This window comes from Brenneria roseae subsp. roseae, assembly GCF_003115845.1.
Classification (GTDB): Bacteria; Pseudomonadota; Gammaproteobacteria; order Enterobacterales; family Enterobacteriaceae; genus Brenneria; species Brenneria roseae.
In genome coordinates, this window is the sequence record NZ_KZ819032.1 from 1 (window position 1) to 166,421 (window position 166,421).

Annotated in this window: 143 protein-coding genes, 5 tRNA genes and 4 pseudogenes; 92 read left to right on the top strand and 60 right to left on the bottom strand. The window is 51.6% G+C overall.

Going from position 1 to position 166,421, the window contains the following annotated elements; translation table 11 throughout:
- Nucleotides 1-276 precede the first annotated feature (276 nt).
- The 11 genes from DDT52_RS14680 to DDT52_RS14730 form a co-directional block, all read right to left on the bottom strand.
- Nucleotides 277-561, bottom strand: coding sequence for a ferredoxin family protein (locus tag DDT52_RS14680; protein WP_136157014.1), 285 nt, complete (start codon nucleotides 559-561; stop codon nucleotides 277-279).
- Nucleotides 558-1,844, bottom strand: a complete 1,287-nt coding sequence (locus DDT52_RS14685) for an FAD-dependent oxidoreductase (RefSeq protein ID WP_136157015.1) — start codon at nucleotides 1,842-1,844, stop codon at nucleotides 558-560. Before DDT52_RS14685 ends, DDT52_RS14680 begins: the two co-directional genes overlap by 4 nt.
- Before the next feature lie 73 nt (nucleotides 1,845-1,917).
- Complete coding sequence (locus DDT52_RS14690) at nucleotides 1,918-2,862, bottom strand: FAD-binding protein (protein ID WP_136157016.1); 945 nt, start codon at nucleotides 2,860-2,862, stop codon at nucleotides 1,918-1,920.
- Between the two features lie 21 nt (nucleotides 2,863-2,883).
- A complete protein-coding gene (gene fixA, locus DDT52_RS14695; RefSeq protein ID WP_136157017.1) occupies nucleotides 2,884-3,660 on the bottom strand; it encodes a putative electron transfer flavoprotein FixA in 777 nt (258 codons plus the stop codon).
- Nucleotides 3,661-3,763: 103 nt separating this feature from the next.
- Nucleotides 3,764-4,903, bottom strand: a complete 1,140-nt coding sequence (locus tag DDT52_RS14700; protein ID WP_136157018.1) for an acyl-CoA dehydrogenase family protein — start codon at nucleotides 4,901-4,903, stop codon at nucleotides 3,764-3,766.
- A 148-nt stretch (nucleotides 4,904-5,051) separates the two neighbouring features.
- Complete coding sequence (locus DDT52_RS14705) at nucleotides 5,052-6,377, bottom strand: GntP family permease (protein WP_136157019.1); 1,326 nt, start codon at nucleotides 6,375-6,377, stop codon at nucleotides 5,052-5,054.
- 104 nt (nucleotides 6,378-6,481) lie between these two features.
- The gene (locus DDT52_RS14710) at nucleotides 6,482-7,615 is read right to left on the bottom strand and encodes a 2-hydroxyacyl-CoA dehydratase subunit D (protein WP_136157020.1); all 1,134 of its coding nucleotides are present in this window, start codon (nucleotides 7,613-7,615) and stop codon (nucleotides 6,482-6,484) included.
- Nucleotides 7,615-8,856, bottom strand: a complete 1,242-nt coding sequence (locus DDT52_RS14715) for a 2-hydroxyacyl-CoA dehydratase subunit D (RefSeq protein WP_136157021.1) — start codon at nucleotides 8,854-8,856, stop codon at nucleotides 7,615-7,617. The genes DDT52_RS14710 and DDT52_RS14715 overlap by 1 nt, the downstream gene beginning before the upstream one ends.
- The gene (locus tag DDT52_RS14720) at nucleotides 8,853-9,680 is read right to left on the bottom strand and encodes an acyl-CoA dehydratase activase (protein ID WP_136157022.1); all 828 of its coding nucleotides are present in this window, start codon (nucleotides 9,678-9,680) and stop codon (nucleotides 8,853-8,855) included. The genes DDT52_RS14715 and DDT52_RS14720 overlap by 4 nt, the downstream gene beginning before the upstream one ends.
- Nucleotides 9,681-9,870: 190 nt before the next feature.
- Nucleotides 9,871-11,106, bottom strand: a complete 1,236-nt coding sequence (locus DDT52_RS14725; protein WP_136157023.1) for a CaiB/BaiF CoA transferase family protein — start codon at nucleotides 11,104-11,106, stop codon at nucleotides 9,871-9,873.
- A 56-nt stretch (nucleotides 11,107-11,162) separates the two neighbouring features.
- Nucleotides 11,163-12,812: an AMP-binding protein gene (locus DDT52_RS14730; RefSeq protein WP_136157024.1), complete on the bottom strand. Its 1,650-nt coding sequence runs from the start codon at nucleotides 12,810-12,812 to the stop codon at nucleotides 11,163-11,165.
- Nucleotides 12,813-13,274: 462 nt separating this feature from the next.
- Between DDT52_RS14730 and DDT52_RS14735 the strand changes: the two genes are divergently transcribed.
- The 13 genes from DDT52_RS14735 (at nucleotide 13,275) to DDT52_RS14795 (ending at nucleotide 28,947) form a co-directional block, all read left to right on the top strand.
- On the top strand, nucleotides 13,275-14,252 hold the full coding sequence (locus DDT52_RS14735; protein ID WP_136157025.1) for a helix-turn-helix domain-containing protein: 978 nt from the start codon (nucleotides 13,275-13,277) through the stop codon (nucleotides 14,250-14,252).
- A 392-nt stretch (nucleotides 14,253-14,644) separates the two neighbouring features.
- A tRNA-Met gene (locus DDT52_RS14740) sits at nucleotides 14,645-14,721 on the top strand.
- 221 nt (nucleotides 14,722-14,942) lie between these two features.
- Nucleotides 14,943-15,395: a ribosome maturation factor RimP gene (rimP, locus tag DDT52_RS14745; protein ID WP_136157026.1), complete on the top strand. Its 453-nt coding sequence runs from the start codon at nucleotides 14,943-14,945 to the stop codon at nucleotides 15,393-15,395.
- Between the two features lie 21 nt (nucleotides 15,396-15,416).
- Nucleotides 15,417-16,946, top strand: a complete 1,530-nt coding sequence (gene nusA / locus DDT52_RS14750; protein WP_136157027.1) for a transcription termination factor NusA — start codon at nucleotides 15,417-15,419, stop codon at nucleotides 16,944-16,946.
- A 25-nt stretch (nucleotides 16,947-16,971) separates the two neighbouring features.
- Nucleotides 16,972-19,677, top strand: a complete 2,706-nt coding sequence (infB, locus tag DDT52_RS14755) for a translation initiation factor IF-2 (protein ID WP_136157028.1) — start codon at nucleotides 16,972-16,974, stop codon at nucleotides 19,675-19,677.
- A gap of 76 nt (nucleotides 19,678-19,753) precedes the next feature.
- A complete protein-coding gene (rbfA, locus tag DDT52_RS14760) occupies nucleotides 19,754-20,152 on the top strand; it encodes a 30S ribosome-binding factor RbfA (protein WP_136157029.1) in 399 nt (132 codons plus the stop codon).
- On the top strand, nucleotides 20,152-21,096 hold the full coding sequence (gene truB, locus DDT52_RS14765; protein WP_136157030.1) for a tRNA pseudouridine(55) synthase TruB: 945 nt from the start codon (nucleotides 20,152-20,154) through the stop codon (nucleotides 21,094-21,096). Before rbfA ends, truB begins: the two co-directional genes overlap by 1 nt.
- Before the next feature lie 122 nt (nucleotides 21,097-21,218).
- Entirely contained in the window at nucleotides 21,219-21,488 is a 270-nt protein-coding gene (gene rpsO, locus DDT52_RS14770; RefSeq protein ID WP_009114440.1) for a 30S ribosomal protein S15, read from the top strand.
- 251 nt (nucleotides 21,489-21,739) lie between these two features.
- Entirely contained in the window at nucleotides 21,740-23,863 is a 2,124-nt protein-coding gene (gene pnp / locus DDT52_RS14775) for a polyribonucleotide nucleotidyltransferase (protein ID WP_136157031.1), read from the top strand.
- A gap of 139 nt (nucleotides 23,864-24,002) precedes the next feature.
- On the top strand, nucleotides 24,003-24,887 hold the full coding sequence (gene nlpI, locus DDT52_RS14780) for a lipoprotein NlpI (protein ID WP_136157032.1): 885 nt from the start codon (nucleotides 24,003-24,005) through the stop codon (nucleotides 24,885-24,887).
- 113 nt (nucleotides 24,888-25,000) lie between these two features.
- The gene (gene yrbN, locus DDT52_RS21510) at nucleotides 25,001-25,072 is read left to right on the top strand and encodes a protein YrbN (protein ID WP_377805042.1); all 72 of its coding nucleotides are present in this window, start codon (nucleotides 25,001-25,003) and stop codon (nucleotides 25,070-25,072) included.
- Nucleotides 25,065-26,936: a DEAD/DEAH family ATP-dependent RNA helicase gene (locus tag DDT52_RS14790; RefSeq protein WP_136157033.1), complete on the top strand. Its 1,872-nt coding sequence runs from the start codon at nucleotides 25,065-25,067 to the stop codon at nucleotides 26,934-26,936. Before yrbN ends, DDT52_RS14790 begins: the two co-directional genes overlap by 8 nt.
- A 304-nt stretch (nucleotides 26,937-27,240) precedes the next feature.
- Nucleotides 27,241-28,947 carry a phosphoethanolamine transferase CptA gene (locus tag DDT52_RS14795; protein WP_247595549.1) on the top strand — a complete coding sequence of 569 codons (1,707 nt, stop codon included), beginning with the start codon at nucleotides 27,241-27,243 and terminating at the stop codon, nucleotides 28,945-28,947.
- Between the two features lie 98 nt (nucleotides 28,948-29,045).
- On the opposite strand, the gene DDT52_RS14800 is transcribed toward DDT52_RS14795, so the two are convergent.
- From DDT52_RS14800 to ubiU, 3 genes are all read right to left on the bottom strand, one after another.
- Nucleotides 29,046-30,059 (bottom strand): luciferase-like monooxygenase, encoded by a 1,014-nt coding sequence (locus tag DDT52_RS14800; RefSeq protein WP_136157035.1) that lies wholly within the window; start codon nucleotides 30,057-30,059, stop codon nucleotides 29,046-29,048.
- Nucleotides 30,060-30,216: 157 nt separating this feature from the next.
- Entirely contained in the window at nucleotides 30,217-31,095 is an 879-nt protein-coding gene (locus DDT52_RS14805; RefSeq protein WP_136157036.1) for a U32 family peptidase, read from the bottom strand.
- 11 nt (nucleotides 31,096-31,106) lie between these two features.
- On the bottom strand, nucleotides 31,107-32,102 hold the full coding sequence (gene ubiU, locus DDT52_RS14810; RefSeq protein ID WP_109054652.1) for a ubiquinone anaerobic biosynthesis protein UbiU: 996 nt from the start codon (nucleotides 32,100-32,102) through the stop codon (nucleotides 31,107-31,109).
- 374 nt (nucleotides 32,103-32,476) lie between these two features.
- Here ubiU and ubiT point away from each other — a divergent pair, with 374 nt between their 5' ends.
- Both ubiT and DDT52_RS14820 read left to right on the top strand, forming a co-directional pair.
- Entirely contained in the window at nucleotides 32,477-33,001 is a 525-nt protein-coding gene (gene ubiT / locus DDT52_RS14815; protein ID WP_136157037.1) for a ubiquinone anaerobic biosynthesis accessory factor UbiT, read from the top strand.
- On the top strand, nucleotides 32,995-33,501 hold the full coding sequence (locus DDT52_RS14820; RefSeq protein WP_136157038.1) for a GNAT family N-acetyltransferase: 507 nt from the start codon (nucleotides 32,995-32,997) through the stop codon (nucleotides 33,499-33,501). The genes ubiT and DDT52_RS14820 overlap by 7 nt, the downstream gene beginning before the upstream one ends.
- Before the next feature lie 135 nt (nucleotides 33,502-33,636).
- Here the strand turns inward: DDT52_RS14820 and DDT52_RS14825 are convergent, their stop codons facing one another.
- A complete protein-coding gene (locus DDT52_RS14825; RefSeq protein ID WP_136157039.1) occupies nucleotides 33,637-33,930 on the bottom strand; it encodes a GIY-YIG nuclease family protein in 294 nt (97 codons plus the stop codon).
- Nucleotides 33,931-34,158: 228 nt separating this feature from the next.
- Here DDT52_RS14825 and DDT52_RS14830 point away from each other — a divergent pair, with 228 nt between their 5' ends.
- From DDT52_RS14830 to deoD, 6 genes are all read left to right on the top strand, one after another.
- Complete coding sequence (locus tag DDT52_RS14830; RefSeq protein WP_136157040.1) at nucleotides 34,159-34,434, top strand: metal/formaldehyde-sensitive transcriptional repressor; 276 nt, start codon at nucleotides 34,159-34,161, stop codon at nucleotides 34,432-34,434.
- 155 nt (nucleotides 34,435-34,589) lie between these two features.
- On the top strand, nucleotides 34,590-35,585 hold the full coding sequence (gene dmeF, locus DDT52_RS14835) for a CDF family Co(II)/Ni(II) efflux transporter DmeF (protein ID WP_136157041.1): 996 nt from the start codon (nucleotides 34,590-34,592) through the stop codon (nucleotides 35,583-35,585).
- Nucleotides 35,586-35,986: 401 nt separating this feature from the next.
- A complete protein-coding gene (gene deoC / locus DDT52_RS14840; protein ID WP_136157042.1) occupies nucleotides 35,987-36,766 on the top strand; it encodes a deoxyribose-phosphate aldolase in 780 nt (259 codons plus the stop codon).
- Between the two features lie 82 nt (nucleotides 36,767-36,848).
- The gene (gene deoA / locus DDT52_RS14845) at nucleotides 36,849-38,177 is read left to right on the top strand and encodes a thymidine phosphorylase (RefSeq protein WP_136157043.1); all 1,329 of its coding nucleotides are present in this window, start codon (nucleotides 36,849-36,851) and stop codon (nucleotides 38,175-38,177) included.
- Nucleotides 38,178-38,253: 76 nt separating this feature from the next.
- The gene (deoB, locus tag DDT52_RS14850) at nucleotides 38,254-39,477 is read left to right on the top strand and encodes a phosphopentomutase (protein WP_136157044.1); all 1,224 of its coding nucleotides are present in this window, start codon (nucleotides 38,254-38,256) and stop codon (nucleotides 39,475-39,477) included.
- Between the two features lie 43 nt (nucleotides 39,478-39,520).
- On the top strand, nucleotides 39,521-40,240 hold the full coding sequence (deoD, locus tag DDT52_RS14855; RefSeq protein ID WP_136157045.1) for a purine-nucleoside phosphorylase: 720 nt from the start codon (nucleotides 39,521-39,523) through the stop codon (nucleotides 40,238-40,240).
- Between the two features lie 29 nt (nucleotides 40,241-40,269).
- Here deoD and DDT52_RS14860 read toward each other — a convergent pair whose 3' ends face one another.
- From DDT52_RS14860 to DDT52_RS14885, 6 genes are all read right to left on the bottom strand, one after another.
- On the bottom strand, nucleotides 40,270-41,934 hold the full coding sequence (locus DDT52_RS14860; protein ID WP_136157046.1) for an ABC transporter ATP-binding protein/permease: 1,665 nt from the start codon (nucleotides 41,932-41,934) through the stop codon (nucleotides 40,270-40,272).
- Between the two features lie 66 nt (nucleotides 41,935-42,000).
- Nucleotides 42,001-44,502 (bottom strand): TonB-dependent siderophore receptor, encoded by a 2,502-nt coding sequence (locus DDT52_RS14865; RefSeq protein ID WP_136157047.1) that lies wholly within the window; start codon nucleotides 44,500-44,502, stop codon nucleotides 42,001-42,003.
- A 92-nt stretch (nucleotides 44,503-44,594) separates the two neighbouring features.
- Nucleotides 44,595-45,557 carry a FecR domain-containing protein gene (locus tag DDT52_RS14870; RefSeq protein ID WP_136157048.1) on the bottom strand — a complete coding sequence of 321 codons (963 nt, stop codon included), beginning with the start codon at nucleotides 45,555-45,557 and terminating at the stop codon, nucleotides 44,595-44,597.
- On the bottom strand, nucleotides 45,554-46,105 hold the full coding sequence (locus DDT52_RS14875) for a sigma-70 family RNA polymerase sigma factor (RefSeq protein WP_136157049.1): 552 nt from the start codon (nucleotides 46,103-46,105) through the stop codon (nucleotides 45,554-45,556). Before DDT52_RS14875 ends, DDT52_RS14870 begins: the two co-directional genes overlap by 4 nt.
- A 96-nt stretch (nucleotides 46,106-46,201) precedes the next feature.
- Nucleotides 46,202-46,645 (bottom strand): ribosomal protein S18-alanine N-acetyltransferase, encoded by a 444-nt coding sequence (gene rimI, locus DDT52_RS14880; RefSeq protein ID WP_136157050.1) that lies wholly within the window; start codon nucleotides 46,643-46,645, stop codon nucleotides 46,202-46,204.
- A complete protein-coding gene (locus tag DDT52_RS14885; RefSeq protein WP_136157051.1) occupies nucleotides 46,590-47,027 on the bottom strand; it encodes a DNA polymerase III subunit psi in 438 nt (145 codons plus the stop codon). Before DDT52_RS14885 ends, rimI begins: the two co-directional genes overlap by 56 nt.
- A gap of 110 nt (nucleotides 47,028-47,137) precedes the next feature.
- Here DDT52_RS14885 and rsmC point away from each other — a divergent pair, with 110 nt between their 5' ends.
- Nucleotides 47,138-48,181 carry a 16S rRNA (guanine(1207)-N(2))-methyltransferase RsmC gene (rsmC, locus tag DDT52_RS14890; protein ID WP_136157052.1) on the top strand — a complete coding sequence of 348 codons (1,044 nt, stop codon included), beginning with the start codon at nucleotides 47,138-47,140 and terminating at the stop codon, nucleotides 48,179-48,181.
- Nucleotides 48,182-48,184: 3 nt separating this feature from the next.
- Here rsmC and DDT52_RS14895 read toward each other — a convergent pair whose 3' ends face one another.
- Nucleotides 48,185-49,177, bottom strand: a complete 993-nt coding sequence (locus DDT52_RS14895; RefSeq protein WP_136157053.1) for an aldo/keto reductase — start codon at nucleotides 49,175-49,177, stop codon at nucleotides 48,185-48,187.
- Nucleotides 49,178-49,486: 309 nt separating this feature from the next.
- Here DDT52_RS14895 and DDT52_RS14900 point away from each other — a divergent pair, with 309 nt between their 5' ends.
- The 4 genes from DDT52_RS14900 to DDT52_RS14915 all read left to right on the top strand — a co-directional run bounded on the left by DDT52_RS14900 (nucleotide 49,487) and on the right by DDT52_RS14915 (nucleotide 50,872).
- Complete coding sequence (locus tag DDT52_RS14900) at nucleotides 49,487-50,392, top strand: LysR family transcriptional regulator (RefSeq protein WP_136157054.1); 906 nt, start codon at nucleotides 49,487-49,489, stop codon at nucleotides 50,390-50,392.
- A gap of 110 nt (nucleotides 50,393-50,502) precedes the next feature.
- Nucleotides 50,503-50,589: transfer RNA gene (locus tag DDT52_RS14905), tRNA-Leu, on the top strand.
- 49 nt (nucleotides 50,590-50,638) lie between these two features.
- Nucleotides 50,639-50,725: transfer RNA gene (locus DDT52_RS14910), tRNA-Leu, on the top strand.
- 60 nt (nucleotides 50,726-50,785) lie between these two features.
- Nucleotides 50,786-50,872, top strand: a tRNA-Leu gene (locus DDT52_RS14915).
- A 94-nt stretch (nucleotides 50,873-50,966) separates the two neighbouring features.
- Here the strand turns inward: DDT52_RS14915 and DDT52_RS14920 are convergent.
- Nucleotides 50,967-51,257, bottom strand: coding sequence for a DUF1435 domain-containing protein (locus DDT52_RS14920; protein WP_136157055.1), 291 nt, complete (start codon nucleotides 51,255-51,257; stop codon nucleotides 50,967-50,969).
- 243 nt (nucleotides 51,258-51,500) lie between these two features.
- Between DDT52_RS14920 and fhuF the strand changes: the two genes are divergently transcribed.
- Complete coding sequence (gene fhuF, locus DDT52_RS14925) at nucleotides 51,501-52,286, top strand: siderophore-iron reductase FhuF (RefSeq protein WP_136157056.1); 786 nt, start codon at nucleotides 51,501-51,503, stop codon at nucleotides 52,284-52,286.
- A 141-nt stretch (nucleotides 52,287-52,427) separates the two neighbouring features.
- Nucleotides 52,428-53,894 (top strand): alpha/beta hydrolase, encoded by a 1,467-nt coding sequence (locus tag DDT52_RS14930; RefSeq protein ID WP_168709789.1) that lies wholly within the window; start codon nucleotides 52,428-52,430, stop codon nucleotides 53,892-53,894.
- Nucleotides 53,895-53,972: 78 nt separating this feature from the next.
- Here DDT52_RS14930 and fucO read toward each other — a convergent pair whose 3' ends face one another.
- Nucleotides 53,973-55,124 carry a lactaldehyde reductase gene (gene fucO, locus DDT52_RS14935; protein WP_136157057.1) on the bottom strand — a complete coding sequence of 384 codons (1,152 nt, stop codon included), beginning with the start codon at nucleotides 55,122-55,124 and terminating at the stop codon, nucleotides 53,973-53,975.
- Nucleotides 55,125-55,830: 706 nt separating this feature from the next.
- Here fucO and gcvT point away from each other — a divergent pair.
- The 8 genes from gcvT to DDT52_RS14975 all read left to right on the top strand — a co-directional run bounded on the left by gcvT (nucleotide 55,831) and on the right by DDT52_RS14975 (nucleotide 65,568).
- Complete coding sequence (gene gcvT, locus DDT52_RS14940; RefSeq protein ID WP_136157058.1) at nucleotides 55,831-56,949, top strand: glycine cleavage system aminomethyltransferase GcvT; 1,119 nt, start codon at nucleotides 55,831-55,833, stop codon at nucleotides 56,947-56,949.
- A gap of 26 nt (nucleotides 56,950-56,975) precedes the next feature.
- Complete coding sequence (gene gcvH, locus DDT52_RS14945; RefSeq protein WP_109054630.1) at nucleotides 56,976-57,368, top strand: glycine cleavage system protein GcvH; 393 nt, start codon at nucleotides 56,976-56,978, stop codon at nucleotides 57,366-57,368.
- A gap of 97 nt (nucleotides 57,369-57,465) precedes the next feature.
- Entirely contained in the window at nucleotides 57,466-60,339 is a 2,874-nt protein-coding gene (gene gcvP / locus DDT52_RS14950; protein ID WP_136157059.1) for an aminomethyl-transferring glycine dehydrogenase, read from the top strand.
- A gap of 258 nt (nucleotides 60,340-60,597) precedes the next feature.
- Nucleotides 60,598-61,470 carry a carbohydrate ABC transporter permease gene (locus tag DDT52_RS14955; protein WP_136157060.1) on the top strand — a complete coding sequence of 291 codons (873 nt, stop codon included), beginning with the start codon at nucleotides 60,598-60,600 and terminating at the stop codon, nucleotides 61,468-61,470.
- A 6-nt stretch (nucleotides 61,471-61,476) separates the two neighbouring features.
- Entirely contained in the window at nucleotides 61,477-62,322 is an 846-nt protein-coding gene (locus DDT52_RS14960; RefSeq protein WP_136157061.1) for a carbohydrate ABC transporter permease, read from the top strand.
- Between the two features lie 33 nt (nucleotides 62,323-62,355).
- Entirely contained in the window at nucleotides 62,356-63,189 is an 834-nt protein-coding gene (locus DDT52_RS14965) for a phosphodiesterase (RefSeq protein WP_136157062.1), read from the top strand.
- Nucleotides 63,180-64,268: an ABC transporter ATP-binding protein gene (locus DDT52_RS14970; RefSeq protein WP_136157063.1), complete on the top strand. Its 1,089-nt coding sequence runs from the start codon at nucleotides 63,180-63,182 to the stop codon at nucleotides 64,266-64,268. Before DDT52_RS14965 ends, DDT52_RS14970 begins: the two co-directional genes overlap by 10 nt.
- A complete protein-coding gene (locus tag DDT52_RS14975) occupies nucleotides 64,261-65,568 on the top strand; it encodes an ABC transporter substrate-binding protein (RefSeq protein ID WP_136157064.1) in 1,308 nt (435 codons plus the stop codon). Before DDT52_RS14970 ends, DDT52_RS14975 begins: the two co-directional genes overlap by 8 nt.
- Before the next feature lie 94 nt (nucleotides 65,569-65,662).
- Here the strand turns inward: DDT52_RS14975 and DDT52_RS14980 are convergent, their stop codons facing one another.
- Nucleotides 65,663-66,271 carry an HD domain-containing protein gene (locus tag DDT52_RS14980; protein ID WP_136157065.1) on the bottom strand — a complete coding sequence of 203 codons (609 nt, stop codon included), beginning with the start codon at nucleotides 66,269-66,271 and terminating at the stop codon, nucleotides 65,663-65,665.
- Nucleotides 66,272-66,677: 406 nt separating this feature from the next.
- Between DDT52_RS14980 and trhA the strand changes: the two genes are divergently transcribed.
- Nucleotides 66,678-67,325, top strand: a complete 648-nt coding sequence (gene trhA / locus DDT52_RS14985) for a PAQR family membrane homeostasis protein TrhA (protein WP_136157066.1) — start codon at nucleotides 66,678-66,680, stop codon at nucleotides 67,323-67,325.
- 62 nt (nucleotides 67,326-67,387) lie between these two features.
- Here trhA and ygfZ read toward each other — a convergent pair whose 3' ends face one another.
- The gene (ygfZ, locus tag DDT52_RS14990; RefSeq protein ID WP_136157067.1) at nucleotides 67,388-68,374 is read right to left on the bottom strand and encodes a tRNA-modifying protein YgfZ; all 987 of its coding nucleotides are present in this window, start codon (nucleotides 68,372-68,374) and stop codon (nucleotides 67,388-67,390) included.
- Nucleotides 68,375-68,595: 221 nt separating this feature from the next.
- Between ygfZ and sdhE the strand changes: the two genes are divergently transcribed.
- The 3 genes from sdhE (at nucleotide 68,596) to rlmF (ending at nucleotide 70,328) form a co-directional block, all read left to right on the top strand.
- The gene (sdhE, locus tag DDT52_RS14995; protein ID WP_136157068.1) at nucleotides 68,596-68,862 is read left to right on the top strand and encodes an FAD assembly factor SdhE; all 267 of its coding nucleotides are present in this window, start codon (nucleotides 68,596-68,598) and stop codon (nucleotides 68,860-68,862) included.
- Nucleotides 68,843-69,256 carry a protein YgfX gene (locus DDT52_RS15000; RefSeq protein WP_136157069.1) on the top strand — a complete coding sequence of 138 codons (414 nt, stop codon included), beginning with the start codon at nucleotides 68,843-68,845 and terminating at the stop codon, nucleotides 69,254-69,256. The genes sdhE and DDT52_RS15000 overlap by 20 nt, the downstream gene beginning before the upstream one ends.
- 124 nt (nucleotides 69,257-69,380) lie before the next feature.
- Complete coding sequence (rlmF, locus tag DDT52_RS15005; RefSeq protein ID WP_136157070.1) at nucleotides 69,381-70,328, top strand: 23S rRNA (adenine(1618)-N(6))-methyltransferase RlmF; 948 nt, start codon at nucleotides 69,381-69,383, stop codon at nucleotides 70,326-70,328.
- Nucleotides 70,329-70,436: 108 nt separating this feature from the next.
- Here rlmF and fldB read toward each other — a convergent pair whose 3' ends face one another.
- Complete coding sequence (gene fldB / locus DDT52_RS15010; RefSeq protein ID WP_136157071.1) at nucleotides 70,437-70,955, bottom strand: flavodoxin FldB; 519 nt, start codon at nucleotides 70,953-70,955, stop codon at nucleotides 70,437-70,439.
- A gap of 341 nt (nucleotides 70,956-71,296) precedes the next feature.
- Between fldB and DDT52_RS15015 the strand changes: the two genes are divergently transcribed.
- The 3 genes from DDT52_RS15015 to DDT52_RS15025 are packed head-to-tail and all read left to right on the top strand — an operon-like array spanning nucleotide 71,297 to nucleotide 73,819.
- Nucleotides 71,297-72,322: a methionine ABC transporter ATP-binding protein gene (locus DDT52_RS15015; RefSeq protein WP_136157072.1), complete on the top strand. Its 1,026-nt coding sequence runs from the start codon at nucleotides 71,297-71,299 to the stop codon at nucleotides 72,320-72,322.
- Complete coding sequence (locus DDT52_RS15020; RefSeq protein WP_136157073.1) at nucleotides 72,315-72,983, top strand: methionine ABC transporter permease; 669 nt, start codon at nucleotides 72,315-72,317, stop codon at nucleotides 72,981-72,983. Before DDT52_RS15015 ends, DDT52_RS15020 begins: the two co-directional genes overlap by 8 nt.
- Before the next feature lie 14 nt (nucleotides 72,984-72,997).
- Nucleotides 72,998-73,819 carry a MetQ/NlpA family ABC transporter substrate-binding protein gene (locus DDT52_RS15025; protein WP_425428621.1) on the top strand — a complete coding sequence of 274 codons (822 nt, stop codon included), beginning with the start codon at nucleotides 72,998-73,000 and terminating at the stop codon, nucleotides 73,817-73,819.
- A gap of 120 nt (nucleotides 73,820-73,939) precedes the next feature.
- On the opposite strand, the gene DDT52_RS15030 is transcribed toward DDT52_RS15025, so the two are convergent.
- Nucleotides 73,940-75,265, bottom strand: a complete 1,326-nt coding sequence (locus DDT52_RS15030) for an MFS transporter (RefSeq protein WP_136157074.1) — start codon at nucleotides 75,263-75,265, stop codon at nucleotides 73,940-73,942.
- A 397-nt stretch (nucleotides 75,266-75,662) separates the two neighbouring features.
- Between DDT52_RS15030 and xerD the strand changes: the two genes are divergently transcribed.
- The 7 genes from xerD to DDT52_RS15065 all read left to right on the top strand — a co-directional run bounded on the left by xerD (nucleotide 75,663) and on the right by DDT52_RS15065 (nucleotide 84,642).
- Entirely contained in the window at nucleotides 75,663-76,562 is a 900-nt protein-coding gene (xerD, locus tag DDT52_RS15035) for a site-specific tyrosine recombinase XerD (RefSeq protein ID WP_136157140.1), read from the top strand.
- Between the two features lie 88 nt (nucleotides 76,563-76,650).
- Nucleotides 76,651-77,367, top strand: coding sequence for a bifunctional protein-disulfide isomerase/oxidoreductase DsbC (gene dsbC, locus DDT52_RS15040; RefSeq protein WP_109054612.1), 717 nt, complete (start codon nucleotides 76,651-76,653; stop codon nucleotides 77,365-77,367).
- 6 nt (nucleotides 77,368-77,373) lie between these two features.
- Nucleotides 77,374-79,107 (top strand): single-stranded-DNA-specific exonuclease RecJ, encoded by a 1,734-nt coding sequence (gene recJ / locus DDT52_RS15045; protein ID WP_136157075.1) that lies wholly within the window; start codon nucleotides 77,374-77,376, stop codon nucleotides 79,105-79,107.
- A 99-nt stretch (nucleotides 79,108-79,206) separates the two neighbouring features.
- A protein-coding gene (gene prfB, locus DDT52_RS15050) for a peptide chain release factor 2 (protein ID WP_136157076.1) occupies nucleotides 79,207-80,305 on the top strand; the annotation gives its coding sequence in 2 pieces (ribosomal slippage) (nucleotides 79,207-79,281 and nucleotides 79,283-80,305; 1,098 coding nt in all).
- Between the two features lie 9 nt (nucleotides 80,306-80,314).
- On the top strand, nucleotides 80,315-81,832 hold the full coding sequence (gene lysS, locus DDT52_RS15055; RefSeq protein ID WP_136157077.1) for a lysine--tRNA ligase: 1,518 nt from the start codon (nucleotides 80,315-80,317) through the stop codon (nucleotides 81,830-81,832).
- Between the two features lie 201 nt (nucleotides 81,833-82,033).
- A tRNA-Gly gene (locus DDT52_RS15060) sits at nucleotides 82,034-82,107 on the top strand.
- A 99-nt stretch (nucleotides 82,108-82,206) separates the two neighbouring features.
- Nucleotides 82,207-84,642, top strand: coding sequence for a glucose/quinate/shikimate family membrane-bound PQQ-dependent dehydrogenase (locus DDT52_RS15065; protein ID WP_136157078.1), 2,436 nt, complete (start codon nucleotides 82,207-82,209; stop codon nucleotides 84,640-84,642).
- A 110-nt stretch (nucleotides 84,643-84,752) separates the two neighbouring features.
- On the opposite strand, the gene yghX is transcribed toward DDT52_RS15065, so the two are convergent.
- The gene (gene yghX / locus DDT52_RS15070) at nucleotides 84,753-85,640 is read right to left on the bottom strand and encodes a YghX family hydrolase (RefSeq protein ID WP_136157079.1); all 888 of its coding nucleotides are present in this window, start codon (nucleotides 85,638-85,640) and stop codon (nucleotides 84,753-84,755) included.
- Between the two features lie 377 nt (nucleotides 85,641-86,017).
- Here yghX and cbpA point away from each other — a divergent pair, with 377 nt between their 5' ends.
- From cbpA to DDT52_RS15085, 3 genes are all read left to right on the top strand, one after another.
- Nucleotides 86,018-86,974 (top strand): curved DNA-binding protein, encoded by a 957-nt coding sequence (gene cbpA / locus DDT52_RS15075; protein ID WP_136157080.1) that lies wholly within the window; start codon nucleotides 86,018-86,020, stop codon nucleotides 86,972-86,974.
- A complete protein-coding gene (locus DDT52_RS15080) occupies nucleotides 86,974-87,276 on the top strand; it encodes a chaperone modulator CbpM (RefSeq protein WP_109054605.1) in 303 nt (100 codons plus the stop codon). Before cbpA ends, DDT52_RS15080 begins: the two co-directional genes overlap by 1 nt.
- Nucleotides 87,277-87,412: 136 nt before the next feature.
- Nucleotides 87,413-87,841 carry a TOBE domain-containing protein gene (locus DDT52_RS15085; protein ID WP_109054604.1) on the top strand — a complete coding sequence of 143 codons (429 nt, stop codon included), beginning with the start codon at nucleotides 87,413-87,415 and terminating at the stop codon, nucleotides 87,839-87,841.
- A gap of 119 nt (nucleotides 87,842-87,960) precedes the next feature.
- On the opposite strand, the gene DDT52_RS15090 is transcribed toward DDT52_RS15085, so the two are convergent.
- On the bottom strand, nucleotides 87,961-88,191 hold the full coding sequence (locus DDT52_RS15090; RefSeq protein ID WP_136157081.1) for a hypothetical protein: 231 nt from the start codon (nucleotides 88,189-88,191) through the stop codon (nucleotides 87,961-87,963).
- A 448-nt stretch (nucleotides 88,192-88,639) separates the two neighbouring features.
- Here DDT52_RS15090 and cspA point away from each other — a divergent pair, with 448 nt between their 5' ends.
- The 8 genes from cspA (at nucleotide 88,640) to DDT52_RS15135 (ending at nucleotide 98,475) form a co-directional block, all read left to right on the top strand.
- Nucleotides 88,640-88,858, top strand: coding sequence for an RNA chaperone/antiterminator CspA (cspA, locus tag DDT52_RS15095; RefSeq protein WP_009114380.1), 219 nt, complete (start codon nucleotides 88,640-88,642; stop codon nucleotides 88,856-88,858).
- A 382-nt stretch (nucleotides 88,859-89,240) separates the two neighbouring features.
- Nucleotides 89,241-90,164, top strand: a complete 924-nt coding sequence (gene lpxP, locus DDT52_RS15100; RefSeq protein WP_136157082.1) for a kdo(2)-lipid IV(A) palmitoleoyltransferase — start codon at nucleotides 89,241-89,243, stop codon at nucleotides 90,162-90,164.
- A gap of 872 nt (nucleotides 90,165-91,036) precedes the next feature.
- Entirely contained in the window at nucleotides 91,037-92,404 is a 1,368-nt protein-coding gene (locus DDT52_RS15110; protein ID WP_136157083.1) for an NCS2 family permease, read from the top strand.
- A gap of 349 nt (nucleotides 92,405-92,753) precedes the next feature.
- Nucleotides 92,754-94,400, top strand: coding sequence for a Na+/H+ antiporter (locus DDT52_RS15115; protein WP_136157084.1), 1,647 nt, complete (start codon nucleotides 92,754-92,756; stop codon nucleotides 94,398-94,400).
- Between the two features lie 472 nt (nucleotides 94,401-94,872).
- Nucleotides 94,873-95,583 (top strand): response regulator transcription factor, encoded by a 711-nt coding sequence (locus DDT52_RS15120; protein ID WP_136157085.1) that lies wholly within the window; start codon nucleotides 94,873-94,875, stop codon nucleotides 95,581-95,583.
- Complete coding sequence (locus DDT52_RS15125; protein ID WP_136157086.1) at nucleotides 95,561-97,030, top strand: sensor histidine kinase; 1,470 nt, start codon at nucleotides 95,561-95,563, stop codon at nucleotides 97,028-97,030. Before DDT52_RS15120 ends, DDT52_RS15125 begins: the two co-directional genes overlap by 23 nt.
- 369 nt (nucleotides 97,031-97,399) lie before the next feature.
- Nucleotides 97,400-97,951, top strand: a complete 552-nt coding sequence (locus DDT52_RS15130; RefSeq protein ID WP_136157087.1) for an A24 family peptidase — start codon at nucleotides 97,400-97,402, stop codon at nucleotides 97,949-97,951.
- A 14-nt stretch (nucleotides 97,952-97,965) separates the two neighbouring features.
- Nucleotides 97,966-98,475 (top strand): TadE/TadG family type IV pilus assembly protein, encoded by a 510-nt coding sequence (locus tag DDT52_RS15135; RefSeq protein ID WP_136157088.1) that lies wholly within the window; start codon nucleotides 97,966-97,968, stop codon nucleotides 98,473-98,475.
- 125 nt (nucleotides 98,476-98,600) lie between these two features.
- Here DDT52_RS15135 and edd read toward each other — a convergent pair whose 3' ends face one another.
- Nucleotides 98,601-100,406: a phosphogluconate dehydratase gene (edd, locus tag DDT52_RS15140; RefSeq protein ID WP_136157089.1), complete on the bottom strand. Its 1,806-nt coding sequence runs from the start codon at nucleotides 100,404-100,406 to the stop codon at nucleotides 98,601-98,603.
- Nucleotides 100,407-101,178: 772 nt separating this feature from the next.
- Here edd and gntR point away from each other — a divergent pair.
- Nucleotides 101,179-102,174 carry a gluconate operon transcriptional repressor GntR gene (gene gntR, locus DDT52_RS15145; protein WP_136157090.1) on the top strand — a complete coding sequence of 332 codons (996 nt, stop codon included), beginning with the start codon at nucleotides 101,179-101,181 and terminating at the stop codon, nucleotides 102,172-102,174.
- A 5-nt stretch (nucleotides 102,175-102,179) separates the two neighbouring features.
- On the opposite strand, the gene DDT52_RS15150 is transcribed toward gntR, so the two are convergent.
- Complete coding sequence (locus tag DDT52_RS15150) at nucleotides 102,180-102,707, bottom strand: gluconokinase (protein ID WP_109054595.1); 528 nt, start codon at nucleotides 102,705-102,707, stop codon at nucleotides 102,180-102,182.
- A 334-nt stretch (nucleotides 102,708-103,041) separates the two neighbouring features.
- On the opposite strand from DDT52_RS15150, the gene gntT reads away from it, so the two are divergent.
- Nucleotides 103,042-104,376 (top strand): gluconate transporter, encoded by a 1,335-nt coding sequence (gene gntT / locus DDT52_RS15155; protein ID WP_109054594.1) that lies wholly within the window; start codon nucleotides 103,042-103,044, stop codon nucleotides 104,374-104,376.
- Nucleotides 104,377-104,441: 65 nt separating this feature from the next.
- Here gntT and actP read toward each other — a convergent pair whose 3' ends face one another.
- The 3 genes from actP to acs all read right to left on the bottom strand — a co-directional run bounded on the left by actP (nucleotide 104,442) and on the right by acs (nucleotide 108,496).
- Nucleotides 104,442-106,100, bottom strand: a complete 1,659-nt coding sequence (gene actP, locus DDT52_RS15160; RefSeq protein ID WP_136157091.1) for a cation/acetate symporter ActP — start codon at nucleotides 106,098-106,100, stop codon at nucleotides 104,442-104,444.
- A complete protein-coding gene (locus tag DDT52_RS15165) occupies nucleotides 106,097-106,408 on the bottom strand; it encodes a DUF485 domain-containing protein (protein ID WP_109054592.1) in 312 nt (103 codons plus the stop codon). Before DDT52_RS15165 ends, actP begins: the two co-directional genes overlap by 4 nt.
- Before the next feature lie 126 nt (nucleotides 106,409-106,534).
- Nucleotides 106,535-108,496, bottom strand: coding sequence for an acetate--CoA ligase (gene acs, locus DDT52_RS15170; protein ID WP_136157092.1), 1,962 nt, complete (start codon nucleotides 108,494-108,496; stop codon nucleotides 106,535-106,537).
- Nucleotides 108,497-109,279: 783 nt separating this feature from the next.
- On the opposite strand from acs, the gene DDT52_RS15175 reads away from it, so the two are divergent.
- The gene (locus DDT52_RS15175) at nucleotides 109,280-109,672 is read left to right on the top strand and encodes a transcriptional regulator (protein ID WP_109054590.1); all 393 of its coding nucleotides are present in this window, start codon (nucleotides 109,280-109,282) and stop codon (nucleotides 109,670-109,672) included.
- Between the two features lie 551 nt (nucleotides 109,673-110,223).
- The gene (locus DDT52_RS15180) at nucleotides 110,224-112,602 is read left to right on the top strand and encodes a TonB-dependent siderophore receptor (RefSeq protein ID WP_136157093.1); all 2,379 of its coding nucleotides are present in this window, start codon (nucleotides 110,224-110,226) and stop codon (nucleotides 112,600-112,602) included.
- A 43-nt stretch (nucleotides 112,603-112,645) separates the two neighbouring features.
- On the opposite strand, the gene DDT52_RS15185 is transcribed toward DDT52_RS15180, so the two are convergent.
- Genes DDT52_RS15185 through DDT52_RS15200 form a run of 4 tightly spaced genes read right to left on the bottom strand, consistent with a single transcriptional unit; the run spans nucleotide 112,646 to nucleotide 117,413 of the window.
- On the bottom strand, nucleotides 112,646-113,704 hold the full coding sequence (locus DDT52_RS15185) for an MBL fold metallo-hydrolase (protein WP_136157094.1): 1,059 nt from the start codon (nucleotides 113,702-113,704) through the stop codon (nucleotides 112,646-112,648).
- Nucleotides 113,701-114,732 (bottom strand): ABC transporter ATP-binding protein, encoded by a 1,032-nt coding sequence (locus DDT52_RS15190; RefSeq protein WP_136157095.1) that lies wholly within the window; start codon nucleotides 114,730-114,732, stop codon nucleotides 113,701-113,703. The genes DDT52_RS15185 and DDT52_RS15190 overlap by 4 nt, the downstream gene beginning before the upstream one ends.
- Nucleotides 114,720-116,432, bottom strand: a complete 1,713-nt coding sequence (locus DDT52_RS15195) for an ABC transporter permease (RefSeq protein WP_210732719.1) — start codon at nucleotides 116,430-116,432, stop codon at nucleotides 114,720-114,722. Before DDT52_RS15195 ends, DDT52_RS15190 begins: the two co-directional genes overlap by 13 nt.
- Before the next feature lie 3 nt (nucleotides 116,433-116,435).
- Nucleotides 116,436-117,413 (bottom strand): ABC transporter substrate-binding protein, encoded by a 978-nt coding sequence (locus DDT52_RS15200; RefSeq protein WP_136157096.1) that lies wholly within the window; start codon nucleotides 117,411-117,413, stop codon nucleotides 116,436-116,438.
- A gap of 135 nt (nucleotides 117,414-117,548) precedes the next feature.
- Between DDT52_RS15200 and DDT52_RS15205 the strand changes: the two genes are divergently transcribed.
- From DDT52_RS15205 to DDT52_RS15225, 5 genes are all read left to right on the top strand, one after another.
- Nucleotides 117,549-118,325 (top strand): DeoR/GlpR family DNA-binding transcription regulator, encoded by a 777-nt coding sequence (locus DDT52_RS15205; protein WP_210732720.1) that lies wholly within the window; start codon nucleotides 117,549-117,551, stop codon nucleotides 118,323-118,325.
- 97 nt (nucleotides 118,326-118,422) lie between these two features.
- A complete protein-coding gene (locus tag DDT52_RS15210; RefSeq protein ID WP_136157097.1) occupies nucleotides 118,423-118,947 on the top strand; it encodes a sigma-70 family RNA polymerase sigma factor in 525 nt (174 codons plus the stop codon).
- Entirely contained in the window at nucleotides 118,944-119,876 is a 933-nt protein-coding gene (locus DDT52_RS15215; protein ID WP_136157098.1) for a DUF4880 domain-containing protein, read from the top strand. Before DDT52_RS15210 ends, DDT52_RS15215 begins: the two co-directional genes overlap by 4 nt.
- Nucleotides 119,877-120,121: 245 nt before the next feature.
- Nucleotides 120,122-121,132 (top strand): AI-2E family transporter, encoded by a 1,011-nt coding sequence (locus tag DDT52_RS15220; RefSeq protein ID WP_136157099.1) that lies wholly within the window; start codon nucleotides 120,122-120,124, stop codon nucleotides 121,130-121,132.
- Nucleotides 121,133-121,292: 160 nt separating this feature from the next.
- Entirely contained in the window at nucleotides 121,293-121,949 is a 657-nt protein-coding gene (locus tag DDT52_RS15225) for a hypothetical protein (RefSeq protein WP_136157100.1), read from the top strand.
- A gap of 149 nt (nucleotides 121,950-122,098) precedes the next feature.
- Here DDT52_RS15225 and DDT52_RS15230 read toward each other — a convergent pair whose 3' ends face one another.
- The 9 genes from DDT52_RS15230 to DDT52_RS15270 form a co-directional block, all read right to left on the bottom strand.
- Complete coding sequence (locus DDT52_RS15230; protein ID WP_136157101.1) at nucleotides 122,099-123,673, bottom strand: DHA2 family efflux MFS transporter permease subunit; 1,575 nt, start codon at nucleotides 123,671-123,673, stop codon at nucleotides 122,099-122,101.
- Entirely contained in the window at nucleotides 123,660-124,778 is a 1,119-nt protein-coding gene (locus DDT52_RS15235; protein WP_136157102.1) for an HlyD family secretion protein, read from the bottom strand. The genes DDT52_RS15230 and DDT52_RS15235 overlap by 14 nt, the downstream gene beginning before the upstream one ends.
- Nucleotides 124,775-125,230, bottom strand: a complete 456-nt coding sequence (locus tag DDT52_RS15240; RefSeq protein ID WP_136157103.1) for a MarR family winged helix-turn-helix transcriptional regulator — start codon at nucleotides 125,228-125,230, stop codon at nucleotides 124,775-124,777. The genes DDT52_RS15235 and DDT52_RS15240 overlap by 4 nt, the downstream gene beginning before the upstream one ends.
- 231 nt (nucleotides 125,231-125,461) lie before the next feature.
- Nucleotides 125,462-126,553, bottom strand: coding sequence for a L,D-transpeptidase family protein (locus DDT52_RS15245; protein WP_136157104.1), 1,092 nt, complete (start codon nucleotides 126,551-126,553; stop codon nucleotides 125,462-125,464).
- 158 nt (nucleotides 126,554-126,711) lie between these two features.
- On the bottom strand, nucleotides 126,712-127,527 hold the full coding sequence (locus DDT52_RS15250; RefSeq protein ID WP_136157105.1) for a deaminated glutathione amidase: 816 nt from the start codon (nucleotides 127,525-127,527) through the stop codon (nucleotides 126,712-126,714).
- A 158-nt stretch (nucleotides 127,528-127,685) separates the two neighbouring features.
- Nucleotides 127,686-131,219 (bottom strand): pyruvate:ferredoxin (flavodoxin) oxidoreductase, encoded by a 3,534-nt coding sequence (gene nifJ, locus DDT52_RS15255; RefSeq protein ID WP_136157106.1) that lies wholly within the window; start codon nucleotides 131,217-131,219, stop codon nucleotides 127,686-127,688.
- Nucleotides 131,220-131,410: 191 nt separating this feature from the next.
- The gene (locus tag DDT52_RS15260) at nucleotides 131,411-132,361 is read right to left on the bottom strand and encodes a LysR family transcriptional regulator (RefSeq protein WP_136157107.1); all 951 of its coding nucleotides are present in this window, start codon (nucleotides 132,359-132,361) and stop codon (nucleotides 131,411-131,413) included.
- Nucleotides 132,362-132,471: 110 nt separating this feature from the next.
- Nucleotides 132,472-133,434 (bottom strand): SphA family protein, encoded by a 963-nt coding sequence (locus DDT52_RS15265; protein WP_136157108.1) that lies wholly within the window; start codon nucleotides 133,432-133,434, stop codon nucleotides 132,472-132,474.
- A 66-nt stretch (nucleotides 133,435-133,500) separates the two neighbouring features.
- Nucleotides 133,501-135,045 carry an FAD-dependent oxidoreductase gene (locus tag DDT52_RS15270; protein ID WP_136157109.1) on the bottom strand — a complete coding sequence of 515 codons (1,545 nt, stop codon included), beginning with the start codon at nucleotides 135,043-135,045 and terminating at the stop codon, nucleotides 133,501-133,503.
- Between the two features lie 345 nt (nucleotides 135,046-135,390).
- On the opposite strand from DDT52_RS15270, the gene DDT52_RS15275 reads away from it, so the two are divergent.
- Complete coding sequence (locus DDT52_RS15275) at nucleotides 135,391-135,705, top strand: hypothetical protein (RefSeq protein ID WP_136157110.1); 315 nt, start codon at nucleotides 135,391-135,393, stop codon at nucleotides 135,703-135,705.
- Between the two features lie 59 nt (nucleotides 135,706-135,764).
- Complete coding sequence (locus DDT52_RS15280) at nucleotides 135,765-136,409, top strand: metallophosphoesterase (protein ID WP_136157111.1); 645 nt, start codon at nucleotides 135,765-135,767, stop codon at nucleotides 136,407-136,409.
- A gap of 51 nt (nucleotides 136,410-136,460) precedes the next feature.
- Here DDT52_RS15280 and DDT52_RS15285 read toward each other — a convergent pair whose 3' ends face one another.
- Complete coding sequence (locus DDT52_RS15285; protein ID WP_136157112.1) at nucleotides 136,461-137,087, bottom strand: LysE family translocator; 627 nt, start codon at nucleotides 137,085-137,087, stop codon at nucleotides 136,461-136,463.
- Nucleotides 137,088-137,380: 293 nt separating this feature from the next.
- Here DDT52_RS15285 and DDT52_RS15290 point away from each other — a divergent pair, with 293 nt between their 5' ends.
- The 8 genes and pseudogenes from DDT52_RS15290 (at nucleotide 137,381) to DDT52_RS15320 (ending at nucleotide 144,386) form a co-directional block, all read left to right on the top strand.
- Nucleotides 137,381-137,863, top strand: a complete 483-nt coding sequence (locus tag DDT52_RS15290; protein WP_136157113.1) for a YhfG family protein — start codon at nucleotides 137,381-137,383, stop codon at nucleotides 137,861-137,863.
- Between the two features lie 2 nt (nucleotides 137,864-137,865).
- Entirely contained in the window at nucleotides 137,866-138,450 is a 585-nt protein-coding gene (locus DDT52_RS15295) for a putative adenosine monophosphate-protein transferase Fic (protein WP_136157114.1), read from the top strand.
- Between the two features lie 420 nt (nucleotides 138,451-138,870).
- Nucleotides 138,871-139,911: a TRAP transporter substrate-binding protein gene (locus tag DDT52_RS15300; protein WP_136157115.1), complete on the top strand. Its 1,041-nt coding sequence runs from the start codon at nucleotides 138,871-138,873 to the stop codon at nucleotides 139,909-139,911.
- Between the two features lie 90 nt (nucleotides 139,912-140,001).
- Nucleotides 140,002-141,876, top strand: a complete 1,875-nt coding sequence (locus tag DDT52_RS15305; RefSeq protein WP_136157116.1) for a TRAP transporter large permease — start codon at nucleotides 140,002-140,004, stop codon at nucleotides 141,874-141,876.
- Nucleotides 141,877-142,028: 152 nt separating this feature from the next.
- A pseudogene (locus tag DDT52_RS21215) lies at nucleotides 142,029-142,316 on the top strand (HIT family protein); the annotation flags it as partial.
- A gap of 165 nt (nucleotides 142,317-142,481) precedes the next feature.
- Nucleotides 142,482-142,979 (top strand): gluconokinase, GntK/IdnK-type, encoded by a 498-nt coding sequence (locus DDT52_RS21220; protein ID WP_247595550.1) that lies wholly within the window; start codon nucleotides 142,482-142,484, stop codon nucleotides 142,977-142,979.
- Between the two features lie 170 nt (nucleotides 142,980-143,149).
- Nucleotides 143,150-143,914, top strand: a complete 765-nt coding sequence (locus DDT52_RS15315) for an SDR family NAD(P)-dependent oxidoreductase (protein ID WP_136157118.1) — start codon at nucleotides 143,150-143,152, stop codon at nucleotides 143,912-143,914.
- 52 nt (nucleotides 143,915-143,966) lie between these two features.
- Entirely contained in the window at nucleotides 143,967-144,386 is a 420-nt protein-coding gene (locus tag DDT52_RS15320) for an RbsD/FucU family protein (protein ID WP_136157119.1), read from the top strand.
- Between the two features lie 109 nt (nucleotides 144,387-144,495).
- Here DDT52_RS15320 and DDT52_RS15325 read toward each other — a convergent pair whose 3' ends face one another.
- Together DDT52_RS15325 and DDT52_RS15330 are read right to left on the bottom strand one after the other, a co-directional pair.
- Entirely contained in the window at nucleotides 144,496-145,566 is a 1,071-nt protein-coding gene (locus tag DDT52_RS15325) for a LacI family DNA-binding transcriptional regulator (protein WP_136157120.1), read from the bottom strand.
- Between the two features lie 70 nt (nucleotides 145,567-145,636).
- On the bottom strand, nucleotides 145,637-146,410 hold the full coding sequence (locus DDT52_RS15330) for an SDR family NAD(P)-dependent oxidoreductase (protein ID WP_136157121.1): 774 nt from the start codon (nucleotides 146,408-146,410) through the stop codon (nucleotides 145,637-145,639).
- A gap of 1,159 nt (nucleotides 146,411-147,569) precedes the next feature.
- Here DDT52_RS15330 and DDT52_RS15340 point away from each other — a divergent pair.
- Both DDT52_RS15340 and dcuC read left to right on the top strand, forming a co-directional pair.
- Nucleotides 147,570-148,685 carry a mandelate racemase/muconate lactonizing enzyme family protein gene (locus DDT52_RS15340; protein ID WP_136157122.1) on the top strand — a complete coding sequence of 372 codons (1,116 nt, stop codon included), beginning with the start codon at nucleotides 147,570-147,572 and terminating at the stop codon, nucleotides 148,683-148,685.
- A 190-nt stretch (nucleotides 148,686-148,875) separates the two neighbouring features.
- Complete coding sequence (dcuC, locus tag DDT52_RS15345; protein ID WP_136157123.1) at nucleotides 148,876-150,129, top strand: C4-dicarboxylate transporter DcuC; 1,254 nt, start codon at nucleotides 148,876-148,878, stop codon at nucleotides 150,127-150,129.
- 235 nt (nucleotides 150,130-150,364) lie between these two features.
- On the opposite strand, the gene DDT52_RS15350 is transcribed toward dcuC, so the two are convergent.
- A complete protein-coding gene (locus DDT52_RS15350) occupies nucleotides 150,365-151,282 on the bottom strand; it encodes a LysR family transcriptional regulator (protein ID WP_136157124.1) in 918 nt (305 codons plus the stop codon).
- A gap of 432 nt (nucleotides 151,283-151,714) precedes the next feature.
- On the opposite strand from DDT52_RS15350, the gene DDT52_RS15355 reads away from it, so the two are divergent.
- Nucleotides 151,715-151,927 carry a type II toxin-antitoxin system TacA family antitoxin gene (locus tag DDT52_RS15355; protein ID WP_136157125.1) on the top strand — a complete coding sequence of 71 codons (213 nt, stop codon included), beginning with the start codon at nucleotides 151,715-151,717 and terminating at the stop codon, nucleotides 151,925-151,927.
- Nucleotides 151,928-151,987: 60 nt separating this feature from the next.
- On the opposite strand, the gene DDT52_RS15360 is transcribed toward DDT52_RS15355, so the two are convergent.
- The 4 genes and pseudogenes from DDT52_RS15360 to DDT52_RS15375 form a co-directional block, all read right to left on the bottom strand.
- Nucleotides 151,988-152,242 carry a BrnA antitoxin family protein gene (locus DDT52_RS15360; protein ID WP_136157126.1) on the bottom strand — a complete coding sequence of 85 codons (255 nt, stop codon included), beginning with the start codon at nucleotides 152,240-152,242 and terminating at the stop codon, nucleotides 151,988-151,990.
- Nucleotides 152,232-152,393: pseudogene (locus DDT52_RS15365) on the bottom strand (BrnT family toxin); the annotation flags it as partial. The pseudogene DDT52_RS15365 and the gene DDT52_RS15360, both read right to left, overlap by 11 nt.
- A gap of 21 nt (nucleotides 152,394-152,414) precedes the next feature.
- Nucleotides 152,415-153,776 carry a sigma-54-dependent transcriptional regulator gene (locus DDT52_RS15370; protein WP_136157127.1) on the bottom strand — a complete coding sequence of 454 codons (1,362 nt, stop codon included), beginning with the start codon at nucleotides 153,774-153,776 and terminating at the stop codon, nucleotides 152,415-152,417.
- Complete coding sequence (locus tag DDT52_RS15375; protein ID WP_136157128.1) at nucleotides 153,766-155,721, bottom strand: ATP-binding protein; 1,956 nt, start codon at nucleotides 155,719-155,721, stop codon at nucleotides 153,766-153,768. The genes DDT52_RS15370 and DDT52_RS15375 overlap by 11 nt, the downstream gene beginning before the upstream one ends.
- Nucleotides 155,722-156,131: 410 nt before the next feature.
- Between DDT52_RS15375 and DDT52_RS15380 the strand changes: the two genes are divergently transcribed.
- A complete protein-coding gene (locus DDT52_RS15380; protein WP_136157129.1) occupies nucleotides 156,132-157,397 on the top strand; it encodes an alpha-hydroxy-acid oxidizing protein in 1,266 nt (421 codons plus the stop codon).
- A 21-nt stretch (nucleotides 157,398-157,418) separates the two neighbouring features.
- Here DDT52_RS15380 and DDT52_RS21420 read toward each other — a convergent pair.
- Nucleotides 157,419-157,601 (bottom strand): annotated as a pseudogene (locus DDT52_RS21420) (integrase arm-type DNA-binding domain-containing protein); the annotation flags it as partial.
- A 119-nt stretch (nucleotides 157,602-157,720) separates the two neighbouring features.
- On the opposite strand from DDT52_RS21420, the gene DDT52_RS15390 reads away from it, so the two are divergent.
- The 7 genes and pseudogenes from DDT52_RS15390 to DDT52_RS15415 all read left to right on the top strand — a co-directional run bounded on the left by DDT52_RS15390 (nucleotide 157,721) and on the right by DDT52_RS15415 (nucleotide 163,463).
- A complete protein-coding gene (locus DDT52_RS15390; protein ID WP_136157130.1) occupies nucleotides 157,721-158,077 on the top strand; it encodes a hypothetical protein in 357 nt (118 codons plus the stop codon).
- Between the two features lie 359 nt (nucleotides 158,078-158,436).
- A pseudogene (locus DDT52_RS15395) lies at nucleotides 158,437-160,195 on the top strand (S-type pyocin domain-containing protein); the annotation flags it as partial.
- Entirely contained in the window at nucleotides 160,195-160,662 is a 468-nt protein-coding gene (locus DDT52_RS15400) for a DUF6392 family protein (protein ID WP_136157132.1), read from the top strand. The pseudogene DDT52_RS15395 and the gene DDT52_RS15400, both read left to right, overlap by 1 nt.
- Nucleotides 160,663-160,765: 103 nt before the next feature.
- A complete protein-coding gene (locus tag DDT52_RS21425; RefSeq protein WP_345719096.1) occupies nucleotides 160,766-160,987 on the top strand; it encodes a DUF6392 family protein in 222 nt (73 codons plus the stop codon).
- A gap of 71 nt (nucleotides 160,988-161,058) precedes the next feature.
- Nucleotides 161,059-161,142, top strand: a complete 84-nt coding sequence (locus DDT52_RS21430) for a hypothetical protein (RefSeq protein ID WP_345719097.1) — start codon at nucleotides 161,059-161,061, stop codon at nucleotides 161,140-161,142.
- Nucleotides 161,143-161,302: 160 nt separating this feature from the next.
- Nucleotides 161,303-161,806, top strand: coding sequence for an Imm15 family immunity protein (locus tag DDT52_RS15410; protein WP_136157133.1), 504 nt, complete (start codon nucleotides 161,303-161,305; stop codon nucleotides 161,804-161,806).
- A gap of 1,084 nt (nucleotides 161,807-162,890) precedes the next feature.
- Nucleotides 162,891-163,463 carry a hypothetical protein gene (locus DDT52_RS15415; RefSeq protein ID WP_136157134.1) on the top strand — a complete coding sequence of 191 codons (573 nt, stop codon included), beginning with the start codon at nucleotides 162,891-162,893 and terminating at the stop codon, nucleotides 163,461-163,463.
- A gap of 407 nt (nucleotides 163,464-163,870) precedes the next feature.
- Here the strand turns inward: DDT52_RS15415 and DDT52_RS15420 are convergent, their stop codons facing one another.
- Nucleotides 163,871-164,287, bottom strand: coding sequence for a type II toxin-antitoxin system VapC family toxin (locus DDT52_RS15420; protein ID WP_136157135.1), 417 nt, complete (start codon nucleotides 164,285-164,287; stop codon nucleotides 163,871-163,873).
- A complete protein-coding gene (gene vapB / locus DDT52_RS15425) occupies nucleotides 164,284-164,514 on the bottom strand; it encodes a type II toxin-antitoxin system VapB family antitoxin (RefSeq protein WP_136157136.1) in 231 nt (76 codons plus the stop codon). The genes DDT52_RS15420 and vapB overlap by 4 nt, the downstream gene beginning before the upstream one ends.
- A gap of 439 nt (nucleotides 164,515-164,953) precedes the next feature.
- Here vapB and DDT52_RS15430 point away from each other — a divergent pair, with 439 nt between their 5' ends.
- On the top strand, nucleotides 164,954-165,676 hold the full coding sequence (locus DDT52_RS15430) for a hypothetical protein (protein ID WP_136157137.1): 723 nt from the start codon (nucleotides 164,954-164,956) through the stop codon (nucleotides 165,674-165,676).
- A gap of 52 nt (nucleotides 165,677-165,728) precedes the next feature.
- On the opposite strand, the gene DDT52_RS15435 is transcribed toward DDT52_RS15430, so the two are convergent.
- Nucleotides 165,729-166,331, bottom strand: coding sequence for a site-specific integrase (locus DDT52_RS15435; protein ID WP_136157138.1), 603 nt, complete (start codon nucleotides 166,329-166,331; stop codon nucleotides 165,729-165,731).
- Nucleotides 166,332-166,421 lie beyond the last annotated feature (90 nt).

Sequence of the window (166,421 nt, forward strand, 5' to 3'; positions counted from 1 at the left end):
AAAGTGATTTATGCTGGAAAGTGAGCAAGAAGTTGCGCAGAATGCGCAATCACGCTGAAAGTCTGATTTAATGATGTGGGGCAGTGTCTTTTTGAAAGATTTCAACGATGAATAATGAAAATTAATGCACAAAACCAAACACTAAGCTAGTGCATAATTTTTCCAGTAATCAAACCAGTAAAGCAGCGTCTCATCCTCAGTAAAGCCAGTAAAGGCGATCGTTAAGTGATCGCCTTTGTGTCTAGTGAATATCTGACCATCAATGAGACGAAGGTTTTATCCGTACCTGAATTCAACCCCCAATGTACCTGAAGGATACTGCCATTTTTCCAGAATGGTATCGCCACATAATACGCGGCAGGTGCCGCATTCCAGGCATCCGGCATAGTCGAACAGAAAATGCCCGTTATCATCCTGTTTATACAATCCGGCGGGGCAGGCTATCACCAGTTTCTTAAATTCTTCGGCATCAGGATATTCTTTTAATACAATATGCGGGTTGCCCTCGTCGACGTTAAATTTGTTGACGCCCAGTTTGATATCAACGTTCACCTTATTCATAACGAGCGTACTCCTTTGAATCCATCCTTAAGTAAATTGAACATCCCCACCTTCCTGGCATGAGCGAGTATTTTCTTGCGCAGAGGCCGTTCCGGGCCGTTTACCGTAAAGATGTCCTGCATTACGCCGATTGCCATTTCCGGATAGTCGGTAAAAAAGCGAGGGTTGTCCAAAAAGGCCGGGAGATGTCGATAAAGATTCATGTCGTTAAGGATAAAACTGTTATCCAGCAGGGTCTGATATGACGCCAGCCCGTTGCGGCTGAAGTCGTTTTTTTCTTTGGCGGCGATAACGGCTTTGGCCGCCGCTTCACCCGAAGCGATTGCCAGATCCATGCCTCGGACGGTATAACCAACATTAAGACAGAATCCGGCGGCGTCCCCGGTAATCAATACGCCATCGCCGATCAGTTCCGCAACCATGTCCAAACCGCCTTCCGGCACCATATGTGCGGAGTATTCCAACAACTTTCCCCCTTTGACGAGTGGGGCGACGAGCGGATGATTTTTAAAGTCTTCCAGCATCTGGGGAACGCTGCGGGGAAATTTCCCTATGTTATGCAACCCAAGCACCAGTCCCAGAGAAACGGTCGTCTTGTTGGTATATAGAAAACCGCCGCCCATCAGCCCTCCCGAGGGCGCTCCGGCAAAGAGCCAGGCTAGCCCCTCATCGTTTACACAGCCGAAACGTTCTTCCATTTGGGCGGGAGTAAATTCGAGCAATTCTTTGACGCCGACGGCCACCGTATGCGGATTGACGTTGCGCGTCATGCCGAGTTTTTTCCCCAGCAGCGAATTGACTCCGTCAGCCAGAATGACCGCGTGTGATTCGATCTCGTCTTCTCCCGCTCTGACGCCGCAGATCTTGCCGTCTCTGACGATCAGGTCGTCCACCAGTACGCCGGGAATCAATTGCGCTCCTGCCGCTTCCGCCTTGTCCATCAGCCATTGGTCGAATGATGCGCGCAGAATAGTATACGAGCTTGTTTCAGGGCTATCTTCCCTGGCGCGCTGGTAATCCAGCGTGACGCCGCTGTCTTCGGTGAGCATGGAAATTTTTTCACGTACTACGCGTCGTTCTATCGGGGCTTCTGTGGCAAATCCCGGAATGATGCTTTCCAGGCTGTGAGCGTACAGCCTGCCGCCGGTCATATTTTTGCTGCCGGCGAAATTACCGCGTTCAATGACCAGCACCGAGTATCCGGCCTGGGCCAGTACGTAGGCGGCAGTACCGCCGGCAAGACCGCCGCCAACAATGATGGCGTCAAAAAGGTCGTCTGCCATAGTTGATATATCCTTCGTGTTGCGTGAGGTGTGTCTACGCCGCCGAAATAAACCGGCGGTGCGCCGACGTCCATCATCCGTTCAGTTTTGCGGTCAGCGTGGGAAGCACTTTATAGAGATCCCCCACGATCCCGTAGTCGACAAAATTGAAGATAGGCGCGTTTTTATCCTTGTTGATCGCCACAATGGTTTTGACGTGATTGACGCCAACCATGTGCTGAATCTGTCCTGAAACGCCGGTGGCGATATATAGATCGGCATTGAGCGCAACCCCGGATACACCGATATAGCGTCCATGCTCCATCCAACCTTCGCCTTCAGCGATCGGACGGGAACACCCCACCTCACCGTGGATGGCTTTTGCCAGTGCCTCCGCCAGCGCGATATCTTCCTGCTTACTGAAACCGCGCCCGATGCCGACCACGCGCTTGGCCTTGGTCAAATTAATCATGCTGCCTTGCTTGGGTCGGCGGGAAACCAATCTTATCGGTTGGGTCGGCGGGATAAATACGCCTGGTTTGATACTCGAACTGGCAACGCTCCCTGCATATTCGGTCTCTCCGCCCCCGTTGCTGGTGGTTACGATAGCGTAGGGCGAATGGATCTGTTCGGTTTCATGCGCCAGACCGCCATAAAACTGATGCGTAACGAATATGGCGCTGTTTTCCACACGTAAACTCAGCATGTCGTTCACTACGGCCGCGTTGAGTTGTTGACCCAGATGGGCGGCGATGGCCTTGCAGCGTTTGGTCGCTGCCAGCAATACCAGTGCCTGAGGGCCAACCTCCCTGATAATATTGACGAAGGAAGGAACATAATCTTCGATGATGACGTCTTCCTGTTGCGCAAAATGGTAGACGACATCGGCCCCGAGATTGATGCACTCTCTGATCTCCTGATCGTCACCAACGAACAGGACGTTGACTTCTTTGCCCCATTGACGGGCGAGGACAATCAATTCGGCAAGACGATCCGCTTTATCTGCGTAGACGAAAACGATAGGTAATAAATTAGCCATTTGGGGTTTCCTTGCGTTCAATTATTGACTGATGGCCTGCCGGAGATGTTCGGCGAACGCGGCAATGTTTTCATCCGAATCCCCTTCGATAATCATCCGGAGCCTGTCCGCCTGTTTAGGGGCGCAGGCTGATTCTCGGGTGGCGGTCACTGCACCGAGTTCACACGCCAGCGTGGAGAGATCCCACTGTGTGACGGGTTTTTTGTTCGCGGCCAGGATGGCTTTCATTGACGGCAGCTTGGGGGTATTAATGTCGGACGTGACTGAAATCACGGCGGGCAGGGAGAGCTCTAGCTCCTCCACGGTATCCTCAAGCTCCCGTTCTACGAGGATTTTTCCTTCGCCTACCGTAATTTTTCTGACGGCGTTGATACAGGGTAAATTTAATTGCGCGCCGATCTGTATGCCAGTTTGCTGCGCATACAGATCGCCAGATCCTTCTCCGCAGAGCAGCAGATCGAACCCGATTTTTTGTGCTGCGCTTGCCAGAATTTTGGCGGTTTCCGTTGGATACAGGAGGTGAAATGCGTCATCCGCGACGATTGCCAGCTCGTCCGGCCCGCGAGAAAGTATATCTTTACGGATCTTGGAATTTTCCAGCATGGCTTTATTGCCTGCGCTGAGTGCGATGAGCTGGCTATCTGGTTGTTGTTTGGCGATATCGGTCGCAGCTTCCAACGCATTGAGATCGTACAAGCTGATTTTTAGTCCCGCGTTGTCCATATCCAGCGATCGATCCGGGCGGGTGGTGATGTCCTGCTCGTCGTGGACGATTTTACAACAGGCGATGAGTCTCATGATTGGTTTTCTCCATTCCGGTGAATGAGGCGGTAAATAGATGATGGAAACGAGCCGAATGCGCGCGCCACCCGACATAGGTGGTGCGCATAGCGTCGTCGGCTCAGGCCAGGATATGCTTGGCAATAACCATGCGCTGCACCTCACTGGTTCCTTCAAAAATCTCCGTAAGCTTGGCTTCCCTCATTAACCGTTCGACCGGATAGGATTGGGTGTATCCCATGCCGCCATGCAATTGCACCGCTTTTTGCGTAACGAACGTCGCCGTTTCCGATGCATAGAGCTTGGCCTGCGCCGCTTCCCGGGTATAAGCGCCGCCCGCCATCTTGGCGGCCGCCGCGCGATATACCAGCATCCGGGCGCAATCGACGCGCGTAGCCATATCGACCAGCATCCACTGCACTCCCTGGTTGGCGGCGATGGGTTTTCCAAACTGTATCCGTTCTTTGGTGTAGGTGAGGGTGGCGTCCAGCGCGCTTTGAGCAATGCCAAGTGCGATAGCGGAACAGCTCAGACGTCCCCCATCCAGGGTTTCCATCGCGATGGAAAACCCTTTTCCTTCTTGCCCCAGACGATGAGCAACGGGGACAATGCAGTCGCTGAAGCTGACCGCACAGGTATCGGAACCGTTCATCCCCATCTTTTCCTCCGGCAAGCCGATGCTGATGCCCGGGTTATCGCGTTCTACGAGGAATGTGGTGATGCCTTTCACGCCCTGGCTTTTATCGGTCATGGCGAAGACGATAAAGAAAGCGCCCTGGGGCGCGGCGGTGATCCACAGTTTGGAACCGTTGATGACATAGGTATCGCCATGGCGTACGGCTGTTGTCTGTTGCGCGGCGGCATCACATCCCGCACTGGGTTCGGAAAGGCAGAAGCAGCCCAGGCTTTCACCCGATACGATTTTCGGAAGCAGACGTTTTTTGGTTTCGGCGTCGGCGTATTTCTGAATAATCGGGCCGGTGAGAGAACACTGCGATCCCATGATCATGGCGTGTGCGGCGCTGACCTTTGCCATCTCCTCTGTTGCCAATACATAACTGATGACATCGGCGTCGCTGCCGCCATATTCTTCATCAATATTGAAACCAAACAGTCCTAATTCGGCCATGGGAGAAATGCTTTCCCGTGGGAAACGGTGTTCTTTATCAATTGCCGCAGCAATGGGTTGTATTTCATTTTCCACAAATTCCCTGATCATATTTTTGATAAGGGATTGCTCTTCTGTAAGTTGAAAATTCATTTTTATTTTCTCCCTGTAATATTATTGGCGCGGTGTAATTTAATATTCCCTGGTGATTCGTATTCATTTTCATTTGCTTATGAACGGGTAATTATTTATCCATAACGTATTCATGCTGAGGTGAATCTATTTTTTGTCCGAACGAAAATTACCCTCCCAGCGTAGTAATGGATGCCGGTAATAAGGCATACAGCAGCAACATGAAGCACATTGCAATTAATGGAATAGCCAATGTCAGCATACCGACCGGACCATAAGACTGTTTATGGTTGACGCCGCAAACGCTGAAAACGGTAATGATAAGTCCGTTGAATGGCGGCGTGGTGCTCATGCAGGCCATGGTCGCCACGCGGTGCAATGCGCCCTGATCCACCACGGCGGCAGGGAACATTGATGCGATCAGGGGCATGGCAATGCTCAACGCTCCGGAGCCGGAACCGCTGATGAATACCAACGCGCCTACGGCGATGGCGGTGACGATCAGCGGACTCAACCCGGAATGGGCAATGGCCTGAAATGACTGCTGGAAAGCCGGCAGTTTCATCACCAGTGCGCCGAATCCCACGATAACGGCGGTATTGAACAGGGAGACGACACCTTCCATCGTTCCCGCCGCCAGGTTACCGATGATCTCTTTCCAGTTTAAAAAACGAAAGTAAATGATCAACGCGGAAACGATGGCGGAAAATAACGCAATAGCCGGATCCCATTTCAGAATATTCAAGGCTACCAACAATAACAGCATCGGTGATAAGGCGACGATCACGTGAGGCAGATTTGTGTTTTTTACGGCATTGCTTTTTTGGGCGAGATTTTCATCATCAACCCAGCCTTCACCGCTGGCTTTTACTTTTTTGAACAGGTATGACAGATAAACAATGACGAGAATTGCCTGGAAAGCCGCGGTTATCATGCCGGGTACCAGACCTGCGGTTGCTGATGTGCCGAGAAACTTCATGGGGATAAGGTTCTGGATTTGCGGTGAACCCGGCATAATCATCACGAAAGTACCGGCTCCGGCGAAATAGACGGCGGGAATGAGCCGGCGGGGCAGATTGGCTTTTTTGAACATGCTGATCATCATGGAATAGACGGTGAACAAAGCGACAAAAACAGAAACGCCGCCATAGGCCAGAATAGCGCAGGCGGCGACTAATGACGGGATCACCGCTTTTTCGCCAAATTTGCCGATGATGAATGAAGCCACGCTGTCGGCAGCGCCGCTGATGGCGGTCAATTTGCCGAAGATAGCCCCCAGGACAAAGATGAAAAAGAAATTACCGAAATAGCCCCCCAATCCGGCGGTATAGACCTGCAATATGGCGTCCAGAGGATTAAGCACATCCGGTGCGGTTATCCATGCGGTTATGGCTAAAAAGAGGCTGGCGGTAAATACGGAAATAAAGATGTGTATTCCTTTCATACACATCACCATTAAAATAATTAACCCGAGAATCAAGAAAAGAATACCCATAATTTTCTCACTTATATTTATCAGGGATCAGTTTGGATCATAGAGAATCAATGCTTTTCAGGTTGTCTATGATCCTATAAGTCTATTTGGGACATAATGACTTATTAATCCGACAAGACATCGGCAAAAGTCTGTAATGCCGTCCGCGCTTGTTCGTAACTTTGGGTTTGCTGATCGATTTCGATAACGATTGAAGGAATACCCTCTTTATCGAGATGTTTTTTTATAATTGGCGCATCGAATTCTTCGGGATCACAGAATTTCGTCAGCAGATAGACAACGCCTTGCGCATTATTATTCCGTACCATATCAGACAGAATTTTTGTGCGTTTTTTATCTGGGTCAAATAACAGTGAACACCCTTCGAGTTTGGCAATGTGTTCAGCCAACCGGGTATAGGGAGAGTCGCCTTCCGGGACATTGAGCCGGAATTGCCGGGATTCATGCGCGACCTCATCCGCAACGATGGCCATATTGTTATCGGCAAAGATTTGCAGCAGGGAAGGGCTGTCGGCAATGATGCCGGTCACCACGATCTTGTGTCCGTCCCATTCTTCCGGCGACTGCTTCTGACAGAGAGAGATAATATCCTGCACGATCTGCGTATGTTCGACGGTATCCATGAAGTAACCGCTTTTGATCACGATATTGCGCAGCAACGGACTGATGGTGCGCGGATATTGTGCGGCGATGTGCGAGAATTCGCGCAGTACCGCCCGATGTTGGTTAAAGACGGTGATGGCGTTGTTCAACGCCTCATCCGAGATCGGTTGTCCTGACAGTTGCTCCAATTGCCTGGCTACCTTTTTGTACTGTTCGGACAGGAACGCTATTCCCGCTGGCGTCCCGCGATTCTGTGGATGGACGATCTGTATGAAGGGAACCTGAGGCACGCCGACTTTCCAGTTTTGACCAAGGCATTTCAGCGTATCGCAAAGGACGGGGATCATGACCGCCGACAGTTTATCCAGCGCCTTGTCCAGCCCCATTTCCAGCGATGACAGCGCCAGAGCGCAATAGAAAGGCGGAAAATATTTCTTGGCTTCTGATATTTCCCGTCCTTCCGCTCCCCACAGACCGAACGGAACCATACCTGCGGCGTAGACGATTTCATTAGGTGTGTATTCGGGGAGACATCCAACAACTTTTTTGCCATTTCTGATAAATGCGTTCAGTTGTTTTGCGGGATTGTCGACAATCGATTTTAACAGTTCAAACTTTCTGGCTAACGTTTCCATCAGATTACCCCTTTATCCGCAGCGGCCTTGTTGGCAGCCATGATTTCTGTCAGTGCTTCGATGCGCGTAACGTATTGTGCTTCGGAGAATCCGCGGGGATCGGCCTGATCGCCATCGAATGTGACGGTAGGAATATTCAGTTCGCGGCGTATTCTTCGCTCTATCTCCGGCATGATGCCGCTCCAGAGTTTGCAACTGCGATTGACATGGATAATGGCGCCGTCGATGTGATTTTGGCGGCCGACGTTAATTCGCATATCCGCTGCCCGCTCTACCGAAACGCAGTTGGGAACGTAAGAGTAGGCCCGCATCATTTCGCTGCTGTTCTGATAAATGACGCCGAATGCGGTGGCGTATACCGTCGCCGTTACATTGATACCGTGTTCTTTCAGCGGGGTGGAGGTGGCGCGCAGATAGGGCCAGCAGGCAATGCCTTCGAACAGCACCCGATATTTTTCTTCGGCCCGATAGGTCGATTTTTTTTCCCGGATATTCTGTTCCATCTCTTCGCACAGTTGCTCAAAGGCTTCCGCCGCGTCCTGGCGGCCTCGGGCGCAAACGGCGACAGCCATATGGTTGAACAGATCGAAGCCGTTCATCGGGGAGGGGGTATATTGGCAATATTCCGCCGCTTTCAGCCAGGCTTTGCCCGTACGCTGCGATATTTCACAGACTTCCCTGAACTTTTCTTCTGAAAAAGTTTTGCCCGTTATTTTTGCCAGTTGCGCGATGGCGTCATCAAATTGCGCCTTGATATAGTGAACGGTGACATCATCCGTTTCATAATCATTTTTGTAAGGGATATCGATAAGGATTAGCGGAATATTCAATTCATAAGCGATATTCTCATACCACTTGATCATACAGTTGCAGATATTGTTACTGCACAGCAGGAAATCGGGTTGAGGCATATCCATTTCCTCACAGTGCTTGATATCCATAAAGGCGATGCTGATTCTGGCATAGGCACAAATATCGTTTGAATAACCCATGCTTTCCGCATGTTCGCACATTCTCAAGCCACCGCCTTTCGCGGCGATGGCGGCCGCCTGATTTTCGGGATAAACGACAGGCACGCCCAATGTTTCCGCAATTTCCTGCGGAAAGTTGGAAGCGCACCAGCCAATTTTTTCTCCTTTATTTTTGGCATCCCAGGCGCGTTGATACGCGTCAGCGGCAATTTGCTGTAACTTTTTTTTCGCGGGAATATATTCCTGCTCGTTTACATTTACATTGCTCATATATTATGTACTCCTAAAATGGGAGCGCTGTCTTTTAATGACGAACTGCACGCTTCAAATGCATAAATAGCCGCCCCGATCGCCCCGGTATATTGTGATAATGGCGAGGTCTTTATGGGGGCTCCCAACTCTTTGCCGACATAACGAACAACTTCAAAGTTTTTTGCGACGCCGCCGGTCATGACGACCGGTTCTTCTATCCCTACTCTTTTCGCCAGCCCGGCAATACGGCTGGAGACAGATTTATGAATGCCGTTGACGACATCGGGAATCGTCTCGTTATTGGCGAGATGTGAAATAACTTCGGATTCGGAAAAGACCGTACAGGTGGAACTGATCGTGACCAGTTTCTGCGACCGTGCGCCCAATGCGGCGAGATCGGCGATATTGGTTTCCAGCACCCGTGACATGACGTCCAGGAAACGGCCTGTACCTGCCGCACATTTGTCATTCATCACAAAGTTGAGCAGACGGCCGCTGCCGTCCATGTGTAGCGCTTTGACATCCTGTCCGCCAATATCAATGACTGTTTTGACGCCTGGGAAAAGATAATTGGCGCCTTTGGCATGACAACTGAGTTCACTGATCTCCTTGTTGGCCCCCTTCAATGAATTGCGTCCGTATCCCGTAGCGCACACCCATTGAATATCGCTACGTGCTCCGCCATATTGCCGAAACACTTCCGCCATGGCCTTTTCCGGTCCGGATGTTCCCGCTCCGACAGACGACAGGGATTGGGCGACAATCTCCGTACCATTGCGCATGATGACGCATTTGGATGCGGATGAACCGATATCCACGCCCATGGTGAGTATATTTTGCATATGGACGATCTCCTGATAATCGAGGAAATAGCGACGGTTGTTCCAGACTGCCGACAAAGTCCGTCGTCAGGTGGAAGAGCGCCGATGAGGCCGGCAACAGTGCGAGGGCGGTCCAGGCCTGTGCCTCGCTGCCACCGCGCGGCGTTTCCGGTAACGCGGATTCAAGTTTGTCGCCGGCCTCTGATGCCGGTTACTCCTGCCAGATAAAAATGTCCTTGTCGGTTTCCAGTCTGGCGATATCGCTGTCGCTATACCCAAGGTCTTTTAAAATCGCAGGGGTATCTTCACCAAGTAACGGGCCCCGTTTGTAATCGGGTAATCCGCTTTCCAGAAAAACGATTGGCGGGCGCACCAATGCTTTTTCGCTGCCGTTGGCATATTTCATCCGATAGAAGGTGTCGATGGCCCATGCCTGTTCATCATCCAGAATCTCTTCCCATACCTGCGCGACGCTGAAGGGAATATCGTTTTCCAGGAAGATCGTCTTCCATTCATTAACCGTCTTTTGCTCCATTTGCTGACAGATAATGTCGTATAACTCCGGCGAGCGTTTATGCCTGGCGACTTCCTGAAGCCGGGTATAACGTTCGTCTTCCGCCAGATCGGGTCTGCCGATACAACGAATGAATTTGGGATAATAGGCGTCATAGACCGGCATGCAGATCTGAATGAAACGGTCGTCTTTGGTTTTGTACGCCAGAATGAACGGACTGGTCGTGGTGCGGCGGTCGATAGGATAAGATTGCCCGTAATCTTTGTATTGCGCCGCCTGAATCATGATTGCCTGAGTGTAGATGGCGGTATGCAGCAGGCTGGTGGAAACATATTCTCCCTGACCGGTGTTTTTGGCCCGAATATATGCCGCCAGTACGCCAGAAACCAATCCCATGGCGCATTGGTGATCCCCCAACCCCGGAATGACGTTCATGGGCACGGTTCCTTTCTGATAGAGCGAACCCAGTATGCCGCCTCGGGCGTAAAACGCGGTGTAGTCGAATCCCGGTAGATCTTTATCCGGCCCTGTGTCGCCGTAGCCGGTTACGCAGGCATAGACCAGATGAGGGAATTGTTTCTTCAGCGTTTCATAATCCAGACCGGCTCGTTCACGAGCTTTAGGACGCCAGTTGGTCAGGAAAATATCGGCCTTTTCCAGTAGCTGGAATAATATTTTGCGGCCTGTTTCGGTTTTGGTATTTAACGCAATGCCGTATTTGTTGGCATTTTCCAAATCAAAGGTCGTGTTCTCGTGCTGATCCAGCGGGCGGCCTTCTGTTGGTGCGGTATAACGTAAATTATCTCCGTCCAGCGATTCGATTTTAATCACTTTAGCGCCCATATCCGCCAGAATTCTTCCTGCTGCGGGAACGGCAATGAATGTCGCTAATTCTACAACCGTCACCCCTTCTAATGCTTTTTTACTCGCCATTTTCCTCTCCTTTACCGGTTTTTGGCTCAGTGCATAATTTTCAGCGTTTTTTTAAATTATTTTCTATGTGAAGCTACGGCGTTTTCTTTGTATTTATTGACAGTATTTTTATTACTTGTTAATGATTTCAATTTTTGAATGTCTATTTTTCCACAGGGCGTATAAGGAAATTTTTTTAAAAAATGAATATTGGCGGGCGTTTTGTAGTGCGCCAAACGATGTCGCAAAAATTCGCGTAACTCGGTTTCGCAAGATAAATATCCTTCTTTCATGCAAATGGCCGCGGCGACTTCCTCTCCCAGTTCTTCTGATTCCACACCAAATACTTTTACGAGATCGATCCCCGGATATTCCAGAATGGCCTCTTCCACTTCGCGTGAACTGATGTTTTCACCTCCGCGAACGATAATATCTTTAATGCGGTGGGAATAATGGTAATCACCATTGACGTCGATGAAGCCGATATCTCCCGTATGCAGCCAACCTTGCGGATCAATGGTTTTCCGTGTCTGTTCATCATCATGGTAATAACCCATCATGACGTGAAATCCCCGGGTGCAGATTTCTCCCCGCACGCCAGCAGGACACGGATTGCCCGTTTTCAAATCTGCAATTTTCATTTCGATAAAAGGCAGGGGCTTTCCTATTGAATGACTTTTTAGTGAAATCGAATCATCCGGCAGTGTCTGAGTACAGCAAGGCGATGTTTCCGTCTGTCCGTATGACACGGAGATATGCTTCATACCGAGACGCATAACAATGTCCTGAATCAGTCGCGGCGGACAATAGGCGCCGGCAACGATGCCCTTGTCCAGACTGGTTGTATCGTAATGAACCAGGTCATCATTCTGCATCAGCCGACTAAAAATGGTTGGCACACCGTGCATCACGCTGCATCGGTAGGTCTGGACCGATTTGAGCACTTCATCAGCGCGATAGTTATCCAGCAAGACCATTTTGCAGCCGGTATGAAGGGAGAAGAACAGCCCGGAAGAAAGGCCGAAGCAATGAAACAATGGTACCGCCAGACAAAGTATGTCATCTGGCACGACGTTTAATCGCTGGGCAGAAAAAAAGGCATTATTGACGACGCTGTGGTGGCTTAGCATGACGCATTTGGGTAAGGCGGTGCTGCCGGATGTCAGTTGAATGGTCAGAAGGTCGTTGCTTTGCACCTGCGATACGGCTTCTTCATAATGCGATATTGGCAACGACCGGCCTTGTTCTTTTATTTCATTCAGCGACCATGCCTGAGATGCTTTTTTATTTCCGATGCTTATTAATAATTCAGGGAAGAAAGCCTCTTCTGCCTCGCTTTGTTGAGAAAGCGAGGCAATGACTTCTGAGAAGTCATTTTCTCTGAAACCATCGGATAAACATAAAGCTTTAATTCGGGTCAGGTGCAATAAATCGTACAGTTCTTTTTTCATGAAATGAAAATTAATACCAACAACAACGACGCCGATCCTGGCCGCTGCTAAAAAACAGATGATCCATTCAACATTATTGGCAGACCAGATACCCAGGCGATCGCCTTTTTTCATCCCTCTTACCAGCAAGCCGCGAGCAACACGATTGACATCATCATTTAATTCCTGCCATGTTAGTGACTTCCCGGTGCGGCTCTCAATCAATGCAATACCGGACGGATTAAGCATCGCTGCTTTATTTAAGCATTCTCCCGCGGTTATCGTTAATAGCCCCATCGTGATGTACCTATATTAGTGATGTCGTGCAATACCGCTTCCGTTTTTTCATTATGGGAATGTGCAAGTCATCATTCTTGGTAAATTGCGAACTGTTTTTCGTCATTTTCATCCGGACGCGGTAAATGTGATCTGCCGCGATATTTCAATGATGCCTTTTTGTGACTTATTTGAGGTGATTGTTAATTAAAAGAGTGCGATGATGATAATGTGATTAATTTGTAGTAAATAATGTTCTGATTTTTTTCGGTGATGATTCCAGTCTGTTATAACGGCAGCTTACATATTTTTCTTATCGCCGGAGATAGAAAAGGAATAAAGAAATGGCATGAATTTTTAAAATATTCGGAACATGACCGTTTATGAGATGTTGATATGCTTTTAATGAATGAACCCTTGCTTTTTCTTCTGGATGAAGATAGACCACATAAATAATAGGTCTTTGAGAAAAGTGGTTACATTATGAGAAACATCTTTACGACTCAAGATGTCCCCAGTGCTGAGCGGTTTACTGCTTTCAGGGATACCGTTAAGGGACGTTTCCTCTCCTCTTACGAGTGTTGTATGAACTCGCAGTCCAGCCCCAGCCATCAGCGGTTTTACGCTAATATTGTGGAGCGGCGGGTGGCCGATCTCCAATTTCTTCTTTTGGAGTCGAACGGACACCGTGCAACCAGTTTACCGCGCTCGCAGGGGGTGAGTCAGGAAGGCGATTTCTACATCGAGCTGCAACGTTCCGGTACCAGCCAACTTTCGCAAGATGGAAGAACGGCTCTTTTACGCCAGGGCGATTTCTGCTTTTTCGATATGGCCAGACCTGTTACCTGGTCTTTCGATGATGATTACTCTCTGTTCAAAATCCTGATCCCGCGTGAAAAATTTGCCGGACGACTGGGGAATACACACAGTCTTACCGCGAAAGCCATTCGCGGCAACAGCGTAACGGGGGCGCTGGTTTACAGTTTCATGCTTAAATATATTCCATTTCTGGATTCCATTCCGCCGCTGCATGCCCAGCATTTGGCGGATATTTTGCTTAATCTGATTACCATGTCGCTTAGTGAACTTAGCATGGCGTTGCCAGTGCAGAGTATGGGGCGCTCAACCATTTTTTACATTGCGCTGCAATATATTGAAAAACACTTGTCTGAACCGGAATTAAACGTTCAGGATTGCGCCCGGGCGTGCGGAATATCCGTAAGGTATCTGCAAAAGTTGTTTCATGAGCAGGGAATGTCTGTCAATCGATGGATACATCAGAAGCGGCTTGAGCATTATAAGTCAGAGCTTGCGAACCCTTTAATGGCGAATAAAAATATCACCCAGATAGCCTATGACTGTGGTTTTCGTGACATTTCCAATTTGAGCCGTAGGTTTAAGGCGGAGTATTTAATGACGCCATCTGAATATAGAAGAATACATTCGATTCGGGGAGGATAAATGCGCCCGGAATCCGGTTAGTTATAAATGTGTCTTTTCATGATGATATCTTTGCCGCCAACAGGCCGGCCTTCTCTGCCTTATCTTCAGTAACTGCAACAGAATATTCCTCTCTCATCCATAATGGACTTTCGGTTAGGCAGTGGGGACTCTCTCACCGTATCAGAGACCCTATGTCGCGACAGCTCACCTGTGGGCGTCATCGCGTATCGAGTGGGCCTTGAATGAGGGTAGCCATCAGGGCGGGAATAAAGGGCATTCCGATAAGGTCTTGACGGGGTTCTTTGTATTTCAATACAATAGATTAACTTCTAGAGACTTGTTCTCGCGCCAATCCTATAGATAACTTGCATTTTTGCGGTTGTCAGCGTAGTATTTGCCACGTTTTCGGACGCGGGGTGGAGCAGCTTGGTAGCTCGTCGGGCTCATAACCCGAAGGTCGTCGGTTCAAATCCGGCCCCCGCAACCACTTAACCTTTCCAGTAGAGCATTTTTTCAAATAAACTGTTCAATAAGTCGACATCGCTTTTACAGTGATTTTTTGAAAGAATCCTTAACCGAAGGTTATGCCGCGTTTTTTAGCGGTATTAGGGTCCAGTTGCATAAAGCCCCGATATATCGGGGTTTTTTGTTATTTGGCAACAGAATTACTGGGCTATTAGGCCCTTTTTTTATGTCTTGGGGGTGGGCTTGTCCACGTTAGAGCAAAAATTAACAGAGATGATTTCAGCACCAGTCGAAGCATTAGGTTATGAATTGGTCGGTATTGAGTTCATCCGGGGTCGCCAATCGACGCTGCGTATTTATATTGATAGTGAAGATGGGATCACTGTTGACGATTGTGCTGATGTCAGCCACCAGGTCAGTGCGGTATTGGATGTTGAGGATCCTATCACTGTCGCCTATAACCTGGAAGTATCGTCTCCAGGGCTTGAGCGTCCCTTGTTCACGATAGAACATTATGTGCGTTTTATCGGTGAAGAGGTGACGGTGGTACTGCGAATGGCAGTCCAGAATCGTCGTAAGTGGCAGGGCGTTATTAAAGCCGTTGATGGCGAAATGATTACCGTAACAGTGGAAGGCAAAGACGAAGTGTTCGCGCTGAGCAACATCCAGAAAGCGAACCTGGTACCCCACTTTTAAAGTTTGGATGAGGCAACTAGGATGAATAAAGAGATTCTGGCTGTTGTTGAAGCCGTTTCCAACGAAAAAGCCGTCCCGCGCGAGAAGATTTTTGAAGCGTTGGAAACCGCACTGGCGACAGCAACTAAGAAAAAATACGAGCAGGAAATTGATGTCCGCGTCAGTATCGATCGCAAGACCGGTGACTTTGATACGTTCCGCCGTTGGCTGGTGGTAAATGAAGTGACCCAGCCGACGCGTGAAATTACACTGGACGCGGCTCAGTTTGAAGATCCTTCGCTCGATGTCGGCGATTATGTAGAAGATCAGATTGAATCGGTAACGTTTGACCGTATTACCACGCAAACGGCAAAACAGGTTATTGTGCAGAAAGTTCGTGAAGCTGAACGCGCCATGGTTGTCGATCAGTTCCGCGAACAGGAAGGCGAGATTATCACCGGTGTCGTGAAGAAGGTTAACCGTGATAATATTTCGCTTGAAGTCAGACCGGTCGATGGTTCTAACACCAGTGCAGAAGCGGTTATTGGCCGTGAAGACATGCTTCCCCGTGAAAATTTCCGCCCTGGCGATCGTATCCGTGGCGTACTTTACTCTGTTCGTCCCGAAGCGCGTGGCGCACAGCTGTTCGTCAGCCGTTCCCGTCCGGAAATGCTGATAGAGCTCTTCCGTATCGAAGTGCCGGAAATCGGTGAAGAGGTCATCGAGATTAAGGCTGCTGCCCGCGATCCGGGGTCCCGTGCGAAAATTGCGGTGAAAACCAATGATAAGCGTATCGACCCTGTTGGCGCTTGTGTCGGTATGCGCGGCGCTCGCGTGCAGGCAGTATCCAGTGAGCTGGGCGGCGAACGGATTGATATCATTCTGTGGGATGACAATCCTGCTCAGTTTGTTATCAACGCCATGGCGCCGGCTGATGTCGTTTCCATCGTGGTGGATGAAGATACCTGTACGATGGATATCGCTGTTGAATCCAGCAATCTGGCGCAGGCGATTGGTCGTAACGGCCAGAACGTACGTTTGGCTTCCCAATTGTTAAAGCAGCATCGTTCAGATGACCGTTGGGAACTGAACGTCATGACGGTAGAAGATCTTCAGGCCAAGCATCAGGCTGAAGCGCATGCCGCTATTGATGTGTTCACCAAGCACCTTGATATTGACGAAGAGTTTGCCACCGTGCTGGTTGAAGAGGGCTTCTCTTCACTTGAAGAACTGGCCTATGTGCCAATTAAAGAGCTACAGGCTATCGAAGGCCTCGATGAAGAGACCATTGAAGCATTGCGCGAACGTGCAAAAGCCGCATTAACCACCCTGGCGCTGGCGCACGAAGAAAGTCGCGGCGATGGCCAACCCGCAGACGATTTGCTCAGTTTACCTGGCCTGTCGCGTGAGATGGCATTCAAGCTGGCGGCACGCGGTGTTTGTACGCTGGAAGATCTTGCTGAGCAGGGCGTTGACGATCTGACGGATATTGAAGAGCTGAATGATGAAAAAGCGGGGGAGCTGATTATGGCGGCCCGTAATATCTGTTGGTTTGGCGACGACAACGAATAACGAACTGTAGCAGGAAAGGAACAGCATGACAGATGTAACCGTAAAATCGCTGGCCACAGAGATTCAGACTTCGGTTGACCGCCTGATACAGCAGTTTGCTGATGCGGGCATCACCAAGTCTGCATCGGATTCTGTGACTCAGCATGAAAAAGAGACGTTACTGGCGCACCTTAACCGCGATCGCGGGAGTGTGCCTGGTAAACTGACGCTGCAGCGTAAAACGCGCAGCACGTTGAATATTCCAAGCACTGGCGGTAAGAGTAAGTCGGTGCAGATCGAAGTCCGCAAGAAACGCACTTATGTAAAACGCGATCCTCTGGATGCCCAACAGGCTGAAGAGGAAGAGCTGGCACGGCGTGAAGCGGAAGAACAGGCACAACGCGCTGCTGAAGAGCAGGCTAAACGCGAGGCGGAAGAGAAAGCCCAGCGTGAAGCTGCTGATAAAGCTAAACGTGCTGCCGAAGAGCAAGCCAAACGTGAGGCCGCTGAAAAAGCTAAGCGTGATGTAGCGGAAAAAGAAAAAGTGACGAATCAACAAAACGAGAGTATGACCAAGCCGGCTCAGGCTGAAAAAGCGAAACGTGAAGCGGAAGCTGCCGAACTTAAGCGTAAAGCAGAAGAAGCCGCTCGCCTTAAGGTCGAGGAAGAAGCTCGGCGCATTGCCGAAGAAGCCCGCCGTATGGCGGAAGAAAATGCCGGGCGCTGGGAAGCGGAAAGCCAGAAACCTGAAGAGGTCGCAGATTATCATGTGACCACGTCTCATCATGCCCGTGAAGCGGAAGATGAAAGCGATCGTCAGGTTGAAGGCGAGCGTCGCAGTCGTGGCCGTGGCAAAGCAACCAAGCAGAAGAAAGGTAACCGCCTGTCTGAGTCCAAGGCCGACCGCGAAGAAGCCCGCGCCGTTACCCGTGGTGGCAAAGGTAAACGTAAACCAAGTACGTTGCAGCAAAGCTTCAACAAGCCGGTTCAGGCCGTTAACCGTGATGTGATCATCGGCGAGACCGTGACTGTCTCTGAGTTAGCCAACAAAATGGCGGTCAAAGGCTCTCAGGTTATCAAAGCGATGATGAAACTGGGTGCGATGGCGACCATCAATCAGGTTATCGATCAGGAAACGGCCCAACTGGTGGCGGAAGAAATGGGTCACAAAGTGATTCTGCGCCGTGAGAATGAGCTGGAAGAAGCGGTCATGAGCGATCGTGATACTGGCGCGGCGGCTGAATCCCGCGCACCTGTCGTTACCATTATGGGTCACGTTGACCATGGTAAAACCTCACTGCTGGACTATATCCGTTCAACCAAGGTCGCGGCAGGCGAAGCGGGCGGGATTACCCAGCACATCGGTGCTTATCACGTTGAAACGGATAATGGCATGATCACGTTCCTGGATACCCCGGGACACGCCGCGTTTACCGCAATGCGTGCGCGTGGTGCTCAGGCAACGGACATCGTGGTTCTGGTCGTTGCGGCTGATGATGGCGTGATGCCTCAGACAATCGAAGCTATTCAGCATGCGAAAGCTGCCAAGGTTCCGGTTGTGGTTGCAGTGAATAAGATTGATAAGCCGGAAGCCGATCCGGATCGTGTTAAAACCGAACTGTCCCAGTACGGTATTATGCCGGAAGAGTGGGGCGGTGAGTCTCAGTTCGTTCATGTATCTGCCAAAGCCGGTACGGGTATCGATGAACTGCTGGACGCGATCCTGCTCCAGGCCGAAGTGCTTGAACTGAAAGCCATTCGTAGTGGTATGGCCAGCGGCGTGGTAATCGAATCCTTCCTGGATAAAGGTCGTGGCCCGGTTGCTACCGTGCTGGTTCGCGAAGGTACGCTGAATAAAGGCGATATTGTGCTGTGTGGCTTTGAGTATGGCCGGGTTCGGGCCATGCGTGATGAACTGGGACGTGAAATTGCGTCTGCCGGTCCGTCAATTCCCGTTGAAATTCTGGGACTGTCAGGCGTACCCGCTGCCGGTGATGAAGCTACCGTGGTGCGTGACGAGAAGAAAGCGCGTGAAGTGGCGCTGTATCGTCAGGGCAAATTCCGTGAAGTCAAACTGGCCCGCCAGCAGAAATCCAAACTGGAAAACATGTTTGCCAACATGACGGAAGGTGAAGTTTCTGAATTGAATATCGTACTGAAATCTGATGTTCAGGGCTCTTGTGAAGCGATTTCTGATTCCCTGCAGAAATTGTCCACTGATGAAGTGAAAGTGAAGATTGTGGGTTCCGGTGTGGGTGGTATCACAGAAACCGACGCCACGCTGGCAGCCGCTTCAAATGCGATTATCCTTGGCTTTAACGTCCGTGCAGATGCTTCCGCCCGTCGTATTGTTGAAGCGGAAAGTCTGGATCTGCGTTACTACTCCGTCATCTATGACCTGATTGATGAAGTTAAACAGGCCATGAGCGGTATGTTGGCGCCGGAATACAAGCAAGAGATCATTGGTCTGGCAGAAGTCCGTGACGTGTTCAAGTCACCTAAGTTTGGTGCTGTCGCAGGTTGTATGGTTACGGAAGGTGTGGTTAAACGTCACAACAAAATCCGTGTACTGCGTGACAACGTGGTGATCTACGAAGGCGAACTGGAATCTCTGCGTCGCTTCAAAGATGATGTTAACGAAGTCCGTAACGGTATGGAATGTGGTATCGGCGTGAAAAACTACAACGATGTCCGTGCTGGCGATGTGATCGAAGTCTTTGAAACGATTGAGATCAAACGCACCATCGTTTAATTCTGTTCCAGACGATGACGTGAGTTATTTGTAAGGGGGCCTTAGTGGCCCCCCGATTTTTAATTGAGGATTCAATATGGCAAAAGAATTCAGCCGCACTCAGCGCGTTGCGCAGGAAATGCAAAAAGAAATCGCCATTATTATTCAACGCGAAGTGAAAGATCCGCGGATTGGTATGGCGACCGTTTCTGGCGTTGAAGTTTCCCGCGATCTGGCTTACGCAAAAGTTTTCGTGACATTACTGAATGATAACGAGCCGGAACAGGTGAAGACGTCGGTCAAAGCATTGCAAGACGCCTCTGGTTTTATCCGCATGTTGTTAGGTAAGGCAATGCGTCTGCGTGTTGTACCGGAATTGACATTTGCCTATGACAACTCCCTGGTTGAAGGGATGAGAATGTCCAATCTGGTCACCAGCGTCGTCAAAAATGATGCCGCGCGTCGTTCTGCAACGGGCGAAGATCAGGAGGATTAATGAGTCGTCCTCGTCGCCGTGGCCGTGATGTACACGGCGTATTATTATTGGATAAATCTCAGGGCATGTCGTCGAATGACGTCTTGCAGAAAGTAAAACGGATTTTTAACGCGAATAAAGCAGGGCATACCGGTGCGCTGGATCCGCTGGCGACCGGTATGTTGCCGATCTGCCTCGGTGAAGCAACCAAGTTCTCCCGGTATTTGCTGGACTCTGACAAGCGGTATCGCGTGATTGCCCGGCTTGGACAGCGGACAGATACATCGGATGCCGATGGAAACGTGATTGAAACGCGTCCGGTAAACTTTTCACAAGCCGAGCTGGAAGGGGCGCTGGAAAGCTTCCGTGGCACCACGCGGCAAGTTCCTTCCATGTACTCGGCGTTGAAGTATCAGGGACGTCCGCTATACGAGTATGCGCGTCAGGGGCAGGTTGTTCCGCGTGAAGCACGTGAAATTACCGTCTATGAGCTGCGGTTTATCCGTTACGAAGGCGATGAACTGGAACTGGAAATTCACTGTTCCAAAGGAACTTACATTCGTACCATCATTGATGATTTGGGTGAGAAGTTAGGCTGTGGCGCGCACGTGATTTATCTGCGCCGTCTACAGGTTTCAACCTATCCTACTGAAAAAATGGTGACGCTGGATCAGTTGCATGGATTATTGGCACAGGCGCAGGCTGACGATCGCGCGCCGGCGCTGAGTCTTGATCCGCTCCTGATGCCGATGGATAGCCCGGTGATGGATTTTCCCGAAGTGAATTTGAACCCGGTGGTCGCCGGTTACCTGAAGCTGGGGCAAGCGGTTCAAACGCCAGGTACCCCTTCGAATGGTATGGTTCGCATTACCGAGGGAGAAGAGCGTAAATTCATTGGCATGGGCGAGATTGACGAGGACGGGCGTGTTGCTCCGCGTCGTTTGGTCGTTGAGTTTCAGAACTAAGCCGGCCTGTTGCCGCCTTGCTATCGCAAGAGGCTGAGAGTAGAATAGCGCGGCTTGACTATTGGGTGGCTGAATTAGAGATCGGCGCCTGTTTTTTTATCTATAATGTTTGGAGTATGACTATGTCTCTAAGTGTTGAAGCTAAAGCTAAAATCGTAGCGGAATTCGGTCGTGGTACTAACGACAGTGGCTCTACCGAAGTTCAGGTCGCGTTGCTGACCGCGCAGATCAACCATCTGCAAGGCCACTTCGCTGAGCACAAGAAAGATCACCACAGCCGTCGTGGTCTGCTGCGTATGGTTTCTCAGCGTCGTAAGCTGCTGGACTACCTGAAGCGTAAAGATGTAGCACGTTATACCAGTCTGATCGAGCGTCTGGGTCTGCGTCGCTAAGTTTCCGAGTTTCAGTAGGAAGGGGCCTCTTTTGGCCCCTTTCTTCTAGGAAGCGCTCGCAAAACAGAGTAATGTATTGCTGTTTTAATTATGATCTTTCATTACAGAGGTTCGCGCGGCTAATGAGAGGCTTTATCTGCATGAGCAGGGTAAAGGTTGTCATTAGTCGTGAGGATGTAGTGTAAAGGTCGGGAGTTCACCGGCGTGTTTATCCTGAGTAGGTTCGACACGCCCTAGTTAAGGATATTATTTTGCTGAATCCGATCGTTCGTAAGTTCCAATATGGTCAACATACCGTCACGTTAGAAACCGGTATGATGGCCCGCCAGGCTACCGCTGCTGTAATGGTAAGCATGGATGATACTGCAGTATTTGTTACCGTTGTAGGCGCCAAACACGCTAAACCAGGCCAGGGTTTCTTCCCTTTAACGGTAAATTATCAGGAGCGTACCTACGCTGCCGGACGTATCCCAGGTGGTTTCTTCCGTCGTGAAGGTCGTCCGAGCGAGGGTGAGACACTGATTTCCCGTCTGATTGACCGCCCGATTCGTCCGCTGTTTCCTGACGGCTTCCTGAATGAAGTTCAGGTTATAGCCACGGTGGTTTCTGTTAATCCGCAGGTAAACCCTGATATCGTCGCCATGATCGGCGCCTCTGCCGCGCTGAGCCTGTCTGGTATTCCGTTCAGTGGCCCAATCGGCGCTGCCCGCGTCGGCTACCTGAACGATCAGTATGTGTTGAACCCGACGACTGACGAACTGAAGGAAAGCCGTCTGGATCTGGTGGTCGCGGGTACTGAAGGCGCGGTACTGATGGTTGAATCTGAGGCCGATCTGTTAAGTGAAGATCAGATGCTGGGCGCGGTGGTATTTGGCCACGAGCAACAGCAGATTGTTATTGAAAATATCAACGCACTGGTTGCTGAAGCAGGCAAACCGAAGTGGGATTGGCATGCGCCGGAAGTGAATGTCGGTTTGCACCAGCGCGTACAGGCTCTGTCTGAAACTCGTCTGGGTGATGCTTATCGTATCACTGAAAAACAAGAGCGTTATGCTCAGGTTGATGTCATCAAAGCCGAAGTGGAAGCCGCGCTGCTGGCGGAAGATGAAACGCTGAACGCGGGCGAAATCCAGGAAATTCTGGGCAACATCGAGAAGGATGTGGTGCGTAGCCGCGTATTGCGTGGAGAACCGCGTATTGATGGCCGTGAGAAAGACATGATTCGCGGTCTGGATGTTCGTACTGGCGTATTGCCGCGTACCCACGGTTCTGCGTTGTTCACTCGTGGTGAAACTCAGGCGTTGGTTACCGCGACATTAGGTACCGAACGCGATGCTCAGACGATTGATGAACTGACCGGCGAACGTACCGATCGCTTCCTGCTGCACTACAACTTCCCTCCGTACTCAGTTGGTGAAACTGGCATGGTGGGATCGCCGAAACGCCGTGAAATTGGTCATGGTCGTTTGGCAAAACGTGGCGTGCTGGCGGTTATGCCTAAAGCGAATGAATTCCCGTATACCGTGCGCGTGGTGTCTGAAATTACGGAATCAAACGGTTCTTCTTCCATGGCGTCAGTCTGCGGTGCTTCTCTGGCGCTGATGGATGCGGGTGTACCGATTAAAGCCGCTGTCGCAGGCATCGCGATGGGTCTGGTAAAAGAAGGTGAAAATTTTGTGGTTCTGTCCGATATTCTGGGTGATGAAGATCATCTGGGCGATATGGACTTCAAAGTGGCCGGTAGCCGTGAAGGTATCACTGCATTGCAGATGGATATCAAAATCGAGGGTATTACCCGGGAAATCATGCAGGTTGCGTTGAATCAGGCCAAAGGCGCTCGTCTGCATATTCTGGGTGTGATGGAACAGGCGATCAGTACGCCACGTGGCGACATCTCTGAATTCGCACCGCGTATCCATACCATCAAAATCAGCACTGACAAGATCAAAGATGTGATCGGTAAAGGTGGTTCGGTTATCCGTGCGCTGACTGAAGAAACCGGTACGACTATTGAGATCGAAGATGACGGTACAGTGAAGATTGCTTCTACAGATGGCGAAAAAGCGAAACATGCTATTCGCCGTATCGAAGAAATTACCGCTGAAATCGAAGTCGGTCGTGTCTATCAGGGTAAAGTGACGCGTATCGTTGATTTTGGCGCCTTCGTTGCCATCGGTGGTGGTAAAGAAGGTCTGGTACATATTTCTCAGATCGCCGACAAGCGCGTTGAGAAAGTGACGGACTACCTGCAAATGGGGCAGGAAGTTCCGGTCAAGGTACTGGAAGTCGATCGCCAGGGCCGTGTACGTTTGAGTATTAAAGAAGCAAATGCTCAGTCTCAGGAAGCGGCAGTGCCGTCTTCTGAGGAAGAATAACTGTTACCACAGTTGTGCAAAACACCGAATCGTTTACGTTAACGCTAGGGTGTTGCGTATATCATAAGGATAAGGATGTCCTTGTGTTGAGCAGACCGGGACAGGATGTTCATCCAATGTTCGTCTTCGGGAGTGGGAAATGAAGTCTTTCTTGCGCTGGTGTTATGTTGCAACAGCACTTATGCTGGCAGGATGCAGCAACACGGATTGGCGCAAAGACGCAGTATTGGCGATTCCGTTACAGCCTACTTTGCAGCAGGAAGTGATTCTGGCGCGCATGGAACAGATCTTTGCGAGCCGGGCATTAACCGATGATGAGCGAGCACAGCTATTATATGAGCGCGGAGTGCTGTATGATAGCTTGGGGTTGCGGGCATTGGCGCGAAATGATTTTTCACAAGCGCTGACGATCCGCCCTGATATACCAGAGGTTTTTAACTATCTGGGGATTTACTTAACGCAGGCAGGCAATTTTGATGCTGCCTATGAAGCGTTTGATTCTGTACTAGAGCTTGATCCAACTTACAATTACGCGCGTTTAAACCGGGGCATCGCTTTGTATTATGGCGGTCGTTACCTGTTAGCGCAGGATGATCTGCTGGCGTTTTATCGAGACGATCCTAATGATCCTTTCCGTTCGTTGTGGCTATACCTCGTGGAGCGAGAAATCAATCCGGAGATGGCCAAGGTAGCGTTAAAGACACGCTATGACGGAGCACAGAAAGGGCCGTGGGGATGGAAAATTGTCGAATTCTACCTGGGCAGTATCAGTGAAAAAGCACTGATGCAGCTTCTGCAGGAAGAAGCTACGGATAACACTTCGCTCGCTGAGCATCTCAGTGAAACTGACTTCTATTTAGGTAAGCACTACCTAAGTCTGGGGGACAAGAACACCGCTTTGGCGCTGTTCAAGCTGACGGTTGCTAACAACGTTCATAACTTTGTTGAGCACCGCTATGCATTGTTGGAATTGGCGCTATTAGGCCAAGAGCAAGACGACCTATCAGGATCGGACCAGCAATAGCTGACGAACAACCATAATCAGCCTTAAAAGACTACGGTTATCACCTTGACGGGTGAGGGCTTTTTTGTTCGCTTTTTAATCCAATTTGAGCCGGTTCACACTTTTCAATGAAAATGACTGAAAATTTTCTCGACGAGTTATGTAGACTGGCCGCCATATATAATGAGGCACGTGTACATGACTGATTTATTTACTTCTTTTGCTGATTTGGGGCTGTCTGCTCCGATTATTAATGCCCTGACCGATCTGGGCTATGAAAAACCATCGCCGATTCAGGCGGAATGTATTCCTCATCTGCTGAGCGGTCGCGATGTGCTGGGTATGGCGCAGACCGGCAGTGGTAAGACTGCGGCTTTTGCTCTGCCATTATTAAATAATTTAAAACCTGAGCTAAAAGCACCGCAGATGTTGGTGTTGGCTCCGACCCGCGAACTGGCGGTGCAGGTTGCTGAAGCCTGTAGTGATTTTGCCAAGCATATGCATGGCGTGAACGTGGTTGCCCTGTATGGCGGTCAACGTTATGACGTACAGCTGCGTGCTTTACGCGGCGGCGCGCAGATCGTCGTCGGTACGCCGGGGCGTCTGCTGGATCACCTGAAACGCGGTACGCTGGATCTGTCCAACCTGAGCGGTCTGGTTCTGGATGAAGCCGATGAAATGCTGCGTATGGGCTTTATTGAAGATGTGGAAAACATCATGGCCCAGATCCCGGCTGAACATCAGACTGCGTTGTTCTCCGCCACCATGCCGGAAGCGATTCGCCGCATTACGCGCCGTTTCATGAAAGATCCGCAGGAAGTGCGTATTCAGTCCAGCATTACCACTCGCCCTGATATCAGTCAGAGCTACTGGACGGTTCATGGCCTGCGTAAGAATGAAGCGCTGGTTCGCTTCCTGGAAGCGGAAGATTTTGATGCGGCGATTATTTTCGTTCGTACCAAAAACGCGACGCTGGAAGTGGCAGAAGCGCTGGAGCGTAGCGGCTATAATAGCGCGGCGTTGAACGGCGACATGAACCAGGCACTGCGTGAACAAACGCTGGAACGTCTGAAAGACGGTCGTCTGGATATTCTGATCGCCACCGACGTTGCCGCTCGTGGCCTGGACGTTGAGCGTATCAGTCTGGTGGTAAACTACGATATCCCGATGGATTCTGAATCCTACGTTCACCGAATTGGCCGTACTGGCCGTGCCGGTCGTGCCGGTCGCGCATTGCTGTTTGTGGAAAACCGCGAACGTCGCCTGCTGCGCAACATTGAACGCACCATGAAACTGACTATTCCAGAAGTGGAATTACCAAATGCGGAACTGCTGGGGCAACGTCGTCTGGCCAGGTTTGCTGCCAAAGTACAGCAACAGCTGGAAAGCAGCGATCTGGATATGTATCGTGCGCTGCTGACTAAACTGCAACCGCAGGAAGAGCTGGACATTGAAACGCTGGCTGCCGCATTGCTGAAGATGGCGCAGGGCGAACGTCCTCTGATCCTGCCGCCGGATCCGGTGTTTGATCGTCGTCCGCGTCGTGAATTCCGCGATCGTGATGATGCTGGTCGTGGCGATCGTCGTCGTGATCCTCGCGACAGCCGTGACGGCGAACGGCCGCCACGTCGTGAGCGCCGTGATGCTGGCGATATGGAGTTGTATCGTATTGAAGTGGGCCGCGATGATGGGGTTGAGGTTCGCCATATTGTAGGGGCGATTGCCAATGAAGGTGATATCAGCAGCCGCTATATTGGCAACATCAAACTGTTTGCTTCTCACTCCACGATCGAATTGCCAAAAGGTATGCCGGGCGATCTGTTATCACACTTTACCCGTACCCGTATTCTGAACAAGCCGATGAATATGCAGTTGCTGGGTGATGCTCTGCCGCACGAACGTCGTGAAGGCGGTGAGCGCCGTGGTAGTCGTCCTGCTGGTCGTGACGGTGCTCCTCGTCGTGCTTTCAGCGGCGAACGCCGTGAAGGCAATGGCGGCGAACGTCGTGAACGTACGTTTAACCGTGATGCCGCACCGCGTGCTCCGCGCCGTCGTCCTGCGGATGCTTAATACAGTGACATCAGGAAAATAAAATATCTTTGCAGATATTCCGTTGCCTGATGTTTTCTGATATAAAAATGGCCCTTTCGAGGGTCATTTTTTTGGGCGAAAGATAATCATCAGGTTTCCCCAATTAAGTTTCTCTTAATGATTTTGTTTTTTAATGATCGTTAATCATCAGGGGAAAATATGGTTTTTGCATGGTTGATGTATTAAAAACCAGACATTATTCGAAAGATTTGCACACAGCCTTCTTTGAAAATATTTAACTAAAATAACTTACTTTGGATTCAAGTAAATGCACGATTTTTTTATGGAAAAAAAATTCAGCTGGCGGCGGCTGGGTTGGTTGTTATTATTTTTCTGGTATTTCTCCTGCACATTACAGCTATTAATTTTACTGTCCGGCCATAGCGGTGCAAATGGATTACGAGACGCTTTACTTTACAGCTTATTTTGGCTTATTCCCGCTTTGTTGTTCCCTGGTAAAACCAGGGCAATTACCGGGGTAATTGGGATAGTGCTGTGGGCTTCATCAGCAATGGCGCTGGGTTACTATTCCATTTATAAACAGGAATTCTCGCAAAGCGTTCTGTTTGTCATGTTTGAATCGAACACAACAGAAGCAAGTGAATATTTAAGCCAGTATTTTAGTTTGAAAATTGTGGGGATATTGATTGCCTACACGCTAGTGGCAATTTTGCTATGGAAGAAATTGCGGCCTGTCTACTTGCCGACGATGCATAAAGCGGTGGTATCGCTGATAATCCTGGCTGTTCTCTTTGGTGCCCCGATCTATAAAAAGATGATTGTCGGTAAGCTGTCATCGGAAGACACCGCTGGTTATCTGGCCGGCCGCATGGCGACGACATCACCATGGCAGTTTCTGAGCAGCTATCTTGAATATCACCAGCAGTTAGACAGTATGGAATCTATGTTGCAGCAAAATGCTGCGTTGCCGCCATTGGCCAATCTAAAAGATGCGAATGGAGATATACCCCGCACTCTGGTGCTGGTTATTGGTGAATCAACGACCAGCAGCCGGATGAGTCTGTATGGTTACTGGCGTCAGACCACGCCACGTTTGGATGCGTTAAGCAAATCCGATCCGAATCTGGTGGTTTTCAAAGATGTCGTGACATCACGTCCTTATACGATTGAGATTCTGCAACAGTCGCTGACATTTGCCGATGAGCAAAATCCGGATCTGTATCTGACCAAGCCTTCATTGATGAATCTGATGAAGCAGGCAGGTTATAAAACATTCTGGATTACCAATCAGCAGACGATGACTAAACGTAATACGATGCTGACGGTTTTTTCAAAACAGACGGATAAACAGTTCTATCTGAATAACCAGAGAACGCAAAGTGTCAGGCAATACGATGATGTCGTTTTACCGCCGTTTGAGGAAGTGATGGCTGACCCTGCGCCGAAAAAATTCATTATCGTGCATTTATTAGGCACGCATATGAACTATAAATATCGCTATCCAGAGACGTTTGATAAATTTAATGGGCGTGTCGGTTTGCCAGCAGAATTAAGCGATCAGGAAGTTGAAGTTTATAACCATTATGATAATGCAGAATTATATAACGATTATATCGTAGATAGCCTGATTAATATCTTTGCTAAAAACAAACCGAATGGTTTCCTGCTTTATTTCTCCGATCATGGTGAAGACGTTTATGAAACGTCGCCGCATGATGTGCTGGGACGTAATGAGGCGGCGCCAACGCGCGCAATGTACACGATTCCTTTTATGGTCTGGATGTCGCCTGAGTGGCAGAAAAACCACTCGTCCGACTATGCACCTTATTTGGAGCGCAAATACAGCAATGCGCACCTGATTCATACCTGGTCGGATTTGGCTGGGTTGAGTTACGATTTTTACGAGCCGTCAAAAAGTCTGGTAAACCCGGATTTTAAAGAAACAGAACGCTGGATTGGCAACCCCTACGATAAAAAAGGGCTGAGAACGTTTGATAGCCTGCCTGCAACAATCGTGGGAACCAAATAGTCTGACTAATCCTGTTGAGGAAAAATGTGTCAACGCTATTTAGGGCGAGTCAGTCGTGCCGGAAAGGGATGCGGGAAGCATCCCTTTCTTTATAATCGTTAATCCAGCAAATCCTGCCGTACGCTTATGGCAATCTCAAACGAGTGCAAACGCGCCTGATGATCAAAAATCTGGCCGTTGATCATCACTTCATCCACCCGTGTTTCCCGCAGTAAACTCTGTAAACCATGTCTGACCTTTGCTCGATCGCCCACGATAGACAGGCGTAACGTTTGTTCAACACCCAATTGTTCTGCGGGTGACCAGATGGCGTCCATATCCTCTACCGGTGCGGGAAGTGGCCCCGGCGTACCGCGACGCAGATTGACAAACTGCTGTTGCATTGAGGTAAAGAGGAAGCGGGCATCACGATCGCTATCGGCGGCAACCACGTTGACGCACACCATGGCGTAAGGTTTAGGGTGTGTCGCAGACGGTTTGAACGACTCGCGATAAACGTTTAACGCCTGTAGTAACAGATCCGGGGCAAAATGGGCAGCAAACGCAAAGGGAAGTCCCAGTGCGGCAGCCAACTGAGCGCTGTATAAGCTTGAACCTAATAGCCAGATAGGAATCTGTAGCCCCTGACCGGGGACCGCCTGAACGGCCTGGCCGGGTTGAACATCCGCAAAGTAGCGTTGCAGTTCCTGCACATCTCGCGGGAAATCATCAATATCGGCATTCAGATGACGTCGTAATGCCATCATGGTCCGTTGATCGGTGCCCGGCGCACGACCTAATCCAAGATCGATCCGACCCGGATAGAGCGACTCCAGCGTCCCGAACTGTTCCGCAATCACCAGCGGCGCATGGTTAGGCAGCATCACGCCGCCTGAGCCGATGCGAATATTCTGTGTACCGGCGGCCAGATAGCCAATCAACACCGAGGTCGCGGCACTGGCGATACCGGTCATGTTGTGGTGTTCCGCCAGCCAATAGCGATGATAACCCCAGTTTTCAGCATGTTGTGCCAAATCCAGCGAGTGATGAAAAGCGTGGCGCGGGCTGGCTCCTTGCGGAATAGGGGCAAGATCAAGGACGGAAAACGTAACCGGACGACGGGATAGGGACATAACGTAGCTCACTTTGTTGATGAGACTTGCAAAAATATCATGCCAGCCAATGATGAGAGTACCTACCAGTATTATGCCATTCCGGGCGATTACACAATTTTTGAGAAGAATAGAAAAATAAATGGGCAGCGCAATGTCTCTGCCCATGGCGAAGAAACTATTGGACCAGCTCCAATCCTGCGACACGCTTCCAGTAACCGTTGCAATCTGACTGATTTGCCAGAACCAGAGGCGATTCACCCTGCTCATTGGCGCGGAATTTATCCAGCATGTTCAGGGTATCAATGCTGTCTGGGGAGAGCCGGACAATGTCCACCAGGCCCTGCATGGACGCCAGCTCATTACCCAGGTTATAACAATAACCGCTTTGCGTTTGTATTCCATTGAGTACAAAAACCTGCTGATTTTCCTGCGACAGAACTTTACGTCCCTGTGGATAATTGAGGCAGCAGGTTTCACATTCGTCTTTGGCCCGGTTTTCTGAACGCGCCGTAAAACAGCGGGCCGAGTAAGCCAGTGGCAGATGTCCGTAGCTCAACACTTCAACTTCAAACTGATGACGGAATCCGAGTTCGTCACATTGATTCAGCAGGTTGTACAACCAGTCGCGTGAGAGTTCTACTGGCATACACCAGCGCACCATGCCCTGTTTATGCAGTAAACGCAGCGTATAGGCGTTGTAGCAATTCAGCGCGTGCCCGGCGACGAAAGGCAAGCGGCGGACGGCGGCCATGTTGACGGCGCCGAGATCGTTCGCTTCCAGCAGAAATTCGCCGTTTTCTACATAGCGTTTCAGCTCATTCAGCTCGGAAGGCGCCTGAAGCAGTGCCAGCGTAGAAATCACCACCTGTTTACCGCTGTCTGCAAGCTGTCTGGCGAGCGCAAGCCAGTCATTGACCTTCATCAGGCGACGTTTGCTACATACCGTTTCACCGAGATAAATAATATCGGCGCTGCTATTCATGGCTGCCTGATAAAACGTTTCTACATCTTGTTTCGGCCAATAGTAGAGGATGGCACCTAACGCGTATTTCATATTTTCTCCTGCTACTGCCATTTCCGGTGGTAGGCGCCTAGCGTGGTTTGCGTGCCTTCAGCCACCGCACCCAGCGTATCCATCCATTCCTGCGTTGGGCTGAATGTTTCAGGATTGGACAGGCAGCGATCAATCGCCTGTCGCCAGACCCGGGTGATCTGGCTGACGTAGGCTGGGCTGCGCTGCCGTCCTTCTATTTTCACCGAAGCAATATTAGCGGCCAGCAACTCGGGCAATAGCGCCAGCGTATTCAGGCTGGTGGGCTCTTCCAGAGCGTGATAGCGCTGACCATCGACCAGATAACGACCTTTGCATAAGGTGGGATAACCGGCGTTTTCATGTTCCTGATAGCGATCGATCAACACATTGTTTAACCGCGATTCCATCCCCTGCGGGGTATCCTGCCAGCGGACAAAACGTGCCGGAGAGCAGGCTCCAACCGTATTGGGAGATTCGCCCGTCAGGTAAGAGGAGAGATAGCATCGGCCTTCGGCCATGATACACAGGCTACCGAATGCAAAGACTTCCAGCGGCACGGGCGTGGTGCGCGCCAGCTGTTTCACCTGATGGATCGAAAGTACGCGCGGCAGCACCACGCGGGAAACATCGAAATGGCGCTGGTAAAAATGAATCGCTTCCGTATTGGTGGCGGAAGCCTGCACGGAAACATGCCGTTCAATATCGGGATAGCGTTCAGCGGCGTACTCAAGCATGGCAAGATCGGCAAGGATCAGTACGTCAGCGCCGATTTGCGCCGCCATATCCACCGCACGCTGCCAGCGTTGGTAACCATCAGGATGAGCGAATGTATTGATGGCAATATGAAGTTTACGGCGGTGGCGCTGCACATAGTCACGCGCTTCCTGTAGCTTTTTGTCGGTAAAGTTAAGCCCGGCGAAATGACGCGCGTTGGTGTCATCCTTTAGTCCGATGTAGACCGCATCGGCGCCATTATCAATGGCGGCTTTCAATGCCGGAAGATTACCGGCGGGGCAAAGCAGTTCCATACCATTTCCTTCATTAATCACAGTGCCGGAGAGGAAAACGATCCGATACGATCAATGATGTTTGCAGACTGATGAGATTTTTTATGACGGGCACTCTGCCCGTCACCCTTGCGGACCGTCGCAAGCGACGTTGAAAATCGCTCCCGGCGATTTTTTATCAGTCAATGAATGTTTTTAACGATAGGGAATCTTAATTAACCCGATGTTTGAGGACTTTGATTTAGACCAGTTAATCACGTTAATGACGGGGGACAACTTGAAATCGATGGGGGATATGTGGATAACTGACTAAATTATTGACATAGACCTCTGCCGGTTTTATCTGATGTGGCAGAATACTGCCAGATTGTCTGAAGTTTAAGAGGAGTACGCCAGTGTTGGAAAAACTACGGGCGCAGATTGTGCGTCAAGGGCCAGGCTTGTTAGGTAAGCCTCTGAAGTTCACTCCTTTTGCTTTACAGCGTCAGGTTCTGGAGCAGGTGTTGCGCTGGCAGTTTCGTCAGGCGCTGGACGACGGCGATCTGGCGTTTCTGGAAGGGCGCTGGTTAAAAATTGAAGTTCGCGATGTTGGCCTGCGGTGGTTTATGACGTTGCGTGATAACCGTCTGGTGGTCAGCCGTCAGGAAACGCCGGACGTCAGCTTCAGCGCGGATGCCAACGATCTCATTCTGATTGCGGCGCGTAAGGAAGATCCCGATACGCTGTTCTTTCAGCGTCGCCTGCGCATCGAAGGGGATACCGAGCTCGGGCTGTACGTGAAAAATCTGATGGATGCGATCGAACTGGAAAGCATGCCGGCAGCGTTGCGTATCGGTTTGATTCAACTGGCTGACTTTGTTGAGGCTGGATTACAGGAGGGCGCGATGCAGTCTACCGATCGCGCACCCGTCTCATGCTAGTCCGTGTTGAAATACCTGTTGATGCTGCTGGCATCGATAGCTTGCTGCGTCGCGCTTTCCCAACGAGCGCGGAGGCCGATCTGGTTCATCAACTGCGTGAGGATGGACTGCTGACGTTGGGCATTGTCGCAACGGATGATGAAGGCTGCGTGGTAGGGTACGCCGCATTCAGCCCGGTTCTGATTGAAGGAGAAGATCGGCAGTGGGTGGGGCTTGCTCCGCTGGCAGTGGAAGAAACGCTGCGCCGGCAGGGATTGGGCGAACAACTGGTATACGAAGGGTTGGATGCCCTTAACGAGTTTGGCTATACCGCGGTGGTGGTGCTGGGTGAGCCGGCCTACTACTCGCGCTTTGGCTTTGTGCCGGCGATTGAGCAGCAGCTTCATTGCCAATGGCCGGACAGCGAAAGCGCTTTCCAGGTTTACCCGCTGGCGGATAATCATTTTGAAGGGGCGAGTGGGCTGGTGGAGTATGCCGGGCCTTTTAATCGTTTTCTCTAGTGGAAACGTTCGGATAATGACAAGGGCTGGTTTTGTACCACCTGAGATTGCTGACAAAGTCGCCTGTGAGCCTGAGATACACGGGGCGACCACGGGGCGAGGTGTCCCTGCGGGAACCTCATCCCCGTGTTTCCCCTAAAATCTGACTTTGTCGAGGGTCTGAGGCTGGTCTTGTACCAGCCTTTCTTTTTGGCTTTTGCTCAACTGTTTTACCTGATATTCCAGTTTTGAGGCGCTCGAGCGATTCCCGGCCAGACAGTGAAATACCAGCGTCAGTTCGCCTTTTCCCCGCAACGCCTTTGCCCCTTTCCCAGACTGGTGTTGAGCCAAACGTCGCGCCACATCGGTGGTAATGCCTGTGTAGAGCAGACCCGTTGCTGTTCTCAGGATATACAGATACCAGCAGGGTTCGGTGAGATTTTCATGCATGGTTGGCGCGCGTAGTCCGTGATGTCACAATGAAGGTAACCGGGAGCCTGTAATAATGTTGGTTCTATTTTACGAGCCTTTGCCTGCGTATTGAAGTGCCTGCCTGTTTTTAAATCATCTTTCCCCGTTTACCCTAAACCCGAACTGACGTTTGCAGAAGGCGCTACGGTATACTTGTGCCACTCTTTATACTCTCCCCCAGTATTCATGACATAAATTGGAGTCGGTATGTCACATACCATTAAAAGCAAAAAGAAGCTGCTGGCGCGCGTCAGACGAATCAAAGGTCAGATGGAGGCAGTTGAAAAAGCTCTGGAAAAGGAAACGGCCTGCCTGAATATCCTGCAACAGATTGCCGCCGTCCGTGGTGCGGTCAATGGGCTGATGACCGAAGTGCTGGAAGGGCACATCCGGGAACACCTGATGGATGAAAGCCATTCATCACAGGAACGCAGTGACGATCTGGAAGAGATTGTTTCCGTTATTCGCTCTTATCTGAAGTAATCACTCGCATTTCAGTCAGATCGCGTTGATTGGCGGTACGGTGAGCTGGGAAGTGAATGAAAATGGATGCGCCTGCAATATCGTGCGGGATCGCCTTTATGATTTCCTTAAATGTAATATACTGGGGGGTAGTATAATTCAAAGGTGAACAACTGATGTCGCTGATACAGATAAACGGTGCGCAACCTCACCATCATGTTTTTGATGAGGGCAACCCGCTGGCGGAAAGGAATACCCGGTATGCCACCCTGCTTACCGCCGCCATGATGGTGATTGAAATCGTGGGAGGTTGGTATTTCAACTCCATGGCGCTGCTGGCGGACGGCTGGCATATGAGTTCGCATGCGTTGGCGCTGGGGCTTTCCGCCGTGGCCTATGCGGCAGCCAGACGGCTGGCCTCCGATATGCGTTTTACCTTCGGCACATGGAAGATCGAAATTCTGGGCGGATTTACCAGCGCCATTTTGCTGGTGATAGTGGCGATGGTGATGCTGTATGAATCCGTGGTCCGGTTGCTCCAGCCGACGACGATCCAATACGATCAGGCGATAGCGATTGGCGTGGTGGGATTGTTGGTCAACCTGATCTGCGCCTGGCTGCTGCGCGGTGAGCATTCTCACGGGCCCCATCACACCCACGGTCATCATCATCCGCATGTTCATCCTGCTGCCGCCCATTCCTCGCCAGCGCACGCAGGGCATCAGGATTTGAATCTGCGCTCGGCCTATATCCATGTCGTGGCCGATGCCGCGACATCCGTACTGGCGATTATCGCGCTGATCAGCGGCAAGTTTTGGGGAGCCGCCTGGCTGGACCCGGTGATGGGAATAGTCGGCGCCATATTGGTGGCCGTCTGGGCTTACGGTCTGATTCGACAAACCAGTCGCGTGCTGCTGGATGCGGAAATGGATTCTCCCGTTGTGGATGAAATCAAAGCGGTGATTGATGCCAGCCCCATTCCGGCTAAGCTGATTGATTTACACGTCTGGCGCGTCGGTACGGAAAAATATGCCTGTATATTGAGTCTGGCGACCGATCGGGTTGTTCCGCCCGATTACTATAAGCGGCAATTAGCCATACATGAGGAACTTGTTCACATTACGGTTGAAATCAATATCGTCGCTAAAGGTAACATCCTCCTTCGCCACTGATTTTTCTCATCTCCATTCATCTGTTTTACATCCAGCTCCCGGCGTTGGCCGGGAGAAAACGCTATGATTAATGCAGGCAATAAGGGTGGATCATTGAATTATTTGTGACTGAAATCACATATAATCCCAAGCCATTGCATCATTTTTACATTAAGTGTGAATAAAGGCACAAAATGACCTGATGTGGCATGGTCAAATACCCAGGATGTTCTTGGTATTTAAATCGCCATCAGTGTGTAGAGGAAGGCTATCGCGGTGAGAAGGATTTCGGTGGCCGCTACGGGTGATTCCCCCCTGGCGCTATCTTCAAGGAACCAAGTCCGCTCGCCAAACGTACTGGTATTGAAATATATCGGTTGATGTTTCCCGCCGGTAAATCGGCTGACGAGTTGGAGTATTGTATGACCACATTAACTGCCGCAGCGCAGCGTGCGCTGGGGTTGATGGATTTAACCACCCTTAATGATGACGATACGGATGACAAGGTGATCGCCCTGTGTCATCAGGCTGACAGCCCGGCAGGGAAGACAGCCGCTATCTGCATCTATCCGCGTTTCATTCCACTGGCGCGCAAGATTCTGCGTGAGCAGGGAACGCCAGATATCCGTATTGCTACCGTGACCAACTTTCCGCATGGTAATGATGATATCGACATTGCCGTGGCGGAAACCAAAGCGGCGATTGCCTACGGCGCGGATGAAGTCGATGTTGTGTTCCCTTATCGTGCGTTGATGGCGGGCGACACGCAGTCTGGTTTTGCGCTGGTCAAAGCCTGTAAAGCAGAATGTCAGGCGGCCGGTGTTCTGCTGAAGGTCATCATTGAAACCGGTGAGCTGAAACAGGCGTCGTTGATCCGTCAGGCCAGCGAGATCGCTATCGATGCGGGCGCGGATTTCATTAAAACCTCCACCGGTAAAGTCGCGGTTAATGCCACGCCGCAAAGTGCGGAAATCATGCTGAAAGTGATTCGTGATAAAGGCGTGGGCGAACAGGTTGGGTTCAAGGCGGCAGGCGGTGTGCGTAATGCCGAAGAGGCCGCCATTTATCTGCAATTGGCTGATGACATCATGGGGCCGGGCTGGGCCAATGCGCAGCATTTCCGCTTCGGGGCATCCAGTTTGTTAGCCAACCTGCTGACGGTGTTAGGCCATCAGACGAAAGGGCAGCAGAGTAGCTATTGAGAACGCGACGGCGGAAAAGTGACCGCATGACGAATCTCATGACATGACCCCGCTTTTTATTCGCTAATCAGGAGTGCAAGCCTTGTTTCTGATTCAGGAAATCATTCGCAAGAAGCGTGACGGCAGCCCACTGAGTGCCGAAGAAATTCGCTTTTTCATTAACGGTATCCGTGATAACACGGTGTCTGAAGGGCAAATCGCCGCGCTGGCCATGACCATCTATTTCCATGATATGTCGATGGAAGAGCGTGTCGCGTTGACGCTGGCGATGCGCGATTCAGGAACGGTACTCGACTGGAAGGGGCTTAACCTGAATGGTCCGCTGGTGGATAAACATTCGACCGGTGGCGTAGGAGATGTCACCTCGTTGATGCTCGGGCCGATGGTCGCCGCCTGTGGCGGTTATGTCCCGATGATTTCAGGGCGTGGACTCGGACATACCGGCGGTACGCTCGACAAGCTGGAATCGATACCGGGTCTGGATATCTTCCCGAATGACAGCGCGTTTCGTCAAATTATCCAGCAGGTTGGCGTGGCGATCATCGGGCAGACCAGTTCATTGGCTCCCGCCGATAAACGTTTTTATGCCACGCGCGATATTACTGCCACGGTGGATTCCATCCCGCTGATTACCGCCTCTATTCTGGCGAAAAAGCTGGCGGAGGGGTTGGATGCGCTGGTCATGGATGTCAAAGTGGGGTCCGGGGCGTTCATGCCGACCTACGCGCTGTCCGAACAACTGGCTCAGGCTATCGTCGGCGTCGCCAACCAGGCGGGCTGCCGTACCAGCGCGCTGCTGACCGATATGAATCAGGTTCTGGCGTCCAGCGCGGGTAATGCATTGGAAGTCCGGGAAGCGGTACGCTTCCTGACCGGTGAGCACCGTAACCCGCGCTTATATGAAGTCACGATGGCGTTGTGCGAAGAGATGCTGCTGGCTGGCGGATTAGCCGGGTCGGCAGCCGATGCCCACTCCCGTCTACAGACGGTGCTGGATAACGGTAAAGCGGCAGAGGTCTTTGGGCGTATGGTTGCCGCACAGCGCGGCCCGGTGGATTTTGTCGAGCACTATGCGCGTTATTTGCCGGTGGCGACGTTAAGTAAACCCGTTTTTGCCGATCGTGACGGTATCGTCACGGCGATGGATACCCGGGCATTAGGCATGGCGGTGGTGGCATTGGGCGGAGGACGCCGTCAGGCCAGTGATGCGATCGATTACAGCGTTGGGCTGGATGAGATGGCCTGTCTGGGCGATCGCGTTGATCGCCAGCGTCCGCTGGCGGTGGTCCACGCCAATACGGAAGCACAGTGGCAAACGGCGGCAGAAGCCGTGCGTGCTGCCATTACGCTTGGCGATGTTGCTCCCGAAACCACCCCGATAGTCTATAGCCGACTGAGTGCTGAAAATTGAATTGGTATTGAAAATTGATGTTTCCAACGCCGATATGGCTTGGTTTGCGGCGCTTAATCGCGCAGGAGATGAATTAATGAAACGTGCATATATTATGGTACTCGACTCATTTGGTATTGGTTGCAGTGCTGATGCGGAACGTTTTGGTGATGCAGGTTCGGATACGCTGGGCCATATTGCGCAGGCTTGTGCGGCAGGCAAAGCCGATCAAGGCCGTAAAGGGCCGTTGTATTTACCTAACCTGAGTCGGCTGGGGCTGGGAAAAGCGGCGGAAGCCTCGACGGGAACCTTCCCGGCCGGGTTGGATGAGCAGGCTGACATTATCGGCGCTTATGCGCACGCCAGCGAAATTTCCTCGGGGAAAGATACGCCCTCAGGTCACTGGGAAATTGCCGGTGTGCCGGTACTGTTCGACTGGGGTTATTTCAAAGATGAAGAAAACAGCTTCCCTCAGGCGCTGCTGGATCTGCTGGTAGAACGCGCCAACTTACCGGGCTATCTGGGCAACTGCCATTCTTCCGGCACGGTGATCCTGGATAAGCTGGGTGAAGAGCATATGAAAACCGGCAAGCCGATTTTCTATACCTCGGCGGATTCCGTGTTCCAGATTGCCTGCCATGAAGAAACGTTCGGTCTGGAAAAACTGTACGAACTGTGTGAAATCGCCCGTGAAGCGCTCACCGATGGCGGCTATAACATCGGTCGCGTCATTGCGCGCCCGTTTATCGGGGATAAACCCGGTCATTTCCAGCGTACCGGCAACCGGCACGATCTGGCTGTTGAGCCGCCGGCGCCGACCATGTTGAAAAAACTGGTCGATGAGAAGGGTGGTGAAGTGGTGTCGGTGGGGAAAATCGCGGATATTTATGCGCAGGTTGGTATTACCCAGAAAGTGAAGGCGACGGGTATCGATGCGCTGTTTGACGCCACGCTGAAAGAAATGGACAAGGCGGGAGATAACACTATCGTGTTTACCAACTTTGTTGATTTCGACTCCGCGTATGGTCACCGCCGGGATGTCGCCGGTTATGCCGCCGCGCTGGAGCTGTTCGATCGCCGTCTGCCGGAGATGCTCTCGCGCGTGACGGGGGATGATATTCTGATTCTGACCGCCGACCACGGCTGCGATCCCACCTGGCACGGCACCGATCATACTCGTGAGCATGTGCCGGTGTTGATTTACGGACCGAAGGTGAGACCGGGTTCGTATGGACACCGTGAGACGTTTGCGGATATCGGTCAGACGGTGGCGAAGTATTTTGGTTTATCGGCGATGGATTATGGTAAGCCGATTCTGTAACCCGAACACGATTGTTTTAGGCTGATTGATAAGGAAGAAGAGCATGGCTACGCCACATATTAATGCGGAAATGGGTGATTTTGCTGATGTCGTACTGATGCCCGGTGATCCGCTGCGCGCAAAGTATATTGCCGAAACCTTTCTGGAAAATGCCCGTGAAGTGAATAATGTTCGCGGCATGCTGGGGTTTACCGGCACTTATAAAGGCCGCAAGATTTCTGTTATGGGCCACGGAATGGGGATCCCTTCCTGCTCCATCTACGCCAAAGAGCTGATCACCGAGTTCGGCGTGAAAAAGATTATCCGCGTGGGCTCCTGCGGCGCGGTGCGTACCGATGTAAAATTGCGTGACGTGGTGATCGGTATGGGGGCGTGTACGGATTCCAAAGTAAACCGTATGCGCTTTAAAGACCATGACTATGCTGCAATCGCAGACTTTGACATGGTGCGTAACGCGGTGGATGCGGCCAAAGCGCGCGGCGTGTCCGTTCGCGTCGGTAATATTTTTTCCGCCGATCTGTTCTATACGCCGGACCCGCAAATGTTTGATGTCATGGAGAAATACGGCATCCTTGGCGTGGAAATGGAGGCGGCCGGTATCTACGGCGTCGCGGCTGAATTCGGCGCCAGGGCATTAGCCATCTGTACCGTATCCGACCATATTCGTTCTGGCGAGCAAACCACCTCGGAAGAGCGTCAGACCACGTTCAATGAGATGATCGAGATCGCGCTGGAGTCTGTTCTGCTGGGCGATAACCAGTAAATCGCGTTCGAGACCGTTCCTGTCGTCAGCTACCGGCGGCAGGGCGTCATGGCTAACGGGCGTTCAAACAGGGCGCAGATCGCCGGCTGGTGACTGACCGCCAGCACAATGGTCTGCGGCAGCGATTGTCTTAACTGCGTGAGCAGTTGGATGGCGGCCGCGTCATCCAACTGGCTGGTGGCCTCATCCAGACACAGCAGCGCAGGGCGCAGCAGTAACGCGCGCGCCAGCGACAGGCGCTGCTGTTCGCCGCCGGATAATTCCTGACTCCAGTTGGACGATTCCGCCAGTCTGGCGCTAAGCGACGGCAGGCCGACCTGTTTCAACACCTGACTCAGCAAGTCGTCATTCGGTGTTTCCGTCAACGGATAACAGAGCACACGGCGCAGAACATCCTGCGGCAGATAGGGTTTTTGCGGCAGAAACAGCGTCTTTCCCGCCGGAAGTCGCCATTGTCCTTGTACGACGGGCCACAGTCCGGCAAGGGCGCGCAGCAGCGTGGTTTTTCCGCTGCCGCTTTTCGCTGACAGAACGGCCCATTCCCCTGCCTTCAGACTGGCGGTTAACGGTGTAAACAAGGGATTACCGTCAGGGTGATGAGCCGTAAACGCCTCAATATGCAAGGTATCGCCAGCCCGACATGGCGCTTTCGGCTGCGGCAGTTTCTTCAGTCTATTCTGGAATTCCCATAGCCGCTCAATGGTGGCCGACCAGGCGACTAGCTGGCGGTAAGCATCGATAAACCAGCCGAAGGCATCCAGCACGTAACCGAACGCGGTACTGGCCTGCATCACTGCGCCAAGCGTTACCTGCCGCGCCAGATAAACCGGCAGAATGGCGAATACCGGGATCATCAGGCTGAGACGAAAATAGCTGGTGATAAAGCCTTCCAGCCGGAATTCACGTCCCATCAGGCTATGCCAGTTATTGACGATTGCCTGAAAGCGCCACTGCATCCGTGTTCGTTCGGCGTTTTCCCCCCGGTAGATCGCGATTTGCTCGGTATGCTCGCGTACCCGCAGCAGCGTGGTACGGTAATCGGCCTCCGCACGTTGTTTTTCCACGTTCAGGCCGTGCAGGCGATGTCCCAGAAGGTGGGCGAAAACGCTGTTGACGGCGGCATAACCCAGCGCGATCCACACCAGATAGCCATGAATGGTGAGGCTGTGACCGCCAACGTTCAGCGTCTGGACGCCGGACAGTTGCCACAGAATGACGATAAAGGAAAAAAAGCGCGCGGTGTTTTTCAGCAATGACAGCAGCAGTTCCAGGCTTTGTTCAATCAAGAGCCGGATATCTTCGGCAATACGCTGATCGGGGTTGTCCGGTTCGCCGCGCAGGCTGAGCCGGTAGTGGGCGCTGTGGGCCAGCCACGCCTGTTCAAAACGCTGGGTCATGTCCTGACGGCAGCGGATAATCAGCAACTTTTTCAGCCAGTTGCCGCAAACAATCACCAGTACGAACAGCGCGGTATAGCCTGCGTAGCGTCCGGCCAGCGCGGGAATGGATGCGTGCTGAAAATAGTCGGCCAGCGCATCGTAAAAGTCCTTGCTCCAGTTGTTATACAGCACGCTGACCCACACCACCGACAGCGTCAGGGCGATAATGCTCAACAGCAGCAGCCAGCAAAAGACGGCGCGGCGGGTAAACCAGAACGGGGCGATTAGCTGATAAAAGCGTTTTAGCGTTTGCATCGAATCATTAAACCCGTGGCCCGCGCGGGGCAGGCCACGTTCTGTCGGTTAGTGGGAATCAGGTAATCAGAAGGTGTATTTCGCCGTCAGCATCACGTTGCGCGGATCGCCGTAATAGTTGTAACCACTGCGGTGACGGTTATTCAGGTTCTTGTAATAGACCTTATCGGTCAGATTATTGCCCACCAGATTAAAGCTCAGGTTTTTACTGTACTGGTAAGTAATATTGGCGTTGACTAGGGTATAGCCGCCCTGAGACAGGCCGAAGGCCCGGCCTGGGTAGGTCGATGTGCCGGTCTGCGCCGTCAGCCCTGCGCCGATGGTCCACTGATTGAGTTCACCCGGCAGGTTATAGCTACTGTACAGCTTAAACATATGCTTCGGCGTGCGGGGACTGTACGGCAAGGCTTTGTTGCTTTCCGACGCTTCCAGATATTTACTGTTGGTCAGGGTGTAACCGGAAACCAACTGCCAGCCCGCGGCCAGTTTACCGGAAACCTCCATTTCAATCCCTTGACTGCGCACCTTGCCTTCGGCGCGGGAGCAACCACCGCTAGGATCCCAGCAAACGGAACTGTCCGCTTCAGCGAGCGCCTGATTGGCTTGAATAATGCGGAACAGCGCCAGCGATGCATTCAGATCGCCGTCAAAAAATGCCCCTTTAACGCCGGTTTCGTAATTGGTACCGGTAATGGCGGGCAACAGGTTGTTGTTTTTGTCGCGCGCGCTCTGGGGTTTATAGATTTCAGCATAGCTTGCATACCAGGTGTAATGGTCGGCGAAATCCCATAGCAGGCCGGCATAAGGGACAAATTGATCGCGGACGTGCAGCTGGCTGTGGTCTTTGTCGCGGCCGTTGCGCAGATTATCGTAATAATAGTCGTAGCTGTAGGCGCTGTAGCGGCCGCCGAGGATCAGTTTCCAGTCATCGGCCAGTTCCAGCCGGGTGGTGGCGAATAGGCCGCGCTGATAAATATTATATCTTTCTACGTAGCGGCTATTATAGAGACTCAAATCTGACCAGTCTGGTTCTGCGACCGAATCGGGGTTCCAGTGATAGATGTCGGCGCTGTTTGTGTTGGCTATACGGCCAAACGTGGTGTCAAAGTTCTCTTTCTGATAATCGCCGCCGAATACCAATTCATGATTGCGCCCCAACAGTTCAAACGGACCGATCAGACTGAGGTTGTAACCCCACTGATCGCTTTTGTTGTCATAGCGTAACGCATTGTTTAAGCTACTGGCGCCGGTCACGGGATCGACGCCGGCGGTGCCGTTCATAATGCCGATATAGCGCTCTTTAGATGTGGCCCGGGTGTAGTTAAGCGCGCTCTTGAATGTCCAGTCGTTGTCAAAGTTATGTTCGAATTCAGCAAACGGATTAATTCTTTCAAAGTTAATCCGGTTCCAACTGGCACCCAGGAACGTTGAACGGGGAAGGTGTAAATCGCTTTTATCGGTGCCGAACGGGACGCCATAAAGATCGGGAACCACATCGGTTTTCTGCCAGTTAATACCGGTAGTGAGGGTGGTATCCGGCGTAATATCCCAGGCCAGCGTCCCGAATAACACCTTTCTTTCACTGCCGACGTAATCCGTGAAACTCTGCTTATCCTGATACACGCCGACAAAGCGGCCGCGCACGCTGGCATCGTCATTGAGCGGACCGGAAACGTCCATTTCGCTACGGTAGTTATCCCAACTACCGGCGGCGATGCTTCCTGATGCACGGAAATCATAGGTGGGTTTTTTACGCACCAGATTGACGGCGCCGCCCGGCTCGCCGCTGCCCTGCGTCAGACCGGAGGCACCGCGCAAAATTTCCACGCGGTCGTAAATCGCCAGGTCGGGGGATTCACTGCTCGACTGGGAAGCATTCATCACGCTGTTTTGCGACGACAGGCTGACGCCATCCTCCGTGATATTGTCCATGGCGAACGCACGAGACTCATATTTCACCTGAAAGCTATTCTGATTCACCACATTGACTCCGGTGGTCTGGCTCATCGCTTCGTCCAGCGTGGTCATATTCTGGTCGTTCATCTGCTTACGGGTCACCACGCTGACCGACTGCGGCGTTTCGCGCGGCGACAGATTCAACTGGGTGGCGGTGCTCATGCTGCGGGTGGTATAGGAATCGGTGCCTTCGGTTATGCCGTTACGGTTGATGTTCGCCGTCACCAATATCTCATCGCTCTCCGGCGCCTTCTGCAACATATAGGTGTCATCAGACTGCTTCACCGCCCGCAAGCCGCTGCCGGCAAGCAGGGTGCGAAATCCCTCGTCCACACGATAATTTCCCTGTAACGCCGCCCCTATTTTGCCGGTTGCCAGATTGGCATCGCCCGCCAGATACACGCCCGACTGGGCGGCGAACTGGTTTAGCTGGCTGCTTAATGGACTGGCCGGAATGGCGTAAGCGCGCGTTGCCTGAGCCTCTGCCTGCGCGGCGCCGGGTAACATAAGCAAAGGCGCGCTGGCGCTGCACAACAGCAGTCGGATGGCGATCGCAATGGTTACGGGCTTCCCGCCTGCGCCGGACGGAGAGAAAAATGGTGTAAGTGACATACGAGTTCGCCTTCTGACCCAGAATGAAAAATAGTGCTTTTATTGTGAATCGAAGGACGGATGTAAAAGGGGAACCGGAAAGTGACCTTTTTTTATTTTTTTTCCACGGTCACCCACCAGGAAAAGCGCCGGTTGATTCGAACCGGGAAGGTTTGCGCCAGCATAGTCAATGCTTTGTCGGTGTCAGTCAGCGGAAAGGTTCCCATGACCCTTAGCGCCGCGATCTCCGGCTGACACGCCAGGTAGCCGTGCCGGTAGCGGGAGAGCTGTGCGATAACCTCGCCCAGCGGCATGTTGTCGGCCTGTAGCAAACCCTTTGACCAACCGGCGTCGGTTTGTTGGCTGGGTAACAACGGCCCCTGGCCCTGAAGATCGAAATCCAACTGCTGACCGGCATTCACCCGGCGCGGCGTTTGCGCTTGGCGCGCCGTGACTTCAACTGCACCTTCATAGACGGCAAGATGTGTGGTTTCGTCGCGCTGTTCCACGCTGAAGCGGGTGCCCAGCGCCTGCATTTGTCCTTGCGCGCTGGAGACAAAAAATGGGCGGGTATCCGGGGCGGTATCGATCAACACATCGCCTGACAGTAGCGCAATCTGCCGTTGCCGATCGCTGTAGCGTACGTCGATCGCGCTGGCGGTATTCAACCAGATCTGCGAGCCATCCTGTAATCTGAGGTGTTTGACCTCGCCGACGGCGCTGCTGTAGTCCGCCGTCATCGCCAGCAGCGATCCCCGCAGCGGCGTATGGCGATAAGTCGCCCAGGATAACAATGCCCCTGTGCCCAATAGCGCACCCAGCTTAAGTGCCCGACGGCGATTCATATTGGTGGATTGATGCAGCAGAGTCTGCATTACCGGGTGTGGGCTGCTGTCACGCAATGGCTGAAAGCGTTGGCTCACGGTTTGGACATAATCCCACGCGCAGCGGTTTTCCTCGCTTTCATCCAGCCAGCGTTGCCACTGTCGGTGATGATCGTGATCCGGCGCCAGATCGCGCAGTCGGGCGTACCACTGTGAAGCCTGCTGTAAAGCGGCAAAGCTGGGTTTATTCATGATGTTGCCGTCTGAACAGCGGGCGCAATGCCGTCCATTTCCGCTTCCAGCAGTACGCAGTGCAACATGGCCTGCGCCATGTATTTTTTCACCATACGTTCCGACACGCTGAGTGCTGTCGCGATTTCCCGATAGGTCAAACCCTGAACCTGCGCCATGAGAAACGCGGCATACACTTTTTCCGGCAATGCCCGCAACATGGCATCAACCTGATACAGGGTTTCGAGAATAATGTGGTTGTGCTCAGCGGACAGCGTGACGGGTTCCGGTTGGGCAGCCAGCGAATTCAGCCAGGCGCGCTCAATTTCCCGTTTACGCCATAGATCGACGCACATCCCCTGTGCCATCACGCTCAGATAGGCACGGGCTCCGGCATGACTGTCGAATTGACGCGGTTTTAGCAGCAGGCGTAGAAAGACATCCTGAGCCAGATCGGCGGCGTCGCACAGATTGCCCAGTCGTTTACGCAACAGTCCCTGTAGCCAGCCGTGATGCTGGTGATAAAGTTGATGGATATCTGTTGCGGTATCAATAGGGACTGATGGCATGTCAATGGCCTGAAAACGGAATCGTGGGGAAAAATAAGATGTGCGTCACATTTTAATTGAGAATGATTGTTATTTCAATAAAACCCTCGACGTCCGTTACCCCAGCGGCAGCGCCATGATGATGGCGTCTTCACGGCCTGCTGCGGTGGGATAATAATCTCGCCGCAGCGACACTTCGTTAAACCCCAGACTTTCGTATAGCGCGATGGCCCGCTGATTGGAGGCGCGTACTTCCAGCCATAGCGTCAGGATATCGCGTTTTTCCATTTGCTGAATGACATGTTCGAGCAGTTCACGGCCAAACCCCTGACGCTGATAGTCCGGATGAACCGCAATGTTGAACAGTGTCGCTTCATCAAGCACGACCTGGGTAATGGCATAGGCGGCCATGCGCCCGTTGTGGCTCAGCTTCAGGTTGACGTAGCGATCTCCCTGATTGCTGACAAACGTTTTTTCCGTCCACGGAAAGGCGTGGCTGGCTTGTTCAATCAGAAAGGCTTGCGCCAGATCGGTCGGTGTCAGAGAAGATATCGTGTTCATGTTCGCAAATTTGTTGCCAGAGCGCGCGTTTGGCGTCGGCACTCCGGGAAAGCTCAGGCAGGGCCGGGCTGGTTAGCTGGACACCGTCCAACGCAAGCGGTGCGTCCACACCCAGACGCCAACTATGGCAGCGGGTTTTTTCGGGAAGCATCACGGTTTGCTGCGGGGTCAGACGATAGGTTTGCTCCGGCGTAAGCGCCAGACTGCGTAAAACATCGTTCAGCAGCGGGACATCGTCGGGCAGCGGCTCGGCGGATACAATAACCAGACGGACCCGTGAGGGCAGGCTGACGGCGATTTCACCCTGTAGCGCCGCCGGGCGCTTCAGGATCCACGGCGTCATCCCCAGTTGTTGTAGCAGCCAGTCACGTCTTGGTTCCATGCTTTATCCTGTCCGGAGCGCGATTATGCCGCCCTATGCTAGCAAACCCATCGTACATGCGCCAACAAAGCTCTATAATCCCGGTTCAATTATTAAGGAGCCATAGTCTGATGTCTGCATTAACCCCTGCCAGTGAAGTAATACTGCGCCATAGCGATGAATTTGTCTCACGCCGGGTCCTGTTTGCCGGTGATTTACAAGACACGTTCCCCGCGCAGTTTGAAGCATCCGATGTGCGTGTCCACGCCACGCAGTTTCACCACTGGCAGCAGTTAAACCGGACGCTGGGTGATCATGTTCAGTATGGTTTACTGGCTGATGCCCAACTGGTGGCTGACTGCGATACCCTGATTTATTACTGGCCGAAGAGCAAGCAGGAAGCGGAATTCCAGCTGTTCAATCTGCTGTCGTTATTGCCTGTCGGCGCTGAAATTTTTGTGGTGGGTGAGAACCGCAGCGGCGTGCGCAGCGCTGAAAACATACTGAGTGATTTTGCCACGCTGGTGAAAATCGACAGCGCCCGTCGCTGTGGGCTTTATCATGGCCGTATCGATAAGCAGACCACCTTCAATCTTGATGAATGGTGGGACGAGTATGTGATTGATGGCGTGACCGTGAAAACTCTGCCCGGCGTGTTCAGCCGTGATGGGCTGGATCCGGGGAGCCAATTGCTGCTATCCACGTTTGAGCCGCATATGAAAGGCAAAGTGCTGGATATCGCCTGTGGCGCGGGCGTTCTGGCCGCCGCGCTGGCGAAGCAGTCTCCGAAAATCCGTCTGACGCTGAGCGATGTCAGTGCCGGAGCCGTTGAATCCAGTAAGGCGACGATGGCCGCCAACGCACTGGAAGGCGAGGTTATTGCCAGCAATGTCTACTCGGACATTACCGGCCGTTTTGACATGATCGTATCCAATCCGCCGTTCCATGATGGTTTGCAAACCAGTCTTCAGGCGGCAGAACTGCTGATTCGCGGAGCGGTATCGCATTTGCCGATTGGCGGACAGTTACGCATTGTCGCCAATGCGTTCCTGCCCTATCCGGCATTGCTGGACGCAGCCTTTGGCAGCCACGAAGTATTGGCGCAAACCGGGCGCTTCAAGGTTTATCAGGCCACGGTTGGTCGTCCGCCTCGCACTGCCAAAGGCCGCCGTTAATTTCTAAAGATTAACCGTTGCCATGCCTTCCGTGCTGTAGCGTTCTCCCGCTGCGGCATGGAAAGGAAAGATGGCTTCAATTGCCGCCAGTTCTTCCGCCGTCAGTGTGACATCCAGCGCCGCAACGTTCTCTTCCAGATAGCGGCGGCGTTTGGTTCCCGGAATGGGAACGATGTGTTCGCCTTGCGCCAGCACCCAGGCCAGCGCCAGCTGCGATGGGGAGATACCTTTTTGTGTGGCCAACTGATTGACTTTTTCGACCAATTTCAGGTTCTTGGCAAAGTTATCTCCCGCAAAACGCGGATTGCTGCGGCGAAAATCATCGGCAGCCAAATCATCCGGTGTACGGATTGCGCCGGTCAGAAAACCGCGTCCCAGCGGGCTGTAGGGAACAAAGCCGATACCCAGACGCTGGCAGGTCGGCAGGATGTTGTCCTCTACATCCCGCGTCCACAGCGAGTATTCACTTTGCAACGCCGTGATGGGATGAACCCGATGCGCCCGTTCCAACGTGGTTGCGGAGGCTTCGCTTAGCCCGATGTAGCGGATTTTCCCTTCTTTAACCAAGTCTGCCAACGTCCCGACCGATTCTTCAATGGGGACGGTCGGATCAACCCGATGCTGGTAATACAGATCAATCACCTCGACGCCCAGTCTTTGCAAACTGCCTTCGACGGCGGTGCGGATATATTCCGGTTTACCACAGACTCCGCGCAGTTCCGGATGTGCCGGATCGCGCAGAATGCCAAACTTGGTGGCCAGGAAAACCTGTTGACGTTTACCTTTGATCGCTTTGCCAACCAGTTGTTCATTGGTATGGGGGCCGTACATATCGGCGGTATCCAGCAGCGTGACACCCAGCTCCAGCGCACGATGCAGGGTAGCAATGGATTCTTTTTCGTCCTGCGCGGTGAAATAGAAATCACTCATTCCCATACAGCCCAGTCCGAGGGCCGAAACTGATGGACCGTTGATACCTAATTTGCGTTGTTGCATTGTGCCGTCCTCATCATGTTTTTATACCCGTCATACTTCAAGTTGCAGATGCGTTGGCTGCGCTTAGTCACCCGAATCACGCTTGAGTAAGCTCATCGGGATTAATGAGAGACATCCTGTCTCTCACCGGAGGCCAGCCGCTGGCAGGTCAAATCCGTTCCCGACGAATTTGGCCTGCGCTTGCCGCCTTCCTGCAACCTGAATTATTTAGCGTATCGCGTAAGGGGAGTGTGGTTGTTTATTGAAAAAAGATAAATAACGTATTTTGTGCAACACTATTCAAAAATTAACAACAATGGCGGGGTGGCGATGGATCATATTCAGGCGATGCGGATCTTTGTACGTATTGTGGAACTGAGAAGTTTTAGCCGCGCGGCTGAAAAGCAGGGGCTGCCGCGGGCCACCGTAAGCCATACCATCAAACAGCTCGAAACGCGGCTGGGAGTTCGCTTGTTACAGAGGACGACCAGACAGGTGAATGTCACTGACGAAGGTCAGATTTATTATCAGCGCTGTACCCATCTGTTGGCCGATATTGAAGAAACCGACACGCTTTTTACCCACCAAAAACGACAGCCGGTGGGGAAAGTTCGGGTTGATATGCCACATTCGCTGGCCAGAGACGTCGTTATCCCTGCGCTGGAGGAATTTTACCTGCGCTACCCTGAGATAACGCTGATGCTGAGCGCCAATGACTCGGAGATTAATGTCCTGCGGGAAGGCGTTGATTGTGTGTTGCGAGCCTGGCGATCGGAGGATGAATCACTGGCGACCCGGCATTTACCGTCCATGCCGCAAATAACCTGTGCCTCCGCGGATTATCTGGCCCGGTTTGGCATTCCCCTGTCATTGGATGAGCTGTCCGGACATCAGGCCGTTGGCTATTTTTCATTACGTACTGAGCATCTTTATCCGCTGGAATTCATGCAAAACGGTGAGCGAATAACGCATATGCTACCGGGAAAATTGCAGGTCAATGGCGCTGATGCCTATATTGCGGGCTGCTGTGCCGGATTGGGGGTGATTCAGGCGCCCCGCCGTGGTTTACAGCCGTTTCTGGACAGTGGGGAACTGGTGGAAATATTGAAAGACACGCCTCCGCCGGATATGCCGTTATATGTAATGTACCCGCCGGGACGCTTCCTGGCGCCGCGGATTCGGGTGTTCATTGAATGGCTAAATGAACTCTTTGCTCGCCACGCTGCGGCAAGGTGATGTTTTTTGCAGCAAACCCCGCATTTCAGCGGAAATAATCATTGACCTTGACGTCAAAACCTCTAGAATTCGCCTCCGTGGTGGCATCGCGTAGCGCGATGTGACGGGTTGCGAAGGTGGCGGAATTGGTAGACGCGCTAGCTTCAGGTGTTAGTGCCTTAACGGGCGTGAGGGTTCAAGTCCCTCTCTTCGCACCATATCATCACGATCGTGTTTCACGATAAATTCGTATCGCACAGCATTATTGCGAAGGTGGCGGAATTGGTAGACGCGCTAGCTTCAGGTGTTAGTGTCTTAACGGACGTGAGGGTTCAAGTCCCTCTCTTCGCACCATGTTGTGACCCATGTCGGGCGGTGATACGAAGTGCACGGTGGTGAAACCGGTTTATCAGTGCGAAGGTGGCGGAATTGGTAGACGCGCTAGCTTCAGGTGTTAGTGCCTTAACGGGCGTGAGGGTTCAAGTCCCTCTCTTCGCACCAATCCTTTCTTAAGCTGTTCCCTGCTTTGATTTCTCTCCCTCCCCGGTTTTGCCCCTGGCAAGCGTTTGTTCCCGAGGCATTCGCTTCTGCCGTACTATCCCTGAATGAGATTAAACGTAATTGACAGCGCGGCGAGTCCACCAGCCAGTGCCACGCACGAGGGTAATAGCAGATAGTGCCGTAAACGCTGATGGAACAGCATGAACAGGGTTGCCAGCAACGCGATGGCAATAATCAGTTTGAGATGCGTCAGGTTGAGATCAAGCATTGCCAGTAAAGGCATGATAGCGCAAGGCAGCAGCACGCCCCAGGCGCTGGACAGATGTTTGCCCAGACACCAACTTACCCCCCACAGTCCGCATGCGGTAATCATCGCTGTCAGCATTTTTATCACCGTCAAATATGATAATGATAACCAATATCATATAAGAATTTATATCAATTACCAGTTTTTTGATGGAGAAGAATCGGCTGTCCAGGGCGTGGCAATTGCTGACGACGCCACCTATCGATCGTGTCCTGCATGACCGCGGCATGCTTGTGCCGGCACAGGGAGAAAGTTTGTTATCACAAATGAATATAAGTAGTATTACTAATCGTTATCATTTCGTTTTGCGGAACGCCTGCCATGCCGATAGTCAAAAATAGTTTCTGTACTTCGGAATCGTCGACATTTCCCGCTGGCGATCGGCAGTTGGCGGATGCGCTGCATGATATTCTGCGCCAGTATCGCCCTCATTGCCTTGATACGATCAAATTCGGTGAATCGCCGCCACCGGAAGCCATGACGTTGGCCGAGTGGTCGCGGCCCGCGGCGTTTCGTCAACTGCTGCAACGTTATGGTAATGATTTGTATCAGAAATATTTCGATCGCACGCGTGAGGAAAAGCCGCTGCAATCACTCTGGGCGCAGTGGTATGTCGGGCTTTTGGTTCCGCCGTTGATGCTGGTATTACTCAAGCACGCTGCGGCGTTGGACTGTACCTGCCCGCAGGTTTATGTCGCGTTTCATCATACCGGCCGGCCGGAGGCGTTTTATCTCGCTGCGCAGGTTTCGTCGGGCATTAGCCAGTCGCCGCGCGAGCGGCTGGAAATGCTGTTACGTCAACATCTCGTTCCGGTAATAAATGCGCTGGATAGTTTTGGAGCATTGAACGCCAAACTGGTCTGGAACAATACCGGCTATCTGATGCACTGGTTTTTGGGGGAGTTGAGCGCGTGTATGCCACAGCAGGTGCTTACCAGCCTGAAAAACGATCTGTTCTTTTCCCCCTCGCTGCTGGATGGTCGTGACAATCCGCTCTATCGCACGGTAATCCCTCGTGGCGGCGTCATTCAGCGCCGTAGCTGTTGCCAGCGTTATCGTGTCCCCGGCGTGGAGAAATGCCTGGACTGTACCCTGAATTCGGCTTGATAAAACGAGCGCGCCGTCTTGCATTGCCGGTTTCCCGGCATCCTCATCAGAGCGTCGTTTTGATATGATCATGCTTTCCCAGCATGAGCGAGAACATGATAAAAGTATGTTTTCGCAAGGGACTTGAAACGGAAAATCAACATGGTGATCAAATCTGTCAGGCGAGTGATCAAACGGAGTGCCATTATTCTTGCGGTAGTGGCGATAACGCTGCTGGTTATTCGGGTTTATGATACCCAGCGCGGCCCCGCACTGGCTCCCTGGCATACCTATGTACCTGATGAACTCTCCGCGGAACAGCTGGATAAAGCCGACTGGGCGGCATATCTACAGGCGGAGGACACGCTTTTTCAACAGATAAACCAGCATGTGACGCAGGAACTGGACGAGGACGAGCAACGGCCGATTAATCGCTATTTTTCCGGTAGCCCGGTTTATCCGGGAAAATTTCAGCATGACTGGAATCGTTCTTATGAACTGATGCCTGATGGCGCCCCGAAAGGCGCCGTGGTGCTGCTGCATGGTTTGACCGATTCGCCGTATAGCCTGCGGCATGTCGCTGAGCGTTATCGTCAGCGCGGCTTTGTGGCGGTAGGGATCCGTTTGCCGGCGCACGGCACGGTGCCCGGTGCGTTGACGGATGTTCACTGGCAGGACTGGTTAGCTGCGACGCGCCTGGCCGTGCGTGAAGCGGAACGCCATATTACCCCGGCTGCTGGCCGGTCTTTGCCGCTGCATATTGTGGGATTTTCCAATGGCGGGGCGCTGGCGCTAAAATATGCCCTGGATTCGCTGGATGACGCGACGCTGACGCACCCGGATCAGCTGATTCTGATTTCGCCGATGATCGGCATCACCAGCTACGCCCGGTTTGCCGGTTTAGCGGGGCTGCCGGCTATCTTCCCGGCGTTTGCCAAATCAGCGTGGCTGGGAATTCTGCCGGAGTTTAATCCGTTTAAATACAATTCGTTTCCGGTGAATGGCGCACGGCAATCGTGGCTATTAACGCATGAGCTGCAACGCCAACTGACCCGCAAAGCGCAGAGCCAGACGCTGACTGCGCTTCCGCCGGTGCTGACGTTTCAGTCGGTGATGGATTTTACCGTCAGTACCCGGGCCGTTATCTCCGCGTTTTATAATTTATTGCCCGCCAATGGCAGCCAGCTGGTGCTGTTTGACGTCAATCGCACGATCAACTTTGGACCGCTATTACGCGATTCCGCCAATGGGGCGGTGAATCAGTGGCTACCACCCGCGCCGCGCGATTATGACACCACGGTGATCACCAATGCGGCGCCTGATAGCGCCCATGCTGTCGCGTTTGACGTCAATGCGGGAATGCAGCAGGAGAGCATGCGCGATTTGGGGATTGATTATCCCCCTGACGTTTACTCGCTATCGCATGTGGCGTTACCGTTCCCGGATTCGGATTCGCTGTACGGACGTTTTTCACTGAATCCCAGAGAATTTGGCCTACCGCTGGGGATGATTGCGGCACGTGGCGAGCGTTCGGTACTGGTGGTCGATCTGGATACGCTGCTGCGTTTATCTTCGAATCCCTTTTTCCCTTATTTGATTCAACGAATCGATGAGAAAATCCCGCGGTAGCGTAACGCCGGGGATGAGTCATCTGCCCGGGCGGGCAGATGACCGGCCAGTCACCCGGAGGCGGCTGACGAGAGGACGTTAGTAAATCGACTGATACAGCGCTTTGATGTCTTCGATGCTCGTTGCCCGCGGGTTACCGCCGGTGCAAACGTCGTCAAAGGCGGCCTGGGCCAGCGCCGGAATATCCGCTTCCTTCATGCCTGCATCGCGTAATTTCGGTGGAATATCCACATCATGAGACAATTGTCGGACAGCCTGTATTGCCGCTTCCCGCGCCAGGGCAATCGGCATGTCTGCCGCTGCTTTCACGCCCATGGCAATGGCGATGGCTCTGAATTTTTCACCGGTATAATCGGCGTTATAGGCCATGATATGCGGTAGCAGGATCGCATTGGCGACGCCGTGCGGCGTGTCATAGAACGCGCCCAGCGGGTGCGCCATGCCGTGAACCAAACCCAGTCCGACATTCGAAAAGCCCATCCCGGCGATATACTGTGCCAACGCCATTTCCTCCACGCCTTCAGCTTTGCCGGCGACGGAATCACGCAGCGAGCGGCTGATGATTTCGATCGCTTTCAGATGCAGCATATCCGTCAGCTCCCAGGCCCCTTTGGTGGTAAAGCCTTCAATGGCGTGCGTCAGCGCATCAATCCCGGTCGCGGCTTTCAGCGAAGCGGGCATGCTGGCCATCATCTCAGGATCAATGATCGCCACAATGGGAATATCATGTGGATCCACACAGACGAATTTGCGGCGTTTCTCTTCGTCGGTAATCACATAGTTGATGGTGACTTCGGCGGCGGTGCCGGCAGTGGTGGGAATGGCGATAATGGGTACAGCAGGACGTTTGGTGGCGGCAACGCCTTCGAGACTGCGGACATCGGCGAATTCGGGGTTATTGATAATAATGCCGATGGCTTTGCAAGTGTCCTGCGGCGAACCGCCGCCGATGGCGATCAGATAATCGGCTTGCGCGGATTTAAAGCGTTCAACGCCTTTTCCCACTACGCCGATGGTGGGATTGGGGATAACTTCATCGTAGATCTCATAAGCCAGTCCGGCGGCATCCAGCTTTGCCGTGACCTTGCCGACAACGCCGAATTTAATCAAATCCTTGTCCGTCACCAGCAATGCTTTTTTAAAGCCACGCCGGGTGACTTCATCAACGACATGCGCGATAGCGCCGACGCCAAAATAGGATGTTTCGTTAAGAATCATTCTGTTAACCATGAGGGTAATCTCCGTAACGTATTGATTTTAATAAATTGAATAAAATTCATGTAGGGCAGCTCAATATCGAACAGGAATGTTTATCGTTAGGCGCTGGTTAAATATCGTTCGCTTTATTCACTGTAGTCCCGCGGCTGATTGGCCAAAACCAGAATGTTATGGCGGGTTGATAAATATCAAATTCCCTAATCCTTATTCTCACTATGAGAATAAATGCCCTGTTGTGCCTTCCGTTCATTGCCATGTTGTCGGCTACGTTGGCATTCAGTGGAAGAAGGTTGGGAGCCAGTTCACAAAAGCGCGGTTTGGTGAGGCGTGCGAGGAAATCACAGCATCATTTCCAGGGTGGAAACAAACTGGCATTTGATTGAAATAATCTAATTTCAGTATGTTTTTATCATTACATTAACTAATGCGATATGGGTTTTTATTCCGGTGGCATTGCCTGTGTTATCCAATTTAAATGTCATTAATCTGTGATTAATCCGGTTTTTCATGATTTATATGCTTTATTCTTGCAAAAAATAAGAGCTTTAATCTTATGATTTTGAGTTTATCAAATAAGAGGTTAAGGCTTTCTATATAGTTTAACTTATGTTTATGGATGTGGTTTAACCGGCGCTTCGGTGGTAAGTTCAGTCACAAGATATCGTTTGCGTGACGAGTTTCTATCTCCTGAACGCTGTGTTCTGAATAGAGGGAAAAGATGGCAAAGCAGACTCCGTTGTATCAACAGCATCTGGCCGATGGCGCCAAAATGGTTGATTTTCACGGCTGGATGATGCCGCTGCATTATGGCTCTCAGTTGGATGAACATCACACTGTACGCCGTGATGCCGGTATGTTCGATGTGTCCCATATGACGATTGTGGATTTGCACGGCGCCAGAACGCGCGAGTTTCTCCGCTATCTGCTGGCGAATGATGTCGCCAGGCTGACGCTGCCGGGTAAGGCGTTATACACCGGCATGTTGAATGCCTCCGGTGGCGTGATTGACGATCTGATCGTGTATTTCCTGACGGAAGACTATTTCCGGCTGGTGGTGAACTCCGCCACGCGGGAAAAAGATCTGGCCTGGATCACCGAGCATGCCAAAGCGTTTGCGGTAGACATTCGTGAACGCGATGAACTGGCGCTGGTGGCCGTTCAGGGGCCAACCGCGCAGGAAAAAGTTCAGTCTTTGCTGAAAGCGCATCACCTGTTGGACGATGCTCAGATTGAGCAAATTGCCGCGATGAAGCCGTTTTTTGGCGTACAGGAGAATGACTTCTTCATTGCCACGACGGGTTACACCGGCGAAGCCGGCTATGAAATTGCGCTACCTCAGGAACAGGCGGTGGGTTTCTGGCAACAGCTATTATCCGTGGGTGTCAAACCCTGTGGATTAGGCGCGCGCGATACGCTGCGGCTGGAAGCCGGGATGAACCTCTACGGACAGGATATGGATGAAGGCGTGTCGCCGCTTGCCGCCAACATGGGGTGGACCATCGCATGGCAACCGCAGGATCGCCAGTTTATCGGTCGCGAAGCGCTGGAAAAACAGCGTGAAAAAGGGGGCGAGCAATTAGTCGGACTGGTGATGACCGAAAAAGGCGTGTTGCGTAATGATTTACCTGTGCGCTTTACTGATAGTGATGGTGTGATGCAGGAAGGTGTCATTACCAGCGGATCGTTTTCACCCACGCTTGGCGTGAGCATTGCGCTGGCGCGCGTACCTGCGGGCATCGGTGAACAGGCTATCGTCCAGATCCGCAATCGTGAGCTACCTGTGCATGTCACCAAACCCGGCTTTGTTCGTGCCGGAAAACCGATTGTTCAGTATTAATTTGTGAAGGAAAGGAGAAGGTGGCAATGAGCGATGTACCAGCAGAACTAAAATATACCGCTTCGCATGAGTGGGTGCTGTCTGAAGGTGAAGGTGTTTACAGTGTCGGTATTACCGATCACGCGCAGGAATTATTGGGCGATATGGTGTTTATCGATCTGCCGGAAGTGGGTACGATTGTCGCGGCTGGTGATGATTGCGCCGTTGCCGAATCGGTAAAAGCGGCTTCTGATATTTATGCGCCGATCAGCGGTGAGATTATCGAAGTCAATGAAGATCTGGAAAACGCGCCTGAACTGGTTAACAGCGCGCCGTATACCGATGGTTGGCTGTTTCGGATCAGATCGTCTGACGAATCTGATTTGAATGAGCTGCTTGATGCCGAAAGCTATCAGGCCTCGTTGGAAGAAGACGAATAATGATGCCGCCCTGGTCTCTGCCGAGCCGGGGCGTTTTTTGTTCTTCCGTCCTTGTCGAGCAAGGACGGGAGTATGTTTTACGCAGGAAATTTTTGTAATGACTCAGACTCTCAGCCAGCTTGAACATGACAACGCTTTCGTTGAACGCCATATCGGCCCTTCCGCCAGCCAACAGCAGCACATGCTGTCGGTGGTCGGCGCGGATTCATTGGATGCGTTAATCCGCCAGATTGTACCTGCTGATATTCAGTTACCCAGCCCGCCCGCAGTCGGGGAGGCCGTGACGGAGCATCAGGCGTTGGCTGAGTTGAAGGATATTGCCAGCCGCAATCAGCGTTATAAAAGCTATATTGGCATGGGATACGGTGCGGTGCTGATGCCGCCGGTGATCCTGCGCAATGTGCTGGAAAATCCAGGCTGGTATACGGCCTATACGCCGTATCAGCCGGAAGTGTCGCAGGGGCGTCTGGAAGCATTACTGAATTTTCAGCAGGTAACGCAGGATTTGACCGGTCTGGAGTTGGCCTCGGCCTCGCTGCTGGATGAAGCGACGGCCGCCGCGGAAGCGATGGCGATGGCGAAACGCATCAGCAAGCTGAAACAGGCTAACCGTTTTTTTGTGGCGGACGACGTTCACCCGCAAACGCTGGATGTGGTGCGTACGCGCGCCCGGACGTTTGGTTTTGACGTGGTGGTGGGGAAAGCGGAAGCGGCGCTGAATGATGACGCGGTATTCGGCGTGTTGTTGCAGCAGGCTGGTACGACAGGCGAATTGCATGATTACGGCAGCCTGATGGCAGAACTGAAAAATCGTAAGGTTATCAGCTGCGTGGCTGCGGACATCATGGCGCTGGTGCTGCTGACGGCACCGGGCCGGCAGGGGGCGGATATCGTTTTCGGTTCTGCCCAGCGTTTCGGCGTGCCGATGGGATACGGCGGTCCGCACGCGGCATTCTTTGCCTGTCGTGATGAACATAAACGCGCGATGCCGGGCCGGATTATCGGCGTGTCGAGAGACGCCGCGGGCAATACCGCATTGCGTATGGCGATGCAGACCCGCGAGCAGCATATCCGTCGTGAAAAAGCCAATTCCAATATTTGTACCTCGCAGGTGTTGCTGGCCAACATCGCCGGTCTGTATGCCGTTTTCCACGGCCCTGACGGTCTGAAACGCATTGCCGGACGTATCCACCGCCTGACGGATATTCTGGCGCATGGCTTACGTCAGGGCGGTATGACGCTGCGTCATCAAACCTGGTTTGATACCCTGACTGTCGAGGTGGCGGATAAAAATGCGACGCTCAGCCGGGCGTTAAGTTTCGGCATCAATCTGAGAAGCGATCTGGACGATGCCGTCGGCATCACGCTGGACGAAGCCACCACGCGTGAAGATGTGCTGGCGTTGTTTTCCGTACTGTTGGGCGACGCGCACGGGCTGGATATCGACACGCTTGATGCGGAAATAAACCCGCAGTCCGACGCTATCCCCGTAGCCTTACAGCGTAACGATACGATTCTGTCGCATCCGGTCTTCAACCGTTACCACAGTGAAACCGAGATGATGCGCTATCTGCATCGTCTGGAGCGTAAAGATCTGGCGCTCAATCAGTCGATGATCCCACTGGGTTCTTGTACCATGAAGCTTAATGCGGCGGCGGAAATGCTGCCGATCACCTGGCCGGAGTTTGCGGAACTGCATCCGTTTTGTCCGCCGGAGCAGGCGCTCGGCTACCGGCAGATGATCGAACAGCTGTCTGGCTGGCTGGTGCAGCTTACGGGTTATGATGCGGTCTGCATGCAGCCCAATTCGGGCGCGCAGGGTGAGTATTCGGGGCTGTTGGCGATTCGCCGCTATCATGAAAGCCGTCATGAAGCGGCGCGTAATATCTGTCTGATCCCCAGTTCCGCTCACGGCACCAACCCGGCGTCAGCGCAGATGGCGGGAATGAGTGTGGTGGTGGTGGCCTGCGATAAGCAAGGTAATATCGATTTGCACGATCTGCGGGAAAAAGCGCAGACGGCGGGCGATCGCTTGTCCTGCATCATGGTGACCTATCCTTCGACTCACGGCGTTTATGAAGAAACCATTCGTGAGGTATGTCAGATTGTGCATCAGTATGGCGGCCAGGTGTATCTGGATGGCGCCAACATGAATGCGCAGGTCGGCATTACCACGCCGGGTTACATTGGCGCGGATGTCTCTCACCTCAACCTGCATAAGACGTTTTGCATTCCGCACGGCGGCGGCGGTCCCGGCATGGGGCCGATTGGCGTCAAAGCGCATTTGGCGCCGTTCGTTCCGGGGCATCAGGTGGTAAAAATCGACGGCGTTCTGACCGGGCAGGGCGCGGTCTCTGCCGCACCGTTTGGCAGCGCCTCTATTCTGCCGATCAGCTGGATGTATATCCGCATGATGGGGGCGGAAGGATTGAAACAGGCCAGCCAGACGGCGATCCTCAACGCCAACTATATTGCAACGCGGTTGCAATCCGCGTTTCCGGTGCTCTATACCGGACGGGATGGGCGCGTCGCGCATGAGTGTATTCTCGATATCCGTCCGTTGAAAGAGAGCAGCGGCATCAGTGAAATGGACATCGCCAAGCGCCTGATCGACTACGGTTTCCACGCGCCCACCATGTCGTTCCCGGTGGCGGGAACATTGATGGTTGAACCGACGGAGTCGGAAAGCCAGGTGGAGTTGGATCGCTTTATCGACGCAATGCTGTCGATCCGGGCGGAAATCGATCGCGTGATGAACGGTGAATGGCCGCTGGATGACAACCCGTTGGTGAACGCGCCGCATACGCAGGCTGAACTGGTGGCCGACTGGACACACCCGTACAGCCGCGAACTCGCGGTGTTTCCGGCAGGAAACGAACATAAATACTGGCCAAGCGTAAAACGTCTGGATGACGTCTACGGCGACCGTAATCTGTTCTGCTCCTGCGTGCCGGTGGCGGATTACGAATAACCCCCTTGCCGTCGATGCCCGGCGATATGGGCGTTAATGCCGGGGACGATTGCCGCAATGGCGATCGTCCCCGGCAGGCGGTTTGAACATCTGCGCCAATCGCCATTGGAAATCATTTTCAGACAAATATTTTCTCACCGAAAACAAACTGTCACTGAACTGACTCTTCCCTGACATGCAAGCTCTTTATGTTAAAGCCTCTGTGTTCAACATAATGTTGTTTACGACAATATTGTTCTACTATGTGGCAAATGAGCTATGCGTGCAAAATGCTTTCCTTATCTTGTGCTGCTGCCGACGCTGGTTTTTCTCTTCGCTTTTACCTATTTTCCTCTGCTGCGTTCGGTTATCGACAGCCTGTATGACACCCGGTTGAATGCCGAACGGCCGCTGTTTGTCGGCATGGATAATTTTATCCGTCTGTTGCATGACGATGTGTTTTGGCAGGCGTTGTTGAACAACGTGCTGTATATCCTGATGACGGTGATCCCCGGCGTATTACTGGCGTTATTGCTGGCCGTGCTGCTGTGGGAAAACACGCGGATCAACCGCTGGCTGCGCACCGCTTTTTTCTTTCCGATGATTATTCCGCTGGTGAGTGCGGCAACGCTGTGGCTGTTCATTTTCATGCCGGGGCTTGGCCTGCTGGATTACTATCTGGCGAAGGCGTTCGGACCGATGAACAACAACTATCTTGGCATGAGCGATAGCGCGCTGGTGGCGGTAAGCGTCATTGGTATCTGGAAATTCGCCGGTTACTACATGCTGTTTTTCCTCGCAGGGTTACAGTCCATTTCCACTTCGGCGCGTGAAGCGGCATTGATGGAAGGGGCGTCGAGACGTCAGGTTTTTTTCTACGTCACTTTACCGCTGCTGCGGCCGACTATCGCGTTTGTGGTGACGATTGCCTTTATTTACGCCATTACCCAGATCGACCACGTTGCGGTGATGACGCGCGGCGGGCCGAATAACGCCACTACCGTACTGCTCTATTACATTCAGGATCTGGCGAATGATACCCACGATCTTGGCAAGGCCTCTGCCGCGACTTTTCTGACGCTGGTACTGCTGTTTGCGTTTTCCATCATGAACCTGAAAGTGTTGGAAAAGGGGGCGCACTATGAGCGTTAAAAAAACATGAGCGTTGAACATCGTCATCCGCTGCGTGTTACCACCGCATTTACCCTGCCGCTATTGCTGATTTGCGCCGCCATACTGTGGATCAGCCCGTTTATCTGGATGCTGTCATCTTCCATCAGCACCAGCAGTTTCAGCAGCGATATGGCCTCGCTGTTACCACGGCTCCCGCTGACGCTGGATAACTTCCTCGACGCGTGGGACAGCGCCGACTGGTTACGCCTTTACGCCAATACGCTGATCTTTGCGCTGGGTACTTTTCTGGTACAGCTCGTAACGATTACGACCGCCGGGTACATCTTTGCTTATCACCAGTTTCGCGGCAAAACGCTGCTGTTTTACCTGCTGTTGATCCAACTAATGATTATGCCCGTTGTGATGATGGTGCCGAACATGATGACGCTGAAACAGCTGGGACTGCTGAATACGCTGACCGGCGTGATGATGCCGTATTTCGCTTCGGCGTTCGGCGTGTTCCTGATGCGTCAGGCATTTCTCAACATCGCCAAAGAAATTGAAGAAGCGGCGCTGATGGAAGGGTGTCGCTGGTGGCAGGTGGTGTTTCACGTCCTTATCCCCATGACCTGGCCCTCTATTCTGGCTTTCGCCACCGTCAGTATTACCTACCACTGGAATGAGTATCTCTGGCCGCTGATGGTGCTGAACGATCCCGATAAACAGGTGCTGACCATTGGTCTGGTGTCGTTTGCCATGGGCGCGGAGTCCGGTGGACAGTGGGGATTGATTTGTGCCGGAACGTTGCTGGTCTGTCTGCCGCTGATGCTGGCATTCGTGCTGTTCCAGAAGCAGTTCCTGAGTAGTTTTGGTTTTTCAGGCATCAAGTGATTGCCTTTCAAAAAGCGCTAAGAGGTGGAAGTGATGTTACTGGCACAGATTTCCGATCTGCATTTTCGTAGTGAAGGCCGCAAGCTCTATGAATTTATTGATGTTAATGGGGCCAACGCCGAAGTGATGAATCAGTTGAATGCGCTGCGTGAGCGCCCGGATGCGATCGTTATAAGCGGTGATATCGTCAACTGCGGCGGTCCGCAAGAGTATCAGGTAGCGCAGCGCGTATTGCAGATGCTGGATTACCCGTTGTATGTGATCCCGGGTAATCATGATGATAAACGCCATTTTCTGAATGCCATGCGCCCGCTTTGTCCGCTATTGGGCGACGATCCGGATAATATCCGTTATGCGGTAAATGATTTTCCCCTGCGCCTGCTGTTTATCGATTCCAGCCTGACAGGGCAGTCCAAAGGCTGGTTGACTCAGTCAACGCTGGGCTGGCTGGAAAGGCAACTGACCGATCATCAGGATCGCGAAACGGCAATTTTTATGCATCACCCCCCGATCCCGCTTGGTTCCGCACAGATGGATCCCATCGCCTGTGAAAATGGTCATGAATTGCTGACATTGATTGAGCGCTTCCCTCAGTTGACGCGGGTATTCTGCGGTCATACCCACCGGTTAATCATGACTCAGTATCGTCAGGCCATCATTGCTACGGTGCCCGGAACCGTGCATCAGGTGCCTTATTTTCATCATGATGATGCGCCTTACTACAATCTGGAGCCCGGCGCCGTGGTGATGCACCGCTATGTCCCGATCACCGGTCTGGTGAGCTACAGCCAGTCGCTCGCGTCGTTTCCCGGTCCGTATCTCTATGACTCACGTATCAGTTGCCCGGTGGATGAGTCATGGCCGTGATTCAGTTACGCAATATCAGCAAACAGTTTGAACAAACGCAGGCGCTGGCCTCGCTATCGTTAGACATTGCCGACGGTGAATTTCTGGTACTGGTTGGTCCATCCGGCTGTGGTAAAAGCACGCTGCTGCGCATGCTGGCCGGTCTGGAAACCGTGAGTGCCGGGCAAATCCTGCTGGGAGCAGAAGACATCACCGCCTGGAGCCCGAAACAGCGTAATTTTTCGATGATTTTCCAGAATTATGCGTTATTTCCCCATCTGACGGTGGAACAGAACATCACTTTCGGTATGCGGATGCGCGGCGAGCCGAAAGCGGACTATCCGCAGCGTGTACAGCGGGTCGCCAGCTTGTTGCAACTGGAACCGTTGCTTAAGCGCAAACCGGGAAAACTCTCCGGTGGTCAACGTCAGCGGGTGGCCATGGCTCGGGCGATTGTCCGCGACCCCCGACTATTCCTGATGGATGAGCCGCTATCGAATCTGGATGCCAGACTGCGCAGCGAAGTGCGGGACGGCATCATGGCGCTGCATCAGCAGTTGAAAACCACCACGGTGTACGTCACGCACGACCAGATTGAAGCCATGACCATGGCAGACAGGATCGCCGTGCTGGATCGCGGCGTGCTGCAACAGGTTGGCACGCCTGAACAGCTTTATTCTCATCCGGCCAATGTATTTGTCGCGGGGTTTATCGGCACACCGGCGATGAATATGCTCACGCTGCCCTGTATCGACGGGCATGCTTTTTTGCTGGAGCAATCCATCAAACTACCCGTCACCGAGGAAACCCGCACGATGACGAAAGTGCAGTTAGGGATCCGCCCTGAACATATTACCGGACAGGCCGCATCAGGCGTTGGATTACAGTTGTCGGGTACGGTAATGCAGCGGGAATTGTTTGGGGCCGAGTACCTGATTCATGTGGAAACCCCGCTGGGAAGGATGCGCTATCGTCGGCCAAATCGCGATGGTGTTCCGGACGTAGGGACGCCCCTTGTTCTCCATTTTTCACCGCAGGATTGTCATTGGTTTTCCGGGCGGTCCGCCCGCAATTTATCCCAGGAGAAAATAAATGCATAAGCCCCGTATTATTGCACTGGCGATGGCCTTGCTGATGTCCGGCCCGGCGCTGGCAAAGCAGAGTATCGACTTCATGTTTCCGGCTCCGGTTGACGGCAAGCTGACAATGGAAATGACGCGCATCATCAAGGAATACAACCAGTCGCAGGATCAGGTTGAAGTCCGCGGTATTTTTACCGGCGGCTATGACACCACCAAAGTGAAAGCCGAGGCGGCGGCCAAAGCGGGCGATCCCCCTGCGCTGGTGATTATGTCCGCGAATTTTACGGCGGATCTGGTCATCAAGGATGAAATTCTGCCGATGGATGAGCTGTTCAAATACGGCAACGAAAAAGCCACGCCGTTCCTGACCAAAAATTTCTGGCCGGCGCTGCATCAAAATGCGCAGGTAATGGGCGTGACCTACGCCATTCCGTTCCATAATTCGACGCCGATTCTTTATTACAATCAGGATATGTTGCAGCAGGCCGGCTTTAACGAAGCGCCGAAAAACTGGGATGAAGTAGTCGCGGTGGCGAAAAAACTGACCGATCCGGCGAAAGGACAATGGGGCATCATGCTCCCGTCGACCAATGATGACTACGGCGGTTGGGTATTATCGGCCCTGACGCGTGCGAACGGCGGCGCGTATTACAACGCTGACTATCCCGGCGAAGTGTATTACAACACGGCCTCAACCAAAGGGGCGCTACAGTTCTGGCGTAATCTGGTTCACCGCGACAAAGTGATGCCGGGCGGCGTGCTGAATTCCAAACAAATCAGCGCGGCTTTTTTCTCGGGTAAGCTGGGAATGGCAATGCTGAGTACGGGCGCGCTGGGCTTCATGCGTGAAAACACGAAAGATTTCCAACTGGGCGTGGCGATGATGCCGGAAAAAGAACGACGTGGCGTGACCATCGGCGGAGCCAGTCTGGTGAGTTTCAAAGGGATTTCTGAAGATCAGAAAAAAGCGGCCTGGCAGTTCATGAGCTATCTGATCAGCCCGGAAGTCAGCGGCAGCTGGAGCCGGTTTACCGGTTACTTCGCTCCGCGCATCGCGGCGTATGACCTGCCGGAAATGAAAGATTATCTGGCTAAAGATCCGCGAGCGGCGATCGCGCTGTCTCAGTTGCAGTACGCGCATCCGTGGTACGCCACCTATGAAACGGTCGCGGTGCGCAAGGCGATGGAAAACCAGCTTGCCGCATTATTGAATGATCCGGCGTTGAGCGTGGATCAGGCGGCCGCCGCCGCCCAGCAGGAAGCCGATACCATTATGAAGCCATATGTGGAGCAGACGGCGCTTGGTTTGCCGAAGTAGAAACAGATCGGACTGCCGATAAATTCAGGCGCTTTGGCTGTGCCATTAATCGCCCCGCCCGGCCTCTCTGAGAAGGCGAGGGGTGGCGGGGTGGTTAGAGCAGCCACCCTTTGGCTTTCGCCTCTTCCAGATGCCGTTTCAGGTATTGCCACAGTTCTGGATTGATATTGGCGATAAAATCGGCGCGGCCTACTACCTGTTCGAGACGGATGCCGTTTTCCACCCAGCTTTGGCCGCCGTTATGTAAATTCATCAGTATCGGCATGATGCGATCGAGCATCAGTGCGAATTGGGCGCTGGCGGTATCGCCCGCTTCATATTCCAGCCAGAGATCGTGGAACTGCTGGCGCTGTGGTTCCGGCAGCAGACCGAAAATCCGTGCGGCGGCAGCCACTTCCCGATCGTGAATGGCAAGGCGGGCTGAAAGATCGTAAACCAGCACGTCACCGGCATCGATCTCGACGATATCGTGGATCAGCGCCATCTGAATGACGCGCTGAATATCCACCTCTTTGCCTGCATAAGGCGCCAGCGCCATTGCCGCTACCGCAAAATGCCAACTGTGTTCGGCAGAATCTTCATGGCGATCGCTGCCAATGATTTTTGAGCGGCGCTGCACGCTCTTTAATTTATCGATTTCTATCAAAAAGCCGACAACATCGGTCAGAGAACCGAAATTCAGAATGGATGGAGCAGACGACATGAAAACCACCTTTTGCAGTTAAAACCGGAGGAAGAGCAGGGAGCGTCGGCACCGGATAACCGCTAGCGTGAGTAACCGGTAGAGACGGCGGCGCCCTTCAAAAACGGCAGATCCTTTCAAAAACGGAAGTACATATACCCAGTCGGTTTCGAGATGCAGGGCAGGCAATGAACCTGCAACGGGAAAGAGGGAGGGTATCGAAGTCGGTAATTGTAGGGGAAGCCACCGAAAATTTACATGAATGATTGCTGTGAAAATTGAAATGTCAGATTACGTAATTATTTTAGCTTACACATGTACACTGAAACTATTCTCAGTTAATCTGCTCAAAGGTTAGACACCGGTGCTTGCAATAGGTACCGGTTAAGTATCTGGAGTGCGTAAGCCGCTGCTGATTAGGGTAAACATGTCAAAGAACGTACAGACGCCAGGGTATTCACTGGCAGAGGAGATCGCGAATAGCGTAAGCCACGGAATTGGCTTGGTTCTCGGTATTGTCGGGCTGGTGCTGTTGTTGGTTCAGGCAAGCAATAATGGCGCGAATAGCATTGCTGTCACCAGTTACAGTCTCTACGGCGGCAGCATTATTCTCTTGTTTCTCGCTTCGACGCTGTATCACGCCATTCCCTCACCGCGGATCAAACCCTGGCTGAAGAAATTCGACCACTGTGCAATCTATGTGCTGATTGCCGGAACCTATACGCCGTTTCTGCTGGTCGGGCTTGATTCGCCGCTGGCGGATGGTCTGATGGTGGTGATTTGGAGTATGGCGCTGCTAGGCGTGATCTTTAAACTGGCCTTTGCCCATCGTTTTGAAGTGCTCTCGCTGATCACCTATCTGGTGATGGGCTGGCTGTCGCTGGTGGTGATTTATCAGCTCGCCATGACGCTGTCTGCAACGGGCGTGACCTTGCTGGCGGTGGGCGGCGCAGTTTACACGCTGGGGGTCATCTTCTACGCCAGTAATCGTATTCCTTACAATCACGCTATCTGGCACGGTTTTGTGCTCGGCGGCAGCGTGTGCCACTTTCTGGCGATTTATCTTTACGTATGACGTATTTCGGTGTGGCGACCGGCCCCGTCCGTGGGGCTTGCGGCTGAAAGGGTATGTCGCGCTCAGTCCGTTATTTCATAAGGCAGCGGTTGAATCTTCAACTGACCGTCAGCTTCTTCCCGCACGCGTAACAGGCTGTCGGCGTCCAGATCGTTATTCATGACCACCTGAACCCACACGCTCTCATCCTGTAAACGACAGGCTGTTAGCACCGTGCCGGTGCGTCGCCAGTTTTCTCCTAGTTGCAGTTCCAGATCTTCTCCTGCTTCTGGAACGCGGTTAGCCTGACCCGCCAGCCAATAGAGCGCGCGTTTGTTGGCGCCGCGATATTTGGCCCGTGCCACCATTTCCTGTCCGGCATAACAACCTTTGCTGAAACTAATGCCATTTAATGCCTGTAAATTAGCTGCTTGCGGGATGAACTGCGCGCTGTTTGCGCTGTCAATGATCGGCAGACCGGCTTCGATATCCAAAGCCAGCCATTGATGGCTATCGTTTAGCTCGGTTTTTCCTTCAAGTTGCCGGCTCAGCGTAGCGTATTGTTCGGGAGTCAGCACCAGCAGGAAACGTTCCGCCGGAAGGGTGAAGTGCAGCAGCGTGGCCCCCTCATGTTGCACGACCGGATGTTCGGCGTCTGGCAGGGGGCTGAAAACGGAAGACAGCAGCTCACGAATTTTAGCGCCGGCGGCGCCCAGCAAAATAACATTGTCATCTGCTGCTATCGTAGTTTTAGAGAAAACAGCGTATTTTTTCAGTTCGTTGAGCTGGGTATCACGTAAGTTACGACGTTCAATAAACGCGAACCCGTCGCCGCGTTGGAAAAGACGTAAGTTGCTCCACATTTTTCCTTTGGCGTCACAGTGCGCGCAAAGAATATGTTGGTCGGCGGGCAGGGCGGCAACATCGGCGGTCACCTGACCTTGCAGGTATTTGATGGTATCCGGGCCGGTTAGCGTCACCAGCGCCCAGTCATCCAGAGAGATGAGCGTTGCGGGGAGCTGGGCTGAAGCAAACGGACGCTGTGATGTAAAAGGAAATTGATTAGCCATATTACCATCCTGCTGCGTTGATGCGGTATGCGAATGGCCTAATGGTAAAATAGCGGCGAAGGTTTGCAAGCGGTTATTGTGCGGACGTCCTCGCAGTCCCGGTGTGATAGCGCCGCAATGCAGCGGTAAAATATGTCAAAGTGTTACTATTAGTTTAATACCTGCTGTTGAAATCGGGTTACACTAGTGGCAAGCATTGATTAACAAGGTGGATATACAGCATGGAAATCGATAATAAGTCACGGATTCATTGGGCATGTCGCCGTGGCATGCGTGAACTGGACATTTCTATTATGCCTTTCTTTGAGCATGAGTATGATGCATTGAATGATGATGATAAACGAACGTTTGTGCGTCTGCTGCAATGCGACGATCCCGACCTGTTTAACTGGCTGATGAACCACGGCGAACCGCAAGATCAGGCGTTAAAACGCATGGTTTCCCTTATCCAGACGCGAAATAAAGATCGTGGCCCAGTGGCAATGTGATATTCGCGTTTCCTGGCGCATGCAGCTTTTTTCACTGATTGTGCATGGGTTATTGGTGTTGCTGATACTGCTGGCTCCCTGGCCGGACGGTTATGCTGTGCTGTGGCTGGGGCTGGTTACCCTGGTCGTGTTCGGTTTTATCCGCAGTCAGCGAAATATCAAATCCCGGCACGGGGAAATTTTACTGCACAGCGAGACGAGTCTGCGCTGGCAGCAGCAGGAATGGCAGATTGTTAAACGCCCCTGGGTGCTGAAGAACGGCATTTTGCTTTCTCTGAGAGCGTCCAATGGGAAAGGTCAGCAGCGATTGTGGCTGGCATCGGACAGCATGGGGAATGATGAGTGGCGCCATTTACGCCAATTGTTGTTACAGCATAAAAGCTGGGTAAGATAAGCGCTTTTTCAAACTACCACGGTATTGGCTTCCCTCACTTGTTCCGGTTACCTGGTGTCCAGGTTCCGGTGCGCCGTTTTGGTTGCTCTCTGACCGCACCTTGAAATCTATTGGGTATACACTGATGACCACCCCTTCTGATAAGCATGCGGCGCAAAAGAATATGCTGCACCCGCGTAACCGCCATCGCGGCCGTTATGATTTTGCCGCGTTAAAACACATCCATCCGGCGCTGATCCCATTTGTGAAAGTGAACCCCTATGGCGATGAGTCGGTGGATTTTGCGGATCCTGTCGCGGTGAAGGTATTGAATCAGGCGCTGTTGCACCATTTCTATCAGATTGAACACTGGACCATCCCGGATGGTTTTCTCTGCCCGCCGGTTCCCGGCCGGGCTGACTATATTCACTACCTTGCCGATCTGTTGGCGGAAGATAATGGCGCCGTTGTACCGCGTGATGCCTCGGTGCTGGACGTGGGCTGTGGCGCCAACTGCGTTTATCCGCTGATTGGTCACCGTGAATATGGCTGGCGCTTTACCGGCAGTGAAATCAATCCTCAGGCGATGCAGGCGGCCAATGCCACGATCGAGGCCAATCCCGGCCTGAGTCGTGCGATTCGCCTGCGTCGTCAGAAAAACAGCAAGGCCATTCTGAACGGCATCATTCATAAGAACGAAACCTTTGATGCCGTGCTTTGCAATCCGCCTTTTCATGATTCCGCGGCGCAAGCGCGTCAGGGGTCACAGCGTAAGCTGCATAATTTGGGACTGGACAAACATTCTCCGCTCAATTTCGGTGGCCAGCAGGACGAGCTCTGGTGTGAAGGGGGCGAGACCGCTTTTATCAGCCAGATGATGAGGGAAAGCGCCGGCTTTGCCCGGCAGTGTCTGTGGTTTACTTCGCTGGTATCACGCAAGGAAAACCTGCCTGAGCTTTATCGTGTGCTGGAAGAGGTTGGGGCGGAAAAGGTCAGAACCATCAATATGGCGCAGGGGCAGAAACAGAGCCGCTTTATTGCATGGAGCTTTTTTGACGGCGTCGCCCGCGCCAGATGGTTACAGAAGCGGTAACGTGCGTTGGCTTTATTAGTCGGGGCGGGGCCGCTGCAAGCAGCGTTCAAACCGGCCCCGGGCAGATTTGCCAGTCACCCGGAGCGGAGCGCGGGTGAGCTCGCGGTATTACAGCAACACCGCCATTTCCTGTAGAATTTGCTCGCACCACTGTTCAATTCGTTCGTCGCTCAGGTCGTATTGATTGACCTCATCCAGCGCCAGCCCGACAAACTGTTCGCCATCGGCGGTCAGCGGTTTGGGGCTGGTAAATTCGTAGCCTGCCGTCGGCCAGTAGCCGATGAATTTCACACCCAGTGGTAACAGCCGATCGTGCAGCATGCCCAGCGCATCCAGGAACCATTCGCCGTAACCCAACTGATCGCCCATGCCATAAAGCGCCACGATCTTGCCGTTGAGATTTAGCGTTGAGAGCTGCCCCCAGATATTCTCCCAGTCTTCCTGAATTTCGCCGAAGTCCCAGGTCGGGATGCCGAGGATCAGTATGCCGTAATCTTCCATTCGCTGCGGATCAACCTCTTTGACGTTGTGCAGATCCACCAGATCTTCCCCCAAAATGTCGCGGATCTTCTCCGCTGCCATTTCGGTATAGCAGGTGCTTGAGCCGTAAAACAGACCAATTTTCATAGGCAATAAAGAATTCTTTTGAGAGCAATGTGAATGAGGGCGCCTGAAGCCATTATCACACCGGAGGTGATAGCCTTGAACGAATAAGCGTCGTTAAAGCCACAAACGAATGACGTCGGCAGCGCACCACTATAGCCAGATTTTCGTCATATTTCACACGCTTTGCCCTATATATTAAATATGAATAAGTAATGTATTTTACATTCTTCCTGCCCATATCAACTCCCGATAGGATAGACACTATTTTCATGAAATAGCCATCTGACCGCCTCTGATATCCCCCTGGCCGGGAGAGGCTACCGGTCAGAAGGCGCGATGTAAGAATAAGGATTCGTTTCGTTATGATCGTTCTTTCGAACGTTGGCAAAACTTTTGACAGCGCTCACGGCCGTATTGTGGCGGTGGACGACGTGAATCTCACGGTGGAACAAGGACAGATTTACGGCATTATCGGCTACAGCGGGGCAGGAAAAAGTACGCTGATCCGGTTGTTGAACGGACTGGAAACCCCGACCAGTGGGAGCATTGTGGTCAACGGATTTGATATCGCCCGCGCCAGCAGCGATGAGCTGCGCCGCGCACGGCTGAAAATCAGCATGATATTTCAGCACTTTAACCTGCTGTGGTCGCGAACCGTCAGCCAGAATATCGCATTCGCCTTGCAGATTGCCGGGGCGCCCAGGGCGCAGATCAGGCAGCGGGTCGCCGAATTGATCTCCCTGGTCGGGTTACAGGGCCGGGAAGACGCGTATCCCTCGCAGTTAAGCGGTGGTCAGAAGCAGCGTGTCGGCATTGCCCGTGCGTTGGCCAACAATCCCAGCGTTCTGCTGTGTGATGAAGCGACATCGGCGCTGGATCCGCAAACCACGGACGCCATTCTTGAACTGTTACTGGATATCAATCGCAAGCTGAATCTCACTATCGTGCTGATCACGCATGAAATGCACGTGGTACGCAAAGTCTGCCACCGGGTGGCGGTGATGGAAAACGGCCGTATCGTGGAGGAAGGGCCGGTGCTTGATGTCTTTATCCGGCCGCAGCAGCCCATTACGCGCCAGTTCGTCAAGCAGGTTGGTCAACATCAGGCAACCGAAGAAAGCTTTAACCCGCTGCTGACCGAACATCTGTCGGGCGCCGTGCTCAAACTGACGTTTGTCGGGCAACAAACGCATCAGGCGATCGTTTCCGAAGTGATTCAGACCTATAACCTGACGATCAATATCCTGCATGGTCAAATCAGCCACACGCTGAGCGGTTCGTTTGGCGAGCTGTATATTCACATTGAGGGCGACGACCAACAAACCGCTCGCGTGCTGGATTTTCTGAAAGAGCGCGATATTACGGTCGAGGTGATTAAACATGCTTGAGTCCCTATTCCCCCACCTGAAAATCGATCAACTGTTGGAAGCCACATGGGAAACGCTGTATATGACCGGCGTGGCCGGACTGGCGACGCTGATTCTGGGCATTATTCTGGGCGTTATCCTGTTTCTGACGTCTAAAGGTCAGTTATTACAGAACCGGCCGGTATACGTATTGATCTCCGCGCTGGTGAACATATTCCGATCTATTCCGTTTATTATTTTGATCGTGCTGCTTATTCCCTTCACCAAAGCGCTGGTCGGAACGATTCTGGGGGCGAATGCGGCACTACCGGCGCTGATTGTCGGCGCCGCCCCTTTCTACGCCCGTCTGGTCGAGATCGGACTGCGCGAAGTGGATAAAGGCGTGATTGAGGCGGCGCGTTCAATGGGCGCGAAAACGCACACGCTTATCTTCCGCGTACTGTTGGCGGAATCCTCTCCCGCACTGGTTTCCGGTATCACGGTTACGCTGATCGCGCTGGTCAGCTATACCGCGATGGCGGGCGTTATCGGCGCAGGCGGGCTGGGAAATCTGGCTTATCTGGAAGGTTTTCAACGTAACCACGGCGATGTGACGCTGGTCGCGACATTGACGATTCTGCTGATCGTGTTTGTCATCCAGTTCATCGGCGATGTTATCACCACAACGCTCGATAAACGTTAATAACAGGAATAATGATGATGAAAAAACAAATTATGATGATGGCGTTTGCCTCGTTAACCGCGTTAGCTTCTTTTGGCGCTGCCGCCGAAACCAAGCTGGTGGTGGGGGCATCCAACGTGCCGCACGCGGAAATTCTTGAACAGGCAAAACCGATCCTGAAACAGGAAGGCATCGATCTGGAGATCAAGCGTTTCCAGGATTACATCCTGCCCAATACCGCACTGGCAAGCCGCGATATTGATGCCAACTACTTCCAGCATGTGCCTTATCTTGAATCGGTGCTGAAAGATCACGCCAACGATAAAAGCTATGATTTTGTCAGCGCAGGGGCGATTCACATTGAGCCGATTGGTATCTATTCTAAAAAGCATAAGAGCCTGAAAGATCTGCCGGAAAACGGCCGCATCATCATGCGTGACGCCGTCGCGGAAGAAGGCCGTATTCTGTCGATTTTTGAACGTGAAGGCGTCATCAAGCTGAAGCCGGGCGTCAGCAAGGTCGATGCCCGGATTTCCGATGTGGTGGAAAACCCGAAAAAGCTGAAATTCCTTGCTAACGTCGAAGGCGCGCTGTTGCCGCAGATGTATAACAACGATGAAGGGGACGCGGTGGTGATTAACGCCAACTATGCTATCGATGCCGGTCTGAATCCAACCCAGGATCCGATTGCGGTGGAAAGCGGTGAGAACAACCCGTATGCCAATATCATTACCGTGCATAAAGGTGATGAAACCAAGCCGGAAATTGTTGCGCTGGTGAAGGTGCTGCACTCTAAGGAAATTCAGGACTTCATCCGGGAAAAATATAAAGGCGCGGTGATCCCGGTTGACCAATAAGCCCGTTGATCGCGAAGATATATAGAAGAGATATAAAAGGACCGCGCTGGCGGTCCTTTTGCTTTCTGAGGTGATGCGGCCTTGACTCGTCTTTCTCGTCCGGCGCGCGACCACCGGTAATTAGCCTAATGACTGATGGCGTGTCTCTTTGGTTACCAGCAACGCAATCAGCGTCAGCGACGCCATGGCGGCCAGATAAATGCCCACGTAGAACAGGCCGTAGTTGGCCGTCAGCCAGGCGGCAATATAAGGTGCGACGGACGCGCCCAGAATGGACGACATGTTATAAGAGAATGAGGCGCCGGTATAACGGACTTCCGTTGGGAACAGCTCAGGCAGCAGCGCGCCCATTGGACCGAACGTCAGCCCCATCAGACTCAGACCGAGTACCAGGAACCCCATGACCAGCGCCTGATTGCCGGAACCGAGCAGGTACGGGAACAGCATGGAAAACACCAGCATGATGCAGGTCACGACGATCATGGTTTTACGGCGTCCAAATGCATCTGCCAGATAACCCGCTATCGGGATCGTCAGGCCAAAACCGATAACCGCCACCATCAGCATCCACAGGAAGCTGTTCCGTGAGAAGCCGAGGCCGTCTGGAATCGGTTTGGTGCCGTATGTCATGGAATAAACGGTCATAATGTAGAACAGCGTATAGGTAGCCAGCATGATGAATGTGCCGAGGACCGTGGCTTTCAGGTGTTTGCTGAGCAATGTGCCCATCGGAATGCGAACCTGTTTACCGGCTTTGACGGCTTTGGTGAATACCGGCGCTTCATGCAGAGAAATACGAACATACAGACCAATCAATACCAGCACGGCGGAAGCCACAAACGGCACGCGCCAACCCCATGACATAAACTGTTCATCGGTCAGCAGCCAGGACAGCAGCAGGAACGTACCGTTTGCAAAGAAGAAGCCGATGGGAGCGCCAAGCTGCGGAAACGAACCGTACAGCGCGCGTTTGCGGGCCGGTGCGTTTTCGGTTGCCAGCAGCGCCGCGCCGCCCCATTCGCCGCCCAGACCCAGTCCCTGACCAAAACGAGCCAGCGCTAACAGGATCGGCGCAAAAATACCGATGGTTTCGTAGCTGGGTAACAGACCGATCAGGACCGTTGAAATCCCCATCGTCAGCAATGAGGCCACCAGCGTGACTTTACGTCCGACGCGATCGCCAAAATGACCAAATAGCGCTGAGCCGATTGGACGGGCGATAAAAGCAATGGCAAAGGTTGCCAGGGATTGTAGCGTGGCGGCGGTTGGGTCACCCTGCGGGAAGAAAATATGTGGAAACACCAGCACGGCGGCTGTGGCGTAGATATAGAAATCGAAGAATTCAATGGCGGTGCCCACCAGCGAGGCGATAATAACCTTACTGCGCGAATTTACCGGTGGGGCATCAACCTCGGCGTCGATAGTTGGAGCGATGGTGGCTTGCATAATGTTTCTTTATTTTAACAACACGAACAACCATTCTATGCACAGAAAAACAGGCTTTTCAACGCCGATTGAGTAGGGATAATCCGTGCCGGGAAGGGGCGTTGAGATGCCTGTCCCGGCATATAGGCAATACGGAAAATATAATGTGCTAAGGTTTCATTTTTGCCGGAGAATGTTATGGCGATGTTGATGATTGCGGAATATGTGAGATCGCGCAGAATAATGCGCGTCTGATGAGTGGCTCAGGCATAATACCTTTTCATCCTTACCATTCGCAGGTGTGTTGACCTTATCAATTTCGGTCGCTGGGTTGTCCCGGCGGCTGAGGGGCATGGGGTCGCCTGGGTTCCTGTGTATTGGAATCTATTAGGTACAGATGAGTCGGGAGGACACCGTGATGCAAGCACAGGATCAGGCATTCATCGAGCAATTTCTTGATGCGTTATGGCTGGAGCGAAATCTGGCGGAAAATACGCTGGCTTCTTATCGGTTGGATTTACGTGCTTTGGCTGACTGGCTGGAACATCATGATAATGATTTGCTGCGTGCGCAGGCTATCGACCTGCAATCGTTTCTGGCCGAGCGCGTGGAAGGGGGCTATAAGGCGACCAGCTCCGCCCGTTTGCTGAGCGCGATGCGTCGGTTGTTTCAGTATCTTTACCGGGAAAAAATCCGTAGCGATGATCCGAGCGCCGTATTGTCATCGCCTAAATTACCGCAGCGTTTGCCGAAAGACCTGAGCGAAGCGCAGGTCGATGCCTTACTGAATGCGCCAAGCGTTGATCAGCCGCTGGAATTACGCGATAAAGCGATGCTTGAAGTATTGTATGCCACCGGCTTGCGCGTTTCTGAACTGGTAGGGCTGACAATCAGCGATGTCAGTTTGCGTCAGGGCGTGGTGCGGGTGATTGGCAAAGGCAATAAAGAACGTCTGGTGCCGTTGGGTGAAGAAGCGGTGCACTGGATTGAGCAATATCTGGAATATGGCCGGCCATGGCTGCTCAATGGGCAAACGCTGGATGTGCTCTTCCCCAGTAACCGTGCGCAGCAGATGACGCGTCAGACGTTCTGGCATCGCATCAAACACTATGCGATGCTGGCATCCATTGACAGTGAAAAGCTGTCTCCGCATGTGCTACGGCATGCGTTTGCTACCCATTTATTGAACCATGGTGCGGATTTACGGGTGGTGCAGATGTTGCTGGGACACAGCGATCTTTCCACCACCCAGATTTATACCCATGTTGCGACAGAGCGCCTGAAACAGCTGCACCAGCAGCACCATCCGCGGGCGTAATGAAATACTGATATGGCGGCGCGGCTTGCTCGTCACTTTTGGATCAATACGACGTATTGGCCGCTAAACCGAAATGGGATTTGATGAAATGAAAAAAGGGTTATTACTGCTTTCTCTGCTGGCGGCAACGGCGGCTGGTTTTGCGCACGCCGATGATTCGGCCATCAAACAGACGCTGACTCGTCTGGGGATGCAGGCGGCGGAAATCCAGCCGGCACCGGTTGCGGGAATGAAAACGGTGTTGACGGACAGCGGTGTGTTCTATGTCAGCGAAGACGGTAAACACCTTATTCAGGGACCGCTGTATGACGTCAGCGGCAAAACGCCGGTCAACGTCACCAATCAGATTCTGAAAGGGAAAATGGAATCGTTGCAGGATCAGATGATCGTTTATAAAGCGGCGCAGGAGAAACATGTCATTACCGTGTTTACCGATATCACCTGCGGCTATTGCCACAAACTGCATGAGCAAATGAAAGATTACAACGCGCTGGGCATTACCGTGCGTTATCTGGCTTTCCCGCGTCAGGGGCTGAACTCTCAGGCGGAAAAGGACATGCAATCCATCTGGTGTATGGCGAACCGGAACAGCGCGTTTGATGCCGCGCTGAAAGGCGAAGAGATTTCTCCAGCGACCTGCAAAACCAATATCGCTGCTCACTACCAGCTTGGCGTGCAGTTTGGCGTACAGGGAACGCCGGCCATTGTATTGGAAGATGGTATGGTGGTGCCTGGTTATCAGGGGCCGAAAGAGATGTTGGCGATGCTGGATGCACACAAGGCGTCGTTGAAAACAGGTGGTTGATGTAACGTGGAACTGATAACTCAACTTCGCCGGCGTCCGCCGGCGGAGGATATTGATTTACCGATAACGGTGCCGCCTTTGTTGCGCCGTTTGTATGCTCAACGCGGCATTAAAGACGCGCAGGAACTGGAGCGGGGTTTGCGTGGCCTGCTGGATTATCGCCTGCTGAGCGGTATCGGGAAGGCCGTCGATTTTCTGCAACGGGCGCTGGCCGACCAACGCTGTATCATGATCGTCGGGGATTTTGATGCCGATGGCGCCACCAGCACCGCACTGACGGTATTGGCGCTGCGTAGCATGGGCGGCGTTAACGTTAAGTATCTGGTGCCGAATCGCTTTGAGGATGGCTACGGGCTGAGTCCGGAAGTCGTCGCGCAGGCGGCGTCGCTGGGGGCTGAGGTTATCGTCACGGTGGATAACGGCATTTCTTCTCACGCCGGCGTGGATGATGCGCGCCGACGCGGCATCGCGGTACTGGTGACTGACCATCATTTGCCGGGCGAAACGTTGCCCGCTGCTGACGCCATGATCAACCCAAACCTGCACGGCTGCGCGTTTCCGTCGAAATCGCTGGCGGGCGTGGGGGTCGCCTTCTATCTGATGATGGCCTTGCGGGCGCGTCTGCGCGAAACCGGCTGGTTTGCCGCGAAAACGCTGGCGGAGCCGAATCTGGCCGAACTGTTGGATCTGGTGGCGCTGGGGACGGTGGCGGATGTGGTGCCGCTGGATGCCAATAACCGTATTCTGGTGGCGCAGGGGCTGAGCCGCATTCGTGCCGGAAAGTGTCGTCCGGGGATCCGGGCGCTGCTGGAAGTGGCGAACCGTGAAGCCGGTCAACTGGTTGCCAGCGATCTCGGTTTCGCGCTCGGTCCGCGGTTAAACGCCGCCGGACGACTGGATGATATGTCGATCGGCGTGGCGCTGCTGCTCAGTGATGATATCGCTCAGGCGCGTATGCTGGCCAGCGATCTGGATGCGTTGAATCAGACCCGGCGTGAAATTGAGCAGGGTATGCAGGTTGAAGCGTTGCGCCTGTGCGAAACGCTGGAGCACAGCCGTGACGAACTGCCTTACGGCGTGGCGATGTACCACCCGGAATGGCATCAGGGGGTGGTCGGTATTCTGGCGTCACGTATTAAAGAACGGTTTCACCGTCCGGTCATTGCCTTTGCACCTGCGGGTGAGGGCATGTTGAAAGGATCGGGGCGTTCGATCGCCGGTCTGCATCTGCGTGATGCGCTGGAGCGTCTGGATACGCTGTATCCGGGAATGATGCTGAAATTCGGCGGTCACGCCATGGCGGCGGGGTTATCGCTGATGGAAGATCAGTTTGAACCCTTCCGCCAGCGCTTTGGCGAACTGGTCGGCGAATGGCTGGATGCTTCCCAACTGGAAGGCGTGATTTGGTCAGACGGCGAACTGGCGCTGCCGGAGCTATGTTTATCCACGGCGGAGATGTTGCGTAATGCCGGACCATGGGGACAGTCGTTCCCGGAGCCGACGTTTGACGGCCGTTTCCGTATTCTACAGCAAAAGTTGGTCGGTGAACGTCACCTGAAAGTGATGGTGGAACCGGTAGACGGCGGCCCGCTGCTGGATGGCATCGCGTTTAATGTCAATACGCTGTTATGGCCTGACAGCAGCGTGCGCGAAGCTGAACTGGCGTACAAACTGGACGTGAATGAGTTTCGTGGTAAGCGTTCGGTCCAACTGCTTATCCAGCATTTATGGCCGCGGTAACTTGACGGATGAAAGCCTATAAACCACGCGCTGAATCCGCTAGAATAAGCGGTTTACATATATTCCATCATCTACGACTTAACGTAAGATCATAAAATCATGTTTGAAATTAATCCGGTAAAAAACCGCATTCAGGATCTGTCTGAACGTACCGCCGTTCTTAGGGGGTATCTTTGACTACGATTCCAGAAAAGAACGCCTCGAAGAAGTAAACGCCGAACTGGAGCAGCCCGATGTCTGGAACGATCCAGAGCGGGCGCAGACGCTGGGCAAAGAACGTTCCTCGCTGGAAGCCATCGTTGATACCATCGACCAACTGACTCAGGGGCTGGAAGATGTCACGGGTTTGCTGGAACTGGCGGTAGAAGAAGACGATGAAGATACCTTCAACGAAACCAGCGCAGAGCTGGACGTACTGGAAAACAAATTAGGCCAGCTCGAATTCCGCCGTATGTTCTCTGGTGAGTACGACAGCGCGGATTGCTATCTGGATATTCAGGCGGGTTCTGGCGGCACCGAAGCTCAGGACTGGGCCAGCATGCTGGTGCGTATGTACCTGCGCTGGGCGGAAGCCAAAGGATTTAAAACCGAAATTATTGAAGAATCCGATGGTGAAGTTGCCGGAACGAAATCCGCTACCATCAAAATCATGGGTGACTATGCGTTTGGTTGGCTGCGTACCGAAACCGGCGTGCATCGTCTGGTGCGTAAAAGTCCGTTCGACTCCGGCGGTCGCCGTCATACTTCGTTCAGTTCCGCGTTCGTTTATCCTGAAGTGGATGACGATATTGATATCGAAATTAATCCTGCCGATTTGCGTATTGACGTTTACCGCGCTTCTGGCGCGGGCGGCCAGCACGTTAACCGGACGGAATCCGCGGTGCGTATCACCCACATTCCGACCAATATCGTCACACAGTGTCAGAACGACCGTTCCCAGCATAAGAACAAAGATCAGGCGATGAAGCAGCTGAAAGCCAAGCTGTATGAGTTTGAGATGCAAAAGAAAAATGCTGAGAAACAGGCGATGGAAGACACCAAGTCGGATATCGGCTGGGGAAGCCAGATTCGTTCCTATGTCCTGGATGATTCACGCATCAAGGATTTACGTACCGGGGTGGAAACACGTAACACCCAGGCCGTGCTGGATGGCGATCTGGATAAATTTATTGAAGCAAGTTTAAAAGCGGGGTTATAAGGAATTTACATGGCTGAATCACAATCGCAGGGTGCCGATCAGGCGCAGGATCTTAATAACGAACTGAAAGCGCGCCGTGAGAAGCTGGCGGCGCTGCGTGAAAACGGTATTGCGTTCCCGAATGACTTCCGCCGTGACAGCACGTCCGATCTGCTGCACGCCGCCTATGACGACAAAGAAAACGAAGAGCTGGAAGCGCTGAACATCGAAGTGACCGTCGCCGGCCGTATGATGACCCGCCGTATCATGGGGAAAGCGTCTTTCGTCACGTTGCAGGACGTCGGTGGTCGTATTCAACTGTATGTTTCCCGCGACGATCTGGCGGAAGGCGTCTATAACGAACAGTTCAAGAAATGGGATCTGGGCGATATCCTCGGCGCGCGTGGCAAGCTGTTTAAAACCAAAACGGGCGAACTGTCCGTTCACTGTACCGAACTGCGTTTGCTGACCAAAGCCCTGCGTCCGTTGCCGGACAAATTCCACGGCCTGGCCGATCAGGAAACCCGTTACCGTCAGCGCTATCTGGACCTGATCGCCAACGAAGAATCCCGTCATACCTTCCGTATCCGTTCCAAAGTGATGGCCGCTATCCGTAGCTTCATGGTCGACAATGGATTTATGGAAGTGGAAACGCCGATGATGCAGGTGATCCCCGGCGGCGCGGCGGCGCGTCCGTTTGTGACCCACCATAATGCGCTGGACATTGATATGTACCTGCGTATCGCGCCGGAACTGTATCTGAAGCGTCTGGTGGTGGGCGGTTTCGAACGCGTATTTGAAATCAACCGCAACTTCCGTAACGAAGGGGTTTCCCCGCGTCATAACCCGGAATTCACCATGATGGAGCTTTATATGGCGTATGCCGATTATAAAGATCTGATCGTGTTGACGGAAAAACTGTTCCGTACGTTGACGCAGGACGTTCTGGGTTCCACGACGGTTGAATATGGCGATCAGACTTTCGATTTCGGCAAGCCATTTGAAAAGCTGACCATGCGCGAAGCGATCTGCAAATATCGCCCGGAAACCAACGTTACCGATCTGGACGATCTGGCTAAAGCCACGGCGATTGCCGAGTCTTTGGGTATCAAGATCGAGAAAAGCTGGGGGCTGGGCCGCATCGTCACTGAAATCTTTGAAGAAACGGCGGAAAGCAATCTGATTCAGCCAACCTTCATTACCGAATACCCGGCTGAAGTGTCGCCGCTGGCGCGTCGTAATGATCTGAACCCGGAAATTACCGATCGTTTCGAGTTCTTCATCGGCGGACGTGAAATCGGCAACGGCTTCTCCGAGCTGAATGATGCGGAAGATCAGGCAGAACGTTTCGCCCAGCAGGTGAGCGCCAAAGATGCGGGTGATGACGAAGCGATGTTCTACGATGAAGACTACGTGACGGCGCTGGAACACGGTTTGCCGCCAACCGCAGGTCTGGGTATCGGCATCGACCGTATGATTATGCTGTTTACCAATAGTCACACCATCCGCGACGTCATTCTGTTCCCGGCGATGCGCCCGCAGAAATAATACTCCCCGCTGGCGGAGATGATGTCACCAAACGGCGCTTAACCGCGCCGTTTGCGTTTGATGATACAACGCCTCTTTTCCCGCAACTGAAACCGCACTTGCCTCGTCAAACGTGTAACTGGTCAAAAGCTAAACAGCGTTGCCGGGTTTTTTGCTTGCCCGGCAACGGGATAGCGCTATAATGCCAAGCGCTATCCCGTTGCGAGTGTAGTTCAATGGTAGAACGAGAGCTTCCCAAGCTCTATACGAGGGTTCGATTCCCTTCACTCGCTCCAAACACACCTCTCTCAACGTCCACCCAAGCCCGTTCAATCCAGCCTTCATTTTTTGGTCTAAAATAAACTTACCATTATTTACATTAGTGTTGTAATACCATGAACGGTGACTTAATAAAAAGGCCGCTTTGGCTAAAAGTTTGCAGTTTTTTCCTGGGGGGCATCCTTATTCTGGCTGCTCTCTTTTTTGTGATTGCGGGTGGAAAACTGGTTAGTCTGGGAGGTGATTGGTATTTCCTGATATCCGGTATTCTGATGCTGATCAGTGGGTATCTACTGATTCGTACTCGTTCTTCAGGTGCTTTGCTATATCTGCTCACTACCGCAGGAACGGTGATTTGGGCGTTATGGGATGCCGGGCTGAATTTCTGGCCATTGATTTCCCGCCTGATGTTTCCTGGCGGGCTGGCGATCATCGCTTTCTTCCTGCTGCCTTCGCTGCGCCGTTATGAGACAAAATCGCCGCTAAGCACCGGTTTCTATTCACTGGGTGCTCTGTCTGTTCTGGCGTTTGTTGTCGCGTTTGCCGGCATGTTCGTACCACATGAGCCCGTGCCGTTTGCGGGTCAGGAAAAACCGCTGATTCCGGTGGCAGAAGAGATGCAGCAAAAAAACTGGGATAACTACGGTAATACCCCAGGTGGCAGCCGCTTTGTTGCTCTTGACCAAATCAACCGCAATAACGTGACTGAACTGAAACCGATATGGACATTCCGTACCGGAGATACGCCGCTCAGCCCGACCGGTAATGGGGCGGAAGATCAGCAAACGCCATTGCAGATTGGGGATCGGGTCTTTCTGTGTACTCCGCACAATAATGTCATTGCGGTAGACGCTGACTCAGGCGAACAACGCTGGAAAGCAGAGATTAATGCCCAATCCTCGGTATGGATGCGCTGCCGTGGTCTGGCTTATTTTGATGCCACTCAGCCCGTTAAACAGCCTTCGGTTCCGGGCAGCAATGCACCCGCGACGGTAGCCGTTGCCAGCGATGCGGCCTGCCAACGCCGCATTCTGATGAATACGATTGATGGACGTCTGATTGCGCTGGACGCCGACGACGGTCAGTTTTGTCAAGATTTTGGTAATAAGGGCGTTGTGAATCTGCTGGATGGAATGGGGGACGCGCCGGATCCCCATTATGTGGTGACGTCTGCGCCGACGCTGGCTGGCACTACGGTGGTGGTAGGTGGACGGGTAGCGGATAACGTCAGTACGGATATGCCTGGTGGGGTCATTCGTGGTTATGACGTGATCACGGGCGCGCTGCGCTGGGCTTTCGATCCCGGCAACCCTAATCCGAATGCCGTTCTGCAACCTGGCGAACACTACACGCGGAGCACGCCTAACTCCTGGGCGTCCATGTCTTATGATCCGGACGCCAACACGGTCTTTCTGCCGATGGGCAGTTCTTCAGTCGATATCTGGGGAGCTAACCGTACCGAGTTGGATCACAAGTATGGCGCTTCTGTCCTGGCGCTGGATGCCACTACCGGTGAAGAAAAATGGGTCTATCAGACCGTCCACAATGATTTGTGGGACTTCGATGTGCCCATGCAGCCCAGTCTGATTAATTTTCCGGCCGCCGATGGCAGTGAAAAGCCCGCAGTCGTCTTTGGCACCAAGGCCGGACAGATCTATGTACTGGATCGTCGTACGGGTCAGCCACTGACACAGGTGGACAACGTACCGGTGAAGCGCGGCGATATCCCTAATGAACAGTACACCGATACTCAGCCCCGTTCAGTCGGCATGCCGCAGATTGGCGCTCAGACGTTGAAAGAGTCAGATATGTGGGGAGCAACATCGTTTGACCAGCTTATCTGCCGCATCAGTTTCAAATCAATGCGTTATGACGGTCTCTACACCGTACCCGGCACCGATGTTTCCCTGAGTTTTCCGGGATCGCTGGGAGGCATGAACTGGGGCGGTTTATCTGAAGATCCGAATAATCATTATATTTTTGTCAACGATATGCGTCTTGGCCTGTGGCAGCAGCTCGTGAAAGCGGATCCGAATCCGTCGGCGGGTCAGAACAGCGGCGGGGAAGCGGTGAATACCGGAATGGGGGCGGTGCCGATGAAAGGCGCGCCTTATTCCGTGAATAAGAACCGTTTTATGTCTCCACTGAGTATTCCCTGCCAGACACCGCCTTTTGGTACGCTCTCGGCAATCGATATGAAGACGCAGAAAATCGTCTGGCAGGTGCCGGTTGGAACGGTTCAGGACACCGGCCCCTTTGGTATCAAAATGGGTATGAAAATGCCTGTCGGCATGCCAACGCTGGGAGGAACCCTGACGACACAGGGCGGACTGGTGTTTATTGCCGGGACACAGGATTACTACCTGAGGGCCTTTGACAGTTCGACCGGTAAAGAAGTGTGGAAAGCCCGTCTGCCAGTCGGTAGCCAGGGTGGCCCGATCAGTTATATATCACCGAAAACAGGTAAGCAGTATATTCTGATCTCTGCCGGCGGTGCGCGTCAGTCACCCGATCGTGGTGATTACGTGATCGCTTACGGTCTGGATAAATAGCTGACAACATTCCCCGGTGTTCTCCGGGGAATGTTTTATTCCGTAACCGTTCTTCTATCTGAAAACGCACGAGCAGACTGTGTCGAGATGTCCAGTATCTTGATACTGGCTTACGCCAGGTAACGCTTGAACCAGTTGATGGTACGATCCCATGCCAGATCGGCGGCGGCTTTATCGTAGCGCGGTGTCGAATCATTATGGAAACCGTGGTTCACGCCGGGATAGATGTAAGCTTCATAGGTTTTATCCGCGGCCTTGAGCGCCGCCTCATAAGCTGGCCAGCCTTCGTTGATACGGGTATCCAATTCGGCATAGTGGATCAGCAGCGGGGCTTTGATCGCGGGAACATCGGCCGCGTCGGCCTGACGTCCATAGAACGGCACGGCCGCGCCCAGTTCGGGGAATGCGACGGCCGCAGCATTTGCGACGCCGCCGCCATAACAAAAACCAGTAATGCCGACTTTGCCCGTGGTGGCGGGGTGGTGCATCAGGAAATCGATAGCGGCAAAAAAGTCATTCATCAGTTTGGTCGGATCGACCTGCTGCTGGAGTTCACGGCCTTTATCGTCATTGCCGGGATAGCCGCCGACTGAGCTTAGCCCATCCGGCGCCAGTGCGATGAAACCCGCTTTGGCAACCCGCCGCGCCACGTCTTCTATATAGGGATTCAGCCCCCGATTCTCATGAACCACAACCACCGCGGGCAATTTGCCGGTGGCCTCCGCCGGGCGCACGAAATATCCCCGCACTTCACCGTGTCCATTGGGCGATGGGTACTGAATGTATTCAGGAAGGATAGAAGGATCGGTGAATTCAACTTGCTGTGCCAGCGCGTAATTCGGGCTCATCAGACTTAACAGCGTCATGCCTGTCATTCCGCCAACGGCAAGCTTTGTCGCCATGGAAATAAATTCGCGTTTGGTGATTTTCCCGTGGGCGTAGTAATCGTAAAGCTCGAGCAACTCCGGCGAAAAGTCTTTAGCAGTCATTCGTGTCATACCCGGTCCCCTTATACTCTGGTTAATATGAAGTTAATGGTAAGTAACTAACAGATGACTGCTAAAAAGATAGCATGGGTTAACTGTATCAGCCAGAGAGTACTAACCGTATTGTCCCTGCATCAGCCGGTTTGGCATAGCATTTGGGGACGGATCGGCGTGATTGCTTTTACCTCCGGGTTCCAGAGAGCGAAACGATCTCTTTTGCTGTGAAACTGCTGCGATGATATTTATCGTCTAAGGTTTTAATGGAGCAACCGTTTTCTCAACGGCGTATAGGCGTATGATTGGAAACGGATACCGAGAAAACGAACACTCCGCCTGGAAGGTAAAAGCGATTGTTTATCGTATAACCATTATGTTAAGGGCATTACCGCATGGAATTCAAAGATTACTATGCCGCGTTGGAAGTCGATCCTTCCGCCGATCTGAAAACGATCAAAACGGCTTACCGCAGACTGGCGCGTAAATATCACCCCGATGTCAGTAAAGAACAGGATGCGGAAAACAAATTCAAGGACGTTGCCGAAGCTTATGAGGTGTTGAAAGACAGTGAGCGACGTGCCGAATATGACGAATTGAGGCAGCATCGCAACGATCCCCGCTTCTCCGAACCACCGCCGGGTTATGACGGCGGCGGGACACACTGGCACAGTACGGCCGGTGGTTCGCACGATTTTTCTGATTTTTTCGAGTCTATTTTTGGTCATCAGGCATCGCAGGGTCAGCGTACCGCCTCCGCACGGGCCGCTTATGCTACCCGCGGTCAGGATCTTGAGATGGAAGTCCCGCTGTTTCTGGAAGAAACGCTGACGGGGCAAAGCCGGTCGATTTCCTACTCATTACCGGTTTTCGATGAGCTGGGACGTCAGACCAGGGAAGTGACTAAAACACTGAATGTAAAAATCCCGGCAGGTGTGGGAGACGGCGAGCGCATCCGTCTGAAAGGTCAGGGAAGCGCTGGTTTGGGCGGCGGGCCGAACGGCGATCTGTTCCTGACTATTCGTATTGCTCCGCACCCGCTGTTTGATATTGATGGTCATAATCTGACTATCGTCGTGCCGCTGGCGCCCTGGGAAGCGGCATTGGGCGCCAGTATCGAAGTGCCTACATTGACCGGCAGAATAGCCCTGACGATCCCGCCCGGCAGTCAAAGCGGCAAGCGATTGCGGATAAAAGGAAAAGGGCTGGAAAGTAAAAAGGGGACTGGTGATCTGTATGCCATTCTGAAAGTGGTGATGCCACCGAAGATGGATGAAAAAGCCGCTGCACTGTGGAAACAGTTGGCCGAACAGGCGGCATTTAATCCTCGTCGCGAATGGGAGTCAAAATAATGGCGGAAGAAATGACGTTTACTGTGGTGGAGCTGTGCCGCTCCGTGGATATCACTCAGGAGGAATTGATCGAAGTCGTAGGACTGGGCGTGATTGTTCCACTTGAGCCGGATGAATCGCACTGGATCTTCGATGATCGGGCGTTAAGCTGTCTTCGGCGGGCGCAGCGATTACAGATAGAACTGGATTTGGACTGGCCAGGCGTTGCCATGACGCTGACGCTACTGGATCAAATAGATGAACTGAAGAGAGAAAACGAGCAGTTACGCCGGCAGCTTGAACGCTTCATGATGGTGTCCTGATGTTTGTTCCCTGCGGGCTGAAGTCTTGTTTCTTCAGCCCCAGATTGTTCATCAGATAAATGAATCTTGAGGAAAAATCTCTGTTACTGTTTGAATCAGAAGTATGTCGCTTAATCTGAAAATTAAAGGGGTAACTATGTCAGTTTCTGCAAGAAATCAATTAACAGGTGTTGTTGCCAGCATTATCGAAGGCGCGGTGAATAACGAAGTCGTCCTGAAACTGGACGGTGGAGAACAGCTGACAACGGTGATTACCAAGGCAAGCAGTCATTCTCTGGGGTTGGCGCCGGGTAAAACGGCGATTGCCTTAATCAAGGCTCCCTGGGTTATTTTGGCATCGTCAGACTGTGGGTTGAATTTTTCAGCGCGTAATCAGTTTGTGGGTACGGTGAAAAAAGTCGTCAAAGGCGCAGTAAATTCTACCGTACATATTGAGACCCGCAGCGGGTTATCACTAACCTCTAGCGTCACTAATGAAAGTATTGATGAAATGGCGATTGTTGATGGGCGCGAAGTGATTGCATTGATTAAAGCATCCAGCGTGATTCTGGCGACCCAAAAATAACCTCGGCGGGTATTTTTATCACGATGGCGAATTCTGTTGTTCCCTGATTTTATTATCGGGGAACTTATTTAATCAATATATCTGGTAATTTTATTCGCCGGGATATTGGCATCATTTCGTTATTCTTTAGCATAGGTATCCTGATTTTTTTCAAGAATGGAAATGGCCGTCATCATTCCTTCTTTGTCATCGCTTTTTTTCATTTCACCTAATTGCACATACATGAAATCAAGTAGCGTTCGGGTATTTATCGGTCGGCCTTGTTCGCAAACCTGCACGACAGCAAGGCCGATAATGGACTCGACACGCGATCGTTGTGCCGGGTACCAGGTTAAATTATGGATATTCATTGATTTTCTCCGGCATTGTTTGGTGAAACATTATAACATCTTTTAGGCATGATAATGGAAAATGATGCCGGTGATTGACGAAGATGAAAATGTTACAAGAAAAAATAAAATGATAGTTATCATCATAATGAGAGCGAAAGTTCTCTTTTTTATATCGATAACATGGGGGGATTTTTCAGGAGGTTCTGTCCGTCTTATGCGGTCGCCAGAATTTCTTTAAAAGAAAGGCTTGCTATAAAAAACCATTCATGCGTTAATAACGTCATCGGCCTGTAATACAGACCTATTTATGAAAGACATTGTAATTAAGCGGTTCCTAGTTCAAGCGATGCACCCAATCTCTTATCCGACGAATTTCCTTCTTATAAGTGCCCATAAGTAATCACTGTAACAGTCCCCGTTCCGCCCTATAGTGGCTATCTAAATAAATATATAAAGGAAATTCTCTATGTCTAATAAAATGACTGGATTGGTAAAATGGTTTGACGCTGGTAAAGGTTTTGGTTTCATCACCCCGACTGACGGCAGCAAAGATGTATTCGTTCACTTCTCTGCCATTCAAGGCCAGGGTAACGATTACAAAAGTCTGGACGAAGGCCAGAAGGTAGAATTCAGTGTTGAAAGCGGCCAGAAAGGCCCATCAGCGGTGAATGTTTCCGTAATCTAATGGTCTTTTGCTGATGACCGTTGCACCGGCATCTTGCCTTTGCCAACGATCATCAAAAAAAACAACTGATTATGTATTAAGCCCCTCAGAGATTCTGAGGGGCTTAATTATTTGCATTTTTATCACTCCTTTCCTCCATGAATTCGAGTATGATGTAAGCCACCTTAGGCCTTCAGGTAGGTTGGTTCGAGTACTTCCCATGTCCCCTTCATAAAAAATATTAGCGTTTTCGTCCTGATGTTAACCCCATGATTGTGGCGGTTAGAGTAAATTTCATACACCGCAGAAACTATAACGATTAAAAAGTGTCTCAGTATAAATGTAGCGCGGCGAGAGCGATTCTTTATGCGATACCTACGTTGACCACTTAAAAATGAGTCTCATGAAGATTAAACAACGATTTGCCAGGTCATTACTTCATCCTCGCTATTGGCTTACCTGGTTTGGCCTTGGCGTCCTGTTCCTGCTGGTACAGCTTCCTTATCCGCTGCTGATGAGAATTGGCAGAAATGCGGGGCGTTTATCGCGTCTTGTTCTCAAACGCCGTGTCTCTATCGCCAGACGTAATCTTGAACTGTGTTTTCCCACCATTTCCGTTGAAGAACGCGAAGCGATGATCGTCAGTAATTTCGCCTCGCTGGGAATGGCGTTGGTTGAAACCGGTATGGCCTGGTTCTGGTCGGATCGCCGTGTACGTCATTGGTTTGATGTGTCCGGGCTGGAAAATTTGCAGCAAGCCTGCGCTAAAGAGCGTGGCGTCATGGTTATCGGCATTCACTTTATGTCGCTCGAATTGGGCGGCAGGGCGATGGGGCTGTGTCAGCCGATGATGGCGATGTATCGTCCGCACAACAATAAAGTGATGGAGATGGTGCAGACCTGGGGACGTTCCCGCTCTAATAAGGCGATGATTGATCGCAAAGATCTGCGCGGCATGGTGCATGCGTTGCGGCGCGGTGAAGCGGTATGGTTCGCTCCCGATCAGGATTATGGTCCCAGAGGTAGCGTGTTCGCTCCCTTTTTTGCCGTCAAGAAAGCCGCGACAACCAGCGGTACGTATACGATAGCTCGTTTGGCTAAGCCCGCGATGATCACCACGGTATTGATTCGTAACCCGGATGCGTCCGGTTATCGGCTGGTCATTCAACCTGAGCTACAGAATTACCCTTATCACGATGAGCAGGAAGCCGCGTGTTATATAAATAAGGTCATCGAACGCGAAATTATGCGGGCGCCGGAGCAATATCTTTGGCTGCATCGCCGTTTCAAAACACGTCCGACAGGGGAAGTTTCGCTCTACGCCTGAGAATGATTTCAGGCTGATCCGCACGTCTTATCCGTCTCAGATAAGACGTGCAGAAGAGCAGGGAAGCGCCGCGGTTTTTCTACAAAATACTTTTTCTATAACATACAAAGAAAAATGGCCGCCTGATGGCAGCCATTTAAATCGTCGTTATCGTATGAAGACGATTAACGGAAGATAGCGTGGGGGTTAACACCGCGATAGGTTTTGCCCAACGCTTTTAGTATTTGATTGATTTTACGGACAACACTCATCTTTTTACCCCCACCTCTTCTTTTCGAGAATTAGTTGTTGAAAGTACCAAAGTTGACGTTGATGTTTTCAAACATAGCGATGATTTTGTTCAGCAGTTTCATTTTGATATCCTCGTGAGTTGATGTTTTTTCTGTGACGCTGTTCACGTTTTTAAGAATACTCGCGCTGATACGTGAGGTCAACTTTTTTGTGAAGCTAATCACAAAAAACTGAACATTAAGTTTGTTAGAAGTAAACCGGTGTTTTGATTGCTGCCTGTTGCCTATTATTACGCTTTCTTCTACCTGGTGGTGTTTTCCCGCCGTGGCCCGTTTGAGCTCTACGGATGGGAAGGTTGGGCAGGATGTAAAGCAACATCGGAAGACAAGACGGCGGCAACATAAAAGGTATAGGTAAATAGTCTCGATTAGCAGTTGAAATAAATATGGATGAAGCAGGATAATCGTTGGCTTCAGATAACCCGGCAAAATTCTGTGGTTTTGCATTCAGCGAAGTAATCGTTTGCGTGCATGCCCATAAGGTTCATGGTGTGTCAGTTATCGCTGATGCACACCCGGTGCAAGGCTGGGTGAACCGCCTACGATTTACCATTAAATAATGACATTTCAGGGGATACCACCATGTCAAATACGACACGTCAGGCTAATAGTGCGGCCCGCCCGCATAATGCGCTTGATGCATTTTTTAAAATCACGCAGCGCGGAAGTAACGTGCGTCAGGAAGTGTTGGCTGGATTAACCACATTTCTGGCCATGGTTTACTCGGTGATCGTTGTTCCGGGTATGCTGAGTAAAGCGGGCTTTCCGCCGAGCGCGGTGTTTGTCGCCACCTGTCTGGTTGCCGGTTTGGGTTCGTTGCTGATGGGATTATGGGCCAATCTGCCAATGGCCATTGGTTGCGCTATTTCCCTGACGGCGTTTACTGCTTTCAGTCTGGTTCTGGGGCAGCAGATTAGCGTACCGGTTGCATTGGGGGCGATTTTCCTGATGGGCGTGCTGTTCACCATCATCTCCGCTACCGGGATCCGTACCTGGATCCTGCGCAATCTTCCGCTTGGGGTCGCGCACGGCACGGGTATTGGTATCGGTCTGTTTCTGCTGATTATTGCCGCCAACGGAATTGGTCTGGTGATTAAGAACCCAATCGATGGTCTGCCTGTTGCGCTGGGGGATTTTACGTCGTTCCCTGTCATCATGGCGCTGCTGGGTCTGGCGGCGACTATCGGTCTGGAAAAACGTCGTGTTCCCGGCGGGATCTTGCTGGTTATTGTTGTCATTTCTATTCTGGGTCTGATTTTCGATCCGAATGTGAAATATCAGGGCTTTTTTGCGCTGCCAAGCCTGACTGGCGCAGATGGTACTTCTCTGATCTTCAGTCTGGATATTATGGGGGCGTTGCAGCCGGTGGTATTACCGAGCGTACTGGCATTGGTCATGACGGCCGTCTTTGATGCGACCGGTACGATACGCGCGGTGGCGGGTCAGGCAAACCTGTTGGACAAAGACGGACAAATCATCAATGGCGGTAAAGCGTTGACGGCTGACTCCGTCAGCAGCATTTTCTCCAGTCTGGTGGGAACGTCGCCTGCGGCGGTTTACATTGAATCGGCTGCGGGTACGGCGGCCGGTGGTAAAACCGGGTTGACCGCCACCGTGGTCGGCGTGCTGTTCCTGCTGATCCTGTTCCTGTCTCCGCTGTCTTATCTGGTTCCGGGTTATGCGACGGCGCCTGCACTGATGTATGTTGGTCTGCTGATGCTGGGCAACGTGTCCAAACTGAACTTTGATGATTTCGTTGATGCCATGTCCGGTCTGGTGTGCGCGGTGTTTATCGTACTGACCTGTAACATTGTGACCGGTATTATGCTGGGCTTCGGGTCGCTGGTGCTGGGGCGTATCTTCTCTGGTGAATGGCGCAAACTGAACATCGGTACGGTGCTTATTGCGATCGCACTGGTGATCTTCTACGCCGGTGGTTGGGCGCTGTAATCTGGCGGACCTTCGGGGCGCTGTCCCGAAGGTCTTTTTCTCTTCGATTTCCTTCCTCTTTTCCTGTTGATTTAATGCGTCCGGGCGCTTGTCTGACGCCATGCTTTCTCTATCTGCACGTCTTGTTTACGGCGGACAGGATAGCCCGATCGCCACCTTTCGGGGCGTCACTTCATTTGAATCTGGTTGATGTTGAGCATGCGATAATCAGGGAAAACCATAACCTTGCTTCTTCACTAAGAAATTCATTTTCATGCCCTGATAAATGCGTTAAATATGGAAGGGTATTTCATGGTCTGACGGGTCGATAGCCAATTTTTTAATATGCAGGAGATGGTCTAAGGAAAGCATGGAAATCTTTTTTACTATTCTTATTTTAATCCTGGTGGTTTCATTATCAGGTGTGGTTACACGAATTTTACCTTTTCAAATACCTCTACCGCTCATGCAGATTGCCGTTGGCGCCATACTGGCCTGGCCTCAGTTCGGTTTGCATGTTGATTTCAATCCCGAATTGTTCATGGTGTTGTTTATTCCGCCGCTATTGTTTGCCGATGGCTGGAAAACACCGACCCGTGAATTTCTGAAGCATGGCCGCGAGATTATTGGTCTGGCGCTGGTGCTGGTTCTGATTACCGTGGTGGGTATCGGCTATTTCATCTACTGGATGGTGCCGGGAATGCCGCTGATTGCCGCCTTTGCGTTGGCTGCCGTACTGTCGCCGACGGATGCGGTCGCACTTTCCGGCATTGTGGGTGAAGACCGTATTCCGAAGAAGTTGATGGGCATTCTTCAGGGCGAGGCGTTGATGAATGACGCGTCCGGTCTGGTATCATTGAAGTTTGCGGTGGCGATTGCGATGGGGACGATGGTTTTCAGCGTGTCCGGCGCGACGCTGGCGTTCCTTCAGGTTGCGGTCGGCGGCCTGCTGGCGGGTGTCGCCGTTACCTGGCTATATAGTAAATCCCTGCGCATTATCAGCCGTTGGAGCGGAGATGATGCCGCGACGCAGATTGTGCTGCTGCTGCTGTTGCCGTTCGCTTCTTACCTGATTGCAGAACACATTGGCGTATCGGGTATTTTGGCCGCCGTCGCCTCCGGGATGACTATCGGTCAATCCGGCGTCATCCGTAATGCGCCGCTGAACATGCGATTACGTGCAAACGGTGTCTGGTCGATGCTGGAATTTGTGTTTAACGGCACGGTATTTATTATGCTGGGGCTCCAATTGCCCGGGATTCTGGAAACCTCGATAACGCAGGCGCAACTGGATCCCACGGTGGAAACCTGGATGTTGTTTACCGACATCGCGATCATTTATGCCGCGTTGCTGCTGTTGCGTTTCTGCTGGCTGTGGATGATGAAAAGATACAGCATGCATATCCAGAAAAAGCGTCCAATGGTGTTCGGGCAATTTACCACGCGTGAGCTATGGATTGTCTCGTTTGCGGGTGTCCGGGGTGCGATAACGCTGGCGGGCGTGCTCTCTATACCGTTGTTATTGACCGACGGCACCGCTTTTCCGTCACGTTATCAGCTGGTGTTTATTGCGACGGGCGTCATCCTGTTTTCTCTGTTATGCGGCGTACTGGCGTTACCCTTTTTGCTACGCGGCGTGGTGGTGGCCGATAAAGTCGCTTACGCCAAAGAGGAGCGCATGGCGCGTATTGCTGCGGCTGAAGTGGCGATCAAAAGCCTGTATAAAATGGAGGAGCGGCTGGCGGCAGACAGCGAGGAAAACATTGATGAGCAGGTGTTGAAAGAGGTCAGCGCGCGCGTCATCGGGAACCTGCGGCGGCGGATTGCGGATAAAGACAATCTGGAAAATAGCTTGCTGATTGAAAATCTTGAACGGCGTTTTCGTCTGACCGCGTTGAACTCCGAACGTGCGGAGTTATATCACCTGCGTGCAACCCAGCAAATCAGCAATGAAACATTGCAAAAAATGCTGCGCGATCTGGATCTGCTGGAAGCGGTACTGATCGAACACGAGTAGAACCGCGGTATCCTTACGCCAGCATTTCATTGATCTTTTTCTTTTCCTGTTACTCCCCATCGTTCAGGCGGTGGGGATCTTTTCTAAATCCTTACACGCAAAGCCCCTTCTCCCGATTGTAAATAGCTTGTCACCAAATGATAATGATTGTTATTATCCATGCGAAAATCCTTAGATGACACTTTTCTTACTCTCATGTAGCGCCGGATCATGTCGCGATGGGAGCAGCCTGTTATGGCAGACTGAAAATAATAAATTGAGTCTTAACCATAAATTAAACATGTGAATATACCCGTCATACTTTAAGTTGCATGTGTGTTGGCTTTATTACCGGCCCATCCATGGGCCTCGCCCCGGTGGGGCCGCTGCAAGCAGCGTTCAAATCTGTTCCCGGCAGATTTGTCAGTCACCCGGATCACGCCTTCCTGCAACTCGAATTATTTAGGGTAGCCACGCTTGGTAGGGGAACGTTATGCGCGTACTGGTGGTTGATGATGATTCTGTACTGTGCCATTGGCTGGGCTCTAAACTACATTCGCACGGTCATTCATGCCGTATGGTTCATGATGGCGAACACGCATTAAAAGCCATAAAAGATGAAGTTTATGATGTGGTTCTGCTGGATAGAATGCTGCCGGTGATGGATGGGTTTACCGTATTGCGTGAATTACAGGGATCGCGCCATCCGCCGATTATGCTGCTTTCCGCATTAGACCGGGATGTCGATCGGGTGATGGGATTGGAACTCGGTGCGGAAGACTACCTTGGCAAACCCTTTAATTTTAATGAACTCAGACTGCGTCTGGATATTATGGCGCGGCGTGGTAAACGCCATGTGGATAACGCCTCTCTCCTGACATTTGAGGACCTACAGCTTGATCGTCTACAGCGCGTGGCCTGGCGCGGCGGTCAGCGTATCGACTTGACGGATAAGGAAATCAAGCTGCTGATTATTTTGATGGAAAATCCCGGTCAGGCGATAACCCGAACCATGCTGCTGGAGCGGGTATGGGGCTACAATTTCGATCCCCAGACCAATCTGATCGACGTACACATGTCGAAATTGCGCTCGAAAATTGACAAAGGATTCCCGCGACCATTAATTAAAACGTTAAGGGCAATGGGCTATGCGTTAGGATCTGTCGACAAGGATAGAGCGAATGTTGGCAGCCACGCTGAATAAAATAAAAACAAAAAAGCTGAGCCGTCGCTGGCAGATGAAAATAAAGCACTGGCAGTTAATCGGGGCCAGCCAGTATCCGGGCTTTTTATGTACCTCAAACTTTCGGCAGGCGATCACCATTGTTTTTTTATTTTTGCTGATGATGCTGATGTGTATCATCGGCTTCAGCTCATTAAGTGAAACGTTAATCAGAACGCATGTCCGTGAAGTTATTCTGGGTAATATTTATGATTACTCCATGCAGTCTCGTTTAAGCAATGCAAATAGTCTGATTACCCAACTTCGGCAGGACAATCGGGCTAAAAGCGATGAACTGCCGATATTTCTGGTTACCGATAAAAACGGCGCTATTTTGTATCACAACCATCCGCTGGAGGAGTTGCAAAACACGTCTTGCCAGATGGATGTGACCTGCCTGAAAGCGCTGCTGTCGAGTAAAAATGATACCAATCTGATCGGTCTGTCCGTCATGCTGGACGATGGCGCCGTGTTGTTTACCGCCTACAATATCAAGCCGATGCTCGAACGAGTGCGGACGATCCCGCTGGTGGCGGGGGCCGGACTGTTTATCGTGTTGCTGTTTTGCCTGTTTGTCAGTCGCCACTTCAGCTTGATAAGCCTGCGCAGCGTCGAGAAAATCCGTTCCGCGCTGCACCGCTACAGCGCGGGCGAGCAGCAGGTGCGCATGCCGTTGTCACCTTATGGCGATGACTTTGACAGCCTGAGTGAGGATATCAACCAGAATCTGGAACGTATTGAACGCCTGATGGAACAGGTTCGCAGTACGTCCAGCCATATCGCTCATGAACTGCGAACCCCGTTGACGCATTTGCAAAACCGTCTGTTCAACCTGACGGAACGCGCCGGGCTGGATGGCGACATTCGTGAAGAGCTGAATCTCGCCGTTGAGGAGGTTCATAAAATTCTCGGTCTGTTCCGCACGGTGATGCGCATTGGTGAAATTGAAAGCGGGCGCTGTATCCATCAGTTTGCAAATATTGAAGCGCGACAATTACTGGAAGAGATCGCCGAATATTATCAGCCGCTGGCGGAAGAACGGGGCTGTCAGATCAGGGTGGAAATCAAGGCGGGGATCCAGCTGTTCGGCGATCGGGCCCTGTTGTTCCAGGCGTTGGCGAATCTGGTGGAAAACGCCCTGAAGTACGCAGCTCAGGGAAAATACGTCACCCTGAGCGTCACGCTCTACCGCGGCTGGATTGCGCTAAGCGTGGCGGACCACGGGCCGGGTATTCCGATGGCCCAGTATGAAAAAGCGCTACAGCGTTTTCAGCGCTTGGAAACCTGGCAGCAGTCTGGCTATGGGCTCGGTTTGTCACTGGTACAGGCGATTGCCGATCTGCATGGTGGCAAGCTGTGTCTGACATCCTCTCACCCTGGGCTTCATGTTTATTTGTGCCTGACCCCCGTAGTTAAGACAAATTGTTAAAACAAATTGTTAAGACCAACTGTTAAGACAAATGGTTAAAACGAATGTGAATGCCCCGGCAAAAAACTGAATATTTATCCGTATCGTGTCAGGGGCACAGAATGTATTACTATTTGATTTATATTGATAATTTTTATATGAAAAGATTAACGAATATTAATGCTCCGCATCTTGTAGTACCTGAGAATAAGTCTCATTATTGCCATGATTAGCGTCATGGCGTCCGGTATTTGTCATGGTTCCTTTGTCTGCGGACTCTCCTATGAATAATATGAAAACCAAACTGTGTGCTTTCCTGCGAGATGAAAGCGGTGTGGCGGCGATCGGCGCCAGCGGATCCACGTCAGAGATGGCGAAATAAATCCAGTGGTGGCGTATTACGCATACTGGCTGCAAACGGCGTTACTGGCAGGATGCCTGCTGTGGTGTGTCAGTACCGATCTGTTGGTACGAAAGATCCCCAATCAGGCGGTACTGATCCTTGCATTAAGCTGGCTGGCTTTCAGCGCGCTGGATGTGTTGCAGTCCGGTATGATTGATGCGGTGAAACTGTATCAGGTGCTGTGGGCGTTGCCGGGCGCCGCTGTCGTTCTGGCGGGGGGTTTTTTGCTTTTCCTCACCGGCAGGCTTGGTGCAGGCGATGTGAAACTGATGAGCGTTTTATGTCTGTGGGTAGGGCATGGGCATCAGATCGTTTTTGTCATGATAACCTCACTGGCGGGGGGCGTATTAGCGTTGGGCCTGCCGTTGCTCAATACCGTACCGGCCGTAGTGGCAATGGGTATTCAAACCACCAATCGGATGTTTAAAAGCCGGTTACCCATGCCGCCTGCGTTGCCGGGCGATCTTTCACAAGGCATCCCCTACGGTATCGCTATTGCGTTCGGCGCGATGTACGTCCTGATTTTTCCCTGGTTTTAATTTGGTAATCCCGAATGATGAAGAGGTTTCAGCGCAACGATCTGGATTGGCGCAGTACGCGCGGTGTGATCGCCACAGAACTGGCGTTTCTGGCGCCGGTGGTTCTGGTCGGCGTGATGATGCTGTTCGAACTGGCGCGCATCGGGCTGGTGATTGCCGTGGGCAGTGCGGCGCTGGATAAGGCGATACAGCCATTTCGTCTCGACGATCTCAACGCCAGCAGCGCCTCAGAGATGGAGACGCATCTGAAAGCGCGGATGATCGATGCGGCATACGGCTATCTGCAAGAAGATGATTTAACCGTCAGTGTGTTGCATTTTGACGGCCTGAGCCAGCTTGGCGGGCTGGAGATCGTCAGCGATGAGGATGGCAGCGGCGCCTCGAATACGCTGCCCGTCTGGTCGGTCACGGTGCAGATAAAAAAAGCGTTTCTGACTCCGTTGCCGGAAGTGCTGACGTTGGGCGACACCTTTCGCTATCAGTACAAACACGTATTCGGCACGGAGCGGCGTAGTGAAGAGTAGCCGCCTATTGCGGCGCCGTTGTTTTGAAGCCGCCAGCCAGTCGTCCGCCTGAAACGGGGCTGACGGAGAAGGACTGCTGGATATTTCCTCCCCGGTGAAGGGTTGGGGTAGGGTCAGTTCAGGCATTAAATACAGCTGGCGCCCTGTTCCGCCCCGGTGATATTTTCCCGTAGCGCCCTGAACAGTTCACGTCCCATACCCACATGTGAAGCGGATAGATCCGGCTGTACCGCTGTGCGGCGCGCCAGTTCGGCCTCTTCCACCAACAGGCTGAGTTCGCCACGCACACCGTCAATCTGAATCATATCGCCATCCTGAACTTTGGCCAGCAGACCGCCGCTATAGGCTTCCGGCGTAACGTGGATCGCCGCGGGGACTTTACCGGAAGCGCCTGACAGCCGCCCATCGGTGACTAACGCTACGTTAAAACCACGATCCATCAAGACGCCCAGCGGCGGCATCAGCTTATGCAGCTCCGGCATCCCGATTGCTTTCGGTCCCTGAAAACGCACGACGATCACGCAATCGCGATCCAGTTTTCCCGCGTTGAACGCGGCATCGATATCATACTGGCTTTCAAACACGACGGCGGGCGCTTTGATAATCTGACGGTCTTCCGGTACGGCGGAGGTTTTCATTACCGCCCGGCCCAGATTTCCAGATAAGACTTTGGTTCCGCCGTGCCTGACGAAAGGTGTGGCCAGCGTGGCAATCACCTCCGTATCCAGCGAGGCGTGCGGGCCTTCGCGATACACCAGTTTACCGTCCTCAAGGAAAGGTTCCTGAGTATAGCGGTGCAGGCCGAAGCCGGCGACGGTATGGACGTCCTCATGGAGCAGACCGCCTTGCAGCAGTTCACGGATCAACAGCGAAACGCCACCGGCGGCCTGAAAATAGTTGATATCGCCGGGACCGTTGGGATAAATACGGCATAGCAGCGGCACCACTTCAGATAAGTCAGAGAAATCATCCCAGGTGATGGTGATGCCGGCGGCCTTTGCCATTGCCACCAGATGCATGGTGTGATTGGTTGAACCACCGGTCGCCAGCAGTGCGACGATACCGTTGACGATCACCTTCTCATCAACCAGACGCCCGGCCGGCAGATAGTCGCCGCCGGTTTCGGTCATCCGGGTGACCTGACGGGCGGCGGCCTCGGTCAATGCGTGTCGTAGCGGAATATCGGGATAGACGAAAGACGAGCCGGGCAGGTGCAACCCCATGACTTCCATCACCATCTGGTTGGAGTTGGCGGTACCGTAGAATGTGCAGGTGCCGGGCGAGTGGTAGGCGCTGGCTTCTGATTCCAGTAATGCTTCGCGACCGACTTTGCCTTCGGCATACAGTTGGCGGATACGTACTTTTTCTTTATTGGAGATACCGGTGCGCATTGGGCCCGCGGGCACGAAGACGGCGGGCAGGTGGCCGAACGCCATCGCAGCGATAAACAGACCGGGAACAATCTTGTCGCAAACCCCGAGAAACAGGGCGCCATCAAACATATTGTGAGACAGACCTACCGCGGCCGACATGGCGATCAAATCGCGGCTGAGCAAAGAAAGCTCCATACCGTCCTGCCCCTGAGTCACGCCGTCGCACATGGCCGGCACGCCCCCGGCCACCTGACCAACGGCGCCAACGGAATGCAGCGCCTCTTTAATCAGGGCCGGGTAATGTTCATAAGGCTGATGCGCGGACAGCATATCGTTATAGGACGTAATGATGCCGATATTGCTTTTTACCATGTTCTTCAGGCCGGATTTATCATCGGGCGAACAGGCGGCGAATCCGTGGGCCAGATTGCCGCAGGCAAGCTGAGAACGGTGTACGGTTTTGCTTTTTGCCGCCTCGATATTGGTCAGATATCGGGCTCTGCCGGCCTGAGAACGAGAGATGATATTCTGGGTAACGCGCGCAACGGTAGGATTCATACTTTGCCCCATTTTCTTCAAGATTGATTACTTAAATTGTTAAACGCTGATAGCGCCAAAAATAAATAGCCATATCGCCGGGTAAAATCCGGTATTCTTATTTTTTTGAGATAAACAGCGTTATCGTTCTAATGACGAACGGTAGATAAACCTTCAGCGGGTGAATAGAGAAATACGCCAGCTTATTTAAAGCCTAAGCCGGGTTTTATCTTATTATTGGCTCATTGACATAATATGGCCCTCAGCTGATTAACTCTGCGTATCGGGGTACGCTTTTACGTAACGATCTTACTATATACCGGAATGATACCGGTAACAACGCATTTTTATTGCTGGATTTACTCGATTCAGCAAGTGCTTAAGTGGTTTTGTGATGGATATCACATTGTGATAATAACGTTCGCTTTGGTGTTTTTTTGTTAATATCAAGGCTGAGCAACGTGATATGAAATATGAGTGATGTGAAATAGAGATCATGTAAATAAAGCGGCGATAAGAGAGTAAATTCTTGTTATTACGTGATATTGGAAAATACGTTCATTCGATCGCGAAAGTAAACGAAAAATCTGTTTATAAAAAGGCAAAACGGTTGCTCGCAGAAAATGGTCGATGAATGTTAACGCAATGAAAAAAAGTGGCACGATTGCCGAAGAATATACTATTTAGCACGGCGATTTTCCGGATTGCTATGTTGGTTCGCAAGTACGACAGACAGGGCGCGTTTTCTTTGTTAAACTATGTTACCGGTTAATGACAGCTTAATTTATTGAAAATGAAGAAGAAAAGACCTGGGTTGCAAGATGTGGCCAATCAAGTTGGCGTCACGAAAATGACGATCAGTCGTTATCTGCGCGATCCGCTCATGGTTTCTGCGGCCTTGCGTAGCAAGATCTCGGTTGCGCTGGATGAACTTGGCTATATTCCCAACCGGGCTCCTGAAATTTTATCCAATGCAACCAGCCGGGCGATTGGCGTATTGCTTCCTTCATTGACCAATCAGGTGTTTGCTGAAGTGTTGCGTGGTATTGAAAGCGTTACCGACTCTTACGGCTATCAGACCATGCTGGCCCACTATGGCTATCATGTTGAGCGTGAAGAGATGCGTCTGATGTCGCTGCTTTCCTACAATATCGACGGATTGATTCTTTCTGAACGTTCCCATACCGAACGGACGCGGAAAATGATTGAGGTGGCCGGCATTCCGGTGATTGAAATCATGGACAGCGAATCTCCGTGTATCGATCTGGCGGTCGGGTTCAATAACTTTGATGCGGCTTATCAGATGACTAAAACCATACTTGAGTATGGTCATACTCATCCCGTTTATCTTGGCGCCCGGCAGGATGAGCGCACCATCATTAAAATGCAGGGATATGAGCAGGCCATGCGGGATTGCGGCTTAACGCCCCATAGCGTCAGTACGGATCGTTCGTCTTCCTACAGTCTGGGCGGTGAATTGATGAAGGAAGCGCGTCAGCGCTATCCGAATACCGACAGCCTGTTCTGCACCAACGACGATATTGCCATTGGCGCCGCTTTCGAGTGCCAACGTCAGGGGTTGCGTATTCCTGAAGATATGGCCATAGCCGGTTTTCATGGACATGATATCGGCCAGTCGATGATGCCTAAACTGAGCAGCGTGTTGACCCCCCGGGAGAAAATGGGGCAAGTCGCTGCGGAGCGGCTCCTTGCCCGGTTGCGGGGAGAAACGATTACCCCCCAACGGCTTGATTTGGGATTCACCATCCTGCACGGCGGCAGTATTTAAACGCGTTACCGGCGGGATGCCACGCCGGCGTTGCGTAAGGCTTTAATGCCCCGATCGACAACCTGATCGAAGCTGCCGTCGATATCAATAGCGATGACGTCGGTTTCGTCCGCCGCCGGTTCTTCCAGTGCTTCAAACTGGCTCTTCAGCAGGTCTGTTGGCATAAAATGGCCGGCGCGTGCTTTCAGACGCTCCAGAATCACCTCAAAACTTCCTTTCATATACAGGAAAATCATGTCCGGGTTGTCTTCGCGCAGACGATCGCGATAGCGGCGCTTCAGTGCGGAGCAGACGATCAGGCCGATTTCGTTTTTGTGCCGCAGACTATAGGCCGCATCATTCAGACGCTCGAGCCACGGTGCGCGATCGTTGTCATCTAATGGATGGCCGCTGGCCATTTTCTGAATATTGGCGCGTGGATGCAGGTCATCCCCATCGATAAATTTAGCGCCCAATGCGTTGGCAATGGCCGCTCCCACGCTGGATTTACCGCAACCAGACACACCCATGATAATTATGCTTTGTCCCGCCATAAGTTTGATCTCTATCCCAAAATGAATATTTAAGTCTTTTCTGTAGTTCCTTATTTTATCACGTTACCGGTATCATGATACCGGTAACAAACGAGGGTGTGATAAATATCACAAAGAGAAACGGAAACAATCATATTGGTTATTGCAGATAAAACATAAAAAATTTCAGGAAGAAATCTTTAACAATACGTAGCGTTGGCCCATCGGGCGGCTGGCAGGAATAGCGAGCCCGCTATAGAAAAATACGGCGCTATATTTATGAAAAATAGCCGTTTTTATATCTGCCTACAATAGTCGAATCAGATTTGTACGATACATATATCGGAGAATTATTATGCCATTAATCATTGTAGCGATTGGCGTGGCCCTACTACTGCTACTGATGATCCGTTGCAAGTTGAACGGTTTCATTTCATTGATCCTGGTTTCGCTGGCTGTTGGTCTTGCCCTCGGCTATACCACACAGGGTTCCTTCAACGTCAATGGCGTCATTGCCTCTATTAAGAACGGCGTCGGCGGCACGCTGGGAAGTCTGGCCCTGATCATGGGGTTCGGCGCCATGTTGGGCAAATTACTGGCCGATTGCGGGGGCGCCCAGCGAATCGCCACCACGCTGATTGATAAATTTGGTAAGGGACACATCCAGTGGGCTGTGGTGCTGACCGGATTTGTTGTCGGTTTTGCCCTGTTCTATGAAGTCGGTTTCGTACTGTTATTGCCGTTGGTCTTTACGATTGCGGCAGCGGCGCGTATTCCGCTGTTATTTATCGGTGTGCCAATGGCTGCCGCTTTATCGGTAACCCATGCGCTATTGCCGCCTCATCCCGGCCCGACCGCCATCAGTATTATTTTTAAAGCTGATATGGGAAAAACCTTGTTGTACGGGACGTTGATCGCTATTCCGACAGTGATCCTGGCCGGCCCGGTTTATGCTCGCTTCCTGCGGGGAATCGATAAGCCGATTCCAGAAGGATTGCACAACCCGAAAGTCTTTACCGACAGTGAAATGCCTGGTTTTGGCATCAGCGTAACGACCACGCTGATTCCGGTTATTCTAATGGCCGGCCGCGCCGTCGCTGAAATGACGTTACCCAAAGGTCATGCGTTGCTGTCTTACGCAGAATTTCTGGGCGATCCGGTCATGGCAACCCTGATTGCCGTATTAGTCGCCATCTTTACCTTCGGTCTTAACCGCGGCCGCACGATGGAACAGGTGATGGATACCATCAGCGATTCGATCAAGATCATCGCCATGATGCTGATGATTATCGGCGGCGGCGGCGCCTTCAAACAGATTCTGGTTGATGGCGGCGTGGCAAAATATATCGAAACATTGATGGCGAACAGCACGCTGTCGCCGCTGTTAATGGGATGGGCGATTGCCGCCGCGTTGCGTCTGGCATTGGGGTCTGCAACCGTAGCAGCCATGACGGCCGGCGGGATTGTTGCGCCGATGCTGGCTATCACCGGCGTGAGCCCGGAACTGATGGTGTTGGCCGTTGGCTCCGGCAGCGTGATCTTCTCCCACGTAAACGATCCTGGCTTCTGGTTGTTCAAAGAGTATTTTAATCTGACCATCGTTGAAACCATGAAGTCGTGGTCGGCGCTGGAAACCATTATTGCGGTTTGCGGGCTGGTAGGCTGTTTACTGTTGAATATGGTTATCTAACGCTGAAAGACGCTACGGGGCGATGCCCCGTAGCGTGAGGTAAGATCGGGATACCGGGGCGGTAATCAGTGAGAACTGCTGCGTGACGCCCCCACGCCGGTCTGTGAGCGCACAAACTGTGAGTGGAAACGGGCGCGTTCCTGCGCACCCGCTTCGGAGTTGTCCGTAATCGAGAATAGCCAGATGCCGATAAAAGCAACCAGCATGGAGAATAGCGCCGGGTATTCATACGGATAAATCGGCGCCGCATGACCGAGAATTGTCACCCATACCGTCGGCCCCAGAATCATCAGTATCACCGCCGTCAGGAGTCCCGCCCAGCCGCCGATCATCGCCCCCCGCGTGGTGAGCTTCGACCAGTACATGGAGATGATGATGATTGGGAAGTTACAGCTCGCCGCGATAGAAAAGGCCAGGCCCACCATGAAGGCGATATTCTGATTCTCGAACAGAATTCCCAGTGCGATCGCCACGACTCCCAGCACCAGTACGGTGATTTTCGATACCTTCAGTTCGTCCCGCTCGGTGGCTTTCCCTTTCTTGAGCACATTGGAATAGAGGTCATGGGACACCGCCGATGCGCCCGCCAGCGTCAACCCGGCAACGACCGCCAGAATGGTCGCAAAGGCAACGGCAGAGATGAAACCCAGGAAGAAGTTACCGCCCACCGCGTCAGCCAGATGCACGGCCGCCATGTTGTTACCACCGATCAAGGCGCCGGTCGCGTCTTTGAACGACGGATTGGCGCTGACCAGCAGGATGGCGCCAAAGCCGATAATAAAGGTCAGAAAATAGAAATAACCCATAAATCCGGTGGCGAAAAACACGCTTTTCCGGGCCTCTTTCGCATCGCTGACGGTGAAGAAACGCATCAGGATATGCGGTAAACCCGCCGTACCGAACATTAATCCCAGCCCCAGCGACAGAGCGGAGATCGGATCGGAAACCAGACCGCCGGGGCTCATGATGGCCGCGCCTTTCGGGTGAACCGCCATCGCCTGTTTGAACAAGGCGTCGAAGCTGAAGTTGACGGATTTCATCACCATAACAGCCATAAAGGTTGCACCGAACAGCAGCAGAACCGCTTTGATAATCTGTACCCAGGTGGTGGCCAGCATACCGCCAAACATCACGTACATGACCATCAGGATCCCGACCAGAATGACCGCGACATGATAGTTGAGACCGAACAGCAATTCGATGAGTTTGCCCGCCCCAACCATCTGGGCGATGAGGTAAAGCGCGACCACCACCAGTGAGCCACAGGCCGACAGGCTGCGAATCGGACGCTGTTGCAGACGATACGATGCCACGTCGGCAAAGGTGTAACGACCCAGGTTGCGCAGACGTTCGGCGATCAGGAACAGGATGATCGGCCAGCCCACCAGGAAACCGAGCGAGTAGATCAGTCCATCGTAGCCAGAGGTGTACACCAGCGCCGAAATTCCCAGAAAGGAGGCGGCTGACATATAGTCGCCCGCGATAGCTAATCCGTTCTGAAATCCGGTAATGTTGCCGCCCGCCGTATAGTAATCACTGCGTGAGCGCGTCCGTTTGGAGGCCCAATAGGTGATATAGAGCGTGGCGCCGACAAACAGCAGAAACATCACTATCGCCTGAATGTTCAACGGTTGACGCTGAACGTCGCCCGTCAGGGCATCGGCAGCCAATGCCGCTGGAGATAAAGCGAGCAGTCCGGGCAGCATCATGAAACGTGTTTTCATTGCTTTACCTCACTCAATAACTGTCTGGTCAGGCGATCAAATTCACCATTGGCGCGATAGACATAGATGCCCGTTAACACAAAGGACGCCACAATCAGACCCACGCCAATCGGGATTCCGCGCGTTATGCTCGATCCCGGACCGATCGGGGTGCCCAGCCAATCAGGAGCAAACGCGATCAGCAGAATAAAACCGACATAGAGCACCAGCATGATCAGGGAAAGGATCGTGGCAAAGCGCTGTCGTTTGTTCACCAGTTCTCTAAACAGAGGATTACTTTCAATCCGTTGATAAATGGCATCATTCATCGTAAGTCTCCAGTAAACTATTGATTGATCGCAGCCACACTCAGGTGGTTTGGCTTAAGGCCGGCCGCACACCATCGAACCACTATCAGGCTCGGTGGTGTGTGAAGCGCGCATTGAGTCAAATGATCATTGGGCGGAAGTGCTCATGGCCTGCTTTTCTTCCAGCAGTTTTTCGACGACGCCAGGATCGGCCAGCGTGGAGGTATCTCCCAGATTACTGGTGTCGCCCGCCGCGATTTTGCGTAGAATCCGGCGCATAATTTTGCCGGATCGTGTTTTTGGCAAAGAGTCTGTCCAGTGGAGAATGTCTGGTGTCGCGATCGGACCGATCTCTTTGCGAACCCAGTTACGGACTTCGGTATATAGCTCACTGGAAGGCTCTTCGCCGTGGTTCAGCGTGATATAGGCATAGATAGCCTGACCTTTCATATTGTGAGGAATACCGACCACCGCGGCTTCGGCGATTTTCGGGTGAGCGACCAGCGCAGACTCGATTTCCGCCGTACCGAGGCGATGGCCGGAAACGTTGAGCACATCATCAACCCGGCCGGTGATCCAGTAGTAGCCGTCTTCGTCACGGCGGGCGCCATCGCCGCTGAAGTACATCCCCTTGAAGGTGGAGAAATAGGTTTGCTCGAACCGGTCGTGATCGCCGAATAGCGTTCTTGCCTGACCGGGCCAGGAATCGATGATCACCAGATTGCCTTCGCAGACACCCTCCTGCGGGTTGCCGAGATTATCCACCAGCGCGGGTTGAACGCCGAAAAAAGGACGCGTTGCGGAACCGGCTTTGGCTTCAATGGCACCGGGCAGGGGCGTGATCATGAAGCCCCCTGTTTCTGTCTGCCACCAGGTATCAACGATCGGACATTTTCCATTGCCGATCTTGTTGAAGTACCACTCCCAGGCTTCCGGGTTAATCGGTTCGCCGACGGAACCCATGATCTTCAGGGATTCGCGTGAGGTGCCTTCAATCGCCTTGTCGCCTTCGGCCATCAGCGCGCGGATAGCCGTTGGCGCGGTATAGAGAATATTGACCTGATGCTTGTCGACGACCTGCGCCATGCGGCGTGCGTCCGGCCAGTTGGGAACGCCTTCAAACATCAGCGTAATGGCGCCACAGGCCAGTGGGCCGTAAAGCAGATAGCTGTGACCCGTCACCCAGCCGACGTCCGCCGTACACCAGTAGATATCGCCAGGATGGTAATCAAAGACGTATTTGAACGTCAGCGCCGCATAAACCAGATAGCCTCCGGTGGTATGCAGTACCCCTTTGGGCTTACCGGTCGAGCCGGAGGTGTAAAGGATAAACAGCGGATCCTCGGCATTCATCTCTTCCGGCGGGCAATGATCGTCGGCTTGTTCGATCAGATCGTGCCACCAGAGATCGCGCCCGGTCTGCCACTCTCCCTGCTTGCCGGTGCGACGGAAAACGATGACGTTGGTAATGGTTTTGACGCCGGGGTTTTTCAGCGCTTCATCAATATTTTTCTTGAGCGGGATAACGCGCCCGGCACGGATGCCTTCATCCGCAGTGATCACCAGCCTGGCGCTGGAGTCAATGATTCGCCCGGCGATCGCTTCGGGTGAGAAACCGCCAAAAATAACCGAGTGGATAGCGCCAATACGCGCACAGGCCAGCATCGCCACGGCGGCTTCCGGCACCATCGGCATGTAGATGGCGACCACGTCGCCTTTTTTGACCCCCAGAGACTTCAGGACATTGGCGAAGCGGCAAACGGAGCGGTGTAATTCCCGGTAAGTGATCTTTTTGCTTTCTTTTGCGTCATCGCCTTCCCAAACGATCGCCGTTTGATCGCCATGTTCGGCGAGATGGCGATCCAGACAGTTGGCCGCTACATTTAATGTACCATCCTCGAACCAACGGATACGGATGTGCCCGGGATCGAATGACGTGTTTTTGACTTGCCGATAAGGTTTGATCCAATCGACGATTTTCCCTTGTTCACCCCAGAAGGACGCAGGATCGTCAACGGAATGTTGATACATTTTTTTATATTTGTCGGCGTTTATCAGTGCATTTTCCGCAATTGCGGTAGGGATAGAGTGTTTATTATGTTGAGTCATGTACGCTTCTCCTTAAACATGTTAATGATATGTCAATAGATGGTTAAGTGTGGTTAACCGATCATATTTGTTTCTTTTTTGCGCGATGGATCACGCAACGGAGGAAAAGCAGCGAGGGATTACTTAAAAGATAGCCAAACTGTTCATGAAATAGCCAATTTGTCATGTGAGGGGCCGAATGAGATAAGTGATACGCGTCACAATATGAAAATGGAAGACGTAAAGTGTTTATCAATAAGGGCTCTAACGATCAATTTATTGTTTTCAATAGGTTGTGTCTATTGTTATTAAGTTTTTGATCGCCCTATACGATCAAAAGGTATAAAGATCCCTCTTATTCAGCCGATAGTGGCAATACTGTTCGATGTATATTTCTATCAGTTTCGACTATTTGCCTGAATGGATGAATTAAAATGTTGCGTTTTTGTTTTTACGTTGTGTATCGGTAGGCCTGAAAAATAGACTTATCTGATTATCAACGGGTAAATAGTTATAGATAATCCACAAATTATAAAGGCGGACGAGCAGCAAAATCGGTGCTCACCAAGCCGCTGAAACAAATGACTGCGTCAGTCGAACAGAAGAAAAAGCTAACTGTTATTTTTTTGTTTTTATTCAGTAAGATCCGGTTTTGAAAACTAAACAATTTAGATAACTACACTGCGCCGGAGCCCTGCGAGCTCCGGTGAGTTTGATGCTTATCGATCGATTGCTTGCTGTGGGCGATAGTTGCACCAGCAGTGCTGAGCGATACCTTCTACATAGCATGAAGCAGAGGAAATAATGAGTCTGATATTTGGCAGGAATGAGATCATCAGCATGCTAAGCCAACCTGTTGAGAACGATCGGCGTGCTGTGGCCGTCATTGATGAAAAGTGCAAAGTGGTATGCGCCAATTCAGCATTTAATGCCCACTTTGGACTCCGTTCTGAAATGAATACGCAGGTTTCCATTGATGATGTGCTGCCAATTAATGTTAAATTTGCCTATCAGGACTTTATGACGAATTCTGATGTATTAAGCACTCGCGTCGTATCCGACCTGCTGTCCGACGGTTTTGCCAAGAACCAGTTGAGTACGCTGTCTTTTTCTAAATTGAACGTTGAAAACCGTGTATTGTCATTGCTGATCCTGAACCAGGAATCGCCGGAGCCTACGACAAACCTGGCCTCCTGAACACCATTGATGATGCGGTCAACCGGTTGAGGATATAACGCTACTTTTAGTGAAAAATATCGTCAAAAGTAAAATTGTTACTATGATAAAACAGAGTAATGCGATCAATAGTAATCGGTTGCGTTGATATCATACGGTCGCTTCCGGCTATATTGATTTGGTCACCGGCCAGATGATTTATAATTATCTTCATGTCGCCATACCTTCAGATTGTGTTGTTTGATTGTCCGCTTTTCCCATTATTCGCCTGATTGTATATATTGCGGCGATCCCCGGTCTCACGGTATTGCCTGTCAATAAAATCATTGGCGGGTCTGACTTCTTACTGTTTCCCAGAATAGCGATTGATGTTTCTTAATTTATTGGTTTATTAAGAAGTTTTTATTACACCCTGCTATCAATTCACTATTTTTTGCTGTTGGATTGATGGGACGGATCGTCGCATCGAGAAAATATTGCCGATATTTTTCGATTTTGGGTTCCCCCTGGCATGCGTTCAGTTGGCATATCTTCTGAAAACCATAATTCATCAGGATAAAGGGGATAAATGCATGGCAAGATTTCGTACTCACTTGTTGGCCCGTGCCTTACGAGTGGCGGTGTTAGGCGCGGCTTTCGGTGTGACTCTGCCTGTCATGTCCGTGCACGCCGCCTCTGTGGCAACCGTTCAATCCTATGCGGTACCGGCCGGTCCGCTTAACCAGGTATTAAACCAGTTCGCACAACAGGCGGGTGTGTTGCTTGCTTATGATCCGGCATTGGCGGCGGGGAAAAGCAGTACGGGATTACAAGGCAGTTACCGTGTCGATCAGGGATTTCAGCACATTCTCGGCGATAGCGGTCTGGTCGCGCAATACAGTGCCGACGGCAGCGTAACACTGGTGCCGCAAGCTGCTCAGGCGTCTGTTCCCGCGACGGTAGCCGCGCCACCTAAAAACGAACAAATTATCGTAACGTCACCACCTAATACGGCGCTGAAGCTGGATGTTCCCCTATCGGAAACGCCGCGGTCCGTCTCCGTGGTGACTGATACGCAGATTCAGGAGCGCGATGCGAAAAAGATTGATCAGGCTTTGCGCTATAGCGCCGGTATTCTGGCGACGCCTTACGGGCCGGACAATAAGGCTGAATGGGTCACTATTCGTGGGTTTAGCGATCAGTCCCGTTTCCAAAATGGCCTGGCGACGCTGAATGAAGACGGTTTTTATGGACAGCAGCTGGAGCCGTTTGGCGTTGAGCGTATTGAAGTGCTGAAAGGTCCTGCTTCGGTGCTTTACGGACAAAACCCGCCGGGAGGGTTGATCAACGTTATTACCAAACGTCCGACGCGTTTACCGCAAGGGCAGATAGAAGTGGAATACGGCTCTAACGACTATCGCCATCTGGCGGTCGATAGCGCCGGTCCGCTGAATGATGACGGTACGGTGTTGTATCGCGTGGTGGCGCTGGCGCGCGACACGTCCGGCGAAGTGGATTTTGCGGACAGCAAACGCTTCTATCTGGCGCCCAGCATGACTTTCCTGGGAGAAGATACCGAACTTACCGTACTGGCGAGCTATATGGATACTCAGTCCGGTATGACCAACGGCTTCAAACTGCCGTATGGTACGTTACAGAATACCCCGTTTGGCAAAGTAGGCTATAAAACCTCGCTGGGTGAACCCGGTATTAATCATCACAATACCCGTCAGTTTAATCTTGGCTATGAATTGACTCACCATGTCAATGATACCTGGACGTTCCATCAGAACCTGAATTACACCTATCTGAATATGGATCTGCGCGGCGCTTACGTGCTGGGGATGGTTGATGGCAGCGATCGTCTTGCCAACCGCGGCCTGACTTACCGCGATGGCTTTGCGCAGAACTGGGCGACGGATAACCGTCTGGTCGGAGAGTGGCAGTTCGACGACATTGAAAACACGCTGTTATTAGGTGTGGACTATCGTCGTGCCAATACCCAAAGCCGCGATGCGAATCTGTATTCCTTCGGTGCGCCAATCGATATTTTTAATCCCGTATATGGCGACTATACGCCACCGGGGGACGATGATCTGTTCGATCACCGTTCAGGACGTCATCAGACGGGATACTACATTCAGAACCAGATTAAATATAATGAGCGGCTCATCTTCCTGCTGGGCGGACGTTACGATGTGGCGAAATCCCGCGATCGCGATCTGACGTCAGGAGCGGATACGCGCACGGATGACTCGAAATTTACGAAAACCGCCGGGGTGATGTATCTGTTTGATAATGGACTCTCACCGTATGTGAGTTACTCCGAGTCGTTCCTGCCGGTGTCTGGTCTTGATGGGTATGGCCGCCCCTATGTTCCGGAAGAAGGGCAGCAGACAGAGGCCGGGGTGAAATATACGCCGGAAGGATTCAACGGATATGCTTCCCTTGCCTTGTTCAATCTGGAACAGAAAAACGTCAAGACCACCGATCCGGCGAATCCAAGCCGAACCATTCAGGCAGGTGAGGCGCGCTCCCGCGGTGTTGAATTGGAATTCAGCGGTGAAGTGTATTCCGGGCTGACGCTGACGGCCAACTACACCTATAACGAAGTGAAAACCACGAAATCCGGTACGGTAGGGGAGAAGGGGAATCGCTTGCCCGGATTGCCCGAACACATTGTTTCCGGTTGGGCAACGTATGCCTTTAAAGGACCGCTGGAAGGGTTAACGGTCGGCAGCGGGATTCGCTATGTCGGCAGTTCTTACGGCGATATTGAGAATACCGCCGCTATGAAAGTGCCTGCCTACACGCTGTGGGATGCCATGATCGCCTACGATTTCAGCAAAGACTGGCGGCTACAGGTCAATGCCACCAACCTGGCGAATCATGAGTACGTCAGCGCCTGTAACTACTGGTGTTACTACGGAGAAGGGCGCAACGTCAGCGCGAATATCAGCTATCGCTGGTAACCCGCTTGCGTATGAAGGGATGATGCCGGTCACTTGACCGGCATCATGATTCCATCCTGATCGCTGGCCAATCGATGATGTCGCATCCCAGTGCTTGCCCCCAGTCGGCTGTGCTGTCAAGAGGGGTAAACAGCGGCGCCAGATGGCGGCATTCCAGCATGCCGACAAGTTGTTGCAGGCAACGCCGCGTCGGGTGTACGTTCCAGCGGTAGAAATCGACCTCGCCTGCCAGCCACTGCCGCCGGGCCCGGTGATTGAGATGGCCGGTGAATAAAATACGGTGACTGAAGTCAGGCTGTGCCCGCAGTTCGCCGGCAGTGCCGCTCTGTCCATCAGGATTGGCGGCCAGCAGCAGCGGCATTTCCGGCGAAAAAGGCGGCAGTGTTCGCGCCAGACTTTGCAGTTCGGCTTGCACGCCGGGTTGCAGGCTGCCGTCGTCATGCTCCGCCATCCTCTCCAGCATGGCGCGGCAAGGCGTATCCAGCGTCATTCCGGTTGCGTTGCGACGCGCCAGCAGCAAGGCCATTTCCACCGCCCGTCCGGAGGGCGGCACCGGACATAGCGCTGGCTGAACCAACTGCGCCAGCAGCGCTTCCCGCTGCTGGTTCTGGGCGACGTCATACAAACCGTAGGACGCGTCCACCAGCGCCAGCCGCGCCGCGGGCGGTCTGTCGAAGCGGAACAACGCGGATTCCAGGCTGATATCGCCGCTGTAAAACAGTCCGCCAGACATGTTCAGATGAAACCAGACTCCGCCGTAGGCATGACCGCTGCTGCCGGTGGTGACGGTCAACGGCCCCAGGCCGAACTGGCCGCGAACGGGAATTATCCGCACATCCAGCCCAGAGGGCAGAGCCTGAGCCGTGATGCCGGTGCAATATACCGGCGTCTGTGGCGGCAGGCGCGTCAAACCGCCGATGTGATCCTCATGGTCATGGCTCAACAGGATCGCATCAAGATCGTCAGGTATCGGCCACGGTTCGTCATCCGGCTCCAGCGCGCCGCCTGCATCGAGCAGTATGCGCTGCGACGGCGTGGTCACCAGTATGGCCGCCGGCGCCTTGCCGTGCTGACCGCTAAGAATATCGATACTGACGCTCATGCCGCCTCCAGCCGCCAGCCTTGATGCAGGCGCACCGCAACGGACTGTTGCTCGCTCAGCGGGGCGTCATGATAAGCGGTCAGCGGCTGGCCGTCGTTCAGGCGCAGTTGCAGCAGATAGCGTTCCCCCTGATAAATGCAGCTCTCCACCTGAGCGGCCAACCCGCTGGCGGCGACCTCCACATGTTCAGGACGAATCAGAATCGGTTGACGTGAATAGGCGACAGAAGTCTGTTCCAGCCCGCGATGCAACTGCGCGCCATCCAGCCGGGCGGCGTCGGCGGCCACAGGCAACGTTAATACGCTGCCTTTGCCAATGAAGCGCGCCACCCAGGCGTTTTGCGGATATTGATACAGTTGCTGGGGAGAACCCCACTGCATCAGTTTCCCCTGATGCATTACCGCGATATGGCTGGCTAACGCCATCGCCTCGGCCTGATCGTGGGTGACATAGATAAAAGTGGCGCCGGTACGGCGGTGAAAATCACGGAAGGTCTGCTCCATGGTGGCGCGCAGGTGCCGGTCCAGATTGGCCAGGGGTTCATCCAGCAGCATCACCTGCGGTTCTGACACCAGACAGCGCGCCAACGCAACACGCTGGCGCTGACCACCGCTGAGATCCTGCGGGGAGCGGTCGGCGTAGGCGCCGAGTTCGACCACCTCCAACGCTTCCATGATGCGTTTTTGTCGCGCGGCGCCATTAACCTTCTTCAGCCTCAGCGGGTAACCCACGTTTTCCGCCACCGTCATATGCGGCCACAGGGCATAGGATTGGAACACCATCCCCATGTTGCGCGCTTCGGGCGGCAGATGCCGCTGTTGGTCTGCCAGAATTCTATCGCCCAGCAGTACCCGTCCCTGACTGAGTTGTTCCAGTCCGGCCAGAATGCGCAAGGTCGTGGTCTTACCGCAACCGCTGGGGCCGAGCAACGCGGTGAAATCCCCCTGAGGAATCGTCAGGCTCAGATCGCGCACCACGGCCTGTTCGCCGAACCATTTATTGATCTGCTCCAGTTTCAGTTCTGCCACGGGATCACTCCTTTGGGAAGATAGCGGCCCAGGCCGCTCAGCAGCAACATAACCAGCGCGACCAGTCCGACCACCATCACGGAAACCGCGGAGGCCAGCACTTTGTTGCCGCTCTCGTCCAGATTGAAAATCACCACGCCGAGCGTTTCACTGCCGGCGCTCCACAGCAGGGCCGAGACGGTCAGTTCGTTGACCGCGGTCAGAAATACCAGCAGCGCCCCGGCAAAGGCTGCCGGCGCCAGCAGCGGCAGGACGATATGGCGCAGCCGTTGCGAAAAGTTGGCCCCGGCCAGACTGGCCGCCTCTTCCATCGCCGGATCCAACTGCAACATGCCGCTGTGGATCGGCTTGAGGCAGACGGTGAGGAAACGCGCCAGATAAGCCAGAAAAATGATCGCCAGCGTTCCGTGCAGCGCGATCTCCACGATGGGAAGCGGGCGGGCGAACAGCAGAATGAAAGCTATCGCCAGCACCACGCCGGGCAGGGTGTAAGGAATATCGATGGCGTTGTGCAGCCAGCGTAACGACCGGCTGGGGTAACGTACCAGCAGGTAGGCTAGCGGCAGGCTCAGCAGCATCAGCACGAAGGCCGCCGAAACCGACAGCAGCATACTGTTCGTCAGCGCGCGCCAGGTGGCGCTTTGTCCTTCCAGCATGGTGCCGTAGGCGGCAAAGGTCAGGGTATCGCCATTCAACGGTACGCCCAGCGTGGGCACCAGCGAGGTCGCGATTAATGCCAGCAGCGGCGCAATCAGAATCATAAACAGAACAACAGCCAGCATCAGCTCCGTTGACCAACGCCATGTACCAAGGCGAAACGCCAGCGCACGACCGGCCATTCCGATAAGCGGCAGCGCATGGCGTTGCTGTAATCGCCCTTGCAACATGACGATCCCTATCGCCAGCACGCCCATTAGTACCGACAGCGCCGCCACCTGATTGAGCATCGTGGGGCCGAAACTGGCCATGGTCTGATAAATCTGCGTCGGCAGCACAAAGTAGGAAATAGGGATACCCAGCATGGCGGGAATACCGAAGTTGCCCAGCGCCGACACGAAGGCGATGGCGCCGCCCGCCCACAGCGCGGTACGGCACAATGGCAGCACAATGTCGCAGAACACCCGCCACAGCGAAGCCCCATTCAGGCGGGCGGCTTCAATCTGCTCTTTGGGCAGGCAGAGCAACTGGGTGCGCAGCGCCAGAAACACCAGCGGCGCATGCTGAATACCGAGCAGCAGGGCTATCCCTTCAGCGGAGTAAAGCGGGTTGGAACTGCCGAAGGTGGGCGCCATGCTCAAGCTGTTCAGCAAAATGCTGCTCGGCCCAAACAGTTGCAGCCAGCTCAGGGCGGTGACCTGAGGCGGGATCATCATCGGCAGCATAAACAGGAATACCCAGATCTGTTTGGCGCGGATATCGGTCAACGCCAGACAGAAGGCGAAAAGGCTGCCCAGCAGCAGGGAGAGCAAGGTGCCCAGACCGCTGGTGTAGAAACTGTTATACAGCGCCACCCAGGTGGAGCGGCTGGACAGCACCCGCCACAGGCTGCTGTCGCTGCCCTGATGCCAGTCAATCAGCGCCGAAATTAACAGCCGCAGGCTGGGCAGCAGACTGAGCAGCGAAACCAGACCGAGCAACAGCCAGAGTAATCCTTTTGGCGGGCTGCCGCTGGAAGGGTAGCGCATGGCAAGACTACTCATGGTTTAGTGGGTTCCGAACAGTTGACCAAAGCGCGTTTTGTTCTGTTCAGCCTCGGCCAATGCTTTGCCGGCGTCGAACGCTATCAGCTTGATTTGGTCGCGCGCAGGGAAACCTTCCGGCACCGGCAAGTCTGCGCGCGCCGGCAGATAGCCTTGCTTCAGGACCAACTGCTGTCCCTGCTCCGACAGGACAAAATCAATAAAGGCTTTGGCGGCGTCGGGGTTTTTGGCTTTCGCCATCATAGCAACCGGCTCGGTCACGATGCTTACGCCTTCCTGCGGGAACAGAAATTCAATCGGGGCGCCTTTGGCTTTTTCACGGATAGCCATGAAATCCACCAGTACGCCATAGGCTTTGCTGCCGGAGGCAATGGCGCTTAGCACTGCGCCATTGCCGCCCTGAGGCATGGCGCCGTTCTCTTTCAGCTTCTGGTAATAGTCCCAGCCCAACTGCGGGTTATTCGTCAACGTCGCCAGATGGATAAGCGCCGCGCCGGAATAGAGCGGGCTGGGCATGGTGGTCATATTTTTCAGTTCAGGTTTAAGCAGATCCTGCCATGAAGCGGGTTTGACCGGCGCCTGACGATGATAGGCGATGCCCGTGGTGATCAGTTTGGTGCCGTAGTAATAGCCATCGGCCTCATAGAGCGAGGGATCGTAACGGGAGGCTTCAGGCGATTTGTACGGCGCCAGCAGATCCTGCTGCCTGAGCGCCTCCATGGTTACGCTGTCGGAGATCAACAGCACATCCGGCGAGCTGCCGCCTGCCGCCAGTTCGGCTTGCAGGCGCGCGGTGAGTTTGGTGGTTCCGTCGCGAATCCAGGTAACGTTGATATCCGGATGCGTCTGTTCAAAGGCGGAGACGGTCATCTGGGCGTCTTCATTGGGCTGACTGGTGTAGAGCATCAGTGTGGTTTTCGCCATCGCTGAAGTACCGAACATCGTCAGTATCAACGCGGCAAACGTTATTCTTTTACACATGTCATTTATTCCCCTTGAATTTCGTTTTAATAATTAAAACAGGGGAATCTGACAAAAATATGACCAGTTAATTTCGTAGTAATAATTTAACATTTTCGTTGTAGTGTTTTCGCAAAGCATCAATACAAGGAGAGAATGATGACGCCGGAATCACGCCGTCGCGCTATTACCACGATGGTGACGGAGCAGGGGGAACAAAGTATTGAGCAACTGGCCGCGCATTTCGGCGTATCGCTGCAAACCGTGCGCAGCGATGTGCGGGAACTGACCGAGCAGGGTCTGCTGCTGCGCCGGCACGGTCTGGTGGCGCCTTTTGCGCGGGAAAATATTGGCTATCAGCAACGGGAAATCGTCAATGTCAGTGGTAAACGCTGGATTGGGCAACAGGTTGCCGCGCTGCTTGGCGAATACCAAAGCTGTTTTCTGGGAACCGGCACCACGGTTGAGATGGCGGCCCGCGCCTTGCCTGCCCACACCCGGCTGACGGCGTTCACCAATAACCTGCATGCGGCGCAAGCGCTCAGCCGTTTGCCCGGTTGCGAATTGACCGTGGCCGGCGGGCAGGTGCGCAAACGGGATCTGGATGTCATCGGCGGCGATGCGCTGACGTTTTTCAGCCGCTATCGGGTGGCAATCGGCGTGGTGTCAATCGGGGGCATGGGGGAAGCGGGAGAACTCTACGATTTCAATGATGACGAGGTGATGGCGCGCCATGCGTTGCTGGCTGGCGCAGCGGTAAAGGTGCTGGTGGTGGACAGCACCAAGTTTGGCCGCCCGGCCCTGTGCCAAAACGGCACCATTGCCGATTTTCACTATATCGTCAGCGATCGGCCGCCATCAAAACAGCAGCGTGACGTCTTGCAGGGACTGACGACGCGCTGGCTGTGCCAGGAATCTGATTTTTATCGCTAACCAGCGTCACCGTGAGAGAATACGCGGCGAATATTCATTGACTTTATTATTAATGATAATGAAAATCATTTCATTGTTATAATATTGAGCCGTTCCCGTGAATAATCCCGCGTTTGCTGATGTAAATCAGACCGAATCGTTACTGGTTCAGCAGATTTATCATGAACACCATTCCTGGTTGCAGGCGTGGTTGCGTCGACGTCTGGGGTGTTCACAACAGGCGGCCGATTTGGCGCAGGATACCTTTTTACGTCTTATCAGCCAGCATCAAGCTACACAGATCCGGGAACCCCGCGCCTGGCTTACTACGGTAGCGCACGGTCTGGTTGTGAATTACTGGCGGCGTAAAGACATCGAAAACGCTTATCTACAGGTATTGTCCGAGCAGGCGCCTGCCGTTGTCCCTTCGCTCGAACAGCAGGCGATGACCATTGACGCCCTGCTTGAGATTGATCGTATGTTGGCGACGCTGCCCGCCAAGGTGCGTCAGGCATTTCTGTGGGTTCATCTTGACGGATTGACTTACAGGCAGGTCGCCGGGCGTCTGGCGGTTTCTGAACGGATGGTGAAAAAATACATGGCGCAGGCGATGCTCAACTGTCTGCTTTGTCGGGACCTATGATCTCCGCTATCAAATCCGATATTCCCAAAGACGTTTTTCATGCTGCGGCAGAATGGTACGCCACTCTGTATGATGAGGAGTGCACCGAATTTGAGCGTCAGGCCTGGCGGCAGTGGCTGGGGCGCGACGAAACACACCGTCAGGCCTGGCAACAGGTTGAACAGATTCACGCGCGCTTTCATGCGGTCGATAAACAGCTGGCCTCTTCGGTACTGAATAAACCCGGCGCCGATCGCAGACGCATACTCAAGCTGTTGGCGATCGCCAGCGTCACCGGCGGCGTCGGTTTCAGTCTGCCGTGGGAAAGCTATGCCGCCGATTACCGAACCGGAACGGGGGAAACCCGTGAATTGGCGATCGCCAATGGCCTGACCGTGTGGCTGAATACGGATTCAGCCCTGAATCAGCAGGGTAACGGGGGGGCATTGGCGTTTAAACTGGTTCAGGGCGAGCTTATGCTGGAGAACCGGACGGCACAGCCAACCACCCTGATGACGGCACATGGCAGGATCGATGCCCCGCAGCCGTGCCAAATTGCGTTACGCTACACTCCGGCACAGAGTTTTTTATCCGTATTCAGCGGCGAAGCGGTATTGCGCACCACTGCGCTGACACAGCGGGTGACGGCGGGTCAGCAGGTCGCCTTTACGCGCGATCGATGCGATGCCCCGGTGCCCGTCGATAATTTCCGTCAGAGTTGGCGCTCGGGCGTGCTGGTGGCGGATAACATGCCGCTGATACAGTTGATTGATGAAGTGTCCCGTTATCATCATGGCTATTTCCACGTGAGCAAGCAGGTGGCCGGGCTACGGATTTCCGGCGTATTCCCGCTGCATGAGCGCGATCGCCTGCTTGAAGCGCTGGTTCGCACGCTCCCCATCAAAGTGACAAAACGCTTTGCCTGGTGGGTTGATATCAGCTCGCGTTAAAACCCGCTGGTGTTTCTGTAGTAAAACGCTAAAAATACCCCTTCACCCGTCCGTTTGTTGTCTGGATGGGGCGAAAAACCGCCTGGAACGATTTTCAACGTCGCTTGCGACGGCCCGAGGGGGGCGGGCAGGACGCCCGCCATAAAAAAATCGCTTTTATACCCGAACCAGATATTCAGGACGCTACGGACTGGAAGGGCAGTACATTCTTATTTAGCGTTATTTTACGAATACAGGACGTCATTATGCAGTTACTGAATTTGAAACAAGCCCGATTTCTGAGCTTTTTCTTTGTTATGGGTGGCCTGTTGATTTTGCTGCCGTTGCGTTTGTTGGCTTGTTTCATTGCCGGTTTTCTCGTTTATGAAATTGTGAATTTGTTGACTCCTTATTTTCAACGGGTGATCAGCGGCAAACGCGCGCGCTGGATGGTCGTGGCGATTATCAGTACGTTGGTTGTCAGCCTGTTGAGCCTGCTGTTCGGCAGTCTGGTTGGTTTGCTGATGCAGGAAATGAAAGATACCACCGCTTTCAACATGCGTATTGCCTATATCCTCAATGATATTCAGCGGCAGATGATGCTCTATTTACCGGGATATCTGCCGGTGAGTGTCGAAGAGCTTCAGCATGAATTCTTACGATGGATTCAGCAGCACATCGTGATCTTGCAGAATATGGGGAAAAGTTTTCTGCATGGTTTCGTCACGATGCTGATTGGTATGGTGCTGGGGGCGATAATTTCTTTATACAATGTTGATGATGATGAAGAAAAACCGTTGCTTAAAGCGGAGCTTCTGCGCCGGGTCGCCCTGTTGTCCGCATCATTTCGCAATATCGTTTTTGCTCAGGTCAAAATCTCTGTGGTCAATACGGTGCTTTCCGCCATTTTTATTCTGGGGGCATTGCCGTGTTTCGGTATTCACCTGCCGTTTTCTAAGACGCTGGTGGTCCTGACCTTTGTCTTTGGCCTGCTGCCGGTTATCGGTAATTTGATCTCCAATTCTATCGTCTTTCTTTCTGCGCTCTCCATTTCCCTGCCGATTGCCCTGGTCGCGCTGGTCTATCTGATGTTGATTCACAAGTTCGAATATTTTCTGAACGCCCAGATCGTCGGAACCAGAATTAAAGCGCATGCATGGGAAATCCTGCTGGCCATGCTGGTATTTGAAGCCGCTTTTGGGCTTTCGGGCGTTATTGCCGCGCCAATCTACTACGCTTATCTGAAAAGCGAACTGAAAGAAGCAGCCCTGATTTAATTCTTCGTATCGGCAGGCGGATATTTTTATCGCCTGCTGCCGTCTCTGTCGCCCAATATATCTCTCTCTTCCTCTGCAATGTCGCATGAACGGCCCATTGTTAATTTTCACCGACTGATAAAATCAACACAGTCATAGTGTTTATTCGGGTATTGAAAACATGAGTAAGGATGTTGGCGTTATTGTTCGTAGTCTGATTTTTTCCTTGCTGCTGGCTATCGTGGTCGGGCTGGTATTACTACTGATATTTGTTGATATCGTGGTTTTGAAAAACAGTGTGGGGGAAATATCTGTTACCGAGTTTGCCCAGGAGTTGTTTTTACTGTTAACCGGAGGGCTATTTCTCAATATGGCAAGCAAATCGGCGGCATATCGTGGGGGATATCTGCTTATTGCCGGGTTCTTTTTTTGTTTGTTTATCAGGGAAATAGATTTTTTTCTGGATTACCTTTCCCACGGTAGCTGGTTTTATTTCGCTATGCTTTGCGCTATCGGGTGCATCGTTTACGCGCTAAGGTCGATAAAAAGCACGATCGCTGGATTAGTGCATTTTTTTCAGCATCCAAGCTATGGCTACATGGTATGCGGATTGCTGTCGGTGCTGGTTTTTTCCCGCCTGATCGGCATGAATAAACTGTGGCTAACGCTGATGGATGAGGGGTATGTTCGAACCGTGAAAAATCTGGCGGAAGAAAGCGCCGAACTGTTTGGTTATACGCTGTGCCTGATTTCAGGTGTGTTTTATTATCGTTCAGCGCGCCATAATGAAAAAAAACAGCCCAATGATGAATTGAGCTGCTTGAGACTGCCGTCGTGATAAATTTTGTTGTGGGTTATCGCGCAGCGGCAGTACACGGTTTGTGTTCTGCAAGCATCCGTTGGGAGACGAGAATTCTAAAAATAGCCACGATTATCAGCCGTAGCAACCTGCGTATGGCTGGTAGAGAGGCTAATTCACAAACGGCGTTAATTATTGAGCGTCGAGACACGATTACGGATAAACAGCGCGGGAATAATGGCGGCAAAGAAGAAGATCGCGACGATGTAGAAACCATCCTGATAAGCGAACATCTGCGCTTTCGGCAGCAGAATGCGTTCAATGAATTCCATTACCCCGGGATTGACACTGGCGCTGAGACGTTCACCAAACGGATTGCCCCAATGGGAATAGAAGCCGCCGAGCTGGCGGATGATATCGGTGCTGATGGCATTACCCTGCGTCAGTGATTCTGCCAGCATCTCGCCATGAAAAGAACTGCGGCGCTCAACAAAGACGGAAAGCAGATTAACCCCTAATGCTCCGCCGAGCTGGCGGATAAAGTTCAGACTGCCGGCGCCCTGCGCCAGTTTATCCAGAGGGAGAGCGCGTAATGAACCGGCATTCAGGGCAGGCAGCATCACGCCCAGTCCAATTCTTCCCAACACGATCCACCCGGCCATGGTCCAGAATGGCGTATCCGTATCGGCCCCGCTGGATAACCAGCAGGAAAGGCCGAATAACGCCAGTCCGATGATAATCGGAATATGCGGCGCGGCGCGGTCGCTGATATGACCGGCAACCGGAAACACCAGCCCCAGCGCCAACCCCGCAGGCATCAGCAACAGCCCGGAACGGGTGGGGGTGTATCCCTGAATGGTCTGTACGAACAAGGGGATAATATAGGTTGAAGCGTAAATGCCGGCGCCGAGTGCGAACGCCACGATACAGCCTGCGCTAAAGGCCGGGTTGGCAAATACCCGCAGGCTCAATAAAGGGTGAGGCGTGCGCAGCTCATAAAGAATGAAACCGGTGCCGGTAAACAGCGAGCAGGTTAATAACCCGATAATCGGAAACGCATCCCACCCTTCGCGCTGACCGTTGGATAATCCGCTCAGCAATGTTACCAGGGCAATGATTAACAGGATGAATCCGGTTATGTCGAATTGGCGGTGAGGCGTATCCGTTTGCGGTATTTTACCCGGTAAGATAAACATGGCGGCGGCAATGCCCGCGAGACAAAAGGGCACAACCACCATAAAAACGGCGCGCCAGTCCAGTTGGTCGACCATCATACCGCCTGCCGTCGGGCCAAGCGCCGGCGCCAGCACAATCCCGATACCGTAGATGCCCATGGCTTTGCCGCGCTGTGAGGGCGGAAATACCTGAGAGATCACCACCATAGCCAGCGGTTGAATAATACCGGACGCGCAGCCTTGCAGTATTCGCGCCAGGATGACTTCCGCGCCGTTTTGGCTGACAGCGCCCAGTACGCTGCCAAACACAAAGATCGCCAGCGATCCGACAAAGGTATTACGGTAGCCAAAGCGATCGAGCATCCAGGCCGTGGTGAGCATGGTGGCCGTCATTGACGCGAGAAAGGCGGTGGAAAGCCACTGCACCTGATCTTGCCCCATACCGAAAGCCCCCATGATGTCGTGCATGGCGACATTCACAATGGTCGCGGTGGCGGTTGTCGAGATCGTTCCCAGCATGATGGTGACAGTGACCAGCCAGCGGTATGAAGCACCAAAACGTGCCGCCTGCGTTTCAATTGGCGACATTGATGGTCACTTCCGCCATTAAACCGGGTTTCAAACGGGTATCCGGCTGGTCGAGGGCGATGCGTATCGGCACCCGCTGGGTGATCTTGGTGAAATTACCGGAAGGATTGGGGCTAGGCAGCAGAGCGAACTGGTTGGTCGCCGCATTGCCGACGCGCATAACATGCCCGTGAAACGTAGCCCCCGGATAAGCATCGACGATAATGTCTACCGGTTGTCCTACTTTCACATTTTCGATGGCGGTTTCTTTGATGTTGGCTTCGACCCAAAGATTCAGAGGATCGTGAACCATCATCACCCATTGGCCAACCTGAATATATTCGCCGACATTACTGATTGTCCTGTCCACCACGCCATCTACCGGGGAGCGCAGCGTGCGATCGGCAATTTCCTGTTTCAACTGATCAACCTGAGCCTGTAAGGCAACGCGCTGCTGGCGCTGCATCTCGATTTGTCGATCCAGCACCGTCAGGTTATTGCGCTGTGCCTGCGCATTGGCGAGCGCCGCCTGCTGCGATACCCGCTGTGCCAGTGCTTCCTGTTGTTCACTTTGACGTTGCAGTAGGATGGTGTGAGATTCATCCCAGGTTTTTTTCGGCGTCAACCCGGTTTTCACCAGTTGATCATCGCGACTGAAGTTGATCTGGGCGAGTTTAAGCTGATAGCCCGCATTGGAGAGCGCGGATTCGGTAGCCGCCAGGTTCGCCTGCGCTTCATCCAATTCTGCTTTGGTGGTCAGATCCAGCGTCTGCCGCTGCGCCTGGCTGTAGCTGACCTGCGCGTCCGCGGCCGCCAGGCTGCCTTCCAGCGCCGCCAGCCTCAACCGGGCGTCACGATCGTCGAGTTGAGCCAGTATCTGATTTTTCTTGATCACATCGCCATCAATCACCGGACGCGCAGTAAGCCATCCGCCTTCCCGACTGGCCAGGGAAATCACTTCACCGGTGATGTGAGCGTCGTTTTCGCTGATGTGCGTCATACGTTTGTGCAGCCACAGCGTAACCCAGATCAATACGATCATTAACATCAGCGCGCCGGACAATACCATGATCTGGTGACGGCGGTTCAAGCGTTGAAACCCTGAACGGAAAGATTTCGTGCTCATGCATTACCCCGTTCACAGGCTGAAAGATTGGCAATAACCTGTTCAACGGCCTGATTTATCTGCTCAACTTCGGTATCGCTCAATCCGTTCAGCGCTTTGATACGCACCTGATTCGCGATGTTCTCAACTTTTTCAACTTGCCCGGTGCCTCGTGCCGTGAGGTAGATCTCCTTAATCCGGCGATCGGCCCCTTCCCGCCTTTCAATCAGCCCCTGCTTTTGCAGATTATCCAGCAAACGGACGACGGCGGATGCCTCAAGGCCGATGGATTCCGCCAGTGCTTTCTGGTTCATGGGATGAGAGGCTCTGGCAATGTGTAACAACGGTAGCCAGGTGGCCTGCGTCAATCCGTAAGGCTGTAATTCTCTGTCGATGATGCGACGCCACAGCCGTGTCGTGTGTCCCATCAGGCTCGCAAAGCGGCGACGGGGAGAAGGGGTTGATAGAGACATAAATAACCGGGATGTTAATTGAATGATGTATCATTAATTAACTATGTAACTAATGATATGTCAATTAATTTTCTACGCCAAAAAATCAGTGAAGTAAAAGCGTGAGCGATCAGGTTCAGCGCCGTGGCTGTCGCCGGGCAGAACAAAGCTGAATTAAGGATAGAAAGCCGTGGGAACAAACCGGGAAAGTAGAAAACGCGCCTTATGCGCGTTTTCTATGAAGAGATCAGATTAAGAATGGTTAGCGTTGGTTTCTGGTGCAGGCTGCACTTCAGTTTCCGGCGCGACGGCATCAGCCGGATCGTCCTGTACGGGAGCCTGAACTGAATCGTCCTGCGTCGGCGTTTCCGGCGTAATCGGCGCGGCAATAGACTCAACCGGAATCGCTGGCGTTTCTGCCTCGATCAGACCGTTGATCTTGGTCGGCATACCGGAACGCGTTCTGATGGCATGATCCACTTCGCTGGTATTCACGCTGGCATCGGCCAAAACCTGGCTGACTTTGGCGGTGATACTGATCGGCGCCGGAGAATCAGAATGGAACTCTTCTACCGTGCGAGACAGCGGATGGTGTACTTCCACATAGCGTGATCCATCCGGTTCCACCGTGGCTTTAACCGGCTCATTAATGAACTGTACGCGCGTACCCACCGGGACGTGATCGAACAAATACTTAATGTCATCGGCACGCAAACGCACACAACCGTGGCTCACGCGCAGGCCGATGCCGAAGTTGGCGTTGGTGCCGTGGATGGCATAGAGATTACCGATATACAGCGCGTAAAGCCCCATCGGGTTATCGGGGCCGGCCGGGAACACTTTCGGTAACGTTTCTCCGCGGGCGGCGTACTCGGCGTGCATCTTGGCCGTCGGCGTCCAGGTCGGACCGGCCTTCTTGCGCTGAACGGAGGTCGTCCAGTTAATCGGGGTATCTTTACCTAACTCACCAATCCCGATCGGCAGAACGATGACGGTTTTGGTGCCTTTCGGGTAGTAATACAGGCGCATTTCCGCACTGTTGATCACAATACCTTCGCGCGGCGCGTCCGGCAGGATAAGCTGATGGGGAATAATCATCGTGCTACCGGGCTGCGGCAGGTAAACATCCGCATCCGGGTTCGCTTCCATCATATTGCTCAGCCCCATTTGGTATTGGGCGGCGAAAGCTTCTAACGGCAATGTGCTGTCTGTCGGGACAGTAACTTCCAGATTTTCTCCCACCAGACGGCTGTTGGCCGCAGGCAGTGGATAGACAACGGCAAAGGCGGCCTGACTAAATGCGGCGGCGGCCAGAACTAGGGTAAGGATCGCGCGAATACTCATTTTCATGTCTTTGTTGAGTGGTAAATGCCATACCAGCGGTAATGGGTCAGGTTTCCGATCGATAACGACCGGATGCGCATTATATGTGCAGAACGGTCTTTGAGGGAAACAAGATGTGCAACGAATCACATTTTTTGGTATCACAATGAAAAATTCTTTCAATCCCCGGTCTGGGATCCATGTTCTCCATCCAAAAGAGGTTTCTTAAAGCGGCGATTAGCCAATACCGGCAGCGCCTGACGAGCATAGGCCAATCGTTCCGGCTGGATATCGGCGTAGAGCAAGGCGGGCACTTCCGGCGCCTGGACAATGACAACCCCTAACGGATCAACGACCATACTGTTACCGATATTCTTGACGCCGCATTCTCCCACGGCGACAAGATAGACCGTGTTTTCCAACGCCCTGGCCCGAACCAGCAGTTCCCAGTGGGATTCCTTCAGCGGGCCTTTAATCCAGGCGGAAGGCAGCACGAGCACGTCCGCACCGTCCAGCACTAAACGCCGCGCCATTTCAGGAAAACGGATGTCGTAGCAGGTCATCAGGCCAACGTTCAGCCCGGCGATGGTCAGCAATGGCGGAACGTCTTCACCGGCCAGCACATTTTCCGATTCCTGCACGGAAAATGCATCGTACAGATGTAGCTTGCGATACTGGGCCACGATTGCGCCGTCGCGGATCGCCAGCAGCGTATTCCAGACTTTCCCCTCGCCGTTGGGAATATGGACGCACAGCATCGTTGTCATGGCGCTGCCTTTGCTGGCAGCCAGCAACTGTGTGACAAACGGGCCATCCAGCGGTTGGGCCGAGGTTAATACCATATTGGGATTGGTGATATCCCGGGCCAAAACACCTTCGGGCAACACCAGTAAATCGGCGCCGTTTTTCTGCGCTGCCGACATGAATGCCGATATTGTCGTGACGTTGTTTTGCCATTCACGGTCAACCGCGAATTGCCCCAGTGCGACTTTCATCCCCGTTCCTTCTCTTGCTGGCTGATATGGCGGACGGCGGAAAGGGTGCCCGCCAGGCGACATAATATGCAATGCGTTGACGTTAACGCCCTTCGGGTGATTGCTGCAAGTATAAAAGGATAGCGCGACGGCTATCCTTTTGCGTGATATCGCCTTGATTACTCCTGCGGATTTTTCTCTGTTTTACCCGCCATCATGGTCAGGAAATCAAAGCGGCGGCGTAGGTCCAGTTCGGCTTCTTCATACAGCAGCGCCGTTTCTTCCGGCATCTGGCTGTTCAGACGGCGAAAGCGCTGTTCTTTCAGCAGGGTTTCACTCAGGCTGCTTGACGGTGGACGAGAATCGGTCACCAGCGCGGCTTTACCTTCTTCGGTGCGACGCGGATCGAAACGATAAAGCGGCCAGAAGCCTGTCGTGGTGAGCTGACGCATCTGATCGTGGCTGAAGGCCAGATCGTAGCCGTGCTCTTCACAAGGGCTATAGGCGATAATCAATGACGGACCCGGCCAGGCTTCCGCTTCCTGGATAGCTTTCACCGTTTGATTGAGCTGCGCGCCCAGCGAAATCTGCGCGACGTAGACGTGGCCGTACATCATCACGTTGACGCCAAGATCCTTACGTGCTTTGCGTTTGCCCTTTTCACCAAACTTGGTCACCGCGCCCAGCGGCGTGGCCTTGGATTGCTGTCCGCCGGTGTTGGAATAACATTGGGTATCCAGCACCAGCACGTTGACGTTTTCACTCAGGCTCATGACGTGATCCAGACCGCCATAGCCGATGTCATACGCCCAGCCGTCGCCGCCAATCAGCCAGATGGATTTATCCACCAGATGATCGGCATCGGCAGCCAGCGTACTGGCTTCGTCGCCGCCCATATCCGCCAATAGCATCCGCAATTGTTCAATCTGCCGGCGGCGCAGTTCCGGTGCAATCGCCTCTTCCTGCAACGCGGCGACCAGATCGGCCGGTAGCTGCGGCGCCAGTTTGTGCAGCAAGCGGGTAACGCGCTGGCGGTGCTGATCGACGCTCAAACGGAAACCAAGGCCGAATTCGGCGTTATCTTCAAACAGGGAGTTGGCCCACGCCGGTCCGCGCCCGTTGGCATCGGTCGTCCACGGGGTGGTCGGCAGGTTGCCGCCATAAATGGACGAACAGCCTGTGGCATTCGCCACCAGCAGACGATCGCCGTAAAGCTGGGTCAGCAGCTTGATATAGGGCGTTTCACCACAGCCGGAACAGGCGCCGGAATACTCGAACAGCGGTGAAATTAACTGAGAAGTACGGATATCGATGCGTTCCAGCCTGGATTTGTCGATTTCCGGCAGTTGCAGGAAGAAATCAAAGTTCTCTTTTTCGACGCTCAGGTGGTCCAGACGAGATTCCATATTGATGGCTTTGAACTCGGGATTCTGACGATCTTTCGCCGGGCAGACTTCCACACACAGGTTACAGCCGGTGCAATCTTCCGGCGCCACCTGCAAAACATATTTCTGACCGCGCATATCGCGGGCTTTGACATCCAGCGATTGCAATGACGCCGGCGCGGACGCCATGGCATCGGCCGGCACCACTTTTGCGCGGATGGCGGAGTGCGGACAGGCGGCGACGCAGTGGTTACACTGGGTACAGAGCTGGGGTTGCCAGCGTGGAATTTCTTCCGCGATATTACGTTTTTCCCACTTCGTCGTCCCCGTCGGCCAGGTGCCATCGGGGGGCAGCGCAGAAACCGGTAAGGTATCGCCCAAACCCGCCAGCATGGCCGCGGTAACGGTTTTCACGAAATCCGGCGCCGCATCGGAGACCACGGGAGGGCGCTGCGGGCTATCCGGATTGACCGCCTCCAGCGGGACGGCGGAGAGGGCCTCCAATGTGGCGCTCAGGGCGCGCCAGTTGCGTTCAACCAGTTCCTGGCCTTTGCTGCCGTAGCTTTTGGCGATAGCGGCGCGTAGTTTTTCAACCGCAAGATCGCCCGGCAGGATTTGTGACAGATGGAAGAAGGCCATTTGCATCACCGTGTTGATGCGGGCCCCCAATTGACACTCGCGGGCAATTTTCGCGGCGTTGATGCAATACACCTGTGCGTTACGCGTTCTGAGACCGGCCTGTACTTCCTGCGGCAGACGATGCCAGATATCGTCACTGGAATATGGCGAGTTGATCAGGAAGATGCCGCCGGGTTTCAGCCGTTCCACCATTCGGTATTTATCAATGAACTGCCACTGATGACAGGCGACAAAATCCGCCTGATCGATAAGATAAGCGGAATTGATCGGATGCGGACCCACGCGCATGTGGGAAACGGTCAAACTGCCTGCTTTTTTGGAGTCGTAAACGAAGTAGCCCTGTACAAACATCGGCGTGGTTTCACCCACGATCTTGATGGCGTTTTTGGTCGCCGAGACGGTGCCATCGCTGCCCAATCCATAGAACAAGGCTTCCAGTGAGGATGTCGTCGGCAGGCGCTGTTCCGGCAACGGCAGAGAAAGATGGGTTACGTCATCATAAATGCCAACGGTGAAGCGGGGACGCGGGTTGGCAAGTGCTAACTCATTAAAAATCGCCTGGACGCACTGCGGCGTGAATTCTTTCGAGGATAAACCGTAGCGTCCGCCAATCACCCGCGGCATAGATGAACGTTCACCCGCGGAAAACGCTTCGGCCAGTGAGGTCATCACATCCAGATACAGCGGCTCAGCCACCGCGCCCGGCTCTTTGGTGCGATCCAGTACGGCAATGCTTTTTGCCGTTTGCGGAATGACAGCCAGCAAATGACGGGCGGAAAAAGGCCGATAGAGACGGACTTTAACCACACCGACCTTCTCCCCATGGGTCAACAGGGTATCAATGACCTCTTCGCACGTACCAACGCCCGAACCCATCAAAATAACTACTTTCGTCGCTTCCGGGTGGCCATAGTACTCAAATGGCCGATACTGCCGCCCCGTTGCTTTGGTAAAGGCATTCATTGCCTGTTCGACGTGCTCGCAGGCGGCGTTGTACCACGGGTTGGTGGCTTCCCGCGACTGGAAAAACGTATCCGGGTTGGAGGCCGTTCCACGAATGACCGGCCGTTCAGGTGTAAGCGCTCGCTCACGGTGTGCATCAATGGCCTGCCGGGGCAATAACTGGCGGATAACCTCATCGCTCAGCGGCTCAATCTTGTTGATTTCATGCGATGTACGAAAGCCATCAAAGAAATGGATAAACGGCAGGCGGCTGTTCAGACTGGCTATCTGCGAGATCAGCGCGAAATCCTGCGCTTCCTGCACGTTGCTGGCGCACAGCATGGCGCAACCGGTCTGGCGGACGGCCATGACGTCGGAGTGATCGCAGAAAATCGAGAGCGCGTGGGTCGCCACCGTGCGTGCCGCCACGTGCAGGACAAAGGGCGTCAGCTCACCGGCCAGTTTATACAACGAGGGGATCATCAACAGTAAGCCCTGCGATGAGGTAAAGGTGGTCGCGAGGGAACCGGTTTGCAACGCGCCATGAACGGTTGCTATCGCACCGCCTTCCGATTGCATTTCAACCACATGCGGCGTATCTCCCCAAATATTCTTGCCGCCGTCGCTCGACCAGGCTGCGGCCTGTTCTGCCATGGTGGAACTTGGCGTAATGGGATAGATGGCGATGACCTCATTGGTCCGCCAGGCGACAGAGGCGACTGCGTTGTTACCGTCGGTGGTGATCATGACTTGGCCTTTTTTGCTCACTAAATGAAACACGATTTTTATTCGGTGGATTATCGCATCTCAAAAGAAAGAAGAGGGTGACTCGATATATGCAGAGTTGTTTCAAACTATTTTTATCTAATGCTAACCATTATACACCGATGCGGAATAAACGCCGCCTCCCGCCTGGGTTCATCAATAGCCGGAAAATGTCAGGTAAACAGCGGGCAGCCAATGGCATCGGTCTGGCGTGTGGTTTCCGGCGTTTCGCTCATTTTACGCTGAAAGCTGTTGACGAAATTGAGCAGAACCGGTGAATGGGCTGCGGATTCATGGCAGATGATAAAGCCGATATCCCATGTCATGCCGGTGTCCGGCAGGGGAATACACATCATGCCGTCGCGCAGCAGGGGGCGGGCCAGTCCTTCGACAAACACAAAAACGCCTTTATTCAGCATCACCAGATCATAGGCGACATGCAGATCGTGACTGATGCGGGTATGGATTCGGGGTGAGATATTGGCCTGATACAGATGATGCATGATGGTCTCTTGCAGCCGGAAGGTTTCATCCAGCATGATCAGGGAGACATCGACCATGTCGGACAGGCGGATGGGCCGTGTTTTTGCCTGTCGCGCCAGACGATGTTCCTCATTGATAACCAGCACGATCCGTTCCTGCTTGATGCTGATATAGCGCAGGCGCTGGTTGTCCACCGGCTTGACGGTGATGGCCATATCCAGCGATCCGTTATCCACGCGAGCTTCACATTCAATGTCGGCGTGCTCCGACAGTACACAGTCGGCATCGGTGTACGAGGCCAGAAACTCCATCACCCGTTGCACGCCCAGGCTCTGCAACGTACCGGGAGAGAAGCCCAGACGGTAACACGGATGTTCGTGTTGTTGTCTGGCGCGCATATCGTTTTCCAGCGCGGCAAGGCTGTTGATGGCGGTCTGAGCTTTGACATAGAGAAAATCCCCCATGGCTGTCGGCGACATACCGCGAGAATTACGCTGGAACAGGGTGACGCCCAGTTCGGTCTCCAGATTGAGGATCTGCCTGCTCAACGCCTGTTGAGAGATAAACAATTTTTGTGCGGAACGGGTCAGGCAGCGATCCTCATACACCTGAACAAAATATTTCAGTGTGCTGATATCCATATACCGTCGCTCCCATCATCACAAGGGGACTAGCACACAGTGTAACCATCCCTTTTATGTCAAAATATGACAGCTATCATAGGAATAAAAAAACACCCTTTTATCCGCCGCTACTTCAGCGGGATCGTGATCCCCAGATGGAATATCGACATATCCACATCATTTTTGGCAAACAGCGCAATCAACGCGCGGCCGGAGACGGAGAACGCGCCGAAGTTGTAGCTGACCATCGGGCCGATCGCGGCATATTCGGTGCGTTTCCCCTGCGAATAAAACCCGGATATGGCGGCGATTTTCTGCCCTTTTATTTTGTCATCGCCGATCTGCCGGGTATAGTTGCCAATCACGCCCAGCGTCCAGTTATCGACGGTTCTGCTTGCGGTCGCATCAAGATAGTAGAGATGGCCGGTTTGATATTCCGTCGTTTTGTTGCGGGTATTGATGTTGAAGATGTTATTCAGCGTGAATGCCCAGTCATCCCGCAGATAGGAGATGGCAAGATTGGGTTGAAAAATATAAAAATTATTGGCAGTGGAATTTCCCAGCATGACATTTCTGCCTGCGGCTTCACTGTACTGATATTCAAACTTACCATTCCTTAGGCCTATTCCCGCGCCGAATCCCACAAACAGACCGCGGCCCAGATCCCACGACAACATCACGGGGGTGATTGTGGTGTTCAGTAACCCGTCATAGCGATCTTTGCTTTCCGACAGACCATCGTTGGTCCGGGCGTGAATAACACGATAGGGCTGTACTATGCTCAGTCCATAACGGGCTCCCAATACTTCCCAGCCCGGCACCCATAATAGCGAGGCCGCAGTGCTGATAACCTTAAGTTTGACGCTGCCGCCCGGCGTTTGGGCTTTATCGCCGTCCTCGTTTCGCAGGGAGCCGGTTTCATAAGAGCTATCCAGAGAAAAATAGAGCCCGTCAGGTGGCAGCAGACCGGCGGCGCTGCCGGTGGTGGCGCCCGGCTGCAAGGGAGTGACATTTTCCACGCCATACGCTGCGGGCAGCGCTATAACCGCCGATAACAGTGTGAACCTGGCTAGTTGTTTGATGTTATTCATTATTCTTATCCCCAGTGCATGTGATGCACGATGGGGAGGTTCCTCCCCATCACGGCGTGCGGGGCGTTATTTCAGCGCGCGGATATAAGTGGCGGCATTGACGCCGGACAGACGGCCTGAAGTGACGGCAAAGGAGTAGGCGGACCCCGACGCCCAGAGCGTGTAGGTTTTGCCATACTGCCCGCCGGCATCAAGGCCGGTGGCATACAGTCCTTTGATGACGTTATCCTGCTTATCCGTCACCTCCATTGCTGGCGTGATCCGCACTCCGCCGATGGTGGCGAAGTAATGAGGCTGTACTTTGATGGCGTAATAGGTTGAACCGGTAAGCGGCATGACGGTGGCCGGATTTCTGACGAAATCCTCATCCACATTCTTTTCCTTGATCTGGTTATAGCGGGCTACCGACGTTTTCAGCCGTTTGGGATCAACATTGATCTTTTTGGCCAGTTCATCCAGCGAACTCGCCATGACCACTTTGGTACTGCCCGCCTTGATGGCGTTGTTGATCTCTTTTTTCAGGTTAGTGAGCTTCTTCATGATCGGAATGATGACCCCCATCCCGGTTCTGGTTCCCTCTTCTTCGACGTATTTCACCGTATTATCATCAAAAATCGACCAGACAAAGCTGTCCCGCTGTGCCTCGATCGCATTACCGGCAATGACAAAACTTTCCACCACCGTTTCATCAATAAAACGATCGCCGTATTTGTTGACCCACAGATTGGGTTCCCAGGCCATTGCCTGCAAATCGCCCACCAGCGGAATGCCTTTATCCGTTACGGCGGGATGCATCATCAGTCCGAACCCGACGGTATCCGCACCGACGTTTATCGCCATGTCAATGCCCTCGCCGGTCTTGTTGAGGTTGGCGAAAGGTTTAACTTTTTCCGGATCGAAGGATGTCCAGGCTTTGACTTTCTCTTTGCTGTCCTGGAATCCGCCGGTTGCCAGTATCACCGCTTTTGCCAGTATGGTAATTTTGTTGCCATCGGCATCTTCCGCTTCCACGCCTTTGATGGCTCCATTCTGATAGATCAGCTTTTTCCCCGGCGTTTTATACAGTACCGTCACGCCCAGCTCGTTGGCGCGTTCCACCATGCGTTTGATGAGCGCCGCACCATGCTGCGCGCTACCGTAATCTTCCACGATATGCCATACCCGAGGCTCGTGCGGGGATATCTGGGTGACGTAAAAATTGACCCCTTGTTTTTCCAGCCAGCGGATCGTGGCGCTGGACTGCTTCAGATACATTCTCACCAGCGCGGGATTAACCCGGTAAGACTGATTAAATTCCATCGAGGTCCGGTAAGCCTCTTCCGGGGACATGGTTATCGAGTTTTTACGGGTCTGATTAGTGTTGACGGCAAACAGTCCTTCGGCAAAGTTGGAACTGCCGCCGGCTATCGCCTGTTTTTCCAGCGCGATAACCTTCAGACCGGCTTCTGCCGCAGATACCGCGGCGGACACGCCCGCGCCGCCGAATCCGACCACCACAACATCGGTTTCCATTTTTTGTTCTTGCGCGGCGCCGGTTTGTGCGTGACTGAAGGAAAGGCTGAAGATGAAAAGAAAACAACCGATAGCGGTATTTCTTCTTAATCTGCTCATGACGTTATCTTCCTGTTATTGTAGGGTGGATACCTTATCCTCGTGCTGTTTTCTGGTTATATCGTTTTCCTGTTCTATGCTGGGAAAGAGGTCCTGATGCAGCCTGATAAACGGGCTGGACGTTGCCAAACGGCTCTACCTCCCTTGTATCGGTACGGCTGTCGGAGGGAATTACAAGGGCTGATTTCACTATAACCATCTGAGATATATCGGAAAAACACTCTTTATTTGTGGTAGCCACAACCTCAGGTTGTGGCGTGCCGGGACAGGACAAGTTGCCCGGATTTGGTAAATGCTATGTTGACGGGAACTGAGGAAAGGTCCCGTCAATCAAGGAACTGAACGATGGCGAATGAATTAAAAGATAAGCTTGTTGCTGTGCTGGCATCGCTACAGGAGCAGGGGATGACCCCGGAACAGGCTGTCGAACATATCCTTCAGGCTATTGGGGAAAGTGTCGGCGACATCTCGCAGATTTCCATCATTACGCCGGAGTTGATTACTGATGTGCTGTGCACGGTATATCAGGATGACATTTCCGCCCGGCAAATCGCCACCATTCTGCAACGGTTGGGGTACGACCGACAGGCCGTGGCCAATGCGCTGCGCAAGCATTTTCCTGAGCTTTCCCGTGCAGGCGGTGGGACAACGAGGGCTTGATTTACCTGTAACCAGCCGGGAAGCGTGACGACAGGCGCCACGCTTCAGACGAGGTATCCATGTATCGCAGAATCAGTGGGGATGATTATCAAAAAATATTCGTCGTCGGTGATATCCACGGCTGCTATCAGTCATTGCTGGATGTGCTGGCCGCCAGGAAATTCGATCGTCAAACCGATCTGCTGATATCGGTCGGGGATCTGATCGATCGTGGGCCAGACAGTCTGTCTTGTCTGTCGTTGCTGGATGAACCCTGGTTTACCGCCGTGTGTGGCAATCATGAGCAAATGGCGCGGGAAGCGTTGAACGAGGGCAACGCCTGGCTTTGGTCGCGTAATGGCGGGGTCTGGTATGCCGCACTGGATGATGCCAATAAACGATTAGCGGCTGAGTGGATAGCCCAGACGGCAAACCTGCCGCTGGTCATCGACGTCAACATCGGCGGCCGCCGCTATGTGATTGCCCATGCCGATTACCCCGCGAACGATTATGCGTTCGGCAAGGCGGTTGACGAGGATGAGCTGGTCTGGGGGCGTAACCGTATCACCCGAGCAATGGCGGGAATGGGCACTCGCATCACCGGGGCGCATCTGTTTATCTTCGGGCACACGCCGCTTCACAAACCCTTGATATTTTTTAACCAGCTCTACATTGATACCGGCGCCGTATTTGGCGGCCGGCTGACGCTGATTGAGCTGCGCTGAGCTTATTTTACGCGCCGTGTCCGCGCTCGGACCTGACGCGGCGTGACATCATTATCGGGTGGAGGCGGCCAGCGTGGTGCCTGCCAGAATAAAAATGCCGCCGGTAGAACGGTTAAAGAGTTTTATCCGACGTGGGTTGGAGAACACCGCTGACAAACGGCGACCCGTACAGGCGTAGATAAACATGATGCTGAAATCCAACATGACCCAGGTGGCAGCCAGAATGACGAACTGTAGGGCGTGTGGGGCACTGGTATCAATAAAGTTCGGGAAAAGGGCGGCAAAGAACAGCAGATCTTTGGGGTTGCTGATCCCAACCAGAAAGCCTTTGCGGAACAGAGAAAACCAGCCTGGCGCTGAAGCATCCTGCACTTCTTGCTCTGTCGTTCCCATTTCTGCTGAGCGCCATGACGCGATCCCTAACCAGACCAGATAAGCGGCGCCAATGATTTTTAATGCGATAAACGCGGTTGTCGATGCGGCCAGGACGGCGCCCAGACCTAATGCTGAGCAGGACATCAATATCATCGCCGCAGCGACGCCGCCGAGTACGGTTGCCGTTGCGCGATAGTAGCCATAACGCAAACCGTGGGACATGCAGATCAAGGCGGAAGGGCCCGGAATGGCAATAAGAGCGATGATTATCCCTGTATAAGCCAGCCAGAGGTGAAGACTCATGATTTCTCCTGCGTTTTACTTTCGCCAGTGAAGCGTTGTACCGTTTTTTTGAAATAACCGATGTGTAAAGGAATATATACCGATTTCTCCTGCGTGAGATGTTAGCAGAAAAATGAACAGATAAGCATTCATCTCTGGCTTATCTCTTTTGTTCCCGTTTTGTTGGGCGTGATGCTGCCGGCCTCACCACAACGGGAACGTAGGCTGCGTTATCCTCAGGCTATCGCGCTTTAGGCAAGGTTAGCCTATGATACTTTCATGCGCATATATATGCGGGGGAAAGGAGAGCAGACATGCGATATGAAATGGCGGTGCTGGCGGCGCTGGTACAACAGGATAGTCCCAATACGCAATCTATTGTAACGTCCACGGGGATATCTGAAAGAAAGGTGCAAGAGGTGCTCCATGTTCTTCAGGCGACGATGGAGATCGGTATCGCTCGGGTGAAAAACGGCAAGAGACAGGTGTTGAGCATCACGTCATGGGGGGTTTTTGGTGACGGAGAACATCTTGTCGGTAAACTGAAAAATACGGATCTTAACGCGTTTAAGCAAGATCGCCAGATCATCCCAAAAGTGAATAGTCACTCAACGCATCATCCACGATTGGCGACGTTGGAAGAAAAACGTCGCTATTACAACGAAGTTAAATTAAAAAATTATCGCGATAGCATGCGTCTTGAAGGATTTGATGTTAAAGAGACTCACATTCCCAGCGATAAGCAGGAAAGAGAGACGTTAAGAAAAAATCTTATTGCCATGTATAAAGGCAAATAGCTATGACCGATAAATACGGCACAGGACAAGATCCTTATACTTATCCCAGCAGTGATGTCCTGAAAAATAAACTCGGTATCCGTAATTATGACGAGTTTGCAAATGCGGAACGTCAGCTATCAGAATTAGCGATTTTTGATATTGAGTTTGAAGAACCGCCTTATGACCTGAAATATTGGTGCAACTTACACGGACAGCTATTTGGGGATTTGTTTTCATGGGCGGGAAAGATAAGAACAATAGATATATCTAAGGGACAGACGCGTTTCTGTGCCGTATCCCGTATTGAGGTTGAAGCCAACAAAGCATTCGTGCGATTAGCTGGCGAAGATAATTTATTAGGAATGGATCGTTCAACATTCATAGCGCGTTTAGCCGAGTATTATTCAGAATTGAATGTTATTCATCCGTTCAGGGAAGGAAACGGACGCTCCCAGCGTTTATTATTTGAACATCTTATTGTGCATAATGGCTACCGTGTTTCTTTTGCGGGCATTAGCGTTCAGTTATGGTTAGCGGCTAACGTAGCGGGATACCATGGCGACTACCTCCCCCTCATCAAGATATTCGATAACAGTATTTCCTGACGTTCCTCGTACAAGTCTCCAATAAAAGATTTGGCAAACACGGTTCATCCACTTCTTCACTCCCAGCCCATTATGCAGGCACTCCGGTACGGAGGACGTCAGCGTAAGGGATTGGGGGGTGTTAAAAATGATTAACTGAACAGTGACTAAACATTGTTTTGTAATTTTTCCCTTTGTAACACGTTCACCAAAATTAGCGACGTTGTGCACAAAAATTCAATCTTGTCGATTTATTGACTTCAGGCCGCTTGCTTTTTCAACATGGCGCCGATAGTTTTTCTGTAACGTTACACTAAAACGTTACAGAAGGCGGTTAGTGACCATTGTCAGTAATTTTATACGGCGACGTTCGCGTAATTTTCACCGCTAAACCGCACCAGATAGATACCAGATATAACCTACGGCAGGATGATAACCATTATGAAAACTATTCAACGCCTTACGTTACGCCATGTAATCGTCTCAACGTGCCTGGGCGCCGCTTTAATGGCGGGATGCTCGGCATTTTCGGCTGCTCAGGCCGCCATCAATATGCGGGTTTATTCTTCTCTGCCCGCCGATGAAACCTCCTCTCATTACATTTGGTTCCAGCGATTCCAGGAAAATTTAAACAAAAACGAAAAACTTAACGGACAAATTAAGCTGAACTACTTCCCTAACGGCATGTTGGGTAAAGAAGCCGATGCCACCCAGCAGGTACGCATTGGTGCTATTAACATGATGATTTCCGGGAGTTCTATCTGGGCAACGCTGGTGCCTGAAATAGGCGTACTGGATTTAGGCTATCTGTTTAAAGATTACGATCAGGTTGGCAAAGCGCTCGACGGTAAAGCCGGCATGATGCTTTCCGATCTGATGTCAAAAAAGGCCAGCGTAATGGTACTGGGCTATGGCTACAACCTTGGTTCGCGCAATATTTACACTAAAAAGCCGATTGAAAAACCTGAAGATTTGAAGAATCTGAAAATTCGCGTATTGCCGGTGCCTAACTTTATTTCAACATTGAATCATATGGGCGCAGTGGCGATTCCCATGCCTGGCGGTGAGGTTTATTCCAGTTTGCAGATGGGCGTCATTGATGGTGTAGAACATGACGCCGCAACCGTTTATTCCAGTAAATATTATGAAATCGCTAAGAACGCCGCGCTGACCCGACATATTTACAACCCCGTCATGATCGCCATGAATAAAAACAGCTTCCAGCAAATACCGGAGCCGTTACGCGCCGATGTTCTGGCCGCGGCGAAAGAGGCGACGGAATACGAACGTCAACAAGCGAACAAGCTGGAACAGAAAGCTATTCAGGATCTGAAGGCGAAAGGCGTCACGTTCCATGAAATCGATCGTGAATATTTCTACCAGCAGGTACAGCCAGTCTGGACGGAATTTCTCGCCAAATATCCGCAGTTGAAGCCGGTTGTTGACGAGATTAACGCCACGGCGACATCTGATGCGCAGTAATTAATCCTCGCGGCATCAGGCTCGCGGTACCGACGGTGAGCCTGATGCCAAATCCTGATATGTACCTGGAACCGTATTGAGAGGTTCAACATGGCAGAACTATCCATGACAGCCAAAAATGAAACCAGGCCTGTTGTATTCCTGAGCCGGCTTAGCCGGTTTCTGACGACCATGACGTCCTACGCCGGCGCATTGGTCCTGCTCACGAATGTCTTAGTGGTGTTTGCGTCCGTTATCTGGCGCTATGCGCTGCATTCGCCTATCCACTGGGCGGAAGAAGTGGCGCGGGCCATGATGATCGCGCTGGTATTTTTCGGCGTCGCGACGTCGACCGGGCGCGGTGGTCATATTGGCGTCGATCTCTTCCTGCGCTTTTTGCCGGAGAAGGTTCGTCCCTATGTCATTCACGCCAGCCGCTGGATTCTGTTCCTGGTTTCAGTCGGTCTGGTGGTTTCCAGCTATGACCTGGTGCAAGCCGCCCGGATGCAGACCACGGAGACCGGCTTACCGCAGATTATCTATGTCATCCCGGTGCTGATCGGCTCTGTCGTCATGATGGTCGCCGCGCTGGAGCATGCCCTGCGTGAGCAAACCCGGATTGTGCTGCTGAGCGGCGCGGGGATACTGGTGCTGATGCTGCTCGGCTATATGAAGCTTTCGGTGATGGCCGATCCCGCCACCGCCGCGGCCGGACTGATGCTGATCTGCTTCGTCCTTGGCATTCTTGCCGGCGTGCCGATCGCCTTTACTCTGGGAATGTCGGCGATGGTCTTTTTTATCTGCGATCCCTCGCTGCCGTTCGTCTTTTTCTCACAACAAGTGGCGGCGGGCGTTGACCATTTTGTGCTGCTTGCCATTCCGTTCTTCCTGCTGGCCGGCGCCGCGATGGAAATCAACGGTATGTCGACACGTCTGGTCGAGTTGATTGTACGCGGCATGGGGCGCTTTCGCGGTGGCCTGAACATGACCACCGTGCTGTCGATGGCTTTCTTCTCCGGTATCTCTGGCTCCAAACTTGCCGACGTGGCGGCGGTCGGTGGCGTTTTGATGCCCGCGGTGCGCCGTGCCAAGCAGGATAGTGAAGAAGCCGCAGGCGTTTTTGCCGCATCCGCCGTGATGGCGGAGACCATTCCGCCCTGCGTCAACCTGATCGTGATGGGTTTTGTCGCCAATATCTCTATTGGCGCGCTATTCATCGCTGGACTGGTGCCCGCCGCCTGTCTGCTGGTACTGCTGCTCATCGCGGCCAACCGGTTTGGCTCCAGAATTAACGTCAGCGAAGCTTATCCGGTATTACGCCCCCGCGCTCAACTCTATCTGGGAGCGGCTGTTGGTCTGGTTATGATTTTCATGATTGGCCGCGGCGTGATGATGGGTATCGCCACATCAACAGAAATTTCCGCCTTTGCCGTGATTTACGCCATCGTTGTGGGGCGGCTGGCCTTCCGTGAGCTAACGCTGAAAGCCACGGTGAAAATGTTCATTGATATCGCGGCGATGTCCGGGGTATTGCTGTTCATCGTAGCCTGTGCCACCAGCCTTTCTTATGCGTTAACCATTCAGATGATTCCACAGCAAATTGCGGAGCTTCTGGTCGGGATTGGTATGGCTCAGGGGGCCTGGCTATTCCTGCTGTTGACCATCGTCATTCTGATTGTGTTCGGCGCCGTACTGGAAGGCGCGCCCGCGCTGATTATCTTTGCTCCCATTCTGGTGCCAATCGCCATTCAACTGGGTTTCAACCCGCTGCACTTCGGCATCATCATGATTCTCTCCATGGGCTTTGGACTGTTCGCTCCCCCGATCGGGCTGGGACTGTATACCACCTGCGCCATCTGTGGCGTGGAGATGAAAAATGTGATTCGGCCAATGGCGAAATATCTGGCGGTAGTGTTTGTCGGGATAATCCTTGTGGCGCTGATGCCCTCATTGACGACCTGGTTACCGGGGCTGGCCGGTTACTAATGAAGCAGCCGCGATGAAAGAGAAGAGGCTCGGAAACGTTTTTTCCGCACCGGTGTCGCCGGTGCGGAAAAGAGTCCGGGTACAACAGGCTTCAGGTATGGGCCGTCCTGGCATTGGAGATAAATTCAGCCAGGCCTTACAGGATTGGAAAAATGAGTAATAACGTGTGTGATTACTGTCATCCGTCAGATCAACCGATCCTCTGGCAGGATCAATACTGCCGGGTCGTGCTGGTGGATGAGGCGGTATTTCCTGGCGGGTGCCGGGTAATATGGCAGCAACACAAAACCGGGTTGAGCCATTTAAACGAGGATGAACGTCAGCATCTTTTCTCGGTTATCAGTGAAGTTGAATCGATCATTCATCAACAGCTACAGCCGCAACACATTGATCTGATAGGTCCGGGAGCGACGTTCCCGCATCTGCACTGGCAAGTCATTCCCCGCTATGCGGACGACGCCCACTTTCCCGGCCCCGTATGGGGAGCGCCGGTGCGCGAAGGGAAACCCCGTTCTCTTCCAGAGGCGTTCGGGCAGGCGGTGGCGCAGGGGCTTGCATGTCGGTTCGACCGGCCGGAAAACAAGGGGCGGCATCTTTTCGTCATTATGGGGGTATCTGGCAGCGGAAAATCCGTCGTGGCGCAAAAGCTCAGCCAGCGTCTGGGGTTTGCGTGTCTTGACGGCGATTTCTTACACCCCCGCGCTAATGTGGACAAAATGGCGCAGGGTCATGCCCTGAATGATAGCGATCGCGCGCCGTGGCTTCAGGCGCTGAATGACGCCGCTTACTCCATGTTGCGCACAAATTCGGGATCGTTGCTGGTGTGTTCCGCACTGAAGAAGCGTTATCGCGCCATTTTACGTCAGGGAAATCCTCACCTCTCGTTCCTTTTTCTGGATGGCGAGTACGCCGTTATTGAAGAACGGCTTAAGCAGCGTAAGGGACATTTCTTCAGCCCGCAAATGCTGGATTCCCAATTCGCCACGCTGGAGAGACCCGATACAACGGAACAGGATGTCCGCCATATCGACATTAATAGTCCGCTGGATCAGGTGATTAATGCTTGTACGCGGGTAATAGCGGAAAAATTCGCTGCCGGGTAACAAGAGGAATATCGGATACGGTTTGCAAAACGAATGTTTGCATAGTTAAGAGGAAGCCAATTTACGTTTTTTTGCCGTAAATAACGGCATCGTCGCCTATCAATTAATCCATACATCTAAAGCCGACTTTCCGGTTGATGTAAGAGATGTGAAATAAACAGGAGTTAATAATGGGATCATTATCAGGTAAAAAAGTGCTGATCACTGGCGCGGAGCAGGGAATTGGTAAAGCAACGGCGAAAGCATTGCTTGAAGCAGGATGTGATATTTATATTCATTATTTTAGTGGTGAGGAGGGGCCGAAAGAACTGGTCAAAATAGCGAATTCTCTGGGAAGGCGAGCCGCTTATGGCTATGCTGATTTAACAGATGAAACGGATGCCGCCAAATGTGTATCGCAGGCCGTCGAGTTCTTAGGCGGTATTGATATATTGATCAATAATGTAGGCGGTATTATTGCCAGAAAATGGCTGGGCGAAATTGATAATAAATTTTGGCGAACGGTCATTGATGTCAATATGACGACAATGCTTAATGTGACGCAAAGCGCCTTACCGCACTTAAAGAATGCCAGCGACGGAGCGAGTATTGTCAATCTGGCCTCTCTGGCCGGACGATCCGGCGGGCATTCCGGATCTTTGGTATATTCAACAACCAAGGGCGCGATATTAACCTGGACGCGTTCACTGGCGGCAGAGCTGGGTGAGCACGGGATTCGGGTTAATGCCGTTGCGCCGGGGTTAATTTTAGGCACGCGATTCCATAATCAACATACGACCAAAGAATCAGCCGACCAGACTATTGAGGCTATTCCTCTGGGAAGAGCGGGGACGCCGGAAGATGTCGCCAAAGCTATTCAGTTCCTTGCCTCTGAATATGATGGCTTTATTTCCGGCGCCACCATTGATATAAATGGCGGTATTTACAGAATGTAAAAATTGCATGCGATGGAATTTATATTCCATCGCATTTTTTGAGATATAGTTCATGATTAAATCAGAAATTATTCACCCGGAATTGCTGAAAATATTGGCGCAATGTGGTCATAAAGCCAATATTTTAATTGCCGATGCAAACTACTCTTTTGTTACTAATTCAGCGCGCAATGCGCAAATAATTTATCTTAACTTTACACCTGGTATGATTAGTAGTACGGCTATTCTGGATAAAATTCTTGGCTATATTAATGTTGAAAAAGCAACATTGATGGCTTATCCAGATGATTTTGATAATACCATTGAGAAAGAATACAAGCAGCTACTCACGGATACGGTAGACATTACTTACGTTGACAGAAATAGCTTCTACTCGTTGGTTAAAGGCGATGATACTTTACTTGTGATAGCCTCCGGTGAAACCCGGCGCTTTGCCAATATATTGCTGACCGTGGGTCCCATCGTATTCTGACAGAAATACGGCTCCCGACCGGTGAAGCATCTCTTCCACCGCCTGATCGTGTCATGTGATGGCGCCCACGTCCGGCGCCATCAGATTCAGATGAGGCAAAGCATGTCTCTTATTTCTGGGGATGTCCTGAATGCGGGTCTTCACTGTCTCTGACGGATTTCCGGCTGACCAGCGCAGGCCTGAAAAGAAATTCTTTGGAAGGGAGAGCCGGGTTGTCTATCCGGCTAAGCAGACGATCCACCATGGTTGTGGCCATGTCTGCCAGTGGCGGCATCACCGAGGTCAGTCCAGGGTAAATCAGGCCGGAGAGTGAAATATTATCGATCCCCACAATGGAGATCTCCTGCGGCACGTTCACCCCCGTTTCGTGCAGACCGGCCATCAGCCCGATACCAAGCGCATCGTTAATGGTGACAACACCATCCGGCCAGCGTGGCTGCTGGCAGATTTTTTTAGCCAACAGACGCCCCAGCTCAGTCATTTCGGTGTCCCCGTAGGCGGACAGGGCTTTCCCCTCGATGATCATATCTTCCCTTAGCAACCCATGCTCCCGGGCCGCGCTGAGGAACCCCTCAATTTTGTGAGAGCGGCTGGCGGTGAGGCTGGCCTCGGTAACAAATGAAATATGGCGGCATCCTCTGGCGATCAGGTGTTCGGCAGCCAGCCGGCCAGCTTCAACGTTATCCATTGAAACGCTGTCGTAAGGCGTCGTGCCGGGTTGTATGCCGCTGGACAGGCGGCTGTCGTAGGCGATCATAATCATGCCCTGAGCCGCGGCCCGTGAAAAATGGGGCTTTTCCATATCACTGGCTGCAACAATGATGCCGCGAACGCCGTGAGCGAACATATCTTCAAGGAAAGCGTGTTCTTCATCCACCTGACGATAGGTGTTTCCCAACAGTACGCGATACTGATGCGTTTTCGCTGCCAGATCCACTTCCCGTGCCAGAGCGGCAAAGCTCGGGTTAATGATCGAAGGGACCAGCAGACCGAACATTTTCGCCTGCCCCGTCTTGAGTTGCTGAGCGATCCTGTTTGGATGGTACTCCAGATCGCGCATGGCCTGCTCAATACGCTCCAGGGTTTCCTGACGCATTTGGTCGGTGCGCCCGTTCAGCACATTTGATACGGTGCTAAGGGAGACGCCGGCGTGTTTCGCAACATCACGAATGTTTGCCATACTTTCCTTACATCTGTTTTTATTGCCTGATTATAAGTTTTTTATCCGGGAACACATTTTTTAATGGAAACTAAGGCGCCATCTGACCACCGTTAACGTCGATAATTTGCCCGGAAATGTATCCACTTAACGCGTGAGTCGCCAGGAATAGATAAGTTGGCGCCACCTCCTCGCTACGGCCGAAGCGCCCCATCGGAATGGCGTCGCGCATCTTTTGCACTGTTTCATCACTTTTACCGTGATGAAACGCGGTATCTATGCTTCCCGGTGAGACCACATTAAAGCGTATATTATCCTGGGTGAACTCTTTTACCCAATTGCGGTGCATGTTGTGGATCCAGGCCTTGGCGCTACCGTAAACGCCGGCGCCAATGCCACCGCCGTCACGACCTGCGATTGATCCCGTACTAATCGCTGCGCTGCTCAGTCCGCTCTCTTTGGCCGATTGACGCAGGTGGGGAATGGCGTATTTGGTCATCATCAATACCGAGCGTACGTTGAGATCCATAACCCGATCGAAGAACGCATCATCCATATTTTCCAGTATGCTCCTGCCGCCCAGTCCGCCCGCATTGTTGATCAGCACGTCGATTCCTCCGAAGCGAGCGACAAAATCATCCACTAACTGCTGACAATTAGCCGAATGACTTAGATCCGCCGCAAACTGTGAGTACTGACCAGGTAGCGTATTCAGTGAATCCAGAGTATGAGGCTCGGTAATAGTGCTACGACCATTAATACCGACACAGGCACCATACGTTAGAAACAGTCTGGCTGTCGCCAGCCCAATACCTGTAGTCGAACCGGTAATTAAAACACGTCTGCCTTTTAGCTCATGAAACATGCTAATCCTCTCTAAACAGGGAGATAGATGTGGATTACCGCCGAGTGTTGATACATGCACGGAAGGAATCTCTCCGGGGGTATGTTTTTCTGTAACGTTTTAGTGCAACGTTACAGAAAAGTATAACGAAAAAAGCGGTAACGCAATGGTTTATTATGTGTTGAACAGAGCGCGGTGAAGGGGTTGCGCGAGCACTGCGTTACGCACAGCGCCGACCGTTTCGCTGAAATCGTCCCTGATGGAATCTGAATATTTCTCGTAATACTATGATATTAATGATTTAAGTTTGAATTCAGACTGTGTTGGTATACCTAAATGTATACCAATGATGAAAAGTGATAGGGCTTTTTTACCTACGCTCCCCTTGTGAGGTCACGTCTTTTCGTCTCCAATATTCACGCTACTTCTTGATAAGTGCACATGAATGTCACTTTTTAGTGTCATGCGGCTGTACTTAATCCTGCCTTGGTGCTTATCAAGCCAGTTCAAATGATGCCAACTGTTTTAACAGGGTGTGAGTGATAGGAAGATAGAGCGAATTAGACTTACGCTGAAAGCTAACAAACCCATACTTTAGGTAAAAGTTCTTCGCTGCCTGATCCCTGGCATCGACATGCAAAGCCCATATTCCCGTCGTCGAGCGCGATACGTTAGCGGATTTTATTATTAATCATCAATATATTAATGATGGATGAGTGGGTGAATAGATGACGAGTTACTCATCACTTTTTAAGGCGTTTTGACGTAAAAAAACCGGCCGGAGCCGGTTGTGTCATTGCTGGCGTTTACCTCGCAACTCATATTTTGGCAGCCAGTAGGCATTGCCGCCTGATACCGATCCTGCAATTGCTTTACTTATATCACTCAATAAAAAATTGTTTATTACACGATCCTTCCTATTGAGATGGGAATCAGGACAGATATTTAAAATGAAGTATAATCAAAACCTATAATATTATATGTAATTTCCAATTTGAATTATTGTTTATAGAGTGCGATAGTCAAAATAAATAGCCGGTGAGGCGAATTTTTTGGATATTTACGGCAGAGTTATTGGCTGTTATCTCACTATTTATCATTAACAAAAAATCCCGAGTTACGCTCGAATATGTGAAGTGCTATATATTGCGATAATATTCTCACAAAGGAAAAATGAATAATGAAGATCACAAAAGTTGAATCTATTTTAACAGGCTCTCGCCGCTTATTCGTAAAAGTGTACACTGACGAAGGTATTATCGGCACAGGCGAAGGCGGAAACTGGGGGTTCAGGGAAGCGGTGGCTGGCGCGGTTGCCCGCATGGAAAAACCGTTGATTGGTCAGGATCCGAGGCGGATAGAGTATATCGGAAGCGAGTTATATAACCGATTTAAATTCGGCGGCACGGTTGTCGGCAGCGCGATTTCCGCTATTGACATTGCTTTGTGGGATATCAAGGGTAAGTATTATAATGCCCCTATTTATGAGTTGTTAGGCGGCGCCGTCCGCAAGAAAATTCGTTTATGGGGCGTTGTGAATGGCAAAACCATTGAAGAGAGCGTTGAATCAGCGATAAAACTACAGGCGGAAGGATATACCTGTATTCGATTAAATCCAACCAATATCAGGGAGGCCACCGGTACTTACGCCCGCCAGATGAAAGCAATGAGCGATATGATTCATGCAGTGCGTGAAGCTGTTGGTCTGGATATGGATCTTGGTTGCGAAATTCATCGCGCGTTACAGCCGCATGAAAGCATTACTCTTTTGAGGATGGTAGAAGACTGCAATCTTCTTTTCTTCGAAGATCCTATTAATTATGAAAATTATTTATCGCTGAAAGAAATAACGCGTAAAACCAAAACACCGATCAGTGCCGGAGAACGCAGTTTTTGCATTCAGGATGTGGATATGCTGCTTCGGGAGGAGAGCGTTAGCTTTATACGGCCGGACATTTGCGTTATGGCGGGCATCACCGGTTGTAAAAAAGCCGCGGCAATTGCGGAAAGTCATTATGTCAATGTCATTCCGCATATTGCCACCGGCAGCATTAACCTCGCCGGTAGCCTGCATCTGGCAGCCGCAATACCTAATTTTGAAGTAATGGAAATGTGTCCTATCACAAGTGAATGGGAGAGGATTCAAAAAGAGATAACCACGCCGTTTAAAATTGAGAATGGCTATTTAATGGTGCCGGAAGGTTCGGGACTTGGCGTTGAGTTGCGCGATGACGTTAGAGAAACGTCTCCTTATTGTGACTGGGAATGGGATTTTGATAAATGCGAAATAAAATAGGGTTATCTAAAAATAAATAATCTGACGGATGCTCATACTGCCTGACTCCAGTGTAATAGTAATAAAAGTGACCGCATAGAAACGGCCCGGAGTTGCCGGGGTTGCGTGGCGTCTAATCATCCGCCGCTTTGCGCAACCAGGTAAAACTAACAATAAAAACCAATGCAATTCTATTAAGGGGAATAAAATCATGGTATGGGTCGGTATTCTTATTATTATTGCAACATTTTATTTTATCATAAAAAATTATGAAACCAGATTAGTGCTGATTATTTCCGGGGCAGTTATGGCATTACTCGGTGGAAATGTTGTAAGCGCGGTCAATGCCTTTGTCAAAGAGTTAACCAATCCCGGTCTGGTGCCGACAATCTGCACGGTCATGGGTTTCAGCTACGTAATGGACTATACAGGTTGCAGTAAGCATCTGGTTACTTTTATGACGAATTTGTTAAAGAAAGTTCCGTTAATTATTATTCCTGGTGCTGTTTTGGCCACATTTTTCCTGAATATTGCTATACCAAGCGCGGCTGGCGTGGCAGCAGCCGTAGGAACACTTTTAATTCCTACTTTGCTGGCGGCAGGTGTTCGTCCGGCAATGGCCGGTAGTGCTGTGTTTTTAGGAACATGGGGTAGCGTCATGAGTCCGGGCCTGATGTTTAACCCTCAGGTGGCTGAAATGGCCGGAGTGGATGTAATGACCGTTATCTCGACCTTTTCCAGGCAGGTATTAGTGTCTGCCGTTGCTGCCGCACTGATTTTAATGGTGATTGCTTATATAAAAAAAGAAGGTGTGGGAAGCAGCCCTTTAGACAGTAAGGATGGGGAGATTGAAAAAAACAAGGTCAATTATTTATTTGCCTTTATACCTGTCGTTCCTATTGTGATTTTAGTTTTAGGCAGTAAACAGGTACAGTTGATACCTGAATTTACAGTGCCTCAGGCAATGATCCTGGGAACAGCGTTAGGGTTTATTATTACCCGACAGCATTTAAAAGAGATGATAAAGCAATTCTTCCGTGGAATGGGCGATGGTTTCTGCGATGTCGTCGGCATTATCGCTTCCGCCGCAATGTTTATTCAGGGGATGCAGGCCATTGGTCTGGTTGACGAGTTACTGGATATAATGAAGAGCTCGCAGCAACTGGCAAAATTCTCGGCGGCGTTTGGTCCTTTTATTATCGCGGCAATATCAGGAACGGGAAATGCGGCGGCACTCGCCTTCAATGGGGCAGTAACACCGCACGCGCCGACCTTCGGCTATGGTATTATTGAAATGGGATCTATGGTTCAAATCGGAGCCGCTTTAGGGCGCACAATGTCACCGGTATGTCCGGCGGCAATTATTCTGGCAAAAATTGCGGGGGTTAATCCTATAGAAATTAGCAAACGTAATATGATTCCAACTGTTATAGCTGCATTTATCGTTTTGTTTACATTAATGTAATAAGGGGCACTCTGCCAACTCCAGGGGATTTTACCGCCAGGAAAATAATTATTTTCGTAAAATTACGCGACGTTTCTATCAGAGTTGTCATTGTATTTCCTGGCTTTACGACGGTTACCACGCCCATAAGCCCGCTACAAAATTAAAGTTATTAATATAGTGATGGATTGCGCCAGGACGGACAAGTAGCGGGAGCTGAAAATCAGGATTAATACCGACGGCAGATAAAACAGCATTACCTGTAAATATTTTTTACCGTTGAAAAAAAAGAAAATACATCTTTAGACAGATAAGCATTTTTTCTATAAACAAATCCCACTTGCAATTGATCAGGCACACAGCCGTTTAATATATAATACTTTCCGCGAAATTCGGGATTGCAGTAAGGAATGATCACTTCCGATACGAACGCAACGCCTATGCCGGCGACTGCTAACGCATGGGCCGTTTCCATACTTCTGACTTCAATGATCGCCTTGGGTGTAAATTTTTGTTTTTTAAAGAAGTTTGTGAGCTGAATTCTGGATTGAGAATCAGGAAGAAGATAAATAAAGGACTCATTTTGTAAATCAACCAGATTGATGGAGGGATATGAATCAACAGAACCGTTGACTTTATACTTATTGTTAACAGGATGATCGCGGGGTAATACGATTAAATGCCTTTCTTTATTGATAAGAGAATAGGTCAGATCGTTGTTTTTAACCGGTAAAATTTCTACGCAAAAATCTATATCACCAGTAAGTACAGCACTTTCAAGTTTTGATGCATTATTCTCATAAATTGAAACTGTAATGCCTGGATATTTATCATAGAAAACCGGAAGGACTTTGGGGAAAAAGTACTTTCCCCGGAATTGAGAAATGCCAACGGTGATATTTCCATTTTTCAAATCGGCTATATCCTTCATCTTCTTGTGAAGTTGTTTTTCATAATTTACAATCTGATAGGACATTTCAAGGAATTGCTTCCCGGCGAAGGTCAGCATTAAAGGCTTTCTGCTGCGATCGAACAATTTTACCCCCAGGGATTCCTCGATGCGGGCGATGGATTGGCTTAACGACGGCTGAGTAATAAAGAGCTTTTGCGCTGCGTTAGAAAAACTTTTTTCTTCTGCGACCATTAACACATATTTGATATCACGAAATTCCATAGCGAGATCTTCCGTTAACTAATTGTTTCAGATAATAGATCACCCACAGGGATCTCAGTCCAGATTGTACAATCTGTTCAGTCGCCAAATATCGCAAACCGACAACCGGACAACCATTGCATCAATCCCTCGAATCGAATGACGTCTGGTGCAGAAAATCTGTATGATCACGAAGTCCTGCAAAGTTTGCCTACGGGTTGCGTTAAAAAAACCGACAGAGACCAATACTCCGGTATTAGCTGGCTGATACAATACCCGCCATCACATTTTGACTAGTTGGTGTTCACGCCGAAGTACGAAATTATTATCTGTTGACGAAATAAATAAAATACCGTGCGAAAGTAGATTCATCTAGCGATGTGTTCTGGCCACTACCCAACGATAAATCTTAAATCCTTTATTGCATATATATGCGGATTAAAGGCAAAGCGAATGCGATATGAAATGGCGGTGCCCGCTGCTCTGGCACAGCAGGACTCCCCTAATACGCAATCTATCGTAACGGCTACAATATCACTGCAAGATCAACGACTCTTTGTTGTTGATGACGCACAGTTTGCGGCATTCATTGCCGAATTGAACACACCAATCACCAGTAATGAATCGCTGCGGGCGCTATTAGATAGAAAATCACCGTGGGAGTAACGGCGACCGCATGATCGCCGCCACGCTTTTTAAGATTATGCAAAAAGGGAAGGTACGTAATCAGGAACGCAATGCTTTTTCCATTTCCCGGCGCAGAATATTATTCAACCGTGTCTGATAGCCCGGCCCTTCATTTTCAAGCCAGTTCAGCACATCGGCATCAAGACGTACCGTTTTCTGCACTTTTACCGGTTTATAGAATTTACCACGCACCGCATTGTTCCACACTGCATCAGGCAATTCCGGCGCATCGCTGTAATCGATATCTTTATCCGCCATGTTGTTAAGGCGATCGATTTGTTGTTTACGATTCATTATCCTCGTACCTCGCTCTTTCTTTAGCGTTTGCTTTACGGGCAGAAATAAGCCTTATTGAATCGAATCTGTCCGTATGTACCACCAGAAGTAAAATTTGTCCGCCTGCTTTTCCTATTGTCTGGTATCGCTTTTCTCCGTAATCAAATCTGTTATCACTGGCTTTTTGTTTTTAGGCGGTTGTTTTGCCGCTGATGGTAGTCTTGCCTAAACGACGACTCAGGGCGCTTTGGGTGATCCCGAGCAGTTTGGCGGCGGCGCTCTGGTTGTTATTGGTGCGAATGAGCGCCTCATGGATCAACTGCTGCGTGATTTCTCTAATGGTGGGCAAGTTTGCCGGAAAGGCAATCCGTTCACTTTGGGGCATCTGCTGGGTCTGTTCCAGCACCTTAAAAAAAGGCGCGAGGGCCAGTTCTTGGCCGTTACTGATCCCAACTGCGGTAAAGGTTAACGACTTTAATTCGGCAATATTCCCGGGAAAGGCGTAGCTCTCTAATCGGCTCGCTAGAGCATGGGGCAGGGCGAGGTAATCCCGGCCTAACTCTTGGCAGGCCATCTCATTAAAATGTTGTAATAACAGGCCGATATCGGCGGCCCGTTCCCTAAGCGGCGGCAGTTTGATCCGTTGTGGTTGCAAACAGTAGAGCAATCCGTGGGAAAAAGCCCTTTGTTCGAGTTGTTCCAGCGGCACCGTCGTGCTGAACAGCAATCGGCACTTAAGGGCGGTTTCCCGCAATGAGCCCTGCGGAAAATAGCGTTTTCGCTGGCACAGTTGAGTGAGTATTCTTTGGGTTTCCGCGCCCGCCAGCGCTAAATTATCGAGCAGCAAAAAGCCTGAGCCCGCCATATCGAGTAAGCCCGCTTGATTGGCAATCCCAAACAGTTTTTGCTCCAATATCTGCGGGGATACATCGGCCAATGACAGCGCTAACAATGGCGATTCCGGGCAAACCAGTTGTTGCAGCGCCTCAGCAAACAGGTGCTTACCCGTGCCGATTTCCCCTTCGATTAAAATGGGCTCGCGGCTATCGTGCAGGGTGGCGGCGAAGTTGAAGCAGTCGTGCATTTTGATGTCCGTGGTAAGGATTTGATCGAAGGCTCCCAGCTTCATGCGGTTAAAGAAACCATCTTTAATTTGATGGTAACGCCGTTCTAGCCCGATCATCTCCATGGCGCGTCGGACACATAGCAGCAAGTGGTCGGTCGAACTGGTTTTGGTAATAAAATCGTAGGCGCCTTGCTTCATGCACTCTACCGCGATTGCGGTTTCATTGAGTCCCGTCAATATGATCACTCGGACATAGGGGGCGTGCTCGCGAATATCCCCAAGCAATTGCCGGCCATCGAGGGCCGGCATGTTGAGATCGAGTAACACCAGCGCGATATCCAGGTCGTTGATCAGTTGCAGCGCCTGACGGCTATTTTCGCAGGTGTAGGTCTTGGCCTCTGGAATATGCCGATTGAGCAACATATCGATGGTGCGTAGCCAGCGGGTTTCATCATCGACGACGAGAATATTGCGGCTAAGTTTCATTGCTCATTCCTAACAGGATCTTCATTTCGGTGCCGATATTGGGCTGCGAATGGATAAGCCATTGGGCTCCATGTTCGACAAGAATTTTATTGGTGGTCGAGAGCCCAAGTCCGGTGCCGCCTTGCTCGCGGCGGGTGGTGAAGAAGGGTTCGCGAATACGCGCCTGTATGTGAGGCTGCATACCGCAACCATTATCGATGATCTTAAGGTATACCTGACCTTCTTCGACTCCGGTTTCAATCGTCAGCAGCGGATTGGTTTTGTCCATCGCCAGACAGGCATTCTGGATCAGATTGATAAGCACCAATTGGAGTTGCAGTTCGTCCCCCTTAATAGCAGGAAGTTTAGGATGGAGTGAGAGCTGCAACTGCAAACGTTTGACATTGTTATGGGTTAATCGCAGCGCGGTTTCAACAATGTGGTTTAGCGCGACAGGCTTAACATTGTTGAGGCCGTAGCGGGAGAAGTGCTTGAGATCGTGAATAATACAGCCGATGCGCTCGGCCGATTCCTGCACCGATTGGCTGGTATAATTAAGCTCCTCAAACCCCTGTTGCAGCGCCTGCGGTTGCGTGGCCGCCAACGGCAGCGCACGTTGCAGATCGTCGATAATATCCTGCATCAGACTCATGGATTGATTGATAAGTCCTACGGGATTATTAATTTCATGGGCTATGCCCGTGGTCAACTCCCCAAGGGAAGCGAGGCGACTGGACAGCTCGCTCGCCTGTTTTAACTCAAATGGTTCGGTGTAGTCTTCGATAAATAAGGTGAGCATATTGCTTGAGATCAGATACAAGTTAAGTTTCCAGCGTTTATTGTCGAGGGAAAACTCTATTAATTGCGAGTCTTCACCGTTAAATCCTGACTGGATAAGCTGCGTTAGCGCCACCTTTGGATACGCCTGTTTGAGCCTCTCTGGCTCTAACATCCATTGATACTTACCGTTTTGCCAAATTATCTGCTGGTGTTGATCCAGGAGGATAACGCCGCAGGGCAGGCCATCTAATACCGAGTGGAATTGGGCCGATACCCGGCTAATTTCCGCTTCGGCTTTTTGCCGTTGGCTGAGTTCCCGTTTAAGCGATTTGGTTTTTTGCCGGAGCACCAGGCTGATATAGAGGGTGATCAACATGCCAATGCTGGAGACGATGGCGGCTAATAACGCGCCTTGAAACAAATTATTACGCACTTGACCCAGTTCGATTTTTTCCTTGCCGAATCCGACCCATTTATCAATCAGGTCATCGAAATAACCGCCGTGGTAATTCTGCTCCAGAACGTCACTCACGGCCTTGGAAAACGCAGGGTCCTTATCGGACATAACCAAATAAAACTGACTAAAAAATAATGGATTACTCGCCGTTTTGGTCATCGGGAACAGTTGCAACAGGCGGCGGGCACAGTAGAATTCGGCCAGCACAAAGTCCACTTTACCGGCTGATAATAGCTCAAATCCCTGCTCATTGGTGACCACGGGCACGAGGATAAAATCCTGCGGATTGGCCTTAAGATACATATCCACCGAGGAGGCTTGTTTGATGGCCACGCGCTTTTTACGCAGCGTCGCCCAGGAGTCTGCCTGGCCTTCGGTGCGCAGATTATAGGCGCTGATATAGGTGGGCAGCAACGGCAGCGCGGTATTGAGAGCGAACGTCTCTCCCGCGGGCAAATCAATCACGGCTAATTGGCGCGCCTTATGGGTCACGGAATACAGGGTTTGCTCTAGGGTTTGGCGGTTGATGATTAAATCGTATTGCAATTTTTGGGCAATTTGCCGGGCTAATTCAATGTTGAAGCCTGTCTCTTCACCGGCCTCATTTTGCCACTCAAAGGGCGGGGTATTGCTATGGACATTGAATGTCAGATCCTGCTGCGCCAATCCTTGAGTCGAGATCAGACTCAGCGCCAATATCATTCCCCGTAAATACTGCCAATAGCTCACTGAATACACACCTTCTTGATATCTTCCCAAAATCGGTGCCAGGCTAAATCAGAGATCCGGGCCTTTTTGGATTGGGTTTAACCATAAGCGCAGTCAGTCCACAATGGCAGCCCGTTGCCTCTTTTCTGCTAGTGATTTCACATTTAATTTGCTCGGCTAATTCTGCGGTTAGGTTATATTTGATTGAAAATAAAGATAATTAATTGATTTTTAACGGCTGCGTTTTCGTTGTTATGCAAAAATGCATAATTGGGTATGCAAGGGTCAAAGTTTTTTGAGTTAAGCGATCTATCGCCAAATTTTATCTTCGAGTGTTACCCCCTAAGAAGTCGCGCGACGTAAATTGCGATCGTGAGCAAAATGCGTCAATAACTCCTGAAAAAAAATTGAATAACATAGGGGACACTAAGATGGATAATAGATTAGACCAAAATCGCCGTGAATTTTTAACCAAGGGAGCCGTGCTCGCCGCTGCGGCGGGAACGCTTGCCATGTCGGCCTCATCTGCGGTCAATGCCGCAGGCGCATCGGCTGCTGCCGCAGCGGCAACCACTGACGCTGCGGATGTGCCAAAAGCCATCACGGGTTACATTAAAGAGCCTAAAAACTTAAAAGATGTGCTCAACAATGCCCGTAGAATTATGAGTACTTGCGCTGCTTGTGATGTAGCCGGCGCAGGCCATTGTAACGGTAAAGGCCCCTGCGGAGAGGGGGTTCCCGGTATGGGCGGTATGCGTCAAAGCTTTGTGCGCAACATTGAAGCCTTTGAAGGCATGAGCCTCAATATGCGCAGCCTGCACAATGTGACTAAGCCGAAAATGGAAACTGAGTTACTCGGCGTTAAATTAGCTATGCCCATCCTGACCGGTGTCACCGGCGGCCTAACCTACAACATGGGCGCGGCCAACAAATTAGCGTTCGATGGCCAAGTGATGACCGAAGATAAATACGCCCGCGGCATTATCGAAGGGGCGGCGAACGTAGGCTGTTTAGGTTGGGCGGCGGATGGCATTGAAGATCCACTCGATACCTACCAACGTCGTTTAGAAGTCGTCAAAGAATTTAAAGGCCGCGCGATTGCGCAAATCAAGCCTCGTACTCAACAGGAAATCTTTGATCGTATCGATCTCGTACAGAATGCCGGCGCGCCTTTCTTTGCGATTGACATCGATTCGGCTGGTCGCGCCGCTCGTGCGCTACCCGGCAGCACGGTTGAGCCTAAGGATCTGAAAAAGCTTAAAGAAATCGTTAAATACGCCAAGATCCCCTTTATGGCGAAGGGGGTGATGACGGTTGAAGAAGCCCTGATGTGCGCTGAAGCCGGTTGCGGTGCGATTGTGGTGTCTAACCACGGTGGTCGCGTACTGAGCTCGACCGTAGCCACTATGCATGTGTTACCCGCGATTGTAAAAGCCGTACGAGATCGCGGTTACAAGATGCCGATTCTGGTGGACGGTGGTGTGCGTGATGGTGGCGATGTACTCAAGGCACTGGCTAGTGGCGCTCAAGCCGTATTAGTCGGCCGTCCAATGCTACGTGCCAGCCTCGGCGGTGGTGTTAAAGGGGTTGAGATGCAGTTCAAACGCTTCCAAGGTGAGCTTGAGTCAAGCATGGTACTGACCGGCACCGCCGATGTGAATAATGTCGATCCATCGATTCTCATCCGGGAGGTTTGATTCATATCACCGCAGCATAGGTCCAAAAGTCAGCTTTGCGCGCTTTTTGGTGAAAGACCGGTAGTCGCGCATCTGCCAGACTTTTCTGCCGGTGCTTTTGATTAGCCGTTGCAGATCGTCGCCGTCATGCCGTGGGTAATCCGCATCCTATGGCTTGGCGGCTTTTATCTTCGTATCGGTGAGGGGGTTTGTTAAGCGTGCCATAGGTATCTCCATCATTTAGGTGCGGGGTGGGTACCTGCCTTTGGGATATCTAAAAGTTGTGGAAGTCACAAGATCGCCACAGTATCCAGCAGACGTAAAAAAGCCCGCGGGTTTGTGCCATGCGGGCTTCTCGTACTTCATCGACTACAGGGGCCGTTGAGAGGCAGATAGATAAAACATTATCCAAAGAAAGCTATTTTTATTGGCGCGACGGTGGGGCGAATGATGAGTATCAAATATCAATCGTTATGAAATTAACTGATGGGTCTTTAGCTCTCTTCCTCGGAAATAATGATGTTGATCTAACCTCTTTTTTAAATTCTGATACTCCTTATCTAAATTATAATGAAAAAATATCAAATATGGTCGGTCGACGGCAGAGCGTTTGTCTTTATATTCATCTTCCCGTAAGCGTTCTAACCTTTCAAATAGTTACCCAGGAGTGGGGATTAAAAAGTATTCTATCCTATGGATAGTGTATTGAGCCTTTCCCACAACACAAAAGACAGGATCTCTTTTTGAGTGACAGAAAATAAAAAACAAGGAATTGAGCAAGAGCGTAATGGCAAGGAAATGATAATATATGAGTATAAGTAAAAATTTCAGGAAGAAGCTTTGTATATAACGGTTATGGAACTTTGGCATTGTGGCCGGCAGTAAAGACTGCACAAAATAAGTTCAGCCGAAACGGATATATCTATAGTCAAAGGAGAATGACGATGCCGGGTGCCGCCCGTCTGAATGATATCGCAAGTGGTCACGACTGCTTCCCGGAAACCCCCGTTATTGAAGGCAGTCCTGACGTTATCATCAATGGTCAGCCTGCTGCCCGTCNCGACTGCTTCCCGGAAACCCCCGTTATTGAAGGCAGTCCTGACGTTATCATCAATGGTCAGCCTGCTGCCCGTCAGGGTGATACGGTTCTGCTTCATGGTTGTCCCTGTCCCAATGCACCGCATGGTGTGCATCCCCGAAAAATAGCAGCAGGCTCATCGACGGTTCTCATTAATGGTAAACCCGCTGCCCGTATTGGTGATGGTATCAATTGCGGTGGTGTCATTATTTCCGGCAGTGGCAACGTCATTATTGGTGATACGCCCTATAAATCTCCGGTTCAGGAATGTGGTAAACAGGCGGCGTCGAACCGTTCCCCTTTGCTGGCGTTGACACCGATGCTGGCAATGGAGCCTGTGTTTGCCAAATCCTGTTTACGTAGCGTGGGCTGTACGGACGCGGGAACGGAAGAAGAGCCGCAGACCAATATTGGTGAAATGAGCGTGTATGTCGCTGAGCCGGTTGGTCATGCCGACGCCTCATCAGAAAAATCGGGTGAAGTGAAGCAATATGCGCAGGCGGTAAAAAAGAAAAATACGTCTCCGGTGCAGGCCAAAACCGATACCTCTGTCTCATCTCAATCGATTACCGGAAAAAATACGGTTAACAAACCAGCTCAGCCACCGCAGGAGCCGTGGTATCAGACGATATTCAGCCTGTTAGTGGGTAAAGCGGATGCTGCGATGTTGCCTCCACCCCCACAGGTCGTTATGGCAGGAACGGCAGCACAAGCCGGTTCAGCGGCGGCGGTGGGTGGCGCTGTGGCTCAGGCTAATCAGGATGCGGCAAACGCACTGACACACCAGATGAAACGGCTCTCTGGCCCGTCAGTCTGGCAAGGGCAGTTACAGATGGCACACACCTTTTTGCTGATGGGGGCGATGGTTCAGCAGCATCTGAAGGGTGAAAAAGAAGATTTATTGACATCGGAAAAATTGCTGAAGGTTGCACAACAACAGGGAACGGCGCCGAGTCGTGTTCGTTATCAGTGGGTGGAGGATGAGGATACAGGCAGACTGAAGGCAGTCGGTTATCACACCAGTATGGAAAGCAGGCGCGATCAAGTTCGGGTCAGGCTGTTGAAACATAACTTCCCCAGTAACCGTTATGAGTTTTGGGAAGAGGGCGCGACAGGGCCAACTATTCTATGGACACCGGATAATCCGGGGGTAGAATTACCAACGGATACGGCACATGGTGAACAGCCGGTTATCTCGTCAGCGGTACCGGGATTTGAAATCCCAGAGATGGATGATGTCAGTATCCTTGTAACACCAATCCCGGAAGAAAAGGATTTTCGGGATTACATTCTGGTGTTCCCGGAGAATGCGTTTCCACCGATTTATGTTTATCTGAGTAAACCCCCGGTTAACTTGCTTGATGTTGATTTGTACAGTAATTTTAAGGGGCGCTCACGACAAGGGAAATATCATGCTGATCATATGCCATCGGCTGCGGCGGTAATAGAATTTTTGAAGCGGTTGTATCCAGATGCTAAAGAGTATGAATTAGAGCAGATGGCTAAGGATGTGGCAGCTATAATCATTCCTGCTGAAGTTCACCAAAAAATTAGTGAAACTTATGGTTGGCGTAATAGGTCGCAAGATATTGATCGAGACTCTCATGATTTACGCGCTGCGGTAGATCGCAACTTTGATGCGATAAAACACACTCTGAAAGAGTATGGTGTGACAGAAGAGCAGTTGGAGTCGGCAAGAGAAAAAATGCATAAACTTAATGAAGAACAGGGGTTGTATTAATGTCCGTAAATATAGAAGCATTAATCGATTGTTTGGGGGGGACTTATCAAGAAATATTTGATGCAGGTCTTATTCCTTATAAAACAAAGCCGACAGGTTTTTCTGGTAGCTCTAGTATTAGTCTGGATATGGCAGAAGAAGGTATTTATCTTTCTTTTAATAGAAATGAAAAAACACTAAATGAAATTACTTTGATAATATCAAATAAAAAAAAGAAAGGATATTATTTTTCAAATAAACTACCGCATCCGTTAAAGAACCTAATGTCGAGAAGTTGGATTCAGGAGCAATTTGGTGAACCCTGTAAATTTCTGCCACCTAGGAAGAGATTAAAAAGAGATATTGGTTATACAGATCTTTATCATTTAACAAATTATAGTCTTCTGGTAAGTATGCAGATAGATTATGATCTTAATGAAACCGTCGAGGCAATAACATATTTACCTACGCCAATGGTTAGGTGGTGACTATTTCATGAGGACCTGTGATACCTTCATGATTTCATTTTAATCCTGAACAAGGATTGTACAAATGGCCGTAAATGTTGATGCTTTGGTTAATAGCTTAGGGATGAGTTATCAGGAGCTCATTGATTCTAAATTAATCGTGTATAAATCACCTCCGAAAGGAGCATCAGGTTCTCCTATTCTTAGTCTAGATATGGCTAGGGAGGGAGTATTTTTGTCATTCTGGCGTGACGGGAGAATATTAAAAGCGGTGACGCTCACTCTATTCAGGATGATGATATTTCTGGTTGGATATTTCCAAACGAACTTCCGGTGCCTTTATTGAAGAGGATGACTCGTTAGTGGGTTCATGAAATTATAGGGGAACCGTTAAGAAGTTCTCCCCTTAAAGTCATTATGAAAAGAACATTTGGCTGGACGGATCTATACGATGCCAACGGTCGTCCAGTACCGATCAGTATGCAATTGGCTATGACATAGCGGATAATGTCAGATCTGTCACGTTTCTTCCCACATCAGAACTCCGTTGGTAATAGATAAAACGGCTTAATTTTGATGTATTTTCGTCATTACTTCCTTTTTCGGTAAGGAGGGTATTATAGTGGCTTAAAGCGAATGGCTGGCACATAGGAAATTGAGTATGAAAGGTCAATTTGAGAGAGAGTTAGAATTGCTCATTGAATACGAAGGTTTAAATAATGAATCAATTTACCTTCGGGACTATCAAGATTTTGAAGAGATCCCTTTATTCTCTCGTTTTGAAAGTATTTCTTTCTTAGAATCATTGTCTTTTGATGAGAAGAATAAGATTTTAATAAAAAAAGGGATTGAGCTAGTTGAAAAGAGCACTAATTTAGTAAAGGAAAAATTATCTGAAAATAATTTTCTTGATTATTTTTCTTGTCTTACATTAACTGATATTGATGATTTTCATGAAATAAATTGCTTCACCCCTAATATATTTATATCTAAAAGAAAAATTTGGCTTCTTTATCATCTTAATCTAATTCAAAAAAATACAGTAGAAGAAAATTTGATTAAAGAATATTTAGTCTCGTTGGGGAGGGAAAGGTATATGGTTTCTGTTCCATCAAATTATTCAGATGATAACAAGAGAATATATGTAATAAAGCATTTTACATAGTGGGCGATCTTCTCTCCGGTCGATGAACTCTTTCCCCCACGTCGAGGCCTGTGCTAAATAACGTCGCATATTACCGCTACACCCTGTGGAAGGCTTGTGGCGCTTTACCCTCAAATGACCGCCTGGGTAGAACGAATGCGCTGGGGGGAGTTGAATTTATTATCTATCATTATGATTAGATGACTTATTCCTGATTCCACTTTTGCTCTATGGGCCCAGGTGTGGGCCTAAAAATTTTGTTTGCTTGATTAAAGTGGAGGCTGTGGGATCTTTTTGCGAAATGAGTTGCAAAATATTTTTAGCCGAGGAATCTAATTGTGTGTTTTATAGTCATATAATTTATGTTCGATACAGCTCCGACTGTGAATAGTCAGAAAAATATATACCTGCGTAGAACCCAATTTATGCATGTCGCAGAACTGTGCGTAACGATGTTTACTAAGAAAATTAGCTAAACACAGAGCAATTATAACATTATTCTTAATAGTAAAATTCTAAGCCATAAATAATAAAAATTTAAGAGAAAAATTGTATTTATTAGGATGGTTATATTTATTATGGTAATGCGAGATGGCTGAGTTGAATGGATGATGTTATATCAAATACGCATAAAATATATATTTTAAATGGAATAGGGTGATTTTAAATTAAATGTATTTTTAAAATAGAAATAAAACATCACAAAGAAAGCCTTCTGGTTAAGATATCTCTGATGAAGGCTTTTGGAGGATGTAATGAACAGGATTAGCTACCACTTAACCTGACAGCGTTTAAAAGCAGAACACAGGACAAGCAGCAATGAGCGAAAAGCGGAAATTAGCACTTATCTGCCAACATGAAAGATGACTACTGCTGCCATAGATATTCAAACGGCGTCAGGCCCCATCCCTACAATGTTGGCTGCCCTAGGAGCGATCAGAGAACAGATGTCGCTCTTCTTACCGTAAAATCGTGGCCGGTTTTCCTTTACTACTACATATCACGGTGACAATGCGTTATGCTTGTTTTGCGCCTAATTATCTTATTGATGTTATTTTACTCAGCCCACACCGCAAAACGCAAAATGTTCTAATCGGTATTCAATATGGAAACCCCAGAGTACAAATACAGCTTGCAGCAACTTCTTTGCTTGAAAGTATTCAGTGAAGTATTTGAAGTAATCAGCTCTGAAGAGTTTTGTCGGGCTGTAGTAGCCTGGGCTGAAAGAGAGGTTATAGCTGGCATAGGCTCTGAAACGCTTCTTATAATTGCATCGCTGGGACTTGATTCAAGGCTAGACCGTTTTGAAGTCGAGAAATACCTGCTTATTTACCAAAGTGAACAGTGCATTCAAGAACCATCCCCTCGTTATAGTGCTTTAGTTTGGCTTCGCTTGGAGTTGGAACAGTTGATTGCAGCCTCATCCGCATACGAAATCGAACGAAGGCTTTCATTTTTTACACATTATTTTTTAGACTACCCACCACGAGCTTTCGCCTGTATAACAAATATACTCTCAAATTTTTATTGGGAACTCTACGACGAGTCAATTCCTGTATTTAATTCCAGAGCATCTGAAATGAGTGAAGATGAGCTTTTAGATCAGGTTAAAGAGCGCCTACTTCCCTTCTACCGGATCCTAAACAACCCCGACTGGATGCAGGTATTAGCTTATTGAAATCAGAGCATCTGTATCATCTGTTTTATTCATAACCTCTTAATCCCTGGGTTACAAGCGAGCGCTGGTATTGGATTATGGTCAGCTACAGTAATCGAACCATCAATGAAACATCATGTTTTAGGCAATGAGCTGATGACATGTCTTCATTACTAACTCTTTGAAAGACTTCTGACGTCCCCTTCTGGCACTGGGCGGGCTAAAGTTAATGATAATTTTGTGTTGGCCCGATAGTCTTTCATTGTAACCATCCTGATTTGATTCCCGTTCAGTCCGGGTAGTTTTATAAAACGGGATCTCTGACTCACATCACCCCTGCTACACATTTACCAGAATAACCTGACGCTGACCTTGTCCGCTTCCGCCGGCGCGCAACTGGCACTCCTGCTTAAACACTCGGGAAGTGCCTAATTAACCCAGTCTTCCAGCACCAGACCCGGCACCCGCGCAAACTCCCTTGTATTGTTCGTCACCAGCACGGCGCCGGCGGCAAGGGCGTGCCCGGCAATCGCCGTGTCGTTCGGGCCGATCGGTGTTCCAGCCGCGGCCAGGGTAGCCTTGATTTTCGTGGTGGCATCCACCGCTGCCCGGTCCCAGGGCAAAATCGCATCGAGACGGGCGCAGAACGCGTCAACCAACTGCGCATGGCGCGGCGCGGCTTTCTTGCCAATCGCACCGAAACGCATCTCGGCGTAGGTGATGGCCGAGACAACGATCCGGTGATTGCGCAGTACCGCCTGTTCCAGGCATTTAATCACGGCTTGTGGCTGCTCGCGCATGATGAACGAGCAGATGTTGGTGTCCAGCATATAGGTCTTGTTCACAGGTCAAAGCGTCCTTCGTCGCTGACAACGTCCTCACGCTCCACCATAAAGTCCGCGTCGGCTTTTTCAAGCTGCGCGAATGAGCCCCAGGTCGGCCGGACGGGGCGCAAAATGATGTTGTCCCCTTCCCGGATGATCTCCAGTTCGCTCACGCCCTCAAAATCCAGATCGCGGGGCAGACGGATGGCGCGGTTATTGCCGTTTTTAAAAATGGATACGATTCGCATGATGTCCTCCTGGTTTCATGGCCTCATGGCCCATCGGCATATGCTCAGTATAGGCAGATGTTTGGGATATGTATAGGGTAGGTATATGCAGATGTGTGGCATATGAATATGTCATGCCTATCCATTTCTCTTTTCCACGTCAGATCCGAAAACCGGTGAAGTCGGATCCTTGTTGGCAGGCAGCCCAAAAGACTGGGCCTGATAAGCAACCTGTAGGCGTGTTTTGACTGTCCGCTATGAGCGAAATGCGGACACTTGTGAGTCAGTATTGACAATATTGCATTTTGAGCGACGGGCATTCTCATAAGTCATGGATGTGTACAGTTGCTACTTTACTTTTAAAGAGTTATTGAGATGGGCTTCGACTAAGGCTTGATACAGAAACAAAAATGTGTGATAAATTTTATCCAAGGAAAACACTCGATTAGTAGGGAGTATCATGAATCAAGAAGACCAACGCCTCCAAGTTTTATACAAACTTGTTACAGACTACACACCTGAAGAACATTGGAAATTATTACCAAAGCAAGATAATAATCATCTCCAATGGTTCAAGAGCTTTAAATTCCTAAATCCAGTATCTTGGTCTTCATCTCCCCAAAAGATCCCTTATATTGCTGCTACCACACTCATCGATTCGTACTCATGCTTGCCTCGCCGCCCTGATATGGCATTCTCATATCTTTGGACAGCCATCAACAATTGCTATAACGATTTATTCCTCAAACACAACACAAACAGTAATAAACTTGGCGACACCAAGGCTATTGATAATTCACTGGCACTAATTTCTAATATTCTTAATTCAAAAGTAGATAATAAAGCAACACCACCTGAAGAACATGAGAGTAAAACAATAAATCAAATTTTGATTGAGTTTGTAAAGCGTATACCAGGTAAGAACCTTAGATTTTTAAGCTCCTATATTTTAAAGGGTATGGCCGTTTCAATAAATAATAGTAACAGCAACTTACCACCTATAAGAGAAATCCATATTTCATCTTCTTATCGAACTTTCGAAAGAAGGTTTGGATCGATCCATAATCATCTATATTGGAATTACGGGAAAAAATATTCAAGCATATGCTCCGTTTCTGAGTCAATGATCTCTTCCCATCCAGGCGGGCCAAGTACTTTTAGAAATTGTCCTAACGAACCTTAGCGTTCGTGACGTCCGCCTATGGCACAGGACTGCTGTTGCAGCCCTGACAACCTTAGACTTCGATCGATTCAGATATCTCTAACGCATCATCGACTTCAATGCCCAGATAACGAACCGTGCTTTCCAGTTTCCTATGGCCCAACAGAAGTTGGATAACCCGGAGATTCTTAGTTTTCTTGTAGATCAGGTAAGGTTTTGTTCTTCTCATGGAATGTGTGCTATACATCGAATCGTCGAGGCCAAGCTTTGCTACCCACCCATGAAAAATTCGGTTGTATTGCCGGGTTGATATGTGCTGGTTAATACCGACCCGAGATCGGAACAAGAAGTCTTTACTGTGCAAATTGCCAAGGTTTATCAATGCAGTAACAGCTTCTCTTGTCCCTTTGGTTATCTCAAATTGGACAGGGATACCGGTTTTCTGCTGCAACACCGTTGCTCTGCTTGAAACAGAGTTACCATATGCAACATCAGATACTTTAAGTTTTACCAGATCACAGCCTCGTAGCTTACTGTCCAGGGCCATATTGAACAGAGCCAAATCGCGCGTCTGACCTTCCAGTTCAAGCCTGATTCGGATCCCCCAGATATGAGATATCTGAAGTGGTCTTTTTTGGCCGACGATACGGCCTTTGTTCCACGGTGACGTGTTCATGCTCAAATCTCCTACAATGTGGGAGATTTGAGTATGGTCGTCCCTCATGAGCGAAGATCGGACATTGCAGTTGAGGTATTTTTCTGAATT

Coding starts and splice junctions, on each gene's coding strand:
- DDT52_RS14680 (WP_136157014.1), bottom strand. CDS start 561: ATGAATAAGGTGAACGTTGATATCAAACTGGGCGTCAACAAATTTAAC.
- DDT52_RS14685 (WP_136157015.1), bottom strand. CDS start 1,844: ATGGCAGACGACCTTTTTGACGCCATCATTGTTGGCGGCGGTCTTGCC.
- DDT52_RS14690 (WP_136157016.1), bottom strand. CDS start 2,862: ATGGCTAATTTATTACCTATCGTTTTCGTCTACGCAGATAAAGCGGAT.
- fixA (WP_136157017.1), bottom strand. CDS start 3,660: ATGAGACTCATCGCCTGTTGTAAAATCGTCCACGACGAGCAGGACATC.
- DDT52_RS14700 (WP_136157018.1), bottom strand. CDS start 4,903: ATGAATTTTCAACTTACAGAAGAGCAATCCCTTATCAAAAATATGATC.
- DDT52_RS14705 (WP_136157019.1), bottom strand. CDS start 6,377: ATGGGTATTCTTTTCTTGATTCTCGGGTTAATTATTTTAATGGTGATG.
- DDT52_RS14710 (WP_136157020.1), bottom strand. CDS start 7,615: ATGGAAACGTTAGCCAGAAAGTTTGAACTGTTAAAATCGATTGTCGAC.
- DDT52_RS14715 (WP_136157021.1), bottom strand. CDS start 8,856: ATGAGCAATGTAAATGTAAACGAGCAGGAATATATTCCCGCGAAAAAA.
- DDT52_RS14720 (WP_136157022.1), bottom strand. CDS start 9,680: ATGCAAAATATACTCACCATGGGCGTGGATATCGGTTCATCCGCATCC.
- DDT52_RS14725 (WP_136157023.1), bottom strand. CDS start 11,106: ATGGCGAGTAAAAAAGCATTAGAAGGGGTGACGGTTGTAGAATTAGCG.
- DDT52_RS14730 (WP_136157024.1), bottom strand. CDS start 12,812: ATGGGGCTATTAACGATAACCGCGGGAGAATGCTTAAATAAAGCAGCG.
- DDT52_RS14735 (WP_136157025.1), top strand. CDS start 13,275: ATGAGAAACATCTTTACGACTCAAGATGTCCCCAGTGCTGAGCGGTTT.
- nusA (WP_136157027.1), top strand. CDS start 15,417: ATGAATAAAGAGATTCTGGCTGTTGTTGAAGCCGTTTCCAACGAAAAA.
- infB (WP_136157028.1), top strand. CDS start 16,972: ATGACAGATGTAACCGTAAAATCGCTGGCCACAGAGATTCAGACTTCG.
- rbfA (WP_136157029.1), top strand. CDS start 19,754: ATGGCAAAAGAATTCAGCCGCACTCAGCGCGTTGCGCAGGAAATGCAA.
- truB (WP_136157030.1), top strand. CDS start 20,152: ATGAGTCGTCCTCGTCGCCGTGGCCGTGATGTACACGGCGTATTATTA.
- rpsO (WP_009114440.1), top strand. CDS start 21,219: ATGTCTCTAAGTGTTGAAGCTAAAGCTAAAATCGTAGCGGAATTCGGT.
- nlpI (WP_136157032.1), top strand. CDS start 24,003: ATGAAGTCTTTCTTGCGCTGGTGTTATGTTGCAACAGCACTTATGCTG.
- DDT52_RS14790 (WP_136157033.1), top strand. CDS start 25,065: ATGACTGATTTATTTACTTCTTTTGCTGATTTGGGGCTGTCTGCTCCG.
- DDT52_RS14795 (WP_247595549.1), top strand. CDS start 27,241: ATGGAAAAAAAATTCAGCTGGCGGCGGCTGGGTTGGTTGTTATTATTT.
- DDT52_RS14800 (WP_136157035.1), bottom strand. CDS start 30,059: ATGTCCCTATCCCGTCGTCCGGTTACGTTTTCCGTCCTTGATCTTGCC.
- DDT52_RS14805 (WP_136157036.1), bottom strand. CDS start 31,095: ATGAAATACGCGTTAGGTGCCATCCTCTACTATTGGCCGAAACAAGAT.
- ubiU (WP_109054652.1), bottom strand. CDS start 32,102: ATGGAACTGCTTTGCCCCGCCGGTAATCTTCCGGCATTGAAAGCCGCC.
- DDT52_RS14820 (WP_136157038.1), top strand. CDS start 32,995: ATGCTAGTCCGTGTTGAAATACCTGTTGATGCTGCTGGCATCGATAGC.
- DDT52_RS14825 (WP_136157039.1), bottom strand. CDS start 33,930: ATGCATGAAAATCTCACCGAACCCTGCTGGTATCTGTATATCCTGAGA.
- DDT52_RS14830 (WP_136157040.1), top strand. CDS start 34,159: ATGTCACATACCATTAAAAGCAAAAAGAAGCTGCTGGCGCGCGTCAGA.
- dmeF (WP_136157041.1), top strand. CDS start 34,590: ATGTCGCTGATACAGATAAACGGTGCGCAACCTCACCATCATGTTTTT.
- deoC (WP_136157042.1), top strand. CDS start 35,987: ATGACCACATTAACTGCCGCAGCGCAGCGTGCGCTGGGGTTGATGGAT.
- deoB (WP_136157044.1), top strand. CDS start 38,254: ATGAAACGTGCATATATTATGGTACTCGACTCATTTGGTATTGGTTGC.
- deoD (WP_136157045.1), top strand. CDS start 39,521: ATGGCTACGCCACATATTAATGCGGAAATGGGTGATTTTGCTGATGTC.
- DDT52_RS14860 (WP_136157046.1), bottom strand. CDS start 41,934: ATGCAAACGCTAAAACGCTTTTATCAGCTAATCGCCCCGTTCTGGTTT.
- DDT52_RS14865 (WP_136157047.1), bottom strand. CDS start 44,502: ATGTCACTTACACCATTTTTCTCTCCGTCCGGCGCAGGCGGGAAGCCC.
- DDT52_RS14870 (WP_136157048.1), bottom strand. CDS start 45,557: ATGAATAAACCCAGCTTTGCCGCTTTACAGCAGGCTTCACAGTGGTAC.
- DDT52_RS14875 (WP_136157049.1), bottom strand. CDS start 46,105: ATGCCATCAGTCCCTATTGATACCGCAACAGATATCCATCAACTTTAT.
- rimI (WP_136157050.1), bottom strand. CDS start 46,645: ATGAACACGATATCTTCTCTGACACCGACCGATCTGGCGCAAGCCTTT.
- DDT52_RS14885 (WP_136157051.1), bottom strand. CDS start 47,027: ATGGAACCAAGACGTGACTGGCTGCTACAACAACTGGGGATGACGCCG.
- rsmC (WP_136157052.1), top strand. CDS start 47,138: ATGTCTGCATTAACCCCTGCCAGTGAAGTAATACTGCGCCATAGCGAT.
- DDT52_RS14895 (WP_136157053.1), bottom strand. CDS start 49,177: ATGCAACAACGCAAATTAGGTATCAACGGTCCATCAGTTTCGGCCCTC.
- DDT52_RS14900 (WP_136157054.1), top strand. CDS start 49,487: ATGGATCATATTCAGGCGATGCGGATCTTTGTACGTATTGTGGAACTG.
- DDT52_RS14920 (WP_136157055.1), bottom strand. CDS start 51,257: ATGCTGACAGCGATGATTACCGCATGCGGACTGTGGGGGGTAAGTTGG.
- fhuF (WP_136157056.1), top strand. CDS start 51,501: ATGCCGATAGTCAAAAATAGTTTCTGTACTTCGGAATCGTCGACATTT.
- DDT52_RS14930 (WP_168709789.1), top strand. CDS start 52,428: ATGGTGATCAAATCTGTCAGGCGAGTGATCAAACGGAGTGCCATTATT.
- fucO (WP_136157057.1), bottom strand. CDS start 55,124: ATGGTTAACAGAATGATTCTTAACGAAACATCCTATTTTGGCGTCGGC.
- gcvT (WP_136157058.1), top strand. CDS start 55,831: ATGGCAAAGCAGACTCCGTTGTATCAACAGCATCTGGCCGATGGCGCC.
- gcvH (WP_109054630.1), top strand. CDS start 56,976: ATGAGCGATGTACCAGCAGAACTAAAATATACCGCTTCGCATGAGTGG.
- gcvP (WP_136157059.1), top strand. CDS start 57,466: ATGACTCAGACTCTCAGCCAGCTTGAACATGACAACGCTTTCGTTGAA.
- DDT52_RS14955 (WP_136157060.1), top strand. CDS start 60,598: ATGCGTGCAAAATGCTTTCCTTATCTTGTGCTGCTGCCGACGCTGGTT.
- DDT52_RS14960 (WP_136157061.1), top strand. CDS start 61,477: ATGAGCGTTGAACATCGTCATCCGCTGCGTGTTACCACCGCATTTACC.
- DDT52_RS14965 (WP_136157062.1), top strand. CDS start 62,356: ATGTTACTGGCACAGATTTCCGATCTGCATTTTCGTAGTGAAGGCCGC.
- DDT52_RS14970 (WP_136157063.1), top strand. CDS start 63,180: ATGGCCGTGATTCAGTTACGCAATATCAGCAAACAGTTTGAACAAACG.
- DDT52_RS14975 (WP_136157064.1), top strand. CDS start 64,261: ATGCATAAGCCCCGTATTATTGCACTGGCGATGGCCTTGCTGATGTCC.
- DDT52_RS14980 (WP_136157065.1), bottom strand. CDS start 66,271: ATGTCGTCTGCTCCATCCATTCTGAATTTCGGTTCTCTGACCGATGTT.
- trhA (WP_136157066.1), top strand. CDS start 66,678: ATGTCAAAGAACGTACAGACGCCAGGGTATTCACTGGCAGAGGAGATC.
- ygfZ (WP_136157067.1), bottom strand. CDS start 68,374: ATGGCTAATCAATTTCCTTTTACATCACAGCGTCCGTTTGCTTCAGCC.
- sdhE (WP_136157068.1), top strand. CDS start 68,596: ATGGAAATCGATAATAAGTCACGGATTCATTGGGCATGTCGCCGTGGC.
- rlmF (WP_136157070.1), top strand. CDS start 69,381: ATGACCACCCCTTCTGATAAGCATGCGGCGCAAAAGAATATGCTGCAC.
- fldB (WP_136157071.1), bottom strand. CDS start 70,955: ATGAAAATTGGTCTGTTTTACGGCTCAAGCACCTGCTATACCGAAATG.
- DDT52_RS15015 (WP_136157072.1), top strand. CDS start 71,297: ATGATCGTTCTTTCGAACGTTGGCAAAACTTTTGACAGCGCTCACGGC.
- DDT52_RS15020 (WP_136157073.1), top strand. CDS start 72,315: ATGCTTGAGTCCCTATTCCCCCACCTGAAAATCGATCAACTGTTGGAA.
- DDT52_RS15025 (WP_425428621.1), top strand. CDS start 72,998: ATGATGAAAAAACAAATTATGATGATGGCGTTTGCCTCGTTAACCGCG.
- DDT52_RS15030 (WP_136157074.1), bottom strand. CDS start 75,265: ATGCAAGCCACCATCGCTCCAACTATCGACGCCGAGGTTGATGCCCCA.
- xerD (WP_136157140.1), top strand. CDS start 75,663: ATGCAAGCACAGGATCAGGCATTCATCGAGCAATTTCTTGATGCGTTA.
- dsbC (WP_109054612.1), top strand. CDS start 76,651: ATGAAAAAAGGGTTATTACTGCTTTCTCTGCTGGCGGCAACGGCGGCT.
- lysS (WP_136157077.1), top strand. CDS start 80,315: ATGGCTGAATCACAATCGCAGGGTGCCGATCAGGCGCAGGATCTTAAT.
- DDT52_RS15065 (WP_136157078.1), top strand. CDS start 82,207: ATGAACGGTGACTTAATAAAAAGGCCGCTTTGGCTAAAAGTTTGCAGT.
- yghX (WP_136157079.1), bottom strand. CDS start 85,640: ATGACACGAATGACTGCTAAAGACTTTTCGCCGGAGTTGCTCGAGCTT.
- cbpA (WP_136157080.1), top strand. CDS start 86,018: ATGGAATTCAAAGATTACTATGCCGCGTTGGAAGTCGATCCTTCCGCC.
- DDT52_RS15080 (WP_109054605.1), top strand. CDS start 86,974: ATGGCGGAAGAAATGACGTTTACTGTGGTGGAGCTGTGCCGCTCCGTG.
- DDT52_RS15085 (WP_109054604.1), top strand. CDS start 87,413: ATGTCAGTTTCTGCAAGAAATCAATTAACAGGTGTTGTTGCCAGCATT.
- DDT52_RS15090 (WP_136157081.1), bottom strand. CDS start 88,191: ATGAATATCCATAATTTAACCTGGTACCCGGCACAACGATCGCGTGTC.
- cspA (WP_009114380.1), top strand. CDS start 88,640: ATGTCTAATAAAATGACTGGATTGGTAAAATGGTTTGACGCTGGTAAA.
- lpxP (WP_136157082.1), top strand. CDS start 89,241: ATGAAGATTAAACAACGATTTGCCAGGTCATTACTTCATCCTCGCTAT.
- DDT52_RS15110 (WP_136157083.1), top strand. CDS start 91,037: ATGTCAAATACGACACGTCAGGCTAATAGTGCGGCCCGCCCGCATAAT.
- DDT52_RS15115 (WP_136157084.1), top strand. CDS start 92,754: ATGGAAATCTTTTTTACTATTCTTATTTTAATCCTGGTGGTTTCATTA.
- DDT52_RS15120 (WP_136157085.1), top strand. CDS start 94,873: ATGCGCGTACTGGTGGTTGATGATGATTCTGTACTGTGCCATTGGCTG.
- DDT52_RS15125 (WP_136157086.1), top strand. CDS start 95,561: ATGTTGGCAGCCACGCTGAATAAAATAAAAACAAAAAAGCTGAGCCGT.
- DDT52_RS15135 (WP_136157088.1), top strand. CDS start 97,966: ATGATGAAGAGGTTTCAGCGCAACGATCTGGATTGGCGCAGTACGCGC.
- edd (WP_136157089.1), bottom strand. CDS start 100,406: ATGAATCCTACCGTTGCGCGCGTTACCCAGAATATCATCTCTCGTTCT.
- gntR (WP_136157090.1), top strand. CDS start 101,179: ATGAAGAAGAAAAGACCTGGGTTGCAAGATGTGGCCAATCAAGTTGGC.
- DDT52_RS15150 (WP_109054595.1), bottom strand. CDS start 102,707: ATGGCGGGACAAAGCATAATTATCATGGGTGTGTCTGGTTGCGGTAAA.
- gntT (WP_109054594.1), top strand. CDS start 103,042: ATGCCATTAATCATTGTAGCGATTGGCGTGGCCCTACTACTGCTACTG.
- actP (WP_136157091.1), bottom strand. CDS start 106,100: ATGAAAACACGTTTCATGATGCTGCCCGGACTGCTCGCTTTATCTCCA.
- DDT52_RS15165 (WP_109054592.1), bottom strand. CDS start 106,408: ATGAATGATGCCATTTATCAACGGATTGAAAGTAATCCTCTGTTTAGA.
- acs (WP_136157092.1), bottom strand. CDS start 108,496: ATGACTCAACATAATAAACACTCTATCCCTACCGCAATTGCGGAAAAT.
- DDT52_RS15175 (WP_109054590.1), top strand. CDS start 109,280: ATGAGTCTGATATTTGGCAGGAATGAGATCATCAGCATGCTAAGCCAA.
- DDT52_RS15180 (WP_136157093.1), top strand. CDS start 110,224: ATGGCAAGATTTCGTACTCACTTGTTGGCCCGTGCCTTACGAGTGGCG.
- DDT52_RS15185 (WP_136157094.1), bottom strand. CDS start 113,704: ATGAGCGTCAGTATCGATATTCTTAGCGGTCAGCACGGCAAGGCGCCG.
- DDT52_RS15195 (WP_210732719.1), bottom strand. CDS start 116,432: ATGAGTAGTCTTGCCATGCGCTACCCTTCCAGCGGCAGCCCGCCAAAA.
- DDT52_RS15200 (WP_136157096.1), bottom strand. CDS start 117,413: ATGTGTAAAAGAATAACGTTTGCCGCGTTGATACTGACGATGTTCGGT.
- DDT52_RS15205 (WP_210732720.1), top strand. CDS start 117,549: ATGATGACGCCGGAATCACGCCGTCGCGCTATTACCACGATGGTGACG.
- DDT52_RS15215 (WP_136157098.1), top strand. CDS start 118,944: ATGATCTCCGCTATCAAATCCGATATTCCCAAAGACGTTTTTCATGCT.
- DDT52_RS15220 (WP_136157099.1), top strand. CDS start 120,122: ATGCAGTTACTGAATTTGAAACAAGCCCGATTTCTGAGCTTTTTCTTT.
- DDT52_RS15225 (WP_136157100.1), top strand. CDS start 121,293: ATGAGTAAGGATGTTGGCGTTATTGTTCGTAGTCTGATTTTTTCCTTG.
- DDT52_RS15230 (WP_136157101.1), bottom strand. CDS start 123,673: ATGTCGCCAATTGAAACGCAGGCGGCACGTTTTGGTGCTTCATACCGC.
- DDT52_RS15235 (WP_136157102.1), bottom strand. CDS start 124,778: ATGAGCACGAAATCTTTCCGTTCAGGGTTTCAACGCTTGAACCGCCGT.
- DDT52_RS15240 (WP_136157103.1), bottom strand. CDS start 125,230: ATGTCTCTATCAACCCCTTCTCCCCGTCGCCGCTTTGCGAGCCTGATG.
- DDT52_RS15245 (WP_136157104.1), bottom strand. CDS start 126,553: ATGAGTATTCGCGCGATCCTTACCCTAGTTCTGGCCGCCGCCGCATTT.
- DDT52_RS15250 (WP_136157105.1), bottom strand. CDS start 127,527: ATGAAAGTCGCACTGGGGCAATTCGCGGTTGACCGTGAATGGCAAAAC.
- nifJ (WP_136157106.1), bottom strand. CDS start 131,219: ATGATCACCACCGACGGTAACAACGCAGTCGCCTCTGTCGCCTGGCGG.
- DDT52_RS15260 (WP_136157107.1), bottom strand. CDS start 132,361: ATGGATATCAGCACACTGAAATATTTTGTTCAGGTGTATGAGGATCGC.
- DDT52_RS15265 (WP_136157108.1), bottom strand. CDS start 133,434: ATGAATAACATCAAACAACTAGCCAGGTTCACACTGTTATCGGCGGTT.
- DDT52_RS15270 (WP_136157109.1), bottom strand. CDS start 135,045: ATGAGCAGATTAAGAAGAAATACCGCTATCGGTTGTTTTCTTTTCATC.
- DDT52_RS15275 (WP_136157110.1), top strand. CDS start 135,391: ATGGCGAATGAATTAAAAGATAAGCTTGTTGCTGTGCTGGCATCGCTA.
- DDT52_RS15280 (WP_136157111.1), top strand. CDS start 135,765: ATGTATCGCAGAATCAGTGGGGATGATTATCAAAAAATATTCGTCGTC.
- DDT52_RS15285 (WP_136157112.1), bottom strand. CDS start 137,087: ATGAGTCTTCACCTCTGGCTGGCTTATACAGGGATAATCATCGCTCTT.
- DDT52_RS15290 (WP_136157113.1), top strand. CDS start 137,381: ATGCGATATGAAATGGCGGTGCTGGCGGCGCTGGTACAACAGGATAGT.
- DDT52_RS15295 (WP_136157114.1), top strand. CDS start 137,866: ATGACCGATAAATACGGCACAGGACAAGATCCTTATACTTATCCCAGC.
- DDT52_RS15300 (WP_136157115.1), top strand. CDS start 138,871: ATGAAAACTATTCAACGCCTTACGTTACGCCATGTAATCGTCTCAACG.
- DDT52_RS15305 (WP_136157116.1), top strand. CDS start 140,002: ATGGCAGAACTATCCATGACAGCCAAAAATGAAACCAGGCCTGTTGTA.
- DDT52_RS21220 (WP_247595550.1), top strand. CDS start 142,482: ATGGGGGTATCTGGCAGCGGAAAATCCGTCGTGGCGCAAAAGCTCAGC.
- DDT52_RS15315 (WP_136157118.1), top strand. CDS start 143,150: ATGGGATCATTATCAGGTAAAAAAGTGCTGATCACTGGCGCGGAGCAG.
- DDT52_RS15320 (WP_136157119.1), top strand. CDS start 143,967: ATGATTAAATCAGAAATTATTCACCCGGAATTGCTGAAAATATTGGCG.
- DDT52_RS15325 (WP_136157120.1), bottom strand. CDS start 145,566: ATGGCAAACATTCGTGATGTTGCGAAACACGCCGGCGTCTCCCTTAGC.
- DDT52_RS15330 (WP_136157121.1), bottom strand. CDS start 146,410: ATGTTTCATGAGCTAAAAGGCAGACGTGTTTTAATTACCGGTTCGACT.
- DDT52_RS15340 (WP_136157122.1), top strand. CDS start 147,570: ATGAAGATCACAAAAGTTGAATCTATTTTAACAGGCTCTCGCCGCTTA.
- dcuC (WP_136157123.1), top strand. CDS start 148,876: ATGGTATGGGTCGGTATTCTTATTATTATTGCAACATTTTATTTTATC.
- DDT52_RS15350 (WP_136157124.1), bottom strand. CDS start 151,282: ATGGAATTTCGTGATATCAAATATGTGTTAATGGTCGCAGAAGAAAAA.
- DDT52_RS15355 (WP_136157125.1), top strand. CDS start 151,715: ATGCGATATGAAATGGCGGTGCCCGCTGCTCTGGCACAGCAGGACTCC.
- DDT52_RS15360 (WP_136157126.1), bottom strand. CDS start 152,242: ATGAATCGTAAACAACAAATCGATCGCCTTAACAACATGGCGGATAAA.
- DDT52_RS15370 (WP_136157127.1), bottom strand. CDS start 153,776: ATGAAACTTAGCCGCAATATTCTCGTCGTCGATGATGAAACCCGCTGG.
- DDT52_RS15380 (WP_136157129.1), top strand. CDS start 156,132: ATGGATAATAGATTAGACCAAAATCGCCGTGAATTTTTAACCAAGGGA.
- DDT52_RS15390 (WP_136157130.1), top strand. CDS start 157,721: ATGCGGGCTTCTCGTACTTCATCGACTACAGGGGCCGTTGAGAGGCAG.
- DDT52_RS15400 (WP_136157132.1), top strand. CDS start 160,195: ATGTCCGTAAATATAGAAGCATTAATCGATTGTTTGGGGGGGACTTAT.
- DDT52_RS21425 (WP_345719096.1), top strand. CDS start 160,766: ATGAGTTATCAGGAGCTCATTGATTCTAAATTAATCGTGTATAAATCA.
- DDT52_RS21430 (WP_345719097.1), top strand. CDS start 161,059: ATGAAAAGAACATTTGGCTGGACGGATCTATACGATGCCAACGGTCGT.
- DDT52_RS15410 (WP_136157133.1), top strand. CDS start 161,303: ATGAAAGGTCAATTTGAGAGAGAGTTAGAATTGCTCATTGAATACGAA.
- DDT52_RS15415 (WP_136157134.1), top strand. CDS start 162,891: ATGGAAACCCCAGAGTACAAATACAGCTTGCAGCAACTTCTTTGCTTG.
- vapB (WP_136157136.1), bottom strand. CDS start 164,514: ATGCGAATCGTATCCATTTTTAAAAACGGCAATAACCGCGCCATCCGT.
- DDT52_RS15430 (WP_136157137.1), top strand. CDS start 164,954: ATGAATCAAGAAGACCAACGCCTCCAAGTTTTATACAAACTTGTTACA.
- DDT52_RS15435 (WP_136157138.1), bottom strand. CDS start 166,331: ATGAACACGTCACCGTGGAACAAAGGCCGTATCGTCGGCCAAAAAAGA.